Annotated in this window: 233 protein-coding genes, 2 pseudogenes and 1 riboswitch (2 of these 236 cut by a window edge); of the genes and pseudogenes, 72 read left to right on the forward strand and 163 right to left on the reverse strand. The window is 68.6% G+C overall.

The annotated features are described in order from the left end of the window. On the reverse strand, positions 1 to 212 hold the 5' portion of the coding sequence (locus G7043_RS01050) for an FtsK/SpoIIIE family DNA translocase (RefSeq protein ID WP_166042898.1). The gene continues 2,167 nt to the left of window position 1, outside the view; 212 of the gene's 2,379 nt are visible here — the first part of the coding sequence; it begins with the start codon at positions 210 to 212; its stop codon lies off the left edge, out of view. Between the two features lie 118 nt (positions 213 to 330). Here G7043_RS01050 and G7043_RS01055 point away from each other — a divergent pair, with 118 nt between their 5' ends. After that, positions 331 to 1,104 (forward strand): lysophospholipid acyltransferase family protein, encoded by a 774-nt coding sequence (locus G7043_RS01055; protein ID WP_313887650.1) that lies wholly within the window; start codon positions 331 to 333, stop codon positions 1,102 to 1,104. Here the strand turns inward: G7043_RS01055 and G7043_RS01060 are convergent. Genes G7043_RS01060 through G7043_RS01070 form a run of 3 tightly spaced genes read right to left on the reverse strand, consistent with a single transcriptional unit; the run spans position 1,001 to position 5,293 of the window. After that, a complete protein-coding gene (locus G7043_RS01060) occupies positions 1,001 to 1,681 on the reverse strand; it encodes a hypothetical protein (protein ID WP_207310508.1) in 681 nt (226 codons plus the stop codon). The genes G7043_RS01055 and G7043_RS01060 overlap by 104 nt on opposite strands. A 48-nt stretch (positions 1,682 to 1,729) precedes the next feature. Beyond that, complete coding sequence (locus G7043_RS01065; RefSeq protein ID WP_166042902.1) at positions 1,730 to 2,500, reverse strand: alpha/beta fold hydrolase; 771 nt, start codon at positions 2,498 to 2,500, stop codon at positions 1,730 to 1,732. Positions 2,501 to 2,509: 9 nt separating this feature from the next. Continuing rightward, the gene (locus tag G7043_RS01070; RefSeq protein ID WP_166042904.1) at positions 2,510 to 5,293 is read right to left on the reverse strand and encodes an AfsR/SARP family transcriptional regulator; all 2,784 of its coding nucleotides are present in this window, start codon (positions 5,291 to 5,293) and stop codon (positions 2,510 to 2,512) included. Positions 5,294 to 5,419: 126 nt separating this feature from the next. Between G7043_RS01070 and G7043_RS01075 the strand changes: the two genes are divergently transcribed. After that, positions 5,420 to 6,034: a class I SAM-dependent methyltransferase gene (locus tag G7043_RS01075; protein ID WP_166042906.1), complete on the forward strand. Its 615-nt coding sequence runs from the start codon at positions 5,420 to 5,422 to the stop codon at positions 6,032 to 6,034. An 11-nt stretch (positions 6,035 to 6,045) separates the two neighbouring features. On the opposite strand, the gene atpB is transcribed toward G7043_RS01075, so the two are convergent. From atpB to G7043_RS01110, 7 genes are all read right to left on the reverse strand, one after another. After that, positions 6,046 to 6,849: a F0F1 ATP synthase subunit A gene (gene atpB / locus G7043_RS01080; protein WP_166042907.1), complete on the reverse strand. Its 804-nt coding sequence runs from the start codon at positions 6,847 to 6,849 to the stop codon at positions 6,046 to 6,048. A 70-nt stretch (positions 6,850 to 6,919) separates the two neighbouring features. After that, a complete protein-coding gene (locus tag G7043_RS01085; RefSeq protein WP_166042909.1) occupies positions 6,920 to 8,599 on the reverse strand; it encodes a ribonuclease J in 1,680 nt (559 codons plus the stop codon). Continuing rightward, positions 8,596 to 9,492 (reverse strand): 4-hydroxy-tetrahydrodipicolinate synthase, encoded by an 897-nt coding sequence (gene dapA, locus G7043_RS01090; protein WP_166042911.1) that lies wholly within the window; start codon positions 9,490 to 9,492, stop codon positions 8,596 to 8,598. Before dapA ends, G7043_RS01085 begins: the two co-directional genes overlap by 4 nt. A gap of 19 nt (positions 9,493 to 9,511) precedes the next feature. Then, on the reverse strand, positions 9,512 to 10,123 hold the full coding sequence (locus G7043_RS01095) for a TIGR03085 family metal-binding protein (protein ID WP_166042913.1): 612 nt from the start codon (positions 10,121 to 10,123) through the stop codon (positions 9,512 to 9,514). Between the two features lie 23 nt (positions 10,124 to 10,146). Beyond that, on the reverse strand, positions 10,147 to 10,560 hold the full coding sequence (locus tag G7043_RS01100) for a hypothetical protein (RefSeq protein ID WP_166042915.1): 414 nt from the start codon (positions 10,558 to 10,560) through the stop codon (positions 10,147 to 10,149). A gap of 10 nt (positions 10,561 to 10,570) precedes the next feature. After that, the gene (locus G7043_RS01105; protein ID WP_242641817.1) at positions 10,571 to 12,010 is read right to left on the reverse strand and encodes a serine/threonine-protein kinase; all 1,440 of its coding nucleotides are present in this window, start codon (positions 12,008 to 12,010) and stop codon (positions 10,571 to 10,573) included. Between the two features lie 72 nt (positions 12,011 to 12,082). After that, a complete protein-coding gene (locus G7043_RS01110; RefSeq protein WP_166042917.1) occupies positions 12,083 to 12,484 on the reverse strand; it encodes an ACT domain-containing protein in 402 nt (133 codons plus the stop codon). A 149-nt stretch (positions 12,485 to 12,633) separates the two neighbouring features. Between G7043_RS01110 and G7043_RS01115 the strand changes: the two genes are divergently transcribed. After that, the gene (locus tag G7043_RS01115) at positions 12,634 to 13,803 is read left to right on the forward strand and encodes an RNA-guided endonuclease InsQ/TnpB family protein (RefSeq protein WP_313887651.1); all 1,170 of its coding nucleotides are present in this window, start codon (positions 12,634 to 12,636) and stop codon (positions 13,801 to 13,803) included. Here the strand turns inward: G7043_RS01115 and thyX are convergent. Next, entirely contained in the window at positions 13,742 to 14,446 is a 705-nt protein-coding gene (gene thyX, locus G7043_RS01120) for an FAD-dependent thymidylate synthase (RefSeq protein ID WP_242641818.1), read from the reverse strand. The genes G7043_RS01115 and thyX overlap by 62 nt on opposite strands. Before the next feature lie 57 nt (positions 14,447 to 14,503). Between thyX and G7043_RS01125 the strand changes: the two genes are divergently transcribed. Together G7043_RS01125 and G7043_RS01130 are read left to right on the forward strand one after the other, a co-directional pair. Beyond that, entirely contained in the window at positions 14,504 to 15,016 is a 513-nt protein-coding gene (locus G7043_RS01125; protein WP_166042921.1) for a toxin-antitoxin system HicB family antitoxin, read from the forward strand. Between the two features lie 5 nt (positions 15,017 to 15,021). Then, positions 15,022 to 15,924 (forward strand): DUF4097 family beta strand repeat-containing protein, encoded by a 903-nt coding sequence (locus tag G7043_RS01130; RefSeq protein WP_166042923.1) that lies wholly within the window; start codon positions 15,022 to 15,024, stop codon positions 15,922 to 15,924. An 88-nt stretch (positions 15,925 to 16,012) separates the two neighbouring features. Here the strand turns inward: G7043_RS01130 and G7043_RS01135 are convergent, their stop codons facing one another. The 3 genes from G7043_RS01135 to G7043_RS01145 are packed head-to-tail and all read right to left on the reverse strand — an operon-like array spanning position 16,013 to position 18,123. Then, positions 16,013 to 16,507: a hypothetical protein gene (locus tag G7043_RS01135; protein ID WP_166042925.1), complete on the reverse strand. Its 495-nt coding sequence runs from the start codon at positions 16,505 to 16,507 to the stop codon at positions 16,013 to 16,015. An 18-nt stretch (positions 16,508 to 16,525) separates the two neighbouring features. Further along, a complete protein-coding gene (locus tag G7043_RS01140; RefSeq protein ID WP_313887652.1) occupies positions 16,526 to 17,134 on the reverse strand; it encodes a TetR family transcriptional regulator in 609 nt (202 codons plus the stop codon). Between the two features lie 5 nt (positions 17,135 to 17,139). Next, positions 17,140 to 18,123 (reverse strand): aldo/keto reductase, encoded by a 984-nt coding sequence (locus G7043_RS01145; RefSeq protein ID WP_166042931.1) that lies wholly within the window; start codon positions 18,121 to 18,123, stop codon positions 17,140 to 17,142. Positions 18,124 to 18,250: 127 nt separating this feature from the next. On the opposite strand from G7043_RS01145, the gene G7043_RS01150 reads away from it, so the two are divergent. Together G7043_RS01150 and G7043_RS01155 are read left to right on the forward strand one after the other, a co-directional pair. After that, a complete protein-coding gene (locus tag G7043_RS01150) occupies positions 18,251 to 18,793 on the forward strand; it encodes a winged helix-turn-helix domain-containing protein (protein ID WP_166042933.1) in 543 nt (180 codons plus the stop codon). Next, complete coding sequence (locus G7043_RS01155) at positions 18,790 to 19,656, forward strand: SRPBCC family protein (RefSeq protein WP_166042936.1); 867 nt, start codon at positions 18,790 to 18,792, stop codon at positions 19,654 to 19,656. The genes G7043_RS01150 and G7043_RS01155 overlap by 4 nt, the downstream gene beginning before the upstream one ends. Here the strand turns inward: G7043_RS01155 and G7043_RS01160 are convergent, their stop codons facing one another. Together G7043_RS01160 and G7043_RS01165 are read right to left on the reverse strand one after the other, a co-directional pair. After that, positions 19,657 to 20,166, reverse strand: coding sequence for a hypothetical protein (locus G7043_RS01160; protein WP_166042939.1), 510 nt, complete (start codon positions 20,164 to 20,166; stop codon positions 19,657 to 19,659). 21 nt (positions 20,167 to 20,187) lie between these two features. Next, positions 20,188 to 20,730: a GNAT family N-acetyltransferase gene (locus G7043_RS01165; protein ID WP_166042941.1), complete on the reverse strand. Its 543-nt coding sequence runs from the start codon at positions 20,728 to 20,730 to the stop codon at positions 20,188 to 20,190. A 70-nt stretch (positions 20,731 to 20,800) separates the two neighbouring features. Here G7043_RS01165 and G7043_RS01170 point away from each other — a divergent pair, with 70 nt between their 5' ends. Further along, positions 20,801 to 22,006, forward strand: a complete 1,206-nt coding sequence (locus G7043_RS01170; protein WP_166044866.1) for a winged helix-turn-helix domain-containing protein — start codon at positions 20,801 to 20,803, stop codon at positions 22,004 to 22,006. Here G7043_RS01170 and G7043_RS01175 read toward each other — a convergent pair. From G7043_RS01175 to rimP, 19 genes are all read right to left on the reverse strand, one after another. Next, on the reverse strand, positions 21,996 to 22,445 hold the full coding sequence (locus G7043_RS01175; RefSeq protein WP_166042943.1) for a tetratricopeptide repeat protein: 450 nt from the start codon (positions 22,443 to 22,445) through the stop codon (positions 21,996 to 21,998). The two genes, G7043_RS01170 and G7043_RS01175, sit on opposite strands and share 11 nt — an antisense overlap. After that, positions 22,442 to 23,179: a 4-hydroxy-tetrahydrodipicolinate reductase gene (gene dapB, locus G7043_RS01180; protein WP_166042945.1), complete on the reverse strand. Its 738-nt coding sequence runs from the start codon at positions 23,177 to 23,179 to the stop codon at positions 22,442 to 22,444. The genes G7043_RS01175 and dapB overlap by 4 nt, the downstream gene beginning before the upstream one ends. After that, entirely contained in the window at positions 23,176 to 24,468 is a 1,293-nt protein-coding gene (locus G7043_RS01185; protein WP_166044867.1) for a M16 family metallopeptidase, read from the reverse strand. Before G7043_RS01185 ends, dapB begins: the two co-directional genes overlap by 4 nt. Positions 24,469 to 24,575: 107 nt before the next feature. Next, positions 24,576 to 26,822 carry a polyribonucleotide nucleotidyltransferase gene (locus G7043_RS01190; protein ID WP_166042947.1) on the reverse strand — a complete coding sequence of 749 codons (2,247 nt, stop codon included), beginning with the start codon at positions 26,820 to 26,822 and terminating at the stop codon, positions 24,576 to 24,578. 233 nt (positions 26,823 to 27,055) lie between these two features. Next, positions 27,056 to 27,325 (reverse strand): 30S ribosomal protein S15, encoded by a 270-nt coding sequence (rpsO, locus tag G7043_RS01195; RefSeq protein WP_030471762.1) that lies wholly within the window; start codon positions 27,323 to 27,325, stop codon positions 27,056 to 27,058. A 127-nt stretch (positions 27,326 to 27,452) separates the two neighbouring features. Beyond that, positions 27,453 to 27,899: a 2'-5' RNA ligase family protein gene (locus G7043_RS01200; protein ID WP_166042950.1), complete on the reverse strand. Its 447-nt coding sequence runs from the start codon at positions 27,897 to 27,899 to the stop codon at positions 27,453 to 27,455. Positions 27,900 to 28,011: 112 nt separating this feature from the next. Then, on the reverse strand, positions 28,012 to 28,491 hold the full coding sequence (locus tag G7043_RS01205; RefSeq protein ID WP_166042952.1) for a helix-turn-helix domain-containing protein: 480 nt from the start codon (positions 28,489 to 28,491) through the stop codon (positions 28,012 to 28,014). An 83-nt stretch (positions 28,492 to 28,574) separates the two neighbouring features. Then, complete coding sequence (locus G7043_RS01210; protein ID WP_166042954.1) at positions 28,575 to 29,507, reverse strand: bifunctional riboflavin kinase/FAD synthetase; 933 nt, start codon at positions 29,505 to 29,507, stop codon at positions 28,575 to 28,577. Between the two features lie 33 nt (positions 29,508 to 29,540). Beyond that, positions 29,541 to 30,428, reverse strand: coding sequence for a tRNA pseudouridine(55) synthase TruB (gene truB, locus G7043_RS01215; RefSeq protein ID WP_313887653.1), 888 nt, complete (start codon positions 30,426 to 30,428; stop codon positions 29,541 to 29,543). Positions 30,429 to 30,439: 11 nt separating this feature from the next. Then, positions 30,440 to 31,765: an MFS transporter gene (locus G7043_RS01220; RefSeq protein ID WP_166042956.1), complete on the reverse strand. Its 1,326-nt coding sequence runs from the start codon at positions 31,763 to 31,765 to the stop codon at positions 30,440 to 30,442. Positions 31,766 to 31,876: 111 nt separating this feature from the next. Then, positions 31,877 to 33,178, reverse strand: a complete 1,302-nt coding sequence (locus G7043_RS01225) for an MATE family efflux transporter (protein WP_166042957.1) — start codon at positions 33,176 to 33,178, stop codon at positions 31,877 to 31,879. Positions 33,179 to 33,287: 109 nt separating this feature from the next. Continuing rightward, positions 33,288 to 34,421, reverse strand: coding sequence for an ROK family transcriptional regulator (locus G7043_RS01230; protein ID WP_166042959.1), 1,134 nt, complete (start codon positions 34,419 to 34,421; stop codon positions 33,288 to 33,290). Then, on the reverse strand, positions 34,418 to 35,404 hold the full coding sequence (locus G7043_RS01235; RefSeq protein WP_166042961.1) for a DHH family phosphoesterase: 987 nt from the start codon (positions 35,402 to 35,404) through the stop codon (positions 34,418 to 34,420). The genes G7043_RS01230 and G7043_RS01235 overlap by 4 nt, the downstream gene beginning before the upstream one ends. 114 nt (positions 35,405 to 35,518) lie before the next feature. Next, on the reverse strand, positions 35,519 to 35,968 hold the full coding sequence (gene rbfA, locus G7043_RS01240) for a 30S ribosome-binding factor RbfA (protein ID WP_166042963.1): 450 nt from the start codon (positions 35,966 to 35,968) through the stop codon (positions 35,519 to 35,521). Positions 35,969 to 36,060: 92 nt separating this feature from the next. Next, complete coding sequence (locus G7043_RS01245) at positions 36,061 to 36,357, reverse strand: DUF503 domain-containing protein (RefSeq protein ID WP_086665729.1); 297 nt, start codon at positions 36,355 to 36,357, stop codon at positions 36,061 to 36,063. Between the two features lie 72 nt (positions 36,358 to 36,429). Next, entirely contained in the window at positions 36,430 to 39,618 is a 3,189-nt protein-coding gene (gene infB, locus G7043_RS01250; protein WP_166042965.1) for a translation initiation factor IF-2, read from the reverse strand. 87 nt (positions 39,619 to 39,705) lie between these two features. Next, complete coding sequence (locus tag G7043_RS01255; protein ID WP_166044869.1) at positions 39,706 to 40,056, reverse strand: YlxR family protein; 351 nt, start codon at positions 40,054 to 40,056, stop codon at positions 39,706 to 39,708. A gap of 15 nt (positions 40,057 to 40,071) precedes the next feature. Continuing rightward, a complete protein-coding gene (gene nusA / locus G7043_RS01260; protein ID WP_166042967.1) occupies positions 40,072 to 41,085 on the reverse strand; it encodes a transcription termination factor NusA in 1,014 nt (337 codons plus the stop codon). Continuing rightward, positions 41,082 to 41,606 carry a ribosome maturation factor RimP gene (gene rimP / locus G7043_RS01265; RefSeq protein WP_166042969.1) on the reverse strand — a complete coding sequence of 175 codons (525 nt, stop codon included), beginning with the start codon at positions 41,604 to 41,606 and terminating at the stop codon, positions 41,082 to 41,084. The genes nusA and rimP overlap by 4 nt, the downstream gene beginning before the upstream one ends. Before the next feature lie 129 nt (positions 41,607 to 41,735). On the opposite strand from rimP, the gene G7043_RS01270 reads away from it, so the two are divergent. Both G7043_RS01270 and G7043_RS01275 read left to right on the forward strand, forming a co-directional pair. Beyond that, positions 41,736 to 42,179 (forward strand): hypothetical protein, encoded by a 444-nt coding sequence (locus G7043_RS01270; protein ID WP_313887654.1) that lies wholly within the window; start codon positions 41,736 to 41,738, stop codon positions 42,177 to 42,179. Next, positions 42,176 to 42,604: a ferritin-like domain-containing protein gene (locus G7043_RS01275; protein WP_313887655.1), complete on the forward strand. Its 429-nt coding sequence runs from the start codon at positions 42,176 to 42,178 to the stop codon at positions 42,602 to 42,604. The genes G7043_RS01270 and G7043_RS01275 overlap by 4 nt, the downstream gene beginning before the upstream one ends. A gap of 105 nt (positions 42,605 to 42,709) precedes the next feature. On the opposite strand, the gene G7043_RS01280 is transcribed toward G7043_RS01275, so the two are convergent. From G7043_RS01280 to G7043_RS01305, 6 genes are all read right to left on the reverse strand, one after another. Then, positions 42,710 to 43,423 carry a hypothetical protein gene (locus G7043_RS01280; RefSeq protein WP_166042971.1) on the reverse strand — a complete coding sequence of 238 codons (714 nt, stop codon included), beginning with the start codon at positions 43,421 to 43,423 and terminating at the stop codon, positions 42,710 to 42,712. Positions 43,424 to 43,490: 67 nt separating this feature from the next. Continuing rightward, on the reverse strand, positions 43,491 to 44,444 hold the full coding sequence (locus G7043_RS01285; RefSeq protein ID WP_166042973.1) for an aminotransferase class V-fold PLP-dependent enzyme: 954 nt from the start codon (positions 44,442 to 44,444) through the stop codon (positions 43,491 to 43,493). Then, entirely contained in the window at positions 44,437 to 44,901 is a 465-nt protein-coding gene (locus tag G7043_RS01290; protein ID WP_166042975.1) for a DUF4442 domain-containing protein, read from the reverse strand. The genes G7043_RS01285 and G7043_RS01290 overlap by 8 nt, the downstream gene beginning before the upstream one ends. 11 nt (positions 44,902 to 44,912) lie before the next feature. Further along, complete coding sequence (locus G7043_RS01295) at positions 44,913 to 45,818, reverse strand: glycosyltransferase (protein WP_166042977.1); 906 nt, start codon at positions 45,816 to 45,818, stop codon at positions 44,913 to 44,915. 9 nt (positions 45,819 to 45,827) lie between these two features. After that, a complete protein-coding gene (locus G7043_RS01300) occupies positions 45,828 to 46,397 on the reverse strand; it encodes a DinB family protein (RefSeq protein WP_166042979.1) in 570 nt (189 codons plus the stop codon). Between the two features lies 1 nt (position 46,398). Beyond that, positions 46,399 to 47,238 (reverse strand): NAD(P)-dependent oxidoreductase, encoded by an 840-nt coding sequence (locus G7043_RS01305; RefSeq protein ID WP_166042981.1) that lies wholly within the window; start codon positions 47,236 to 47,238, stop codon positions 46,399 to 46,401. Between the two features lie 116 nt (positions 47,239 to 47,354). Between G7043_RS01305 and G7043_RS01310 the strand changes: the two genes are divergently transcribed. Genes G7043_RS01310 through G7043_RS01320 form a run of 3 tightly spaced genes read left to right on the forward strand, consistent with a single transcriptional unit; the run spans position 47,355 to position 49,295 of the window. Further along, a complete protein-coding gene (locus G7043_RS01310; RefSeq protein ID WP_166042983.1) occupies positions 47,355 to 48,317 on the forward strand; it encodes a helix-turn-helix domain-containing protein in 963 nt (320 codons plus the stop codon). An 8-nt stretch (positions 48,318 to 48,325) separates the two neighbouring features. After that, positions 48,326 to 48,883, forward strand: a complete 558-nt coding sequence (locus G7043_RS01315; protein WP_166042984.1) for a sugar O-acetyltransferase — start codon at positions 48,326 to 48,328, stop codon at positions 48,881 to 48,883. A 4-nt stretch (positions 48,884 to 48,887) separates the two neighbouring features. After that, complete coding sequence (locus tag G7043_RS01320) at positions 48,888 to 49,295, forward strand: YjbQ family protein (RefSeq protein WP_166042986.1); 408 nt, start codon at positions 48,888 to 48,890, stop codon at positions 49,293 to 49,295. Here the strand turns inward: G7043_RS01320 and G7043_RS01325 are convergent. Next, entirely contained in the window at positions 49,191 to 50,150 is a 960-nt protein-coding gene (locus tag G7043_RS01325; protein WP_166042988.1) for an ABC transporter permease, read from the reverse strand. The two genes, G7043_RS01320 and G7043_RS01325, sit on opposite strands and share 105 nt — an antisense overlap. A 120-nt stretch (positions 50,151 to 50,270) precedes the next feature. Between G7043_RS01325 and G7043_RS49210 the strand changes: the two genes are divergently transcribed. Next, positions 50,271 to 51,242 carry a hypothetical protein gene (locus G7043_RS49210; RefSeq protein ID WP_166042991.1) on the forward strand — a complete coding sequence of 324 codons (972 nt, stop codon included), beginning with the start codon at positions 50,271 to 50,273 and terminating at the stop codon, positions 51,240 to 51,242. 9 nt (positions 51,243 to 51,251) lie between these two features. On the opposite strand, the gene G7043_RS01335 is transcribed toward G7043_RS49210, so the two are convergent. Next, complete coding sequence (locus tag G7043_RS01335) at positions 51,252 to 54,239, reverse strand: AfsR/SARP family transcriptional regulator (protein WP_166043001.1); 2,988 nt, start codon at positions 54,237 to 54,239, stop codon at positions 51,252 to 51,254. A 428-nt stretch (positions 54,240 to 54,667) separates the two neighbouring features. On the opposite strand from G7043_RS01335, the gene G7043_RS01340 reads away from it, so the two are divergent. Next, positions 54,668 to 57,133 (forward strand): BTAD domain-containing putative transcriptional regulator, encoded by a 2,466-nt coding sequence (locus G7043_RS01340; protein ID WP_166043010.1) that lies wholly within the window; start codon positions 54,668 to 54,670, stop codon positions 57,131 to 57,133. 249 nt (positions 57,134 to 57,382) lie between these two features. Here the strand turns inward: G7043_RS01340 and G7043_RS01345 are convergent, their stop codons facing one another. After that, positions 57,383 to 59,125: a proline--tRNA ligase gene (locus tag G7043_RS01345; RefSeq protein ID WP_166043012.1), complete on the reverse strand. Its 1,743-nt coding sequence runs from the start codon at positions 59,123 to 59,125 to the stop codon at positions 57,383 to 57,385. Between the two features lie 134 nt (positions 59,126 to 59,259). Here G7043_RS01345 and G7043_RS01350 point away from each other — a divergent pair, with 134 nt between their 5' ends. Continuing rightward, positions 59,260 to 59,619 (forward strand): VOC family protein, encoded by a 360-nt coding sequence (locus G7043_RS01350; protein WP_166043014.1) that lies wholly within the window; start codon positions 59,260 to 59,262, stop codon positions 59,617 to 59,619. Between the two features lie 224 nt (positions 59,620 to 59,843). Here the strand turns inward: G7043_RS01350 and G7043_RS01355 are convergent, their stop codons facing one another. Continuing rightward, on the reverse strand, positions 59,844 to 60,815 hold the full coding sequence (locus G7043_RS01355; protein ID WP_166043016.1) for a GNAT family N-acetyltransferase: 972 nt from the start codon (positions 60,813 to 60,815) through the stop codon (positions 59,844 to 59,846). Between the two features lie 86 nt (positions 60,816 to 60,901). Here G7043_RS01355 and G7043_RS01360 point away from each other — a divergent pair, with 86 nt between their 5' ends. The 4 genes from G7043_RS01360 to G7043_RS01375 all read left to right on the forward strand — a co-directional run bounded on the left by G7043_RS01360 (position 60,902) and on the right by G7043_RS01375 (position 65,444). Beyond that, positions 60,902 to 61,657: an SAM-dependent methyltransferase gene (locus tag G7043_RS01360; RefSeq protein WP_166043018.1), complete on the forward strand. Its 756-nt coding sequence runs from the start codon at positions 60,902 to 60,904 to the stop codon at positions 61,655 to 61,657. 62 nt (positions 61,658 to 61,719) lie between these two features. Continuing rightward, complete coding sequence (gene yaaA, locus G7043_RS01365; protein WP_166043020.1) at positions 61,720 to 62,448, forward strand: peroxide stress protein YaaA; 729 nt, start codon at positions 61,720 to 61,722, stop codon at positions 62,446 to 62,448. Between the two features lie 209 nt (positions 62,449 to 62,657). Beyond that, the gene (locus G7043_RS01370; RefSeq protein ID WP_390826909.1) at positions 62,658 to 63,626 is read left to right on the forward strand and encodes a serine protein kinase RIO; all 969 of its coding nucleotides are present in this window, start codon (positions 62,658 to 62,660) and stop codon (positions 63,624 to 63,626) included. Positions 63,627 to 63,860: 234 nt separating this feature from the next. Continuing rightward, the gene (locus G7043_RS01375) at positions 63,861 to 65,444 is read left to right on the forward strand and encodes a DEAD/DEAH box helicase (RefSeq protein WP_166043022.1); all 1,584 of its coding nucleotides are present in this window, start codon (positions 63,861 to 63,863) and stop codon (positions 65,442 to 65,444) included. A gap of 48 nt (positions 65,445 to 65,492) precedes the next feature. On the opposite strand, the gene G7043_RS01380 is transcribed toward G7043_RS01375, so the two are convergent. From G7043_RS01380 to G7043_RS01450, 15 genes and pseudogenes are all read right to left on the reverse strand, one after another. Further along, entirely contained in the window at positions 65,493 to 65,825 is a 333-nt protein-coding gene (locus G7043_RS01380) for a DUF3024 domain-containing protein (RefSeq protein ID WP_166043024.1), read from the reverse strand. A 26-nt stretch (positions 65,826 to 65,851) separates the two neighbouring features. After that, positions 65,852 to 66,142 (reverse strand): annotated as a pseudogene (locus tag G7043_RS01385) (DUF3024 domain-containing protein); the annotation flags it as partial. Positions 66,143 to 66,368: 226 nt separating this feature from the next. Further along, complete coding sequence (locus tag G7043_RS01390; RefSeq protein ID WP_166043028.1) at positions 66,369 to 67,274, reverse strand: RICIN domain-containing protein; 906 nt, start codon at positions 67,272 to 67,274, stop codon at positions 66,369 to 66,371. An 82-nt stretch (positions 67,275 to 67,356) separates the two neighbouring features. Then, complete coding sequence (cobA, locus tag G7043_RS01395) at positions 67,357 to 68,565, reverse strand: uroporphyrinogen-III C-methyltransferase (RefSeq protein WP_166043030.1); 1,209 nt, start codon at positions 68,563 to 68,565, stop codon at positions 67,357 to 67,359. 51 nt (positions 68,566 to 68,616) lie between these two features. Then, positions 68,617 to 69,330: a PIG-L deacetylase family protein gene (locus G7043_RS01400; RefSeq protein WP_166043032.1), complete on the reverse strand. Its 714-nt coding sequence runs from the start codon at positions 69,328 to 69,330 to the stop codon at positions 68,617 to 68,619. Between the two features lie 49 nt (positions 69,331 to 69,379). Continuing rightward, positions 69,380 to 70,153 (reverse strand): S1 family peptidase, encoded by a 774-nt coding sequence (locus tag G7043_RS01405; RefSeq protein ID WP_166043034.1) that lies wholly within the window; start codon positions 70,151 to 70,153, stop codon positions 69,380 to 69,382. Between the two features lie 124 nt (positions 70,154 to 70,277). Further along, a complete protein-coding gene (locus tag G7043_RS01410; protein WP_166043036.1) occupies positions 70,278 to 71,648 on the reverse strand; it encodes a M4 family metallopeptidase in 1,371 nt (456 codons plus the stop codon). 103 nt (positions 71,649 to 71,751) lie between these two features. Then, positions 71,752 to 73,008: a cobalamin biosynthesis protein gene (locus tag G7043_RS01415; protein WP_166043038.1), complete on the reverse strand. Its 1,257-nt coding sequence runs from the start codon at positions 73,006 to 73,008 to the stop codon at positions 71,752 to 71,754. Beyond that, positions 73,005 to 73,820, reverse strand: a complete 816-nt coding sequence (locus G7043_RS01420; RefSeq protein WP_166043040.1) for a hypothetical protein — start codon at positions 73,818 to 73,820, stop codon at positions 73,005 to 73,007. The genes G7043_RS01415 and G7043_RS01420 overlap by 4 nt, the downstream gene beginning before the upstream one ends. 5 nt (positions 73,821 to 73,825) lie before the next feature. Then, a complete protein-coding gene (locus tag G7043_RS01425) occupies positions 73,826 to 74,872 on the reverse strand; it encodes a cobalt-precorrin-4/precorrin-4 C(11)-methyltransferase (RefSeq protein WP_166043042.1) in 1,047 nt (348 codons plus the stop codon). A 31-nt stretch (positions 74,873 to 74,903) separates the two neighbouring features. Then, entirely contained in the window at positions 74,904 to 76,280 is a 1,377-nt protein-coding gene (locus G7043_RS01430; protein ID WP_166043044.1) for a cobyrinate a,c-diamide synthase, read from the reverse strand. Continuing rightward, positions 76,277 to 76,891: a cob(I)yrinic acid a,c-diamide adenosyltransferase gene (cobO, locus tag G7043_RS01435; protein ID WP_166043046.1), complete on the reverse strand. Its 615-nt coding sequence runs from the start codon at positions 76,889 to 76,891 to the stop codon at positions 76,277 to 76,279. Before cobO ends, G7043_RS01430 begins: the two co-directional genes overlap by 4 nt. Positions 76,892 to 77,029: 138 nt before the next feature. Continuing rightward, complete coding sequence (locus G7043_RS01440; RefSeq protein ID WP_166043049.1) at positions 77,030 to 78,934, reverse strand: putative cobaltochelatase; 1,905 nt, start codon at positions 78,932 to 78,934, stop codon at positions 77,030 to 77,032. Positions 78,935 to 78,973: 39 nt separating this feature from the next. Beyond that, positions 78,974 to 79,105: riboswitch (cobalamin riboswitch) on the reverse strand. Between the two features lie 117 nt (positions 79,106 to 79,222). Then, complete coding sequence (locus G7043_RS01445) at positions 79,223 to 80,185, reverse strand: threonine aldolase family protein (protein WP_207310512.1); 963 nt, start codon at positions 80,183 to 80,185, stop codon at positions 79,223 to 79,225. 7 nt (positions 80,186 to 80,192) lie between these two features. After that, a complete protein-coding gene (locus tag G7043_RS01450) occupies positions 80,193 to 80,699 on the reverse strand; it encodes a helix-turn-helix domain-containing protein (RefSeq protein ID WP_207310513.1) in 507 nt (168 codons plus the stop codon). 82 nt (positions 80,700 to 80,781) lie between these two features. Between G7043_RS01450 and G7043_RS01455 the strand changes: the two genes are divergently transcribed. Beyond that, positions 80,782 to 81,615, forward strand: coding sequence for a quinone oxidoreductase family protein (locus G7043_RS01455; RefSeq protein ID WP_242641895.1), 834 nt, complete (start codon positions 80,782 to 80,784; stop codon positions 81,613 to 81,615). Here the strand turns inward: G7043_RS01455 and G7043_RS01460 are convergent. Continuing rightward, entirely contained in the window at positions 81,599 to 82,660 is a 1,062-nt protein-coding gene (locus G7043_RS01460) for a cytochrome P450 (protein WP_207310514.1), read from the reverse strand. The two genes, G7043_RS01455 and G7043_RS01460, sit on opposite strands and share 17 nt — an antisense overlap. A 43-nt stretch (positions 82,661 to 82,703) precedes the next feature. Between G7043_RS01460 and G7043_RS01465 the strand changes: the two genes are divergently transcribed. Then, positions 82,704 to 83,897, forward strand: a complete 1,194-nt coding sequence (locus G7043_RS01465) for an 8-amino-7-oxononanoate synthase (protein WP_313887656.1) — start codon at positions 82,704 to 82,706, stop codon at positions 83,895 to 83,897. Here G7043_RS01465 and G7043_RS01470 read toward each other — a convergent pair. Together G7043_RS01470 and G7043_RS01475 are read right to left on the reverse strand one after the other, a co-directional pair. After that, the gene (locus tag G7043_RS01470; RefSeq protein WP_166043053.1) at positions 83,851 to 84,309 is read right to left on the reverse strand and encodes a GNAT family N-acetyltransferase; all 459 of its coding nucleotides are present in this window, start codon (positions 84,307 to 84,309) and stop codon (positions 83,851 to 83,853) included. The genes G7043_RS01465 and G7043_RS01470 overlap by 47 nt on opposite strands. A gap of 13 nt (positions 84,310 to 84,322) precedes the next feature. Continuing rightward, positions 84,323 to 85,057, reverse strand: a complete 735-nt coding sequence (locus G7043_RS01475; RefSeq protein WP_166043056.1) for a serine protease — start codon at positions 85,055 to 85,057, stop codon at positions 84,323 to 84,325. Positions 85,058 to 85,205: 148 nt separating this feature from the next. Between G7043_RS01475 and G7043_RS01480 the strand changes: the two genes are divergently transcribed. Next, positions 85,206 to 85,814 (forward strand): LysE family translocator, encoded by a 609-nt coding sequence (locus tag G7043_RS01480; protein ID WP_166043058.1) that lies wholly within the window; start codon positions 85,206 to 85,208, stop codon positions 85,812 to 85,814. Here the strand turns inward: G7043_RS01480 and G7043_RS01485 are convergent. Continuing rightward, positions 85,811 to 87,115, reverse strand: coding sequence for a serine hydrolase domain-containing protein (locus G7043_RS01485; protein WP_166043060.1), 1,305 nt, complete (start codon positions 87,113 to 87,115; stop codon positions 85,811 to 85,813). The genes G7043_RS01480 and G7043_RS01485 overlap by 4 nt on opposite strands. A gap of 53 nt (positions 87,116 to 87,168) precedes the next feature. Here G7043_RS01485 and G7043_RS01490 point away from each other — a divergent pair, with 53 nt between their 5' ends. Together G7043_RS01490 and G7043_RS49740 are read left to right on the forward strand one after the other, a co-directional pair. Beyond that, complete coding sequence (locus tag G7043_RS01490; RefSeq protein WP_166043063.1) at positions 87,169 to 87,780, forward strand: TetR/AcrR family transcriptional regulator; 612 nt, start codon at positions 87,169 to 87,171, stop codon at positions 87,778 to 87,780. Continuing rightward, on the forward strand, positions 87,773 to 89,965 hold the full coding sequence (locus G7043_RS49740; protein ID WP_166043073.1) for a tetratricopeptide repeat protein: 2,193 nt from the start codon (positions 87,773 to 87,775) through the stop codon (positions 89,963 to 89,965). Before G7043_RS01490 ends, G7043_RS49740 begins: the two co-directional genes overlap by 8 nt. On the opposite strand, the gene G7043_RS01500 is transcribed toward G7043_RS49740, so the two are convergent. The 3 genes from G7043_RS01500 to G7043_RS01510 are packed head-to-tail and all read right to left on the reverse strand — an operon-like array spanning position 89,946 to position 92,504. Next, the gene (locus G7043_RS01500) at positions 89,946 to 90,668 is read right to left on the reverse strand and encodes a S1 family serine peptidase (protein WP_242641819.1); all 723 of its coding nucleotides are present in this window, start codon (positions 90,666 to 90,668) and stop codon (positions 89,946 to 89,948) included. The two genes, G7043_RS49740 and G7043_RS01500, sit on opposite strands and share 20 nt — an antisense overlap. 21 nt (positions 90,669 to 90,689) lie before the next feature. Then, entirely contained in the window at positions 90,690 to 91,466 is a 777-nt protein-coding gene (locus tag G7043_RS01505; protein WP_166043075.1) for a S1 family peptidase, read from the reverse strand. 15 nt (positions 91,467 to 91,481) lie between these two features. Then, the gene (locus G7043_RS01510) at positions 91,482 to 92,504 is read right to left on the reverse strand and encodes a M48 family metallopeptidase (RefSeq protein WP_166043077.1); all 1,023 of its coding nucleotides are present in this window, start codon (positions 92,502 to 92,504) and stop codon (positions 91,482 to 91,484) included. Positions 92,505 to 92,574: 70 nt separating this feature from the next. Between G7043_RS01510 and G7043_RS01515 the strand changes: the two genes are divergently transcribed. From G7043_RS01515 to G7043_RS01530, 4 genes are all read left to right on the forward strand, one after another. Beyond that, positions 92,575 to 93,471, forward strand: a complete 897-nt coding sequence (locus tag G7043_RS01515; protein WP_313887657.1) for an alpha/beta hydrolase — start codon at positions 92,575 to 92,577, stop codon at positions 93,469 to 93,471. A gap of 76 nt (positions 93,472 to 93,547) precedes the next feature. Next, a complete protein-coding gene (locus G7043_RS01520; protein WP_390827101.1) occupies positions 93,548 to 95,380 on the forward strand; it encodes an ABC transporter ATP-binding protein in 1,833 nt (610 codons plus the stop codon). Next, a complete protein-coding gene (locus tag G7043_RS47475) occupies positions 95,377 to 96,012 on the forward strand; it encodes a CatB-related O-acetyltransferase (protein WP_166043079.1) in 636 nt (211 codons plus the stop codon). Before G7043_RS01520 ends, G7043_RS47475 begins: the two co-directional genes overlap by 4 nt. Then, entirely contained in the window at positions 96,009 to 96,524 is a 516-nt protein-coding gene (locus G7043_RS01530; RefSeq protein WP_166043081.1) for an AAA family ATPase, read from the forward strand. Before G7043_RS47475 ends, G7043_RS01530 begins: the two co-directional genes overlap by 4 nt. Here G7043_RS01530 and G7043_RS01535 read toward each other — a convergent pair. Genes G7043_RS01535 through G7043_RS01545 form a run of 3 tightly spaced genes read right to left on the reverse strand, consistent with a single transcriptional unit; the run spans position 96,521 to position 98,611 of the window. Next, positions 96,521 to 97,354, reverse strand: a complete 834-nt coding sequence (locus tag G7043_RS01535; RefSeq protein WP_166043083.1) for a helix-turn-helix domain-containing protein — start codon at positions 97,352 to 97,354, stop codon at positions 96,521 to 96,523. The genes G7043_RS01530 and G7043_RS01535 overlap by 4 nt on opposite strands. Before the next feature lie 15 nt (positions 97,355 to 97,369). Then, a complete protein-coding gene (locus G7043_RS01540; RefSeq protein ID WP_166043085.1) occupies positions 97,370 to 98,236 on the reverse strand; it encodes a helix-turn-helix domain-containing protein in 867 nt (288 codons plus the stop codon). 27 nt (positions 98,237 to 98,263) lie between these two features. Then, entirely contained in the window at positions 98,264 to 98,611 is a 348-nt protein-coding gene (locus G7043_RS01545; protein WP_166043087.1) for a hypothetical protein, read from the reverse strand. A gap of 222 nt (positions 98,612 to 98,833) precedes the next feature. On the opposite strand from G7043_RS01545, the gene G7043_RS01550 reads away from it, so the two are divergent. From G7043_RS01550 to srmL, 6 genes are all read left to right on the forward strand, one after another. Then, a complete protein-coding gene (locus tag G7043_RS01550) occupies positions 98,834 to 100,063 on the forward strand; it encodes a helix-turn-helix domain-containing protein (protein WP_166043089.1) in 1,230 nt (409 codons plus the stop codon). A gap of 5 nt (positions 100,064 to 100,068) precedes the next feature. Beyond that, positions 100,069 to 100,971: a phosphotransferase enzyme family protein gene (locus G7043_RS01555; RefSeq protein WP_166043090.1), complete on the forward strand. Its 903-nt coding sequence runs from the start codon at positions 100,069 to 100,071 to the stop codon at positions 100,969 to 100,971. 53 nt (positions 100,972 to 101,024) lie between these two features. Next, positions 101,025 to 101,558 carry a GntR family transcriptional regulator gene (locus G7043_RS01560; RefSeq protein WP_166043092.1) on the forward strand — a complete coding sequence of 178 codons (534 nt, stop codon included), beginning with the start codon at positions 101,025 to 101,027 and terminating at the stop codon, positions 101,556 to 101,558. Positions 101,559 to 101,591: 33 nt separating this feature from the next. Then, positions 101,592 to 102,314, forward strand: a complete 723-nt coding sequence (locus tag G7043_RS01565; RefSeq protein WP_166043094.1) for a GntR family transcriptional regulator — start codon at positions 101,592 to 101,594, stop codon at positions 102,312 to 102,314. A gap of 87 nt (positions 102,315 to 102,401) precedes the next feature. After that, on the forward strand, positions 102,402 to 104,282 hold the full coding sequence (locus G7043_RS01570; RefSeq protein WP_166043096.1) for a patatin-like phospholipase family protein: 1,881 nt from the start codon (positions 102,402 to 102,404) through the stop codon (positions 104,280 to 104,282). Between the two features lie 126 nt (positions 104,283 to 104,408). Beyond that, positions 104,409 to 105,437 (forward strand): PheS-related mystery ligase SrmL, encoded by a 1,029-nt coding sequence (gene srmL, locus G7043_RS01575; RefSeq protein ID WP_166043098.1) that lies wholly within the window; start codon positions 104,409 to 104,411, stop codon positions 105,435 to 105,437. Here srmL and G7043_RS01580 read toward each other — a convergent pair. Continuing rightward, on the reverse strand, positions 105,410 to 106,204 hold the full coding sequence (locus G7043_RS01580) for an SAM-dependent methyltransferase (RefSeq protein ID WP_166044880.1): 795 nt from the start codon (positions 106,202 to 106,204) through the stop codon (positions 105,410 to 105,412). The two genes, srmL and G7043_RS01580, sit on opposite strands and share 28 nt — an antisense overlap. Before the next feature lie 165 nt (positions 106,205 to 106,369). On the opposite strand from G7043_RS01580, the gene lon reads away from it, so the two are divergent. Continuing rightward, the gene (lon, locus tag G7043_RS01585; RefSeq protein WP_166043100.1) at positions 106,370 to 108,718 is read left to right on the forward strand and encodes an endopeptidase La; all 2,349 of its coding nucleotides are present in this window, start codon (positions 106,370 to 106,372) and stop codon (positions 108,716 to 108,718) included. A gap of 55 nt (positions 108,719 to 108,773) precedes the next feature. Here the strand turns inward: lon and G7043_RS01590 are convergent, their stop codons facing one another. The 3 genes from G7043_RS01590 to G7043_RS01600 form a co-directional block, all read right to left on the reverse strand. After that, a complete protein-coding gene (locus G7043_RS01590; protein ID WP_166043102.1) occupies positions 108,774 to 109,244 on the reverse strand; it encodes an AMIN-like domain-containing (lipo)protein in 471 nt (156 codons plus the stop codon). 63 nt (positions 109,245 to 109,307) lie between these two features. Further along, positions 109,308 to 109,799, reverse strand: coding sequence for an AMIN-like domain-containing (lipo)protein (locus G7043_RS01595; RefSeq protein ID WP_166043103.1), 492 nt, complete (start codon positions 109,797 to 109,799; stop codon positions 109,308 to 109,310). A gap of 25 nt (positions 109,800 to 109,824) precedes the next feature. Further along, positions 109,825 to 110,502 (reverse strand): polysaccharide deacetylase family protein, encoded by a 678-nt coding sequence (locus G7043_RS01600; protein ID WP_313887658.1) that lies wholly within the window; start codon positions 110,500 to 110,502, stop codon positions 109,825 to 109,827. Between the two features lie 178 nt (positions 110,503 to 110,680). On the opposite strand from G7043_RS01600, the gene G7043_RS01605 reads away from it, so the two are divergent. From G7043_RS01605 to G7043_RS01615, 3 genes are all read left to right on the forward strand, one after another. After that, on the forward strand, positions 110,681 to 111,208 hold the full coding sequence (locus tag G7043_RS01605) for a YbhB/YbcL family Raf kinase inhibitor-like protein (protein ID WP_166043107.1): 528 nt from the start codon (positions 110,681 to 110,683) through the stop codon (positions 111,206 to 111,208). Between the two features lie 156 nt (positions 111,209 to 111,364). Further along, the gene (locus G7043_RS01610; protein ID WP_166043109.1) at positions 111,365 to 112,738 is read left to right on the forward strand and encodes a mycothione reductase; all 1,374 of its coding nucleotides are present in this window, start codon (positions 111,365 to 111,367) and stop codon (positions 112,736 to 112,738) included. Between the two features lie 64 nt (positions 112,739 to 112,802). Continuing rightward, positions 112,803 to 113,216, forward strand: coding sequence for a flavodoxin domain-containing protein (locus G7043_RS01615; protein WP_166043111.1), 414 nt, complete (start codon positions 112,803 to 112,805; stop codon positions 113,214 to 113,216). On the opposite strand, the gene G7043_RS01620 is transcribed toward G7043_RS01615, so the two are convergent. Continuing rightward, positions 113,213 to 113,617 (reverse strand): VOC family protein, encoded by a 405-nt coding sequence (locus tag G7043_RS01620; protein ID WP_166043113.1) that lies wholly within the window; start codon positions 113,615 to 113,617, stop codon positions 113,213 to 113,215. The genes G7043_RS01615 and G7043_RS01620 overlap by 4 nt on opposite strands. Before the next feature lie 48 nt (positions 113,618 to 113,665). Further along, positions 113,666 to 114,853: an MFS transporter gene (locus G7043_RS01625; RefSeq protein WP_313887659.1), complete on the reverse strand. Its 1,188-nt coding sequence runs from the start codon at positions 114,851 to 114,853 to the stop codon at positions 113,666 to 113,668. A gap of 105 nt (positions 114,854 to 114,958) precedes the next feature. On the opposite strand from G7043_RS01625, the gene G7043_RS01630 reads away from it, so the two are divergent. The 4 genes from G7043_RS01630 (at position 114,959) to G7043_RS01645 (ending at position 121,785) form a co-directional block, all read left to right on the forward strand. Beyond that, on the forward strand, positions 114,959 to 115,630 hold the full coding sequence (locus G7043_RS01630; protein WP_166043115.1) for a FadR/GntR family transcriptional regulator: 672 nt from the start codon (positions 114,959 to 114,961) through the stop codon (positions 115,628 to 115,630). Positions 115,631 to 115,693: 63 nt separating this feature from the next. After that, positions 115,694 to 116,797 carry an epoxide hydrolase family protein gene (locus G7043_RS01635; protein WP_207310520.1) on the forward strand — a complete coding sequence of 368 codons (1,104 nt, stop codon included), beginning with the start codon at positions 115,694 to 115,696 and terminating at the stop codon, positions 116,795 to 116,797. Beyond that, positions 116,794 to 117,879, forward strand: a complete 1,086-nt coding sequence (locus tag G7043_RS01640; protein WP_166043117.1) for a winged helix DNA-binding domain-containing protein — start codon at positions 116,794 to 116,796, stop codon at positions 117,877 to 117,879. Before G7043_RS01635 ends, G7043_RS01640 begins: the two co-directional genes overlap by 4 nt. Positions 117,880 to 117,951: 72 nt before the next feature. Beyond that, positions 117,952 to 121,785: a hypothetical protein gene (locus tag G7043_RS01645; protein ID WP_166043119.1), complete on the forward strand. Its 3,834-nt coding sequence runs from the start codon at positions 117,952 to 117,954 to the stop codon at positions 121,783 to 121,785. On the opposite strand, the gene G7043_RS01650 is transcribed toward G7043_RS01645, so the two are convergent. Next, a complete protein-coding gene (locus G7043_RS01650) occupies positions 121,782 to 122,675 on the reverse strand; it encodes a LysR family transcriptional regulator (RefSeq protein WP_166043121.1) in 894 nt (297 codons plus the stop codon). The two genes, G7043_RS01645 and G7043_RS01650, sit on opposite strands and share 4 nt — an antisense overlap. A 73-nt stretch (positions 122,676 to 122,748) precedes the next feature. Between G7043_RS01650 and G7043_RS01655 the strand changes: the two genes are divergently transcribed. Continuing rightward, a complete protein-coding gene (locus tag G7043_RS01655) occupies positions 122,749 to 123,642 on the forward strand; it encodes an EamA family transporter (RefSeq protein WP_166043123.1) in 894 nt (297 codons plus the stop codon). Here the strand turns inward: G7043_RS01655 and G7043_RS01660 are convergent. Next, the gene (locus tag G7043_RS01660; protein WP_166044883.1) at positions 123,566 to 125,065 is read right to left on the reverse strand and encodes a cobyric acid synthase; all 1,500 of its coding nucleotides are present in this window, start codon (positions 125,063 to 125,065) and stop codon (positions 123,566 to 123,568) included. The genes G7043_RS01655 and G7043_RS01660 overlap by 77 nt on opposite strands. A gap of 28 nt (positions 125,066 to 125,093) precedes the next feature. Here G7043_RS01660 and G7043_RS01665 point away from each other — a divergent pair, with 28 nt between their 5' ends. Then, positions 125,094 to 125,774 carry an alpha/beta fold hydrolase gene (locus tag G7043_RS01665; protein ID WP_166043125.1) on the forward strand — a complete coding sequence of 227 codons (681 nt, stop codon included), beginning with the start codon at positions 125,094 to 125,096 and terminating at the stop codon, positions 125,772 to 125,774. Here the strand turns inward: G7043_RS01665 and map are convergent. The 6 genes from map to dxr form a co-directional block, all read right to left on the reverse strand. Further along, on the reverse strand, positions 125,761 to 126,618 hold the full coding sequence (map, locus tag G7043_RS01670) for a type I methionyl aminopeptidase (protein WP_086665666.1): 858 nt from the start codon (positions 126,616 to 126,618) through the stop codon (positions 125,761 to 125,763). The genes G7043_RS01665 and map overlap by 14 nt on opposite strands. 348 nt (positions 126,619 to 126,966) lie before the next feature. Then, on the reverse strand, positions 126,967 to 128,757 hold the full coding sequence (locus G7043_RS01675; protein ID WP_166043127.1) for a penicillin-binding transpeptidase domain-containing protein: 1,791 nt from the start codon (positions 128,755 to 128,757) through the stop codon (positions 126,967 to 126,969). A gap of 18 nt (positions 128,758 to 128,775) precedes the next feature. Next, a complete protein-coding gene (locus G7043_RS01680; RefSeq protein ID WP_166043129.1) occupies positions 128,776 to 129,627 on the reverse strand; it encodes a GNAT family N-acetyltransferase in 852 nt (283 codons plus the stop codon). A gap of 145 nt (positions 129,628 to 129,772) precedes the next feature. After that, positions 129,773 to 130,903 (reverse strand): flavodoxin-dependent (E)-4-hydroxy-3-methylbut-2-enyl-diphosphate synthase, encoded by a 1,131-nt coding sequence (gene ispG, locus G7043_RS01685; RefSeq protein ID WP_166044884.1) that lies wholly within the window; start codon positions 130,901 to 130,903, stop codon positions 129,773 to 129,775. A gap of 49 nt (positions 130,904 to 130,952) precedes the next feature. Beyond that, positions 130,953 to 132,164 (reverse strand): M50 family metallopeptidase, encoded by a 1,212-nt coding sequence (locus tag G7043_RS01690; RefSeq protein WP_166043132.1) that lies wholly within the window; start codon positions 132,162 to 132,164, stop codon positions 130,953 to 130,955. A gap of 7 nt (positions 132,165 to 132,171) precedes the next feature. Further along, entirely contained in the window at positions 132,172 to 133,302 is a 1,131-nt protein-coding gene (gene dxr / locus G7043_RS01695; RefSeq protein WP_166043134.1) for a 1-deoxy-D-xylulose-5-phosphate reductoisomerase, read from the reverse strand. 135 nt (positions 133,303 to 133,437) lie between these two features. Here dxr and G7043_RS01700 point away from each other — a divergent pair, with 135 nt between their 5' ends. After that, complete coding sequence (locus G7043_RS01700; protein WP_166043136.1) at positions 133,438 to 133,704, forward strand: GlsB/YeaQ/YmgE family stress response membrane protein; 267 nt, start codon at positions 133,438 to 133,440, stop codon at positions 133,702 to 133,704. Positions 133,705 to 133,808: 104 nt separating this feature from the next. Here the strand turns inward: G7043_RS01700 and G7043_RS01705 are convergent, their stop codons facing one another. The 4 genes from G7043_RS01705 to G7043_RS01720 form a co-directional block, all read right to left on the reverse strand. Continuing rightward, a complete protein-coding gene (locus G7043_RS01705) occupies positions 133,809 to 134,459 on the reverse strand; it encodes a response regulator (protein WP_166043140.1) in 651 nt (216 codons plus the stop codon). Beyond that, positions 134,456 to 136,060 carry a sensor histidine kinase gene (locus G7043_RS47970; RefSeq protein ID WP_166043142.1) on the reverse strand — a complete coding sequence of 535 codons (1,605 nt, stop codon included), beginning with the start codon at positions 136,058 to 136,060 and terminating at the stop codon, positions 134,456 to 134,458. The genes G7043_RS01705 and G7043_RS47970 overlap by 4 nt, the downstream gene beginning before the upstream one ends. 74 nt (positions 136,061 to 136,134) lie before the next feature. Continuing rightward, positions 136,135 to 136,941 (reverse strand): ABC transporter permease, encoded by an 807-nt coding sequence (locus tag G7043_RS01715; protein ID WP_166043145.1) that lies wholly within the window; start codon positions 136,939 to 136,941, stop codon positions 136,135 to 136,137. Beyond that, the gene (locus G7043_RS01720) at positions 136,938 to 137,777 is read right to left on the reverse strand and encodes an ABC transporter permease (protein ID WP_166043147.1); all 840 of its coding nucleotides are present in this window, start codon (positions 137,775 to 137,777) and stop codon (positions 136,938 to 136,940) included. Before G7043_RS01720 ends, G7043_RS01715 begins: the two co-directional genes overlap by 4 nt. A 44-nt stretch (positions 137,778 to 137,821) precedes the next feature. On the opposite strand from G7043_RS01720, the gene G7043_RS01725 reads away from it, so the two are divergent. Beyond that, positions 137,822 to 138,361 carry a TetR/AcrR family transcriptional regulator gene (locus tag G7043_RS01725; protein ID WP_166043149.1) on the forward strand — a complete coding sequence of 180 codons (540 nt, stop codon included), beginning with the start codon at positions 137,822 to 137,824 and terminating at the stop codon, positions 138,359 to 138,361. Further along, positions 138,336 to 139,448, forward strand: coding sequence for a cytochrome P450 (locus tag G7043_RS01730; protein WP_166043152.1), 1,113 nt, complete (start codon positions 138,336 to 138,338; stop codon positions 139,446 to 139,448). The genes G7043_RS01725 and G7043_RS01730 overlap by 26 nt, the downstream gene beginning before the upstream one ends. Here G7043_RS01730 and G7043_RS01735 read toward each other — a convergent pair. Together G7043_RS01735 and G7043_RS01740 are read right to left on the reverse strand one after the other, a co-directional pair. Further along, positions 139,435 to 140,571 carry a polyamine ABC transporter substrate-binding protein gene (locus G7043_RS01735; RefSeq protein ID WP_166043154.1) on the reverse strand — a complete coding sequence of 379 codons (1,137 nt, stop codon included), beginning with the start codon at positions 140,569 to 140,571 and terminating at the stop codon, positions 139,435 to 139,437. The two genes, G7043_RS01730 and G7043_RS01735, sit on opposite strands and share 14 nt — an antisense overlap. Continuing rightward, a complete protein-coding gene (locus G7043_RS01740; protein WP_166043156.1) occupies positions 140,564 to 141,703 on the reverse strand; it encodes an ABC transporter ATP-binding protein in 1,140 nt (379 codons plus the stop codon). Before G7043_RS01740 ends, G7043_RS01735 begins: the two co-directional genes overlap by 8 nt. Before the next feature lie 154 nt (positions 141,704 to 141,857). On the opposite strand from G7043_RS01740, the gene G7043_RS01745 reads away from it, so the two are divergent. Continuing rightward, positions 141,858 to 142,115, forward strand: a complete 258-nt coding sequence (locus tag G7043_RS01745) for a DUF2631 domain-containing protein (protein WP_166043158.1) — start codon at positions 141,858 to 141,860, stop codon at positions 142,113 to 142,115. Here G7043_RS01745 and G7043_RS01750 read toward each other — a convergent pair. Beyond that, complete coding sequence (locus G7043_RS01750) at positions 142,112 to 143,011, reverse strand: NADP-dependent oxidoreductase (RefSeq protein ID WP_166043160.1); 900 nt, start codon at positions 143,009 to 143,011, stop codon at positions 142,112 to 142,114. The genes G7043_RS01745 and G7043_RS01750 overlap by 4 nt on opposite strands. 103 nt (positions 143,012 to 143,114) lie before the next feature. On the opposite strand from G7043_RS01750, the gene G7043_RS01755 reads away from it, so the two are divergent. Further along, positions 143,115 to 143,480 (forward strand): winged helix-turn-helix transcriptional regulator, encoded by a 366-nt coding sequence (locus G7043_RS01755; protein ID WP_166044885.1) that lies wholly within the window; start codon positions 143,115 to 143,117, stop codon positions 143,478 to 143,480. On the opposite strand, the gene G7043_RS01760 is transcribed toward G7043_RS01755, so the two are convergent. From G7043_RS01760 to rlmN, 6 genes are all read right to left on the reverse strand, one after another. Beyond that, positions 143,470 to 145,047 (reverse strand): serine/threonine-protein kinase, encoded by a 1,578-nt coding sequence (locus tag G7043_RS01760; protein ID WP_313887660.1) that lies wholly within the window; start codon positions 145,045 to 145,047, stop codon positions 143,470 to 143,472. The genes G7043_RS01755 and G7043_RS01760 overlap by 11 nt on opposite strands. A 48-nt stretch (positions 145,048 to 145,095) precedes the next feature. Next, the gene (locus tag G7043_RS01765; protein WP_166043164.1) at positions 145,096 to 145,530 is read right to left on the reverse strand and encodes a hypothetical protein; all 435 of its coding nucleotides are present in this window, start codon (positions 145,528 to 145,530) and stop codon (positions 145,096 to 145,098) included. Positions 145,531 to 145,534: 4 nt separating this feature from the next. Continuing rightward, the gene (locus G7043_RS01770) at positions 145,535 to 146,167 is read right to left on the reverse strand and encodes a hypothetical protein (protein ID WP_166043166.1); all 633 of its coding nucleotides are present in this window, start codon (positions 146,165 to 146,167) and stop codon (positions 145,535 to 145,537) included. Positions 146,168 to 146,290: 123 nt separating this feature from the next. Further along, positions 146,291 to 146,722 (reverse strand): type II toxin-antitoxin system VapC family toxin, encoded by a 432-nt coding sequence (locus tag G7043_RS01775; protein ID WP_166043169.1) that lies wholly within the window; start codon positions 146,720 to 146,722, stop codon positions 146,291 to 146,293. Next, positions 146,719 to 146,964, reverse strand: coding sequence for a FitA-like ribbon-helix-helix domain-containing protein (locus G7043_RS01780; protein ID WP_166043171.1), 246 nt, complete (start codon positions 146,962 to 146,964; stop codon positions 146,719 to 146,721). The genes G7043_RS01775 and G7043_RS01780 overlap by 4 nt, the downstream gene beginning before the upstream one ends. 81 nt (positions 146,965 to 147,045) lie before the next feature. After that, positions 147,046 to 148,152: a 23S rRNA (adenine(2503)-C(2))-methyltransferase RlmN gene (gene rlmN, locus G7043_RS01785; RefSeq protein ID WP_166043173.1), complete on the reverse strand. Its 1,107-nt coding sequence runs from the start codon at positions 148,150 to 148,152 to the stop codon at positions 147,046 to 147,048. 206 nt (positions 148,153 to 148,358) lie between these two features. On the opposite strand from rlmN, the gene G7043_RS01790 reads away from it, so the two are divergent. Continuing rightward, positions 148,359 to 148,745, forward strand: coding sequence for a PadR family transcriptional regulator (locus G7043_RS01790; protein ID WP_242641820.1), 387 nt, complete (start codon positions 148,359 to 148,361; stop codon positions 148,743 to 148,745). Between the two features lies 1 nt (position 148,746). On the opposite strand, the gene G7043_RS01795 is transcribed toward G7043_RS01790, so the two are convergent. Genes G7043_RS01795 through G7043_RS01800 form a run of 3 tightly spaced genes read right to left on the reverse strand, consistent with a single transcriptional unit; the run spans position 148,747 to position 150,644 of the window. Beyond that, the gene (locus G7043_RS01795; protein ID WP_166043175.1) at positions 148,747 to 149,721 is read right to left on the reverse strand and encodes an aldo/keto reductase; all 975 of its coding nucleotides are present in this window, start codon (positions 149,719 to 149,721) and stop codon (positions 148,747 to 148,749) included. Positions 149,722 to 149,739: 18 nt separating this feature from the next. After that, a complete protein-coding gene (locus G7043_RS49215; protein ID WP_278185666.1) occupies positions 149,740 to 149,862 on the reverse strand; it encodes a hypothetical protein in 123 nt (40 codons plus the stop codon). Positions 149,863 to 149,897: 35 nt separating this feature from the next. Further along, entirely contained in the window at positions 149,898 to 150,644 is a 747-nt protein-coding gene (locus tag G7043_RS01800; protein WP_166043177.1) for a class I SAM-dependent methyltransferase, read from the reverse strand. Positions 150,645 to 150,740: 96 nt separating this feature from the next. Between G7043_RS01800 and G7043_RS01805 the strand changes: the two genes are divergently transcribed. Then, entirely contained in the window at positions 150,741 to 151,559 is an 819-nt protein-coding gene (locus G7043_RS01805; RefSeq protein WP_166043179.1) for a VOC family protein, read from the forward strand. Here G7043_RS01805 and G7043_RS01810 read toward each other — a convergent pair. The 7 genes from G7043_RS01810 to rpsB all read right to left on the reverse strand — a co-directional run bounded on the left by G7043_RS01810 (position 151,556) and on the right by rpsB (position 156,820). After that, entirely contained in the window at positions 151,556 to 152,089 is a 534-nt protein-coding gene (locus tag G7043_RS01810) for a hypothetical protein (RefSeq protein ID WP_166043181.1), read from the reverse strand. The two genes, G7043_RS01805 and G7043_RS01810, sit on opposite strands and share 4 nt — an antisense overlap. Then, positions 152,086 to 152,619 carry an RNA polymerase sigma factor gene (locus G7043_RS01815; RefSeq protein WP_166043182.1) on the reverse strand — a complete coding sequence of 178 codons (534 nt, stop codon included), beginning with the start codon at positions 152,617 to 152,619 and terminating at the stop codon, positions 152,086 to 152,088. The genes G7043_RS01810 and G7043_RS01815 overlap by 4 nt, the downstream gene beginning before the upstream one ends. Positions 152,620 to 152,650: 31 nt before the next feature. Further along, positions 152,651 to 153,514, reverse strand: a complete 864-nt coding sequence (locus G7043_RS01820; RefSeq protein WP_166043184.1) for a phosphatidate cytidylyltransferase — start codon at positions 153,512 to 153,514, stop codon at positions 152,651 to 152,653. Positions 153,515 to 153,580: 66 nt separating this feature from the next. Next, complete coding sequence (gene frr / locus G7043_RS01825) at positions 153,581 to 154,138, reverse strand: ribosome recycling factor (protein ID WP_166043187.1); 558 nt, start codon at positions 154,136 to 154,138, stop codon at positions 153,581 to 153,583. Between the two features lie 61 nt (positions 154,139 to 154,199). Further along, positions 154,200 to 154,910, reverse strand: coding sequence for a UMP kinase (pyrH, locus tag G7043_RS01830; protein ID WP_207310670.1), 711 nt, complete (start codon positions 154,908 to 154,910; stop codon positions 154,200 to 154,202). Between the two features lie 200 nt (positions 154,911 to 155,110). Continuing rightward, positions 155,111 to 155,926 carry a translation elongation factor Ts gene (tsf, locus tag G7043_RS01835; RefSeq protein ID WP_166043189.1) on the reverse strand — a complete coding sequence of 272 codons (816 nt, stop codon included), beginning with the start codon at positions 155,924 to 155,926 and terminating at the stop codon, positions 155,111 to 155,113. Positions 155,927 to 155,998: 72 nt separating this feature from the next. Next, positions 155,999 to 156,820: a 30S ribosomal protein S2 gene (gene rpsB, locus G7043_RS01840; protein ID WP_166043191.1), complete on the reverse strand. Its 822-nt coding sequence runs from the start codon at positions 156,818 to 156,820 to the stop codon at positions 155,999 to 156,001. 369 nt (positions 156,821 to 157,189) lie between these two features. Here rpsB and G7043_RS01845 point away from each other — a divergent pair, with 369 nt between their 5' ends. Continuing rightward, positions 157,190 to 157,669 carry a M23 family metallopeptidase gene (locus G7043_RS01845; RefSeq protein ID WP_166043193.1) on the forward strand — a complete coding sequence of 160 codons (480 nt, stop codon included), beginning with the start codon at positions 157,190 to 157,192 and terminating at the stop codon, positions 157,667 to 157,669. A 1,011-nt stretch (positions 157,670 to 158,680) separates the two neighbouring features. Here G7043_RS01845 and G7043_RS01850 read toward each other — a convergent pair. Together G7043_RS01850 and G7043_RS01855 are read right to left on the reverse strand one after the other, a co-directional pair. Then, complete coding sequence (locus G7043_RS01850) at positions 158,681 to 159,676, reverse strand: FliA/WhiG family RNA polymerase sigma factor (RefSeq protein ID WP_166043195.1); 996 nt, start codon at positions 159,674 to 159,676, stop codon at positions 158,681 to 158,683. After that, positions 159,651 to 160,628, reverse strand: a complete 978-nt coding sequence (locus G7043_RS01855) for a tyrosine recombinase XerC (RefSeq protein ID WP_166043197.1) — start codon at positions 160,626 to 160,628, stop codon at positions 159,651 to 159,653. The genes G7043_RS01850 and G7043_RS01855 overlap by 26 nt, the downstream gene beginning before the upstream one ends. A 157-nt stretch (positions 160,629 to 160,785) precedes the next feature. On the opposite strand from G7043_RS01855, the gene G7043_RS01860 reads away from it, so the two are divergent. The 3 genes and pseudogenes from G7043_RS01860 (at position 160,786) to G7043_RS50315 (ending at position 162,744) form a co-directional block, all read left to right on the forward strand. Continuing rightward, positions 160,786 to 161,292: a hypothetical protein gene (locus tag G7043_RS01860; RefSeq protein WP_166043199.1), complete on the forward strand. Its 507-nt coding sequence runs from the start codon at positions 160,786 to 160,788 to the stop codon at positions 161,290 to 161,292. 264 nt (positions 161,293 to 161,556) lie between these two features. After that, positions 161,557 to 161,907: pseudogene (locus G7043_RS50310) on the forward strand (hypothetical protein); the annotation flags it as partial. Positions 161,908 to 162,345: 438 nt separating this feature from the next. Continuing rightward, positions 162,346 to 162,744, forward strand: coding sequence for a SecDF P1 head subdomain-containing protein (locus G7043_RS50315; RefSeq protein ID WP_390827102.1), 399 nt, complete (start codon positions 162,346 to 162,348; stop codon positions 162,742 to 162,744). Here the strand turns inward: G7043_RS50315 and dprA are convergent, their stop codons facing one another. From dprA to G7043_RS01940, 15 genes are all read right to left on the reverse strand, one after another. Further along, entirely contained in the window at positions 162,745 to 163,869 is a 1,125-nt protein-coding gene (gene dprA, locus G7043_RS01870) for a DNA-processing protein DprA (protein WP_166043203.1), read from the reverse strand. A gap of 1,039 nt (positions 163,870 to 164,908) precedes the next feature. Beyond that, complete coding sequence (locus G7043_RS01875) at positions 164,909 to 166,432, reverse strand: YifB family Mg chelatase-like AAA ATPase (RefSeq protein WP_166043205.1); 1,524 nt, start codon at positions 166,430 to 166,432, stop codon at positions 164,909 to 164,911. A 1-nt stretch (position 166,433) separates the two neighbouring features. Beyond that, on the reverse strand, positions 166,434 to 166,817 hold the full coding sequence (locus tag G7043_RS01880) for a YraN family protein (protein WP_166043207.1): 384 nt from the start codon (positions 166,815 to 166,817) through the stop codon (positions 166,434 to 166,436). 164 nt (positions 166,818 to 166,981) lie between these two features. Further along, entirely contained in the window at positions 166,982 to 167,305 is a 324-nt protein-coding gene (locus G7043_RS01885) for a DUF2469 domain-containing protein (RefSeq protein ID WP_030468024.1), read from the reverse strand. Further along, positions 167,305 to 168,096, reverse strand: coding sequence for a ribonuclease HII (locus G7043_RS01890; RefSeq protein ID WP_166043209.1), 792 nt, complete (start codon positions 168,094 to 168,096; stop codon positions 167,305 to 167,307). Before G7043_RS01890 ends, G7043_RS01885 begins: the two co-directional genes overlap by 1 nt. After that, entirely contained in the window at positions 168,093 to 168,959 is an 867-nt protein-coding gene (gene lepB / locus G7043_RS01895) for a signal peptidase I (RefSeq protein ID WP_166043211.1), read from the reverse strand. Before lepB (G7043_RS01895) ends, G7043_RS01890 begins: the two co-directional genes overlap by 4 nt. A gap of 4 nt (positions 168,960 to 168,963) precedes the next feature. After that, entirely contained in the window at positions 168,964 to 169,704 is a 741-nt protein-coding gene (gene lepB / locus G7043_RS01900; RefSeq protein ID WP_166043212.1) for a signal peptidase I, read from the reverse strand. A gap of 3 nt (positions 169,705 to 169,707) precedes the next feature. Beyond that, complete coding sequence (rplS, locus tag G7043_RS01905) at positions 169,708 to 170,067, reverse strand: 50S ribosomal protein L19 (RefSeq protein WP_030468020.1); 360 nt, start codon at positions 170,065 to 170,067, stop codon at positions 169,708 to 169,710. A gap of 154 nt (positions 170,068 to 170,221) precedes the next feature. Next, on the reverse strand, positions 170,222 to 170,968 hold the full coding sequence (gene trmD / locus G7043_RS01910) for a tRNA (guanosine(37)-N1)-methyltransferase TrmD (RefSeq protein ID WP_166043214.1): 747 nt from the start codon (positions 170,966 to 170,968) through the stop codon (positions 170,222 to 170,224). Continuing rightward, the gene (gene rimM / locus G7043_RS01915; protein ID WP_166043216.1) at positions 170,958 to 171,473 is read right to left on the reverse strand and encodes a ribosome maturation factor RimM; all 516 of its coding nucleotides are present in this window, start codon (positions 171,471 to 171,473) and stop codon (positions 170,958 to 170,960) included. Before rimM ends, trmD begins: the two co-directional genes overlap by 11 nt. A gap of 18 nt (positions 171,474 to 171,491) precedes the next feature. Next, positions 171,492 to 171,731 (reverse strand): RNA-binding protein, encoded by a 240-nt coding sequence (locus tag G7043_RS01920; protein ID WP_030468017.1) that lies wholly within the window; start codon positions 171,729 to 171,731, stop codon positions 171,492 to 171,494. Beyond that, the gene (rpsP, locus tag G7043_RS01925; protein WP_086663382.1) at positions 171,728 to 172,171 is read right to left on the reverse strand and encodes a 30S ribosomal protein S16; all 444 of its coding nucleotides are present in this window, start codon (positions 172,169 to 172,171) and stop codon (positions 171,728 to 171,730) included. The genes G7043_RS01920 and rpsP overlap by 4 nt, the downstream gene beginning before the upstream one ends. Positions 172,172 to 172,295: 124 nt before the next feature. Beyond that, positions 172,296 to 173,027, reverse strand: coding sequence for a LamB/YcsF family protein (locus tag G7043_RS01930; RefSeq protein ID WP_166043218.1), 732 nt, complete (start codon positions 173,025 to 173,027; stop codon positions 172,296 to 172,298). Next, a complete protein-coding gene (locus G7043_RS01935) occupies positions 173,027 to 173,803 on the reverse strand; it encodes a CPBP family intramembrane glutamic endopeptidase (RefSeq protein WP_166043220.1) in 777 nt (258 codons plus the stop codon). The genes G7043_RS01930 and G7043_RS01935 overlap by 1 nt, the downstream gene beginning before the upstream one ends. Positions 173,804 to 174,107: 304 nt before the next feature. Beyond that, positions 174,108 to 174,983 (reverse strand): RNA polymerase sigma-70 factor, encoded by an 876-nt coding sequence (locus G7043_RS01940; protein ID WP_166043222.1) that lies wholly within the window; start codon positions 174,981 to 174,983, stop codon positions 174,108 to 174,110. 150 nt (positions 174,984 to 175,133) lie between these two features. Between G7043_RS01940 and G7043_RS01945 the strand changes: the two genes are divergently transcribed. Further along, entirely contained in the window at positions 175,134 to 175,613 is a 480-nt protein-coding gene (locus G7043_RS01945; RefSeq protein ID WP_166043224.1) for a carboxymuconolactone decarboxylase family protein, read from the forward strand. Here G7043_RS01945 and G7043_RS01950 read toward each other — a convergent pair. From G7043_RS01950 to G7043_RS01985, 8 genes are all read right to left on the reverse strand, one after another. Then, positions 175,610 to 176,665 (reverse strand): amidohydrolase family protein, encoded by a 1,056-nt coding sequence (locus G7043_RS01950; RefSeq protein ID WP_166043226.1) that lies wholly within the window; start codon positions 176,663 to 176,665, stop codon positions 175,610 to 175,612. The genes G7043_RS01945 and G7043_RS01950 overlap by 4 nt on opposite strands. A gap of 2 nt (positions 176,666 to 176,667) precedes the next feature. Further along, positions 176,668 to 178,236 carry a signal recognition particle protein gene (gene ffh, locus G7043_RS01955; RefSeq protein WP_166043228.1) on the reverse strand — a complete coding sequence of 523 codons (1,569 nt, stop codon included), beginning with the start codon at positions 178,234 to 178,236 and terminating at the stop codon, positions 176,668 to 176,670. A gap of 26 nt (positions 178,237 to 178,262) precedes the next feature. Further along, positions 178,263 to 178,877: an HAD family hydrolase gene (locus G7043_RS49745; RefSeq protein ID WP_166043230.1), complete on the reverse strand. Its 615-nt coding sequence runs from the start codon at positions 178,875 to 178,877 to the stop codon at positions 178,263 to 178,265. After that, the gene (locus G7043_RS01965; RefSeq protein WP_166043232.1) at positions 178,874 to 179,434 is read right to left on the reverse strand and encodes an AAA family ATPase; all 561 of its coding nucleotides are present in this window, start codon (positions 179,432 to 179,434) and stop codon (positions 178,874 to 178,876) included. The genes G7043_RS49745 and G7043_RS01965 overlap by 4 nt, the downstream gene beginning before the upstream one ends. Positions 179,435 to 179,503: 69 nt before the next feature. Continuing rightward, positions 179,504 to 180,514 carry a hypothetical protein gene (locus G7043_RS01970; protein ID WP_166043234.1) on the reverse strand — a complete coding sequence of 337 codons (1,011 nt, stop codon included), beginning with the start codon at positions 180,512 to 180,514 and terminating at the stop codon, positions 179,504 to 179,506. Between the two features lie 277 nt (positions 180,515 to 180,791). Continuing rightward, positions 180,792 to 183,116 (reverse strand): [protein-PII] uridylyltransferase, encoded by a 2,325-nt coding sequence (locus tag G7043_RS01975; protein WP_166043236.1) that lies wholly within the window; start codon positions 183,114 to 183,116, stop codon positions 180,792 to 180,794. A gap of 183 nt (positions 183,117 to 183,299) precedes the next feature. Next, positions 183,300 to 183,638, reverse strand: a complete 339-nt coding sequence (locus G7043_RS01980; protein ID WP_030479675.1) for a P-II family nitrogen regulator — start codon at positions 183,636 to 183,638, stop codon at positions 183,300 to 183,302. Beyond that, entirely contained in the window at positions 183,635 to 184,984 is a 1,350-nt protein-coding gene (locus G7043_RS01985; RefSeq protein ID WP_166043238.1) for an ammonium transporter, read from the reverse strand. Before G7043_RS01985 ends, G7043_RS01980 begins: the two co-directional genes overlap by 4 nt. A 239-nt stretch (positions 184,985 to 185,223) precedes the next feature. On the opposite strand from G7043_RS01985, the gene G7043_RS01990 reads away from it, so the two are divergent. After that, positions 185,224 to 185,937, forward strand: coding sequence for a hypothetical protein (locus G7043_RS01990; protein ID WP_166043240.1), 714 nt, complete (start codon positions 185,224 to 185,226; stop codon positions 185,935 to 185,937). A 50-nt stretch (positions 185,938 to 185,987) separates the two neighbouring features. Here the strand turns inward: G7043_RS01990 and G7043_RS01995 are convergent, their stop codons facing one another. The 7 genes from G7043_RS01995 to G7043_RS02025 form a co-directional block, all read right to left on the reverse strand. Then, the gene (locus G7043_RS01995; protein WP_242641821.1) at positions 185,988 to 187,493 is read right to left on the reverse strand and encodes an alpha/beta fold hydrolase; all 1,506 of its coding nucleotides are present in this window, start codon (positions 187,491 to 187,493) and stop codon (positions 185,988 to 185,990) included. A 204-nt stretch (positions 187,494 to 187,697) separates the two neighbouring features. After that, positions 187,698 to 188,690, reverse strand: coding sequence for an allantoicase (gene alc / locus G7043_RS02000; RefSeq protein WP_166043242.1), 993 nt, complete (start codon positions 188,688 to 188,690; stop codon positions 187,698 to 187,700). Further along, positions 188,687 to 189,991, reverse strand: coding sequence for an allantoinase AllB (gene allB / locus G7043_RS02005; RefSeq protein WP_166043245.1), 1,305 nt, complete (start codon positions 189,989 to 189,991; stop codon positions 188,687 to 188,689). Before allB ends, alc begins: the two co-directional genes overlap by 4 nt. A gap of 5 nt (positions 189,992 to 189,996) precedes the next feature. Continuing rightward, positions 189,997 to 191,010, reverse strand: a complete 1,014-nt coding sequence (locus G7043_RS02010; RefSeq protein WP_313887662.1) for a glycerate kinase family protein — start codon at positions 191,008 to 191,010, stop codon at positions 189,997 to 189,999. Positions 191,011 to 191,069: 59 nt separating this feature from the next. Next, positions 191,070 to 192,770 (reverse strand): glyoxylate carboligase, encoded by a 1,701-nt coding sequence (gcl, locus tag G7043_RS02015; protein ID WP_166043248.1) that lies wholly within the window; start codon positions 192,768 to 192,770, stop codon positions 191,070 to 191,072. 3 nt (positions 192,771 to 192,773) lie between these two features. Next, positions 192,774 to 193,631 carry an NAD(P)-dependent oxidoreductase gene (locus tag G7043_RS02020; protein WP_166043250.1) on the reverse strand — a complete coding sequence of 286 codons (858 nt, stop codon included), beginning with the start codon at positions 193,629 to 193,631 and terminating at the stop codon, positions 192,774 to 192,776. Further along, a complete protein-coding gene (locus G7043_RS02025; protein WP_166043254.1) occupies positions 193,628 to 194,374 on the reverse strand; it encodes a hydroxypyruvate isomerase family protein in 747 nt (248 codons plus the stop codon). The genes G7043_RS02020 and G7043_RS02025 overlap by 4 nt, the downstream gene beginning before the upstream one ends. Before the next feature lie 102 nt (positions 194,375 to 194,476). Between G7043_RS02025 and uraD the strand changes: the two genes are divergently transcribed. Further along, complete coding sequence (gene uraD, locus G7043_RS02030; protein ID WP_313887750.1) at positions 194,477 to 194,998, forward strand: 2-oxo-4-hydroxy-4-carboxy-5-ureidoimidazoline decarboxylase; 522 nt, start codon at positions 194,477 to 194,479, stop codon at positions 194,996 to 194,998. Between the two features lie 3 nt (positions 194,999 to 195,001). Further along, positions 195,002 to 195,880 carry a factor-independent urate hydroxylase gene (gene pucL, locus G7043_RS02035; RefSeq protein ID WP_166043259.1) on the forward strand — a complete coding sequence of 293 codons (879 nt, stop codon included), beginning with the start codon at positions 195,002 to 195,004 and terminating at the stop codon, positions 195,878 to 195,880. Here pucL and G7043_RS02040 read toward each other — a convergent pair. The 4 genes from G7043_RS02040 to aceB form a co-directional block, all read right to left on the reverse strand. After that, on the reverse strand, positions 195,807 to 197,105 hold the full coding sequence (locus tag G7043_RS02040; RefSeq protein WP_166043262.1) for an FAD-dependent oxidoreductase: 1,299 nt from the start codon (positions 197,103 to 197,105) through the stop codon (positions 195,807 to 195,809). The two genes, pucL and G7043_RS02040, sit on opposite strands and share 74 nt — an antisense overlap. A 30-nt stretch (positions 197,106 to 197,135) precedes the next feature. Continuing rightward, on the reverse strand, positions 197,136 to 197,603 hold the full coding sequence (locus tag G7043_RS02045; RefSeq protein WP_166043264.1) for an Imm1 family immunity protein: 468 nt from the start codon (positions 197,601 to 197,603) through the stop codon (positions 197,136 to 197,138). A gap of 76 nt (positions 197,604 to 197,679) precedes the next feature. Beyond that, entirely contained in the window at positions 197,680 to 198,849 is a 1,170-nt protein-coding gene (locus G7043_RS02050) for a DUF6986 family protein (RefSeq protein ID WP_166043266.1), read from the reverse strand. Further along, positions 198,849 to 200,333 (reverse strand): malate synthase A, encoded by a 1,485-nt coding sequence (aceB, locus tag G7043_RS02055; protein WP_313887663.1) that lies wholly within the window; start codon positions 200,331 to 200,333, stop codon positions 198,849 to 198,851. The genes G7043_RS02050 and aceB overlap by 1 nt, the downstream gene beginning before the upstream one ends. A gap of 76 nt (positions 200,334 to 200,409) precedes the next feature. On the opposite strand from aceB, the gene G7043_RS02060 reads away from it, so the two are divergent. Then, entirely contained in the window at positions 200,410 to 201,150 is a 741-nt protein-coding gene (locus G7043_RS02060) for an IclR family transcriptional regulator (RefSeq protein WP_166043269.1), read from the forward strand. Positions 201,151 to 201,212: 62 nt separating this feature from the next. Here G7043_RS02060 and ftsY read toward each other — a convergent pair whose 3' ends face one another. Beyond that, the gene (gene ftsY / locus G7043_RS02065; RefSeq protein WP_166043271.1) at positions 201,213 to 202,502 is read right to left on the reverse strand and encodes a signal recognition particle-docking protein FtsY; all 1,290 of its coding nucleotides are present in this window, start codon (positions 202,500 to 202,502) and stop codon (positions 201,213 to 201,215) included. Positions 202,503 to 202,616: 114 nt separating this feature from the next. On the opposite strand from ftsY, the gene G7043_RS02070 reads away from it, so the two are divergent. Together G7043_RS02070 and G7043_RS02075 are read left to right on the forward strand one after the other, a co-directional pair. Further along, the gene (locus tag G7043_RS02070) at positions 202,617 to 203,744 is read left to right on the forward strand and encodes an anhydro-N-acetylmuramic acid kinase (protein ID WP_166043273.1); all 1,128 of its coding nucleotides are present in this window, start codon (positions 202,617 to 202,619) and stop codon (positions 203,742 to 203,744) included. Then, positions 203,732 to 205,291, forward strand: coding sequence for a sodium:solute symporter (locus G7043_RS02075; protein ID WP_166043275.1), 1,560 nt, complete (start codon positions 203,732 to 203,734; stop codon positions 205,289 to 205,291). Before G7043_RS02070 ends, G7043_RS02075 begins: the two co-directional genes overlap by 13 nt. Here the strand turns inward: G7043_RS02075 and G7043_RS02080 are convergent. Next, positions 205,241 to 206,164, reverse strand: coding sequence for a GNAT family N-acetyltransferase (locus G7043_RS02080; protein WP_166043277.1), 924 nt, complete (start codon positions 206,162 to 206,164; stop codon positions 205,241 to 205,243). The two genes, G7043_RS02075 and G7043_RS02080, sit on opposite strands and share 51 nt — an antisense overlap. Before the next feature lie 99 nt (positions 206,165 to 206,263). Here G7043_RS02080 and G7043_RS02085 point away from each other — a divergent pair, with 99 nt between their 5' ends. The 3 genes from G7043_RS02085 to G7043_RS02095 all read left to right on the forward strand — a co-directional run bounded on the left by G7043_RS02085 (position 206,264) and on the right by G7043_RS02095 (position 207,857). Further along, on the forward strand, positions 206,264 to 206,713 hold the full coding sequence (locus G7043_RS02085; protein ID WP_166043279.1) for a tetratricopeptide repeat protein: 450 nt from the start codon (positions 206,264 to 206,266) through the stop codon (positions 206,711 to 206,713). A 67-nt stretch (positions 206,714 to 206,780) separates the two neighbouring features. After that, positions 206,781 to 207,119, forward strand: coding sequence for a hypothetical protein (locus tag G7043_RS02090; protein ID WP_086663414.1), 339 nt, complete (start codon positions 206,781 to 206,783; stop codon positions 207,117 to 207,119). Positions 207,120 to 207,143: 24 nt separating this feature from the next. After that, on the forward strand, positions 207,144 to 207,857 hold the full coding sequence (locus G7043_RS02095; protein WP_166043281.1) for a lysophospholipid acyltransferase family protein: 714 nt from the start codon (positions 207,144 to 207,146) through the stop codon (positions 207,855 to 207,857). 242 nt (positions 207,858 to 208,099) lie between these two features. On the opposite strand, the gene smc is transcribed toward G7043_RS02095, so the two are convergent. From smc to G7043_RS02115, 4 genes are read right to left on the reverse strand one after another with little or no spacing between them, the layout of a single operon-like run. Next, positions 208,100 to 211,747, reverse strand: a complete 3,648-nt coding sequence (gene smc, locus G7043_RS02100) for a chromosome segregation protein SMC (RefSeq protein WP_166043283.1) — start codon at positions 211,745 to 211,747, stop codon at positions 208,100 to 208,102. Between the two features lie 60 nt (positions 211,748 to 211,807). After that, positions 211,808 to 212,407: an anti-sigma factor family protein gene (locus G7043_RS02105; RefSeq protein WP_166043285.1), complete on the reverse strand. Its 600-nt coding sequence runs from the start codon at positions 212,405 to 212,407 to the stop codon at positions 211,808 to 211,810. Continuing rightward, a complete protein-coding gene (locus G7043_RS02110) occupies positions 212,404 to 212,910 on the reverse strand; it encodes a sigma-70 family RNA polymerase sigma factor (protein ID WP_086660758.1) in 507 nt (168 codons plus the stop codon). Before G7043_RS02110 ends, G7043_RS02105 begins: the two co-directional genes overlap by 4 nt. A 47-nt stretch (positions 212,911 to 212,957) precedes the next feature. Next, a complete protein-coding gene (locus tag G7043_RS02115) occupies positions 212,958 to 213,230 on the reverse strand; it encodes an acylphosphatase (RefSeq protein ID WP_166043287.1) in 273 nt (90 codons plus the stop codon). 81 nt (positions 213,231 to 213,311) lie between these two features. Here G7043_RS02115 and G7043_RS47480 point away from each other — a divergent pair, with 81 nt between their 5' ends. Further along, the gene (locus G7043_RS47480) at positions 213,312 to 214,034 is read left to right on the forward strand and encodes a CAP domain-containing protein (protein ID WP_313887664.1); all 723 of its coding nucleotides are present in this window, start codon (positions 213,312 to 213,314) and stop codon (positions 214,032 to 214,034) included. 74 nt (positions 214,035 to 214,108) lie between these two features. Here the strand turns inward: G7043_RS47480 and G7043_RS47485 are convergent, their stop codons facing one another. Then, a complete protein-coding gene (locus tag G7043_RS47485) occupies positions 214,109 to 214,504 on the reverse strand; it encodes a hypothetical protein (RefSeq protein WP_207310524.1) in 396 nt (131 codons plus the stop codon). Positions 214,505 to 214,642: 138 nt separating this feature from the next. On the opposite strand from G7043_RS47485, the gene G7043_RS02130 reads away from it, so the two are divergent. Continuing rightward, entirely contained in the window at positions 214,643 to 215,146 is a 504-nt protein-coding gene (locus G7043_RS02130) for a hypothetical protein (RefSeq protein ID WP_166043289.1), read from the forward strand. A 26-nt stretch (positions 215,147 to 215,172) separates the two neighbouring features. Here the strand turns inward: G7043_RS02130 and G7043_RS02135 are convergent, their stop codons facing one another. The 4 genes from G7043_RS02135 to G7043_RS02145 are packed head-to-tail and all read right to left on the reverse strand — an operon-like array spanning position 215,173 to position 219,697. Continuing rightward, positions 215,173 to 215,589, reverse strand: a complete 417-nt coding sequence (locus tag G7043_RS02135) for a YybH family protein (protein WP_166043291.1) — start codon at positions 215,587 to 215,589, stop codon at positions 215,173 to 215,175. Positions 215,590 to 215,625: 36 nt separating this feature from the next. Next, entirely contained in the window at positions 215,626 to 216,534 is a 909-nt protein-coding gene (locus G7043_RS47980; RefSeq protein ID WP_313887665.1) for a sigma-70 family RNA polymerase sigma factor, read from the reverse strand. Continuing rightward, the gene (locus tag G7043_RS47985) at positions 216,531 to 217,211 is read right to left on the reverse strand and encodes a response regulator (RefSeq protein WP_313887666.1); all 681 of its coding nucleotides are present in this window, start codon (positions 217,209 to 217,211) and stop codon (positions 216,531 to 216,533) included. The genes G7043_RS47980 and G7043_RS47985 overlap by 4 nt, the downstream gene beginning before the upstream one ends. After that, positions 217,208 to 219,697 (reverse strand): DUF4118 domain-containing protein, encoded by a 2,490-nt coding sequence (locus G7043_RS02145; RefSeq protein WP_390826968.1) that lies wholly within the window; start codon positions 219,695 to 219,697, stop codon positions 217,208 to 217,210. Before G7043_RS02145 ends, G7043_RS47985 begins: the two co-directional genes overlap by 4 nt. 330 nt (positions 219,698 to 220,027) lie before the next feature. On the opposite strand from G7043_RS02145, the gene G7043_RS02150 reads away from it, so the two are divergent. After that, complete coding sequence (locus tag G7043_RS02150; RefSeq protein ID WP_086660752.1) at positions 220,028 to 220,468, forward strand: MarR family winged helix-turn-helix transcriptional regulator; 441 nt, start codon at positions 220,028 to 220,030, stop codon at positions 220,466 to 220,468. A gap of 35 nt (positions 220,469 to 220,503) precedes the next feature. Here the strand turns inward: G7043_RS02150 and G7043_RS02155 are convergent, their stop codons facing one another. Both G7043_RS02155 and G7043_RS02160 read right to left on the reverse strand, forming a co-directional pair. Then, positions 220,504 to 221,601, reverse strand: a complete 1,098-nt coding sequence (locus G7043_RS02155; protein ID WP_166043297.1) for a DUF1700 domain-containing protein — start codon at positions 221,599 to 221,601, stop codon at positions 220,504 to 220,506. Then, positions 221,598 to 221,924, reverse strand: coding sequence for a PadR family transcriptional regulator (locus G7043_RS02160; RefSeq protein WP_086660750.1), 327 nt, complete (start codon positions 221,922 to 221,924; stop codon positions 221,598 to 221,600). The genes G7043_RS02155 and G7043_RS02160 overlap by 4 nt, the downstream gene beginning before the upstream one ends. 116 nt (positions 221,925 to 222,040) lie before the next feature. On the opposite strand from G7043_RS02160, the gene G7043_RS02165 reads away from it, so the two are divergent. Both G7043_RS02165 and G7043_RS02170 read left to right on the forward strand, forming a co-directional pair. Beyond that, positions 222,041 to 222,460 carry an AAA family ATPase gene (locus tag G7043_RS02165; RefSeq protein ID WP_166043299.1) on the forward strand — a complete coding sequence of 140 codons (420 nt, stop codon included), beginning with the start codon at positions 222,041 to 222,043 and terminating at the stop codon, positions 222,458 to 222,460. Between the two features lie 40 nt (positions 222,461 to 222,500). After that, positions 222,501 to 222,923 (forward strand): hypothetical protein, encoded by a 423-nt coding sequence (locus G7043_RS02170; protein ID WP_166043301.1) that lies wholly within the window; start codon positions 222,501 to 222,503, stop codon positions 222,921 to 222,923. Here the strand turns inward: G7043_RS02170 and mutM are convergent. From mutM to G7043_RS02200, 6 genes are all read right to left on the reverse strand, one after another. Then, a complete protein-coding gene (gene mutM, locus G7043_RS02175; protein WP_166043303.1) occupies positions 222,868 to 223,725 on the reverse strand; it encodes a bifunctional DNA-formamidopyrimidine glycosylase/DNA-(apurinic or apyrimidinic site) lyase in 858 nt (285 codons plus the stop codon). The two genes, G7043_RS02170 and mutM, sit on opposite strands and share 56 nt — an antisense overlap. A gap of 1 nt (position 223,726) precedes the next feature. Beyond that, complete coding sequence (locus tag G7043_RS02180) at positions 223,727 to 223,927, reverse strand: hypothetical protein (RefSeq protein ID WP_045310608.1); 201 nt, start codon at positions 223,925 to 223,927, stop codon at positions 223,727 to 223,729. A gap of 8 nt (positions 223,928 to 223,935) precedes the next feature. Continuing rightward, a complete protein-coding gene (gene rnc / locus G7043_RS02185; protein WP_166043305.1) occupies positions 223,936 to 224,739 on the reverse strand; it encodes a ribonuclease III in 804 nt (267 codons plus the stop codon). A gap of 16 nt (positions 224,740 to 224,755) precedes the next feature. Then, on the reverse strand, positions 224,756 to 224,938 hold the full coding sequence (gene rpmF / locus G7043_RS02190) for a 50S ribosomal protein L32 (RefSeq protein ID WP_030467958.1): 183 nt from the start codon (positions 224,936 to 224,938) through the stop codon (positions 224,756 to 224,758). A 2-nt stretch (positions 224,939 to 224,940) separates the two neighbouring features. Then, positions 224,941 to 225,522 (reverse strand): YceD family protein, encoded by a 582-nt coding sequence (locus G7043_RS02195; RefSeq protein ID WP_166044891.1) that lies wholly within the window; start codon positions 225,520 to 225,522, stop codon positions 224,941 to 224,943. A gap of 149 nt (positions 225,523 to 225,671) precedes the next feature. Next, a complete protein-coding gene (locus tag G7043_RS02200) occupies positions 225,672 to 226,388 on the reverse strand; it encodes a DivIVA domain-containing protein (protein WP_166043307.1) in 717 nt (238 codons plus the stop codon). Between the two features lie 101 nt (positions 226,389 to 226,489). On the opposite strand from G7043_RS02200, the gene G7043_RS02205 reads away from it, so the two are divergent. Then, positions 226,490 to 226,561, forward strand: the beginning of a protein-coding gene (locus G7043_RS02205; protein ID WP_390827103.1) for a GNAT family N-acetyltransferase. Its footprint extends 369 nt past the window's final position; 72 of the gene's 441 nt are visible here — the first part of the coding sequence; it begins with the start codon at positions 226,490 to 226,492; the stop codon falls past the right edge of the window.

The following is a 226,561-nucleotide window of genomic DNA, read 5'->3' on the forward strand; positions in this document are numbered from 1 at the left end:
TCACGACGATGTTCGGGGTCGAGGTCCTTGGTACGGCTGACCGTGCGCACGAGGCTGCCGACACCACGCCCCAAAGCGCCCCACACCGCGCTGATCGCGCCACTGCTCTTGTGGGGAGCGGGCTTTCTGGACGCGGTGGATCGCGCCCGCGGCTTGGCTGGTGCTTTGCCGCGTGACGTGGTCTTTCGTGAAGTCCCTGTGCGCCCGGCCATGTGTATAAGGTAGTCCCTCGCGTCTCACCAGCCCCGTTTGCAACTGGGACGCGTGCGAAATCCCATGGTTCCCCGAATCCTGCACGGTGTCGTTCCGACACGCCGTACGCTGCCCCGCGTGTCCACACCGCTCTTCTGGCGCGTGCTCATGGCGATCGACCGTGGCTTCGTCGCGCTGACCGGCAAGCTCGAGGTGTCCGGTGACGTTCCACCGGAGTTGCTCGGCAAGCCGTTGTTGCTGGCTTCCAACCACATCGGCAACCTCGACCCGTTCGTGCTCATCGCCGCGTGTCGCCAAGCGGGCATCAACCCGCGTTTCATGCTCGCCGGCGGCCTGCTCGACGCGCCGATCATGGGCCCGGCCCTGAAGGCGTGCGGCCACCTGCGGGTCGATCGGCGGTCGGCGAACGTCGGCGAGGCGATGCACCGCGCCGTCGAGGCGTTGCAGAAGGGCGGCGACCCGATCGCCGTCTACCCCGAGGGCAAGATCACCCTGGACCCCGGCATGTGGCCGGAGCGCGGCAAGACCGGCGTCGCCAGGATGGCGCTGGGCGGCGGCATCCCGGTGATCCCGATCAGCCAGTGGGGTGCGCACGAGGCCGTGTATTGGGGCAACCTGCACGTGTCCGGCTGGAGGGACTTCCTGCCGTACCTGACGTCGTGGCTGTCCGCGGTCCGCAGGCGGCCGACGTTCAAGGTCCACTTCGGCAAGCCGGTCGAGCTGTCCGACCTGAAGGCCGACACCATGGGCGACGCCCGGCGGGCCCACGAGCGGATCATGACCGCGATCACCGAGGGCTTGGTGCCGCTGCGTCTCGACGAGCCGGACGTGCCGCGCTTCCACGACCCGACGCGTCCGACGACCGGTTCCTCCCCCTGGCGGCCCGCCTGATCGAGTAGGCGATCACCGTGATCAGCATCAGGAACGGTGCCGGGCTGCTGGTGGAGAGCCCGATCACGAGATCACCCAGCGGGACGACGAGGGCCAGCACGAACGCCTTGCTGCTCGCCGTGGGCAGCTTGACCTTCGGGTCCGCCCACGGCGTGCGCCCCCACGGTTTGGCGACGCTGAGCCAGGTCTGGAACGAGAACGCGCTGATCATGCACGCGGTGCCGATGGGCATCCACACGTCGACGTGGCCGTTCGCCGCGGCTTCGAGCCGGTCGCTCAGGATGAAGATGCCGACGTAGAGCTGGACCACGGTGATCGCGAACTTCCCGAGCACCCACCAGTGCTTGAAGTAGCCCCACGGCGTCGTCGCGCTGAGCATCATGCCGGTGAACGCGCTGGCGGCTCCCATGAACGCGAGCACGTGGTGGTCGAGCACGCGCGCCATCCTGAACGCGTTGACGTCACCGGTGTTGAGGCCGTAGAGCAGCAACGCGAACAACGCCACGGCTTGACTGAGCCAGCCGACGGACGTCACGACGTGCAGCCACACCACCAGGGTTCGCAAACGCTTCTGCATGACCTGTAGCTTGCCTACACATCGCGACGACCACATCAGGGATGACCCCTACTCGGAAACGCGCTCCAGCCACTCGCCCATGAGCGCGTCGAACAGCACTGGTTGTTCGATCTGCAGGTTGTGCCCAGCGGTGTCCAAGACGGCGAACGACGCGTACGGGTAGTGCGGCAGCAACGCGTACACGTCCTCGTACCCGGTGATGTTGTCCTGGCGACCGGTGAGGAACAGCGCCGGCCGCTCGTACGTCCCCAGCTCCGGCCCGTCCGACAGCTCCCACCTGGCCTGGATCCGCGCCATCGCCTCGCGGTCCGCGATCTCCAGACCGGGCAGGACCTCCTCCGCGAAACGCCGCGCGGTCTCGGCCGTCCGCACCACGGCCATGCCGTCGAACTGCGCGGCCAGGCCGGGATCGAGCTCAACGCCGTCCGACCGGCGCACCTCGAACCGCGGCACCGTCCGGTCTGCCGCGTGCACCTTCGTGCCGGTCGGGCAGATGAGGGCCAGTCCGCGCACCTGCTCCGGCCGCCGGTGCGCCAACGCCCGTCCCAGGTAGCCGCCGTAGGACTCGCCGATCACCAGGAACGGCTCGGCGCCGATCTCCGCGGCCACGAAATCTTCCAGTGCCGCGACCACGTCGTCGCTGGACATCACCGCGCCGGCCGGCGACTTCCCCATCGCCGGCAGGTCGGGGTACAGGCGCCGGTAGCCGGGCCTGGTCGCGAAGACCGGTTCCAGGCAGCCGAGCATCAGGCGGTGGTCAGGGGTCCAGCCGTGAATGGCGAGCACCGGGATGCCCGCGCCGAGTTCTGCGAAATGCACACCGCAGTTCTATGCCAGTTCGTGCAGCCGTGCGCGCACTTCCGGCGTAAGAGGATGGTCGTAGTCCTCATAGATCGTCAACGCTTCCAGCAGGTGTGTCCGCGCCACGTCCGGCTGCCCGACACTCGTCTCCCCCAGGCCGTGCAACGCCTCCGCGAGGCTCTTGCGGTCGCCGAGCACGCGCAGGAACTCCAGTGCGTGCCGGAACGAGTCGCGCGACTCGACGCGCTGACCGAGTTTGCACTGCGCCCAGCCGATGCTGACCAGCGCCATCGCCTTGCCGTGCACCGCGTCGTGCGAGTCCATCAGCTCGAACGCCCTGCGCGCCGACGCCAGCGACGCCTCGTGCTGACCGGCCGAACGCAGGATGTCGCTCAGGAACAGCCTGGTGCCGCCCTCGCCGAACCACGAGCCGACCTCGGCGTGCCGGGTCAGGGCCTCGCTGAACCGGTCGACGGCCAGGTCGAACTGGCGCAGGCCGCCGTACGCCATGCCCAGCCCGGTGAGGCTCCACGCGGCACCGACGCGGTCGTCGATCTCGCTGCGGATCTGCAACGCGCGATCGAACAGTTCGAGCGCGTCGGCGAACCGCTGACCTCGGTAAGCCGCAAGACCCTGGCCGTGCACCGCCCACGCGCGGGCAGCCTGGTTGCCGTCACGGGCGGCCGTGCGTTCGGCGACGCGATACGTGCGGGTCCACTCGTCCAGTGCGCTGGAGACGATGAAGTAGTTCCACAGCGCCAACGGGATCTGCCACGCGACGGGGGAATGCTCGTCCTCGGCGAGACGCGTCACGGCCAGCAGGTTCGAGGACTCGGTGCGGCACCAGGTGAACGCGTCGTCGTGCGAGGTGAAGTCCTGAGTGGACAGTGGCGGTAGCAGGAACGCCGGGTGGTCCGGGGGTGCGATGACGGTGCCGGCCGCGTTCGCGGTGTCGAAGTACCACGCCAGTAATCGTTTCAGCGCCTCGTCGCGGCCGTCCGCCGACTCCTCGGTGGCGCTGAGTTCCGTGGCGTACAGGCGAAGCAGGTCGTGCAGGCGGAACCGGCCGCGCGCGACCTCCTCGATCATGTGCCCGCCGGCCAGCACGTCGACCAACGTCCGTGCGCGTGACACCGGCACTCCGGCCACCGCGGCGACGGCGTTCAGGCTGATCTCCGCGCCCGGATGCAGGCCGATGAGCCGGAACATCCGTGCGGCGTCGGGTTTCAGCGCCAGGTACGACCACGAGAACGCCGCGCGCACGGCCGTGTCCTCGTCGTCGCCGGTCGCCAGCACGTTCAACCGGTCGCGCTCGTCGGCGAGGTCGCCGGCCAGGTCGGCCAGCGTCAGATGTGGCCGCGTGACAACGCGTTCGGCCGCGATCCGCACCGCCAGCGGCAGATGCCCGCACAGTTCCACGAGCTTGGCCGCGGCGACCGGTTCGGCGGCGACGCGGTCGGGGCCCACCGCGGACGTCAGCAGCGCCAGCCCCTCGTCCCGCGTCAGCGTCGACAACGTCAGCGAGTGCGCGCCATCTCGCGCCACCAGCCCGCCGAGGTGGTTGCGCGAGGTCACCAGGACCATCGACGTCGACCGGCCCGGCAGCAGCGGACGCACCTGCTCCGCCAGCCGGGCGTTGTCGAGCAGCACCAGCACCCGTTTGCCCGCCAGCACACTCCGGTACAGCGCGGACTTCGCGGGCAGGTCGTCCGGGATGCGTTCGGCCGGCACGCCGAGGCTCTGCAGCAACTGGTGCAACGCGGCGGCGGGCTGCACCGGCGGTGACGACGCGTCGAACCCGCGCAGGTCGACGTGCAACTGCCCGTCGGGGAACCGCGAGGCCACCTGGTGCGCGAACCGGACGGCGAGCGCGGTCTTGCCGACGCCACCGGTGCCGGTGATCGCGACCAGCACCGGGGAATGGTCGTGCGGAACGACTTCGGCGAGCTTCGCGAGTTCCTTCTCACGGCCGGTGAAGTCGCGGATCTCGTGCGGCAGCTGGACCGGGACCAGCACGGGCGCCGCGGGTTCCGGCTGCGGTTCGTGCCTGCCCACCAGCACCTGCTCGTGAAGCTGGCGCAGTTCCGGGCCGGGCTCGATGCCGAGCTCCTCGATCAGCAACCGGCGCAGGTCCGTGTACACGGCGAGCGCCTCGGCCTGCCTGCCGCCGCGGTACAGCGCGGACATCAGCAGACCGTGCAGCCGCTCCCGCAACGGATGCGCGCTGACCAACGTCGTGAGTTCGCCCGCCACCTCTGTTTCACGCCCGACGGACAGCATCAACGCCGCACGCTGCTCCACGGCCGTGAGTCGCAGTTCAGCGAGGCGCGCGCGTTCGACCGCGGCGAACGGCCCGGGCACGCCGTCCAGAGCGATGCCCCGCCACAACCCCAGTGCGGCGTCGAAAGCGCTGATGGCCTCGGCGGGCTGACCGCGCAACCGGCCTGCCTCGTCCAGGTGCGCGCGGAACCTGGCCGCGTCCGAACCGGCGGACGGGAGCCTCAGCAGATATCCAGCGTCCGTGGAGAGCAGCACCGAACTCGGCGCGCGCGAGGCCCTGCCCGGTTCGAACAACCGCCGCAACCCGGCGACGTAGGTGTGGATGCCGTTGTCCGCGCTGGCGGGCGGATCGTCGCCCCACACGGCGTCGATCAGCTCACTGCGCGACACGACGTGGTTGGCCCTGAGGGCGAGCACCGCGAGCACAGCTCTCTGCCGCGGCGGACCCAGGGTGAGCTCCTGACCGTCCACCGTTGCCGCGAGCGCGCCCAGCAGACTGACGCGCAACTCGTTCTGCACCCTGATTCTCACTTCGTCGCTGTCCGCAGTCACCTAGCAACCTACCGTCAGTTTTCGTCCAGAGACCATCCAGAGTCCGTGCAGAGGGGTTCTCCACACTTCACATCAGGTGGATTGGGCCGAAATGAGGGGGCGGCGATGAACGCGGCCGATGTCTTCGACACACTGGGGCTGGAATACCAACGCGCTTGGTCGCACCAGCCCGCACTGCACGGCACCCTGGCCTGGTTCGCCGCGACCCAGCCGTCGGGCTCGCGGGTGCTCGACATCGGTTGCGGCACCGGCGTTCCGGTGGCCCGCACCCTCGCCAAGGCCGGCATGAAGGTCACCGGCCTCGACGTCTCCCCGGTGATGGTCGACATCGCGACCGAACAGGTCCCGGAGGCGACGTTCCACAAGATCGACATCCGCGACTTCGAGTCACCCCCCGGTTCGTGGGACGTCATCTGCGCCGTCTTCTCGTTGCTGCAGATGTCCCAGGCGGAGATCATCCAGACCCTCGACAACGTCTCCACCTGGTTGCGCCCCGGCGGACACTTCTTCCTCGCCACCGTCGCGATCGACGTCGAGCAGGTCACGCTGCCCTGGATGGGCCAGGAGATCGTGGTGTCCTCGTTCTCCGAGGAGAACTTCGAGGAGCACCTCGGCAACGTGGGCCTGCGGGTCGTGCGCCGGAGCAGGCCGGTCTTCACCGCGTCCTACCCCGGCGCCATGCCCGAGGAGTCGCTGCACCTGGTGTGCCAGCGCCCCTGACCGCATTCGACTCAGTGCTGCTCGGCCAGCGCGCGGCCGATGAAGTGCGCTGACAGCAGGGCGAAGATGTACGCCTGCAGCACCTGCACCAGCGCCTCCAGGAAGAACAGCCCGATCGCGAGCGCGAACCCCAGCAACGACACCGGCTTGAGGTAGATCGGCGCCTCCAGCAGCAAGAACTCGCTGCCGAGCGTGAACACCAGGATCAGCAGGTGGCCCGCGAACATCGCCGCGAACACCCGGATCGCGAGGTTCAGCGGGTCGAAGAAGAACTTCAGGATGACCTCGGTCGGGATCAGCAGACCCCACAGCACCGGCTTCGGCACTCCCGCGATGATGAACTGGTTGCGCAGGTAGCCCTTGAGGCCGAACTTCCGGATGCCCACGAAGTGGTACAGCGGGAAGATGATGATCAGGGCCACCGCGAACGGGAACCCGAAGTGCGTGAACGTCGGGAACTGCACGAGCGGGATCAACCCGAAGACGTTGTTGACCAGCACGAAGCAGAAGATGCTGACGATCAGCGGCACGTACGGCGCGAACTCCTTCGCGCCGATCTGCTCCCGCGCGATGGTGTTGCGGCCGAAGTCGTAGACCGACTCGGCGGCGAACTGCCACCTGGACGGGATCAGCTTGAGGTTCCTGGTGGTGACCAGGAAGAACGTCAGGATGATGACCACCGACAGGACCAGCAGGACGTGCGGCTTGGTCACGGCGATGTCGATCGGCAGTCCGAACGGATCATGCCATTCGAAGATCGGTGGAAGCAGAATGTCTTCTTTGCCCGGTGGGTTGAAGACGACATCATCGGCCATGAGGCGACCCCCTCGTCCATGGTCTGGAACCAAACCTTAGCGGACGAGGGGGGCGCAGATCACAGCAGGGTCACACCGGGATGACCGTGGGGACGATCATCGGGCGGCGCCGGTAGGTCTCGGCGACCCAGCGACCCACGACCCGGCGCACGGCCTGTGCGATGCGGTGCGTGTCCGCGATGCCCTCGGCCTCGGTCCGCGCCAGCTCCATCTCCACCAGCGGCACCACGGCTTCCAACGCCTTGGGGTCGTCGGAGAAGCCACGCCCGGAGATCGTCGGCGACGTCACCGCGCGCCCGGTGGTCCGGTCGATGGCGACCGAGATCGAGATGAACCCGCCCTCGCCCAGCACCAGCCGGTCGGACAGCGTCGACTCGCCGACGTCGCCCACGGACAACCCGTCGACGTAGACGTGGCCGACCACAACACGTCCGGACACCGCCGCCTTGCCGTCGACGAGGTCCACGACGACACCGTCCTCGGCGATCACGACGTGATCCTCGGCAACGCCCGTGGCGACCGCGAGAGCCGCGTTGGCCCGCAAGTGCCTCCACTCGCCGTGCACCGGCATCACGTTCGACGGCCGGACGGCGTTGTAGAGGAACAGCAGCTCGCCGGCCGGTGAGTGACCGGAGACGTGCACCTTGGCGTTGCCCTGGTGCACCACGGTCGCGCCGAGCTTGGCGAGGCCGTTGACCACGTTGAAGACCGCGTTCTCGTTGCCGGGGATCAGCGACGACGCCAGGATCACCGTGTCGCCCTCGCGGATCGAGATCTGGCGGTGCTCGCCGCGAGCCATGCGGGACAGCGCCGACAGCGGTTCGCCCTGCGATCCGGTGGAGACGAAGATGACCTCGTCCTCCTCCATCCGCATGGCGACGTCGAGGTCGACGAACAGCCCGTCCGGCACGTTCAGGAAGCCGAGCTCGGACGCGATGCCCATGTTGCGCACCATCGAGCGGCCGACGAACGCGATCTTGCGCTTGTACTGCACGGCGACGTCGAGGACCTGCTGCACGCGGTGCACGTGCGAGGCGAAGCACGCGACGATGACGCGCTGGTCGGCCTTGCGGATGACGTTCTCCAGCACCGGGCCGATCTCGCGCTCGGGCACCACGAAACCGGGCACCTCGGCGTTGGTCGAGTCGACCAGGAACAGGTCCACGCCCTCGTCGCCGAGGCGCGAGAAGCCCGCCAGGTCGGTCAGGCGGCCGTCCAGGGGCAGCTGGTCCAGCTTGATGTCACCGGTGTGCAGCACCAGACCGGCCGACGTCCTGATCGCGACGGCCAGAGCGTCCGGGATCGAGTGGTTGACGGCGAAGAACTCGAGCTCGAACGGCCCGAACGAGCGCCGCTCCCCCTCCTTCACCTCGACCAGCCGCGGGTTCTGGCGGTGTTCCTTGCACTTGGCCGCGAGCAGCGCCAGCGTGAAGCGGGAGCCCACGACCGGCAGGTCGGGGCGCAGCTTCAGCAGGAACGGCACCGCGCCGATGTGGTCCTCGTGCCCGTGGGTGAGCACGATGGCTTCGATGTCGTCGAGCCTGTCCTCGATGGCGCGGAAGTCGGGCAGGATCAGGTCCACGCCCGGTTGATCGTCTTCGGGGAACAGAACGCCGCAGTCCACCACGAGCAGCCGGCCGGCGTGCTCGAAGACGGTCATGTTGCGGCCGACCTCGCCAATTCCGCCGAGTGCGACGACGCGGAGGCCGCCTTCCGGCAGTGGGGGCGGCAGTTCGGTCGATTGGGTCACGCGTTGACTCCCAGTTCGGCCGCGATGGCCTCGATGTCCTCGGCCGCGGCGGGCACCAGCGGCAGACGTGGGTCGCCCACGTCCAGTCCGCGCAGGCGCAGTGCGGCCTTCGTGTACGTCACGCCGGGAACCCGGCGGAATGGTCGCAGCAGCGGCAGCAGCGACTCGTGGATTTCCTTTGCCCGGACCACGTCTCCGGATTCATACGATTCAACGAGATCCCGCAGGCGGTCGGCCGCGAGGTGGCCGATGACGCTCACGAACCCGACGGCGCCCACGGACAGCCACGGCAGGTTCAGCGGGTCGTCGCCCGAGTAGTAGGCGAGGTCGGTGCTCGCGATCACCCGGCTGCCGGCGTGCAGGTCGCCCTTGGCGTCCTTCACGGCCAGGATCCGCGGGTGTTCCGACAGCCGCAGCAGGGTGTCGACCTCGATCGGCACGACCGCGCGCGGCGGGATGTCGTAGAGCATCACCGGCAGTTCCGAAGCGTCGGCGACGGCGGTGAAGTGCGCGAGCAGGCCCTCCTGCGGCGGCCGCGAGTAGTACGGCGTCACGACCAACGCGCCGTGCGCGCCGGCCTTCTCGGCCTGTTGCACCAGGTGGATGCTGTGCGCGGTGTCGTAGGTACCCGCGCCCGCGACCACGGTGGCGCGGTCGCCGACGGCTTCGACCACGGCGGTGATCAGCGCCGCCTTCTCGCGGTCGGTCGTCGTCGGGCTCTCCCCGGTCGTGCCGTTCACGACCAGGCCGTCGTTGCCCAGGTCCACCAGGTGTTTCGCCAGTTCCTGCGCCTTGGCGAGGTCGACCTCGCCACGCGCGTCGAACGGCGTGACCATGGCGGTGAGAACGCGGCCGAACGGGCGGTTCGGCCCTGCGTAGGGGCTTCCGGGCATGCGCAGAAACTACCCGAGTTCACACACTTCGGTTCAACGACCGCACGCGTTCGACCGCGTCGGCGTCCCCGCTGTATTCCACGCGGACCTGCTCGCGCCCGAACGCGAGCATCACCAGCTCGGCCACCTCACCCGTGATCACCACGCCGTTCGCCCCCGGCTTGGCGACGATGTGCTCGCCATCAGGCCGCACCAGGGTCACGCCGACCGGCGACGACTTGTAGGTGAACTTCGCGGTGAACGGCAGGAACTTCCACAGCACGTGCTCGCGCTTGCCGTCGTGCGGCCGCGGTTCCCAGCCGGCCTGGGCCCGCCGCACGTCCTCGTGGTGCACGAAGTACTCGGTGGTGTTGATGTACGAGTCGACGGGCTGGATCCAGAACGGCGGCGTGCGCACCAGGTCCAGGAGCTCGCTCCAGGCCTTGTGCGCGTAGTCGGCCTGGACCTTCTCCGCCCACCTCGCGAACGGCTTCAGCAGGATGCCCGGCGCGGTGTCCGGGCGCCGTTCGCGGATCGCGAGGTGCGCGGCCAGGTCCCTGTTCGTCCAGGTGCCGCACAACGTGGGCGCGTCCGGGCCGAGCTCGGTCATCAGGTCGACGAGCGCCTTGCGTTCGTCTCGGGCAACACTCACCCGGCCATTCCACCACAGGCCGGTCAGGACTCGTTCGGCTTGTAGCAGTCCTTGAAGCCGTCCGGCTTGGCCGAGTTGTCGGCGAGCAGCTTGACCACCTGGTCGCGGTTCAGGTTCTCCGGGTATCCCGGCCAGTCCGGTTCCTGCCCCTTGACGTGCAGTTCGTCCAGCCAGTAGCCCGACTGGCCGGAGCTCTTGGCGAACTCCAGGTCGCAGCCCTTCACACGCACGACCACCTCGATGGTGCTCGACGAGGACTTGATCGTGCGCTTGCCCACCTTCTTGGACTTCTTCGACTTCTCCGTGCTCGGCTCGCCGGGGTTGCTGAAGCCGGCGGCCTTGAGCTCGGAGACGAACTTGTCCTCGTTGCTGGCGCAGGCGGACAGGGCCGCCGCACAACCGAGGGCCAGCAGGACGGAAACGATCCTTCTCTTCACGCCTGGCAGATTAGTTGTCCTTCTTCGCGCTGATGGTGCTGTTCATCTGACTGCCGTCTTTTTTGTTCGCCACGCAGTAGATGCGGCGCTGCGCGTTGTCGTTCTTGTCCTTCTGCCACGCCGTGTTCGTGGGGATCAACGTGGTGAGCTTGAGCTTGCCGCCGTCCTTGACCCACTGCGACTTCAGCGTCAGCTCGCACCGGGCCACACCGAGGCTCGTCAGCGCCTCGACGCCGGGGTAGGCCGAGTCGGGCAGGCTCGAGCTGATCGGCAGCGTCTCGACGACGTCGAACACCTCGAAGTCGTGCGGCTTGTCGCACTCCTCGCGGGTGTCCGAGTCAAGTTGCTTGGTCGGCGCGACCTGGCCGTTGCCGCACACGTTCTCGGAGAGGCCGAAGACCGGGATCTCGCCACCCTCGCCGTAGGTCAGCGTGTTGCTGCCACTGCCACCGGGCGCCGTGAACCAGCTGTGCGCGTAGATGCCGCCGGTGAACGCGGCCGCGGCGATGGCCACGGCACCGACGAGCGCGAGGATGCGGTTGCGCTTCTTCTTCGCGGGGTTGACGGCCTGCGTCTGCTGGTACTGCTGCGTGGCCTGGGGCGGGATCCCGGTGGGCGGCGTCGGCTGGTTGCCGATGCTGCCCAGCATCGCGCGGGCCTGCGGGCCGGACAGCCGGGCGTTCGGGTCGGCGATCAGCAGACCGGTGATCACCGCGCTGAGCACGCCGGTCGCGCGGGTGAGCCGCGGGGTCTCGCTCATGATCGCGTGCAGCGTCGAGGCCGTGGAGGAGCGCTCGAACGGGCTCCAGCCCTCGACGGCGTAGCAGAGGGTCGCGCCCAGCGCCCACAGGTCGGACGCGGGGCCCGCCTCGTGGCCGTGGATGCGTTCCGGCGCCATGTACGCAGGCGAGCCGATGAGGCTGCCGCTGGTGGTCAGGCGCGGGTCGTCGACGGCCTGGGCGATGCCGAAGTCGGTGAGCTTGAGCTTGCCGTCCGGGCGGATCATCAGGTTGCCGGGCTTGACGTCGCGGTGCACGATCCCGGACTGGTGCGCGGTCTCCAGCGCGGTCAACGCCTGCAGCGCGATCGACACGACCTGGTTCGGTGGCATCGGGCCGTGCGCGCTGATCAACGTCGAGAGCGTGGCCGCCTCGACCAGCTCCATGATGATGTACGTCGTGCCGTTCTCGTTGATCGCGTCGTACACGGTCACGATGGCGGGGTCGTTGAGCTTGCCGGCGGTGCGCGCCTCACGCAGAGCGCGCTCTTCGAGCACACGGCGTTCCTCGTGCGCGATGCCGTCCGGCAGGTGCAGTTCCTTGACGGCGACGAACCGTCCGATGTGACGGTCCTGAGCGCGCCACACGATGCCCATGCCACCGCGGCCCAGCTCGGCCACCAGGGCGTACCTGCCGGCGATGACGCGCGGTTCGACTGCCTGTCCGTGCAACGTGCGCTCCTACAACTGGTGAGCCGGGGGGCGTTGACGGTACTTGAGACCGTCCAGTTGGAGGATCGGTTCCTACGCTTCCGGCGCTACAACCAGTTCGTGACCTGCGGCACGCAACGCGAGCACGGCGCGACCGAGGTCCGTGTGCTTCACGAGCAGGTGGTCCGTGTCGTAAGTGGACAGCGCGAACAGCGAGACGCCCGCCGCGGCGAGTTCACCCGCGAGCGCGGCCATGATGCCGGTGAGGGTGAACTCCAGCGGCCCGCGCACGGTGAGCAGCCGCCAGCCCTTCTCGGCCGTGTCACCGGCGAGGGCGAACGACGACGGCGCGATGACCGACACCTCGTCCGGGGTCCTGGTCACGGAGACCAGCACGTCGGTCAGGTCGAGCAGCCCGGCGGGGAGCGGGGCGTCCGCTGCCAGGCGTGTGACCGTGTATTCGCCGGGCCGGACGTCCACGATGAGCCGCTTCATTTGAAATCCTCTGAGCAGGCCCCGTCCTTCAGGGCGGGGAGGAATCGGGCCTTGCGCTGCAGGCAGGGACGTCCGTTTCGCGGTCATGGCGAAACGACATCGACCACCCGACGCAAGGTGTTATACAACGGTTCGCCAATCTGTGAACGGTGAACACGCTGGTGAAGCGGTCCTTCAAGTACCGCTTCTATCCGACCGAAGCGCAGGCAGCGGAACTGTCGCGGACGTTCGGGTGTGTCCGCAAGGTCTACAACATGGCGCTGCAAGCTCGAACCGAGGCTTGGACGCTGCGCGGGGAACGGCTCGACTACAACGCAACGTCGGCGATGCTGACCACTTGGAAACGTACTGAGGAACTGTCGTTTCTCAACGAAGTGTCGTCGGTGCCACTGCAGCAGTCGCTGCGGCACCTGCAGAAGGCGTGCTTCCGCTTCTGGGCCAAGCGCGCGAAGTATCCGCGATTCAAGTCGTGCAAGAGGTCCCGCGCATCGGCGGAGTACACGCGATCGGCATTCCGCTTCCGCGATGGCGCGCTGACGCTGGCGAAGATGCGCGAGCCGTTGGACATCCGCTGGTCGCGGCCGCTGCCCGAAGGAGCGATGCCCTCGACCGTGACCGTGTCGCGCGACCCGGCCGAACGCTGGTTCGTTTCCCTGCGATACGAAGACTCCAGCGCAAGGCAACTGCCCCTCACCGATACAGCGGTCGGCATCGACGTCGGTCTCAACCACCTGCTCACGCTCTCGACAGGGGAGAAGATCGCCAACCCTCGACATCAGCGCCGAGACCACCTGCACAAGATCACCACTCGGCTCGTGCGTGAGAACCAAACGCTCGTGATCGAGGATCTGACCGTCCGCAACATGGTCAAGAACCGGACACTGGCCCACGCCATCTCTGATGCGAGCTGGGCGGAGATCCGGAGCATGCTGAAGTACAAGGCAGCGTGGTACGGCCGGAGTGTGATCGCGGTTGATCGCTGGCTCCCGTCGTCCAAACTGTGCTCGGTCTGCGGCGCGCTCGCTGCGGCGATGCCGTTGCGTGTCCGTACGTGGACCTGCAGTTGCGATGCGACCCATGACCGGGACGTGAACGCGGCACGCAACATTCTGGCCGCCGGGCTGGCGGCGACGGTCTGTGGAGCCGATGTAAGACCTCAACGGAACACTCCGGGCGGGCAGTCGGCAGCGAAGCAGAAAGCCTCACAGCGTGAGCCGTGGGACTCGCCTTGTTCTCAAGGGAGAGGAAGCCAAGGCGTCAGCCTTCAACCACCAGTGGGCTGGAAGCAACTTCTGTGCCGTCCGGGAGTGTCGAGATGACGAAGTCCGCGAACGCGTTCGGGGCCGCCTTGATCAGTTCGCGCAGGCAGGCCACCGCGAGCTCGCGCAGTTCGACGTTGATGTGCTCGGTCGCGCGCATCGCGATGAAGTGCCGCCACGAGCGGTAGTTGCCCGTCACGACGATCTCGGTGCCGGTGGCGTTGGGCAGCACGGACCGTGCGATCTGCCGCGCGCGTCGCCCGTTGACGGACTTTTCGAGGCTCTGCACCAGGTCCTCGTACGCCTTGAGACTCGCTTCGGTCGCCGCGACGAACCGGGCGTGCAGTTCCGGGTCCTTCGCGATCAGCTCCGGCTCCACGACGTCGGTCGGGTCGGTGCGCTGGGACAGCTGCGAGTACGAGAAGTGCCGGTGCCGGATCAGCTCGTGGGTGAGCGAGCGGGGCAGCTCGGTCAGGTAGAGCGACGCGCTGCCGTGTTCGAACGCGGCGAGGTGCCCGACGTCGAGCAGGTGGTGCAGGAACGTCGCGTTGGTGTTCGTCATGGGGTTCGAGCGGTCCCACGACTGGTAGCAGGCCCGGCCGGCGAACTCGACGAGCGCCGCGCCGCCGTCCGCGTCGGTCGTCCACGGCACGTCGTCCGGCGGGATGAACTCGGTCTTGGCCACCAAACGCACTCTCGGCATACGTGGAGACATTATCTGACAGTTGCGCGACGCCAGTCGTGACGTCATAGTGGTGTCATGGATCTGTCGCCGTACATCGCGTCACTGCGCGAGGACCTGGCGACGGCCGCATCAGCGGGGGACGAGAACACCCGTCGAACGGCCGCCGCGTTGTCCGCAGCGCTCGAGCCAGCCGCGCGACTGGCAATCATGAACGCACTGTCGGACCTGGCCGCGGAGGTCACCGCCTCCCTGGAAGGCCAGGTCGTGGAGGTTCGCCTGGCGGGCCGGGACGTCCAGGTGGTCGTCACGGGCTCCGCCGAACCGGAGCCGGAGCCCTCCCCGCGTCACGAGATGCCCAATTTTGGCGCCGGTGACGCCACGGGTGACATCAGCCGCATCACCCTGCGCATGATCAACGAGCTCAAGTCGAAGGCCGAGGCCGCCGCGGCGGCCCAGGGCGTGTCGCTGAACTCGTTCATCCAGCAGGCCGTGGGTGGCGCGGTGCACGGCAAGCACAAACATCAGCACAAGGGGTGGAGCGGAAACGCCGGCTCGGGCTCGCGCGTCCGCGGATGGGTGCAGGGGTGAGCGGGATGACCGAACCGACTTCCGAACCGACCGGTGTGGTGCGCCAGCAGAGCTTCGAGTTCGCGGGCATCGCCGAGATCGACATCTCGCTGGTCAGCGGCCGGGTGCAGGTGCACCTCGTCGACGCGCCGGGCGTGCACGTCGAGGTGCGGCACGACCCGACCGCGGGCAACTCGTGGACCGAAGGTCTGTCCAGCGTGCTGAGCTGGGTCAGCGGCCAGTTCGGCCCGGACAAGACCGCGGCTGCGGCAGGCCCGGAGGAGGCCGTCCGCGAGGCACGCGTCGAACTGCTGGGCAACCGCTTGCGCATCGAGTCGTCCAAAGCACTGCCGTTGCGCGCCGTGCCGCTCTCGGTGGTGGTGACGGCACCCGTGGGTTCGCACGTCTCGTCACGGACCGGTGCTGCTGACGTCATGGTGACGGGCGGTGCGGGCCGGTTGGACCTGAACACCGGCACGGGCACGGTGTCCGCGGACCGGGCGACCGGCGAGGCCAAGGTGAACTCGGGCGCCGGAACCGTGCGCCTGGGCACGATGCTCGGCGCGCTGAAGGCCAAGACCGGCAGCGGTGACGTCGAGGTGTCGTCGGTGGGCGGCACCACCACGCTGATCACCGGCACCGGTGACGTGTGGCTGGGGGCCGTGCAGGGCAACGTCCAGGTCCGCACCGGCAGCGGTGACCTCACCGTGGCCGACGCGGCGTCCGGCGAGATCCAGCTCGGCACCGGCTCCGGCCACATCCGCGTCGGCATCCGCCAGGGCACCCTCGCCCGCATCGACCTGGTCTCCACCTCCGGCACGGCCCGCAGCGACTTCGAGGTCTCCTCACAACCGCTGGGCGACGCCCCCCTGACCATCACCGGCCGCACCGGCAGCGGCAACGCCTTGGTCACCGCCGCCACAAACTGACCGGGGGGTCGGGTTAGAAAGTCACGCGGGGCCCTTTCGTACTAACACACAGTACGAAAGGGCCCCGCGTGCCGAAAAGCAACGGGGGTCAGGGCTCCTGGAAGGGTTTGGAGCCGCCGGGGACGTCGTCCGGGAAGAGCGGGCACTGGGTCTCACCGGTCAGGAACCGCCTGATGAAGGTCGAGAAGTTGCCGTCGTACGACCAGCTCTGCCGCAGGTCCGTGATCACCACGGTCCACTCGTCCGGCTCGCCTCGCGTGTACCAGAGGCAGTGATCGCCGCCCAGTGTTGTGCCCCAGGGCAACAGGCCCGGCCGTTCCGGGTGCACGCGGAGTCCGGGTTGCCGGCGCAGCGCCCGCAGCAGCTTGGGCGCCTGCGCCATCCAGTTCATGAACCCGGCGCGTGCCGTGGGGTGCAGGATCCGGACGTAACCGCCCACTACCAGGGGTGGATAGGCCTCGGCGAGATGCACGAAGTCGCTGGGAAGCGCCGTACCGGCCCGTGCTTTGACCGCGTCCCAGTCAACCGGGTCCGGACGCCGTTCGGGCGCTCCCAGCAGATCGATCCACTCGTCAGGCGGCACCGTTCACCTCCGTGACCCTCAAGCATCGCCTGCGGCACTCGGGATTCGGTTGTACCGCAGTCCATCGACGACCAGTGAGACAACGGCGTCGAACGCGTCCTGAATGTGAGGATTTCCCCACTCCTGGGCGTGGGCCGGGTGGTGGAACTTCTCGGTCGCGTCCCACACCGCCTGCGCCGCTGTCGGCACGTCGTCGGTCACGAACTCCTGGGTTTCCACTCCCGCCGAAATGATGCGCGCGACCTGCCCCACGAGGTATCCGACGTGGTACTCGGGGATGTTCTTGCTCTCGCTGACCAGCACCCGGAACGTCGCGAACAGCTCGGGTTCGTCGACGTGCGAGCGCCGCTTGCGGTCGAAGAGCTTCTGCAACCAGGCCCGCAACGTCTCCGCGGCGGTGAGGTCCAGGTCGAACACCGACTCCATGTCCTCGTGGATCGCGTCGAGCCAGCGCCGCGTCACGGCCTCCCGCAACGCGGCCTTGGTCGGGAAGTGGCGGTAGACGCTGCCGTGGCTGACCCCGAGCGCCTTGGCGACGTCGACCACCGTCGCCTTGGCCGGGCCGTACCGGCGCAGCACCTCTTCGGTCGCCGCGAGGATGGCCTCCCCGGTCAACGCCTCCGCCACGTCACTCACCTCTCGCTGTCCAGCGCGGCCATCTGCGCGGCCGCGTACCGCGTGCCCGCAACGGCCCCGACAGGGACAACAGCCTCGATCTCCTGCAGTTCCCGCTCGGTGAACGTCACGTCGACGGCACCGATCGCCTCGTTCAGCCTCGCACGCTTGGTCGTGCCGACGAGAGGCACCACGTCCTCCCCGCGCGCCGCGACCCACGCGATCGCGAGTTGCGCGACTGTGACGCCCTTGTTCTCCGCGATCTCGTTGAGCTTCTGGATCAGGGCGAGGTTCTGGGTGAGGTTGTCCCCCTGGAACCGCGGCGTGTGGCCGCGCCAGTCGTCGGAACCGATGACGGGCGGCGTCGCGGAGATCAGGCCGCGGCCCAGCACGCTGTAGGCCGTGATGCTGATGCCGAGCTCACGCGTGGTCTGCAGGATCTCCCTCTCGACACCGCGCTCCAGCACCGAGTACTCGATCTGCAGGTCCACGATCGGGTGGACGGCGTGCGCCCGGCGGATGGTCTCCGCGCCGACCTCCGACAGGCCGATGTGCCGGACGCGCCCCTTTTCGATCTGCTCGGCGATACCGCCGATGGTGTCCTCGATCGGCACGGACGGGTCGAGCCGCGCCGGCCGGTAGATGTCCACGTGGTCGGTGCCGAGCCGCTCCAGCGAGTACGCCAGGAAGTTGGCCGCGGCGTTCGGGCGCGTGTCGAACCCGACGAACGCGCCGTCGGCGTCCCGCATGCCACCGAACTTGACGCTGAGCTGCACCTCGTCCCGACGGCCCTCGATCGCCTCGCGGATCAGCAGCTCGTTGTGGCCCATGCCGTAGAAGTCACCGGTGTCGAGCAGCGTGACACCCGCGTCCATCGCCGCGCGGATGGTCGCGATGCTCTCGGCGCGGTCGGCCGGACCGTAGCTGTGGGACATGCCCATGCAGCCCAGCCCGATGGCGGACACGACCGGGCCGGTGGCTCCGAGCTGACGCTTCTGCATTTCTAACCCCTTCGTCTCTGCGGTGGCTCCACCATGCCCAATGGACTGACAGATTTCAATATCTGTCAGTCCATCTTTGTCCGCTCGATTGACAAAATAGTTTTGAACGTTCAAAGTGTTTTTTGCGATGAGAGACGTGATCTATCTGGACCGGATGGAGCAGGCCGAGACCCTGCTCAAGCCGCAGCGCGTGGAGGTGCTGCGGCAGCTCGCCGCGCCGCGCTCGTGCACCGAGGTCGCCGAGGTGCTCGACCAGACGCCGCAACGCGTGCACTACCACGTGAAACAGCTGGTCAAGGCCGGTCTCGCCACCCAGGTCGCCGAGCGCAAGGTGCGCGGCGTCCAGGAGGGCCTCTACCAGGCCGTCGCGCGGTCGTACTGGCTGTCGCCACGGCTGGTCGGCCGGATCGGGTCGCGCGACGAGCTGGCACTGGGGCACCTCGTCGACCTCGCCGAGCAGATCCAGGTCGACGTCGCGGCACTGGACCGCTCGAGCGAACTGCCGTCCGTGGGCGTGTCCGGCGAGATCCGGGTGCGGCCGGAAGACCGCCAGCAGTTCCTGGCCGAGCTCCAGACGACGTTGCAGGACCTCTTCACCCGATACGGCGGCGCGGAGGGGGATGCGTTCCGCATCGCGCTCGCCTGCTATCCCAAAGGAGACGATCGATGAGCACCGGAATTGTCCGCGTACGCACGTCCGCGCCTGTCGCGCGCATCTACGAGGCCCTGACCACCGCCGCGGGCCTGCGGACGTGGCTTGCCGAGCACGCCGCCGTGGACCTCGAACAGGGGACGTTCGAGTTCTGGGGGCGCTACACGCCGGACGGCGAGCGGGGACGGCAGAAGCTGCTGAGCGTGGACGACACGTCCGTGAGCTTCACCTGGTTCCTGTTCGACGAGGAGTACACGGTCTCGCTCGCCATCGAGCAGCGCGACGGCGAGACGGTGATCGCCATGACGCAGTCCCCGTACCCGTCCTGGGGCCTCGGGGACGACCACGCGGAGATCGTCCAGACGTTCTGGGCACTCGTGCTGGCGAACCTGGTCGAGCACGTCGAGGGCCGGCCGGTGTTCGGGTTCTGCGACTTCTCGACGCCGGAGCAACGGTTCGAGACCGACATCGCGGCGACGCCGAAGGCCATCATCGACGCGCTGACCGACCCCGACGTGTTCGCCCGGTGGTTCGGGGCGCGCATGGAGATCGAGCCGCACGTCGGCGGCCGGTGGACGATGGGAAGCCTCGAGTCCGACGAGACCCCGGCGAAGATCATCGCGCTGGACGAGGCGCACTTCGCGCTGGAGTTCCAGGAGGGCATGGTGGCGTCCTGGGAGCTGAAGGGCTCGGAAGGCAAGACGCACCTGACGTTCGTGCAGAGCGGCTTCGACACCTCACGGCCGCCGTACGGGCCTTGGCTGGGCTGGCTCAGCGGGTTCGCGGACCTCAAGCGCATGCTGGAGGTGCCGAACTGGCGGCCGATGTGGCACTCGATGGAGATGCCCGGCCTGCCCGACGGCGTGCTCACTCTCGAATGATCACCCGAACCAGGCCATGACCACGGCAGGTGAGGCCGCGAGGAAGCTGAACCGCGCGAAGCGGCCCACCATGCCGGTCACGATGAACATCGTGGTGGACATGCCCGCGAGCCCGGCGAGCACGCTCGTCGCCATGAACGGCGGCACCCCGACCAGCGCGCTCACCCCGTGGGTGCCGGCCATCCAGTTCGGATGCGCCTTGCACTTCACGTGGATCCAGTCACCCCACCGGTGCATCCGCGTGCCGGGACCGATCCACCGCCGGAACCTGCTCGGCTTGTCGCTGGGCTTGCGGCGCAGGAACTTCGGCAGGTGGATGTCGCCACGCGCCGCGTAGAAGTACACGAGCTTGCCCAGCACCTGGCCGACCGCCACCGCGAGGCCGACGATCCAGAACGACATGTCCGGCCAGCGCGCGCACATTCCCAGCACGAACATCTCGATGCTGATGAGGGGAACAACCGCTGAGCCGAACGCGACCCCGAAGATGAGGCCAACGAGGGCTAGCACCCGGCCGAGGTTACACAGGTCTCAGTCGTCGAGTCGGACAGCGAGCGGGCCGGACACCCGGATTTCGCGCAGCGGACGCCCGCCTGCGTCCAAAGTGCGCACCGTGCCGTCACCCGTCCAGCCCAGTCGTTCGTAGAAGTTCTTCGACGCCTTGTCGGCCTCCGGCACCCACGCGATCCCCCGCGTCGCACCGGTTTCCACGAGCCTTCTGGCAGCCTCCGCGACGAGCCGCGTGCCGTGCCCCCGCCGGCCCCAGCGCGGTTCCACCAGGACGCTGACCAGCGCCGTGGTCTCGGCGTCCGCCGGTAGCGTTCCGTCCGCCTTCGCCACCTCGTCGTCCGGAGCCTTGCTCGCCACGACGAACCCGACGGTCCACTCCCCCTCGGTCGCCTTGAGCACCGCACCCTGTTGGACAGCCAGCGCCCACGCCTCGTCGGTGTCCAGGGTGTCCAGCACTTCTTGCGGGAGGAGCTGGGCGTAGGCGAGCCGCCAGGTCTCCCGGTGGATGCGGACGATCTCCGAAAGATCAGCAGCGGTGGCGGTGTGCACGCCGGCGTCGGCCATAACCGCACCTTATCGACGCCGCGTCGCCGAATTGTCAGGGGTGCGTGGCAACATCGGCCACGTGCAGAGGATGAGTGCGGACGTGGCCCGTCGAATCGCGCTGGGCGCACAGGGCTTCACCGACCTGAGGCCATCAGCAGCCACGCGCAGACACCTGCAACGAGTGCTGTCCCGCGTGCAGCTGCTGCAGATCGACTCGGTGAACGTGGCCGTGCGTGCGCACTACATGCCGCTGTTCTCCCGCCTGGGCGCTTACGAGCCGTCCCTGCTGGACGAGGCCGCCTGGACGCACTCCGCGCGCAAGCCGCGCATGCTGGTGGAGACCTGGGCGCACGAGGCGTCGCTCGTGCCGGTGCTCGACTGGCCGCTGTTCCACTCGGGCGCCAAGAAACGCGGCTGGTGGCAGAACTACCAGACCATTCTCGAACGCTCCCCGCAGCTCGTCGACGAGGTGCTGGCCGCCGTCAAGGAGCTCGGCCCGATCGGCGCCGGCGCCCTGGAGAAGGCCCTGATCGGTGACTCGGGGCGTTCGAAGGGCCCGTGGTGGGACTGGTCCGAGGTCAAGCGCGTGTGCGAGGTCCTGTTCGGCGTCGGCGTCCTGACCACCGGCACCCGTCGCTCGTTCGAGCGGTTGTACGACCTGACCGAGCGCGTGATCCCGGCCGACGTGCTGGCTCAGAAGTGGACGCCCGAAGAGGGTGCGCGCGAGCTCGTGTTGCGTTCCGCGGTCGCGCTGGGCGTGGCGACCGAGCCTGATCTGCGCGACTACTACCGCCTCGACCCGCGCCGCTCGCAGGCCGCGGTGGTGTCACTGGTGGAAGACGGTGTGCTGGAACCGGTGTCCGTCGACGGCTGGCGTGGCGTGGCCTATCGGCACGTCGACGCCAAGGCACCGCGCCGGGTGGTCGGGCGGGCCCTGTTGTGCCCCTTCGACCCGCTGATCTGGGAGCGGGCGCGGACCGAGCGGATCTTCGGCTTCAGGTACCGCATCGAGATCTACGTGCCCGAGCCTCGCCGTGTGCACGGGTACTACGTGTTCCCGTTCCTGCTGGACGGCGAACTGGTGGCCAGGGTGGACATCAAGGCCGACCGGGCGGCCGGGGTGCTGCGGGTGCAGTCGGCGTGGGCCGAGGAAGGCGTGGAGCGGCCTCGGGTGGCGGCGGAACTGGCCGGCGAGCTGAAGCACATGGCCGACTGGCTGGGGCTGGAGGACGTGCTGGTGGTGCCGAAGGGAGACTTGGCGGCCGAGTTGACGGCCGCCGTCGTCAACTCGTAGCCGTGGTGTGCAGTTCGATGGCTTTGCGCATCGTCTCGCGGGCACGACCGCGGTCGCCCGCGATGTCGTAGGCGTACGCGAGCCGGAACCACACGCGCCAGTCGTCAGGCGACGCCTCGACCTCGGCCCGCCGCTGTTCGAACCACGAGTCCGCGGCGTCCCGATCCACCCGGCCGGAGGGCCGGCGCGGCAGGTGCGAGACGTCCGGCAGCAGCCCGTCCGCGTCGAGCTCGCGGGCCATCTTCTCGGTCTCCCAACCGAAGCGCAGGTTGGACCACACGAGCCACACGCCGAGCAGCGGCAGGATCAGCACGCCGACGCCGAGCAGGATCCCGACCAGCTCACCGGTCTGCAACAGAGCCAGAGCGCGACCGGTGAGCAGGACGAAGTAGACCGCGAGAGCCGCGATCAGCACCCCGACGGTGAGGCGGACCTTCACAGGTCGAGGTACTTGTCGAGGCCGACAGCGAGTCCGGGACGGGACACGATCTCCCGCACGCCCAGCACGACGCCGGGCATGAAGGACGTGCGGTGCAACGAGTCCTGACGGATCGTCAGGGTCTCGCTCTCGCCACCGAACACGACCTCCTGGTGCGCGATCATCCCGGAGATCCGCAGCGAGTGAACGCGCACGCCGTCGACGACGGCACCGCGCGCGCCCGGCTCCTCCTGCGTGGTCGCGTCGGGCATCGGGTCCATGCCCTCCCGCGCCGCCGCGATCAAACGAGCCGTGTGCGCCGCCGTGCCCGAAGGAGCGTCGGCCTTGCGCGGGTGGTGCAGCTCGATGATCTCGGCCGACTCGTAGTAGCGGGCCGCGATCTCCGAGAAGCGCATCAGCAGCACGGCGCCGATGCCGAAGTTCGGCGCCACCAGCACACCGACCTCGGGCTTGTCCGCGAGCAGTGCCTCGACGGCGGCCAGCTTCGCGTTGTCGAACCCGGAAGTGCCGACCACGCAGTGGATCCCGGCCGCGATGCAGAACTCCAGGTTCCCCATCACCACGTCGGGGTGCGTGAAGTCGACGACGACCTGCGCGCCGGAATCCACGAGAGCCTGCAACGGGTCGTCGGCGTCGATCGCCGCCACGACCTCCATGTCCTTCGCGGCCTCGACCGCGCGGACCACCTCGGAACCCATGCGGCCCCGCGCGCCGAGAACTCCGACGCGAATCATGCAATCACCTCGTGTACCTGGTCCGGCAGATCGTCGGCGTGATCGTAAGGGCCGACCACCGCCGCGGCGACGGGACGGCGCAGCAGATCACGTGCGAGCAGCGCCACTTCGTCCGCGGAGACCGCGTCGATGCGAGCGAGGGTGTCCTCCACGCTCAGGTGGTCGCCGTAGTTCAGTTCGGACTTGCCGATGCGCGACATCCGGGAACTGGTGTCCTCCAGCCCCAGCACGAGCGCACCGCGCAGCTGTCCCTTGCCGCGCGCCACTTCCGCGTCGGACAGACCACCGCGGGCGACGTCCACGAGCACCTCGCGGATCACGCCGGCGGTCTCGCCCAGCCGGTCCGGCTGGCAGCCCGCGTAGACGGCGAACGTGCCGGTGTCCGCGTACAGACCGACCGACGAGTACACCTGGTACGCCAGGCCACGCCGCTCGCGGACCTCCTGGAACAGCCGGGAGCTCATGCCACCGCCGACGGCCGCGTTCAGCACGTTCAACGCGAACCGGCGCTCGTCGTGGCGGTCCAGGCCCTTCATGCCGAGCATCAGGTGCGCCTGCTCGGTGTCGTCGGTGTGCAGCACCAGCTTGCGGGCGTCGGCGATGCGCGCGCGACCCGCCCGCGGCGCGACCGCGGTGCCTTCCCTCGACAGCCGGTCGCCGATCGCCTTGCGCACCAAGCGCATCACGTGCGCGTGCTCGATGTTGCCCGCGACGGAGAACACCATGCGCGGCAACGTGTAGCGCTTCTTGTAGAACGAGTAGAGGTTGTCCCTCGCCATGTCCTGAATGGACTTCTCGGTGCCCAGCACCGGGCGTCCCAACGCGTGCGCGCCGAACAACGCCTCGATGAACGCGTCGTGCAGCAGGTCCTCGGGGTCGTCGTCGCGCATCGCGATCTCTTCGAGCACGACACCGCGTTCGGTCTCGAAGTCACGCGGACCGCAGATCGCCTCGAACACCACGTCGGACACCAGATCGACCGCGAGCGGCAGGTCCTCGTCCAGCACGTGCGCGTAGTAGCAGGTGTGTTCCTTGGCGGTGAACGCGTTCAGCTCGCCGCCGACCGCGTCGATCTCCTCGGCGATGGCCGCCGCGGACCGGCGCGAAGTTCCCTTGAACAGCAGGTGTTCCAGGTAGTGCGCGGCACCCGCGACCTCGGGCCGTTCGTCCCGGGACCCGACCTGCACCCACAGTCCGACCGAGGCGGACCGCACGCTCGGGATGCGCTCGGTGATGACCCGCAGGCCGGAGGGCAGCATGCTGCGCCGCACCTCGGACCCCGCGGACATCTCGAGCACCCGCGTGCTGCCCGGCTGCTGGAGGTGCCCCAACCGTCCGGTACGCGGACGGCCGCGGGTGGATGCACCCGCGGCCGTCACGTTGTTGTCTGTCGCACTCACTGCGCGGGAGCCGCCTCAGCAGCCTCGGTGGCCTCGACGGCCTCCGGGGCGTCAGCCGGCTTGGCAGCGTCGTCGTCGGACACGACGACGAGGCTGATCTTGCCGCGCTGGTCGATGTCGGCGATCTCGACGCGGAGCTTGTCGCCGACCTTGACGACGTCCTCCACCTTCGCGATGCGCTTGCCGTTGCCCAGCTTCGAGATGTGGACGAGGCCGTCCTTGCCGGGCAGCAGCGAGACGAACGCGCCGAACGCGGCCGTCTTCACCACGGTGCCCAGGAAGCGCTCGCCGACCTTCGGCAGCTGCGGGTTCGCGATCGCGTTGATCATGCCGATCGCGGCCTCGGCCGAGGGGCCGTCCGCCGCACCGACGTAGATCGTGCCGTCGTCCTCGATGGAGATGTCGGCACCGGTCTGCTCGGTGATCGAGTTGATCATCTTGCCCTTCGGGCCGATGACCTCGCCGATCTTGTCGGTCGGGATCTTGACCGACGTGACGCGCGGAGCGAAGGCGCTCATCTCGTCCGGGTCGGAGATGGCCTCGGCCATGACCTCCAGGATGGTGTAGCGCGCGTCGCGGGCCTGGCCCAGCGCCTGCGCCAGCACCTCGGACGGGATGCCGTCGAGCTTCGTGTCGAGCTGCAGCGCCGTCACGAACTCCTTGGTGCCCGCGACCTTGAAGTCCATGTCGCCGAACGCGTCCTCGGCACCGAGGATGTCGGTCAGCGCCACGTAGCGGGTCTCACCGTCGACCTCGTCGGAGACGAGACCCATCGCGATGCCGGAGACCGGCGCCTTCAGCGGGACACCCGCGTTGAGCAGTGACAGGGTCGACGCGCAGACCGAGCCCATCGACGTCGAGCCGTTGGAGCTCAGCGCCTCGGACACCTGGCGGATCGCGTACGGGAACTCCTCGCGCTTGGGCAGCACGGGCATGATCGCCCGCTCCGCCAGCGCGCCGTGGCCGATCTCGCGGCGCTTCGGCGAACCCACGCGGCCGGTCTCACCGGTCGAGTAGGGCGGGAAGTTGTAGTGGTGCAGGTACCGCTTGTGCGTCTCCGGAGCCAGCGAGTCGATCTGCTGCTCCATGCGCAGCATGTTCAGCGTCGTGACACCCAGGATCTGGGTCTCGCCGCGCTCGAACAGCGCCGAACCGTGCGTCCTCGGGATCACGGCCACCTCGGCACCGAGGTCACGGATGTCCGTGAGGCCACGGCCGTCGATGCGGACCTTGTCGCGCAGGATGCGCTGGCGCACGAGCTTCTTGGTCAGCGAGCGGAACGCCGCGCCGACCTCCTTCTCGCGACCCTCGAACTGCTCGGCCAGCTTCTCCAGCGTGGCGGCCTTGACCTCGTCGAGCTTGGACTCGCGCTCGGCCTTGCCCGCGATGGTCAGCGCCTGGGCGAGCTCGCCCGTGGCGGACGCCTCGACGGCCTCGAACGCGTCGGCCTGGTAGGCCGGGTACGTCGGGTACTCGCCGGTGGCCTTGGCGGCGACCTGGGCGAGCTGCGCCTGGGCCTCGCAGAGGACCTTGATGAACGGCTTGGCGGCCTCGAGACCGGCGGCCACGACCTCTTCGGTCGGGGCGGTCGCACCCTCGGCGATCATGTCGATCACGTTGTCGGTGGCCTCGGCCTCGACCATCATGATCGCGACGTCACCGGAGTCGACCACACGACCCGCGACGACCATGTCGAACACGGCCTTCTCGAGCTGCTCGTAGGTCGGGAACGCCACCCACTGGCCCTCGATCAGAGCGACGCGGACGCCACCGATCGGGCCGGAGAACGGCAGGCCGGCGAGCTGCGTCGACGCGGACGCGGCGTTGATCGCCACGACGTCGTACAGGTCGGCCGGGTTGAGGCTCATGACCGTGATGACGACCTGGATCTCGTTGCGCAGGCCGTCCACGAAGGACGGGCGCAGCGGACGGTCGATCAGGCGGCAGGTCAGGATGGCGTCCGTGCTCGGACGGCCCTCACGCCGGAAGAACGAGCCGGGGATGCGGCCCGCGGCGTACATGCGCTCCTCGACGTCCACCGTGAGGGGGAAGAAGTCGAAGTGCTCCTTGGGGTGCTTCGACGCCGTCGTGGCGCTCAGCAGCATCGTCTCGTCGTCCAGGTACGCCACCACGCTGCCCGCGGCCTGACGCGCGAGGCGCCCGGTCTCGAAGCGGATGGAGCGCGAGCCGAACTTGCCGTTGTCGATAACGGCAGTCGCCTCGTGGACCTCGATGTCCGTCATTTACTTGTTACTCCTCGTCTTTTGGACACCGCAACACGCTTGTCTGACGAGGCCGGTCTTCGATCGAAGCCTCCTGGGGCTCTTCCACCAGGGGACCACTACCGAGGACCGGCGATAACTGCTTCGCGCGATGCGGGTCCTGTTTTCTTTTCCTCTTTGCAGCCGGGGATCTGTATACACCCGGCTGTGCGCCGAGGGGGAGCGACCGGCCGGTCACTCCCCCTCGGCAAGTGTCACCTGCGCAGACCGAGGCGCTGGATCAGCGCGCGGTAGCGGTTGATGTCCACCTTGGTCAGGTAGTTCAGCAGACGGCGGCGACGGCCGACCATCAGCAGAAGACCACGGCGGGAGTGGTGATCGTGCTTGTGCTGCTTGAGGTGCTCCGTGAGGTCCGCGATGCGCTTGCTCAGCAGGGCGACCTGCGCCTCGGTCGAGCCGGTGTCGCTGTCGTGCAGACCGTACTCACCGAGGATGGACTTCTTCTGCTCCGTGGACAGTGCCACTAGGTACTTCTCCTACTTGTTCAGGTCCGTGCGGCCCCGCGCCCGCCGAATTGCTGGCCGGGGTAGCCGGTACTGGCCGCCACGGACCGCAGCCAGACCCAACTGCGAAGGCTATCAGGCACGATGCTCAGCGGCGCGCTGACGTGCGCAACCCCACCCGCGACACGGGTGTGTAGACGCCTGCCTCGCTGCTCACGAGCACTGCTTCGGACGGCTGCCACGGGCTGCTCAGGAACGCCGGCATCGGCTGACCCCGGTACCCGTACGCCACCGTCAGGTGCGCCTGCCAATTGTCGTTCGCGCCCGCCGCCCGTGCCAACTGATTTAAATCGCCGTGAATTCCCGCCCACAGGACCTTGCCGCGGAAGTCGCCGAAGTCCTTGAGCCGGATTTCGGGCACCTCATGGCCTTCGAGGGCTTTGAAGCGTTCCTCATCAGCGGATTCGCCGTGGAAGCACAACGTGATGTGCCACTTCTCCGGCGTCGTCCAGTCCATCTCGATGCCGCGATCCAGCACGGCGTCCAGTTCTTCGATCACGTGCCGAGGCGGGTAGAGCGCGGTGAAGTATTTCATCGCGCTCGCGCGACCTCGGGGGTCTGGGGGTCGCTCCCCAGAAGACACTGCGAGCGACCTGGTCCGCGCTGTCCGCGGACACACCTCTGCTGAGCGAGCGCGGTGAAGAGCTTCACCTGTTGGCAGCTCGGATGACTCGGCGGAACAGGTCGGCGATGGCCGGGAAGTCGTCGGAGAGCAGATCAGCGGCCTGCTGGAGCTCGGCGCGGTCGGCGACGCGGCGCAGCACCGGGTACGCGACGCTCTCGTCGCCGTTGACCGGCAGCGAGTCCCGCGACACGGTCGGCTTGGACTCGCGCACGTCGTCGAGCGCGCGCTGCAACGCCTCCGGTGCCCCGGTCGCCACGTCCGGTGTGAGCACCTTGCGCTCCAGCATGATCATCCGTGCGAGCACGGACGGGTTGCCGATCTTGGCGCGGCGGCCGCTCATCACCTGGCTCAGCATCGGCGCGCTGATCCCCAGCACGTCCGCGAGCTGGGCCTGGGACACGTTGAAGGCCACGACCAGCCGGCGCACGCGGTCACCCAGCGGCTCCCCGTACCACTCCCGTTGCAGGGCGAGGTTGCGCTGAACGATCTTGTGGTCCTCCACTTTGGCCTCTCCCTAGCCCGCACTCCGACCAGCATCCTGCCAGCCTGCGGACGCCCCCACGGCCGCTTTGCCCAATCTGACGGTCACGACTCGGTCAGCAGTTCCCTCGTTCGGTCTACATCTCGATGCATTTGTTCGAGGAGGGCCTCAACCGAGTCGAACTTCTCCATTTCACGCAGCCGATCGACGAAGTCCACGGCGACCCGCTGGCCGTAGTAGTCCTCGTCCACGTCCAGCACGAACGCCTCGACCCGGCGCTCCCGCCCGGAGAACGTCGGGTTGGTCCCCACGCTCACCGCCGCCTTGAGCGTCTTGCCCTTGGCGTCGGTGAACCAGCACGCGTAGATGCCGTCGGCCGGCACGGCCGCGAACTTCGGCGTCGACAGGTTGGCGGTCGGGAACCCCAGGTCCTTGCCCCGCCCGTCGCCCTTGACGACGATCCCCTCGAGCCGGTGCGGACGGCCCAGCGCCTCCGCGGCCGCCTTCACGTCCCCGGCGTCGATGCACGCGCGGATGTAGGTCGACGAGTAGGTCACGTCGTCAGCCGACACCAGATCAGCCCCCTCGGTCACGAATCCGAACCGCTGCCCCAGCTGGCGCAGCATCGCGACGTTACCCGCCGCCTTGTGGCCGAAAGTGAAGTTCTCACCTACTACGACAGCCGCCGCGTGCAACTTCTCGACCAACACCTCGTGCACGAACTCGTCCGCGGGCATCCTGCTGGTCTCGAGGCTGAACGGCACCACCACGAAGTGGTCGATGCCGAGTTCCTCGACCAGCTCGGCCCGCCGCCGCAGCGTGGTGAGCTGCGCGGGGTGGCTGCCGGGCCGCACCACCTCGGAAGGGTGCGGGTCGAAGGTCATCAGCACGCTCGGCAGCCCGCGCTGCTCCGCGAGCGCCACCGCGCGCCCGACGAGGGCCTGATGGCCTTTGTGGACTCCGTCGAACACGCCGATGGTCACGACGCAGCGGCCCCAGCCGCCGGGAAGGTGGTCTAGTCCGCGCCAGCGTTGCACGGTGATCAGCCTACGACGTGCCGCCCGCACGGGTCATCCAGCGGGGCTCAGCACGACCACGGGCTTGCACGCGGAGCCCTCGTCCCTGGCCAGCGCGATGACGTGCCCGTCCGGCCCGAACACGCCGTAGACGCCGTCGAACCCGCCCGCGCTCAGCCGCTGCCCGTGCGAGAGCGCCGAAGCCTCCCGGGGATCGATCTCGCGGCGCGGGAACGCCGTGCCGACCGCCGCGTCCAGGTCCAGCGACAGCGCGGGCGTCTCCTCGAGCTGTTCGAGCGTCTTGGCCACGCGGAGGTCGAACGGGCCGACCCTGGTGCGCCGCAACGCACCCAGATGCCCGCCGACACCCAGCGTCGCACCGAGGTCACGGGCCAGCGCGCGCACGTAGGTGCCGGAGGAGCACTCAACCATCACGTCGATCAGGACGGTCTTGTCCTCACGGCGCGTGAACAGCACATCGAACCGATGCACCGTCACGGGCCGTGCGGGGATGTCGACCTGTTCGCCCGCACGCACCCGTGCGTAAGCGCGCTTGCCGTCGATCTTCACCGCGGACACGGCGGACGGCACCTGCTGGATCGGGCCGGTGAGCTTCGCCACCTCGGCGGCGATCGCCTCGTCGGTCACCCCGGAAGCGTCCACAGTGGACAGCACCTCGCCCTCGGCGTCGTCCGTGGTGGTGGACGCGCCGAGGACGATCGTGGCGAGGTAGGCCTTGCTGTCGAGCGCGAGGTGGCCGAGCAGCTTCGTGGCTCGTTCGATGCCGAGCACGAGCACGCCGGTCGCCATCGGGTCGAGCGTGCCGGCGTGCCCGACCTTGCGGGTGCCGAGAATCCTGCGCACACGCGCCACCACGTCGTGCGAGGTCATGCCGTCCGGCTTGTCGACGACGACCAGGCCCGGTGCAACAGAGGGTTTCACGGCGCAAAAGCTTAAGCGACGCGGAGAGCGTCCCAACGACGACGCCGCAACTGCACCGGCACCGTCTCACCACGCTCCTCCGCGGCGAACACCGCCGCACGCGCGCGCCGCCACCACACGAGCATCCGCCAGCCGCCGAACACCAGCACGACGACGCAGAAGCTCAGCGCGATCCGGAACGCCGTCTGCGGGGGCATGAGGTGCTCGAGCAGGTCCAGCAGCACGCCGACGCCGAGCGCGGTCACCGTCACGGCGAGGAAGCCGCCGACGTTGACCAGCCCGCTCGCGGTGGACTGCCGGTGCGACGGGTTGTAGTCGCGGGCGAGAGCGAACGCGACACCGGAGATCGGCCCGCCCACGGTCAGCACGAGGAACACGACGGCGATGACCGGCGCCGGCACGTGCCCGCCCGGCCACAGCAGCAGGACGGTCCACCCGACGAACGCGAACGCCAGGAACCCGACCGAGATCGGCATGCGCCACTCGGGGTTGCGCGAGAACAGCGCGCCGATGATCGGACTCGCCACGATCGCGCCGATGACCAGCAGGCCGAGCGTGGACGACGCCGCCTTGGCCGACATGCCCTGCGCCTGCACGAGGTACGGGTACCCCCACAGCAGACCGAGCACGGCCGGCGTCGACATCGTGCTGAAGTGCGCCCAGAACCCGAGCCGGGTGCCGGGCACACTCCACGCCTGCCGCACCTTCGGCCAGATCTTCCTGATCGGCACGGCCTCCGGCTTCGGCGCGACGAACCCGACGGGCACGTCGCGCACCCGCCAGAACGCCACGGCGGAGTAGACGGCGGTGAGGCCGCCCGCGACGAGGAACGCCCACGTCCACCCGATCGAGCCGAGCATGAGCGTCAGCGGCACGGTGGCGATGAGGTTGCCGACACCGCCCAGCGCGGCCGTGACCGCGACGACGAGCGAGTACTGGCGCGGCGGGAAGTGCATGGCCACGATCCGGATCACGCTGATGAACGTCATGGCGTCACCCATGCCCAGCACGGCCCGCGCGACGAGCCCCAGCCCGTACGAGTCGGCGACGGCGAACAGCAGCTGACCGGTGCCCATGAGCAACGCGGCGACGGTGAGGATCTTGCGCGGACCGAAGCGGTCCACGAGCAGACCGGTCGGGATCTGCATGAGGGCGTAGACACCGATCTGCAGCACGGTGAACACACCGAGCTGCGCGGGGCCGAGCCCGAACCGCTCACTCGCCTCCAGCCCGGCGACGCCGAGCGTGGTGCGGTGGAAGACGGCGGCGAAGTAGACGAAGACGGCGGTGGTCCAGATCAGCCACGAGGTTCGGGTGGCGCGATCGACCGACGGCAAGACGGCACTCTCCCAGGTCGGAGGCGGGTGAACATTAGTTACATCGCCTAAACAACCTTCTTGGTAACGATTTCATGCCGTGAGGTCGAACACAGCGTCCGTTCGGGGCGTCTACCTGACCGCGCCTTCGACCGCCCACTCCCCCGAGCGTGTGCGCCACACCACCGCGACGAGCCGCAACACCATGAACGCCGACAGCCCGGTCCAGATCCCGGCGAGCCCCCACCCGAACGCGTACGAAGCCCACACCAACGGCAGGAACCCGATCACCGCGGACCCGAGCGTCGCCGTCCGCATGAACTTCACGTCCCCGGCGCCCAGCAACACCCCGTCCAACGCGAACACCACGCCCGCGATCGGTTGCAGCGCCACGAAGAACCACCAGGCGTTGGGAATCTCTTCGAGCACTCCCACGTCCGAGGTGAACGCCTGCGGCAGAACCGTTGCCAGCGCGGCGAAAACCGCCCCGAGCCCAATGCCGAACACCAGCCCGTACCGCGTGACCTGCCAAGCCAGCTTCTCCGCCTGCCGCCGCTTCGAGGCCCCCAACGCCGCGCCGACGAGCGACTGGGCCGCGATGGCAAGCGAATCAAGCACAAGCGCGAGAAACGTCCACAACTGCAACACGACCTGATGCGCCCCCACGGCCGCAACGGACGTCCGCGCCGCAACCGAAGCCGCACTGATAAAACACGCCTGGAACGCCAAGCTGCGCAACACCAAGTCGCGCCCCATGCCTAACTGCGCGCGCATGGCGCCCCAGTGCGGCTTCAGCGGCACCCGCTCCGCGAACAACGCCCGGAAGAACAACCCGGCTGACAACACCTGCGCCACCACGTTGGCGATCGCCGAGCCCTCGAGCCCCCACCCGGCCCCGTACACGAGCGCGGGACACAACACCGCGCTGATCCCGTTGCCGACCAGGATGTACTTCAAGGGCCGCCTGGTGTCCTGCACACCGCGCATCCACCCGTTGCCGGCCATCGTGACGAGGATGAACGGCGCCCCGAACAACGCGATGCGCACCCACTCCACCGCCGCGTCCGCCACGGCCCCGCCACCCGCGAGCAACTCCGCCAGCGGCCGCGCGAACACCTGCCCGAGCACCACCACCAACACCCCGGCCGCAAGCGCGAGCCAAGTGGCCTGAACGCCCTCCTCAACCGCCTCCCGCCGCCGCCCGGCACCGTGCAACCGCGCCGTGCGCGCCGTCGTGCCGTAGGAGAGAAACGTCAACTGCGTCGACACCTGCGTGAGCAACACACCGCCGAGCGCCAGCCCAGCCAACGGCAGCGCACCCAAGTGCCCGACAACGGCCGTGTCGACGAGCACGTACAACGGCTCAGCCGCCAGCACGCCGAGCGCGGGCACGGCCAGTCCGATCACCCGCCGCGCGGGAACCCGATCCTCCACGCATCGAACCTAGGTGCTCGGAGCCGGTGGCGACCGGTGACGACGCCCACTCCTGAGCGTGCCGGGCCAGCCGGACCAACCCAGGCCGCCGAACCCGAGCCGGCCACGCCTACGCCCGTTGAGGCAGCCCGAACACCTGCTCCCGAGCCACCGCGAGCGCCGAGTGCAGCGCACCGGACCGCACCGGATTCGCGGTGATCTGCGCGAGCTGGACCGGGGTGCGCGGCACCACCAGCTTCAGCAGTTCCACCGACACCAGCTCGCACAAGGTCTCGCCGCCCGCCTGCGCCACGCCGCCCGACAGGAGCACGAGCTCCGGGTCGAGCACGCAGACGACGTTCGCCAACCCCAAAGCGATCCTACGAGCGAGGTCTGACAAGAACGCGCGGCCTTCCACACCCGTGGTCAGGGCGTGCGCGACGGCTTCCAGGCCCGAGTCGGCCGCGATGCCGTGTGAGGCGGCGAGTGCCACGATCGCGTCGCTGTCCACCTGGTCGCCGTAGCGGCCGCCGGGGACCTGCATCGAGTCGATCTCGCCCGCACCGCCGGTGACGCCGCGCAACAGCACGCCGTTGATGACCACCGCCGAGCCGATCTCGTCCGCTGGCCAGAACAGCACGAAGTTCCGCACGCCCACGGCCTTGCCGGAGCTCATCTCCTCCAGCGCGGCGAGGTTGATGTCGTTCTCGATCGACACCGAGGTGCCCAGCAGTTCGCGCAGCGTCGAGGGCAGGTCGACGTCCACCAGGCCCGGCAGGTGCGGCGCGAATCCCAGGTGTCCGGTGGCCGGGTCTACGGCGCCGGGCGTGCCGACCACCACGTGCGACAGGGCGTCCAGCCTCAGACCGGCCAGCGCCGCCGCCTTCTGCACGGTCTCGCGGAACGCCTGCAGCGTGTTTTCCTTGGGCATCGGCGCGCTGTGTTCCGCCAACAGCGAACCGGTGATGTCCGCGATGGCCACGTCGATCAGCTCGGGCGTCAGCGCCACCGCCGCCACGTGCCCCACGCCGCCGTTGACGGCCCACATCTGGGCGCGCGGGCCGCGTCCGCCGCCGCGCAGGCCGGTGCGCACCACCATGCCGTCTTCTTCCAGCCGCGCCAGCAGCTGTGCCGTCGCGGGCTTGGAGAGGCCGATCACCTCTTCCAGCTCGGCTCGCGTCATCGCGCCGCTGCGCAGCAACGTCTCGATGGCCGCGCGGTCGTTGATCTCCCGCAGCAGCCGCGGGCTTCCTGTCCGTGTCATGACTCCACCCGCTCCAACGCGCCCTTGAGCGCGGCAACGACCTGCTCAGCGGTTCCGGCGAAGGTGAACCCGGCCGCCAGCCGGTGCCCACCCCCGCCGAGCACCTGCGCCACTTCACGCACGTCGACCCGGCTCACGGCGCGCAACGACACCGACCAGAACTCGGGCCGCAGTTCCTTCAACACGGCCGCGACCTCGGCCTCGGAAGCAGAGCGCACGACGTCGATCACGCTCTCCACCTCCTCGCTGCGAACGTCACGCGCGTCGTCCATGCCCACCACCGCGTGCACCAGTCCCAGGCCGTGCGCGGCCTTCTGGTCGAGTTCGGCGCGGGCCAGAACACGCGACAACATCCCCAAGTACGCAAACGGATGTGCGTCCATCAACGGCCGTGTGACGCTGTACGCGTCCACACCGGTCTCCAGCAAACGCGCGGCGGTCGCGTGCGCCGCGGGTCCTGCCTTGCGAAAGCCCCCGGTGTCGGTGACCAGTCCGGCGTAAATGCACCGGGCAACGGGTTCGTCGAGTTCGACGTCCATCTCGTCGAGCAACTTCAAAGCGATGAGAGCCGTCGCTTCCGCGTGCTCGTCAATGCAGTGCAACGTCCCGTAGCGCGTGTTCGACACGTGGTGGTCGATGACGATGACGGGCCCACGACACCCGGCCACCCGGTCTCCCAGCGGACCGAGCCGTTGCAGGCTGCCGGTGTCCATGACCACGAGCAGTTCGGGCTGGGCGGGCACGGAATCCCGGTGCACCAGCAGGCCGGCCACGTCCAACGCCTTGAGCGACTCGGGCACCGTCTCCGGCTCACCGAACGCCACGCGCACCTTCACCCCACGCCGGTGCAACGCGAGCCCGACCGCCAAGGCACTCCCGAGCGTGTCCGCGTCGGGATTGATGTGACCAAGCAGGGTCACATCACGAGCGCCGGCCAGTAACCGCGCGGCCTCGGCAATGGTTGTGCTCAGGTCGTCTGCCACAGGGAGACGTTAGCTGCTCGCCGTCGCGATGTGCTGCAGGGCACCCTCGGACAAGACAGTTTCCAGCCGATTAAGACACCGGGCGGACGCGATGAACACGTCCGCCCGGTGTGGTCAGTCCTCTTCAGACTCTTCGCGAGGCGCCTTGTAGGGATCCGCCTCGCCGGCCGGAGAGGCCCCGGCCGCCAACCGAGCGACCTCGGCGTCGGCGGCCTGAGCCTGAGCCAGCAGCTCGTCCATCTTCCGCGCCGCATCCGGCACGGTGTCCGTCATGAACGTCAGGGTGGGCGTGAAACGAACGCCGGTCTGCTGACCGACCATCGTCCGCAGCACACCCTTGGCCTTCTCCAGAGCCGCGGCGGCCCCGGCGAGGTCGGGCTCGACGTCCAGCCGCTCACCCAGAACGGTGTAGTAAACAGTCGCGTCGTGCAGGTCCCCGGTCACCTTGGTGTCGGTGATCGTGACCCTGGCCAGACGCGGATCCTTGACCTCGTGCTCCAGCGCGGAGGCCACGATCTGCGAGATCCGCTTGGCGAGCTTGCGGGCACGTGCCGTGTCGGCCACGAGCCTCCCCTTCCTAGTCGTCCTCCGGCCCCACGAGACGTGTACGGGCCCGAAAGGCAATAAGCACAGTGCAGTTCCAGTCCTGCCCGCGCTCAGTCATCCTCGGGCCCGACCAGCCTCGTCCGAGCTGAAAGCAGTTCCAGTTCGGGTCGTCCTGCGACCAGCCTTTCACAGCCGGCCAGGACTTCCCTGACGTGCGCGGCGTCGGCAGCGACGGCAGCGACACCGATCAATGCGCGCCGATGCAGGTCCTGATGACCCGCCTCGGACGCGGCGACCTCGAAACGACGACGCAGTTCGGCCACGACGGGCCGGACGAGCGAGCGCTTCTCCTTCAACGAGTGGACGTCGCCGAGCAGCACGTCCAGTTCCAGAGACCCCACGAACATGGGCAAGATCCTCCAGAAGAAAAGGGTGCGGAGCCACCGGTTAAAACGGCTCCGCACCCCTCATCTACACCATCAGGCGCGCGGCTTCTCGCGCATCTCGAAGGTCTCGATGACGTCCTCGAGCTTCAGATCGCTGTAGTTGCCGAGCGTCAGACCACACTCGAAGCCCTCGCGGACCTCGGTGGCGTCGTCCTTGAACCGCTTGAGCGAGCTGATCGGGAGGTTCTCCGCGATCACCTTGCCGTCACGGATCAGGCGAGCACGCGCGTTGCGGCGGATTTCGCCCGACAGGACCATGCAACCCGCGATCGTGCCGACCTTGGAGGACTTGAAGACGTCGCGGATCTCGGCGCGGCCGAGCTGGACCTCCTCGAACTCCGGCTTGAGCAGACCCTTGAGGGCGGCCTCGATCTCGTCGATGGCCTGGTAGATGACCGTGTAGTACCGGACGTCCACACCCTCGCGGTTCGCGAGCTCGGTCGCCTTGCCCTCGGCCCGGACGTTGAAGCCCAGGACGATGGCGGAGCCGGCCACGGCGAGGTTGATGTCGCCTTCGGTGATGCCACCGACACCGCGGTGGATCACGCGCAGCTCGACGTCGTCGCCGACCTCGATCTTCATGAGCGCGTCCTCGAGGGCCTCGACGGTACCCGAGTTGTCACCCTTGATGATCAAGGTGAGAGCGCTGGTTTCCTTCAACGCCGCATCCAGGTCTTCCAGGCTGACGCGCTTGCGCTTCGCCGCGTTGGCGGCGTTGCGGGTGCGGGCCTGACGACGCTCGGCGATCTGCCGGGCGACGCGGTCCTCGTCGACGACGAGGAACGAGTCACCAGCGCGCGGCACCGACGTGAGGCCGATGACCTGCACCGGACGCGACGGGGTCGCGTCGTGGACGTCGTCGCCGTGCTCGTCCACCATGCGGCGGACGCGGCCGTAGGCATCGCCCGCGACGATCGAGTCGCCGACGCGGAGCGTGCCTCGCTGGACCAGCACCGTGGCGACCGGACCGCGACCGCGGTCGAGGTGCGCCTCGATCGCGACACCCTGGGCCTCCATGTCCGGGTTGGCCCGGAGGTCCAGCGACGCGTCGGCGGTCAACAGGATGGCCTCGAGGAGGCTGTCGATGTTGATGCCCTGCTTCGCGGAGATGTCGACGAACATCGTGTCGCCGCCGTACTCCTCGGCGACGAGGCCGTACTCGGTCAGCTGCTGGCGGATCTTGGAGGGGTTCGCACCCTCCTTGTCGATCTTGTTCACCGCGACCACGATCGGCGCCTGAGCAGCCTGCGCGTGGTTGATCGCCTCGACCGTCTGCGGCATCACGCCGTCGTCAGCGGCGACGACGATGACCGCGATGTCGGTCGCGTTCGCACCACGGGCACGCATGGCGGTGAACGCCTCGTGACCGGGGGTGTCGATGAAGGTGATGAGCCGCGGGTTGCCCTCGAGCTCGGTCTCCACCTGGTAGGCGCCGATGTGCTGGGTGATGCCACCGGCTTCACCCTCGTGCACCTTCGCCTTGCGGATGGTGTCGAGCAGTCGGGTCTTACCGTGGTCGACGTGACCCATGACGGTGACGACCGGCGGGCGAACCTGCAGGTCCTCCTCGTCGCCGGCGTCCTCGCCGTAGGTGATGTCGAACGTCTCGAGCAGCTCGCGGTCCTCCTCCTCGGGGGACACGACCTGCACGACGTAGTTCATCTCGGAGCCGAGCAGCTCCAGGATCTCGTCGGACACCGACTGGGTCGCCGTGACCATCTCGCCCAGGTGGAACAGCACCTGCACGAGCGACGCCGGGTTGGCGTTGATCTTGTCGGCGAAGTCGGTCAGCGAGGCACCGCGCGGCAGGCGGATCGTCTCGCCCTGCCCCTTGGGCAGGCGGACGCCACCGACCGAAGGCGCCTGCATGTTGTCCATGTACTCCTGGCGCTTCTGCCGCTTGGACTTGCGTCCACGGCGCGCCGGACCACCCGGACGACCGAAGGCACCAGCGGTACCGCCGCGACCTGCGCCGCCGCCACCACCGGGACGACCGCGGAAACCGCCGCCGCCACCGCCGGCCGGAGCGCCGCCACCGGCACCGCCGCCACCGCCGGGACGGAAGCCACCGCCACCGCCACCGCCGCCGCCGGGACGGAAGCCGCCACCGCCGCCTCCGCCGCCACCGCCGCGGAAGCCACCGCCTCCGCCGCCGCCGCCACCGCCGCCGCGGAAGCCGCCACCGCCGCCGCCCCCACCGGGACGACCGCCGCCGCCACCGCCACCACCGGGACGGCCACCGCCGCCACCAGGGCCAGGACGGTTACCGGCCGGACGGCCCGGCATCATGCCGGGGTTCGGGCGCGGGGGCATGTTGCCCGGGTTGGGGCGAGGACCGCCCTGACCGGGAGCCGGACGAGGACCGCCCTGGCCGGGGGCCGGACGAGGTCCGCCCTGACCGGACGGACCGGGACGGCCGCCACCCTGGGCAGCCGCCGGACGGGGACCGGCCGGACGCGGGTCGCCGGGCTTCGGACCGGTGGGACGGTCGCCGCCGCCCTGCTCCGGGCGCGGGCCGGGACGAGGTCCAGGACGCGGGCCGGGAGCGTTGCCGCCACCGACGCCGAAGGGGTTGTTGCCCGGACGCGGGGACCGCGGGCCGGCAGGCTTGGCGGCCTGCGTGCGCGGCGGAACCACGGACGGGGACTGCTGCGCACCGGTCGACGCGGCCGGAGCCTGCGGCTGCTGCTGCGGGGCCGGACGCGGGCCGGGACGCGGACCGCCACCCGGCTTGGTGCCGGGAGCCGGAGCGGCCTTGGGGGCGGCCGGAGCCGACGCGGCCGGAGCCGGTGCGGCGGCCGGAGCCTGGGGCTGCTGCGCGGGAGCGGGTGCGGGTGCCGCGGGTGCGGGCGCCGGAGCCTGCGCGGCAGGAGCTGCCGGAGCGGGCTTGGGTGCCGGCGGACGCGGGGCGGCCGGCCTGGGGCCGGGCATGCCCTTCGGTGCGGCGGGCTTGTCGGACGCGGCCGGCTTCGACTCCGCCGGGGCGGCGGGCGCGGCAGCCGCGGGGGCGGGCGCCTTGGGCTTCGGAGCGGACGGCTTGGGGGCCGACGGCTTCGAGGACTTGGCTTCGTAGGCGTCACGGAGCCGCCGGGCCACGGGGGCCTCGACGGTCGACGACGCGGACTTCACGTACTCGCCCTGTTCGGCGAGCTTGTTCAGAACTTCCTTGCTCGTAACACCGAGCTCTTTCGCGAGCTCATGCACGCGGGCCTTGCCTGCCACTGCTCTCCTTGGTCGTGAGGCCGGCGGGCAAGTCCCATCGACCTCGTCTTAACGTCGCGCGTTCATGTCTTCAGCTTCACGGCTGACTCATGACGGGTCGACCTGCTTCCTTGTTGCTTGCTGGCCACGGGGCTGTCCCGAGGCCAAGGTCCCTTGCTGCTCCAGGTGCTCGCGCAACAAAGCGACGTCGAGTGATCCCTGGACCCGGAGGGCCCGTGAGAACGCCCGTCGCCGCTCGGCGTTGCGCAGACATTCGAGATCGAAATGCAACCAAGCACCCCGACCAGGAAGTCGCTTGCCGACGTCCGGAACCACCGAACCGTCGATCGCGACCACACGCAGCAGCTCAGACGGCAACGTCCTGGTGCGGCATCCAATGCACGTGCGAACAGGGCCGATGTGCTGGGAAACCGAACCTGACGTTGAACCGTTGATAATTCTATCCCCTGGAGCTCATTCGGCCGAACTGGATGTGACCGCACCGGCGGCCGGGGACTCCGCGTCGCTGCGGATGTCGATGCGCCAGCCGGTCAGGCGGGCGGCCAGACGGGCGTTCTGGCCCTCCTTGCCGATCGCCAGCGACAGCTGGAAGTCCGGCACCACGACACGCGCCGTCTTGGCGCGCTCGTCGAGCACCCGTACGGACACAACCTTCGCTGGTGACAATGCATTCCCGACGAAAGTTGCGGGGTCGTCCGAGTAGTCGATGATGTCGATCTTCTCGCCGCCGAGCTCGTGCATCACGTTGCGCACGCGGGCACCCATCGGGCCGATGCAGGCGCCCTTGGCGTTCACTCCGGCAACCGTTGATTTCACCGCGATCTTCGAACGGTGACCTGCCTCACGTGCCACCGCGGGGATCTCCACGGTGCCGTCCGCGATCTCCGGGACCTCGAGGGCGAACAGCCGCCGCACGAGGTTCGGGTGTGTGCGCGAGAGAGCGATCTGCGGCCCGCGCGCACCGCGGGACACGCTCACGACGTAGCACTTGATGCGCTCGCCGTGGTTGTACTGCTCGCCCGGCACCTGCTCGGCCGGCGGCAGCACGCCTTCGGTGTCGCCGACCTGCACGACGACCATGCCGCGGGCGTTCGCGCGGGCGTCGCGCTGCACGACGCCGGCGATGATCTCGCCCTCCTTGGCGGCGAACTCGCCGAACGTCCGCTCGTGCTCGGCGTCGCGCAGGCGCTGCAGGATGACCTGACGCGCGGTGGTGGCGGCGATGCGGCCGAAGCCTTCCGGAGTGTCGTCCCACTCCTCCTGCACCGCGCCGTCCGGCCCCAGCTCCTGCGCGAGCACGCGCACGACGCCGGTCTTGCGGTCGATCTCCACGCGCGAGTGCGAGTGGTGCCCTTCGGTGTGCTTGTAGGCGGTCAGCAGTGCTGACTCGATCGCCTCCATGACCGTCTCGAAGGGGATGTCCTTTTCACGTTCGATCGCCCTCAGGGCGGCGATGTCGACGTTCACCTCGGCTCCTCCTTCGGTGCTTTCCGAGTGAGCCGAGCCAGTTCCTCGACCGGCGGCTGCTTGAACTCGATCTCCATGACCGCGCGTTCGATGTGGCGGTACTCCACGCGCCGCAGCTCGCCCTGGTGCAGCAGCTCGACCCCGGTCTCGTCGCACTCGCCGACCCGGCCGAACCACTCGGCCTGATCGGGCTGCTTGATCTTCACGAGACGCAGGTGCGCGCGCTTCCAGTGGCGCGGGCGGGTGAGCGGGCGCTCGACACCCGGCGAGGTGACCTCGAGGGTGTACGGCCCGTTGATCAGGTGGTCGTGCGCGTCGAGCGCGGCGGAGACCACCCGGCTCGCCTCGGCGACCTCGTCGAGGCCGACCCCGTCCTCACCGTCCACGACGACCTTGACCAGACGGCGGCGCCCAGCCTGATTCACGTCGAGCGCGTCGAGGTCGAAGCCGGCGGCTTCGAGAGCTTCCCGCACAACGGGTGCTAGCTGCGCGGAAAGCTCTCCGCGCGGCGGGCTGGACACGTGGTGTCTCCATTCAGTTCGAACGCATGAAAACCCCGGCCGACGGTATTTCGGCGGCCGTGGACGCTCAGACTATCTCGTTCGCCCGCCTCCCACCGCGCCGCACGGCTGCTGGCAGTATGGGTTCGCGTGATCTCCGAATCGGTCAGCCGCCGTCGCGTGCTGTTCGCGGTGGCCGCGGCACCGCTCGCCGTTGCGTGCACCACAGAGCCTCCCCCGCCACCTCCGCCGGACCCGTTGTCAGCGCTCGCGGCCCAGGCGCGGGCGGACGCCGCGCTGGCCAAGACGCTGACGGCGGTGCCGGCGGCCGCGGAGATCGCCAGGGCCCGCGAGACGCACGCGACGCTGCTGCAGGCCGAGGTCGACCGGGAACGGCCGCCGCTGTCCTCCACGGCACCGCCCGCGCCCACCACGCCGCCCACTCCGCCGGACCCGCTGGCCGCGCTGCGGACGTCGCTCGACGAGTCCGTGCGCGACGCCTCGGCCGCCGTCACCTCGCTGCCCGCCTACCGCGCCGGTCTCGTGGGCTCGGTGGCCGCCGGCTGCGCATCGCTGCGGGAGGTGCTCGCGTGAACGTGGACGCCGTTCAGACCGCGCTCGGCACCGAGCACGCGGCGTTGTGGACCTACGGCATGGTGTCGGCGTTCCTGGGCGACCAGGCCGCGGCCGTCGCGGAGGGTGCGAACGCGCACCGGGCACGCCGGGACACGACCGAACGCTGGCTGCGGGACCACGCCGCGACGCCGACCCCTCCCGCCGCCGCCTACCTGCCGCCGGCTCCGGTCTCGGACGGCCCTTCCGCGCTGGCGGCCCTGATCGCGGTCGAGCAGGACACCTGTGCCGCATGGCGCGGTGTCCTGGAACGGACGGACGACCCCGCGCTGCGAACCTCGGCGCTCGAGTCGCTGACGACCGCCGCGGTGCGAGCCACCCGGTGGCGCAAGATCGCCGGCTCGAACCCGGCCTCCATCACGATGCCGGGCGTCGCCTCCGGCTGACCGCACTTTCCGCATTCCGAAAGTCACGCGGGGAGCTTTCGTACTGTCAGACGGTACGCGGGGGCCCCGCGTGTGCCAGGAGCGAACGAAAGCTCCCCGCGTGCACTAGGCGAAGGACGACGCCAGCCTGATCGCGTCGGCGGAGACCTTCTTCATCTCCTTGTTGTGCGCGGCCGGGTCGGTGCCCTTGACCGGCGAGTCGGACTCGACGATCACGACCTCCAGGTCGCGCTGCTCCGAGGCGTACCCGCCGTTGGCCAGCGTGGTCAGCGGCGGCACGCTGACGGCCTTGTCGAGGACCAGATCCTTGACGTTGCCGGTGCCGTCCTTCTGGGTCAGCTCACGCAGTGCCTTCGCCTCGGCCGCGGTCTTCATCTTCACCACGGACACCGACGAGTACACAACGCGACCGTCCGGCAGTTTCGCCGTGTAGAACGCACGCGTCAGCTGAACGCACGGCGTGGTCTTGAAGAACGCCTGCGTCTGGCTCGTCGCGTGGGTCGCGCAGTCGCTGTCCTTCACCGGTTCGGGCAGCTGCGGCACGGTGGTGAACTCGAACTCCCCCGCGGCCTTCTGCGGCTGCGGGACCGGCTGGCCGACCGGGTCCGACGGCTGCAACACCCACCACACGAGCCCCGACACCACCGCGACGCCGACGAGAGCCAGCGCCTTTCCCACCCACGTGATCCTGCGCGGGGGAGGTGGGGGCTGGACAGGCAGCTGCCCCTGGCGGCTTTCCATGATCGACTGAAGCTTCATCAGCTCGTCGGCCGGGTAGAGCGGCGCGGTGTCGGTCGGCCTCGGTGGGAAACGAGGCATGCTGTGGGTCACCTCTTCAGGTGACTGGCGTGGTTCCGACACAAGGACCCACGGTAACGGACGGAGGTCAGCCAAGCGCTTTGAGCACCCGATCAACGTCCTCGACCGTGTTGTACATGTGACACGCAAACCGCGTGCGACCTGCACGAACCGATGAGACGACACCTGAAACGTGGGGTACGTCTACTGAGACGATCGCCGAACCGTTCGGCGGGAGCCCGAGGCCGGTCAGGAGTCGATCCGTCAGATTCACGTTGTGCGCGCGCACGGCCGCAAGATCCAACGAGGCGACCCACGGAAGCGCGACCGCCGCACCGACGTGTGCGAACCACGTCGGCGAGATGTCGAACCGCCGTGCGTCCGAACGGAGCACCAGTGTGGTCCCGTAGTTCTCCTCGGTGCTGAACCAGTTCGCCGCCACCGGCTCGAGGAAGTCCATCCGGTCCGGCCGGACCGCGAGCCACGCCGCGCCCTTCGGTGCCATCAGCCACTTGTAGCCGACCCCGACGACGAAATCGGCCCACGCCAGCGACAACGGCATCCACCCGGCGGCCTGCGACACGTCGAGCAGCACCGGTTTGCCGGACGTCCGCAACGCTTCGAGGTCCGCGATCCTGCCGTCCGCCGACTGGACCACGCTCACCGCGACGAGATCCGCAGCGTCCACAGTGGACACGATCTCGTGGCCGGCCGCGACGAACGGCAGCGTGACGCTGGTGAACTCGCCCGGTTCGACGAAGACCTTCGTCCCGGCGGGCAACGCCCTGGCGACCAGCGACACGAACTGCGACACCGTGGCGCCGCACGCGACCGACGTCGCCGGGACGCCGACGATCCGGCCCCAAGCTTCGCGGGACGTCTCGACCGCGTCGTTGAAGGTCGAGGAGGTGTCCTGACCGCGCCGCCACCGTTCGTGAGCGGCTGCGACCGCGTCGGCGACGTGCCGCGGAGGCACGCCGATGGACGCGGTGTTCAGATAACCCGGCTCGACGTCGAAAACCGCTCCGAAGGACTCACGCATGCGCGAGCTGCTTGTCGCGCTTGCGTCGCGCGTAGACCTGCTTCTTCACCCGTGCGATCACGGACCCATCCTGCCCGACGACGTCCGTCTCGAACCAGATCAAGGCCTTCTCACCGGACGCGGTCCGCTCCAGCACCTGCTCGACGTGCTCGTCGGTCAGCCGGAACTCCGCGCGCACCGTGCCGCGGCCAGGCGCGACGAAGTCGATCTCGCCGGCCTGGTCCCACACCACGTGCTCGCCGCGGAGCTGGTTGAACAGCAGCAGCACCCAGAACGGGTCGGTCATCGCGAACAGCGAACCGCCGAAGTGGGTGCCGAAGAAGTTGCGGTTCCACGGACGTAGGCGCATGCGCACCCGCGCGTACCGGTAGTCCGGCGAGATCTCCTCGACGCGGATGCCGGCGAACAGGAACGGCGGCCACAGGTTCATCCCGAGGCGCAGGCGGCTTGCCTTCATAAAAAACAGTGTTACACAACCTCCGCCAGACTGTCCGCAACTTCCTTCGGCGAGGGCATGTGACGTATCTCTTCCGCCATCTGACGTGCGGCTTCCCGGTAACGGCCGTCCACGAGCAACAGTCGTGCGCTCTCCGCGATCGCTTCGGCGCTCACCGCGTCCGGACGCACCGCCGCCCCGGCCTCGACGAGCGCCTGGGCGTTGCCGAACTGGTCCGCGCCCTGCGGCAGCACCACCTGCGGGACACCCGAGGCCAGCGCGGCGAGCATCGTGCCGCTGCCGCCGTGGTGCACGACGACGTCCGCCTGCCGGATCACCTCGGCCTGCGGCAGCCACCTGCCCGGTGCGGCGACCACCACCTGGGCGTCGAGCCGGCCGAGCCCGGCGACCGCCGTCGCGAGCAGGTCCTGGCTGCCGAACACGGTGCCGAACGTGACGAGGATCAGCTTCTCGTGCGTGCGCGCCGGAACCTCGCCGGGCGTCGCGTGCGGCACCGGCCGCAGCAGGATGCGATCGTCGGCGAAGCCCTTGTCCTGCAACGAGGGCGGGCAGATGTCGAGGTGCCGGCCCACCGGGCGGGCCAGCCCGATGCCGTCCGGGAACATTCGGCCGAACCCGTGCCACAGCACCGGGAACGCCCTGCGCCTGGCTTCCCGGTGCACCTCCGGCACGGCCCACCCGCTGATCACCAGGTCGGGCAGGACGCGTTCCAGTTCCGGCGCGATGTCCTCGGCGTAGATCTCGCCGAACACCAGACCGGGGCGGAACGGCCGCAGCCCCAGCCGTTCCAGCTCCGGATGCATCTCGTCGCCGACCGCGAAGTGGACCTCGTGCCCGCCGTCGCGCAATGCGAGGGCCAACGGGATCAACGGGAAGGTGTGACCAACGGTGGCCATGCTGGCGAAAAGCACGCGCATGATGTGAATCTACGCGGCGACGGCTCCGTGCCACTGCCACTGCTCCCGACGTGGCACGCCCGGCAGTTCGTCGCGTCCGGTGCACCACAGCAGCAGTGCGAACGGGTCGGAATGCGCTGGGGCGTCAGGGAACAGCCGCTCGACCACAGGTGCGCAGTTCTCCGACCGCCACCGCACTCCGAACGCCTGCGCGATGTCGTGGGTGTGCATCGTCAGTTCGGTGATGCCCATCGCGGCGAACCCGGCCGCGTCCGAGGTGCCCCACGGGTGCCAGGCCCGCGCGTCCGGGGAGGCGGCGACGGTGCGGGACAACAACGTCGCGGTGGTCGTGACGCCTTCGAGGCAGTGCTCGAGCGGCAGGCCGGGCCGGAGCGTGCCGAGCAGGCTGGTCCAGCGCCGGTCGGCACGGGTGGCCAGCAGGGCGGTGTAGCCGAGCAGCCCCTCGACCACGTGGTCGAGCGTAGTGCGGCAGGACCACTCCAGTCCGGTGGCGCGGCGGGAGAAGCCGTCGTCGGGCAGTTCGCGCAAGACCTCCACGCACTCGCGGGCCGTGGCGTCGAGCAGTGCGGGCCACTCCATCTCAGGCCGCCTTCGCGCGCAGCAGTTCGATGATCCGCGCCCAGCCGTCGGTGCCGTGGCCTGCTTCGACCGCCTTCTGCGCGTAGTCGTGGAACAGCCGTGGCAGCGCCGCGTCGATCTTCCTGACCTCGCTGGCGTGCACCAGGTGGTCCAAAGTGGCGAGGTGGACGTCCAAGGTGGCGTCGGAACCGGGGTAGTCGCCGGCGTCGACCTGCTCGGCATAGGTGCTGATGAACCCGGCGACCGGGCCGAGCCAGCGAGTGGCCAGCGGCGTGAAGTGCTGTGCGGTGGCACCGTCGGCGGTCACCAGTGCGCTGGCGTGCAACCAACCGGTGAGCGTCGCCCACATGATGCCCAGCAGTGCCGTGTCGTACAGGGCGGCGAGACCGGGGTCCGCGCCGAGGTTCACCGGTTCGGCGAGCACCGACAACAGGTCCTTCGCCGTCTCGAACGCGTCCTGGTCACCGCTGTAGAGGATCATCGAGCCCTGGTCGCCGATGCCGGGCGGCGTGGTCATGATGCCGCCGTCGACGTAACGCGGGCCGGCCATCGCGCGAGCCTGTTCCGGTGAGCCGGACGTGAGGTTGACGAGGATGCCGGGCAGGGCCGGGTCGAGGATCTCGGCCAGCGCCGGGTAGTCGAGCACGCAGGCCACCACCACAGGTGCGGAGTGCTGAGCCTCCTGGGCGGACGTCGCGGCGTGGGCGCCTTGAGCCACCAAGGGCGCGACCTTGGCTTCCGTGCGGTTCCAGACCGTGACGCGGTGTCCGGCGCGCAGAAAGGCAGCGGCGAGCGCGGAACCCATCTGACCGAGGCCGAGCACGGCAACATCGGAGTGCATTGCGTTGTCCCCCAAGGGTTGTCGGTTGATCTCCACCACCCTCGCAAGATCCGCGCGGCGCCGATAGTGGCACAAATGCCGACAGTCGAACGATTGTTGCCAGCTACCGTGTGGGCATGAACGTGGTGGCGATCTTGGTGACCGATGACGACGCACCGGCCCTCTGGGACGTCTACGAGGCCGGGCTGGCGTGTGTGGTGTTCGGCGTCGACCACTTCGACCCCTGGTACACGCTGCGGTTGTGCGGCCTGAACCCCGCGGCGCCACGGGCCCGGCACGGCTGGACGCTCAGCCCCGAGCACGGCTTGGAAGGCCTCCAAGGTGCGGACACGATCATCATCCCGTCCGTTCCGCAGGCGGTTCTCGACGGCACCGAGGCGCTGGATCCGTTGCTGGTCAAGGAACTCCAGGACGCCGCGGACAACGGCGTGCGCATCGCCGCGCTGTGCAACGGCGCGTTCGTGCTCGCCGAGGCCGGGCTGCTGAACGGGCGCCGCGCCACCGCGCACTGGTCCTACACCGACCAGCTGGCCCGCCGGTACCCGGAGGTCGAGGTCGACGACTCGGTGCTCTACATCGACGACGGCGACGTCCTCACCAGCGCGGGTGCGGCCGCAGGCCTCGACCTGTGCCTGCACCTGGTGCGACAGGACTTCGGCGCGCACATCGCCAACCAGTTGGCGCGCAAACTGTGCGTGCCCGCGCATCGCACCGGAGGCCAGGCGCAGTTCGTCACACGGCACGTGCCCGAGACCGACGACGACAGCATCGCGCCGGTGCTGGAGTGGGCGACGAAGCACCTGGACCGGCCGCTCACCGTCGCCGCGCTCGCCCGCCGTGCCGGGATGAGCAAGCGCACGTTCTTCCGCCGCCTGCACGACGCCACGGGCAGCACGCCGTTGCGGTGGCTGCTCGCCCAACGGGTCGCGCACGCCCAGTCGTTGCTGGAGACGACCTCGTTGTCCGTGGAACAGGTCGCGCAACGCTGTGGCCTGGGCACCGGCGCGAACCTGCGCCGGCACTTCACCACCCACGTCGGCGTCCCGCCCACCGACTACCGCCGCGCCTACGCGGGTTGAATGTCCCCATGGGAACCAACCGCGACAAGATGACCAACGGCGAGCCCTACCTGTCGATGGACTCCGAACTGGAGGAGGACCGGCAGCGGGCGCAGCGCGCGATGGTTCGCTACAACGCGCTGGAACCCGGTGACTACGGGGGCATGCACGCGATCCTGAAGGACTTCGTCGCGGAGATCGGCGAGAACACGGTTCTCCTGCCGCGCCTGCAGATCGAGTACAGCTACAACACCCGCATCGGCGCGAACAGCTTCATGAACTACGACGGCATCATCCTCGACTGCGGCCCGGTCACCATCGGCGACAACGTCATGATGGGCCCGCGCGTGCAGCTGTTGACCGCGTTGCACCCGATCGAGGACCACGACGCGCGGATCGAGGGCTGGGAGACCACCGCGCCGATCGTCATCGGGGACAAGGTGTGGTTCGGCGGCGGCGTGATCGTGTGTCCGGGTGTGACGATCGGGAACAACACGGTCGTTGGCGCGGGCAGTGTCGTGACGCGCGATTTGCCTGATCACGTGCTTGCAGTCGGCAACCCCGCACGGGTGGTTCGTAAGATCTGAGGTCATGCGCAGCGAGGAGATCCAGATCCGCACCGGTGCCGAAGAGGTCGTGCACGACCTCACGCGTGAGTGCGAGCGGTTCCTCTCCGATGAGAACGGCGACGGCCTGCTGCACGTGTGGGTGCCACACGCGACCGCGGGGGTCGCCATCATCGAGACGGGCGCGGGCAGCGACGACGACCTGCTGACCGCGTTGGAACGCATCCTGCCCCACGACGTGAAGTGGCGGCACCGGCACGGCACCCCTGGTCACGGCCGTGACCACGTGATGCCCGCGCTGGTGCCGCCGTACGCGACGATCCCGGTGCTAGGCGGTGTGCTGGCGCTCGGCACGTGGCAGTCGATCTGCCTCGTCGACACCAACGTCGACAACCCCGTCCGGACGGTCCGGCTGAGTTTTCTGGCCGGCTAGCAGCAGGACGAGCCCGACGAGCGCGATCCCGCCGAAGACCCACCACTCGGTGCTGACGGACCCGTCGTACATCAGGGTGCGCAGGCCTTCCGTGGAGAACCGGAACGGCGTCCACGACCACAGGACTGCTTTGTAGACCGGGTTGAGCAGTTCCGGCACCTGACCCGCCACAGCGGGTGCCATCAGGTAGAGCAGGCCGAGGATCCCCATCGCGCGGATGCCGAGGTGTTTGAACAACCCGGCCTGCAGCAGTGCGAACGACACGGCGACAACGAGCAGGAAGCCCAGTGCCTCGGCGTTGAACGTGACGCCCCACCATGCCAGCAGCCCGGTCACGGAGGCAACGACCAGCACGGCCGTGGTCAGCGACGACAGCAACCTCAGCTTGCGGCCTTTCAGCACCACGAACAGCAGACCGGCGACCATCCCGCCGACCCACAGCAGTGCGCTCGCGGCGAGGGGCGCCGTGCGTTCGGCGGCGGACACGGCCCGGGCCTCGACCTTGAGCGGCAGCCCCGCACCTTGCGCGACGCCGGTCAGCACCTGTTGCGCGACCTGCGTGCCGGACGGGTTGATCGCGGGGTTCAGCCGGATCGTCGCCTGACCGGGCACGATCTCCAGCACGCCGTAGACCTCCTTGTCCGCCAACAGGGTCCGGGCTTCCTCGGCCCCGACGACCCTGAGGTCGACCTCGGCGGAGCCGGCGGCCGCGACGCGTTCCGCGATCGGCGGAGGCGCCACCACGGCGAGCGGGACGTCGTGCGGGTGCGCGGTCGCCTGCACGCCGAAAGTCAGCAATCCCAGAAGAAACGCCACCACCGCGCCTGCGACGGCGGTGACCAGCGCGGTGCGCATCACGAGCCTCCTAAGTTCATCACGTGTTGAATTCTGTGGCGAACGGTACGCCCGACACGCCACCGAAGTCAACGCTTGATGAATTAAGGACTGTCAGACCCACCAGGTACCGTTCGGCCCGTGACTTACCCAGGCGGCGGACAGGGCGGCTGGAACGACCAGCAGGGCTGGGGCCAGCAGCAGGGTGACTACCCGAGCGGCGGCTATCCCAGCGGTGGCTACCAGACCGGCGGCTACCCGCAGACCGGTGGTTTCCCGCAGCAGGGCGGCTATCCCCAGACCGGCGGTTTCCCCCAGCAGGGTCAGGGCGGGTACGGCGGCCTCGGCGTGTACGGCGGGTTCGGCGACGAACCTCCGAAGAAGAGTAAGAAGACGCTCTGGCTGGTGCTCGGCGCGGTCGTGCTGGTGCTGCTGGTCGGCGGCGGCCTGACGTGGCTGCTGCTCTCGCGCTCGGACAACACCAACTCCCAGACCGGCCCGTCCACGCCGACCAGTGCCTCCTCGCAGCCGACCGACGGTCCGTGCAAGGACGACGGCATGCAGTGCGTCCAGACGGGTCTCGGCTTCAACTACGAGGTCCCCAAGAGCTGGGACGTGCTCGCCGACGCCAAGGTCGGGGTCGAGAAGTTCCCCGGCATCTCGCTGTCGGGCATCACCTCGTACGGCGACTACCAGTGCGAGGGCAAGGACTTCACGAAGGGCACCACCGGCGGCACGTTGCTGCCCAAGGGCGACATCAACAAGACGGCGACGGACTTCACCAAGGCCGTGGCGGTGCAGTTCTACTCGTCGGGCGGTGAGCCCAAGGTGGAGGTGTCCCAGCCCAAGGTCGTGAAGATCCAGCACACCCAGAAGACCGGCGAGAAGGTCGTCGTCGAGGGCGTGCAGGTCGACGCCACGGTCACCCAGTCGGCGAGCAAGTGCCTGGCGAGCAAAGGCATGCTCAAGGTCGTCGTGCTCAACGGCAGCAGCAAGCTGCACGTGCTGATGGTGAACGGCGACCTGGAGGGCGGCGGAGGCGGCAACAACCCGCCGCTGCCGAAGGAGGCCGAGCTGCAGAAGATGATCGACTCGCTGGTGCCGACGACCTGATCGCAGCCGTCAGCGCGCGCCGCCGTTCGAGGAAACGGCGGCGGGCAGCGGGTTCTCGACGGTGATCTTCTCCAGCACCGCCAGCGCCCTGCTCTCCCACAAGGAGAGCCGCAGCTCCTGGAACGTCCTCATCGCCTGCTCCACGATGGCGATCGCGTGGAACGTCTCGCCGCGCTGCGACACGAGCTGAGCCAGGTCGAGCCGGATCCGCGCCGCCCCGACCCGGTCGAGGTTCTCCTCGCACAACAGGATCGCGCGCCGCAGCAACCGGCCGGCTTCGGCGAACATCCGCATCCGCCCGTTGACCAAGCCGAGCGAGTGCAGCGCGTAGCTCTCGCCGACGGTGTCGCCGGAGCGTCGCACCATGCCGAGCACCGACGTGATGAGCCGCTGCGCCTGCTCGTGGCGGCCCTGCACCAACATGGCGCCGCCGAGCCGGTACAGCACCTGGGCCTCGACGCGCGGGCTGGAGATCTCCCGGCACATGCCGAGCGCGCCGCGCAACTGCCCGACCGCCAGTTCGTGCTCGCCGCGGTCCAGTGACAGCTGCGCGAGCTGGGACACCACGTAGGCCTGGCCGACGACGTCGTCGGCGCGTTCGAAGCCCGCCAGCGACTGCGCGAAGATCCGGGCCGCGAGCTCCGGGCGTCCCTCGCTGTACTCCAGCAGGCCCAGGTTCCGGCGCACCAGCGCCAGGCCGTGGGTGTCGTCGAGCTCGGTGAAGAGCTCCAGAGCGGGTTCCAGCGCCGCCCGTGACGCCTTCATGCGCTGTTGGCTGTGGTGCAACGAGCCCAGCGAACACAGGAGGGCGGCGGTGCCGCGTTTGTTGCCCGCCTTGCGCACGGCCTCCAACGCGTGTTCGTGGGTCTGCTGCCAGTCGTCGAGATAGCTGCGGGTCTCGAACAACGTCACGAGCGTCATCGCGAGGTCCCAGCACAGCTCGTCCAGCCCCGCGTCGGCGGCCTGCAGGACGGCGGCGCAGATGTTCGGGCGCTCGCTCTCCAGCCAACCCAACGGGTCCTGCAGCACGTGGTCGAGGTACGCCGCGTGCGGCTGCCAGCGTCGGCCGGTGCCGTGCAGGACGGTGAAGTCGCCGCCGTAGAGCCGTTGGTGTGCCTGCTCGGCCATCGCGAGCCAGCCGCCAGCGACGCGTTCCACTGCGGCCAGCTGCGTGGCCGAAGACTCGTGCACGGCGAGCTGTTCCTTGGCGAACAAGCGAATCAGGCCGTGGAAGCGGTAGCGCGGCAACCCCGCCACGTCGCTGCCGACCACGTCGAGCAGCTGGGCGTCCACGAGACGTTCCACCAGGTCGAAGCCGCGGTGGCGGTCGTCGTCGGTGAGCGCGGAGGCCGTCCACACCGGCAGGCTTTCCGCCTCCAGCAACGACATCAGCCGCATGACACGGCACGTGTCGGGTTCCAGGCCGTCGTAGGTCAACGACAGACTGGCGCGCACGACCATGTCGCCGTGCACGAGCTCGTCGAGGCGGTGCCGTTCGTCGGCGAGGCGACCGACCATCGAGGCCAGCGTCCAGTGCGGGCGGGCGGCGAGGCGGGCGCCGATGATCCGCAGCGCGAGCGGGAGCCCTCCCACGACGTCCACCAGCGCGGACGCCGCGACGGGCTCGCCGCGCAGGCGTTGCGTGCCGATAATGCGGCCCAGCAGCTCCAGCGCGTCGCCGGAGTCCATGAAGCCGACGTCGACCAGCTGAGATCCGGCGAGGCCCGTCAACCGCTTCCGGCTCGTGACGACGACACCGCACGTGGGCGAGCCCGGCAGCAACTGGTGCACTTGGGACTCGCTGCCCGCGTCGTCGAGAACCACCAGCACACGGCGGTTCGCGAGCATGCTGCGGTACATGTCCGCGCGTTCGTCCACACCGTCGGGCAAGGTCGACCCCACGGCACCCAAGGCGGACAGAAACCGGCCGAGCACCTCGGCGGGAGTGGCCGGTTGGGCCTGCGTGCCCCGGAGGTCGCAGTAGAGCTGGCCGTCCGGGTAGGTCTCGGCGGCGACGCGGTGCGCGACGTGCACCGCGAGAGCGCTCTTGCCGATGCCCGCCTTGCCCGAGATGGTCACCACCGGCATGGTCAGGTGGTCACCGGACAGCACCGTCTCGGCGCGCGCCACGACGTCCTGGCGTCCGATGAAGTCCGCGATGGTGGCCGGCAGCTGACGCGGTGACACGACGTTCTGCACGGTGACCGGGACCGGTTTCTCCTGGTCGAGACGCAACACCTCGTCGTCGGTCAGGATCGCCGTCTCGAGCTTGCGCAACTGGTCGCTCGGTTCGAGGCCGAGGTGCTCGACGAAGAGGTCGCGGCCGGTCCGGTAGACGTCGAGCGCCTCGGACTGCCGGCCGGACCGGTAGAGCGCGAGCATGAGCTGACCGCGCGGGCGTTCGCGCAAGGGGTGTTCGGTCACCATGCTCTGCAATTCGCCGATGAGCGCGTGATGTCTGCCGAGCGACAACTCGATGTCGACGCAGTTCTCCAGCACGGACAGGCGTTTCTCGTCCAGCCGCAGTGCTTTGTTGTGCAAAGTGGCGGCCGCGCCGCCGAGTGCGGATCCGCGCCACAACGCGAGTGCCGACCGCAGGACCGTCGACGCCTCTTCCAACCGGCCCTGGCGAACGGCGGCGTCGGAGTCGGCCACGCGGCGCTCGAAAAGAAAGGTGTCGATCTTGTCGCCCGCCACGCGCAGCAGGTAGCCGGGTTGACGGGTCTCGATCTGGGCGTCGACGCCGACTCGCGTGAACTCCCGCCGGAGCGCGGACACGCAGATCTGGATCTGCGCCCGTGCGGTCGACGGCGGAGTGTGCTCCCAGACGATGTCGATCAGTTGATCCATGCTGACCACGCGGTTCGCTTCGAGCAGGAGAGCACCCAGGATCGTCTGCTGACGTCCTGGCGGCACCTGGACCTGCTCCTCGGCGCCGATGACCTCGATGGGGCCGAGCAGCTTGAAAATCAACTTCTCATCAGGGGCTGAGCCCATTGCTGAATTGTATTTAGGCAAACCTGGACGATCTACCATGATGCGCCGATCTCAACAGGCATCTCAATTGGCCGCCTCGGCACCGAGCCTTTTCCATCCTGTTTCAGCTGGTCATGCCGTCGGAACGGGAGTGTAGGGCTGGTCGCGCTCTCATGGTGTCGGTGAGGGAAGTTGGTAATAACTGACGTGATCAGCAAACGCTTGCGTCGGCAGTTCATCACGTGCGGAATCCGGCTCGTGGGCCGCGGTGACGCCAGAGGTACCGCGCGGCCGATCTGCTGGTGAGGGAACATCGCGGACCAGGACGAACAAGTTGGAAAGGCTCACCACCACCACGGCCGATTGATACGCGGTGGGTGCGCGATAGCGCGGCGATGGGCGGCACTTCTAACTTCCTTCTCGGACGTCGGCAAGAGGAGGCCAGAACCATGCGGTTCCACCTGCTGGGCTCACTGGAAGTCCTCGACGACGACATGCCCGTGCCTCTGGGTGGCATCAAGCAGCGCGCGGCTCTGGGATTCCTCCTGCTGCACGCCAACCGCGTGGTGGCGACCAGCAAACTGCTCCAGGCGCTCTGGCCGAGGGACGCCCCGCCCACCGCGCGCAAGATGCTCCAGAACGCGGTCTCCGGACTGCGTGGCGTGCTCACTCCCCGCGGCGACGGCGCTGAGGGGTCCGCGCTGCTGCTGACCCACGCTCCGGGTTACCTGCTGCGCGTGGACCAGAACTCCCTCGACCTGTCGCACTTCCAGCGCCTGGCCGAACAGGGACGAGGTGAACTGTCCGTCGGCGACTGGCCCGCTGCCGCGAAGGTGCTCCGCAAGGCGCTGAGCCTGTGGCACGGGCCGGTGCTCGCCGATCTCGCGGAGACCGGGATCAACTGGCCGGAGCTGACCGCCGTCAAGGACTGGCGGCTGGCGACTCAGGAGGACTGCTTCGAGGCGGAACTCGCCTGCGGCAGGCACTACGAGATCCTCGGCGAATTGGAGTCGTTGCTCGAGGTGGAGCCGTATCGCGAACGGCTCAACGGGCAGCTCATGCTCGCGCTCTACCGGTGTGGACGGCAGGTGGACGCGTTGAGCGTCTATCGCCGCACTCGGACAGCGCTGGTGGAGGAACTCGGTCTCGAGCCGGGCCGGGAGCTCCAGGAACTGGAGCGCGCGATCCTCGACCACGCGCCCGTGCTGGACCTTCCGCCGTCGGTGCAACGCAGGCACCTGCTCGCCGTCGGCCAGTCGGCTCCCGCTCCTGCCGTGTCTCCTGTTGTGGAGTCGGCGGCTCCCGTGGACGTGACGACTGTGGAGCGCAAACCCGTCAGCGTCGTGATGGTGTCCGCCCAACTCGGTCTCGCGGCCGGCGACGGCGACCCCGAGGACGTCGACGCGGTGCACCAGGAAGTGGCTGCTGTCATCGCTGCCGAGGTTTCACGGTTGGGCGGTGTCGTCGCTGGCAACGTCGGATCCGTGTTCCTCGCACTGTTCGGTGTGCCGAGGACTTCTGAGGACGACGCTGACCGCGCCGTGCGCGCATCGTTGGCCATCCGCGACCGTCTCGCTTCTGTGGCCGACGTGCAGATCGGCGTTGCGACCGGCGACTCTCTCGTGCGACTGCCTTCTTCTGGTGCGCCCACTGTCACTGGCGTGTTACTCGACCAGTGCCGTCAGCTGATGGCGTTGTCTCCGTTGGGTGCTGTGCGTGCGTGCAGTGCGACCCGTGAGGTCGCCGGTTCTGTGACTTGGTCCGTTGATCCTGCGGCGACCGGTGGCTGGCAGGCGGTCTCGTGCGTGTCTCCTCGTGGCGCCACGCGCCGTTCGCAGGCCGCGGTGCCGTTCGTCGAGCGCGAACGCGAGTTGTTCGTGTTGCAGGGCCTTCTCGATGAGGTTCGCACCCGTCGTCGGCCGCACTTCGTGACCGTGCTCGGTGAAACGGGCGTGGGCAAGACACGGCTCGTCAACGAGCTGACTGCGTCGTGTTCCACGGCTTTGTGCGGCACCGCCACCGCTTTCGGCGACGACGACGGCTACGGGCCGCTGTCGGACGTCGTCGGCGTGGGTGAGTTCGCGGGCAACCTGGCTGCGCGCCTGGCCGAGCTGGTGTCGCCTTCCGTACCGGCCGATTTCACCGCGTGGCGCCGGTTCCTCGAGGAGATCGCCGAGTCCGAGCCGCTGGTGGTCTTCCTGGAGGACCTGCACTGGGCGAACGACGTGGTGCTCGACTTCGTGGAGGAGCTCAGCGAACACGCGGGCTCCGTACCGTTGCTGGTGATCGCCACGGCTCGGCCGGAGCTGCTGCAGCGCCGTCCGTCGTGGTTCGGCGGCAAGCGCAATGCCACGACGATCAGCTTGGAACCGTTGTCCCACAACGGAACCCGCAGCCTGTTGAACTCGCTACTGGAGACACGCGAGCTGTCATCCGAACTGTGGCAGGCGCTCGTGTCGTGTGTCGGCGGCAACCCGTTGTTCGCCACTGAGTACGCACGGATGGTCGCGGACCCACGCATGCCGTGTCTGCAGAACGGTTCGTCGCTGCCGGTTCCGCCGTCTGTGCGTGGTGTGCTCACGGCACAGCTCGACTCGTTGCCGTTCGAGGTGAAGGCAGTGCTGCAGGACGCGGCCGTGGTGGGTGATCTGGTGTCTCCCGGGGCGGTGGCCGCCACTGGGGGCCGCGACCCTCTGGAGGTCGCCGAGGCGTTGGAGTTGTTGGAACAGCGCGACTTCCTGTGCCGGCAGGGACGCAACAGCGAGACGGGCGAGATCGAGTACGGCTTCCGACATCTGCTCGTGCGTGATGTTGCGGCGGAACAGCTTCCTCGTGCCGTGCGAGCTTTGAAGCAGGAGCGGGCGTTCGCGTGGTTCGAGCCCGCGCTGGATCTCACCGACCGCCGGGCGGGCTGATCCGCTCTCGCCGGCGAGATCGAACGTCCTGGTCGGCGTTCACCAGACCGAGGGCGTGCAGCTCATCGACGCCACGCACCCGATGAAGACCTTGCGGGGCAACGGTTACGGCTCGACGAGGGCGCAGCTGGTGGCGGCCTGCCGGAACCTCGTTCGCGCTCCGACAACCAGAAGAACGCCCTCTGCCGACGGGCAGAACGACAGAACGCCCGGCCGGGAATTCCCGGCCGGGCGTTTTCGGTGTCCTTGTCAGCCGCGGACGACCTGCACCAGGTGGTCGACGACCTCCGCGACCGGCACGTCGGCGCGCTCGCCGGACTTGCGGTCCTTGACCTCGACCACGCCGTCCTTCAGGCCGCGGCCGACGACCAGGATGGTCGGGATGCCGACCAGTTCGGCGTCCGCGAACTTCACGCCGGGGCTCGCCTTGCGGTCGTCCAGGATGACCTTGAGGCCCTTGTCGCTCAGCTGCTTCGCGAAGTCCTCGCCGGCCGTCATGAGCGCCTCGTCCTTGCCCGCGACGACGACGTGGACGTCGGCGGGAGCCACGTTGCGGGGCCAGATCAGGCCGCGGTCGTCGTGCGACTGCTCGGCGATGACCGCGACGAGCCGCGAGACGCCGACGCCGTACGAACCCATGGTGATGCGCACGGGCTTGGAGTCGGGGCCGAGGGCGTCGAGCGAGAACGCGTCCGCGTACTTGCGGCCGAGCTGGAAGATGTGGCCGATCTCGATGCCGCGCGCGGCGACCAGCACGCCCTTGCCGTCGGGCGACGGGTCGCCCTCGCGGACCTCGGCGACGTCGATGACGCCGTCGGGCGTGAAGTCGCGGCCCACCACCAGGTCGAGGACGTGGTGGTCGGCCTTGTCCGCGCCGGTGACCCACGCGGTGCCCTTGACGATGCGGGGGTCGGCGAGGAAGCGAACACCGTTCGCCTGGAGCGCACCCGGTCCGATGTAACCCTTGACCAGGAACGAGTTCTTGGCGAAGTCGGCCTCTTCGAGCATCGCGACCTCGGCGGGCTCGACGGCCGCTTCGAGGCGCTTGAAGTCGATCTCGCGGTCGCCGGGGACGGCCACGGCGAGCAGCTCCCAGTCCTTGCCGGGGTGCTTCACCTTGACCAGGACGTTCTTCAGCGTGTCCGCCGCGGTGAACTTGCGGTCGGTGTTCGCGTTGAGGAAGTCCACCAGGCTTTCGATGGTGGGCGTGTTCGGCGTGTGGTGCACCTGCGCGGCGGGCTTGTCGTCGATCGACTGCTCGGCGGGCGCGGGCGTCGCGACGGCCTCGACGTTCGCCGCGTAACCGGACTCGGTGCTGCGGACGAACGTGTCCTCACCCGTCTCGGCGACGGCGAGGAACTCCTCGGACGCCGAGCCGCCCATCGCGCCGGACGTGGCGGAGACGATCACGTACTCCAGGCCGAGCCGGTCGAAGATGCGGATGTAGGCGTCGCGGTGGTCCTGGTACGACTGGCTCAGGCCCTCGTCGGTCAGGTCGAACGAGTACGAGTCCTTCATCAGGAACTCGCGGCCGCGCAGGATGCCCGCGCGGGGACGCGCCTCGTCGCGGTACTTGGTCTGGATCTGGTACAGCGTGACGGGGTAGTCCTTGTACGAGCTGTACTCGCCCTTCACCGCGAGGGTGAACATCTCCTCGTGCGTGGGACCGAGGAGATAGTCGGCGCCCTTGCGGTCCTTCAGGCGGAACAGGTTGGGGCCGTACTCCTCCCACCGGTTCGTCGCCTCGTAGGGCTCCTTGGGCAGCAGCGCGGGGAACTGGATCTCCTGCGCGCCGAAGGCGTCCATCTCCTCGCGGACGACGGCCTCGATGTTGCGGAGCACCTTGAGCCCGAGCGGCAGCCAGGTGTACCCGCCCGGCGCGACGCGGCGGACGTAGCCGGCGCGCACCAGCAGCTTGTGGCTGGGCACTTCGGCGTCCGCCGGGTCCTCGCGAAGAGTGCGCAGGAACAGCGACGACATCCTGGTGATCACGGTGGGTACTCCTCGTTCACGGGCTGTTGGAGCAGCCTACTGGTTACGCCGCCCGCTCTTTCGCGGCGGCGGCTTTCACACCCTCTGACCTGCGTCGACCGAAATTGTCAGACCCCCTGGGTAGCGTCCCGGACATGTCCCTGACGATTGCCATGATCACCATCGACACCGGCGACGCGCGCAAGCTCGCGGAGTTCTGGTCGGCAGCTCTGAACACCACGATCCAGAACGACTGGGGCGAGTTCATCATCCTCACGCCGAACACCGAGAACGGTCCGACTTTAGGCTTCCAGCAGGTGCCGGACGCCACGCCGGGCAAGAACCGCATCCACTTCGACTCGCACGTGCCGGACCGCAAGGCGGAGGTCGCCCGCCTGGTCGAGCTCGGCGCCACCGAGGTCGCGGTGCACACCATCCCCGGCCTCGTCTGGTCGGTGCTGGCCGACCCGGACGGCAACCAGTTCTGCGTCGGCCAGGCAGACGAAGAGCTCTAGCCCTTCGCTCGGCCGCAGGTCAGCTGGGCAGGCGACGGCACTTGGGCTGTGACGCGAGACCCCGGCGAGGTGTCGCGTCACAGCACTCGCTCACGCTCGGCTCGACCGACGATCCGCAGCCGACGCAGCACCACGCCCGACGAGATCACCGCGCACTCCAGCCAGATCCCATCCGGCCAGTGCGGCCGACCGCACCCAGCTCCACATCGGGCGAGGCGAAAGCCCTACCCCTCGGCTTCGTCGAGCTCGACCGGCAGCCCGTAGTCGATCCAGGTCCGCGCCACCTCGAACCCGGCGCGCTCGTACACCCCGAGCGCACTGGTCGAGTTGGCCGTGTCCACGGACAGCCCGGCGCGGTGGTAACCCTGCGCCTTGCCCTGAGCCAACGTCCAGCTCAGCAAGGCCGCGGCGACACCACGCCCGCGGTGCTCCGCGAGGGTGCCGACGTCCCCGATCCACAGTTCGCGGACGCCGGTCATCTCCTCGACGACCGGGTAGTGCCGCGCCAGCACGAAACCGACGACGGCCCCGTCCGCGAGCGCCAGGAAGGAGGTCTGCGGGACGAACCGCTTGCTGTTGGTGAAGGACGCGGCCCACTCCTGCGGGCTGCGCTCGGTCGAACCCCAGTGCTCGGCAAATGTCGCGTTGCACACCAGGCGGACTTCTTCGGCGCGGGCCGCGGAGAACGGCACGATCTCGTAGCCGGCCGGGATCGGGACCTGGGCGAGTGACTCGCCCAGTGCCACCTCCATCTCGTGGAAGTAGCGGTCCGCGGTGAAGCCGAGTTCGGCGCACAACGCGGCGTGCCCGGCGGAACGGCTCTCGACCATGGTGCACGCGACCATCGGCATGTCCGGATGGCGTGCGGTGTGCAACGAGCGCGCCAGGGTGACGAGTCGCGGCAGCAGTTCGCGGCCGATGCCGTTGCGGCGGAACTCCGGGTGGACCATCCCGTCCAGGCGGACGCGGTTCACGCCCACGGGGTCGTCGCGCAACACGACCAAGCCGTAGGCCGCGAGGACGCCGTCCACGAGCACGGCGAGTGAGCCGCCGGGCAGGTCCGCCTCGGCGAACGACTCGGCGAAGTCCTCTTCGGACAACAGCTCGCCGGTGTCGTCGACCGCCGCGGCCGCGTTGTAAAGCGCGGCCACCACAGGGATGTCCGCTGTCGCGAGCGGGCGCCACACGAGTTCCACGACGACTGAAGCTACGGGGAGGTGATGGAGCCAACAACTGAATAACGCGTTGCCGTCCGTGCGCCACCAACGCCATCCTGCGTGCGATGACGACACCTGAGATCGCGCCGCTGCACGAGGACCTCACGTTCCACGGACCGCTGTCCCCGGAGCGAGCCGCTCGCCTGATCCAGTCCCTGCAACCGCTCGCCGGCGCGCACGTGCTCGACGTCGGCTGCGGCTGGGCGGAGTTCCTGCTGCGGGTGCTGGAGGCCGAGCCGACGGCGACCGGCACGGGCGTCGACCTGGACGCCACCGCCATCGCGCACGGCCAAGCCAACGCCGAGGCACGAGGCCTGACGCCGCGCGTCAGTCTCCAGGTGGCCGACGTGGCGCAGTGGCAACCGGACAGGCCCGCCGACGTGGTCGTCGTCAACGGCGCCACCCAGGTGTGGGGCGGAGACCCGTTGCACCACACCGCAAACGCGCTCACCGCGGTGAAAGGGCTGCTCCGCGCGGGCGGACGGCTGTTGCTGGGCGAAGGCTTCTGGGAACGCGAGCCGACCGACGAGCAGCTCGCCGCGATGCCGGTCCCGCGCAACCAGTACGGCTCGCTCGCCGACCTGGTGGACCTCGCCCACACGCACGGCTACCGCATGCTCGCCGTGGAACAGGCCGGCCTCGACGAGTGGGACGTGTTCGAGAACGGGCACGCCCTCGCCTGGGAACGCTGGCTGCGCGCCAACCCGGACTCCCCGCACGTCGAAGACGTCCGCGCCAAGGCCGACCGGGCACGCACCTACCGCTTGCGGGGGTGGCGCGCCACGATGGGCCTCGCCTACGTGACGCTGCAGGCGCCGTAGCGAACGCGACCAGGCCCGCACCAGGTCCAGCGGATTTCCGGCCTTGGCCTACCCTTCCCACCGTGCTGGTGCTGCTTCCCCCGTCGGAGACCAAGGCGATCGGCGGCGACGGTGCGCCGCTCGACCTCGACGCGCTGTCGTTCCCCGAGCTCAACCCGGTGCGCGACAAGCTCGTGTCCGCGCTGGCCGATCTCGCGGCGGACGTCCCCGCCAGTCTCAAGGCGCTCGACATCTCCGAACGCCAGGTCGACGAGGTGCACCGCAACGCGGCGCTGCGCACGTCGGAGACCACGCCCGCGCTCCTGCGCTACACCGGCGTGCTCTACGACAACCTGGACTTCCCGTCGCTGAAGAAGGCCGAGAAAGAACGCGCCTACGAGCGGCTGGCGGTCGCGTCGGCGCTGTTCGGGGTGATCCGCGGCGGTGACCCGGTGCCCGCGTACCGGTTGTCCGGCGGCAGCACGCTCCCGTCCCACGGCAGCCTGCGCACGCTGTGGAAGCCGGCGCTGGAGCCGGTGCTCAGGGACGCCGACGAGTTCGTCGTCGACCTGCGTTCCGGGGCGTACTCGAGCCTCGCGAAGATCCCGCACGCCGTCGTCGTCCGGGTGATCACGAGCGAGGGCAAGGTCGTCAGCCACTTCAACAAGGCCCACAAGGGTCTGCTCGCGCGGGCCATCGCGAGCAGCAAGTCGGACCCGAGCGACCTGAAAGGCCTGGTCAAGCTCGCGCAGAAGGCCGGGCTCAAGCTCGTGCCGACCGGTGTGAAAACCGCCGACCTGATCACCGATTAATTCGGTTGCGCGCCCGGAAGCCGACCGGGCAAGCTTCACCGCGAGCCGAAGTGCGGCGTGAGGAACGAGGAGGTGCGTGATGTCAGAGCCTGTCTTTGGACGTGGCACCGCATGCGCGACCCCGTCCTCCGCCCTTCGCGCCTGATCAGCATCGTTTGATCGCAGAGCGCCAGTGGGGCGGTCACCTTCATCTTTTGGGAGACCCCACCGTGCGCGAGCACGATCTTTACGAACGCTACGAGTCTGCTTTCGACGGCACCGACGAAACCATGCGGCGCAAGGGAAAGCGCACCAGCAAGAACGCCGACGACGCGGAACCCACGCGTCGCGGCCGCATGACGGAAGAAGAGAAGCTGCGGATCTCGCGCCTGCGCGAGGACCAGCTCAGCTCGGCGGACACCCCCGAGGACGGCGATCGCTGGTCCACCTGGGGCGACGCCGACCAGGGTCCCAAGCCGCACCCGGACTGGCTCGTCACCGAGCTGGCCGCGGTGGACCGCGAGCTGGGCATCGTGAAGACCGGCAAGGAGGCGGACGTCTTCCTGCTGGAACGCGCGATGGGCGAGAAGGCGTGCCTGCTCGCCGCCAAGCGCTACCGCAGCAACGACCACCGGATGTTCCACCGCGACGCGGGATATCTGGAGGGTCGCCGGATGAAGAAGTCCCGCGAGCTGCGGGCCGTCCAGAACCGCACCGCGTTCGGGCGCAACCTGATCGCGGAGCAGTGGGCGGTCGCGGAGTTCGGCGCGCTCGCCAGGCTGTGGCAGATCGGCGCACCCGTGCCGTATCCGGTGCAGCGCAGCGGCACCGAGCTGCTGCTGGAGTTCATCGGTGACGACGATGGCACCGCGGCACCCCGGCTCGCGCAGACCCGTCCGGACGAGGACGAGCTGCTCGACCTGTGGCGTCAGCTGGTCAGCACGTTGATGACGCTCGCGGAGGCGGGCCTCACCCACGGCGACCTGTCCGCGTACAACCTGATGGTCCACGAGGGCAGGCTGATCATGATCGACCTGCCGCAGGTGGTCGACCTCGTCGCGAACCCCCGCGGGCGGGAGTTCCTCGACCGCGACGTCCGCAACATCAGCGGCTGGTTCGCCTCGCGCGGCCTGCCGCCGGAGATCTCCGACCCGTCCGCGCTGGTGGCCACGCTGCTGGACGTGGCGGGTATGGGGTGAGTCACCTTGCGCGTCCGGCCGTGTCCAACGACACTGCCGGGCGCGCAGGCCATTACCAATGATCAGCTAGACTGTGCTGTACACCGATGAAGGCTTGACGGCCGTTGACCGGTGTTTCCACCCACTCATCAGCGGCGTGACCATCACGCCGGGCCCGTCCTTGTGATCGGCACCGCGGTAGCGCGCGGGGCAGCCTCGAGACGTGCCATGTCCCGGAGGTTTGTTTTGCCATCAATGTCCGAAGGTCGTTCCGAGCGCTCCAACAGCCGCAGGGCACCGCGGCGTCGCTCGGGTCGCCAGGGCAACTCCTCGCGTCCGCAGCAGCGGGTCGAGGAACCGACTGTCGCCGAGCACTTCGAGAGCACGTTGCCGGAAGGCCCGCTGCCCTCGTTCGCCGAACTCGGCCTTGCTGACGCGCTCATCAAGTCGCTCGTCGCCAACGAGATCACCGAGCCGTTCCCGATCCAGGCGGCCACCCTTCCCGACTCCATGTCCGGCCGCGACATCCTCGGCCGCGGCCAGACCGGTTCCGGCAAGACGCTGGCGTTCGGTCTCGCCATGCTGACCCGGCTCGCGAGCGGGCGTTCCGTGCCGCACAAGCCGCGCGGCCTGATCCTCGTCCCGACCCGCGAGCTCGCGATGCAGGTGGAGACGGCGCTCATGCCGCACGCCCGCGCGCTGGGCCTGTGGTGCCGCGTCGTCGTCGGCGGCACGTCGTTCCCGCGCCAGATCGATCACCTGCGCCGCGGCGTCGACCTGCTGATCGCCACGCCGGGCCGGCTGTCCGACCACGTCCGTCAGGGCACCTGCGACCTCGGCTCGGTCGAGATCACGGCGCTGGACGAGGCCGACCAGATGGCGGACATGGGCTTCATGCCCCAGGTCCGCGCGATCCTCGACCTGACCCCGCAGGACGGGCAGCGCCTGCTGTTCTCCGCGACGCTCGACGGCGACGTGGACAAGCTGGTCCGCCAGTACCTGCACAACCCGGTGACGCACTCGGTGGCCCCGCCGACCGCGAGCGTCACGACCATGGAGCACCACCTGCTGTTCGTGTCCGCTGAGGACAAGCAGAACGTGGTGAACGAGGTGGCCGCGCGCGAGGGCCGCACGATCATGTTCGTGCGCACCAAGCACCACGTGGACCGCCTGGCCAAGAAGCTGCGTTCGATGGGCGTCAACGCCGGCGCGCTGCACGGCGGCAAGGCGCAGAGCGCGCGCACTCGCGTGCTCGGCGAGTTCCGCGAGGGCACCATGCCGGTCCTGATCGCCACCGACGTGGCCGCCCGCGGCATCCACGTCGACGACGTCTCGCTGGTCGTCCACGTCGACCCGCCGGCCGACCCGAAGGACTACCTGCACCGCGCAGGCCGCACGGCCCGCGCCGGTCAGTCCGGCACGGTCGTCACGCTGGTCACGCACGACCAGCGCCGCGCGGTCCAGGGCATGGCCGCCCGCGCGGGCATCCGTCCGGAAAGCACGAAGGTGCGCCCCGGCGACGACGACCTGGTCCGCATCACCGGCGCCCGCACCCCGAGCGGCGAGCCGATCGTGGAACGCGAGAAGCCTGCCCGTCGCGGCGGCAGCGGTGGCCGCCGTTTCGGCGCCCCTGCTGCCGGTGGTGCCGCCCGCGGTGAGTACCGCGGCGGTTCCGGTCGCCGCACCGAGGGCGGCGAGTTCCGCGGTGGTCCCCGTCGCTCCGCCGAGGGTGGCGAGTTCCGGGGCGGCCCGCGCCGCTCGGAGCGCACCGAGGGCGGCCGTGGTTTCGGCCGGCCCGAGCGTGGTGCCGGCCGTCCGCGCCGGGCGCCGCAGCACTGATCTGATCGACGCCGAAGGCCGCTTCCCGCACTGGGAAGCGGCCTTTCGCTATCCCCAGAACGGACTGCGGGGATCGTCGATCACGTCCAGCAGCGGACCTGGTGACACGGCAGGGGCGCGAGCGTCCTCGAACAGGTGCCATCGGGTGTTGCGATCCGGCCAGTACAGCCACCAGGAGGTCCCGTCGAAGCGCAACTGGGCGATCGCCTGCCGGGTCCACTCCGGGCCGAACTCCTCGTTCCACGGCGCCCTGCGCTCCAGGATCGTCACGTTCGATCCGCGCACGGCATGCTCGACGCGAACCTGGTGACGAACGCGTTCCGGAACCTTGCCCTCACACCAGCGGACGATCTGGCGGAGATGCGTATCTGGGACAGGCATGTAGCGATCGTCCCAGATGGACATCTTCAGTCCTTGTACCCGAAGAACGAGGCGCGGGGGTCGGCGATCATGTCGAGCAGCGGGCCTGGCGAGGGCGCGGTGCCGCGCGGGTCGTAGTCCACCGCGACCCACCGGCCGTGGTGCTGGGAGAAGAGGCGGTGCGGCCAGTACAGCTGCCACAAGGACCCGTCGTACCGCAGTTGGGCCATCGGTGCGCGAAACCACTTCGTTTCCGGGGTCGCACCGATCGGCACGCTGCACTCGTGGAGCGTCACGTTCGATCCGCGCACCTTGAACTCGACCCGGAATCGGCTGCGGAGCTTTTCGGGATCTTCTGCTCACACCACCGGGCGATCTGACGCAGATGCGTTTCGGGCAACGGCATGTCCTGATAGTGGCAGGTCACCTCCCTGTGTGCCCGTAGGACGACGCATGGGGACTGGTACCTGTTTGTTGGGACGGGCAGCGCGATCTCGGCGCTAGGTGACGCGCGTAGGCCGCTCCCCTTGCGAGGAGCGGCCTACGGTCGTTCTGGTCAGCGAATCACTTCCCGGCTGCCGCCTTGAACGTCCACTTGGCAACGTCACCGGAGCAGGACGCCGCGGTCACCTTCCCGGAGGCGTCCCGGTAGCACTTGGTGTTGTACTGCATGTCCGAGATGGTCTTGTTCGGGTTGATCGACCACTGCTGGTTCGGGCCGCCGTCGCACTTCTTCAGCAGCACCTTGCCCGAGGACAGCGTGGTGCACTGCTGCGGCGAGCCCTGTTCCATGAACGCGCCGTGGAACTTGAACTGCTGTGCGGCGGAACCGTTGCACACGGCCGTGGTCAGCTGGGAGCCGGACGCGCCGCCCTGGAGGCACTTGCCGGTCGAGACGTTCTTGTACTCGCCGTTGGTGGTCTTGGGCTTGGCGCCGCCGTAGCACTCGCCGGTCTGGGCGTTGAAGATCGGCGTGGGGTCGACGGTCAGGTTCGACGGCGGGTTGAGGATGGTCTCTTCCATCACGGGCTTGCCGTCGTCGTGGTAGTTGGTGAGCGCGTCTTCGCAGTCGATGGCGTTCATGGCGTTGCCGCCCTTGCCGCCGACCCACGCGTCGAAGTGCCACAAACGAGGGCCGCCGTTGGGGCCGTTGCCGTTCCAGTCCTGCTCACAGGAGGAGCAGGAGTCCTCCATGATGAAGTACTTCTTCACCCGCGGGAAATAGATCTTCGTGCCCGGCTTGGCTTCCTTGCTGGACGTCGCGAAGGTGATCGGGTCCGACCAGGTTCCCTTGCCGCCCGCCTTGTCGTGGATCTGCGGGTAGGCGATGTCGCCACCCGGCGGGGTGTTGTCGTACCAGCCGTAGAAGGTCCAGAAGACCTGTTGGGGGGCGGCACTCGCGGGTGATGAAGCGAACAAACCGGACATCATGAGCAAAATGCCTGCCGCCACAGACAGGGCGCGTTTCATGCGTGCCTCCGCGGGAACCGGTGGACTGAGGCGGCGTGCATGCAGAGTCCACCGGTCGAGCGGCTTTTGTAAAGAAACTTATCTAACTATTTGCGGACGCAATACCCGCTACCGGGCCCACGACGATGATCGCCGGCGGGCGGACTTCCCAGCGCTTCACGTCATCGGCCAGGGAGTCCAAAGTGGACCGGAACACGCGCTGCGCGGCGGTGCTGCCTTCCTGGATCACGGCGACCGGAGTCGTGCCGGGACGGCCTTCCATCAACGCGGTGGCGAACGCACCGGCGCGTTCGACGGCCATCATCAGCACAACGGTGCCTTGCAGGCGTGCGATTGCGGGCCAGTCCACGAGAGAGCGCGGGTCGTCTGGTGCGACGTGGCCAGAGACGACGACCACCTCGTGTGCCACTCCTCGGTGCGTTACTGGCACACCGGCCAGTGCGGGCACACCGAACGCGGACGTCACGCCCGGCACGACGGTGACCGGGATACCGGCCTCCGCGCACGCCAGCAGCTCCTCGAAGCCGCGGCCGAAGACGTAGGGATCGCCGCCCTTCAGCCGGACGACGAACTTCCCCTCCTTGGCGCGGTCGATCAGCGTCTGGTTGATGAACTCCTGCGTGGCCGCGCGGCCGTACGGGATCTTCGCCGCGTCCACGACCTCGACGTGCGCGGGCAGTTCCTCCAGCAGCTCGCGCGGCGCCAGGCGGTCGGCGACGACCACGTCCGCGTGGGCGAGCAAACGCTTGCCCTGCACGGTGATCAACTCAGGGTCACCGGGTCCGCCACCCACCAGGGCGACACCGGCGGGCTTCGCGGCCTGGTCCGCGATCCGGCCGTCGCGCAACGCCGCGACCAGCCCGTCCCGCACCGAAGCGGAACGACGGTGTTCGCCACCCGCGAGCACACCGATCAGCATCCCGTCGTGCGTGCCGGTCGCCGGTGTCACGGCCGTGCCTTCGACGGCGATGTCCGCGCGCACACAGAACACACGGGCAGCAAGCGCCTCATCGCCGATCTGCGTGTTCACCTCGACGTTCGACGTGCACGCCACCACGTACCACGCGCCCTCGACGTCACCGGCCTCATAACGCCGCTGATGCCACGTCAGCTCCCCCGCGTCGACCATGCCCTGGACGGCGGGCGTGACGGACGGCGACACGAGCTCGACGGCGGCGCCGGACGCGATCAGGCGAGGCAGGCGGCGCTGGGCGACCGTGCCTCCGCCGACCACGAGGACGCGCCGGCCCCGGAGGTCGAGGCCGGCCAGGTAGTGCTGTTCAAAGGGCATGCGTAGAAGCATCCACACCGGACCCGCCGTGTCCAGTTGAAGGGAACATGGTCACAGCCGCAACAGCTCGAACGACGTCGCCAGGCCGCCGCCGAACCGCTGCCCCACGGCCTCGGCCATCGACTTCAGGAACGGCTCGGGGTTGGCCATGTCGCCGCTCAGCGCCTCCAGATAGGCCTTGTGGGCGCGTAGAGATTCCACCGAAGCCTCGAACGAGTCAGTGATGTCCACGGCGTGCGTCGACAACGGCGAGGACGCTGCCAGCACGTACTTGACCCCGTTCCACGGCTCCAGGCCGAGGTCGCGGAAGATCCACCGGTTGCCCGCGTCGCGGACCGCGTCCACGGTCGCGCGGCCGACGGCGATGTGGTCTGCCATGTTCAGGCCGCCGCCGGGCCAGGTGTCGCGGAAGTTGCCGGTGATGACGACCTCGGGCCTGTGCCGGCGGATCGCCGCCGCGAAGTCGCGTCGCAACGGCACGCCGTACTCGATGACGCCGTCCGGGTGGTCCAGGAACTCGACCTCGGTCACGCCGACGGCCGCGCAGGACGCGATCTGCTCCTCCACCCGCAACGGTCCGCAGACCTCGGGTTCCATCGTGTCGATGCCGGCCTCGCCACGGCACGCGAGCACGTACGCGATTTTCTTGCCTTGAGCGGTCCAACGGGCGATGGCACCCGCACCGCCGTACTCCATGTCATCAGGGTGAGCGACGACGACCAGTGCGCTCGACCAGTCCTCCGGCACAGCTTCGAGATCAGACATGCGTGCAGGGTGCGCGCCGAGGCACGCACCCTGCAACACAAAAGATCACTTACAGCTGTGCGTTGATAACCGAGTAGTACGGCGCGATACGGCCGTACACGCCGGGGTAACCCGCGCCGGCACAGCCGCGGCCCCAGGACGTGTCACCGATGAGCTTGCCGCCGAACACCAGCGGGCCACCGGAGTCGCCCTGGCAGGTGTCGACGCCGCCCTGCGGGAAGCCCGCGCACACCATCGAGGTGTTGCTGTACTGCGAGTACGCGGACTTGCAGGTCGCGTCCGAGGTCAGCGGCACGTTGGCCTTGAGCAGGTACCGCGAGGCGGAACCGCCCGAGGACGTGGTGCCCCAGCCGAGGATCAGCGCGGAGTTGCCGGCCGTGTAGAGCGCGGTGTCGGACGGCGTGGCCAGCGGCAGGGTGGCCGAGCTGATGTTGCGGTCGAGCGTCAGCACGGCGACGTCGTAGCCGGCGGTCGCGGTGGTGTAGCTCGGGTGCACCCAGATCTTGGTCACGTTCGCGACCGTGCCCGCGGTGCTCTGCTTGTCGTCACGGCCGTGCACGACGCGCGTGCTGGCGGCCGAGCGGCCCTTCACGCAGTGCGCGGCGGTGACGACCTTGTTGGCCTTGGTGAGCGTGCCTCCGCAGAACTGCGATCCGGAGGTGGACGCCAGGTAGACGACCCACGGGTACGTCGACGTGCTCGCCCTCGTGCCACCGACGATCATCGGCGAGACGTCGGCGTTGGCGGCCGGGGCGATGAAGAAGATGCTCGCGAGAGCGGACACCACGACGGACACGATCAGGCGATGCAGGGTTTTCGCCATGTAGCCAGTCCTTCCCGATGACGCTGTGTGTGCAGGGTGTCGAGCGGCGGCACACACAGCGTCACGGGCGGAGATTCAGCAGCACAACCGCCACTTGTCTGGTGCGGGCGGTTTGACTTTTGACTCAGGCGATTCCACGTGCCGTGAACGCGGCCTGGACGGTGGCGGCGTCCGCGTCACCGTAGAGCTTCTTGGCGGTGGCGACGGTGACCGCGGCCGCCGCGCCGAAGGAGGTCGAGGGTGCGTAGGAGAACTGCGCCTCCAGCACGATCTTCGCGGCCTTGTCGCGGCCGAACTTCTGGTAGATGTCGAACAGCGCCCGCGACCAGATCTGGCCGTCGAAGTGCACCTCGTTCTGGCGCTGGCTCACCGTCAGGTCGGTGTCGGTGCGGCGGATGCAGTGCGGCGTCGTGGTCGTGTACGACGTCGAGTCCCAGTCCATGATGCACGCCAACGGAGTCGTGGTCGTGTCCTGCGAATCACGCGAGGACATGATCAACGCCCACCAGTCGCCGAAGCCCTCACCGATCGAGCCGGCGTCGAGGGTCGTGCCGAAGCCCGGCACCTGGGCGTCCTGGATCGCGTGGCCGAGCTCGTGCCACACCACCTCGACGTCCTCGGCGTCGTCGACACCACCGGTGCCGAACGTGATCTGGTCCTTGTTCGGGTCGTAGTACGAGTTGTCGGCGGTCTCACCGAGCGTGGTGATCTTCTGCGACTGGTTGTTGATGTTCGTGAAACCGAGGCTCTGAATGTACTTCTGCGCCTCGGTCACACCCCAGTAGGCGTTGACCTGCTCGAAGAAGTCGTTGGTCCGCGTGTAGTTGAACTGGTTGTTCTTGTTGTACGCGAGCTTGCTCTTGGCACCGGTCAGCTGGGCGTAGCTGCCCTTGAGGTAGCCGGAACCGTCCAGGTTGGACAGCGTCACGGACTTGTACGCCGCGGCGGGCACGGCCGAGTCGGCGTCGTTGCCGTCCTTGAGGTTCTGGTTCTGCTGCGACACCACGGGGTTCGGGCTGAACACCTTGCCGGTGCCCTCCGCGTGCTTGACCAGGCTCTCCGACCTCACGACCGCGCCGGACTCCGCGTGCACCAGCGTGCGCTCGGAACCCTTGCCCTTGTCGGAGATCACCTCGTAGACGAGGCCGGTGCCGGGCAGCACCTTGAGGTTCGCGCCTTCGGGCACACCGGCCGACTTGGTCTTGGCGTCCTCGGCGGTGACGGCGGGCGTCATGTCGACCGTGCCGACGGCGATGCGGCCGTCGTCCACCGTCTTCACACCGGTCGCCTTGTCGACGTGCTCGACGTAGTACGCGCCCAGCACGGGCTTTCCGTCGTAGGTCTGCTCGTACCAGGTGTGCGTGGCGGTCAGCGAGTCGCGGACGGTCAGCAGGCGCAGGCCTTCCTTCGGCGCCGCAGCCTGGGCGTTGATCGCGAGCAGGGACAGTGCGACGCCGGCGGTGCAGGCGACAGCGACGAGACGACGGGATCTCATGCCGGTCTCCAGTGCTTCGGGCCCGAGGCAGGGGGTGGGCCGTGTGCGTGGCGACGGTAATCAAGAAAACTTCGGCAGAGACCCTACGAAAGAAGGAAAAACCTCAGCGATCCCAGACCCCGGGAACAACAATTACGTCGGCTTCGACCGGATTGTCCAACGTTGGTCCGATTCCGAAAGCGACGAAGGCGACCGCCGCACCACGAGCAGCCAAATCGCCCGCGCCCTCGTGCCGCACCTCCGTGCCGGAACGCAGAAGTGGACCGACGGCCTCGATCGCCTCTGGCGTGCCGACCACGAACGCCGCGCGCCGGATCTCCGCTTCCGCACGGGGTGTGCGTTCCTCGGCGGAGCCGGGGCCGAGCCCGACCAGAGCGAGCCGGCCGCGTGGCAACATCCGCGCCGCGGCCACGGTCACGTTGTCCCGCTTGAACTTCTCGGCCGCGAGCTCGATCGGGGCGCCGTGCCCGAGCAGCTGCGCGCCGCGCAACGCCGCGGCCTCCGCGACGCTCGCGGTGCCCATCGAGTTGCGCACCACCGAGCTCGGGTTGGGCACGCCGATCTCGGCGAGCTCCGCGGTCGGGAACGTGAGCAGCTCGGCGGTGTCGCCGTGCCAGAATCCCCAGTCCTCGACGGCGTCCACGATGCCGGGCTCGTCCGCCTTGGCGTCCGCGGTCGCGAACGCCTTGATGGCGCGCAGATCCAGGCCGCCCTGTGCGTCCAGTTCGGCCAGTGCCGCGCCCACGCTCGTGGCCGACGAACCCCGCGTCGAGCCCACACCGACGACGAGCGTGCGCGGCACGATCCGCAGCACGTTCTCCTTGGTCGCGGCGGCCCGGTCGTCGACGACGATCATCCACGTCGCGTCCTCACCCGCCGCGATGACGTTCGGCGGCAGGGCGGGCAGCGGGAAGTTCAACGGGTTGCGCAGCACGACCTTCTCGCCCGCCTCGATGGCGGCGGCGCACGCCTCGACGTCACCCTCGGCGGTGGCGTCCAGCTGCTCGACGAGCTCGTCCAGCACCGAGTCGATCGACGGGCCGCTGGTCACGACGGCGGTGCGGTTCAACAGATCCGCGACCTGGCTGGCCAGCATGTCCGCGTCCCCGGCCAGCGCGACCGCGAAGTGCTGGTCCACGCACACCACGGCGGGACCGGATCGCTTGTCCCGCAACAGAGGCGCGAACAGCCTGATCGCGGAACCCGCGTCCAGGAACAGCACCGCGGCGCTCAGGCGTGGCCACAGCTGGCGCACGGCGGCCTTGATCGGACCGTCCGGCACGACGGCGTCGGCGCCGAGGAGACCGGCGAGGTCGGCGGCATCGCCGCGTTGGGCGGGGCCGGCGAAAACACCGATCACTTCTTGCTTCCCCACAGCACGGTCACCGGTACTGCCGGAGCGAATCCCGAATCCAACAGGCGAGAGGCGGTCCAGTGCACGCCCTCCACCTCGTATCCGGCCGCCTGCAACGCATCGCGGGCGGGCACGATCTCGTCCACGCTCTCCGTCGCGACGACCACGCGGCGAGCGGACACCGCGGCCGAAGCCTTGACCGCGGTGATCTCACCTCGGCCGACGAACACCGCGTCCGGGCGCGGCAACGAGGGCGCGTCCAGTTCGGCTTCCTCGACCCGCACGTCGACGCCGTGCGCGGACGCGTTCGCGATGATCCGCACGCACTGCACGGGATCGGGCTCGACCGCGATCACCGCGGCGCCCAGCCGGGCGCACTCGACGCCCACCGCACCGGAACCGGCCAGCACGTCCCACACCAGCACACCGGGGCGCGGGGCGAGGCGAGCCAGCACGAACGCGCGGACCTCGGCGCCGAGGACGTGGGTGCGGCTCGCGAACGAGTCGTCCGGCAGCGCCCAGCCATCGTTCGACTGCAGGAACTCGTTGTCCGCCAGGCACAACACCGCGTCCGGCGAGGTCCAGCGACGGGTCACCGCGTCACGCGGGTCCACAGTGATCAGTTCGCCTGCGTCCGACACCGTCAGCGTGCGACGCCAGCCCGCGAGGCCCGCGCCGATCTCGGCGGGACCGATGCCCTCGGCCAGCTTCACGATCACGGCGGAGCGGGCGCGGCACACGTTCAGCGCGGGACGCAGGCCGTCCGCGGCGTCGACGATCTCGACGGGACGGCCCGCTGTGTCCTGCAATGCCTGCACTGTCATCAGTTTCCGGCGGTGCGCTTGGGCTTACGGGCGGCGGCCGGCTTCTTCTTCGGCGTGGCCGTCGAGGCGCGGACCGTCGGCGGCTTCGGCTTCTCCGCCGCCACCACGGTCAGCTTCGGCTTGGGCGCGGGCTCCTCGGCCGGCTTGCGCACCGACTGCTGTATTTCCTCGACCGCCGTCCACGCCGGGTTCGACTCGGCGGCGGCAGCGGGGGCGGGCAGCGGAGCGGGGGCCGGGGCCGGGATGGGCTCGTCGACGCGCGTCGCGATGCGCGAGGCGGCACGGCGTGACCAGCGGGTCGGGCGGGCGGCGCGGAGCGGCTCGTCCACCGAGGCCGTCGCCGAGACGCGGCGCGTGGGCACCTTCACGGCGGCGCCGACCAGGAACAGCGTCGGGCGGTACAGCTTGTGCTGCTTCACCACCGACTCCAGTTCGCCGACGGTGGTGTGCACGACCAGTTCGTCCGCCTGGCTCACCTTGTACGCGACCACGACCGGGGTCTCGGCGGTGTACCCGCCCTGCAGCAGCTTCTCGACGAACTGACCGGTGCGCGCGCCCGAGACCGTCGCGGCCATCGTGGTCTGCAGCGCGGCGAACTCGCGGACCAGCTCGCTGCTCTCCGGCGAGATCAGCACAGTGGACGACGCCTCGGTCAGGGTGAGCTCGCGGCCGATCTTCGCGGCAGCGGCGGCCACCACCGACACACCCGGCACGACCTCGACCTCAAGACCGAGGCGCACGCACAGGTCGTGCTGCTCCTGCACACCACCACCGGTCGCGGCGTCGCCCGCGTGCAGGCGCACCACGACCTGGCGCGACGCGGCGGCACGGCGGTACAGGTCCGTGATCTCCTCGGGCGTCACGCGCGAGAAGTCGACCAGGTCGGCGTCGGCGCGGGCGTGCTCGCGGACGCACTCGGCGTCGACGGCACTGGGGGCCCAGATGACGACGTCGGCTTCCGCGATGCGGCGCGCGCCTCGGAGAGTGATGAGGTCGGCGGCACCGGGACCGGCGCCGACGAAGGAGACCCGACCGGTCGTCGTCACGACAGCTCCACAGGGGGTTTCGGGGAGAGGCTTAAGCGAAGACCGTACCGCCTGCCGCTCCGGCCACGAACGGGTGGCAGGCCCGCACGAAGCGGGCTACCGCCTCCGGATCACCGGCCGGGTGCGTGTGCAGGTACGACGCATGTACGCCACCCACGACGAAACCCTCGGCGACGGGCCGGGAATCGACGCCGCGCCAGTGCCACGCGGGCGGGGTCGAGTGCGGTGTGGACAGCTGGGTGCGGTGGAACTCGTGGCCGGTCACGCGGCTGCCCGGCGGGTGCAGCGGGGAACTGGCGGACGCCACGGCGTCCCGATAGCCCAAGGTCAGCTTCGGGGTCATGAACCCCTCGGCGTCGAGCACGCCGCACATCGGATGCCCGTCGAGCGACCGCGCCAGGTACAGCAACCCACCGCACTCGGCGTGGACCGGCGCACCCGATCGAGCGAACCGCGCCACCGAGTCGCGCAACTTCGCGTTGGCCGACAAAGCTTCCGCGTGCTGCTCGGGGAAACCGCCCGGCAGGACCAGCCCCGCGGTTCCTTCCGGAAGGACCTCGTCCTTCAACGGATCGACGACGGCGACGGCCGCGCCCGCCGCCTTCAGCACCTCGACGTGCTCGGCGTAGCCGAACGTGAAAGCCGCTCCCCCCGCCACCGCGACCAACGGTTCGCCGTCGACGCGCTCGACCTGGGGTTCCCAGGCGGACACCGCCATCGAAGGCACCGACTGCGCCAGCCTGCGCACCGCGTCGAGATCGACGTGCTTGGCCACCGCGGCGGCGATCGCGTCGACGGCGGCGACCGCCTCCGACCCGTGCTCCGCCGCCGTCACGAGCCCCAAATGCCTGGAGGGCAACGAGAACTGCGGATCACGCGGCAACACGCCGAGCACGTCGAGGCCGACCTCGTCGCAGGCCGACCGCAGCACCTGCTCGTGCCGCTCCGACCCGACCTGGTTGAGGATCACGCCGCCGAGCCGGACCGTCGGGTCGTAGCCGCGGAACCCGTGCAGCAGAGCGGCGAGCGACCGGCTTTGCCCGCGCGCGTCCACGACGAACAGCACCGGTGCGTTGATCAGCTTCGCGACGTGCGCGGTCGAGCCGACCCCCGCGGTGTCGACCCGGCCGTCGAACAGGCCCATCACGCCCTCGACCACGGCGATGTCACAGCCCTTGGACCCGTGCGCGAACAGGCCGGGGATCCGGTGCTCGCCGACCATGACCGGGTCGAGGTTGCGGCCGGGACGGGCCGTGGCCAGCGCGTGGTAGCCGGGGTCGATGTAGTCGGGCCCCACCTTGAACGGCGCGACCCGCGACCCGGCCCGGCGCAACGCGGCCATCAGGCCCGTCGCCACCGTGGTCTTGCCGCTGCCCGAGGCGGGAGCCGCGACGACCAGCCGGTTCACCACTCGATCCCCCGCTGGCCCTTCTGTCCGGCGTCCATCGGGTGCTTGACCTTGGTCATCTCCACCACGAGGTCGGCGGCGGCGATCAGCTTCTCCGGCGCGTACCGGCCGGTGATCACGACGTGCTGGTGGCCGGGCCGGTTGACCAGCGTGTCCACCACCTCGTCGACGTCGATCCAGCCCCAGTGCAGCGGGTAGGTGAACTCGTCGAGCACGTAGAAGCCGTGGCGTTCGGTCTGCAACCTGCGGGAGATCTCCTGCCAGCCTTCGAGAGCGGCCGCGGCGTGGTCGTCCTCGGTGCCCTGCTTGCGCGACCAGGACCAGCCCTCGCCCATCTTGTGCCACTCGACCGCGCCGCCCTCGCCGGTCTCCTCGTGCAGCCGGCCGAGCGCCTTGAACGCGGACTCCTCGCCCACCTTCCACTTGGCGGACTTCACGAACTGGAACACGCCGATGTCCCAGCCCTGGTTCCAGCCGCGCAGCGCCATGCCGAACGCCGCCGTCGACTTCCCCTTCATCTCACCGGTGTGCAGCATCAGCAACGGCCGGTTGCGGCGCTGGCGCGTCGTCAGGCCGTCCTTCGGCACCTCGGTGGGTTGTCCTTGAGGCACTGGTTTCTCCTTGCTCGTTGGTCGCTGCTCCGCAGACTCCGGTGAGTTCGCCGGGAAGCTGGCCATCCGGCCGCCGCTTCGCCGTGATTGGGCTTCGCCGAATCCCGACGAAGGGGCGGCCGGACGACCAGCGCGAACTCACGCGGCCCGGACGACGCCGGCGAGGTGGTCGGCGCTGAGCTGGTCGAGGCGGACGCAGGTGCCCTGCAGGGCCTCGGCGATCTTCTGCGCGAGGCCGAGCCTGATGTGGCCCTGTTCGCAGTCCACGACCACGACAGCGGTCTGTTCGAGCAGGCCGGCCGCCTTCAGCGCGTCCTTGGTCGGGTCGCCGCCGAGACCGGACGACGTCGCGCGGCCGTCGGTCAGCAACACCACGAGTGGGCGCTTCTGCGGGTCGCGCAACCGTTCGATCTCCAGCACGCGATGGGCCTTGAGCAGTCCGTCCGCGAGCGGGGTCCGGCCGCCGGTGCGCATCTTCTTGAGGCGGGTCGCCGCCGCGTCCACGGAAGTCGTTGGAGGCAACGCCACTTCGGCCTGGTTGCCGCGGAACGTCACCACGCCGACCTTGTCCCGGCGCTGGTAGGCATCGCGCAGCAGGGAGATCACCGCGCCGCTGACCGCCGACATCCGCTGCCGTGCCGCCATCGAGCCCGACGCGTCGACGACGAACAGGACGAGGTTCGACTCCTTGCCCTCCCTCACCGCCTTGCGCAGATCTCCGGCGGTGAGCAGAAGTCCGGGACCGCTGCGGCCGCGTGCCTGCTGGTGCGGTGCCGCGTTCGTGAGCGTGTCGACGAGGTGCAGGCCGTTTCCATCCACTTTGGACGAACGGACGATCCGGCCGGTGCGGGCACGGGCCCGGGAACGCTTGCCCGGCGCGCCTTCCCCGACTCCCGGCACCTCCAGCAGCCGTGCCTTGAACGCGGGCGCGGGTTCCGGTGCCGGTCGGTCGTTGGGCGCGTTTCCGTTGCCCGCCGGGCCTTCCTGCGGTTCGGGCAGCTCGCCACCGCCGGGACCGTCGTCGTCCGGGCCCTCTTCGGGTTCCTCCGCGTGCTCGGCCGCCTGGCGCATGGCGTCCTCGAGCTGCTGCTCCTCGATGCCGGGCTCGTCGAACGGGTCGCGGCGGCGCCGGTGCGGCAGGGCGAGCCGGACCGCGGTCTCGACGTCGAGCTCCTCGACCTCGGTGGCGCCCCGCCACGCCGCGTGGGCGGTGGCGGCACGAGCCACGACGAGGTCCGCGCGCATGCCGTCGACCTCGAAAGCCGCGCAGACGGCGGCGATTCGGCGCAGCTCGCTGTCCGGCAGGGAAACCAGGGGAAGGTTCGCGCGGGCGTCGGTGATCTGCTGCTTGAGCTTGGTGTCCTCGGCTGCCCACCGCGCCGCGAACGTCACGGGGTCGGCCTCGTAGGCGAGCCGGCGCCTGATCACCTCGGTGCGCACGCCGACGTCCCGCGCCGCCTTCACCGCCACGGTCAGCCCGAACCGGTCGAGCAGCTGCGGCCGCAGCTCGCCCTCCTCCGGGTTCATGGTGCCGACCAGCAGGAACTGGGACGGGTGCGAGATCGAGACGCCTTCGCGTTCGACGTGGGCGCGCCCCATCGCGGCGGCGTCGAGCAGCAGGTCCACGAGGTGGTCGTGCAGGAGGTTGACCTCGTCGACGTAGAGCACGCCCCGGTGCGCCGCGGCGAGCAGTCCGGGCTGGAACGCCCGCACGCCCTCGGTCAGCGCCTTCTCCAGGTCGAGCGACCCGACCAGGCGGTCCTCGGTGGCGCCCACGGGCAGTTCGACGAGCTTGGCCGGCCTGCGCTCGACGCTGTCGTGCGGCGCGTCCGGGCAGTCGGTGCTGCCGGGCACGCAGCCGAACCGGCAGTTCTGCGAGACGTCGAGTTCGGGCAGCAGCGCGGCCAGGGCACGCACGATCGTCGACTTCGCGGTCCCCTTCTCGCCGCGCACGAGAACACCGCCGATGCCGGGATGTACGGCGTTCAGCAGCAGGGCCAGCCGGAGGTCGTCATGTCCGACGACAGCCGAAAAGGGGAACATGCTCAGCGAAGTCCTTCCTCGGGTGTCCACGCCCGCGGTCGGTGGGTGAAGAGGGGGACGAGTTCCTGACTCCCAGAGCACGTCTGGTCACAGTCGCGGGACGGCGCCGGATTCGCACCGGCTTCCTCGCTCTCCCCTCACAGCCCCGGCATCGTCGCATTTCGCACCTGCGGGACCAACAGCCAGGTGAGCGACATCGCGCTGGGAAGTGCGGTATCGCTGGCCATGAACGGCGCTTTTGTGGACCTGGGGTCCACAAAAGCGCCGTTCATGGCCAGCTCGCGTGCGTCAGAGCAGGCTCTGGAAGTGGGACCAGGCCTCGCGGACCTCGTCGGCCGTCCACTCCAGTGCGGGGCCGGCGATGGTGACCTCCGTCTTGGCCAGCGTGCCGTCCTGCCAGAACGAGCCCAGGAACTTCCCGCTCAGCTCGGTCAGCCGCTTCGGGTCACCGGGCAGGTGGAACGCGAACTGGTGGGTGTGCGGCTCGGGCAAACCCATCGCCTCGGCGACCACCTTGGCGTGCGCGACCTGCGCGCCCAGGCGAGGCAGCACGGTGTCCAGGCCGTGCATCGCGGAGAGCGCCGCGGGCCACTGCTGGAACAGCATGCCGCCGTACCGGTGCCGCCAGACCCGTGCCTGGTCGACGAAGTCCTGGGTGCCCGCCAAAGCCGCGCCGGACATGCCCTCCAGCGACTTGTAGAACGACACGTACACCGAGTCGAACAGGCCGGCGATCTCCTCCAGCGGTTTGCCGAGGCCGTGCGTGCTCTCCCACAGCCGCGCGCCGTCGAGGTGGACCACCGCGTCCCGTTCGCGGGCCGCGTCCACGAGCGAGACCAGCTCGTCCCAGGTCGGCAGAACGAACCCGGCCTCGCGGTCCGGCACCTCGACCAGCAGCGTCCCGAACGGCTCGGGGCACGACGCCACCTCCGAGTTCCGCACCTTGATCGGGCGCAGGCCCGACAGGACGGTCAGTGCGTCGTCCTCGTGGTGCAGCGGGTGCGCGGCAGGGTGCATCGCCACGATCGGGCTGTGCGTGCGGTCTGCCCAGCACTTCAGCGCGATCTGCTGCGCCATCGTCCCCGTCGGCACGAACAACGCCGCCTCGGTGCCCAGCAGCCGCGCGACGCGCTGTTCCAGCGCGCTCACGGGGCCGCCCTCGCCGTAGACGTCCGGCTCGACGTCCGGGACGGGGCCGAGTTCCTCGAGCAGTGTCCGTTTGCTGACTCCGGAGAGCTGACGGTTCAACACCCCGGCATCAAACCTCAGCCGCGAGCGTGTCCGCGAGCGAGATAACTCCCGCGCGGATGTCGCCCGCGGTCATGCCCTGACCGAGCAGGAACTCGATGTGCTCGCCTCGCAGCACCGCCAGCACGGTGTGCGCCTTGAAGGTCGAGCCGACCAGGCCCGCCAGGCGCTCCACGGTGATGCGGAAGTTGCCCTCGCAGCTGCGGGTCGTGGTCCTTTCCGCCGCGATGACCAGCGGCAACGAGGCCAGCACGTGGTCGAACAGCGTGCCGGCGAACTCACCGGCGGTGCGGCACCGCAGCGACGCCGTCCGGATCCACGACGCGGCCGTCTCGTCCACGACGGCCTGGATCAGGCCGGCCTTGTCGCCGAACCGCCGGAACACGGTGCCCTTGCCGACTCCCGCCGCCGCGGCGACGTCGTCGACCGACACGGCCTCGATGCCGCGCTCGCGGATCAGCTCGGTGGCCGCCGCCAGGATCGCGGCTCGGTTGCGGGCGGCGTCGGCACGTTCCAACGAACTCTCCCTTGACACAAGCGGACTGATGGTCCGTATATTAGCAACCGGACCGACGGTCCGCTTACTGGGAGGCGTGAAGATGAAGGCAGTGCGGTTTCACGAGTTCGGCGGGCCCGAGGTGCTCCGGGTCGAGGAGGTGCCGGACCCGAGCGGTGACACGCTCGTCGACGTCACGGCGATCGGCCTGAACTACGGGGAAACCGTCATCCGCCGCGGCAAGGGCCGTGAGCTCTTCCCGTGGTACCCCGGGCCGTCGCTGCCGGCCGTCCTGGGCTCGGAAGTCGTCGGCACCACAGCGGACGGCCGCCGGGTCATGGGTGTCCCGCGCGACGGCGCGTACGCCACGAAGGCCGTGGTCGAGGACCCCGTCGAGGTCCCGGAGGACGTGAGCGACCACGAAGCGCTCGCCCTGCTCCTGCAGGGCACCACCGCGGTCGCCGCGACCAGGGCGGCCCGCATCCGGCCAGGTGATCGGGTGCTGGTCGAGGCGGCGTCCGGCGGTGTCGGCAGTTTGCTCGTGCAGCTCGCGCGACGAGCGGGAGCGGTCGTGCTGGAGGCGTCCAGCAAGGGTGGCATCGGCTACGACTGGACCGGCCTGGAACCGGTGGACGTCGTGTTCGAGTCGATCGGCGGCGAGGTCGGGAAACGGGCGTTCGAGCTGCTCAAGGACGGCGTGGGGCGGATGGTCGTGTTCGGGTACGCGAGCGGTGAGCCGTTGGACGTGACGGCGAGCGACATCTTCCGCAAGGGCGTCGCGGTCATGGGGCTTCCCCGCGACGTGACCCCGGAAGAGGTGTTCGCCCACCACCTCGAGCCGGTGCTCGGCGACGTCTACGCGCTCGACGAGATCGCCGAAGCACACCGAGCGCTCGAAGCACGCACCACGACCGGCAAGCTCATCGCACGACCGTGACGGACCGAGGCGCGCGGAACGACAGCAGGTTCAGCCACTCCGGTTCGTCGCCCACCAGCCTCAACGACGGCTCGTGCTCGGCCACGGTCCGCAACGTCACCGCGGCTTCCAACCGCGCCAGCCCGGCGCCGAGGCAGAAGTGGCGGCCGTAGCCGAACGCGAGGTGGCGCGGATCGTTCTCCTTGCCGCTCAACAACAACACGAGCTCGGCACCGGCTGGAACGCGCACACCGGACAGCACGACCTCACGCGCGGTCAGCCGCCTCCAGGTCACCACGGGCGTGTCGGTCCGCAGCACGTCCTCGACGAACGACTCGGCGACCCCTGCCGACGGCAAACGCGCCCACAACGCGCGATCAGACAAAGCGCGACGCAACGCCGTGGACAACAACTGAGTCGTCGTCTCCTGGCCCGCGATCAGCAGGAAGTAGCAGAGCCCGGCGGAGTCCTCGGCGGACACACCGGCGTCGGCCAACGCGCAGAACAGCTCACCGTCCCGCGCGTGGTAGCGCTTGACCAGCCACTGGTGGAAGTCCCCGACGTCGTCGACCAGCTCCAGCTGCCGTTCCCGGGAGATGTTGCCCCAGAAGAACTCCAGCGAGCCGGAGCTCCACCGCTTCAAAGTCGGGATGTCGACGTTCTCCAGACCGAGCAGCTCCATCAGCACGATCGCCGGCAGATCCCACGCGAGATCCCGCACGAGATCTGAGCCACCCAACCGTTCCAAAACCAGCGAACGGATGCGAGGCTCAGCCGCCGCCACGCGCGACGGTGTGAAGAACGACGCGACCAGGCGCCGCAGGCCCGCGTGCGACGCTGACCCGTTGTTCGCCAAGGTCGGCGGCAGCGAGAAGCGGGCCCTGACCAGGGAGCGCAACGCGGCGGGCGCGACCGGTGTGACGGCGGTCAGGGCGTTGTCCGGCAGGAACGTCACGGGATCGGCGAGGACCGCGCGCACGTCGTCGTAGTCCGACACCACCCAGCGGCCGTCGGCGAACTGCACCGGCGAGGTGAGTTCGGCGCGCGTGAAGGTGAACAGGTCCACGAGCGGCACGCTAGTCGGCGGATGGGAGACTCAGGCGGTGACCGTGAGCACAACTGAGGCGATTTCCACTGGTGGTGAGTCGACGTTCGACTGGATCGACGTCCGCTCTGAAGCGCGGGGCAAGGCGGGTCTGACCCGGCGGGTGCGGCCGCGCACGGCCGACTCGACGGACCTCGACCTCGCCAGCAACGACTACCTCGGGCTCGCCAAGGACAAGCGCGTCGCGGGTGCCGCGGCCGCCGCCACCCTCAAGTGGGGTGCGGGCTCCACGGGATCACGCCTGGTCACGGGCTCGACTGAGCTGCACAACGAGCTGGAGTACGAGCTCGCGAACTTCTGCGGCGCGCAGTCCGCACTGGTGTTCAGCAGCGGCTACATGGCGAACCTCGGCGCGGTCACGGCGCTCACCGGTCCCGGCACCGCGATCGTCGCCGACCAGCACATCCACGCCTCGCTCATCGACGGCACGCGGCTGTCCAAGGCGGACGTCGTGGTCGCCGGTCACTGCGACGTAGGCCAGGTCCGGCACGCCTTGGAGACCCGCGGCAAGCGCCGCGCGATCGTCGTCACGGACTCGGTCTTCTCCGTCGACGGCGACATCGCACCCCTCGCCGAACTGCACGAGGCCTGCCGCGCGACCGGTGCGGCGCTGGTCGTCGACGACGCGCACGGACTCGGGGTGGTCGGCCCCGGCGGCCGTGGCGCCGTGGCCGCGGCCGGGCTCATCAAGGCGCCGGACGTGGTCACCACGCTGACGCTGAGCAAGTCGCTCGGCGCGCAGGGCGGCGCAGTGCTCGGCCCGAGCCGGGTGATCAAGCACCTGATCGACACCGCGCGCACGTTCATCTTCGACACCGGTCTCGCGCCGAGCAGCGCGGCAGCGTCGCTGGCGGCGATCAAGATCCTGCGCGAGGAGCCGGACCGCCCCGAGCGCGCCCTGACCGTGGCGCACGACCTGAGCAACCGCCTGAAGGAGGCCGGTTTCCAGGTCAGCACGCCGACGGCGGCTGTCGTGAGCGTGCGGGCGCCGTCGCCGGAGCAGGCGTTCCAGTGGGCCGAGAACTGCCGCGCCAACGGCGTGATCGTCGGTTGCTTCCGGCCGCCGTCGGTGCCGGACCAGATCAGCAGGCTGCGGCTCACCGCGCGCGCCGATCTGACCGAGGCCGACATCGAGCGCGCAGTGCGCGTGATCAGGGAGTGCGCCGCATCCGCAGGTGTGGAATCCCGTCCTCGATGAACTCCGCACCTTCGGTCACGAAGCCGAACGACGCGTAGAAGTCCGCGACGTACGTCTGCGCGTCGAGCACGCACGGCGTGGCACCGACGTCTGCCAGAGCCGCCTGCACGAGCCTGCGACTGAATCCACGCCCGCGCGCCATCCGTGCCGTGACGACGCGTCCGATGCGGAACGTGCCGTCGGGTTCCTCGAGCAGTCGCAGGTACGCGAGCGGGTCGTGCGATCCGTCAGCTTCCAGCCAGAAGTGCCGTGTGCCTTGTTCGAGGTCACGGCCGTCAACGTCGCAGTAGACGCTGTTCTGCTCGACGACGAACACGTCCTGACGCAGTCGCAGGATCGCGTAGAGCTGGGAGGGACTCAGGTCAAGTCCCCACTGCCGGCGCAGGGTCGCCGGAAAAGGTGTGGTTCGCACCTGTTCGTGGATATCAGAAGCCCATCACAGATCGGTAGTGAGCCAGCCGGGTGTAGACACCAGGTTCATCCGCGCGCGCACAACCGCGGCCGAACGACACGACTCCCGCAAGCCTGCCCTTCACGACCAGCGGCCCGCCCGAGTCGCCCGTGCACGCGTCGCGGCCCCCGCGCCCGGCGCACAACATCGCGCCCGGCCGGTAGTCCGGCTCCTTCAGCGCGCACTCGGCGTCGGACAGGATCGGCACCGTCACCTTGCGCAGCGTCATGGCCGGCGGCGTGCCCTCGGCGGTGCGGCCCCAGCCGAGCACGACCCCGTCGTCACCGACCTCGCCGAGCGCGATCGTCCGGTACGGCAGCGACTGGGCCAGCGTCAGCACGGCCACGTCGTCGCCCTTGGTGACCTCCTGGTAGTCGGGGTGCCGCCACACGCTCGCGACGGCGGCCTCGACGCCGTCGCTCTTGGTGCGCAGGTCCGTGCGCCCGGCGACCACCCGCAACTGCTCGGCGGGGCGCTGGTTCTTGCCGAGCACGCCCTTGAGCGTGGCGCAGTGCGCGGCCGTCATGACCTTGTTCGCAGCGACGAGCGCGCCACCGCAGATCAACTGGCCGTCCGTGGTGGTGATCGCCACAACCCAGGGGGTGTCGACCACCCGCGCGGGTGTCCCCCCGACGATCGCATCGGCCGTCGATCCGCCGCTGACCAGCGCGATCACCGCGCCCAGCACGGCAAGCCGCTTACCCCTCACGGACCACTCCTCGTTGCACCAGGTGGACGATTGGTCACCAACCGTAGCGATCGCGCCAGGACGGCGTCAAAACCGAAGATTCTCGTGTTAGTGTCGCGTCAGGCCGAAGATTTTGCGGTCAGTGGTGTAGCTCACGGGGGTATGTACGGTGTTGTTCGACTTCGGCCAGGTTCCGGCCTTTCTCATCGCGTGCGCGGTCGTCATCGTGACCCCCGGTGTCGACGCGTTCCTGTTGCTGCGCACGTCGTTGCGCTCCGGCACCCGCGCCGGCCTGCTCGCACTGGCAGGCATCCACACGGCCGCCGCGGTCCAGGTGGCACTGGTGATCTCCGGCCTCGGCGTGGTGCTCGCGCAGTACCCGATGGTGCTCGCGGCACTGCGCTGGATCGGCGCCGGCTACCTGCTCTACCTGGCGATTTCCATCGCACGAGGGCTGCTCAAGCGCTCGGGTGACGAGCCGGAGGAAGTCATGAGCGACCGGCCGTTCCGGCAGGGCTTCCTGACCAACATCACGAACCCGAAGATGATCCTGTTCTCGCTCGCGTTCTTGCCGCAGTTCATCGGATCGGGTGAACCTGCGCCGCAGCTCGCGATGCTCGCCGTGGTGTTCCTCGGACTGGCCGCGGTCTGGGAGCTGATGATCGTGCTCGCGGCCTCGCGGGTGGCCGGCCGGTTGAAGCGGCCCGGCGTCACCACGGCGCTGGACGCGGTGTGCGCGGCCGTGTTCCTCACGATGTCCGTCGGGCTCGTGGTCTAACCGACCTTGGGCGCGGCGCGCATCCCGATGTAGCAGTAGCCGTTGTCGAAGACGACCGGCATGAAGTCGTCCTGGAACGACGAACCGGCACCGGTGGCCGCGAAGACGTTGTGCGACACCGGAATCAGCTCCATGTCCATGGACGGGTAGATCGCCATGTCGTCCACGAACTCGTACCGCGCCGAGCGGCCGTCGATCGTGATGACGACACCCTCGCGCCGGTAGACCCCGTTGTACGGCGCCATGTCGACCTCGAACGGCTCGGCGGGCGGCGCGAACGGCGGCGGCATCTCGATGCCGAACTGCCCGAGCAGCGCACGCAGGATCGCCGACGACAACGGACGCGCACCGCCGCCGTTGGTGAGCAACGCGATGACGATGCCCTGCTCCGGAAGCACGCGGAGGTAGGAGTACTGGCCGGTGGCGGCACCGTCGTGGCCGATGCCGGGCGTGCCGACGAAGTCGTAGAGCGTCCAGCCCAGACCCCAGCCGTCCGCGTTCACGGTCCACTTGTCCGGCACGTCGACCTGACGTTCCTGCATCAGGGCAACGGTTTCCGGCTTCAGCACGGTGTTGTCGAGGTGCGCCTTCGCCAGCCGCACGACGTCACCGGCACTGGCGCAGACCGCGGCGGCCGGTCCGGCGGCGCGCGGCATGAGGTCCCACACCGGCGCCGGCGCGCCGTCGAAGTGGCCGATCGCGGCGCGGAACCGGAGCACCTCCTCCGGCAGGGTCACGGTGTGCGTCAGCCCGAGGGGCATGAGCACGCGGTCGGCGAGCGCCTGGTTCCACGTCGTGCCGGTGAGCACCTCGACGATCCGGCCGAGCACGACGTAGCCGGCGCCGCTGTAGGAGACGGTCGAGCCCGGCGGCACGTCCTGGCCGAGCTTCACGCACGCTTCGAGGTACCGCTCGATGCAGTCGTCACCGCGGCCCGTGTCCGGCTGGAAGTCGCCGCTGAGCCCGCTGGTGTGGCTGAGCAGCTGCCGCACGGTGATCGCGCTGGTCGCCTCGGGGTCGGCGACCCGGAAGTCCGGCAGCACGTCCACCACGCGGGCGTCGAGGTCGAGCAGACCCTCCTCGACCAGCGACATCACCAGCGTCGCCGTGTAGATCTTCGCGACCGAACCGAGCTGGAAGACCGAGTCGGTGGTCGCCTCGACGCCAGTTCCGGTGTGCAGCACACCGCTGGCGAACTCGTGAATCTCACCGTCGACCAGCACGGCGAGCGTGGCGCCGGGAACGCCGTGCTCCGCGCGGAGGGTGTCGAGCAGGTCCTGTGCGTACATCGTTCGCGTCATGCGAACACTGTACGCAGATCGCGAACGCGTACGCAAGTGCGTACAGTGGACGCATGGTCTCCTCGGTGTGGACGCGGGAACGCCCGCGCGCGGGTCTCAGCCAGGACCGGATCGTGGCCGCGGCCGTCGAACTGCTGGACGCGGACGGGCTGGAGGCGTTGTCGATGCGCACCCTCGCCGCGCGCCTGGACACCAAGGCCACCTCGCTCTACCGGCACGTCGCGAACAAGGACGAGCTGATCGAGCTCGTCGTCGACGAGGTGTACGGCGAGATGGAGGTGGTGGCGTCCGGGCCGTGGCGTTCCTCGGTGGCCGACGCGGCACGAAGCCTGCGCGCCATGGTGTTGCGGCACCCGTGGGTGGCGTCGGTGCTCGGCCAGGTCGGTCTGGCCGAGCTGGGTCCGAACCTGTCGGACCGTTCGGCCCGCCTGCTCGCGTTGTTCACCGACGGCGGTTTTCCCGGCGAGGAAGCCGATCTGGCGATGAAGACGGTGCTCGGGTACGTGGTCGGGATGACCGTGAGCGAGGCGGCGTACGTCCAGCTGCTGGCCCGCACCGGCCAGGACGAGGAAGAGCTCACCGCGCACGGTGTGACGTCGAAGGCGTTGCGGGACAAGACCTTCGAGTACGGACTGGAGCGAGTGCTCAAGGGTCTCGGTGACTGATCGGCTGCGGGCACTGCGTGCCGCGCTGGCCGCGCGGCCGGGCGAGCCCGTGCCGTTCGACGTGCTGGCCGCCGAGATCTGGCCGGACGAACCGCCGTTGCACCCGCGCGCCGCGTTGCGCACGTTGGTCAGCCGGTTGCGCGCGACCGAGCAGGTGATCACCGAGTCGACCGGGTACCGGCTGGTGCCGCGGCCGCCCGCGCCGTGTCAGCTGCCCGCCGACCTGCCGGACTTCGTCGGCCGGAAGGAGGAGATCGCACTGCTGGAGCTGATCGACGCGCCGGTGCGGGCGATCACCGGGTTGCCCGGCGTCGGCAAGACGGTGCTGGCGGTGCGGGAGGCGCACCGGTTGCGCGAGCAGTTCCCGGACGGGCAGCTGTACGTGAACCTGCGCGGATACTCCACCGGGCCGCCGATGACGGTCCAGCAGGCGTTGGCGCGGTTCGTGAAGGCGCTGGGTGGCGGCCCGAACGACGACTACCACGAACTGCTGCGCAACCGGCGGGTGCTGGTGGTGCTCGACAACGCGACGGCCGACGTGATCGCGCCGCTGCTGCCCGCCACGCCCGGTTGTGCCGCGTTGATCACGAGCCGGTCGGATCTGCCGCAGTTCACCCAGGTCAGGCTGGGTGTGCTGGCCGAGCAGGAGGCGCACGAGCTGCTCAAGGGCATGCGGGTCGACGGGGACACCAGCGAGCTGATCGGGCTGTGCGCGCGGCTGCCGCTGGCGTTGCGGATCGCCGGGGCGAACCTCGCCGGGCGGCATCTGCCGGACTACGTCGAGGAGCTGCGGGAGCACCGGCTCGAAGCGTTGGAGATCGAGGACGACGACACGGCCGTGCAGGCGACGTTCGACCTGTCCTACCGGAAGCTGTCGGGGCAGGCGCGGCGGACGTTCGACTTCCTCGGCGCGGTGCCCGGTCCGGACATTCCGCGCGGCCTCGCCGGAGCACCGATCGACGAGCTGGTCGCGGCGAACTTGGTGCAGCAGAACGGAGTCCGCTTCCAGCTGCACGACCTGCTGCGCCTGTACGCCCACCAACGGGCCACCGCGCAGGACCGGCGAACCGTCTTCGACTGGTACCTCAAGCGGGCGGACGGCGCCGACGCAGTGCTCAACGTGGGCTTCACCCGGCTGCTGCCGCCCACGGCCGACCCCGTCCCGTTCGCGGACCGCGAGGAGGCGATGACCTGGTTCGAGACGGAACGGCTCAACCTCGTCGCGCTCGCCCAGGACCAACCCGACGCCGGACTGGTCGCGGCCATGCGCGCGTACCTGCTGCAGTCGGGTTACTACGCCGACCTGCGCACGGTCGCCGAGGCGGCGCTCAGGGTCGAGGCCGGGCAACGGGCGGCGGCGATGCGGGTCTGTCTGTCCTACCTGGACTGGCGGTTCGGCGCGCACCGGGCGGCGATCTCGCACTGCGAGCGGGCGATCGCCGAGTTCGGCGCCGCCGGTCGCGAAGCCGAGCAGGCCACCGCGCTCAACATCCTCGCCGGGATCTACCACGACATCGGCGAACTCGACCTCGCCAGCGAACACCTCAACACGGCGTTGCGGCTCTACGGGCCGAACGGCATGCACGCGCAGCTCATCGGCGGTCTCGGCAACCTCGGCCTGGTCGAGCTGGAACTGGGCCGGCTCGACTCGGCCGAGGCAGCACTGCGGCGATCGGTGGCACTCGCCCGGGAGAGCGACGACCTGCAGCACACGTCCAACGGTCTCAACAACCTCGGCGTCGTGCTGGCGGCACAACACAAGTACGCGGAAGCCGAGGAAGCGTTCACGGAAGCGCTGGACCTGTCGCAACGGAACGGACTTCGGCCCATCGAGATGTCCACGCGGGTCGAGTACGCGGAACTGCTCATCGCGACCGATCGGCGCGAGGAAGCCCGCGCACAAGCGGAACGCGCACTCGAACTGGCCGGTGCGGACGACCTGTTCATCGAGGTCGACGCTGGTCTCGTGCTCGCCGAGGTGAACCGTTCGGTCACCGAGTACGACGAGGTGCTGCGCCGCGCCGCCGAAGCCGGGTTCCGCATCATCGAGGTGCGCGCGCTCGCCGGCAAAGCGGCGCTGACCCAGGACAAGGCCTGGTACGCCAAGGCGATCGAACGGGCGGAGTCGGCCGGCCTCCGCTACCGCGCCGACCTGTTCCGGAAGCTCAGCTCAGGTACGTCGTGACCCGCGTGTAGACGCCGGGGGTGTTCGGACGAGCGCACCCGATGCCCCACGACACGATCCCGGCGAGCCGGCCGTCGACCACGAACGGGCCGCCGGAGTCGTCGATGCACGAGTCGATCCCGCCCTCCGGATAGCCGGCGCAGAACATGGCCACGGCGTCGTAACGCGCGTAGACCCCGGCGCACTCCTCGTCCGCCACGATCGGGATGGATGCCTTGTGCAGCAACGGACTCTTGTTCGTGTCGCTCTCCGCCTGCCTCCCCCAGCCGTACACGACGCCGACGTTGCGCGCCGCGTACACGTCGGTCGTGGCGGCAACGGGCAGCACCCGGTACGGCATCCGCACGGCGAGCGTCAGCAACGCGATGTCCTTGCCGCGCGATGGAGTCGAGTACCCGTCCGCGAGCTGGTACTTCGCGACGACGGACGTGCTGCCGCCGTCGGTGCGAAGATCCAGTCGGCCGCCGACGACGGTGATCGAGGCAGGCGTGCGGCCGTAGACGCAGTGTGCGGCCGTGACGACGAGATTCGGCGTGATGAGCGCGCCACCGCAGAACTGGTAGCCGGACGACGTGGTCAGCGCGACCGTCCAGGGCGCCTCGTCGGCGTCGTCCACCACGACACCGCCGACGATTCTGGGCTGCGCGTGCACCGGGACCACGGTGATCACGAGCAGAGCCAGAACCGCTGCCAGCAGACGCATGGCCCCACTGAACCCAGGGGTCTAGGGGTCGACAACTCCAGGCGGCAAAGCATCCACGACCGGGTGAAGATCCTTCGCGTACCGGGAGAGCCGGACGTACACGCCCGGTTTGCCCCGGCGCGCGCAGCCCTCGCCCCACGACGTGACGCCGACGAGCTTGCCCTGCGCGACGATCGGGCCGCCGGAGTCGCCCTGACAGGTGTCGATCTTGCCGCCCTCGTAGCCCGCGCAGAACATGTCGGTCTTCACGAACTGCGGGTACGTCTCGACGCAGAAGTCGTCCGGCAGCACCGGCACGGTGGCCTGCAGGAGGTAGCGGGACGTCTTGCCGTTCTCGCTGGTGCGGCCCCAGCCGAGCGCCCGCAGCTGCGTGCCGGGCTGGTAGAGCGCCCGGTCGGTCGGTTCCGCGATGGGCAGCGGGGTGTACGGCAGCGCGGTCTTGAGCGTCAGGACGGCGATGTCCTCGCCCTCGTCGGCGGCGACGTACTGCTTGTGGATCCAGACGTCCACCGGCATCACGGACACCCCGGAGTCGCGATCCTGCTTGTCCTCGCGGCCCGCGACAACGCGCAGGTCAGAGGGTGAACGGCCGAGGGCGCAGTGCGCCGCGGTGAGCACCTTCGTCGGTGCGACGACGGTGCCACCGCAGAACTGGGCGCCGCGGTCGTCGGTGAGGTAGACGGCCCACGGGTTGGCCTCGATGGACGCCCGCTCGCCGCCAACGACCTGCTCGTTGGCGGCGGCGGTGCCTGTTGCGGCAAGCAATGCGGAGAGAACCAGCACCAGGAGTCGTCTCATGACTCCAGATGGTAGCTACTCGGCTGAGCCGTTCGGACTAACTTTGCTCCAGACCCTGCCCGCAGCACCCATGACCGTCTCGCCGATGTCGTTGATCGTCTTGATCAGCGGGTCGGCGGAGTTGCTCATGGACTCCTTGTACGAACGAGCGGCGGACTTCACGTCGTCGGTGAGGTTGCTCGTCGGCCGGTCGTCCTCGCGGCGCGGGTACGTGCCGGTCAGGATCTCGCGGTACTCCTCGCTCGCCGACCAGCGCTGCAGCTCGGCGGCCCGCACCACGACCAGCGGGTGCGAACGGGTCTCGGTGTGCAGGAGCTTGAGGATGCTGTCGCGGATGTCCTCGACCTCCTCGTACTCCTGGGCCTGGGCGAGGAACGACGCGATGTCGACCTGGCCACCGAGGTCGCCCGCGAGCGCGAGGTGCGTCCGCAGCGCGGCCTGCGGGTCCTGGCAGGCCAGCAGGCCCGCCCGGTCGCAGGACAGCTCGGTCTTGCGCTGCCACTCGCGCAGCGCCGCGATGACGGCCCGCATGGCGATCGCGCCCGCGGGCACCCACGCGAACGACGTCGTCAGGTCGATGAGCCGGCGCAGCAGCGTGTTGTAGAGCGCGTGGCCCGACATCACGTGGCCCGTCTCGTGACCGATGAGGAAGCGCAGCGACTCGTTGTCGAGCAGGTCGACCGAGCCGGTGCTGATCACGATGAACGGCTTGTCGATGCCGTAGGTGTAGGCGTAGGCCTGCGAGTTGCGCTCGACGAAGAGCTCGGGCACCTCGTCGAGGTCGAACGTCGCCGCCACCTCGTTGCGGATCCGGTCGAGCTGCGGGTACTGCTTCGGGCCCACCCGCACGGAGGAAGCCACCTGCAGCAGGCGCTCACCCCGCTCGGTGAAGGCTCCGGCGACCGCCTTGAGGATCGGTGCCACGGCGGGCACCGCCCTCAGCACCGCGAGGGCACCTCGGTCGGCAGGATGCTCATAGGCGCGCGGGCTGATGCCCATGAAGCGCACCCTCGATGACTGCTCAATATCCCCCGTCACACCACCCAGGTTAGACACGATCCGGACAAGGCTGCACGGAATCGACGCCGGATGGTTGCAAACTTGCGCGGTGAGCAGCGACGAAGACACCACCGTTCTGCCGTTGCGCGGCGGGGCCGCAGCGACCCTGGTCCGCCGGCGCGCGGCGGCCAACGACCGGGGCGCGATCCTCTACGTGCACGGTTTCGCGGACTACTTCTTCCAGGAGCACGTGGCCGAGCACTACACGGCCCAGGGCTACGACTTCTACGCGGTCGACCTGCGCGGCTACGGCCGGTCACTGCGCGACGGCGAAGTGCCGAACTACACGACCGACATCGCGGTGTACTTCGAGGAGATCGACGCCGCGATCGCCGTCATTCGTGAAGAGCATTCGCGTGTGGTGCTCATGGGGCACTCGACCGGCGGGCTCACCACGTCGTTGTGGGCGCACGAACGCCGCTCCAGCGAGTTGATCAGCGCGTTGGTGCTCAACAGCCCGTGGCTGGACGTCGTCGAGCCGCCGCTCGTGCGGCAGATAGTTCGCCTGATCGGGCAGTTCGCCCCGAAGGTGAAGATCCGCGCGAACCTCGGCGACGCCTACGGGTCGGCGATCCACAGCTCGCGCAACGGCGAGTGGGACTTCGACCTGAAGTGGAAGCCGCTCGCGGGGTTCCCGGTGCTGGCCGGATGGATCCGGGCGATCCTGATCGCGCAGGAGAAGGTCCACAACGGTCTCGACGTGCAGGTGCCGGTGCTGGTGCTGCACTCCGACAAGAGCATGTTGAACGCCAGCGAGTGGAGCGAGGACGTCTCCAAGGCCGACGCGGTGCTGGACGTCGAGGGCATGAGGAAGTGGGGCCCGAAGCTCGGGACCTCGGTCAAGGTCGTGGAGATCAAGGCGGGCATGCACGACCTGTTCCTGTCGCCTGAGCCAGTGCGTGCGGCGGCCCTCGCCGAGGTCGACGAGTTCTTGAAAACAGCTTGACCTCGTTGTAGGTCGAGGTTCGAGACTGGTCGTCATGAACATCGACTTCAACGCCTGGTACGCGCTCGAAAGCGCGATGCAGGACGAGAAAAGCCGCCGGGTGAGCCGGGCGACGTTGAAGCGTGTCGCCCGGTTCGCCCGCCCGCAGCGGCGAGCCGTCTACGCGTTGCTGGCCACTTCTGCCGTCGCCGCGGTGCTCGCGGTGGCCTCTCCCGTGCTGGCCGGCCGGGTCGTCGACACGATCATCGGCGGCCGTGACTTCGGACTGGTCGTGTGGCTCGCACTGGCGATCGCCGGCGTGGCGGTGCTGGAGGCCGGGTTCTCGCTGGCCGAGCGGTGGCAGTCCTCGCGCGTCGGCGAGGACCTGATCCTGCGGCTGCGCCAGGCCGTCTTCGACCACGTGCAACGGATGCCGATCGCGTTCTTCACGCGTACTCGCACCGGTGCGCTGGTGTCGCGGCTGAACAACGACGTGATCGCGGCCCAGCGAGCGTTCTCCGAGACGATCTCCGGTGTCGTCACGAACGTGATCGCGCTGGTTCTCACCCTGGTCGTGATGCTGACGCTGTCGTGGCAGGTCACGGTGCTCGCAATGGTGTTGCTGCCGATCTTCCTGATCCCGGCGCGGCGGATGGGCAAGCGTTTGGCGTCCATGCACCGCGAGGCCGCGAACCTCGACTCGGCGATGACGACCCAGATGACCGAGCGGTTCTCCGCGCCGGGTGCGACGTTGATCAAGCTGTTCGGCCGGCCAGCACTGGAGAGCCTGGAGTTCGGGGCGCGGGCACGACGGGTGCGCGACATCGGCGTGCGGACGGCGGTGGCGCAGTGGCTGTTCCTGGTCGCTTTGACCTTGGTGTCCTCACTGGCGTTGGCGCTAGTCTACGGGCTGGGCGGGTACTTCGCGTTCGCCGGGCAGATGGCGCCGGGCACGATCGTGACGCTGGCACTGCTGCTGACTCGCTTGTACGCGCCGTTGACGGCGTTGGCCGGCGCACGCGTGGACGTGATGACCGCGCTCGTGTCGTTCGAGCGGGTCTTCGAGGTGCTGGACCTGCCGCCGTTGATCAAGGAGAAGCCTGAGCCGGTCGCTGTTCCCGAAGGGCCGGTCGCCGTCGAGTTCTCCGACGTGCGCTTCGCCTACCCGTCTGCCGACAAGGTGTCGCTGGCGTCGCTGGAGGAGGTCGCTTCTCTCGACACCCGCGGTGGCGAGGAGATTCTCGGTGGGATTTCCTTCACCGCAGAGCCTGGTTCGCTGATCGCTCTGGTCGGCGCTTCGGGCGCGGGCAAGTCGACGATCGCCTCGCTGGTGCCTCGGTTGTACGACACGGATTCCGGCGCGGTCCGACTGTCCGGTGTGGACGTTCGCGACCTGTCGTTCGACTCGATCCGCGAGACCGTGGGCATGGTGACGCAGGACGGGCACCTGTTCCACGAGTCGATCGGGGCCAATCTGCGGCTGGCGGCGCCGTCCGCGACCGACGAGGAGATCTGGGACGCGCTGACACGGGCACGGCTGGCGGACCTGGTGGCGTCATTGCCGGATCAGTTGGACACCGTGGTGGGTGAACGCGGCTACCGTCTGTCCGGTGGCGAACGGCAACGGCTGACGATCGCCCGGTTGCTGCTGGCCAAGCCGCGCGTGGTGATCCTGGACGAGGCGACCGCACACCTGGACTCGCGTTCGGAAGCGGCCGTGCAGGAGGCGTTGGTCGAGGCTCTCGCGGGCCGGACCTCGCTGGTGATCGCGCACCGGCTGTCGACGATCCGCGCGGCGGACCAGATCCTCGTCGTGGACCGCGGCCAGATCGTCGAGCGTGGTACGCATGAGTCGTTGCTGGCGCTGGAAGGCCACTACGCCAAGTTGTACCGCACGCAGTTCAGCGAAGAGCCGATCGGAGCACCGTGACCATTCCCTCGCCCGACAACCTCTACCCGTTGCCGGACATCGCGCGCACGGTGCTGCTCAAGCCGTTGGTGAAGAACCCGCAGATCGAGGTCGGCGAGTACACCTACTACGACGACCCGTTCCACGCCGAGGAGTTCGAGCGCCGCAACGTGCTCTACAACTTCGGCGCCGAAAAGCTGGTCATCGGCCGTTATTGCGCGTTGGCAGAGGGCGTGCGGTTCATCATGTCCGGCGCCAACCACCGCACCGACGGCGTGTCGACGTTCCCGTTCACGATCTTCGGCGGGGTGTGGGGCGAGAAGACGCTGGACATCGCGCTCGGGGCGGAGAGCCGCGGGGACACGGTGGTGGGCAACGACGTGTGGATCGGCTATCAGGCGTTGATCATGCCGGGCGTGCACATCGGCAACGGCGCGATCATCGCCTCCGGCTCGGTGGTGGTGTCGGACGTACCGGCGTACGGCGTGGTCGGCGGGAATCCCGCCAAGCTGCTGAAGAAGCGGTACAGCGACGAGGAAATCGAGCTGCTGGAACGGATCGCGTGGTGGGACTGGCCGGTGGAGAAGGTGACCGAACACGTCCGCGTGATCATGCAGGGCACGCCCGCGGAACTGGCGGCGGCCGCGGAATGAGGGCGCTGCTCATCACCGGCCCGGTCGGGGTGGGCAAGACGACGGTGGCCGAGGCCGTGGGCGACGCGCTCGCCGCGGCTTCGGTCCCGCACGCGGTGATCGACCTCGACCGGTTGCGGCAGCGCTGGCCGAGCCCCGCGGACGATCCGTTCGACCTCGAACTGGAGCTGCGCAACCTGAGCGCCGTGGCCCGCAACTACGCCGAGGCCGGCGCGCATCGGCTGGTGCTGGCGGGCGTGCTGGAACGCCGCGCGGATCGTTCGCGGTACGCCGCGGCGGCCGGGGCGAAGCTCACCGTGTGCAGATTGAAGGCAGACCTGTCGGTGATCCGGAAACGGCTCGTCGCGCGGCACCACGACTCGGCCCTGCAGTGGCATCTGAACCGCGCGGAGGAACTCGAAAAGATCTTCGCGGAGGCCTGGGTCGAGGACTTCGTGGGCGACGCCGACCAGCCCGTGGCCGAGGTGGCGCAGGACGTCGTCACGGGTTGGCTGGCGGCGGAACGCGTCTAGCTGACGTCAGCAGCTGCCTCTGCGATGAGCTCCATCGACTCGCCGTCGCTGAGCGCGAGGTCCCTCAGGGCCATGAACCGCTGCGACACCTGCTCGATCTTGGCGGGTTCCTCCACGTACTCGCTCCGCAGGAACGTCTCGTGGTAGACGACGTCGTTGTGCTGGCGGTGAGGAAAGCTCAGCCAGGTGAAGGGAGGGCCCATCGCAGGAAGAGTCCACGGCACGACTCGAAGGCTCACGTTCGGCTGCTCGGTCACCTCCATGAGACGAAGCAGCTGTGCCTTCATCAGCCGCGGCCCACCCACGACCTGCCGCAGCACCGCCTCGGTGAAGACCGCCTCGACCGTCAGCGGATCATTGCCGTCTGACCGCGACGCCCATGTCTCCCGCAGGCGAGCCATCATTGCGGCCTTCACCGGGTCGCCTCCACAGGCCGCATCCGTGTAGCCGACGAGCTGGAACACGCTGGGCACCATGTCCGTGGTGAACGTCCGGAGCAGCGTCGCGTCAGCTACAAGATGGGGAAGGTCCGCCGCCGGATCGAAGATCTCCGGTTCCGGTCGCGTGATCGCCCTGAGTCCCGCGGCGTGCTGGGACTGGGAAATTGCGAACTGCCACTCGGTTGTGGGCACCTTGTAGACGTATCCCAGCGCCATGATGTCGACCGGCGCGGAGGGCTGCATCGCGTTCTCCATCATGGACAGCTTGGCGCCACTGAACCCCACCCGCCCAGCGGCCTCGGTGAGACTGAGCCCAAGCTCATTGCGCCAACCGGCCAACGTCCGCCCGACGGCTCGTTCAAGCGCTGTCGCCCTGAAGTCCTTAGGCATGAAGAGCTTGCTGTCTCACGACTCGTCCACCGCACCCTCGCCCTCTTGGAGGCGCACGCATCGGCGGATGATCAGATCCCTCGATTCGTCCTCGCTCAGGCTGACCTCGTCGAGCGCCCGGATGACATCCGCGTAGCCGTCGACGGCCTCCTTCGTCTCGACGAAGAGACTGGAATTCTCGGTCGCCGTCCACACCAGCGGCTCGTACTTCGGGAACGTCAGCCGGGTGAAGGGCCCCGCCATGCCCGCATGCGCACCAGCCGCCGCAGGCACGATCAAGACCCTGACCTTCTTCCAGTTCGCCTTGAACATGAGGTGCTGCAGCTGGCCGATGTGCACGTCTGGTCCGCCGATTTGCACATCGAGCGCCACTTCATGGAGGTAGAAGGTGCAGTCCAGACCGTTGCCAAGCAGCTCCTGCATCTCCCGCAGGACACACAATCGCTCGTCCACCTCATCGGCCGGCACCGTGGCGGACGCGGTCAACACCTCACGCATGTAGTCGACTGTCCGGAGGAGGACCGGCACCGCGTGCGTGTGCCAGCTGATCAGGGTTTCGGCCACGGCGAGATGAGTGAGGGCAGTGCGTGGTCGTACCGGGGCGCACTTTCCGTGCAGCTGCCACCATCCCGACGAGTCCCTGTCCGGGAAGAGTTCGAGCAGATGGTCGCGCTCGTCGGCTTTGGTGCGGCAGGCGCCCAGCAGCAGTGCGACTTCGAGCCGGGTGACACCGCCCCTGCCGGTCACCACGTCCGAGACCTTGGCCTCCTGCCAGCTCAGCACATCGGCAGCCTCTCGGGCGGTCAGTCCCGCGTTCGTGATGGCCGCTCGCATGCCCTCACCGAATTCGCGGCCGCGCGCGGTGGAGATTCTCTTCGGCATGTCCGAATTCCTTGTGTTGTTCGGAAGTCAGTCCACTGAGGACTCTTGCAGCCTGTGCCGACTCGGGCTCCAGCGCGTGCGGTCCCGTGTTGTCGCTTTGGCTGCTCCGACAGCGAGGTGAACCTGGATCAGCATCCGGCACGGTGCGGGAATCCTGCGCCAGAACGGTCCGCTGCGACACTTTCTGCAACTGCCGTTGTCGTCCGGGAGATGCTCGTCGACGAGCGCATGCACCGCCGCGACCAAGCCTGGGACTTCCCGCCGTATCATCGACAAGGCGGATTCCGCGTCGCCTTCGGCGGCGACTCGCGACACGAGATCAAGGTGATCGTCGAGACGCTGTCGCAACTCGGTGAACAAGACCAGATTGCTCACGCTCGCTCCTTCCCTCGGTCAGTTGGCCCAGCGGGCACATCGACGAGTGTTCGTTCACCGCCATGTGTTCTTTTCAGGAAAGTGGGATCAGGCGTCCTTCGAACAGAGCATCAAGTGCGCGAAACCGTCGCAGAGCGTGTGCGTTCTGTGGGCGTATCACCCTTGACCTGCGAGAACGCGCATCGACTACCGTAAGGTGGAGATGACCGGGGAGGTACGTCGATGAGCCCCAGACGCGACATGTTCGTCGAAGCGTGCAAGCGCACTGGCTACACGATCGATTCGCTGGCGGCAGCGCTTGGTGTCGACCGTTCGACTGTCTCACGCTGGCGCAGAGGACAAACGCCTCAGGCAGCGCAGCGACTGAAGCTCGCAGAAGTGCTCGGACTATCCCTCCCAGAACTCGATGAGTTGCTCGAACAGACAGCGGCGCCCACGTCCGCTGCCCTCGCGATCATCTGGCCGACAGGGCCCGCGGCTCAGGAAGATCTCTTCGGACGACTGGACCGAACCCGCCTGCTCGTTGACCAGACGCTTTCGAAAGGACTCGGCTCGGTGGAACGACTGAAGCTGATCGAGGAACGAGTCGGCGACCGGATCGACAGCTACACCCACACCCCACCTGCTCAAGTACTCACTGAGCTGATGCCGGATCTCCTCGAAGTGCAGCAGCTTGCGGAGGAAAGGCAGCCCTCAAGAGTGCAGGAACGACTGTCGACAGCGACAGCAGTACTCGGACTGCTGAGTGCGGACGCTCTGATGAAACTCGGTGAGATCGACCGGGCACGCTACTGGTACGGCACTGCTCGTCTCGCAGCTGACGACACCACCAACGGCCGTCTGCGGGCACAGGTCCGAGCACAGGAGGCCATGCTCCCGTACTACTACGGGCGACTACAGCGCACCGTTTCCCTTGCCCAGGAGGCACAAGCGTTGGCCGCCGACGAAGTGTGCGGAGCCAACGCGCTTGCGGCAGCAGCGGAAGGCCGCGCCCTCGCACGGCTCGGTGACGCAGAAGGTGCCGAGCGGGCCATGGCCACGGCACAGCGCCTCGTCGACCGGTTGGATGAACCGTCGACCGACGCCGCGTTCGAGTTCAACGACAAGAGGCTGCTGCTGTACCTGTCTGGCACGCTCACCTACCTCGGTGAGTTCGACCGTGCTCGTCATGTCCAGCAAGAGGCACTCGAGCGCTATCGCAGCGATCCAACGCTTGCCATCGACCCCGCGCTCATCAGGCTCGATCAGGCCATCGGCGAGGCCGTCGACGGCGACGTCGACGACGCCTGCAGCCTCGCCGTCGACACTCTGCTCAACCTGCCTGCGGACCACCGCACTCGCATCGTCCTCAAGCGAGCGACTGATGTCGTGCAGGCAATCCCCACGCAGCGGTGGGAACGTCCCGCAGTCAGTGAACTCCGGGAGCTTGTAGCACCGAAGAGCGGAACCTGATGGCGGTGGCAGGCCGAGAGCTGCCGCAGCTCACCGAGTCCACGTTCAGCCCAGATCGCACTCGACTTGCCGCGATCGAGGCATGCCACCGAGCTGGCCTCGACCCCGCGGACATGGTGTTGCTCAGACACCAGACGAACGCGGTGTACCAGCTCAGCACAGCGCCGGTGGTCGTCAAGGTCGTGCGACCCGGCATCAGGCACACCGAAGACGTCGTCAAGCTGGTGTGGTGGCTGGCCGAGCAACATGTGCCTACCGTTCCCCTGCTCGACATCGAGCAGCCGATGCACCTGGCCGGCTGCGCGGTCACCCTGTGGCGTTATCTCCCACAGAGCCAAGCAGTCTCTGCGGAAGACATCGCGCGACCACTCTTGTCCCTGCACCGCCTCGGACCGGTGCCGCTTGAGCTGCCGCAACTGGATGCGCTCGGAATGATCCGACACTCGATCGAAGCCAGCACCATCGTCTCTGACGTCGAACGGACCGTGCTGGAGGAGTTCCTCAACGACGTCGCTGCTCGTCTGCGGCTCGTGGAAACGAGCGAACCCCGCCTCATCCATGGCGACCCGCAGCACCGCAACACGTTGTGGGACAACGACGTTCAGGGCGCGGTCCTGTGTGACTGGGAGAGTGCCGCATTCGGCCCGGTGGAATGGGACCTCGTGACCGTCGAAGTTCACTGCCGGAGGTTCGGGTTCCCGCCGGAGGAGTACGACCAGTTCTGCGAGCGCTACGGACGAGATGTCCGCGAGTGGTCGAGCTACGAGGTCTTCAAGAACCTGCGTGAGCTGAGGATGATCACCACGAACGCGCGGAAGTCGGCACGAGGAACTCCGCAGGCCGCCGAGGTACATCGGCGAATCGCTCAGCTGGGCGAGAACTCGAACTCAAGGTGGTTCATCCTCTGAGCCCCTGGTGCGAGTGCCGAGATAGTCAATCCGCAGACCGAGGAGGGCGAGCGATGACGAACATCGGCCCGTGGACGAGCGTGTCGATGCCGTACGTGAGCGGTCAGCGCGGCGACGCCTGGGGTGCCGAAGCGGCCGAGCACGGCGGCACAGGAACCCAGAAGCTGCTCAGCGTGGACGAGATGGCGGCCTCAACGGCCGTCGCCCACATGCTCGGCCTGGCCCCGGACGAACCGGTGATCGTGAGGCGCCGCCTCATGCTTTTCGACGATCACCCCGTCGAGCTCACTGACTCGTACTACCCAGCGGCCATCGCGCGCGGTACCCGGCTGGCCGAGACGCGCAAGATCCCCGGCGGGGCAGTCGCTCTCCTGGCCGACCTCGGTCACCCTCCGCGCCGCATCAGCGAGGACGTCAGCGCGCGTTTGGCCACACCGGATGAACGAGCCACACTGCAACTCGACGAACCGTCCTGCGTGCTGGTGCTCGCACGAACGCTTTTCACCAACAACGACCTGCCGGTCGAAGCCAGCATCATGACGATGACGGCCGACGGGCGACGGTTGCGCTACGAGCTGACGCCATGACCGCTATGACTACGCCCCAACGAGGAGCCGGCTTTGTCCCGCGCACGTGACCTCCGACCGAGGCACCAGCAGATCGCAGCGGACCTGCGCGATCTCATCATGCGTGGTGACCTGAGTCCGGGCACGCAGTTGCCGTCCACCGCGCAACTCGTCGCCCAGTACGGCGTGGCGAATGCGACCATCCAGCACGCACTCAAGGCGCTCAAGGACGAAGGCTTCCTCGACAGTCGCGTCGGCAAGGGTGTCTACGTCCGCGACCGGCGGCCGTTCGTGATCGACGCCGCCGCGTACATCGCACCTGCGCCAGACCGTTTTCGCTATCAGTTGCTGACCGTCGACACTGTTGTCCCGCCTGCGGACATCATCGACGGACTGCGGCTGGAGGCGGGCACAACAGCCATCGTCCGCACCAGAATCCTCTTCCACGACGACCAGCCTGTCGAGTTGTCCGCGTCGTACTACCCCACGGACATCGCAGCCAAGAGCAGCCTCGCCGAACCGGTGAAGATTCGCGGCGGCGCTCCCGACGCACTCGCGGATCTCGGATTTCCCCAGCGAGCTTTCGTCGACCGGATCTCGGCGCGTCCGCCTACCGTGGAAGAAGCCGAGATGCTCGACCTTCCTGACGGCACACCGGTGATCCGCCAGCTTCGGGTCGTCTACAGCGACAACGAACGTCCGATCGAAGCGTCCGTCCTCATCAAGGGTGCACACCTGTACGAACTCCTCTACCACCAGGCCGTGGAGCCCGGTTGATCGGCCAGGCCAACGAGTGGAGATCGATTCGATGGCGTCCGAGTGAACTTTCGCGACGAATGCAGCTGATCGCGCGACCATGAGCACATGGAGTACGACCGCTACTGCGACCTGACCATGCGCGGCGGCACGACCAGCGGTGTCGTGTACCCGCTCGCTGTCGCGTCGCTGGCGCGCCACTACGAGTTCAAGCAGATCGGTGGCGCGTCCGCGGGAGCCATCGCCGCGGCGTTCACGGCGGCTGCCGAACGCGGTCGTGCTTCCGGTGGGTTCGAGAAGCTGACGAAGCTGATCGACTGGTTCACCTCCGGCGAGGGCGCGGACCGGTGGCGGCTCGCGCAGTTGTTCCAGCCCACCGACAAAACCCGTGCGCTGTACCGGATCGCGGTCGCGACCATGCAGAAGCGCGAGACGACGGGGCGCAGCGCGATCTCGTGCCTGTTCTTCGCGCTGCTCGGCGCGGTGGGGCTGCGGGCGAAGGCGGTGCTGACGCTGATGGCGTTGCTGTGGCTGGGCGGGCCGGTGCTGTTCTCGGCGTGGCTGGCGCCGGCGGACTATCCCGGCTGGCTCGCGACGCTGGTCGTGGTGCTGGCAATCGCCTGCGTGGCGCTGGCACTGTGGCCGTTGCGGTCAAGTTTGCCGTGGCCCGCTTGGGTGTTCGCCCTGGTGCCGCTTGTACTCGGGCTGGCGTTCTCACGGCACTATGCGACGGCCGCGATCGTTTTGCTGGTGTGGCTGGTGCTGTCGCTCGCGGCAGTCAGCGCGTTGACCATCACCTACGGGTACGCCATGCAGAAGTTCCTCAAGCACAACGCCCGGTCCATCCACTTCGGACTCGTGCCGGGCACCGGCGACTTCACGCCGTCGTGGCTCGACCGGCTGGCGGGCATGCCGAAGTCCACGGGCGTGCCGCCGCTGGCCGACTGGATCGCGGACCGGCTGGACGAGCTGGCGGGTACCGAGCACGCGCTGACGTTCGGCGACCTCGGCGAGATCAACCTCGTCCTGATGACCACCGATCTGTCCCAGGGGCGACCGTACCGGTTGCCGTTCCAGGAGAACTGGCAGTACTGCGACGAATGCCTCGGGTACGTGCTGCCACGCCGGGTGGTCGAGGGGATGAACGGGCCGGAGACCGACACGAAGTGCCCGCTGCACGAGTACATGCCGTTGCGCGACCTGCCCGAACGGGACAGGCTGCCGGTCGTGCTCGCGGTGCGGATGTCGCTGTCGTTCCCCGGCCTGATCGCCGCCGTGCCGCTGTGCCGGGACGGGCGCGTGCACTGGTTCTCCGACGGTGGCATCACCAGCAACTTCCCCATTCACTTCTTCGACGCGCTGCTGCCGCGCTGGCCCACGTTCGGTCTGAGCCTGCAGCCGTACCCGCCGGGTGACACGACCGACGTGTGGCTGCCGGAGCAGGACGCGTCGAAGTCCGGTGAGCGCTACGCGTCGATCGGTTCCGCGCCGCGGTTCCTGGTGTCCATTTTGGACACATTCCTGGACTGGCGCGACACCATGCAGTCCGCACTGCCCGGCTACCGCGGCCGCATCGCGCACGTGCGGCAGGCCGACGACGAGGGCGGCACGAACCTGTTCATGCCGCCGGCCACGATCAAAAAGCTGGCGTTGCGCGGCCAGAAGGCCGGCGACCTGCTGCGGGAACGCTTCGAGCAGCAGCGCAACACCGACCGCTACCGCTGGATCCGGCTGCGCATGGCGGTGCGCGAGTACCAGGAGCTCGGCGTGCAGGCGGCGGACCGCGACGCGATGTACGAGGAGCTGCTCGCGCGGTTCGAGATCCCCGAGGAGCTGCACGAGTGGTTCCGCACTCCCCCGGCCGACGGTGATCCGGACCGGGCCGGGATCGAGATCGCGCTGGACCACGTCGGGCGGCTGAAGGACGACGGACCGTTCGACGGAGCGCCGCCGGTGGACCCGGATTTGCGGCTGACGCCACCCGAGTAGGCGCGCTAACCTGGGTTCATGACGCGATTTAGCCACCCCCGACCCGCGGCGGTGGCGCGCGCCTGAAACCTTCCCGTCGGTCGGGGGACTCCGCAACCAGACCCCAGACCGAGAACGGGAAACCCCATGTACCGCACCGATGAACTCGTCCGCGCCCTGAACGTCCGCGATCTCTCCGATCCCGCGCAGGGCCCGCACGCGATGCAGTTGCTGATCGCCGATCTCAAGGCGGTCCTGCACAATCCGCGCGAAGTCCGGCACCATCCGCTCGTGCCGGTGGAGCACAACTACGAGCACCTCGGTTATCCGTCCGACGCGATCACCCGGGAAGCCCGCTACACCCGGTACGTCAGCGAGACGTGCATGCTGCGCAGCCACACCACGGCGATGATCCCGCCGGCGCTCAAAGACGCCGTCCCGGACGTGACGCTGCTCTGCCCCGGTCTCGTCTACCGCCGTGACACGGTCGATCGCCTGCACACCGGAACACCGCACCAGCTCGACGTCTGGCGGATCTCCACCGACCAGGAGGAACTCGACGACCTCATCGACACGGTCGTCACCACCTTGTTGCCCGGCAAGCGATATCGCACGATCGACGCGCAACACCCGTACACCACGCACGGCAAGCAGATCGACGTCGAGCACGACGGTCAGTGGGTCGAGATCGGCGAGTGCGGACGAGCCGCGCGGCACGTCGTCAAAGATCACCCGCACGGCCTCGCGATGGGCCTCGGCCTGGACCGGCTCGTGATGCTGCGCAAGGGAATCCCGGACATCCGCCTGCTGCGCAACACCGACCCGCGCATCGCGACCCAGATGCTGGACCTCGGCGAGTACCGCCCGATCTCCCGGCACCCCGCCGCGATCAGGGACATCTCGATCATGGCTCACGCCTGCGAGGACATCGAGACGCTGGGAGACCAGATCCGCGCGCTGGTGCCGGAGGACGTGATCGAGGAGATCACGATCCTGAGCGAGACGCGGACCGAGGACCTGCCGATCCACGTCCAGGAACGGCTCAACGCCGAACCTGGCCAGAAGAACGTGCTCCTCCGCGTGACGATGAGGGCGCCGGAACGCACCCTCACCGACCGCGAGACGAACGCGATCCGGGACCGCCTGCTTCAGGGCTTGCGGGCGACGGCGCCGTAGATGCCGGTCTGGTCCTCGAAGGAGTCCGGGCGCCAGTCGTTCACCGTGACGACGCCCGGCTCCAGCAGCTCCATGCCCTCGAAGAACCTGGTCACCTCGGCGTGCGTGCGCATGGTGAGCTGGTTGTCGGAGTTGTTGTAGATCTTCTTGATCTCGACGGCCTCGGCCCGCAGCTCGTCGGTGAGGGTGTCCCAGGTGGCGTGCGTGATCGCCAGGTAGGAGCCGGAGGGCAGGTCCGCCAGGTACTCGGCGACCGCCTGGTACGGGTCGTCGGAGTCCGGGACGAAGTGCAGCGCCGCGACGATCAGCACGCCGACCGGCCGGGAGAAGTCGAGGAGCTCCCGCGCGGCCGCCATCACCGACGAGGTCGCCCGCAGGTCGGCGAGCACCGCCGTGGCGTTGGGGTTGTCGGCCAGCAGGGCGTTGCTGTGGGACACGGCGACCGGCTCGAAGTCGACGTAGACCACGCGGGCGTCCGGGTTGTCCTGCTGGGCGATCTCGTGGACGTTGCCCACGGTCGGGATGCCCGAGCCCAGGTCGAGGAACTGGTCGATGCCCTCGGCGACGAGGTGGCGGACGACCCGGCGCAGGAACGAGCGGTTCGCCTGAGCGCTCTGCGCGACGCCGGGGAAGAGTTGCTCCACCTGCTTGGCGGCGGCACGGTCGGCTTCGAAGTTGTGCGAGCCGCCCAAGTAGTAGTCGTACATCCGCGCCACGCTCGGACGGGTGACGTCGACCGTGGACGGGACCCACTTCAGCTCTTCCATCACGGGCGCATCCTTGCTCGTGCGCACACGAGTGTCCACCGCCAGCCGTGCGATCCCCGGATCGTGTCGGGGCCGGGGCCGCTCGCTGACAGCGAACACCGGAGGGGAACACCACCACGCTCCAGTTGGTTGAGCGGTAAAGACTCAACTTTGGAGGGTGACGTGATGGGCGAGACTCTGGCCCTGCCGGTACTGCCGCTGGACGACGTCGTGGTGCTGCCCGGCATGGTGGTGCCGATCCGCATCTCCGGTGCGGACGCGAGCGCTGAGGCCCGTGCGGCGGTAGACGCGGCGACGACCGCGGCAAATCATCAAGTGCTGCTCGTCCCACGTCTGGACGGGAAGTACGCGGCGGTGGGAACACTGGCCGAGATCGAACAGGTGGGCCGTCTGCCCGGCGGCGAGCGCGCCGCCGTCGTGCGCGGCACCAAGCGCGTGCGCATCGGCACGGGCACCACGGGGCCGGGCGCGGCGCTGTGGGTGAACGCGACCATCGCGGACGAGTCCGAGATCACCGACCGGACGCGGGAGCTCGCGAAGCAGTACCGCGCTCTCGTGACGAACATCCTGCAGACGCGCGGCGCGTGGCAGATGGTCGACTCCGTCCAGCAGATCGACGACCCCTCCGCGCTGGCCGACCTCGCGGGCTACGCGTCGTACATCGACGAGAAGCAGAAGGTCTGGCTGCTGGAGACGGCCGACGTCACCACGCGGCTGGAGAAGCTGCTGGAGTGGGGTCAGGCGCACCTGACCGAGCTGGACGTCAACGAGACGATCGCCAAGGACGTCAAGGAAGGCGTCGAGAAGCAGCAGCGGGAGTTCCTGCTGCGCCAGCAGATGGCCGCGATCCGCAAGGAGCTGGCCGAGCTCGACGGCAAGCCCGCCACCGAGCAGGAGGACTACCGGGCCCGCGTCGAGGCCGCCGAGCTGCCGGAGAAGGTGCTCAAGGCCGCGCTGGCCGAGGTCGACAAGCTGGAGCGCACCTCCGAGCAGTCGCCAGAGGTGGGCTGGATCCGGACGTGGCTCGACACCGTCCTCGAGATTCCGTGGAACTCCCGGACCGAGGACTCCTACGACATCAAGGCCGCGCGCGAGATCCTCGACGCCGACCACGCGGGCCTCGACGACGTGAAGCAGCGCATCACCGAGTACCTGGCCGTGCGCAAGCGTCGTGCCGACCGCGGCATGGGCGTCGTCGGTGGACGTCGTTCCGGCGCCGTGCTCGCCCTGACGGGCCCTCCCGGCGTGGGCAAGACCTCGCTCGGTGAGTCCGTGGCGCGGGCGATGGGCCGCAAGTTCGTGCGCGTCGCCCTGGGCGGTGTGCGCGACGAGGCCGAGATCCGCGGTCACCGCCGCACGTACGTCGGCGCGCTGCCGGGCCGGATCGTCCGCGCGATCAGCGAGGCAGGCTCGATGAACCCGGTCGTGCTGCTCGACGAGATCGACAAGGTCGGCTCCGACTACCGCGGCGACCCCACGGCGGCGTTGCTCGAGGTGCTGGACCCGGCGCAGAACCACACGTTCCGCGACCACTACCTGGAGGTCGAGCTCGACCTCTCGGACGTCGTGTTCCTCGCGACCGCGAACGTCCTGGAGTCGATCCCGGCTCCGTTGCTCGACCGGATGGAACTCGTGCAGCTCGACGGCTACACCGAGGACGAGAAGGTCACGATCGCCAGCGGGCACCTGCTGCCGCGCCAGCTCGACCGCGCCGGCCTCACTCCTGAGGACGTCACGTTCGACAAGCCCGCACTGCACCAGCTGGCGAGCGAGTACACCCGCGAAGCCGGTGTGCGGCAACTGGAGCGTGCGTTGGCGAGGGTGTTGCGCAAGGTGACCGCGAAGGTGGCCTTGGGCGACACGGAACTGCCGGTCGTCGTCGACCAGCTGTCGCTGAAGTCGTACCTGGGCAGCCCGAAGAACACCCCCGAGTCGGCCGAACGCACCTCGGTGCCCGGCGTGGCAACGGGTCTGGCCGTCACGGGCGTCGGCGGCGACGTGCTGTTCATCGAGGCCTCGCTGGCACCGAAGGACACCGGCGCGTCCGGCGTCACGCTGACGGGCCAGCTGGGCGACGTGATGAAGGAGTCCGCGCAGATCGCGTTGTCGTACCTGCGTTCGCACGACGACAAGGCGGCGTCGCTGGACGGCCGTGGCGTGCACATCCACGTCCCGGCGGGCGCGGTGCCGAAGGACGGCCCGTCCGCGGGCGTCACGATGACGACGGCGCTGGCCTCGCTGCTGTCCGGCCGCCCGGTGCGCTCGGACGTGGCGATGACGGGCGAGATCTCGTTGACCGGCCGCGTACTGCCGATCGGCGGCGTGAAGCAGAAGCTGCTCGCCGCGCACCGCGCGGGCATCACGACCGTGCTGCTGCCTCAGCGCAACGAGCCCGACCTGGACGACGTGCCGGAGTCGGTGCGTGAGCAGCTGACCGTGCACTTCGTCTCGGACGTGGCCGAGGTGCTGGAGCACGCGCTCTCGAAGGAGACCGTCGCGACCGTTGCGGCGTAGTTGATGAGGGGAGCTTTCATAAACCTCAGGTTTATGAAAGCTCCCCTCATCAAGTTCACAGGCCGACGTCGATGACGAGCCGGTTCGGACTGGTCAGCGTGAAGACCCGGTGCCACGAGTTGGCGTTGCCGTAACCAACAGCAACTCCCAGCGTGGCCTCGAAGTCGCACGTGAGCGCGACCCGCTTGACGTGGGTGAGGCCGGGCGTCAAGAAGTTCCGCGACCCGGTATAGGTGGGGTTGCCGTTCTCGTCGTGCGCGGCCGCACCGATCAGCGTGACCTCGAGGATCTCGGCACTTTCCGGCATCGCGATCGGGTTGCCGGAGCCGCAGTTCGCGACCCCGCTGACCTCCCGGACCCGGTGTTCGGTCGGCAGGCCGGACAGGTCCAGCACGACCCGGCTGAAGCCGTCGTGCTGACCGGTCCTGATGTTCGACAGCGTGGGCGTGCTCTGCGCCGACGCCATCGGGACGAACGTGAAGACCGCGAGCACCGCCACCAGCACCGCGGCAAGGCGTCTGTTCATCTTTCGGCCCCCTCTCCAGGGCTCCTGATGCTCAATAGACGTGTGAGCCAGACCACAGTTGCGTCAGTTGTTGTGGTCGTGGAAGTTCTCGGTCCCCGCCGCCGCAGAGCCCGCGTGATGGACATCGACCACGTACCGCAGCGGGTTGGCCAGGTAGTACGCGTTGTAGGTCGCGTTGCTGTGGCCCACACCGATCGCGATCGACAAGTCCGCCTCGAAGTCGCAGGTGAACACGACGCTCTGCGCCGTCGGCAGCCCTGTCGTGATGTTGCGCGACCCGGTGTACGAGTGCCCGTCGGCCGGCTGCAGCCGCACCTCCAGGAACTCCACGCCCTTGGCCGAGATCGGCTTGCCGGAGCCGCAGTTCGTCGGCTCCGTGATGGCGCTGATGGTGACCGGCACCTGCCCACCGGTGAGGTCGAACACCACGCGGTCGAACGTCGGGTGGTGCCCGGTCCGGACGTTGGTCAGCTGCGCGTAGGCGGCGGCCGAAGCACTCGGCACGACCATCACCGCCATGACCACGGCGACGAGCGCGGCAACGAACTTCTTCATGAAGATCCCCCTCTTCACGGTCTTGCTACCCCAGAAAGTCCTCCAGTGGCACTGGAGTGAGTCCATCTTGCTTGGCCCGGTTCAAGAACGCGGTGAAATCCTCGACGAACGTCGTCCGGAAGTGCATCAACACGATGTCCCCGGCCTTGAGCTTGTCCCCCTGCTGGAACTGCACCCGCCCGTCGTTGACCGCGGCCGTCCAGTTGACCAGCGCCTTGAACCCACAACTGGCCGCCGCCTGGCGCGTCGTCGCGTCGTAGTTGCCGAACGGCGGCCGGAACAGCGTCGGCCGCTTGCCGTAGTCGGTAGCCAGGAAATCCGCGTTCCCGCAGATCTCGTTCTTCTGGAACTCCAACGGCTTGCCCTGCAGGTTCGGGTGGTTGCTCGTGTGGCTGTGGACCGTGGTGGGCAGGCTCTTGAAGTAGTCCTTGTGCCCCTCGGCGTACTTCGTGTTGAGGAACACCGACGGCCACACACCAGCCTCGATCATCAACTCGCGCGCCTTCGGATGCTGCACCGCCCCGTCGTCGATCGTGATGAACACATACGGCTTGTCCATCGGAATGTGCGCGACAACCGGCACCATTCCGTCCACGATCGCGGGCGCCTTGGCCTGCACCGTCCCGTACACGTACGGCGGCTCGAACATCCGCTTGGGCCGCTCCGGCGCGGTGGTGGTCACCGGCGACGCCGTCGTGAGCACGGGAGCACCCGACTCCGCATCAGGCCGCTCCCCACACGAAACCAGCCCGACAACCAGCAAAAAGGCAGCACAAAGCCGCAACCTGGACATCAATTCCCCCTCCACGCGGAAGACGCCGCGCAGGCCCTCATGGTTGCACGCAGATAGGCTCGAACTGATCACGAAAAGGAGGAGTTCCATGAGCCTCGAGCGCCCAGTAGCGCCCGACCCCTACCAGTTGCTCCCACAGGTGGGCACCTTCACCGTCACCTCCACGGACGTGCGCGACGGCGAGCAACTCCCCGACGCCCAGGTCTTCGAAGGCGGCAACACCTCACCCCAGCTCTCCTGGTCCGGCTTCCCAGAGGAAACCCGCAGCTTCGTGGTCACCTGCTACGACCCCGACGCCCCCACCCCCTCCGGTTTCTGGCACTGGGTAGCGGTCAACATCCCCGCAACCACCACCCAATTGGACACCGGCGCAGGCACCTCGGACGCCACACTTCCGGGTGACGCCTTCCACGTCCGCTCCGACTACAGCACCCGAGCATTCGGCGGCGCCGCCCCACCGAAGGGCGACCACCCGCACCGCTACTACTTCGTGGTGCACGCCGTGGACGTGGACAAACTGGACGTGGACGCCGACGCCTCCCCCGCAGTGGTGAGCTTCAACCTGGCCTTCCACACCTTGGCGCGCGCAATCATCACGCCGACCTACCAGCACTAGGGGCGCTCAACCCCTCCGCTCCCGAGGTTGATGAGGGGAGCTTTCATGAACCTGAGGTTCATGAAAGCTCCCCTCATCAACGTCCCGGGGCCCCTGTAAGCCCCACGTAACCCGACAAAGGGAACACCACCCACCCACAAATGGTTGGATCGACACGTGAGGCACTTCGACCTGGTCATCATCGGCACCGGCTCCGGCAACTCCATCCCCGACGAAGCGATGGCGGGCTGGCAGATCGCCATCCTCGAAAAGGGAACCTTCGGAGGCACCTGCCTGAACGTGGGCTGCATCCCCACCAAGATGTTCGTCCACACCGCGGACCAGGCCGCAGCCCCGGCCAACGCCAAAAAACTAGGCGTGGACGCCACGCTTGACGCCGTCCACTGGCCAGAAATCCGCGACCGCATCTTCAACCGAATCGACCCGATCTCGGCAGGCGGCCGGAACTGGCGCGCCAACGAGAACGCCAACGTCACCGTCTACGAAGGCACAGCAACCTTCGAAGACGCGCACACGATCAACACCGGCACCGGAGAACGAATCACCGCCGACCGGATCGTGATCGCAGCCGGCAGCCGCCCGAGCATCCCGGACGTCGCCGACCTGGACACCACCGGCTTCCACACCAGCGACACCATCATGCGCCTGGACGAGCTGCCCGAGAGCCTGATCATCCTGGGCAGCGGCTTCATCGCCTCCGAGTTCGCGCACGTGTTCAGCAGCTTCGGCGTCAAGGTCACCGTGATCGCCCGCTCGAACCTCCTGCTCCGCCACGAGGACCTGGAGGTCGCCGAGCGCTTCACCGAGATCGCGAAGCAGAAGTGGGACGTCCGCCTGCAGCGCAAGACCATCCGCGCCGAAAAGACGGCGAACGGCGTGAAGCTCCACATGGAGGGCCCCGACGGCGCGGAAACCGTTGAGGCGGAACTACTCCTCGTCGCGACAGGCCGCCGGCCGAACACGGATCTGCTCGAAGTCGACAACGCGGGCATCGAGACCCATCCGGACGGCCGGATCAAGGTCGACGAGTACCAGCGCACCAGTCAGCAGCACATCCTCGCGCTGGGCGACATCAGCTCCGACTACCAGCTCAAGCACGTCGCCAACCACGAGGCCCGCGTCGTCAAGCACAACCTGCTCAACCCCGACGACCAGATCAAGAGCGACCACCGGTTCGTCCCGGCCGCGGTGTTCTCCAGCCCGCAGATCGCTAGCGTCGGCCTCACCGAGGAGCAGGCGAAGGCCGCGGGGATCCGGTACGTCACGGCGAGCCAGGCCTACGCGAGCATCGCCTACGGCTGGGCGATGGAGGACACGACCGGATTCGCGAAGCTGCTCGCCGATCCGGCCACCGGGCAGCTCATCGGCGCGCACATCATCGGCCCGCAGGCGTCGACGGTGATCCAGCCGCTCATCCAGGCGATGAGCTTCGGGCTGGACGCGAAGTCCATGGCACAGGGGCAGTACTGGATCCATCCGGCGATGCCCGAAGTGGTCGAGAACGCGCTCCTCAACCTGCCGCTGGACTGAAGGCCTCGAACGACAGGGACTTCCGCAACTGCCGGAAACCGCACTCGCCCACCACGATGCAGCGATGACTGACAGAGTCCTCGTCGCGTACACCTCGAAAATCGCCGCCACCGACGAGATCGCCGAGATCATCGGCACCGAGCTCGCGGGCTGTGGGCTGAGAGTCACCGTGCTCTCGGTCGCCGCCGCGCACACGCTGCACGGGTTCGGTGCCGTGATCATGGGCGACGCCGCGGCGCGTGACGCGCATCGGTTTGTCCGGCGGCACAAAGCTTCGCTGAAACACACGCCCATGTGGTTGTTCCACCGCGGCGCTCCACCCGTGCCGAACGACGTCACGCGCATGGTGCGCAGGCTCGGCGCCATCGGGCCCGTGAGCTTCGGCGGTGCGGCACCGGACTGGGACCGGGCGCAGGCCTGGGCCCGGTACCTCGCCGATCAGCTCACGGTGCTGCACCGCGGGTTTGCTTCCAACTAGGCCTGGATGATGCGGACGTTGTTGCCGGCCGGGTCGCGGAAAACGCAGTCACGCGCACCCCACGGCTGATCGGTCGGCTCCTGCACGACGTCGCCGCCGCCCGCCTGCAGCTTGTCGAACACGCCCTCGAGGTCAGGCGTGGACAGCTGGATGTAGCCGTACGAACCGCCCTCGATCATCTCGGCGATGGCGGTCTTCTGCGTGTCCGTGAGGCCCTCGGCCATGGCCGGCGGCTCCAGCACGACAGCGGAACCCGATCCGGCCGGGGCGACCGTGATCCAGCGCATCGCGCCCTGGCCGACGTCGCCGCGCACTTCCCAGCCGAGCAGGTCGCGGTAGAACGCGAGCGAGGCGTCGGGGTCGGTGTGCGGGAGGAACGTCGCGTGAATGTTGATGTCCATGCCGACAACGCTAGAAGCAGCGGAAACACACCGCTTCTCGATTCCTGACTAGATGTACCGCGGGCGCCCGGCGATCATGCCCAGCACGGTCAGCGCGGCGAGCAACGCCAACTGCAGCACCAGCGACACCGTCCACGTGCCGGTCGCTTCACGCAGCACGCCGAACGCGAACGGGCCGGAGGCCGCGATCAGGTAGCCGAGGCTCTGCGCCATCGCGGACAGCCGCGCGGTGTCCGAAGTGGACTTCGTGCGCAGCGACATGACGAGCAGCGCCAGCGGGAACATGCCCATGCCGAACCCGATCAGCACCACCCACAGGCCAGGGACAAGAGCCGGCGCCACCAGCATGCCCAGGATGCCCGCGAACGACAGCGCGCCGAGCGCCAGCACCATCGGGCCCTGGTTGGAGAACCGCGCGGCGATCGGCGGCACGAACAGGCTCACCGGGACGCCGAGCAGCATCGACACCGCGAGCAGCATGCCGGCGGTGTTCCGGTCGACCCCGGCGTCCACGAGCATGGCGGGCAGCCAGCCCATCACCGTGTAGGCGAACAGCGACTGCAGACCGAAGAACACGGTGATCACCCACGCCAGCGGGCTGCGCAGCAACGAGCGCTTCTCGGCCGGCGCGGCCGACCGGACCACGGTCGACGAGGCCCCGTGCCGCGCACCGGCGAACCACACGATCACCGCACCGGCCGACAGCAGCGCCCACGCGCCGACGGCGAGCCGCCACGAGCCGAGGTAGTCCTCCAGCCGTGGTGTGAGAGCAGCGGCCAGCGCGGCACCGGCGGCGAGCGTTCCCGTGTAGACACCCGTGAGCAGGCCGACCTTGTTCGGGAAGGACGCCTTCACCACGACCGGGATCAGCACGTTGGACACCGCGATGCCCGCACAGGCGATGAAAGTGCCGCCCAGCACGACCCACGGACCGTCGATCACGCGCAGCACCAGGCCGAGCGTGAGCACCCCCAGGGAAAGTCCGATCGCGCGGGCCATGCCGAGGCGGCGGCCGAGCCACTGCGCCGCGAACGCCGCGAAGCCGAAACAAAGCGCCGGAACGGCCGTCAACGCACTGGTCCAAGCGGCCGAAACCCCCAGGGCGGCGCGGACATCGCCGAGCACCGAGGCCAGACTGGTCACCGCAGGGCGGAGATTCGCCGCCGCGAGGGCGACCCCGATCGCGAGCAGCGTGGACCCGACCAGCGGAACGTGACGATTCTTGACGACCGTCACCCTGCGACCTGGATCGGTGGCAGTCTGTGCGGAACTAGTCGTCTGTTGAATCGTCACGCGCACCACTATCGCAGACGTAGGATGTTCGGATGAAAGGATGACGCTGTGCCGTTGGCCACTACCCGACGAGCGGGGCTCGTCGACCAGGTGATCGAGCAGATGCGCAGCGCGATCACCACTGGCGAATGGCCCGTCGGGCAGCGCATCCCGCCCGAGCCCGAGCTGGTCACCGCGCTCGGGGTGGGTCGGAACACGGTCCGGGAGGCCGTGCGCGCGCTCTCCCACGCCGGGCTGCTGGAGGTGCGGCAGGGCGACGGCACGTTCGTCCGCGCGACCAGCGAGATCTCCGGCGCGGTCCGCCGCATGTGCGGGACCGAGCTGAAGGAAGTCCTCCAGGTCCGCCGCACGCTGGAGATGGAAGGCGCGCGGCTCGCCGCCAAGCACCGCACCGACGCCGAACTGGCGCGCCTCACCGAGTTGCTGCAGAAGCGCGACGCGGCGATGGAGGCGGAGCAGTGGGCCGAGGTGATCGAGCACGACACCGCGTTCCACGTGCTGCTCGTGCAGTGCTCGCACAACACGCTGCTGGCGGAGCTCTACCAGGGCTTGACCGAGGCCGTCAAAGCTTCGGTGGCGGCATCTGTCGACACCAGCCAGCCTGGGACCGACCAGGTGTCGCACACCGGCCTGCTGCACGCGGTCCGCGACGGCGACCAGGAGAAGGCGGCCATCGAGGCGGGCGGGTTCTTCGAGGAGTTGATCGAGAAGTTCTGCTGATCGCGAGCTGAATCCGGCCAACGCGGACCGAACCTGTCCGCATGAGCTCATAGCGTGGGGGCCATGGAGATCACGCCGTTTCGCATCGAGGTCCCGCAGGCCGAGGTCGACGACCTCCGCGCCCGCCTGGTCAACACGCGGTGGCCGGAGGAGGACATGCCGGGCGTCGGCTGGTCCTACGGCATCCCGCGCAGCTATCTGCGCCCGCTCGCCGAGTACTGGGCAACCGGGTTCGACTGGCGCGCGCAGGAGGAGCGGATCAACTCCTACCCGCAGTTCACGACCGAGATCAGCGGGCAGCGCGTCCACTTCCTGCACATCCGCTCGGAGAACCCGGACGCGGTGCCGTTGCTGCTGATCCACGGCTGGCCGGGCTCGTTCGTCGAGTTCCTGAACGTGATCGAGCCGCTGTCCGCGGACTTCCACCTGGTGATCCCGTCGATCCCCGGTTTCGGTTTCTCCGGACCGGTCCGCAGACCCGGCTGGAACGTCCTGCGCGTCGCGTGGGCGTTCGCGAAGCTGATGGAGGGCCTGGGCTACGACCGCTACGGCACCCAGGGCGGCGACTGGGGTTCGGGCATCGCGCAGGAGATCGGCCGGGTCTTCCCCGAGCACGTCATCGGCGTGCACGTGAACATGCTGCTTACGTTCCGCCCGCAGGGCGTCAACGACCTGACGCCGGAAGAGCTCCGCGCGCTGGAAACGCTGGACCACTACCAAAAGGAACTCTCGGGCTACATGCACATCCAGCGCACCCGGCCGCGGACGCTCGGGTACGGGCTGACCGACTCACCGGCCGGGCAGCTGGCGTGGATCGTGGAGAAGTTCCACGACTGGACCGACAACGACGGCGTGCCCGAGGACGCGGTGGACCGCGACCAGATGCTGACCAACGTGTCCATCTACTGGTTCACCGGCACGGCGGGCTCGTCCGCGCAGCTCTACAAGGAGCAGTCGGCGTCGTGGGGCCAGCAGCAGCCGACCACGGTGCCGACCGGTGTCGCGGTCTTCCCGCACGACATCGGGGCGCCGGTGCGATCGCTGGCGGACAAGCTGATCCCGACGATCGTGCACTGGACGGAGTTCGACCGCGGCGGTCACTTCGCCGCGATGGAGGAACCGGACCTGCTGGTCCAGGACATCAGGAAGTTCTTCGGATCGCTGTGACCACAACACTTTCCAACCGCACTCTCAACCGCACGCTGCTCGCGCGGCAACTGCTGCTGGAGCGGACGTCCATGCCGATCGTGCAGGCCGTCGAGCACCTCGGCGGACTGCAGGCGCAGGCACCGATCCCGCCGTACCTGGCGCTGTGGACGCGACTCGAGGCGTTCCAGGTCGACGCGCTGAGCAGGCTGATCATCGACCGCTCGCTGGTGCGGATGACGCTGTGGCGCGGCACGTTGCACCTGATCTCCGCGGACGACGTGTTCCTGATGCGCACGGCGTTGCAGCCGGAGCTGAACAAGTGGGCGCGCACCGTGATGCCGCCGGCCACCAGGGTCGACATCGATCTGGACGCGCTGGCCCGGATCACCCGCGAGTACGTCGACACCGAACCGCGCACCGTCGCGGAGGTCAGCGCGCACCTGGAACAGCACTTTCCCGGGGCGACAGGGCTGTCGACGCAGGCGCAGATGCTGGTGCCGATGGTCCAGGTGCCACCGCGCGGGATCTGGGGCGTCGGCGGGGTGCCGCAGAACGTCGCGATGGCCACGTGGCTCGGGCGGGAGCTGCCGGCCGAGGCGGCGGTGCCGGAGCTGATCACGCGGTACCTGCGGGCGTTCGGGCCGTCGACGCTGGCGGACGTGCAGGCCTGGTCGCGGCTGACCGGGTTGAAGACGCACGCGGCCGGTCTGGATCTGGTGCGGTACCGCAACGAGGACGGCAAGGAGCTTCTCGACGTGCCGGACGGGGTGATCGTGTCCGAGGACGTGCCCGCGCCCGCCCGGCTGTTGCCGGCGTTCGACAACGTGTTGCTGGGGCACGCGGACCGGACGCGGATCATGAGCGAGGACGCGCGGTCGCGGTGGGGTTCGGTGCGCAACGGCGTGTTCCCGCCGACGTTCCTCGTGGACGGGTTCCTGCACGGCACGTGGAACGTCGTGGAGACCAAGGACGTCGCGACGCTGACGATCGAGCCTTACTTCAAGACCACGAAGAAGGAACTGGCGGGTGTGGTCCGCGAGGCCCAGGCGGTGCTGAAGGTGATCGCACCGAAGAAGGAGCACGTGATCGCTGCCCCATAGGGCAGCTTTTCGTGCCCTTGAGGGTGTCTGGCGGTCGTGTTCCACGCGACAGGGCTCGGCCACGCTCGTCGCATGGTCTCCGCACGCCGGTCAGCCGACGCCGAGGTCACGGGCGCTCTCACCGACGCCAAACGGAAGGCGGGCCCCGCTGTCGGCCCGCACGCCCTGCTCGCGCTGCAACGCGACGCGGGCAACGCGGCCGTGGGCGCGCTCATGGCGGCCAAGCAGAAGCAGCCGGACGCGACGGCGCTCGGCCACATCGACGCGGCGCTCAAGGAGGTCCGCGGCAGCGAGCCGGAGATCGACACGGTCGAGAAGGGCCTCAAGGCGGCCCAGTCGGCCGGTGTGCCGGTGACGCTGGAAGGCCCGAAGCCGCCCGCGTCCGCGCTGGCCGTGACGACGACGGGGTTCGGCCCGAACGCGGTGCAGCCCAAGAAGCCGACGCCACCCGCGAAACCGGTGCCCGCGAAGTCCAAGCTCGGCACGGCGGGCGCTCGTCCGGCCGCGAAGTCCGGTGGTGCGTCGGCGAAACCCGCCGCGGCGCCGGCCGTTCCCGCGGTGGCCGCGGCAGATCCGGCGTTCCTCCAGGTCACCGAGAAGGTCAAGGGCTTCGCGGCGGCCAAGAAGGCGCACCCGCCCGCCGCGGCGAAGGCCAAGGAGGCGCAGGACGCCGCGCAGGCTCCGGCGGACGACCTGGCCGGGCAGGCGAAGGCCTCGAAGGTCGACGCGATGGACGCGCAGCAGGCGGGTTCGTTCGACAAGCAGGCGTTCATCGCGGCGGTGAAGACGGCGATCGAGGCGAAGTCGCCCAAGACGTTGCAGGAGGGCACCTCACCGCAGGGCAAGGCCGACGGGGTCGCCGCCGAGGTGAAAGGCATGGTCTCCCAAGGCAAACAGAGCCAGGCCAAGGACATCACCGCCGCCACCGACGCGCCGCCCGACCAGTCGAAGGCGGTGCCGAAGCCGGTCACGCCGATGGCGCAGGAGAACCCCGGCGCGGCTCCGGCGATCCCGGCCGCAGGTGCCGCACCGAAGCCCGCGCCACCGTCCGCGACCGATCTGAGCGCCGGCAAGCAGCAGGTCGCGCAGGAACAGGGCGACGTCACCGACGAGCAGATGCGGCAGTCGAACGAACCGCAGTTCCAACAGGCGTTGGACGCAAAGCAAACCGCCGCCGCCCACGCCGACACCGCGCCAGGCCAGTTCCGCGCTCAGGAACAGCAGGTGCTCGGCCAGGCCAAGGCCGACGCCGGCGCCGCCACCGCCGCGGGCGTGGCCGGGATGCAGGGCGCCAAGGGTGCGGCGCTGGCGAAACTGGTGGCGGACAAGGGGAAGACGAAGACCAAGGACGAGACCAAGCGCGCCAAGGTGACGACGAAGATCCAGGGCATCTTCGCGGCGACCGAGGCCGAGGTGAAGAAGATCCTCGAAGGCATCGACCCGAAGGTCGAGCAGGAGTTCGCGAAGGGCGAGGCCGAGGCGCGCAAGGCGTTCGAGTCCTTCGTGGCCGCCAAGGTCGGCGCCTACAAGCAGGACCGCTACAGCGGCTGGCTCGGCGGGTTCCGCTGGGTCAAGGACAAGGTCCTCAGCATGCCGGACAAGGTCAACGAGTTCTACACCGCCGGCCGCGAGCTGTACCTGAAGCAGATGGACGGCGTGATCTCCCGCGTCGCCGACATCGTGGGCAACGACCTTTCCCTGGCCAAGCAGAAGATCGCCGCCGGCAAGGCCGAGATCGCCGCGTTCGTCAAAACGCTCTCGCCTGAGCTCGCGAAGGTCGGCGCCGACGCGTCGGCCGAGATCAACGAGAAGTTCGAGCAGCTGGAAAGCGACGTCACCGACAAGCAGAACGCCGTCGTGGACACGTTGGCCACCAAGTACGTCGAGGCACGCCAGGCCGTCGACGAACGCATCGAGGCGCTGCAGGCGGAGAACAAGGGCTTCGTCGACGCCGCGGTCGACGCGGTCAAGGGCGTCGTCAACACGATCCGCGAGCTCGCCGCGATGCTGCGCGACGTGCTGTCCCGCGCCGCCGGTGTGGTCGGCGACATCATCAAGAAACCCGTCGAGTTCCTCGGCAACCTGATCGCCGGCGTGAAGGGCGGCATCCTCAAGTTCAAGGACAACATCCTCGACCACCTGCGCAAGGGCTTGATGGGCTGGCTGTTCGGCGCCCTGGCCGAGGCGGGCATCGAGCTGCCGGAGAAGTTCGACCTGCGCGGCATCATCAAGCTGCTGGCGTCGATCTTCGGCCTCACCTGGTCGAACATCCGCAACCGCCTGGTCAAGCAGATCGGCGAGAAGGCCATGGCCGCGGCCGAGAAGGGCGTCGAGATCTTCCAGGTCCTGACCTCGCAGGGCGTAGCGGGCCTGTGGCAGATGCTGATGGACAAGCTCGGCGACATCAAGGAGACGATCCTCGCGCAGGTGAAGGACTTCGTGATCACGAAGATCATCACCGCCGGCATCACGTGGCTCATCGGTCTGCTGAACCCCGCCGCCGCGTTCATCAAGGCCTGCAAGCTGATCTACGACGTCGTGATGTTCTTCGTGAACAACGGCAGCCGCATCATGAAGTTCGTCAACACCGTCATCGACTCCGTGGCGGACATCGTGCGCGGCAACGTGAGCGGCGTCGTCAACAAGATCAACGACGTGCTCGGCCAGATGGTCCCGATCATCATCGGCTTCCTGGCGAGCGCCATCGGGCTGGGCGGCATCGGCGCGAAGATCCGGTCGATCATCGAGACACTGCAGAAGCCGGTGAACAAGGCGCTGGACTGGGTGATCAAGAAGGGGTTGACGCTGGCCGGGCCGATCATCAAGGCCGCCAAGGGGATCAGCGGCAAGGTCAAGGCGAAGGTGGCCGCGGGCAAGGCCTGGGTGAAGGGCAAGGTCGAGGCGGGCAAGAAGAAGCTGCAGGACTGGGCGGCGGTGATCCCCGGCCTGCTCGGCTTCCGCGGCGGTGGCGAGTCGCACAAGATCTGGATCGAGAAGACCGGTACCCGCCGGGTGATGGTGGCGAGCACACCGACGGAGGCGGGCGCGTTGCTCGACCACTACTCGGCCCAGGTCAACGGTTTCCCGGACGCGACGCCGAAACAGCGAACGGAGAAGACGCAGCTGCAGGGCCACGTCACGCTGGCACGCACCCGGCTGCAGAACCTGAACGCCGACGTCAAGATGCCGTACGACGAACGCGACAAGTGGGACCTCAAGAACAAGATCTCGGCGAAGCAGATGAAACTCAGGGACAGCCTGATGCTCGTCTTCGACGCCGTCCACAGGCAACGAATGCAGCTGGCGGGGAAGGTACCCGCCTACACCACCGGCGCTGGGAAGAAGGCAGCCGGAAGCGTCCGCTGCGTGGCGACCTTCCTCGTCGACTGCGTCGCCGGAGAAGGGCCCTACCCGATCAGTGGCGGTGGCAGGCCCGCGGGTACCGAGGCCGACACCAAGAAGGTCCGGGACGGGTCGAACCGCTCCGCACACCCCATGGACCGTTCCGACAGCACGACGACCGGGCAGACCGGCGGGTTCGTGATCGGTGCGACCCCAGCCTCCCGGCACACCGAGAAACCGCTCGAGCTCGTCACGCGCGCTACGGGTGACGCGACACCGGACACCCACGCCGAGGCGCGAGTGCTGTCCCAGATCACGACGTTCATCGCGAAGGATCCCGACTGGGCGAAGCGGGTGCGCACGATCCAGATCAACATCTCGCACAGCCCCTGCCCGAGCTGCACCGGCCAGCTCCTGACGTTGCACCAGCGACTGCAGAACCCCGACCTGCGCATCGCCGTCGTGCAGTGGAGCGCGCCCTACGACTGGGGTCCCACCCCGACCACCGCACAGTCGATCAGCTCGCTGCGCGGCAGCTACCGCACGCTCGGCCCGGTCACCTAGACCGCCACCTGCTTGATCACTTCCAGCGCGGCGGTGATGGCCGGACGGCGCGATGCCTGCTTGCGCCAGACCGCGTACAGCCGCCGCGTGGGAGTGGGCCGCAACGGAACCACTCGAACACCGTCCGGCACCGCCTCCCTGCCGAGTCGCGGGATCAACGCGACCCCGATCCCCTTGGCCAGCAACGCGTAGTGCGTCTGGTACTCGCTGACCCGGTAGACCAGCTCCGGCTCGATCCCCGCGCCGTGGAACGTCCGCACCAGCCAGTCGTGACAGATCGACCCTTCGGGCTGGCACATCCACCGTGCGCCGACGAGATCGGAGGGTTCGAGGAAGTCCCTGTGCACCAACGGGTGCGTCGCCGGGAGGAACACGTCCGCGATGTCCTCGCAGATCTTCATCCGCGACAGCGACTCGGGCACCGGAAGCGGAGCGTTCTGCCAGTCGTGGACGATCGCCAGGTCGAGCTCACCGCGCGCCACCGCCTCGGTGGCTTCCGGCGGGTCGACCTCCGTCAGCCGGACGTCCAACGCCGGGTGCTGCTCCATCAGGCCGGCCAGGACGTCCGGCAGCAGGCCGCGCGCCGCCGTGGCGAACGAGCCGACGCACAGGCGGCCGATCGCGGTGCCGCGTTGTTCCTCCAGGGCCACCTCGGCCTCTTCGACCAGCTTGAGGACCTGACCCGCGGTGTCGGCGAGCAGCAGCGCGGCATCGGTGAGGCGGACCCCGCGGCCCTGGCGTTCGAGCAGCGTGGTGCGGGTCTCGCGTTCCAGCTTGGCGATCTGCTGCGAGACCGCGGACGGGGTGTAGCCGAGCACTTCCGCCGCGGCACCGACCGTGCCGTAGGCAGCCACGGCGTGCAACGCCTTCAGCCTTCCCAGATCAAGCATGTAGCAATGCTAAACCCATCAGCTAAGGAAGCGGAACTGGTGCTTAATAGTTAGCTCGCGCAAGCTTGACCACATGAGTCCCCGCCACGTCCTGCTCGCCCTGCTCGTCGCCGTCATCTGGGGCTTCAACTTCGTCGTGCTGAAGATCGGTCTGGGCGAGTTCCCGCCGCTGCTGTTCTCCGCCCTGCGCTTCCTCGCGGCCGCGGTGCCCGCGATCTTCTTCGTGGGCCGGCCGACGGTGCCCTGGCGCTGGATCATCGCGGTCGGCCTGGTGCTGGGCGTCGCGAAGTTCAGCTTCATGTTCATCGCCCTCAGCGCCGGCATGCCCGCCGGGCTGTCGTCACTGGTGCTGCAGAGCCAGGTGATCTTCACGGTCCTGTTCGCCGCCGTAGTGCTGCGGGAACGGCCGCGTCCGGTGCAGATCACCGGGACGGCACTGGCGGTGGCCGGGATCGGCGTGATCGCGTGGGACTACGGGAAGTCCTCGCCGCTGCTCGGGTTCCTCCTGGTGATCGCGGCGGCGGTGTGCTTCGGCGTGGCGAACGTGCTGATGCGGTACGCCCGGCCGCCGGACGCGCTGCAGTTCATGGTGTGGGTGAGCGCGGTGGCGGTGCTGCCGCTGTTCGCACTGTCCTTCCTGACCGAGGACGTGTCGGCGCTCGGGCGGCTGAACTGGACCGGGGTGGGCGCGCTCGCCTACGTCTCGTGGATCTCGACGCTGCTCGCGTTCGGTCTCTGGGGCTTCCTGCTGCGCCGGTACGAGGGATCGGTGGTGGCGCCGTACGGCTTGCTGGTGCCGGTGTTCGGGATGTTCTCGGCGTGGGCGTTCCTCGGCGAGGACCTGACCGTGCTGCGGGCGGCAGCCGGCGGGCTCGTGTTGCTGGGGCTCGCTATCCCGCAGCTGACGGCGCGCCGGGCGGCACGAACGGAAGTCCGGCCGGAGCTCCTCGTTCCAGCAGGTCGATGACGGCCTTGGTGTCGAGGTTCTCCGCCACCAGGTCGCCCAACAGGTCCAGCTGGGCCTCGCGGGCGGCCTGGAAGCTCACCTCGCCCGGCTCGAAGTCCCTGCCCGCGCACGAGGCGGCCCACCGCAGGAACTTGCGGCGGAACGCGTCGTTCTCCAGCAGGCCGTGCCAGTGGGTGCCGAGGACGCGGTCGGTCGCCGCACCTTCGTCACCGACGAACGGGTTCTCGGTGCTGCGGACGACCTGACCGTGGTGGATCTCGTAGCCGGTGACGGGTTCGTCCCACGCGACGCTCGACGGGTTGGCCAGGGTCTTCGCGGGCTGGAAGCGGATGTCGACGTCCAGCAGACCCAGCCCGGTCACGACTCCGTCACCGGACTCGACGTCGTCCTCGATGCGCTTGGACAGCATCTGGAACCCGCCGCAGATGCCGAGCACCGGGCCGTCGAACCGCGCAATCGCGGTCGCCAGGCCGGTTTCGCGCAGCCACGCGAGATCCGAGACGGTGGCCTTGGAGCCGGGCAGCACGACCAGGTCCGCGTCCGCCAGCCGGGACGGCTCGGTCACGAACCGCACGGACACGCCGGGTTCGCACGCCAGCGCCTCGACGTCGGTGGCGTTGGAGATGCGCGGCAACCGGATCACGGCGACGCGCAACCAGTCCCTGACCGGCGGCTGGGGCCTCCCGATCACACCATCGGCGTTGTAGGACAACGAATCCTCGGCGTCGAGCCACAGCTCCTCACGCCACGGCAGCACGCCGAGCACGGGTCGCCCGGTCAGCGCCCGGAGCTGGTGCAGGCCCGGTTCGAGCAGGCGCTGATCGCCGCGGAACTTGTTGATGACGAACCCCGAGACCAACGCCTGGTCGGCCGCGTCCAGCACCGCCACCGTGCCGAAGAGGTGCGCGAACACCCCGCCGCGGTCGATGTCGCCGATGACGAGCACCGGCAGGCCGGCCCGCGTCGCCAGGCCCATGTTCGCGATGTCGTCGGCGCGCAGGTTGATCTCGGCCGGCGAGCCCGCCCCCTCGCAGACGACGACCTCGTGGTCGCGCCGCAGCGAGTCCAAAGTGGACAACACGGTGCCGAGCAGCTGCTGCTTGCGTTCGCGGTAACTCAGCGCCGAGACCTCGCCGACGGCCTTGCCCAGCACGACGACCTGCGACGTGCGATCACTGCCCGGCTTCAGCAGCACCGGGTTGAACCGCACGCTGGGCTCCTTGAACGCCGCCCGCGCCTGCAACGCCTGGGCGCGCCCGATCTCACCGCCGTCGAGCGTGACGAACGAGTTGTTCGACATGTTCTGCGCCTTGAACGGCACGACGTCGACACCCTGGCGAGCCAGAAACCGGCACAGACCGGCGACCAGGACGCTCTTGCCCGCGTCCGAGGTCGTCCCACAGATCAACATCGCGCCCCGCATGGACGCCAATGCTGCCATCATCACGGGCATGCCCACCGTCGTGCTCATGCACAGCCCGTTCCTCGGCCCGTCGAGCATGCGACCGCTCGCCGACGAACTGGCCTCCGACGGGGTGGAAGTGCTGCTGGTCGACCTGCAGATGACCGTCAACGAGGCACCGGTGCACCAGCGGCTGATCGGCGCTTTCGCGGACGCCCTGGAGGACGCCGGGGTCGACGGGCAGCTCGTGCTCGTGGGCCACAGCGGCGCGGGACCGTTGCTGCCGGGCTTCGCCGACGCGCTGGAGCTGGACGTAGCCGGCCTGGTGTTCCTCGACTCCGACCTGCCGACGCCGGGCAAGGCGTGGCGCGAGACCGTCGACCCGGCCCTGGTGCGCCAGATCAAGGCCTCGGTGCGGGACGGCAGGCTGCCGCGCTGGGACCGGTGGTTCGACTCGGACCCGCTGAAGCTGGTGCCCGCCGAACTGCGCGAGGAGATGCGCGACGAGGCGCCCGAGGTGCCGTGGGAGTTCCTGAAGGAGCAACGCCCGGTCGTCGAGTGGTCCGGGCCGTGCGGGTACGTGCTGCTGTCGTCGTTCTACGAGGACGCCGCGAACAAGGCCGAGGAGCTGGGCTGGCCCGTCGAACGCGTCGAGTCGCACCACCTGGCGGCCGCGACGTCGCCCTCGACGGTCGCGGCCGCGCTGAAGGCCGTGGTCAGCAGACTGTGAGGATCTCCGAGCCGGTGTCGGTGATGACGATGGTGTGCTCGAACTGAGCGGTCCAGCTCTTGTCCTGGGTGGTGACGGTCCAGCCGTCGTCCCACATGTCGTGCTCGTAACCGCCGAGCGTGATCATCGGCTCGATCGTGAACGTCATGCCGGGTTCGAGCACCGTCTTCATCGACGGCTCGTCGTAGTGCAGGACCACGAGGCCGCTGTGGAAGTCGCGGCCGATGCCGTGGCCGGTGAAGTCGCGGACGACGCCGTAGCCGAAGCGGTTCGCGTAGGCCTCGATGACGCGGCCGATGACGTTGATCTCACGGCCGGGCTTCGCGGCCTTGATCGCCCGCATGGTCGCCTCGTGCGTGCGCTCGACCAGCAGCCTGTTCTCCTCGGAGACGTTGCCCGCGAGGAACGTGGCGTTCGTGTCGCCGTGCACGCCGCCGATGAACGCGGTGACGTCGATGTTCACGATGTCGCCGTCCTCGACGACCGTGGAGTCCGGGATGCCGTGGCAGATGACCTCGTTCAGCGAGGTGCAGCACGACTTCGGGAAGCCCCGGTAGCCGAGCGTCGACGGGTACGCGCCGTTGTCGCACAGGAACTCGTGCGCCACCGCGTCGATCTCGTCCGTCGTAACGCCGGGAACGACGACCTTGCCGGCCTCCTGCAACGCCTGGGCGGCAAGGCGGCCCGCGATCCGCATGGCCTCGATGATCTCCGGCGTCTGCACCCACGGGTCGTTGCCGCGCGTCGGTGCGGGCTTGTCCACGTACTCGGGACGCACGATGCGCGACGGCACCTGACGACGCGGTGACTGCACACCGGGTTGCAAGACAGAACGAACGGCCATGCTCCCCAGATTAGCCGTCCGCGCCGGGGGCCACGGTCAGGAGTCCTACCTCGTCAGCGGCGGCGAGCAGACGCTTGTCGTAGGCGACGAAGGCGTGCAGGTCCGCACGCCGGTTTCCTCAGGGCGAGCGGATCGTGGCCGATCAGAACCTGTCCTCTCGCTGCCACTGCAGCTGTGTCGAGATGTCACCGTCCGACTTGATCGGCGGCGCGGCCAGAATGCCTCGATCGCCTTCAGCAGGGACGAGATCCCCGCTGCGGATCAGTTACTCCCGCAGCATCTCGTCCTGAGAGGTCACGACTGGTTCTCGCGGCGCCTCGCCGCGGGCCTCAGGCGGCGGCACCGTCATCACGGCACCGCCTTGAGGAACCTCGCCGCCACGTCCACGGCCGGAGTCGAGGTCTCCCCGCTGAGCACCAGCGTCGCGAACGCGAGATCACCCCGGTAGCCCATGAACCACCCGTGTGAATGCACGCCGTCGCCGAACTGCGCGGTACCGGTCTTGCCGCGCACGTCGCCGTAAGGCTTGAGCTGCGGCGCGGTGCCGTAGTCGACGACCTCGCGCATCATCTGCCGCACCGGGTCGAGCACGGCGGCCGTCGGCGGAGTCGGCTGTTTGTCCGCCTTGGTCTCCTTGCCGCGGACCAGCTGCGGCACCGGCATCGAGCCCTTCGCGATGGACGCGCTCACCAGCGCCATGCCGAACGGCGAGGCCAGCACCTTGCCCTGACCGAACGCGTCCTCGGCCCGTTCCACGACGTCGGTCGCGGGCGGCACGGACCCGGTGATCGTGGTCAGGCCCGCGACGTCGAAGTCGACGCCGAGACCGAGCGACAGCGCGCTGTTCGTCAGCAGGTCCGCCGGCATGTCGACGGCGAGCTGCGCGAACGTCGTGTTGCAGGAGAACGCGAAGGCGCTGCGGAGAGGAATCGTGCCCTTGTCGAACTCGCTGGAGTTCGGCACGATCCGCCGTCCGTCGATGGTGGTCTTGCCGGGACACGGCAGCGGGGTCTCGGCGGTGACCTTGCCGGACCCGATGGCGGCCAGCGCGGTCACGGCCTTCATCGTCGAGCCCGGCGGGAACCGGCCGGTCAGCGAGATGGCGCCCTGGGCGTCGGCCAGGTCGTTCTGCGCGACGGCGAGGATGTCGCCGGTCGACGGCTGGATGGCCACCAGCACCGTGGGCTGCGTCATCGGTTCGACGGCGTCCTCGGCGGCGGCCTGGATCGCCCGCGACAGCGCGATGTTCACGGCCTTGGCCGGCTCGGGGGCCTTCGAGGTCAGCTCGTCGACCTCGGTGCCCTGCGCGTCGACGGTCGCGATCCGGAAGCCCGCCTGGCCCGCGATGTCGTTTTCGACCAGCTTGCGCACGGCGGGCAGCACCTGGGAGCCGAAGGTGCGGGTGGGCGCGAGCAGTGACGTCTGCGAGCTGAATCGCACACCGGGCAGTTCGTAGATCTTCGGCTTGACCACCTGGTAGTCCGGGTCCCGCAGCGCCGCGACCTGGTAGGCCTGGCCGTCGGGGGTCTTGCCGACGCCCTCGGTGATCGTCTGCTGGGTGATCGCCTTGTCCAGCGGGTTCAGCGCGTCCGCCAGCGCCTTCGCGACGGCCGGGACGTCACCGGCCTCCTTCGCGACGAGCAGCACCGAGACGACGCGTTCGGGGGCCAGCAACGGCGTGCCGTCGCGGTCGAGCACCGGCGCAGGGTCGGGCTTGAGCTCGGTGACCGCGATGGACTGCTGCGGCGCGAGCTTGGGATGCGCCACCGACGACGCCCAGTGCACCTTCCACGTGTCACCTTCCTGGCGCACGTCGAACTTGGTCGGGTAGGTCCAGTGGCGGTTCTTGCCGAGGTCCCAGTCGAGGCTCACGCTCGCCTCGGAGGCCGTGTCACCGTTCTTGCGGATCTGGTCGACCTTGCTGGAGAGCCCCTCGGGCTTCAACGCGCCCCGGAACTTCTCCAGGGTCTCCTTGGCGTCGTTCGGGTTGTCGGTCAGCCCGGCGGCACCCTGCACGTCACCGGACGCGAGCTTCGCCAGGAATTCGTTGGTGATCTCCGGCGCTCCTGGTTCCGACTTGAACAGGCCGCAGCCGCTCACCGTCACCAGCACCACCGTGATCGTCGCGAGAAGGCGCACCCGCGCGAGTATGCCCGTTCAGAAGAGGACCGTGGCGTATTGCCCGACCTGTTCGAACCCGATTCGGCGGTAGGAGGCCTGCGCGACGTGGTTGTAGCCGTTGACGTAAAGGCTGGCTGTGCGGTTGAGCACGCGGATGAGCCGGTCCGCCACGGCGGCCGTGCCCGCGGTGCCGATGCCTTCGCCGCGGCGGTCCGGGCGCACCCAGACGCCCTGGATCTGGCCGACCCGCGACGACATCGCGCCGATCTCGGCCTTGAAGACGACCTCGCCGTGTTCGAACCTGGCGAACGCCCGGCCGGCGGCGATCAGCTCGGAGACCCTGGCCCGGTAGCCCGCGCCGCCGTCCTCCGCGCACGGGTCGATGCCGACCTCTTCGATGAACATCGAGATGGCGGCCGGCAGGTACCGGCTGAGCTCGCTCGGCCGGACCTGGCGGACAAGCGGGTCCGGGGTGACCTTCGGGCTGCTGGAGATCGCCATCAACGGCTGGTCGCCGCGCACCTCACGGGCCGGACCCCAGTCGGGCTGCAGCTCGTCCCACAGCGTCAGTACCTGCTCGGCGGGGCCGACCAGGCTGGAGCACATCCGGCCGCGGCGCCTGGCCCGATCGGCGAACATGCGCATCGCCGAGGCACTGCCCTTGAGCGGGATCAGGTTCGGGCCGGAGAAGCAGAGGCCGTCGACGCGGCCGCGCAACGGCCGGGAATCCGAGCCCCACATCTCGCCGCCGAGCCGCCACGGGTCGAGGCCGGCGACTTCCACCCTGGCCGCGACCATGCACGCGGCCACGGGGTCGTTGTCGAAGACCCCGCGCACGTCGATCAGGTCGCGCTCGTCGAGTACGCGCGCTCCGGCAAGCCTCAGCACGTCACCTAGCGTGCCAGATAAGACGTACGTGTGGCATCAGCCAACAGTGCCTACCGCCCGTGACCATCCGCACCCGCGTGGACGTTGATGAGGGGAGCTTTCATAAACGTCAGGTTTATGAAAGCTCCCCTCATCAACATCTCAGCTAGCCGACGGTGACGGCTGGGGTGCCGCCTTCGACGGGTTCCATCTCCTCGGCGAGGCGCATGGCCTCCTCGATGAGGGTTTCCACGATCGCGTGTTCGGGCACGGTCTTGATGACCTTGCCCTTCACGAAGATCTGGCCCTTGCCGTTGCCGGACGCGACACCCAGGTCGGCCTCGCGGGCCTCGCCGGGGCCGTTCACGACGCAGCCCATGACGGCGACGCGCAGCGGCACCTCCATGCCCTCCAGACCGGCCGTGACCTGCTCGGCGAGCGTGTACACGTCGACCTGGGCGCGGCCGCAGGACGGACAGGACACGATCTCCAGCTTGCGCGGACGCAGGTTCAGGGACTGGAGGATCTGGTGGCCGACCTTGATCTCCTCGACCGGCGGGGCGGACAGCGACACCCGGATGGTGTCGCCGATGCCCTGGCGCAGCAGGGCGCCGAAGGCCACCGCGGACTTGATGGTGCCCTGGAAGGCCGGGCCGGCCTCCGTGACACCCAGGTGCAGCGGGTAGTCGCACTGCTCGGCCAGCAGTTCGTACGCGCGCACCATGACCACGGGGTCGTTGTGCTTCACCGAGATCTTGATGTCGTGGAAGTCGTGCTCCGCGAAGAGCGAGGCTTCCCACATCGCCGACTCGGCGAGGGCCTCCGGGGTGGCCTTGCCGTACTTCTGCAGCAGCCGCGGGTCCAGCGAACCCGCGTTGACGCCGATGCGGATCGGCGTGCCGTGATCGCGGGCGGCGGCCGCGATCTCCTTGACCTGGTCGTCGAACTTGCGGATGTTGCCGGGGTTCACGCGCACCGCGGCACAACCAGCCTCAATGGCGGCGAAGACGTACTTCGGCTGGAAGTGGATGTCGGCGATCACCGGGATCTGGGACTTCCTGGCGATCGCGGGCAGCGCGTCCGCGTCGTCCTGCGAGGGGCAGGCGACCCGGACGATGTCGCAGCCGGCCGCAGTGAGTTCCGCGATCTGCTGCAGCGTCGCGTTGACGTCCGACGTCAGGGTCGTCGTCATCGACTGGACGGAGACGGGGAACTCGCTGCCGACACCGACGTTGCCCACCATCAGCTGCCTGGTCTTGCGACGTTCCGACAGCACCGGCGGCGGCAGTGCCGGCATTCCGAGCATCACGCCGTCACTCATGGGTTGTGCACCTTTCCGTAAATCACTACTGCAACCTGATCGGGTTGACGATGTCGGCGGTCACGGTCAGCAGCGTGATGGCGCCGCCGATGAAGATGACCACGTAGGTGAGCGGCAACAGGCGCATGTAGTTGACCGGGGCGCCGGCGGGCTTGCCGCGCAGCTTCCGAATCCAGTCTCGCACCCGTTCGTAGAGGTTGACGGCGATGTGACCACCGTCAAGCGGCAACAGCGGCAGGAGGTTGAACACACCGACGAAGAAGTTCAGGCCCGCCAGCATGAGGATGAAGAACGCCCACAGCCCGCGCTCCGCGGCGTCACCGCCCAGGCGCGACGCACCCACGACGGAGATCGGGGTGTCGAGGTCGCGTTCGCCGCCGCCGATGGCCTTGACCACGGCCGGGATGCGCTCCGGGAAGCGCATGAGGCCCTTCCAGGTGTTCACGAACATGTCGCCGGTGAACGCCAGCGAGGCCGGGATCGCCTCGATCGGGTTGTAGGTGAAGTTCTGCTGCCAGGTGACGCCGATGGCGCCGACCTTCTTGACCTCACGGCCGCCCTTGCCGTCGGTGACCTCGCGGGTGACCTGCGGCACGTTCACCGTGAGGGCGACCTCCTTGCCGTCGCGCAGCACCTTGAACTCGGTGGGCCCGTTCAGGTCGCGGGTGATCCGGAGCATGTCCGACCACGTCGCGATGGGCTTGCCCGCGATGGACGTGACCTCGTCGCCCGCCTGCAGGCCGGCGTCCTTGGCCGGGGCGGGGGCACCGGGCGCGCACGGCGCGTCGAGGCCGACGGTGTGGTCCTGCACGCACGGCGTGATCTGGGCGAGGACCGGCAGGTCCTTGTTGTTCGGCAGGCCCAGCGACATCGCGAGGATCAGCAGGATGATGAACCCGAGGATGAAGTGCGTGATCGAGCCCGCCGAGAGCACGACGACGCGCTTCCAGACCTTCTGGTTGTAGAAGGCGCGCGGCTTGTCGTCCGGGTGCACGTCCTCGAGCGCCGTCATGCCGGTGATCTCGCAGAAGCCACCGGCCGGGATCGCCTTCAGGCCGTACTCGGTCTCGCCCTTGCGGAACGAGAAGAGCTTCGGGCCGAAGCCGATGAAGTAGCGGGTGACCTTCATGCCGAAGGCCTTGGCGGTCGCCAGGTGCCCCAACTCGTGCAGCGCGATCGACGCCGCGATGCCGAACGCGAACAGCAGCACCCCGAGGATGTTGACGAATGTGTTCACGAGAAGTTCAGTTCCTTCCAACCAGCTCGCGGGCACGTGCGCGTGCCCAGTCCTCGGCGGCCAGCACCTCCGCCACGTCAGCGGGGTCCTTCTGCCATTCGTTCGCCTCGCCGAGAACCTGGCCGATGGTGTCCACGATCGACAGGAACGACGTGTTGCCCGCGACGAAACAGGCGAGTGCCTCTTCGTTCGCGGCGTTGTAGATCGCGGGCAGGCAGCCACCTGCCACACCCGCCTGCCGTGCCAGCTCGACCGCCGGGAACGTGACGCTGTCCAGGGGTTCGAACGTCCACGAGGTGGCGGTGTCAAAGGTACAGGCGGCCGCGGCACCGGCGACGCGCTCGGGCCATCCGAGGCCCAGCGAGATGGGCAGCCGCATGTCCGGCGGCGACGCCTGGGCCAGCGTCGAGCCGTCGGTGAAGGTCACCATCGAGTGAATGATGGACTGGGGGTGCACCACGACGTCGACGCGGTCGTACGGCACCCCGAACAGCAGGTGCGCCTCGATCAGCTCCAGGCCCTTGTTCACCAGGTTCGCCGAGTTGATGGTGACGACCTGGCCCATCGACCACGTCGGGTGCGCCATCGCCTGCTGCACCGTGACGTCCTTCAGGTCGTCCCGCGTCCTGCCGCGGAACGGCCCGCCGGACGCCGTGAGCACCAGCTTGTGCACCTCGTGCGGCGTGCCACCCCGCAGACACTGCGCGAGCGCCGAGTGCTCCGAGTCGACCGGCACGATCTGGTCGGGCTTGGCCGCCTTCAGCACGAGCGGCCCGCCCGCGATGAGCGACTCCTTGTTGGCGAGCGCGAGCGTGGCACCGCTCTCCAGCGCCTTGAGCGACGGCTCGAGACCGCGCGAGCCGTCCATGCCGTTGAGCACGACGTCCGCGGGTGCCGCCTCGATCAGGTCGACCATGCTGGTCAACGTCTTGACGCCGGGAACCTCAGCGCCGTTCGCGACGGCCACCACGGGCACGTCGAACTCGGCTGCCTGCTGTTTGAGCAGGTCCAGCTGACGCCCACCCGCGCCGAGCCCGACGACCTGGAAGCGGTCGCGGTTGCGCCGGATGACGTCGAGCGCCTGGGTGCCGACGGAGCCGGTCGATCCCAGGATCAGGACAGTGCGTGGAGTACTCATCGCCCCTCATTGTTCCGGAGAGTGCCTGAGAGCCCGGCACAGCCCGCTACTTTGATAACGGAGCGGTTTTGGAGGCGTGAAGTCGCCTCTTAGTGGGCATTCCATCCTCGACAAGTGGATGGAAGGAGACTCTCCGTGGGCATCCTCGGATGGATCGTGCTCGGCTTGCTGGCCGGCGCCATCGCCAAGGCCATCATGCCTGGTAACGACCCCGGCGGCTTCATCATCACGATGCTGCTCGGCATCGTCGGCGCGATTCTCGGTGGTTTCATCGGATCCGCGCTCTTCGCAACCGATCTGGGTTCGTTCTTCGACCTGCGGACGTGGCTGCTCGCCATCGTCGGCTCGCTGATCTTGCTGGGCATCTACCGCCTGGTAACGGGCAGGCGAAGCCACGCTTAGCCGCATGAGACGTTTGAGGCCGTTCGGGTGTCACCCGAACGGCCTCTCTCGTGCCATGGGGGGCACATTCATGGACCTGAGGTCCATGAATGTGCCCCCCATGGTCAGCTCGCGAGGCCTGCGTCTCGGGCCAGCAGGGCGGCTTGGACGCGGTTGGTGAGGCCTAGTTTGGCCAGTAGACGAGACACGTAGGTCTTCACGGTCGCTTCGGACATGTGCAGCTTGGCGCCGACGTCCGCGTTCGACATGCCTTGGCCGAGCAGCGCCAGCACCTCGACCTCGCGCTCGGTCAGCCCCGCGACGGCCTTCTGCGCCTCCTGCCGCTTCGGCTGCCCGGAGGTCGCCACCATGCCGACCACCCGCGAGGTGACCATCGGCGACAGGTAGGCCTCGCCGTTGTTGACCGCGCGCACCGCCCGCAGCAGTTCCTCGGGCGCGGAGTCCTTCAGCAGGAACCCGGCGGCGCCGTCGGACAGGGCGCGCACGATGTTCTCGTCCTCGCCGAACGTCGTCAGCATCACGACCCGGACCGTGGGCGCGACGGTGCGCAGTTCGCGCGCGCACGCCAGGCCGTCCATGCGTGGCATGCGGATGTCCAGCACCGCCACGTCGACGCGGCGTTCGCGGACGATCTGCACCGCCTCGCGGCCGTCGCCCGCCTCGGCCACCAGCTCGATGTCGTCAGCGGTGCCGAGAATGGCCTTGATGCCCGCGCGCATCAGCGGCTCGTCGTCGGCGATGAGCACCCGGATCATGGATTGTTCCTCTGCACGTGGATCTTCTTCTCGACCAGCTTGCCGTCCCGGAAGCAGAAACGCACCACTCTGGTGCCCTTGGCGAGGAACGACTGCTCGTCGGTGACGTGGTAGACGCATCGGGCGCCCGGTGGTTCGGGAGCGGCCTGCGACTTGCGTTCACCGGCCGCCACCAGGGGTTCGTCGCCGGCCGGCAGCAGTTTCAGCACGTCGGCCTCCGACTGCCCTACCTGGATCTTGTCGAGGTTCTCCTGCGAGACGACCTCGGTCACCGGCTGCGCGCCGAGGTAGGTGAAGCCGCCGATGATGACGGCCAGCACGATCGACGCACCCGCGATCGAGCCGATGCCCGCCCACTTGCGGATCCGCCGCGGCGACTCGGTCTCGTCCTGCTCGTCCTCCGGCTCGTCCGGCAGCGAGGTCTCCTCGTAGGGCAGCACCGCCGCGATCCGGAAGCCGCCCGACGGCAGCGCGCCGACGTGCAGGATGCCGCCCGCCACGCGCACGCGCTCGGTCAGCCCGATCAGGCCGACGCCCGGTTCGCGGGCCGCCGAACCGTTGCGCGACGGGTTGTTGCGCACCTCCACGACCAGCGCGTCCGGTTCGTACTTCACGGTGACCTGCACCGCGGCCCCCGGCGCGTGCTTGGACGCGTTGGTCAGGCCCTCCTGCGCCACCCGGTACGCCGCGTGCGACACCCTCGACGGCAACGGGTGCGACTGCCCACCACGCACCAACGACACCAACACACCGGCCTTGCGCGCGTCGCCCACCAACGAGTCGATGGACTCCACGGTCCGTGTCGCGGGGTCGTCGTCGGGACCGTCCTCGGCCCGCAGCACGCCGATGATCGCGCGCAGTTCCTCCATGCCGGTCAACGCCGCCGAGCGCAGCACCCCGATCGCCTCGCGCTGCTTGTCTCCCAGCGACGGGTCGAGTGCCAGCGCGCCCGCGTGCACCGAGATCAGCGACAGCCGGTGCCCGAGGCTGTCGTGCATGTCCTGGGCGATGCGGCTGCGTTCCCGCAGGCGGACCTGCCGGGAGATCATCCGGTTCTCGCCGTGCATCCGGGCCTCGCGGTCCTGCATCGCCTGCACCAGCGCCTCGCGTTGCGCGAGGTACCGGCCCACGAGGAACGGCAGCGCCACGCCGACGCCGAAGATCGTGATCAGGATGAGCATCCCGTAGACCGGTTCGATGTCGAGCGGCCGCGTGCCCCAGTCCCACAGCAGCACCACGACGACGAACGTGATCGTGGTCGACACCACCGCCTTGACCCACGACTCGATCCGGCGCCCGGCCGTGTAGCTCAGCACGACCACCAACGCGGGTCCCGTGCCCGGAATCGCCGCTCCCACGATCATGGCCGTCGCCGGCAGCACGTGCCGCAACGGCATCAGCACCAGGTAGACGGCGACGTACGCGACCAGCGCCCAGCCCGACGGCTTCGCCTCGGCCCACGGACCCGGCCAGAGGTCCAGCAGGATCGCGGCGAGCACGATGATGGCGTCGCCGACGACGCGCACGGGGGTCAGCGCGTGGAGCCGGGCCCGGGTGTCGGCGAGCAGCGCCTCAGCCCTGGTCCGCACAGCAGTAATCACGCTCTCAAGCTACGAGAGGTCCCATGTCCGCGCGGCACGCTGGAGTATCGAATTCGCGCGACGAAAGTTGACGATCAGACCAACTCAGCGGTGGATCCGGCTCTCCTGGCCCGCCACGAGGCGACGACCACACCGATGATCAACAACAGCGCGGTCGCCGTCACCATCAACGTCGACAGCGCCACGATCTCCGGCGAGATGCCGCGCTTCGAAGCCTGCGCGTAGACGAACACCGGCAACGTCGTCGACCCGACACCGGTCAGGTACGACGAGATCACCACGTCGTCGAACGACAGCAGGAACGCGAACGCCGCACCGGCCACCACGGCGGGCGCCACCAGCGGCAGCGTCACGGTCCGGAAGGCCGTCCACGGAGAAGCACCGAGGTCGGCGGCGGCCTCCTCCATCCGGACGTCCATTCCGGACACCCGCGACCGCACCACCACGACCACGAAGCTCAGCGAGAACGCCACGTGCGCGAACAGCAGTGCCCCGAACCCGAGCGGAACGCCGGCGAGCTTCACGAAGAACCCCAGCATCGCCACGCCCATGACGACCTCGGGGACCACCAGCGGCAGCGACAACAACACGGTCCACAGCCCGCGACCGGGGAACGCCCGCCGCAGTCCGAACGCCGCCAGCGTCCCGATCACCGTCGAGATCACCGCGGACGCCAGCGCCAGTTGCAGCGTCAGTTGCAACGACGCCAACACGCGCGTGTCGTCGAACAGCTCGGCGTACCACTGCGTCGAAAACCCGCTGATACGGCTGAGCGACCGCGACGAGTTGAACGACGCGAGGGCCAGCCACGCGATCGGTGCGTAGAGGAACAGGAAGACCAGCGCGACGACGAGCCCGAGCACCCACGGACGACGGTTCACAGCACGTCCTCCCCACGCCGTCCGCGCAGGAGCAGCACGAGCACCACCAGCACGAGCAGCAGCACGGCCATCGCCGAGCCCAGCGGCCAGTTGTTGCCGCCGCGGAACTGGTCGTCGATCACAGACCCGAACGTCGACTGGTCCACACCGCCGAGCAGCTTCGGCGTCACGAAGTCACCCGCCGCGGGCACCAGGACCAGCAACGACCCGGCCAGCACGCCCGTGAACACACCCGGCAGCACGATCCGGAAGAACGTCGACACCCGCCCGTGGCCGAGGTCGAACGACGCCTCCACGAGCCGGAAGTCGAAACGCTCGCACGCCACGTACAGCGGCAACACCATGAACGGCAAGAAGCCATACGTCAGGCCGAGGATCACCGCTCCGTGCGTGAGCAGGAAACCGCCGTCGCGGTCCAACCCGACCCACCCGAGCACGGTGTTGACCAAGCCCTCACCGTCCAGCAGTGCCTTCCACGCGTAGATCCGCGCGAGATAGCTCGACCAGAACGGGATGAGGACGGCCGCGAGCAGCACGGTCCGAAATCGGCCGCCGTGACGCGCGATGAACCACGCGAGCGGGAACCCCAGCAGCAGACAGGCGATCGTCGTCGCCACCGCGTAAACGAGGGTCCGGCCGAAGATCGGCAGGAACGCCGGATCGAGCGCCGTCAGGTAGGCCTGCGCCGTCCACGGCAGCACCGCGCGGGCGACACCGGTGTCCCGCGTGGCGAAGCTGAACTGGACGACGACCCACAACGGCGCGAGCAGGAAAATCCCCAGCCACAACCCGGTGGGCGTGAGCAGGGCGTTGGCCTTCAGCCAGCGTCGCGACACAAACGCAGATCATGCCAGCTGAACATTCATGTACCGTTGTGAACATGAGTGTTCACCTGCTCCACACCGCGACATCGGTGCTGCTCAAGGACCCGACCGCGTCCCTGGGTGATGTCGCACGAGCAGCCGGTGTCGGCAGGACCACACTCCACAAGCGCTTTCCCACGCGGACGGCGCTGGTCCGCGCCGTCGCGAACGACGCGCTCGACCTGATCGACTCCGTGTCGTCCCACGTGGACTTCAGCCGCGACGACGCGATCGAGGACCTCATCACGCGGCTGGTCGCGCTCGGCCCGCGGGTGGAGTTCCTGCTCCGCTTCCCCGGTCTGGAGCGCGACGACGAGATCAGGCGCCGCATCGAGGAGATGGACCGGCCCGTGCTCGACCTGATCACCCGGCTGCAGGGCTCACGCCTGCGCGCCGACCTGCCCGCGTGGTGGATCCTGCACACCCTCTACGCCGGGCTCTTCAACGCCTGGGAAGCGATCAACTGCGGCCGCCTCGCGCCGTTGGACGCTCCCCGGTTCGTGCTGACCACGGTGTTCGAGGGGGTAGCGAATGTTGGAACAGCTGACCGGTCATGAAGACCCGTATCCGATCTACGAACGGCTGCGCGCGCACGGACCGTTGACCCGCGACGGCGGTATGTGGGTGACGACGAGTCACTCGCTGGCCAACAAGGTCCTGCGTGACCGGCGGTTCGGCGTCCGCTTCGCCGACGGCAGTTATCCGGCCAACAGCGGGCTGCTGCCGGAGTCGTTCCTGGAACTGGATCCGCCGGACCACACCCGGCTGCGCCGGCTCGCCATGCCGGCGTTCAGCCCGAAGAAGATCGACGAGTACCGCGCCCGCGTCGAGAAAGTCGCCGACGCGTTGCTCACCGAGGACGAGTTCGACCTGATCGCGGACTTCGCGGCACCGTTGCCGATCTCGGTGATCAGCGACCTGCTCGGCATTCCGGACGCCGACACCGCCGAGTTCGCCGACTACGGCGCGCTCGTCGCCCAGTCGTTCGACACCGGCGTCACCGCGGCGATGGCCGACGCCAACGACCAGGTGCTCGCGCTGTTCGACCGGCTGATCTCCGAGCGCCGCAAGACTCCCGGTGACGACGTGATCAGCTCGCTGGTCGCCGCCGAGGCCGAGCAGAAGCTGACCGCGGCCGAAATGCTCGGCACGCTGGTGTTGTTGCTGGTCGCGGGCTTCGAGACCACGGTGAACCTGATCGGCAACGGCACCCGTGCGCTGCTCGACCACCCGTCGCAGTGGAAGCTCTTCAAGGCCAACCCGGAACTCGCGTCGGCGGTCGTCGAGGAGACGCTGCGGTGGGCGCCGCCGGTGCACCTGACCAGCCGGATCGCGCACGAGCAGGTCGACCGGATCGGCAAGGACGAGATGATCACGCTCCTCCTCGGCGCCGCGAACCGCGACCCGGACGTCTACCCGGAGGCGCACAAGTTCGACGTCATGCGCGTGCACAAGCCGGAGCACCTCGCGTTCTCCAGCGGCATCCACTACTGCCTGGGCGCGACGCTCGCGCGCATGGAGGGTGAGGTGGCGTTCCGCGCGCTGGCCCGCCGGATGCCGGACCTGCGCCAGACGGGCCCGGTGACGTTCCGCGACTCGGTGGTGATCCGCGGCATGAGGTCTTTCCCGGTCAGCCGGTCTTGACCTTGGTCCACGCGTCGGCGTAGAGCGCCTCGACGTCGCCGCCGAGGTCCTTGGTGAACGGGAGCTTCTTGAGCTGCTCATCCGACGGGTAGACCAGCGGGTCGTTCAGCAGGTCCTTGTCGATCAACGGCTTGGCGGCGGCGTTGGGGCTGCCGTAGCGCACCGCGTTGGACAGCGCCGCACCCACTTCCGCGCCCAGGACGTAGTCGATGAACCTGTGCGCGTTCCCGGCGTGCGGCGCGTCCTTCGGGATGACGAGAAGGTCCACGTAGGACAGTCCGCCCTCGACCGGGATGGCGTAACCGACGTCCTCGCTGGTCTCGCGGGCCTGGAACGCGTCACCGGAGTACGCCTGCGCCAGCCGGACCTGGCCGGACGTCAGCGGTTCGATCACGTCGGAGGTGATCTGCCCGAGCTTCTTCTTCAACGACAGCAGGAAGTTCGCGGCGTCGTCGATCTGCTTCGCGTCGGTGGTGTTCGGGTCGTGGCCGAGCTTGAGCAGGCCGATCGCCATGCCGTCACGTGCCTCGTCGAGGATCGAGCTGCGGCCCTGCGCGTTCGGCAGGTCGTAGGCGTCGAACCCGGTGACCTCGCCGCCGATCTGCGACTTCGAGTACGCGAGACCCGTGGTGCCCCAGGCCCACGGCACGGAGTACCTGTTGCCGGCGTCGTACTCGGCCTCGACGAACCGCTGCTCCAGGTTCGCGAGGTTCGGGATCGCGTCGTGGTCGAGCGGCTGGAGCAGGCCCGACCGCAGGAACCGGCGCAGGAAGTTGTCGCTCGGCACGACCAGGTCGTAGCCCGCCTGGCCGGACGCGATCTTGGCTTCCATCTCGTCGTTGGTGGAGAAGTTGTCGTAGGTGACCTCGATGCCGGAGAGCTGCTGGAAGCCCGGCAACGTCTCCGGCGCGATGTAGTCGGTCCAGTTGTAGAAGTTGAGCTTGGGCTCGTCGCGCAGGTTCGTGGCCTTGGCCGTACCGCTCGCACCGCCGCTGCTGGTCGGCGCCGGACCGACCGCGCAGGCCGCGAGCGCGAAGAACGCCATCGAGCCGAGCATCGTGCGGCGGGTCACCCGCGGGCTGTCGACGTCCCACAGCCGGGCGATCCGGACCTGCTCAGCCATCCGAGGACTCCAGCAGCACGGTGAACGCGGGATCCCACGCCATCCGGACCGGCTGGCCGGGCGCGCCCGCGTCGTCGATGCGCTGGGCGTTCTGCACGAACGCCACGAGCTCGCCGCCGGGGGTGTCGACCACGAACTGCGTGGAAACGCCCGTGTAGACGACGTCGTGGACCACGCCCTGCAGCACGCACCAGCCGGTCGGCGGCTCGGCGGTCTCGTTGAACAGGTGCACCTTCTCCGGGCGGACGGTCGCGGCGACCTTCTTGCCGTGACTGACGCTTCCGGAGAACTTGGCGCGCAGGTTGGTGGCACCTGGCGCTGTCAGGGCGACCATGTCACCGTCCACACCGGACACCTCGGCGTCCAGGATGTTCGACGTGCCGATGAACCCGGCGACGAACCGGGTCGCGGGACGTTCGTAGACGTCCTCGGGGTAGCCGACCTGTTCGATCTTACCCGCGTTCATCACGGCGATGCGGTGTGAGAGGACCAGTGCCTCTTCCTGGTCGTGCGTGACGTACAGGAACGTCGTGCCGACCTCGCGTTGGATGCGCATCAGCTCGATCTGCAGTTCCTTGCGCAACTTGGCGTCGAGCGCACCTAGCGGTTCGTCCAGCAGAAGCAGCTGTGGGCCGGCCGCGAGCGCACGGGCGATGGCGACGCGCTGCTGCTGACCGCCGCTCAGTTGCGTGGGCCTGCGCTTGGCGAACTGCGACAACCGCACGAGTTCGAGGTGCTCCCCTACGCGCTTCTTCAGTTCGTCGCCGCGGACCTTCTTGCGCTTGAGGCCGTACGCGACGTTGTCCCACACGGACATGTGCGGGAACAGCGCGTACGACTGGAAGACGGTGTTGACGTCCCGCCGGTACGGAGGGACGCCCACCATGTCGTTGCCGTCGAGCTCGATGCGGCCCTCGTCCGGGTCGACGAACCCGGCGATCATGCGCAGGACCGTGGTCTTGCCGCAGCCGGACGGGCCGAGCACCGAGAAGAACTCGCCCTCGTGGACGTTCAGCGAGATGCCGTCGACCGCCACCTGGTCGGAGAAGCTCTTGCGCACCCCGTGCAGACCGATCTCGACGGGGGCGAACGTGTCCGGGGTGGAGGCCTCAGCGGGAGAGAAGCCGGTCAAGTCGAGGCGCCTTCGAAGATCGGACGGGTGGGCCGCGCCGAGCGTATCGGCGCCCGACCTCGCCCGTAAGACGAGCGCGCGCGACCTCACACATCCGTGCGCGGCCACATGTGCGACGATGACCTCGTAATCCGGATGAGCAGTGGAGGAAACCGTGGCTTCGTCCTCGGAACTGGACAAGCGTCCTGCCGTCGACCCTCACGAGGAGCCGTCGCACGAGTGGGGCTGGCACGGGTCGTTCCCCAAGGGCACGCGCATCGCCGGCTGGCTCTCCGCGGGCTTCTGCTTCCTGATGCTGATCGGCAACCACCACGGTCTCACCGAGGACATCTACCTCGTCGCGACCGGCGTGGTCATCATCTCGCTGCTGGTGTGGGACGCCGCCCGTCGCAAGACGTCCTGGCGCCGCTAGAGCGTTTCGAGCACGATCTTGCCCTGGGTGCGGCCAGTCTCGCCCAGGGCATGTGCTTTTCCGGCGTCCGCCAGCGGGAACGTCGCGTCGACGTGCACCCGGAGCGCGCCGGACTCGACCAGCGCGGTGATCGCCTCCAGCCCCGCGCGGTCCGGCTCGACCAGGATAGGGCTGGTCCTGATGTCGTCGCGGATGGCGCTGTCCACTCCGGACGGCACCCCGACGAACAACCCGCCGGGCTTCACCGACCGCGGTGACGTGCCACCGACCAGGTCGACGACCACGTCGACGTCGGTGCCCTCGTAGTCGCCCCGCGTGTAGTCGATCACCTCATCGGCGCCGAGGTCCTTCAGGAACGCGTGCTTGGGCTCGCGTGCGGTGCCGATCACGTACGCGCCGTGCGCCTTCGCGATCTGCACGGCGAGATGGCCGACACCTCCCGCAGCCGCCGTGATCAGCACTTTCTGCCCCGGCTGCAGGTCGGCGGTGTCGATCAGGATCTGCCACGCGGTGAGCGCGGCCAGCGGCAGCCCGGCCGCCTCGACGTGGGTGAGGCCCTTCGGCTTCCGCGCGAAGTGGCGGGACGGGGCGGTGACGTATTCGGCGTAGGCGCTTGCGGCGTGCGGGAAGCGCGGCATGCCGTAGACCTCGTCGCCGGGCTTGAGCGTCGTGACGCCGAAGCCGACCTCCTCGACGACGCCGGACACGTCCCAGCCGTTGATGAACGGGAAGGTCTGCAGCCCGGCCATGCCGCTGCCCGCGCGGGTCTTCCAGTCGACCGGGTTCACCCCCGCCGCGTGCACCCTGACCAGCACCTCCGTCGGGAGGGGCGCCGGCTTGGGCACGTCGGTGAGGGTGATCGGACCGCTGAGCCCGTTCTGGATGATCGCTCGCATGCGTACTAGCTTCGGAGACGAGGTCTCTTCTGACAACCAGGCACTATCTTGTGCACTAGGTACCTGATAGAAACTAGCTGTGATCAGGGACGTTTACCTCAAGATGTGCCCGTGCCGCGACCTGCTGGACATGGTCGCGTCCAAGTGGACGGCGCTGGTGATCGGCGACCTCGAGGACGGGCCCAAGCGGTTCGGTGAGCTCAAACGCCGGTTGGAGGGCGTCAGCCAGAAGATGCTCACCCAGACGTTGCGCACGTTGGAGCGCGACGGGCTCGTCACGCGCACGGTCTACCCGTCGGTGCCGTTGCGCGTCGAGTACGAGCTGACCGAGCTGGGGCGCAGCGTCACCGAGCCGCTGGCCGCGCTGCGGTTGTGGGCGCAGAAGAACTACGAGTCGGTCGCCGAGGCGCGCGAGACGTTCGACAACGCGGACCCCGTCGGCCTGGAGCCCGCGGGCGTCACGCGATGACCCAGCCGTGCATGAACTCGTTCTTGTACTGGTCGCCCTCGCAGTTGGTCACCACCGAGTCGAAGTGGTGGCCGCCCGCGTTGCAGCGGTAGAGCGGCAGCACGTTCACGTCCGTCGGCTTCACGGTGAAGACGTAGCCGAGCGGACGAGCGTCGTAGACGCGCTGGCCCTCGCAGTTGCTCGACGACGAGGTCATCCGGTCTTCGGAGTTGTTGATCTGGCAGCTGTACAACGGCTTCGTGTTCGCCTCGGCGTTCGCGAGGAGCTTGCCGAGACCACCGGTGTTCTCCACGGTGAAACCCGCCGGGACCGGGATGTTCGAGGTGCCGCTGTAGTGCCAGCCGTTTCCGCTGAGGTAACGGGAGAACGCAAGCGTTTGCCGCTGCGGCTTCGGTTGTGTGGTGGTCGGCGCGGGCTGGTTCGGCTGCGTGACCTGGGTTGGCTTCGGAGCACTCGACTGGCTGCTCGGCGCCGCGCTGCTGCTGGACGCCGGAGCACTGCTGCTCGGTGTACTGGAGGCGGTGCTGCTCTGCGACGTCGGCTGTTCGCTGGAGCTGGGCCCCTGCTGCGCCGACGCCTTGCCCGGTGTTTCCGGCTTGAACACGAAGATCGCCGCGAGAGCGATCACGACCACCGCCGCCGCGGCACCGGCGAACACGCCGATCTTCTTGCGCGACTTGGGTTTCTCGTCGTTCCACTCGTCGTCGCGCGTGGGTTGCGGCGCCACGAACGTCGTGACGGGCTCGATCACCACGGTCTGTTCGGACTGAGTGGGCGGCGTGACGACCTTGGTGCGATCGCTCAGTCGTTCGCGCAACTGGGCTGCGGTGGGGCGCTGAGCGTCGTTCTGGGTGAGCAACGCCATGATCGTGGCGGCGAGCGGGCCCTTGGTGCGCTGCAGCACCGGCTCCTCGTACATGATCGCGTGCATGGTGGCCGCGGTCGTGTCGCGGTGGAACGGCGCGCGGCCCTCCGAGGCGTGGAACATGGTGGCGCCCAGGGCCCACAGGTCGCTGGACGGCGAGGGAGGCTTGCCGGCGAACAGCTCCGGCGCCATGTAACCGGGCGAGCCCATGATGCCGCCGGTGGCCGTGAGACCGGGGTCGTCCATCGCGCGGGCGATGCCGAAGTCGGCGAGCTTCACACGTCCGTCGGGCAACACCATGATGTTGCTGGGCTTGACGTCCCGATGCACGATGCCCGCCGCGTGCGCCGCCTCCAGCGCGTTGAGCGTCTGCAGCCCGATGTCCGCGACCTCGTCCTCGGTGAGGTGCCTCGTGGCCATGACCTCGGACAGCGTAGGGGCCTCGACGAGCTCCATGACCAGGTAGGTGACGCCGTCCTCGACGATGACGTCGTAGATGCCGACGACGTTGGGGCTGTTCAGCCGTCCCGCGGTGCGGGCCTCGCGGAGCACGCGCTCGGTCTCGGTGGTCCGCAGCTCCTTGAGCGCGACCTGCCGTCCGATGACCCGGTCCTCGGCCAGCCAGACGACCCCCATGCCGCCCCGGCCGAGCTCTCTGATCGTCGCGTATCTGCCCGCGACCAGCCTTGTCGCTTCCCCCACGCGCGGCATGGTAGCGGCCCGGTCGCGACAGCCGGTTTCCTGCCAGCTCTAAACGCACACCCAGCAGTACAGGCGTTCGCCCTTGCTGACCGCCCTCTTCGCAAGCGCCTGAAGTTCGCCCAGAACCCCGGCCAGCTGCTGAGGATCCGACCCGCTCAGCTCCTCGGCCTGCGCCCAGGCCGCCGCGATCTCACTCAGCCCGCTCGCTCTGTCGAGCCCGTCTCTCAGGCCGTCGGTGACGGCGAGGACCAGCACCTCACCGTCACCCTCCATCGCCAACAGCAGCGCAGACCGCTCGTCGTCGACCACGTCGTCATAAGCCCGCCCGGTGAGCAACGCCTCCAGTTTCCCCATCACCACCACGGGGTCGAGCCCCTTGGTCGCGACCGGCTCGAGGTGCGCCGGCCCACCATCGAGGACAGCCGACGCCACCTCGTCCGACGGCGCGGCGAAGTAGTCGTACATCACTCCCACAACCAACATCTCCTCAGACGTGCACGCGATGTTCGGCGCAGTAGATCACGTGCAGCCAGTCCCCCACCTCACCCGCCGAGATCTCGGCGCAGCAATGTGTTCCGGGGTTCTCGTGCATGTGCCGCGGACACTCCTCGACCAACGTCCGCAAAGCGTTCCCCTCCAGCGCCAACGCCTTGCGACTGCCCGAGATGAACACCGTGTCCGCCGCACCGTGGTGCCGCAACGCCTCCGCCTCGTACTCCGCGCACTCCACCTCCGGCAACCCCAGGATGTCGACGGTGTGCGGCCTCCCCTGCCCCAACCGCGCCCGCACGTCCTTCCACCGCGACGCCGGAAACGCCAACGTGTCGTGCATCAGCACAAGATCCTGCAGCGCCTCGGTGCCGTCCCCGTATCCACAGCACGCGTACTGGGTGTGCCGCAACGGCAAGTACACCAACGTCCGCGCCGACCTGATCGCGAACGCCCACGCCATCGCCAACTCACGCGCCGACGCCTTGTCCACGATCATCTGAGCCCCGTGCCCGCTCAGGTACAACGGCGCATGCGCCAACGGCCGGGCCGGCCGCACCACCCGGTACTCGTCGCGACCCAGCCGCACTGTGCTGACGAGCGTGCGCCAGCGTTCCCCCTCGAGTTTCATCGCGGGGAACGGTAGAGCTCACAACCGTCTTCAGCGACCGATTTCGAACGTTGGCGCAGCTTGATCCAAACGCTCGCCGGTGTCCCGCACAGTGCTCGTGAGCGGTTCGCCCCTCGCGGCCGGTCACAACTCGCCGGCGGCGTCCCAGGGGTTCAGCAGGGCGATGCCTGTGTCCAAGAAGTCCTTGGTGTTGCGGGTCGCCAAACAGGCCACGAACCGGCGACAGGTCGCGGCGATCTGCGCATCGGCCATGCTGATCGGGGAACCCTGTTCCTCACGGGCCGCTGCGATCTCGCCGTAGTACACGGCTGCCATGGCATCGAAAGGCAAGACCTGCCCGTGGAATTCCTCCGTCAGGAGTTCTGAGATCTTGGCCGCGAGCGCGGTCTTGCGTTGACCGTCCGGCATTCGCTCGACGCCATGCGCGAGCTCGGCAGCCGTAACTGCGGAGATGAAGACTTCGTCGGCCGGGTATCGATCGACCCAGCGAACCACCTCGTCGTTCGGAACTCGCCTCATGAGTTCGGAAACGACATTGGTGTCAAGAACGATCACTCTGGAAACTCCGCCGCTCGCGCTGGCTCGGTGCGTCGGGGTAGTTCGAACGAATCTTCGTCGAGGTCGGCGAAGCGCTGCCGAATCCTCGTTCCCATACCAGGTCCCGAGTCGGATTTGCTCAGTGCCGCGGCGAGGATCGCACGCACCTCGGCTTCCATCGATCGGCCGTGTTCAGCCGCACGAATCCTGAGCTTTGCCTTGAGCCCCTCATCGAAGTCGCGAATCGTCAGAACCGCCATCGCCCACCTCCGACGCCGTCATTGCAGTCAATGCTAGCACCCATGGGTGCCACTGGCGGGCATGCCGGCCAAGCGTCCGACTCAGCCCTCAGCGGCCAGCTGACCACAAGCGGCCGCGATCTCCTGCCCCCGCGTGTCCCGAACGGTGCACTCCACACCCTGCTCCCGGACCCGCCGCACGAACTCCCGTTCCACCGGCTTCGGCGACGCGTCCCACTTGGACCCAGGAGTCGGGTTCAGCGGGATCAGGTTCACGTGCACCAACTGTCCGAGGTGCTTGCGCAGCTTCTTGCCGAGCAGATCCGCCCGCCACCCCTGGTCGTTGATGTCCCGGATCAACGCGTACTCGATGGACACCCGCCGCCCGGTCTGGTCGGCGTACCCGCGAGCTGCCTCCAGCACCTCGGCGACGTCCCACCGCGTGTTCACCGGCACCAACGTGTTGCGCAGTTCGTCGTCCGGCGTGTGCAGCGACACGGCCAGACGCACCTGCAGCTTCTCCTCGGTCAGCTTCCGAATCGCCGGCACCAGGCCGACCGTCGACACGGTGACCGTGCGCTGCGAGATGCCGAGACCGTCCGGCGCCGGAGCGGTGATGCGGTGCACGGCCTCGATCACGCGCTTGTAGTTCGCGAGCGGTTCGCCCATGCCCATGAAGACGATGTTCGACAGGCGGCCGGGACCGCCGGGCAGGTCGCCGTCGCGCATGGCCGCCGCGCCCAGACGCACCTGGTCCACGATCTCCGCGGTCGACAGGTTGCGCTGCAGGCCGCCCTGGCCGGTCGCGCAGAACGGGCACGCCATGCCGCAGCCGGCCTGCGAGGAGATGCACAGCGTCGCGCGGTCCGGGTAGCGCATGAGCACGGACTCGATGAGCGTGCCGTCGTGCGCCCGCAGCAACGTCTTGGCGGTGGTGCCCTCGTCGGTTGTGACCTTGCGCACGACCGTGAACAGCGGCGGCATCAGGTCGGCGACGAGCTTGTCGCGCGTGGCCGCCGGGATGTCGGTCATCTCGGCCGGGTCGACGGTCAGGCGGCTGAAGTAGTGGTTCGACAGCTGCTTGGCGCGGAAGGGCTTTTCGCCAAGGGCGGCAACGGCTTCAGCGCGCTGAGCCGGAGACAGGTCGACGAGGTGGCGCGGCGGCAGGCCGCGCTTGGGCGCGTCGAAGACAAGGGGAAGCGAGGTCATAGCACATCTAGTGTCCCACGAACTTCGGCACCACAAGACCGTTGCATCGCGATAGATTCCGATATATCGTTAGCGACATGATGATGAAACCACACCACAGAGAGCACCACCACAGGCATCGCCACGGCCCCTTCGGGGGCGGCGGGAGAGGTGCCGGCAGGGGCGGCCGTCAGAGGCGCGGCAACGTCCGGGCGGCGGTTCTGTCCTTGCTGGCAGAACGGCCGATGCACGGCTACGAGATCATTCAGGAGATCGCCAGGCGCACCGACGGCGTGTGGAGCCCGAGCCCCGGCTCGGTCTACCCGACGCTGCAGATGCTCGCCGACGAAGGCCTCGTCTCCGCCGCGGAAGAAGGAGGCAAGAAGCTGTTCAACCTCACCGAGCACGGCAGGACGGAGCACCCGGCCCCGCCCTGGCGCGACATCGACATCCAGCTCGACCCGGTCGACGGTGAGCTGCGGACCGCGGTCCGGTTGCTCGGCAGCGCGATGGAGCAGATCTCCCACGCGGGCACGCCCGAGCAGAAGGCACGTGCTGCCGAGCTCTACAACGAGTTGCGGCGCAAGCTCTACGCCATCCTCGCCGAGGAGTGACCTACCACCGGTCGTGCACGTGCGGCCGGATCAGCTCGTCGTACACCGCCGCGACGGCCGCCGAGTCGACCGGCTCCAGAGCCGCGGCCTGTGAGTTCGCGGCAGCCTGCGCCACGTTGCGCGCACCGGGGATCACCACCGTGACACCGGGCTGATCGATGATCCAACGCAACGCGAACTGCGCCATCGTGGCACCTTCCGGCACCAGCGGCCGCAACCGCTCGACGGCCTCCAGGCCGACCTCGTAGGGGACCCCGGAGAAGGTCTCGCCGACGTCGAACGCCTCGCCGTTGCGGTTGTAGTTGCGGTGATCGTCCGCGCCGAAAGTCGTTGCCGCCGTGTACTTCCCGGACAGCAGACCGGACGCGAGCGGCACCCGCGCGATGATCGCGACACCCGCCTCGGACGCCGCCGGCAGCACCTGTTCGAGCGGCTTGAGCCGGAACGTGTTCAGGATGATCTGCACGCTGGCCACGTGCGGACGCCTGATCGCCGCCAGCGCCTCCTCGACCTTCTCCACCGACACGCCGTAGGCAGCAATCCGTTGCTGCTCAACCATTTCGTCCAAGGTGTCGAACACCTCGTCACGGCTGTACGTCGGCGTGGGCGGGCAGTGCAACTGCACGAGGTCCAGCGTGTCGACACCCAGGTTGCGGCGGCTCCGGTCGTTCCACGCGAGGAAGTTCTCCCGGTTGTACCCCTCCGTGGTCTGCGCCGGCAGCCGCCGCCCCATCTTCGTCGCCACGAACACGCCGTCGCCGCGTTCCTTCAGGAACCGCCCGACGAGCGTCTCGCTGCGACCGTCGCCGTACACGTCCGCGGTGTCGAAGAAGTCGACACCCGTGTCGGCGGCGGTGTGCAGCAGCGCGAGCGCCTCGCTCTCGTCCACCTCGCCCCAGTCGGCGCCGAGTTGCCAGCAACCCAGCCCCACGACGCCGACCTCGCGGTTCAACCTGCCTGCGATTCGCTTCTCCACGAACCGAAGCCTAATGCGCTAGTAGCAGTCCCGCGTGCCGCCGTAGGGCCCGTAGTACCCACCCCAGTACAGGCTCGCGTCCGTTTCGAACTTGTTCGCCTCCCAGGCGTTGAGGTCGGACTGTACATACGAGACGAGCACGGGCAGCAGCGTCCGAACGGTCTATCGCTCGTCGATCAAGGCGCGATCAGGCCCTTCGGCTTGCGGCGCACGTGCAGCCGGTACCCGACCGGGAAGCTCAGCCCGGTGATCGACGCGATCGCCCGCTCGGCGACCTCGGCCGAGAACTCGATGCGCAGCACGGATTCCAGGTCCTCCCGACTTTCGAACCGCCACTCGGCGGTGACGCGGGTGAGCGAGAAACCGTTGTCCGCGAAGAACTTCTCGACGGCGGCGGGGTTGTAGCGCGGTTCGTCGGCGCGCAGCCACGGCCCGTACGGATCGGCCGCGCCGTCCAGGTCGACGATCGCGAGCGCGCCGCCGGGCCGCAGCACCCGGTCCGCCTCGCGCAGCCCCGGTTCGCAGCCCGGTCCGAAGAAGTAGGCGGTGCGGGCGTGCACCAGGTCGGCGGAGGCGTCGTCGAGCGGCAGGCTTTGTGCGGGACCGGAAACGACTCGGGCGTTCGGCAGCTGGGCCACCCGGTTCCTGGCGCGCACGACGAGCGGCGGGTGCGGTTCGACGCCCGTGACGGACTTCGCGGTCCGGGCGAAGATCGGCAGGTGGAAGCCGTCACCGCAACCGACGTCCACGACGTCCAGGTTGCTGAACGGACATTCGTTACTTATCGCCGTCCAAATCGCACTGTGGACGTCCTGCGCACGATTCTCGACCTCGTAGACGTCCGGCCAATGCCAGATGTTCGGGCTCGGCACGACCTCTGCCGGGCGCACCGCGTTCAGCGCCGCCCGCACGAATCCCCTCACCAAGACACTGTAGAGCCTCGATTTGCCGGTGACCGTACGAATTCGTCCAACTACGGCGTAGCGTTGATCGCATCTCTTTCCCTGCAGGAGGCGGCAGTGTCGATCGCGCCCAACACGCCCCAGCTAGCGCCGTTGCTGTCCGGAAGTCCGTGCTGGGCCGAGCGAACCGTCGACGACCTCAAGGCCGCGATCGAGTTCTACACCGGCCTGTTCGGCTGGCACTACGCCGACGATGCGGGCTACACCGTGGCGATGGTCGACGGCATCCCCGTCGCCGGACTGCCGCAGGGCGAGCCGGAACCGTGGCGGTTGTACCTGGTCACGCCGCACGCGCGCGCCACCGCCGAGAAGGCGTTCCACCTCGGCGGCTCCGTGCTGCGCAACCCCGAGGACGCCACCGACCACACCCAGAGCACCGTGATCGCCGACCCGACCGGCGCCGTCGTCGGGTTCCGCCACGTGCCGCCGGACTGGCGGTTCGGGACGGGCGGGCACGGCGCCTACGCGTGGGCCGAGCTGAACACCCGCGACGGCGCGGCAGCCGACGAGTTCTTCGGCGAGCTGTGCCACTACGACATCACGCAGATCGGCGACGGTCACCGGCTGGACTACGCGTCGTGGTCCGTCGAGGGCACCGAGGTGATCGGCCGGCAGAAGATGGGCCGCGAGTTCCCGTACGGGGAGCGTTCGCACTGGATGGTGTACTTCAACGCCGCGCCCGAGATCGGCACCGACTCGGTGGCGTACCGGGTGCTGGAGCTCGGCGGCCGGGTGACCGTCGAGCCCTACGACACCCCGTACGGACGCATCACCGTCGTCGAGGACCACGCGGGCGCGGCGTTCTCGGTGATCGACCAGTCGCGCGTGATCGAGGCCGGGCCGCGCACCGAGGTGGACGACCCGTACGACGACTAGCGCCCGCGATCGAGCAGGCAGGCGGGCAGCTGGTCGCTCGGGTACACGCCGCCGGCGATGATCCAGCTCTCACCGCGCGACTCGTCCGTCGCGAGGACCACCGTGGCGTTCGCGGGAATGTTCCCGGGCGAGATCTTGATGTTGAACGCTCCCGGTTTGAGATCGAACTCCACCGCGTCCAGCGGTTCCTGGAGCGTGCTTTCCCGCTGCGCGCAGTCCCGTCGCAACGGCACCGCGATCGCCGTGATGCCCCGTTCGCGCAACTTCCCGGTGGCCTCCTGGAACCGCTGCACCTCCCGGACGGTCAGCGTCACCGAGCCGTCCGGGTTGTCGACCACGGCGTATGCGGGTGGTGTGCCGCCGAAGTAGACGGGTGCGATCACCGCCGTGGCACCCACGACGACCACGCTTGCTGCTGCGCCCACCCATCGCCGCGTGCGCAGACGTCGTTGCGTGGCAACGGACTGCAGCAGTGCCGGCGCGTGGTCGCGTTCCAGCTGGGTCCAGAGGTTGTTCTCGAACTTGCTCATCGTGCCTCCACCTCGTCGTCGACAACCGCGCGGAGGCGTGCCGTGGCGCGGTACAGACGGGTCCGCATCGCTCCCTTGGGCACGCCGAGCGCCTCGGCCGCTTCTTTGGGTGCGAGACCACAGAGGTGCACCAGTTCGACGGCTTCCCGTTCCAGCTCAGGGAGTTCCGCGAGCCGTTCGAGCAGGGCGCGACCGGGGCGTTCGGCGTCGATGCGGGCTTCGAGCTCGGCCAGTTCGTCGCGGTCGAGCTCCCGCCGGCCCGCGACCTGGTCCGCCACCGCACGGCTGCGCGCCGAACGTTCGAGGTGGACGGCGAAGGTGTGCCGGGCGATGCCGAAGAGCCAGCTCGTCGCCGATCCCCTGCGCGCGTCGAAGGTGCCGAACGACGTCATCGCGCGGACGAACGTGTCCGCGGTCAGGTCGGCGACGAGCTGGGGTTCGGTGCAGCGCCTGGCGAAGAACCGGGTGATCGCGCCGACGTCGGCGCGGTAGATCCGCTCGAACGCCGCCAGTGCCTCGTGGTCTCTCACAACCACTACTTGCGGCGTTGCGCCCGAACCGTCACAGCACCACTGGCACGAAGAGGTGCAGCAGCAGCCAGGAGGCGACGGCGGACGGGAGGAGCGAGTCCATCCGGTCCATGAGCCCGCCGTGGCCGGGCAGCAGCGTGCCCATGTCCTTGATGCCGAGGTCGCGCTTGATCAGCGACTCGACCAGGTCGCCCGCGGTGGCCGTGACGACGATGGCGGCGCCGAACAGCACGCCGTGCCACCACTGGCCGTCGAGCAGCGTGGTGACCGTGATCGCGCCGCCGACCATGCCCGCGACCAGCGATCCGGCGAAGCCCTCCCAGGACTTCTTCGGGCTGATCGTCGGGGCCATCGGGTGCTTGCCGAGGAACACACCGGCCGCGTAGCCGCCGACGTCCGACAGCACGACACCGAGGAGGAACGCGATCGCGCGGCCCGCACCGTCCTCGGGAACGACGAGCATGGCCGCGAACGACGCGAACAACGGCACGTACGCGACCGTGAACACGGACGCGCTGAGGTCGCGCAGGTAGCCGTCGGAACCGCCGCGGAACCGCCAGATCATGCACACGAGAACGGTGACCACGAAGGCGGTCATCATGCCCGAGCGCTCCAGCGGCCAGGACAGCCAGATCATCGCCTGGCCGCCGATGAGCGCGGGCCACAGGGCGACGTTGATGCCGCCCTTCTTGAAGGCGTTCGCCAGCTCCCACGTCGACACCGCCGCGGCAGCCGCGACGATGCCGATGAAGGTCTGCCGGACGGTCAGCAGCGACACGATGATCACGGCGCCGAGTCCCACGCCGACCAGAATCGCCGAACGCAGGTCACGTCCCGCGCGCGACGGCTTGGACGCGGGCACGTCCGCGGGACTGCCTGTCACCGGTGCTCCCATCACGACCTCCGCCCGGCCAGGGCTGCTACGCCTGCCGCGACTCGGCCGGGCGAACCATCAGGGACTTCAGACTTCGAGGAGCTCGGCTTCCTTGTGCTTCACGAGTTCGTCGACCTGCGCGGTGTACTTGTGGGTCAGAGCGTCGAGCTCCTTCTCACCCCGTGCGCCGTCGTCCTCGCCGACCTCGCCGTCCTTGACGAGCTTGTCGATCTCTTCCTTGGCCTTGCGGCGGACACCGCGGACGGAGACGCGCGCGTCCTCGCCCTTCTGCTTCGCCACCTTCACCATGTCCCGGCGGCGCTCCTCGGAGAGCTGCGGGATGACGATGCGGATGATGGTGCCGTCGTTGCTCGGGTTGACGCCCAGGTCGGAGTCCCGGATCGCCTTCTCGATCGCGCCCAGCTGGCTCGCGTCGTACGGCTTCACGACTGCCATGCGCGCCTCGGGGACCGTGATGCTGGCCATCTGGTTCAGCGGCGTCATCGAGCCGTAGTAGTCGATGTGAATGCGGTTGAACATCGAGGGAGTCGCACGACCGGTTCGGACGGAGGAGAGGTTCTCCTTCGCGACCGAAACCGCCTTTTCCATCTTCTCCTCGGCGTCGAGGAGGGTCTCGTCGATCACGACTGCTCCTTGCTCTGCGTGTACGTGCCCGAATCCCGGTCTGGTCTTGATCCCACCAGGTCTAGAAGGCCGGACGGCCACCGGGGGTGCTCACCAGGGTGCCGATCTTCTCACCACGCACCGCGCGCGCGATGTTCCCCTCGGTGAGGAGGTTGAAGACGAGGATCGGCATGTTGTTGTCCATGCAGAGGCTGAACGCTGTGGCATCGGCGACGTTGAGGCCGCGCTCCAGCACCTCGCGGTGGGTGATGTTGTCGAACATCAGCGCGTCCGGGTCGATCTTGGGGTCGGCCGTGTAGACGCCGTCGACGGCCTTGGCCATCAGGACGATCTCGCAGCCGATCTCCAGAGCGCGCTGGGCGGCGGTGGTGTCCGTGGAGAAGTACGGCAGGCCGGCGCCGCCACCGAAGATCACGACGCGCCCCTTGTCGAGGTGGCGCATCGCGCGGCGGGGGATGTAGGACTCGGCGACCTGCGTCATCTGGATGGACGTCTGCACGCGGGTGTCGATGCCGTGCTCGCGTTCCAGGAAGTCCTGCAGGGCGAGGCAGTTCATGACCGTGCCGAGCATGCCCATGTAGTCGGCACGCGACCGGTCCATGCCGCGTTGCTGGAGCTCGGCCCCGCGGAAGAAGTTGCCGCCACCGATCACGACGGCCACCTGCACGCCGGAGCGGACGACGGCCGCGATCTGCTTGGCGACCGTCTGGACGACGTCGGGATCAACGCCGACGCCACCGCCGCCGAACATCTCGCCACCGAGCTTGAGCATCACCCGGTTGTAGCCGTGGCTACCTTCTTCGCTCACAGGTCCTCTCCTCGCGCCTTTGGGAGCCTGGGTGTGGGGTGTCCCCACAGGATGCACTGAACGACAAGGTTCGCGCTTTCCGCGAACACACCCCGCCAGAGTTCAGTGTTTCGGACATGCTGAGGGCGGGGTCGCATGTCGCCGCAACCCCGCCCTCACCGCAATCAGCTCTGGCCGACCTCGAACCGAGCGAAACGGGTCACCGTCACGCCGGCCTCGTCCAGGAGAGCCTTGACCGTCTTCTTGCTGTCCGTCACGGAAGCCTGCTCGAGGAGCACGACGTCCTTGAAGAAGCCGTTGACGCGACCCTCGACGATCTTGGGGAGCGCGCCCTCGGGCTTGCCCTCCTCGCGAGCGGTCTCCTCGGCGATGCGACGCTCGTTGGCGACGAGCTCCTCGGGGACCTCGTCACGCGTGACGAACTTCGGGCGCATCGCGGCGATCTGCATCGCGGCACCCTTGGCGACCTCAGCGTTGTCGCCGGTGTACTCGACCAGCACGCCGACGGCGGGCGGCAGGTCGGCAGCGCGCTTGTGCAGGTAGACCGAGACGGTGCCGTCGAAGTCGACGGCCTTCGCCAGCTCGAGCTTCTCGCCGATCTTGGCGGAGAACTCCTGGACCAGCGCGTCGACCGTCTTGCCGTCGACCTCGACGGCCTTGAGGGCCTCGACGTCGGCGACCTTGTTGGCCTTGGCGATCGCGACGATCTCCTCGGAGAGCGCGATGAAGTCGGCGTTCTTGGCCACGAAGTCGGTCTCGCAGCGCAGCTCGACCATCGCGCCGTCCTTGACGGCGACCAGGCCGTTGGAAGTGGTGCGCTCGGCGCGCTTGCCGACGTCCTTGGCGCCCTTGATGCGCAGGATCTCGACGGCCTTGTCGAAGTCGCCGTCAGCCTCGTCCAGCGCCTTCTTGCAGTCCATCATGCCGGCGGCGGTCAGCTCGCGGAGCTTCTTGACGTCCGCGGTGGTGTAGTTCGCCATCGTTTTCCTTCTGCGATGTACGCGCTTGAGTCACGCGGCGCCCGCCGGTGAGCGGGCGCCGCGTGGGGGAGATCAGGACTGGACGGGCTGCTCGGCCGGGGCCTCGGCCGTGGTGTTGGTCAGGAGCTCCTGCTCCCACTCCGCCAGCGGCTCGTCGCTCGCGACCTCGGGCTTGTCCTGGCCCTCGGCGGCGTCGCGGCGGGCACCGGAGCGCTGCATGAGACCGGCGGCGGCGGCCTCGGCCACGACCTTGGTCAGCAGGGCCGCGGAACGGATCGCGTCGTCGTTGCCCGGAATCGGGTAGTCGACCTCGTCCGGGTCGCAGTTGGTGTCGAGGATCGCGACGATCGGGATGTTCAGCTTGCGAGCCTCACCGACCGCGATGTGCTCCTTCTTGGTGTCCACGATCCACACGGCGCTGGGCACCTTGGACATGTCGCGGATACCGCCGAGCGTGCGCTCCAGCTTGTCCTTCTCGCGGTTCATCATCAGGATTTCCTTCTTGGTGAAACCCTGGAAACCGCCGGTCTGCTCCATCGACTCCAGCTCCTTGAGCCGCTGAAGCCTCTTGTGCACCGTCGTGAAGTTGGTGAGCATGCCGCCCAGCCAGCGCTGGTTGACGTAGGGCATGCCGACGCGGAGCGCCTCGTTGGCGATGGCCTCCTGCGCCTGCTTCTTGGTGCCGATGAACAGGATCGACCCGCCGTGCGCGACCGTCTCCTTGACGAACTCGAAAGCCCGGTCGATGTAGGTCAGCGTCTGCTGCAGGTCGATGATGTAGATGCCGTTGCGCTCGGTGAAGATGTAGCGCTTCATCTTCGGGTTCCAGCGCCGGGTCTGGTGCCCGAAGTGCACGCCGCTGTCAAGCAGCTGCTTCATGGTTACGACGGCCATGGCCGGTTCGCACCTCATCTGTCGGACGCGCCAGGTCTCGCCTTGGCGCGTCGGTTCGGTTGACGCCTCCGGCCGGTCGGCCTTCAGCCCTGGTGCCGTGGCCGCCGTCCGCACCCGCGGAGCATCTCTGCACCGTCAGGACCGTCGGACGTCGTGACTCGACCCTGCTGGGATCAGCCGGTCGGATCTGCGTTGGCACGCGAAGTCGTCCCGCGCACAGACGGGACGCGCCCGAAAGTCTACTCCCCACCCCCGACAAACTTCGAATCGCCCCGAACCCGCAGGTGACAGTTGTCCACAACCGACGAGTAATCCACAGATCCCCGATTCCCCCGGTCCCCAAGGCGCCATTTGGCCCACCGTTGACCCATGCCCCTCCTCCCCACCGCCCTGCTCCTCACCACCCTCCTGACCCCGTCCCCCACCCGCTTCACCTGGCCGCTGCCACCACCACACCCGGTGGTGCGCGCGTTCGAGGCCCCCGCCACCCCGTTCGGCCCCGGCCATCGCGGCGTCGACCTGTCCGCCGCCGCGGGCACACCGGTCCTCGCCCCGGCCGACGGCGTGGTGGTCTACGCCGGAGCCGTGGCCGCCCGAACGCTGGTGTCCCTGCAACACCGAGGCGGCCTGCGCACCACGTACGAGCCGGTGACCCCCGCCGTCACAGCCGGCCGCCCGATCAGGCGCGGCGAGGTCCTGGGCCACCTGCAGGAGGGCCACTGCCCGTCGCCGTGCCTGCACTGGGGCGCCAGGCGAGGCCACGAGTACCTGGATCCGCTGCGCCTGGTCTCAGCGGGCCGCGTACGCCTGCTCCCGCTAACCGCCTCCACACCACCCAGAGGCGGCTAACCGTCCTCCGCTGCGCGGCCGCCCCGTTCCCGCCCGCAGCGGCCCGATCGGGCGCACTCCCGCCATGTCCCGGCGGTAGACGGCCGGCGCGTCCCCGTTGCGCGCCGCAACGCCCGACAGGCGCCGGGAGGCGCCGGCGCTGCCCACCCCGCCCGCCTCCCGGCCCACCTGCCACTTCCCGCTGTTCCGGACGCCTGATCCCGCCGCCGAACGGGCCTTGCCCGAGCAGGCACTCGGTGTGGTTGGAGCAGCTCCAATGGCCACCCGTTCGAGTGAATTCACGCTGCAAGCGACGGAAAGAGGTTTGAAGCCACGTTCCGGAGGCTCACCGACCCCCTCTCCCCACCCCGGCAGCACCGCCACACGGCCTCGCAACAGCCCTCGCAACCGCCCGGTGCCCGGCCGTCAGCCTCATCCGCCCGGCCTCGCGACAGCCCTCACGACAGTCCGACACCGGGCCGTCAGCCTCATCCGCCCGGCGTCCTCGACGCCCTCACAGACCCCGTTCACCACCGTCAACACAGCCGCGTTTCGAGCTGGCGCCCACGCGCGGACCCGGCCAGATCCGCGCCCGGAGGCTCACCAGCCGCCTCGACGCATCACAGCGGCGTCGTGGCTGGCTTCGCGACAACCAGCACTCATCCGCCGACCCATCCGGCCAGCGTTCGGCGCACCTCGGTGCGCTCACCGGCGACCGGTCCATCAGGAGGGATGCCGTCAGTCAGACCTCGACCACCGCGACCAGGCATGGCCACCCGGCGGGCTCTGCGGGTCGTGATCAGCGTGCGAAGCCACGTTCCGAAGGCTTACCGGCCGCCTCAACGCGCTGCGGCGTCGTGGCACGGGGTCCGGCGCTCACCCATCGGCCCCATCCGGTCGGTGTTATCGACCCAGGACACCGCCGTCGTGCGCGCGGCGTGCCGAACCTTGCTCGTCGAACACGCGCAGGTCGCGTCTGGCCGGTTCGGATGCGACGCGCGCGCCGCCGTTGGAGATGGGAGGGAGGCTTGCTCAGGCCTCGGACTGCTCGTTGAGCTTGGTGCGCAGGCGCAGGACCGCGCGGGTGTGCAGCTGGCAGACCCTGGACTCGGTGACGCCGAGGACCTTGCCGATCTCGGCGAGGGTCAGGTTCTCGAAGTAGTAGAGGGTCACGACCACGCGGTCGCGCTCAGCCAGCTGGGCGATCGCGTCGGCCAGCTGACGGCGGCTGTCCTGGTCGACGAGGCTCGCCACTGGGTCTTCGGCGCCGTCGTCCGGCAGCGACTCGGCCAGGGAGGCGCCGCCCTTGTTCGGGGCGATCAGTTCGTCGAGGGCGACGACGCTGGTGAGCTGGAGCTGGCCGTAGAGCTCGCGCAGTTCGGCCAGGCCGATCTTGAGCTCTGCGGCGAGCTCGCGGTCGGTGGGTGTGCGCTGCAGTTTGGCGCCGAGGCGTTCGAGGGCGCGTTCGACGTCGCGGGCGCGGCTGCGGACCGAGCGCGGCACCCAGTCCTGGGAGCGCAGGTCGTCGAGGATCGCGCCGCGGATGCGCTGCATGGCGTAGGTCTCGAACTTGAGGCCGCGTTCCGGCTCGAACTTCTCGATCGCGTCGACCAGGCCGAAGATGCCGGACTGGATCAGGTCGGCCACGTCCACGTGGGCGGGCAGGCCTGTGCCGACGCGGCCGGCGACGTACTTGACCAGCGGCGCGTAGTGCAGCACCAGGCGGTCGCGCTGGCCCTGCTCGCGGGACTCGCCGTAGCTGCGCCACAACGCGACGATGCCGGCCTCGACGTCGTCACCAGACCTGGCGTCCGCGCGCGTCACCGCAGTCGGAACGGCAGCGGGCGTGCCGTTGACATGCGTGTCGGCACCGGGCTCGGGAGTCGCCTCGGTGCACGGCGCGCCGTTCTGACGGTGCCCGTTGCTCGCCTGTTTCGAAACTGGTGCGGGCAGCACGGGTTCAGGGGGCACGGTCGCCGTACGCGATCCTCCCCCTGCGGCGTCAGGAACGGGGGTGGGTTCGGTCATGGATCGCCTTCAGCCGTTCGACAGTGACGTGTGTGTAAAGCTGAGTCGTTGCGAGCGTAGCGTGACCAAGCAGTTCTTGGACGGTGCGCAGGTCCGCTCCTCCTTCCAGCAAATGGGTCGCAGCGGAGTGGCGCAACCCGTGCGGCCCGATGTCCGGCGCATCCGGTACCACGGCGACCACCTCGTGCACCAGAGTGCGAACGGCGCGCTGGTTCAGCCGGCCGCCGCGCGCGCCGAGGAACAGCGCCGGTGGTGAATCCGGCGCTACCAGGGCGTTTCGCCCCTCGTCCAGCCACCGCCGCAGCGCTCGCTCCGCCGGCACGCCGAAAGGCGTGCTGCGCTCGCGTCCACCTTTGCCCAGAACCCGAATCACCCTTAGGGAGTAGTCCACGTCGTCGAGATCAAGACCACAGAGTTCGGCCACGCGGATACCTGTGGCGTACAGCAACTCCACCACGGCCTGATCACGCAGCGCAACCGGATCGCCTTCGGAAGCGCCAGAGGATACGGCAGCCAACGCGTCCTTCGCCTGGTCCGCACGCAACACGGACGGCAACGTCCGGTGCGGCCGCGGAGCGGCGAGCCGAGGCCCCGGATCCGCCGCCAGGTGTCCGGCGCGGTGCGCCCACGCGGTGAACGTGCGCGCTGCGGCAGCCCTGCGCGCGAGCGTGGTGCGGCTGGCGCCCGCTGTGCGTTGCGCGGCAAGCCATGACCGCAGGTTCGTGAGGTCAATGAGGCCGACATCGGCGTTTTCCAGGTTATTCCCCGCGACATGGCCAAGCAGCGCCACGGCATCACCGATGTACGCGCGCACGGTGTGCGGCGAGAGATCGCGCTCCAAGGTGAGATGCCGTTCGTACTGCCGCAACACGTCCGCAACGGACGCCGGCAGTTTTTCGCGCAGGCGAACGAGATCGACACGACGTGTCCGACCATGCGGCGGCGGGGACATAGGCCAAGACGCTGCGCCAGTCGGGGCGTTTGGTCAAGTATCGCCACACCCCCGCGCCATTTGAGAGCGCTCTCATGATCGGTAACACGATAACGTTTCAACTCCCTGTGACGACCAGGGGTTTGGTGGCTCGCACAGATCACCTTTCGGAGTAGCGATGACAGCCAGCACGACGGTCCGAACAGCCGATGAACTAGCCCGCCGAGTGGTGCGGAAGATCGCTCCAGAGGAGCTCCCCTCGTTCGACATCGTTGCCGCCCCCTATCTGGAGAGCCCCAAGCAGGCAGAACGCCGGCTGCGCCAGGCTCACGACGACCCGCTGGGCTTCGGTCTCGGCGACATCGTCGCGATGGCGACACCCGTGATCGCCCTCGTCTCCGGCAGCGTGATCACCGCGGTCTCCGACAGCGTCGGCAAAGCCGTGCGCGACGGCACCGCCAACGCCGCGCGCAAGGCGTGGCGCAAGTTCCGCGGCAAGCCGGTCGAGCCGCTCGAACTGCCGTCGACACCGCTCACCACGGCCCAGCTCACCGAGGTGCGCCAGATCGCGCTGGCGCGCGCTCTTTCGCTCGGCATGAAGCAGCAGAAGGCCGAAGCGCTCGCCGACGCCGTCGTCGCCGCCCTCGTGCTGCGCGACGGCGAGGCCGGTGACGCCGCCAGATGACGGAAGCGAAGCCGCAGGTCAATCCCAGGGCATTGCCGTCCGAGATGTTCCTCCTGCTTCTCCTCCTCGCCGCGACGGTGCTGCTCAACGTCTTCTTCGTCGCGAACTGGCTGTCCAGCCTCGAACAAGGCGGCGCCGGCTCCCTGCTGCAGAAACTGCAGATCCTCCTGATGCCGGGCCTGGCCGTCTACGCCCTCTACACGGCGATCCGCATCCGCCGCTCCACACCACTGGCGGAGATCGCCGGCGCGCCACGAACTCGCACACGTGCACGCCGGAGACCTGTGGTGGTACCAACTGGCCACGGTGCTGCGGTTCGCGAACCTCTCCACGGGTTTCGCCTCGCTGTTCGCGCTGTGGCTGAACGCCCTGTTCAACCGCGGCGACGTCACCTCCTTCCTGGTGAGCGCGTGCCGCCTGGCCGCGCTGACCCTTCTCCCCGAACTGATCGCCCGCGCCATCCTGCGCGCCCGCGAACACGCCGCCGACCTGCACGCCGCGGAGTTCGGCGTGGAAGGCCTCCTGACCGCCGTCCAATCACACGAAACCGACCAGACGCGGTCGGTCGTCCGCACCTGGCTGCGCCGCCACCCAGGTGCGGACGAACGCACTCAAGCCCTCACGAACCCGATGCGCCTGCTGGCCTCACCGATCGGCCAGGTCTTCCTCGGCGCCGCCGTGGCAGGCGCCGGCTTCGTCACGTTGCAGGACCTCCTCCTCAGCGGCAGCACCGCAGACAAGACGACACAGATCGTCACGGGCGTGCCGCTCGGCATCCCGCTGACCCTGTTCGCAGCCCTCAACCTGTGGCACAGCGCCTGGCAGGAGAACCGCAACCGCTTGCGTCCACTGTTGACCGCCGCCGCACTGCTCGTCGGCCTGGTGATCGGCAGCCACCTGCCGCTCTACACCCAGATCTTCGACCAGGCCCCGATCGACATCCCGATCGCGCCGTCCGTGCTACTGGCCCTCGCCATGGGCACCGCCGGTCTGTGCTGGTGGCTCGACGCCCTCGGCACGTCGTGGCGGCGAACCGACCCCGGCGCGTCGCGAATGCCGGTGTTCCTCAGGTACGCGGTGCCGTCCACCTGCGTGGTGGGCGGTTGGCCGTTCGCGGTCCTGGACAGCAACGTGAAGTGCACCGCCGACGGGCGCGAGAGGTTGACGCTGGGCCCAACCGTGCTGTCCACAGTGGACATCGCGGACGCCGCAGCCGAACAAACCACGACCGGTTACGCCATCCGCCTCGAGTTCACCGCGGAGGGCCAACGCCGCTGGGAAGACGTGACAAGGGAGAAGGTGGGGCAGTTCATCGCGTTTCTGGTGGACGACGAGCTGCTCGCCGCTCCCCAGATCACCCAACCCCTGACCGGCGACTCGGCCCAGCTGCCGGGCCCGTTCACGAGCCTCGACCAGGCCAGGAAGGTCGCGGACGCCATCCGCGGCAACTGATCACCGCACCTCCAGTCGCTGCCAGCCCTCGTCGAGCCGCAACGCCAGCCCGGCGAGCTCCAGTTCGGGCAACAGCGCCCGAACCCGTTCCAACGGCACCCCGGACTCGACCGACACACCTTCGTCGCTGACCCCGCACCGCTTCCCCAGGGCCTCGTACACCCGCATGGCCTCCCCCTGCGGCGCCCCGAGCTCGCTCTCCTTCTCGGCGGGCTCGGTGGCGAGGTCGTCCCCGAACCGCCCGACCGACTCCACGATCTCGGCCACCGAACAAACCGAAACCGCCTGGCCGTCCCGCAACAACTCGTGACACCCCACCGAACTGGCCGACGTCACGGGCCCAGGCACCACCATCAGCGGCCGCCCCAGAGCCAGCGTGATCGCAGCCGTGTTCTTGGCCCCGCTGCGCCGCCCCGCCTCCACGACCACCGTGCCGCCGCCCAATGCCGCGATGAGCCGGTTGCGCGTGAGAAACCGGTGCCGCGCAGGCGTCACGCCGGGCGGGTACTCGCTGACGATCAACCCTTCCCGCGCGATCTTGCCGAGCAACCCCTGATGCCCGGCGGGATAGGCGAAGTCCACCCCGCAAGCCAGCACCGCGATCGTCACGCCGCCGGCCCCCAGCGCCCCGCGATGAGCCGCGCCGTCAATCCCGTACGCCGCACCGGAAACCACCGTCACGCCGGCGTCCGCCAACCCGTACGCGAACTCGGCGGCAACGTGCTCGCCATACCCACTCGCCGCCCGCGACCCCACCACCGCCACGGCCTTCTCGACCACCTCAGCAAGGTCAAGCGGCCCACGCACCCACAACGCCAACGGCTCACCCCGCCGCGCGTTCCCCAGGGCGACGAACGGCCACCGCGGCCACTCGTCGTCCTCCGGAATCACCAGCCGCCCACCCCGCTCGGCAACGCGCGCGAGGTCTTCCCGCGCCCGCTCCTCAGCCCGGCGAGCCGAAGTCTGGCTGGCCACCGACGGCGAAACTTCGCCGGCGCGGACCAACTCCGCGGCCTCCACCGGCCCCACCTGTGCGACGAGCCCCGCGAGCGCTGCCGGGAAGGGCTCGGCCACGCGGGAGAGGTAGGCCCTGGCGAGGCGTGTGGCGTCGGGTTTCGCGGTCACCGGAACCACCACCAGGGCAGCCAGCGGTGCCAGGGTTCGGGACGCCACGGGTTGGGCGGGCTGATGCCTGACGGGTGCCTTCGGACGGTGCAGGGCAGTTGCACGGCGCCAGACGTGGCTGCTGCCGCAGCGGCTGGGATGAGGAGTGAGGTCATGGTCGGACTCCTTCGGGTGAGGCGGATGGGGTGAGCGGGGACGCCCGCTGGGGATGGGCGGGCGTCCCCGCTCGGGAACCGGACGCGAGCTGGTGCTCGAAGCTCTGCGCCCGGCAACTTGGACGCCGGGATGGGCGTCCGGGCGCGGAGTAGTGGGCTCCCCGCACCCGGCGGCTTGGGGCGATCAGGTCAGTTGGGGTTCGTGACGGGACAGGTTCACCGTCGGGTCGAGCCAAGGCGTGGGGGTGAGCGGGGGCGCCCGCTGGGGATGGGCGGGCGGGCCCCGCTCGGAACCGGACGCGAGCTGGTGCTCGAAGCTCTGCGGCCGGCGACTCGAATGCCGGGGTAGGTGCCGGGCGCGGAGAGGGAGTGGGGCTCCGCGCCCGGCGGCTTGGGCGAGTGGACGGATGGGTTCGGGGCGATCGCGGGACGGCTGGGTGTGGCCGGGCGTGGGGAGGGGGCTCCACGCCCAGGTACTTGGGGTGGGTTCGGTTGCATGCGGTCGTGGTGTGGAGCTGGGAGTGGGTGATGGCCGCAGCTCGGTCGAGGCGGTCGCCGCTGGGGTGAGCGGGCGCTTGCCAGGGGTGGGGCGAGCGCCCGCTCGGCTAGGGCCGGGCGCGGAGTCGGGGCTTGGGTGCTCCGCGACCGGCGGCTCTGGGGTGGGTGGGTGTGCGGGGTGCGGCCATGTCCGCTGGGGTGGAGGTGCGGCTGAGTCCGGTGGATGGGGAGGCGGCCGTGTCCGGTGGGTAGGGGTGCGGCCGTGCCCGGTGGGGCGAAGGTGCGGCCGTGCTCGGTGGGTGGGGGCGCGGGCCGTGTTCGGTGAGGGTGACGGCGCCGTTGCTGGTGGGCTGGGGGCGGGCGGCGGTTAGTGGAGTTGTGGTGGGTTAGGAGGGGGCTCGGCGTTCTCGGAACTGGAGGGCTGCTGCGACGTGGTCGGCGGTGGGGCGGTCGGACTCGGCCAGGTCCGAGAGGGTCCAGGCGACTCGTAGGCAGCGGTCGGCGCCTCGGCCGGTCAGGGCGCCGGTGGCCAGGGCTCGGTCCAGGAGGGCGGTGGTGTGGCGCGGGAGGGCGAATTCGCGGCGTAGGGCTGGGCCGGGGACCACGGCGTTGGTGAGCCAGGTGTGGCCGTGGGCGGACCAGCGGGTGGCGGCTCTTGATCTGGCTTTGAGTACTCGGGTGCGGACTACCTCGGTGGGTTCTGGTGGGGTGGCGTCGGCGTTGGACATGGCTGTGGTGGCTCGCATGCGGACTCGGAGGTCCACGCGGTCCAGCAGTGGGCCGGACAGGCGGGCCTGGTAGCGGCGGCGGACTGTGGTGGTGCAGATGCAGTCGATCTCTTTGGGCGGGGCACACGGGCAGGGGTTGGTGGCGAGGATCAGCTGGAAGCGGGCCGGGTAGCGGGCTATGCCGTCGCGGCGGGGGATGCGGACCTCGCCGTCTTCCAGGGCGGTGCGGAGGGTGTCGATCGTCTTCTGGCCGAACTCGCAGGCTTCGTCCAGGAACAGGACGCCTTTGTGGGCGCGGGACGCGGCGCCCGGCTTGGCCATGCCGCTGCCGCCGCCGATCAAGGCCGCGATCGAGGTCGTGTGGTGGACGTTCACGAACGGCGGGCTGGCCACCAGCGGATAGTCCGAGGAGAGGACTCCGGCTACCGAGTGCACGGCCGTGACCGCTAGGGCGTCTTGGCGGGTCAGCGGGGGGAGGAGGCCCGGCAGGCGTTCGGCGAGCATCGTTTTGCCGGTGCCCGGTGGGCCGGTCAGGAGCAGGTGGTGGGCGCCGGCCGCGGCCACCTCCAGGGCCCAGCGGGCTTCTGGTTGGCCCACCACGTCGGCCAGGTCCGGGACTTCGGGGGTGGGCGGGTCGTCCTGGGCTGGGGCGGGTTGCAGCGTCACGCCCTCGGCGCGGAGCCAGCCGAGGACCTCGGCGAGGGTCAGCGCGCCGTGGACTTCCACGCCGTCCACCAACGAGGCTTCCGGCAGGGTTTCCACCGGGACGATGGCCGTCTTGAGGCCTGCTCGGCGGGCGGCCAGCAGGGCCGGGAGGATGCCGCGCACGGGGCGGACGCGGCCGTCCAGGGCCAGTTCGCCCAGCAGGACGGTGGTGGCCAGGCGTTCGAGCGGCACCGAGCCGGCGGCGGCCAGGGTGGCGCAGGCGATGGCCAGGTCGTAGCCGCTGCCGCCTTTGGGCAGGTTCGCCGGGGACAAGCCCAGGACGATGCGCTGCTTCGGCCACTCCTCCTCGCTGTTGCGGACAGCGGCCTTCACGCGCTCCTTCGACTCGTGCAAGGAAGCGTCGGGCAGGCCCAGGAGGTGGGTGCGCGGCTGGCCCACGCCCACGTCGGCCTCGATCTCGACGGCCAGGCCGTCGACGCCGTGCAGGGCGACGGACCACGCTTGCGCCAGGCCCATCTCAGGCACCCCGCAGGTGTTGCAGGTGCGCCTTGCCGTCAGCGGGCCAGGTGACCGAGATCAGGTCGACGCGGACCGGGCACCAGCCGACACCGTGCGCGCCCAGCCAGCGCAGGGCCGTCCGGCGGAGGCGGGACAGCTTGCGTTGATCGACCGCCTCGTCCGGGCGGCCCCACACCGGGCCGGATCTGGTCTTGACCTCGCAGACGACCAGGCGGCCGTCCTCGACGGCCACGACGTCGAGTTCGCCGTCGCGGCACGTCCAGTTGCGGGACAGGACGACCAGGCCCTGCCCCTCCAGGTACCTGCACGCCAGGTCCTCGCCCTGCCGGCCCAGCTCCTGCTGCCTGGTTTCGACCGGTTCCTGTGCTGCAACCGCTGCCACCACTGCCTTCGCCTCCCTGTGGGTCGTTGGGTACGACCTTGCAGGGCGGGACGGGGTGGGTGGCCGGGCTGAGGGGAATCTGTGGACAACTCAGCGGCTGTGGACAAGTCGGCCGTTATCGATCTTGAAACGGCGGAATTGTCGGTGGGGTGTGCTAGGGCCTGTTACGTCGGGAACGGCCCGCTTTCCGGCAGGCGAAGGTCCGGCTTGTCCAGCTCCTCCACGTTGACGTCCTTGAACGTGATGACACGAACGTTCTTGACGAACCTCGCGGGGCGGTACATGTCCCACACCCACGCGTCCGACATGCGCACCTCGAAGTACACCTCGCCGTCGGCGTTGCGCACCTGCACGTCCACCGAGTTGGCCAGGTAAAAACGCCGTTCGGTCTCCACGACGAACGAGAACTGGCTGACGATGTCGCGGTACTCCTTGTACAGCGACAACTCCATCTCGGTCTCGTACTTCTCGAGATCCTCTGCACTCATTACGCCTCCGCGCGGGTCATCTGCTCCGCGCCCTCCCTCGTCGCGAGCTCCCCGGCGTCAACCGGGGCTGCCTCATTCTGGACCACGGCCGTCGCGGTCGTGCCGCGCGCCACCCTGTGCGGCGCGGCGAGACCGTGCTTCGAGGCCGCGGCTGCCACATTTACATACGACCAGCGATGCTCCGCACACGGCCCGTGTTCCATCAACGCCGCTGTGTGCTCTGGCGTGCAGTAGCCCTTGTGCACGTTGAACCCGTACTGGGGATACCGCGAGTGCAGTTCCTCCATGATCCGGTCCCGCGTCACCTTGGCCAGCACGGACGCCGCCGCCACGCACGCCGCCGCCTGATCGCCCTTGATCACCGCGACGCTCGGCGCGGGCATCCCCGGCACCTTGAACCCGTCCGTCAGCACGTACCCCGGATGCGTCGCCATCTGCGCCACCGCGCGCCGCATGCCCTCGAGGTTCATGACGTGGATGCCCAGCCAGTCGATCTCGGCGGGCGACACGACGACCACGGAGTGATCCACGGCACGCTTGAGCACCAGGTCGTACATCCGGTCTCGTGCCAGAGCCGTCATCAGCTTCGAGTCGTTCAGGCCCTCCAGTCGCGCCGCGTCACCCGGCCGCAGCACGCACGCCGCGATCACCAACGGCCCGGCGCACGGCCCGCGCCCGGCCTCGTCGACACCGGCGACCGGCCCCAGCCCGCGGCGCTCCAGCGAGCCCTGCAACGCCCAGTTCCCGGCCGAGCCCCGCACCACGGCACGGGGCGGCATCAGCATGGTCATCGGCGGAATCGGTCCCGCACTCGACGTCCGAGCAGGAGAAGCGGCCACGCGGCGACGATACCCAGCCCCAGCGGGACGTTCTGCTGCCAGCCCGGCGCGCCCATCGAAACCACCTGCGGATTGTGGTCCGTCACCCCGCCCCACCTGGACGGAGGCAGCACGATCACGCGCGCCTTGCCGATCACGTTGTCCACCGGCACGAGCCCGTTGATCCCGCCCTGCCCCTGGCACCGCGAGTCGCACGAGTGGTTGCGGTTGTCACCGAGCACGAACAACATGCCGTCCGGGATCTTGAGCTCCTCGAACGACTCCTGCTCGGCCGGCGTGCCCTCGTCGAAGTGCTTGTACGGCTCGTCGAGCGGCTTGCCGTCCACCGTCACGCGGTTCTGCTCGTCGCAGCACTTCACGGTCTGCCCGCCGACGGCGATCACCCGTTTGACGAAGTCCTCCTCGTTCGCCGACGGCAGCCCGATCAGCGACCCGAGCCACGACAGCCCCTGCGAGATCGGGTTGGCCGGCTCGTCGGAGATGAAGTCGTTCTGCCACGACGGCGGCCCGCGGAACACGATCACGTCGCCGGGCGACGGCTCGGTGAAGCGGTAGGTGACCTTGTCCACGAGCACCCGGTCGCCGTAGCAGTCGGTGCACCCGTGCAGCGTCGCTTCCATCGACTCCGACGGGATCATGTAGACGCGGCCGAGGAAGACCTGGATGCCGATCGCGAGACCGAACGCGACCAGGATGAGGACCGGCAGTTCCTTCCAGAAGTTGCCCTTCTTTTTCTTCTTCTTCGAAGGTTCCTCCGAAGCGTCCGAAGCGGGTTCGTCGCTGGACGGGTTCTGCGCTGGATCGACGTCAACCACGAGATCAGCCTAGGGGCTGAGGGTTGTGGTCGGACACAACACTCCACCGTTCTTTCGGGAAAACGACGTACCTGGCCTTCCCGATGACGTTTTCGAGGGGCACTGTGCCCGCTACGCCCCCACCGCCCTGTTTGCGCGAGTCGGTGGAGTTCATCCGGTTGTCCCCCATCAGGAACAACCGGCCTTCCGGCACGCGCACCGGAGCGAACGGCTCGTGGTCCGCTGACGAAGTGCCGGGCTGCCAGTACACGTATGGCTCATCAAGCGGTTTGCCGTCCACGACAAGACGGTGCTGCTCATCGCAGCACATCACCGTCTGACCGGGGAGCGCGATGACGCGCTTGACGAAGTCACGTTCGTTTGCGGGCGCGATGCCCAGCAACGAACCGATGTTCTGCACAACTCGGGCAACGGGATTCGCCGACGGCGCGGCGCGGAAGTCGTTCGTGGTCCACGCTTCCGGCCCGCGGAACACCACGACCTCGCCGGGCTCGATGTCGCTGAAGCGATAGGTGAGCTTGTCGACCAGCACACGGTCGTTCACGCAGCCGGTGCAGCCGTGCAACGTGCGCTCCATCGACGCCGAGGGGATCACGTAGACCCGCGCCACGAACGCCTGGATCAGCACCGTCAGCACGACGGCCGTCACGACGACGTAGAAAATTTCTCTCCAGACAGGGGTACGCCCCCGCTCCGGTTCATCCGGTGCGGAGGCGTCCTCGGAGTCTTCTGGGCTCGAAGCCACCGGTCAGGAGACCGGACGGGCCTCGCGCTTCTCCTTGATCTTGGCAGCCTTGCCGCGCAGGTCGCGCAGGTAGTACAGCTTGGCGCGACGCACGTCACCGCGGGTCACGACCTCGATCTCGGAGATGTTCGGGGAGTGCACCGGGAAGGTGCGCTCGACGCCGACACCGAACGAGACCTTGCGGACGGTGAAGGTCTCACGGATGCCGCCACCCTGGCGACGGATCACGACGCCCTGGAACACCTGGACGCGCTCGCGCGAGCCCTCGATGACGCGGACGTGAACCTTCAGCGTGTCACCCGCGCGGAAGGCCGGGATGTCAGAGCGCAGCGACTGGGCGTCGAGTGCGTCCAGGATGTTCATCGGTCGTCCTCACATGTGTCTGTGAACTCCCCAGAGCATGTTCCATGACAGTGCACGACATGATGGGGGTCGGTTAGGAGCGCACGCCGGTATGACAACCGGCTGCGGCAACTGGTCCAGTGTGCCAGACCAGGCACTCCGGAATGAAATCGGGCTACTCCCCGCCCTCGCGCAGGCGCGCGAGCAGGGCCTTGTCGTGCTTGTCGAACGCGTCCGCGGGCAACGATTCCAGCAGGTCAGGACGCCGTTCGAAGGTCCTGACGAGCGATTGGTCACGCCGCCAGCGGTTGATCAGCTTGTGGTTGCCGGACCGCAGCACGTCCGGCACGGCGAGCTCGCGCCACACCTCCGGCCGCGTGTAGCTCGGGCCTTCGAGCAGACCGTCCTGGAACGAGTCCTCGGCGTGCGACTTCGGGTTGCCGAGCACGCCCGGCAGCAGCCGCGCGACCGCTTCCACGATCGCGAGCACGGCCACTTCGCCGCCGACCAGCACGTAGTCACCGATCGACACCTCGTCGACGCGTACGCGCCGTGCGGCGTCATCGACCACACGCTGGTCAATGCCCTCGTAGCGACCACACGCGAACACAAGATGCGACTCGTTCGCGTACTCGTGCGCGAGTGCCTGCGTGAACGGACGTCCAGCCGGCGTCGGCACGATGAGGCGGGTGGAGTCCGTGCACACGTCGTCGAGCGCCTGGCCCCAGATGTCCGGCTTCATGACCATGCCGGGACCGCCGCCGTACGGGCTGTCGTCGACGGCCTTGTGCACGTCCTGCGTCCAGTCCCGCAGGTCGTGGACGCCGACGCTGATCAAGCCCTTGTCGATCGCCTTGCCCAGCAACGCCGCCCGCAGCGGCGCCAGGTACTCCGGGAAGATCGTGACGACGTCAATCTGCATCGAGCAGACCCTCTGGCGGATCGATCACGACCCGGCCGCCGCGAACGTCCACGGTGGGCACGATCTCGCGCACGAACGGGATCAGCGCCTCGCCGCCGTCGCGGATGACCACGAGCAGCTCGCCACCGGGACCGTGCAGGATCTCCTTGACCGTGCCGATCTTCGTGCCGTCGACGAGTTCGGCCGCGAGCCCTTCGAGCTCGTGGTCGTAGAACTCGTCGGGGTCGTCGGTCGGCGGCAGGTCGTCGGTGCTGCCCAGCAACAACGTGCCGCGCAACGCCTCCGCCACATCGCGCGTCACGACTTCCTCGAAACGCACGAGCAGCCGCCCGGCATGAGGCCGGGCGGCTGTCACGGTGAGGCTTCGGGACGTGCCGTCACGCAGCTTGGCTTGCATCGTCGACCCGATCGCGAAACGCAACTCGGGAGAGTCAGTGCGCACGTCAACGGCGAGTTCGCCGGTGATCCCGTGCGCCTTGGCCACACGGCCGACAACTACGTCCATTTGCCCTGAAGCTCGTTCTCAGCGGTCGGTGTCGACGACGTCGACCCGCACGCCACGACCGCCGATGCCGGCCATCACGGTGCGCAGAGCCGTCGCGGTGCGACCGCCACGACCGATCACCTTGCCGAGGTCGTCCGGGTGGACGTGGACCTCGAGGGTGCGGCCGCGGCGGGTCGTGACGAGGTTCACCCGGACGTCGTCCGGGTGGTCGACGATGCCGCGAACGAGGTGTTCGAGGGCGTCAGCCAACAAACTCACGCCTCGTCCTTGGGCGCCTCGGCGTCAGCCTTGGGGGCGTCATCGGCCTTCTTGGCCTTCTTCGCCTTCGGCGTGGTGGCCTCGGTCATCGGCTCCTCGTTCGCGGCGGCGAGCGCGGCGGCGAACAGGTCGGCCTTCGACGGCTTCGGCTCCTTGACCTTCAGGGTGCCCTCGGCGCCCGGCAGGCCCTTGAACTTCTGCCAGTCACCGGTGATCTCGAGGAGACGCTGCACCGACTCGGTCGGCTGCGCGCCGACACCCAGCCAGTACTGCGCGCGCTCGGAGTCGACCGCGATGAACGACGGCTCTTCCTTCGGGTGGTACTTGCCGATCGTCTCGATGGCCTTGCCGTCGCGACGGGTGCGCGCGTCGGCGACCACGATGCGGTAGTACGGCTGGCGGATCTTGCCGAGACGCTGAAGCTTGATCTTGACGGCCACTGGCCTGGTACTCCTTGACTCTGTGTTGGTGGTTCGCACAGCCGCGGCCCGGGCAGAGAGGGCCGGCCGCGGCGGACAACCGGCAATTCTGCCAGATGGGGACCGGTGGATCCGAATCGGGGCTCTAGGCGAACGGTGCCACGGTTCCCAGCGCCTCTTTCACGGCTCGCGCGTGCTCGACCGCGCCAGGCGTGTCGCCGTGCACGCACAGCGACTCGGCCCGCGTCTTGATGACGGTGCCGTCGACCGCGACGATCTCGCCGTGCTGGAGCCTCCGAGCACGCTCGATGATCTGCGCGGAGTCCGTGAGCAGAGCGTTCGGTTCGCTGCGCGGCACCAGCGTGCCCTGCGGGGTGTAGCCGCGGTCGGCGAACGCCTCCTGGACCGGCCTCAGTCCCGCTGCCTCGGCCTTCTCGAGCAGCCGCGAACCGGGAAGGCCGAGGATCGGCAGGTCGCGGAACGCCTTGGCGCCGTTGACCACCGCTTCCGCCTGCTTCTCGTGGTGCACGGTCGCGTTGTTAAGGGCGCCGTGCGGCTTCACGTACACGACCTCGGTGCCTGCTGCTCGTGCGCACGCATCGAGCGCACCGATCTGGTACAGGACTTCGTCGGCCAGTTCGACGGGGTCGACGTCGATGAACCTGCGCCCGAACCCCGCGAGGTCGCGATAGGAGACCTGGGCGCCGATCCTGACGCCGTTCTTCGCCGCTTCCTCGCACACCTGGCGCATGGTCCGCGGATCACCGGCGTGGAAGCCGCACGCGACGTTCGCGCTGGTGATGATGCCCAGCAGCGCGTTGTCGTCGCCGAGCTTCCAGATGCCGAAGCCCTCGCCGAGATCGCTGTTCAGGTCCATCACATGACCCCGGCGGAGACGAGCAGGAGGGTGAGGCCGGGCAGGAAGTTGTTCATCATGTGCGCCACGATGCTCGCCCCGAGCCGGCGGGTGAGCAGGCGGGCGATGCCGATCGGGATGGCGATCACGAGCAGCAACGACGTGCGCAACGGCTCGAAGTGCCCGATCGCGAAGATCACCGTGGTGAGCCCGAACGCGGCCCAGCGGCTCCAGCCCAGGCGTTCGACGGCGCCCCACAGCAGGCCGCGGTAGATGATCTCCTCGCAGACCGGCCCGATGAGGCTCACGTAGAGGAACATCATGATCGCGGCGGCGATCGGCAGGTTCGAACCGGACAGCAGGTCGCCGACGGCGCTCGTGGCGTTCTCCTGGCCGACGACCATCGCCCACAGCTTGGCGGCGCCGAGGGTGAGGACGAGGCCGAGGATGCCGAGCTTGAGGCCCGTGGCCAGGTCTTCCTTGGTCATGGTGAAGCGCAGGTCGATCTTCGGCCCGTTGCCCCTGACGTACGTGATCACGACGGCAGTGGCGGCCGCCAGGACCGTCGGCACGATGGAGCCGATCAGCACGAACGACACGGAGTCGGCGAGGCTGACGCCGAACTGCCGCGCGATGGCCGTGATGAACACGGCACTGAGGATGAAGACGGCTTCCACCAGGAGAAAGGCGCCGAACCCCCAGCGCTGGCCGACCCGCGCGGGCTCCGGGTTGCGGCTGATGTCCCGCAGGCTTTCGAGGAAGCCTCGCTTCGGCTTCAGGGACTCCGGCTCACTCACGCTCTGCAATCTAGTCACGCCCCGGCTGCCCGCGGTCGCACAGCGGTCGGTGCCACACTCATGATCAGCTACCTCGCGATCGACGGCTTCTGAAGCACCGATGCACTGTCGGTGCCTCGCGATACGCTTGGAGTGGGGACCGCGATCCCCCTTGGGGGAGAACTGCCGCCCCCGAATCCGAGGCTACTGTGCGGCACCGACGGAAACCGGGCCAAGCATCTGGCCAAAAGATGGTCAGATCGGGTCCCCGCCGGATGTCCTTCTCCTGGTGGTTGGATCGGCGTACGAACGCTGGTACTAAACCTCACCGGCGCAGCGCCGTCTCCTCCTTCATGTGCGAGAGCTTCTCGGGGTTGCGCACCGCGTAGAGGCCGCTGATCCGTCCATCGTCGATGCGTACCGCGATCACCGTGTCGAGTTCGCCGTCGAACCTGATGATCAACGCCGGGTGACCGTTCGCGTGGGCCGGCTCCATCGTCCAGCCCGTGACCTTGAGCAGGCCGCCGAGCAGCATGCGAGCCACCTTGTCCGCGCCGACGACCGGGCGCGGAACCGCCTGCTTCACGCCACCGCCGTCGCCGAGGAAGACGACGTCGGGAGCCAGGAGGTCCAGCAACGCCTGCAGATCACCCGTTTCGGTGGCGCGCTGGAAGGCGGCGAGAGCATCGCGTGACGCCGCCTGGGTGACCACCTCGCGCGGGCGGCGCGAGGCCACGTGCGAACGGGCCCGGTGGGCGATCTGGCGGACTGCCGCCGAGTTCTTGCCGACGGCCGACGCGATCTCGTCGTAGTCCAGGTCGAAGACTTCGCGCAGGACGAAGACGGCGCGTTCGGTCGGGGTCAGGGTTTCGAGAACGAGCATCATCGCCATCGAGACGCTGTCGGCGAGTTCGACGTCCTCGGCGACGTCCGGCGCGGTCAGCAGCGGTTCGGGGAGCCACGGGCCGACGTAGGACTCCTTGCGGCGGCCCAGGGTCCGCAGCCTCGACAATGCCTGGCGCGTGACGATGCGGACCAGGTAGGCGCGGTGGTTCTCGACCACGTCGAGATCGACGCCGGACCACTTGAGCCACGTCTCCTGCAGCACGTCCTCGGCGTCGGCGGCCGAGCCGAGCATTTCGTAGGCGATCGTGAAGAGCAGGTTGCGGTGGCTGACGAACGTGTCGGTGGCGTCGGACATTGATCTCCCCTCGGAAACGGACCTCCTCACGAGACACCGGCGAACCGCGGTTTGTGACAGTGATGTGCGTCACAAAGAGCCCGTGTCACAAGCGGCGAGGGCGCGGCATCTCATGGTCGTCAAGCAAGGCCCACGAGGGAGAAAATCATCATGGAACAGCGCTTCAACCTCTTCGGCACCGAGACCGGCACCAAGATCGCGAAGCGGTTCGCGGGGCTGGGCCAGGCGCTCCACCAGACGTCGCTGCCGGCGATCACCGCCGAACTGGTCAGCCTGCGGGCCAGCCAACTCAACGGCTGCGGCTTCTGCCTCGACATGCACGTCAAGGAGGCCATCGCGGCGGGCGAGGACCCGCTGCGGCTGCACCTGGTGGCCGGCTGGCGCGAGACCACCGTGTTCACCGAGGCCGAACAGGCCGCGCTGGCGTTCACCGAAGAAGGCACGCTGCTCACGCGCGAAGGCGTCTCGGAAGACACCTGGGCGAACGTGCGCAAGCACTACGACGACGAGCAGACCGCCGCGCTCGTCTGCCTGGTCGGAATGATCAACGCCGCCAACCGGATGGCCGTGATCACGCGCCAGAAGGGCGGCTCGTACCAGGCCGGCGCGCTGGCGGACTTCAAGAGCTAGTGGATCCGGCCCCTGAGCATGATCATGCGCGGCGAACGCAGGACCTCGAGGTTCTCGCGAGGGTCCTCGTCGTAGACCACGACGTCCGCGGCCGCGCCCTCGGTCAGCGACGGGAAACCGAGCCAGGAGCGGGCGTTCCACGACGCGGCACCGATGGCGTCCACGGCGCTCATGCCCACGCGGTGCAGCGCGATGATCTCGTCGACGATGCGGCCGTGCTGGATGCCGCCGCCCGCGTCGGTGCCCGCGTAGACCGGCACGCCCGCCTCGATCGCCGACGCGACGGTCGTCGACATGCGGGCGTGCAGGTCGCGCATGTGGTTCGCGTACGTCGGATACTTGCCGGCCCTGTCCGCGATGCCGGGGAAGGTCTCGATGTTGATCAGCGTGGGCACCAGGACGGTCCCCCGTGACGCCATCAGCGAGATCGTGTCGTCGGTGAGGCCGGTGCCGTGCTCGATGCAGTCGATGCCGGCGTTGATCAGGCCGGGCAGCGCGTCCTCGCCGAACACGTGGGCGGTGACCTTGGCGCCGGCGTCGTGGGCGACCTTGATCGCCTGGGCCAGTTCGTCGTCCGTCCACAGTGGAGCGAGGTCACCCACCCCGCGGTCGATCCAGTCACCGACGAGCTTCACCCAGCCGTCGCCGTACGCGGCCTGTTCGGCGACCGCCGTGGCCAGGTCCGACTCGACCTCCACGCCGATGTGCGGGAGATAGCGCTTCGGGCGGGCGATGTGGCGGCCCGCCCGGATGATCCGCGGCAGGTCCAGGCGCTCCTGCAACGGCGTGGTGTCGATCGGCGAACCGCAGTCGCGGATCAGCAACGTGCCCGCGGCGCGGTCCGTCAGCGCCTGCTCGACGGCCTCGGACAGCTCGACGCCGCCGTGCGAGCCCAGGCCGACGTGGCAGTGCGCGTCGACCAGGCCCGGAACCAGGAACCCGCCGTCGACCACGGTCTGCGCGCCCGGCACCGGCCGGGTGCGCACACGACCGTTGACGACCCACAGGTCTCGCGGTTCGCCGTCCGGGAGGACGACACCGCGCAGGTGCATGGTCACTTCTTCTTGTCGTCCCCGTCGAACTTGAACTTCGAGGGGTCGAAGCCGGGCGGGAGCTCGTTCATGCCGCCGCCGAGGTTCGGCAGGCCACCACCGGGAGGCATGCCGGGGATCCCGCCGGGAGGCATTCCGGGCATGCCGCCGGGGAACATCCCGGGGAAGCCGCCCTTGATCTTCGGAGGCGTCGGGCCGCGCCCGCCCTTGCCCTTCTTCCCCTTCTTGCCCTTGCGGTTCTTGCTGCCGCCGCCACCGCCGCCGAAGCCCATCCGGCCGGCCATCGACGCCATCATCTTGCGGGCCTCGAAGAAGCGGTTGACCAGGTCGTTGACGTCACTGACCTTGACGCCCGAACCGTTCGCGATGCGCAGCCGGCGGGAGCCGTTGATGATCTTCGGGTCGTCCCGCTCGGCCGGGGTCATGCCGCGGATGATCGCCTGGATGCGGTCGAGGTGCTTCTCGTCCAGCATGCCCAGCTGGTCCTTCATCTGACCGGCACCGGGGAGCATGCCGAGCAGGTTCGCGATCGGCCCCATCTTGCGGATCGCGAGCATCTGCTCCAGGAAGTCCTCGAGCGTCAACTGGCCGGAGTGCAGCTTCTGGGCGGCCTTCTCGGCCTGCTCCTGGTCGAAGTGCTGCTCAGCCTGCTCGATCAGGGTGAGGACGTCGCCCATGCCCAGGATGCGGCTCGCCATCCGGTCCGGGTGGAAGACGTCGAAGTCCTCGAGCTTCTCGCCGTTGGACGCGAAGAGGATCGGCTGGCCGGTGACCTCGCGGACCGACAGCGCGGCACCACCGCGGGCGTCGCCGTCGAGCTTGGTCAGCACCACGCCGGTGAAGCCGACACCGTCGCGGAACGCCGTGGCGGTGTTGATCGCGTCCTGACCGACCATCGCGTCGACCACGAACAGGACCTCGTCCGGGTTGACCGCGGCCCGGATGTCGATGGCCTGCTTCATCATCTCCTCGTCGACACCGAGCCGGCCGGCCGTGTCGACGAGAACGATGTCGTGCTGCTTGGCCTTGGCTTCCTCGATGCCGAGGCGCGAGACCTCGACCGGGTTGCCGACGCCGTTGCCGGGCTCGGGAGCGAAGACGGGCACGCCCGCGCGCTCACCGACGACCTGAAGCTGCGTCACCGCGTTCGGACGCTGCAGGTCGGCGGCGACGAGCAGCGGCGTGTGGCCCTGCCCCTTCAGCCACTTGGCGAGCTTGCCGGCGAGCGTCGTCTTACCCGCACCCTGCAGACCCGCCAGCATGATCACCGACGGCGGGTTCTTCGCGAGGTTCAGCCTGCGGGTCTCGCCGCCGAGGACGTTGATCAGTTCCTCGTTGACGATCTTCACGACCTGCTGCGCCGGGTTCAGCGCCTGGTGCACCTCGGAGCCCTTGGCGCGCTCCTTCACCTTGGCGATGAAGCCGCGCACAACGGGCAGCGCGACGTCGGCCTCGAGCAGGGCGACCCTGATCTCGCGGGCGGTCGCGTCGATGTCGGCGTCGCTGAGCCGGCCCTTGCCGCGAAGGCCCTGGAGAACCGTGGTCAGCCGGTCGGAAAGCGTGGAGAACACGCCTTCCAGACTAGCTAACCTCCCGTTCACCCGATCCCGTGGCTCGCCAGGGCCTCCAGGAGCACCGGCTCACGGCGTCCGACCGGAGCAGTGGAGATCTGCGCGAACCGCAGCCCCGCCGCCACCGCCGCACCGTCGGCCACCGGATCGTCACCGATGTACAGGCACTCCGACGGGTCGACGTCGAGCCGCACGCACGCCGCGTCGAACGCCCGCGCGGACGGCTTCGAGACGCCGAGCTCATAGGACAGCAGGAACGCGTCCACGGACAGCGACTCCCGCGAGAACACCGAGCGGATGTCCCAGGAGATGTTGCTGAGCACGCCGACCTTCAACGGTCTGGCGGCGTCCAGGGCCGCGGCGGTGTCGGAGTAGGGCAGCCAGAACGCCGGGTTGTGCAGGCGCTGGAACAGGTCGTCGGTCATGGTCAGGCCCGCCAGCCGGAACAGGGTCCAGTAGGCCGAACGGTTCGCGAGCGCGGTGAGGTCGCGCGCGTCCCACACCGCGCGCTCGGCGGCGTTCATCCGCGCCACGTACGGCGCCGGCGAGCGCAGCACCGAGAGGTGTGGCGGGGAGAGCCAGCGGTAGGTCGGACGCCCGAAGAGGGTGCCTGCGAAGTCGAAGAGGACGGCCTTGATCACGACACCATGATGCGCAGACCACCCGAGGTGCCCGCACGGGTGAGGAGCGTCACGCTTGCGAAGCCGAAGGGCACCCAGCCCGCCTCGAACTGGGCTCGCATCGACGAACCGCGGCGGACGTGTCGCTCGAAAGCGTGAGTGCGCACGACGCGGCGGCGGGCGATCTGGCCGTCCAGGGCCTGGGCCGCCGAGGCGTCCAGCCACAGGAAGTGGCGTGGACGCCCCGACAGGACGCCGGCCAGCACCAGCATGAAACGGGTGCCGGGGCGGGTGGACGGTTCGTGGACGACCAGCAGGCCGGTGCAGAACACCGCGGCCCAGAAGACGCGCAAGCGGTGGGTGAGGTGCACGAAGACGCGCCAGTACTTGTACGGCAGGGGCATCCGCGGCTCCAGCCACATGCGCACCTGGTCGGAGTCGAGCACGGTGACCGGCTCATCCGCGTCGAGGCGAGTGAGCAGCGTCGTCTTGCCCGCGCCGGGGATGCCGGCGAGGACTACGAGCGAGCGCGGCTGCACTCGGACGACTGCGGTCTGCGTGTTCAACACGGCGGTCATGTCCTAGGAGACGTCTTGACCATCCTTCTCGTTCAGTTTGGTCCGATTTCAGACGAAATGCACAGGCTTTCAACGCCAGACGACGGCCCGGTAGGTGCCGTCGGCGAAGGTTGCCACGCCGATGACCAGCCCGACCTCGCTCAGCCCGGTCACGGTGTGACGTGCGGCACCAGAGAGCGCCGGCAGCGAGGTCTGAGTGCCGCTCATGTTCCAGGTCGCGGCCGTGGTGCCGACGGTGCCCGCGACGACGCCGGAGTTGTTCACGTCCGAGGCACGCGAGGGCGCGGGTGCCAGTTGCTCGATGGCACCGGTGAAGACATCCCACCGGGTCGCCTGCGACGACAGCTCCCCGACGGCGAACCCGTTGTCGTTCATGTCCAACGGCCGTGCGCCGGCACCCAGCTGGGTCTTGCTGTTTCGCAGCCACAGCACGCCATTGCCACCAACGGTTCCGGTCGCCTCGCCGAGTTGGTTGGCGCCGGTGAACTCGCCCGCGTCGAGCACGGTCCGCACGCCCGAGGGACTCCACCGGACCACGTCGTTGCCGCTCTTTCCGATGACCGTGTCGCCATTGGCGATGTGGCGGGCGCTGCCTGCGCCCAAGACCGTCGCCTCACCCCAAGACGTCCACCGGACCACCTGGCTGACGCCGTTGATCGTCACGGTGCCCACGACGGTGCCGGAGTCGTTGACGTCATACGCGACAGAACTCGTCGCACCCTCCACCGTCAGCTGCACCAACGCACCGGAGGACAGCCACTTCACGGCCTGGGTCTGGCCCGCGGAGTTCACGGCGTACCCGACGACAACGTTGTCACGATTGATCGCCGCCGCCCACGTGTCGAACCCGAGGTCCGCGAGCTTCTTGATGCCGTCCCACCGGTCCCACCGCACGGCGTGCTGCGCGGTGCCCGCGCCGTGGGAGACGCCGGCGATCGTGCCCGAGTCGTTGATGTCGACCGCGGAACTCCGGAGATCACCCGGCAACGTGCCGAGGTCCTCCACGGCGAGCGGAGCGGCTTGTGCGGTAACGGGAACGAACAGGGCCGCGACGACGGCGGCCACCATTGCGATTCTCAACGTTCTTCCTCCCCAGTCAGAACAACGAGAACTCGACCATGCCCAGGCCGGACGGAGGTTGTCCAGAAACCTGTCTCGTTGTCAGGCAAGGGAATCGGCGGTGGTGCGGGTGCCCGGTACCTCCCCCGGCGCCGTCACCGCGCACCACCGCCTCTGCCAGTCCGGGAAGCCATCCACCCCTCGAGGACGCTTACCGGACACCACGAAGACTGCCGTGTTCCGGAAGCGTGCAGGAGCGTGAGCACCCGGAGAGGTTGTGCGTAGAGCTACTCAACCTCTACCTGGCCGCGTCGAGCACCGCCCGTTCGATCCGCCGCCGGTCCAGGTCGGCACCGGCGATGCTGAACGAGTCGACCACCGTCGCACCCAACGTGGACACACGCGCCCACTGCACGTCGGCGCCGCACTGCTCCAACGCGCCGGCCACCCGGTGCAGCAGCCCGATCCGGTCGGCGGCACGCAGTTCCAGCACCACCGCGCCGGTCGCCTCGTCGTCGAACCACAGCACCTTCGCGGGCGGCGGGTCGAGCGGCGGGCCGCCGTAGTCGCGTTCCTTCGCGGCGAGCTTGTCCGCCAACGGCAACGAGCCCTCGATCGCCCTGGACAGCTGTTCGCGCAGCAGCGACGCGTCCGGCAGCGAGCCGAACCGCGGCGACACCGTGAACGCGTCCACCGTCGAACCGCCGTGCGAGCGCAACGTCGCCGCGTGCACCTCCAGCGAGTTCAACGCGAGCACACCGGCGGCCTTGGACAGCATGCCCGGCCGGTCCGGCGCCAGCACGGTCACGATCGCCGCGTGCTCCTGCTTCTCCAGCAGCACGTCCGGCTTTCCCGACGCCGCAACACGTTCCGCCATGGCCACGAAGGACGGGTCCAGCGGTTCCGGTTTGGGCAGCGCCTCCCCGGCCATCGCCTTGCGGCACCGCGCGACCAGGTCGGCCATCAGCGCGGCTTTCCAGTCCGTCCACACCCCAGGCCCGGTCGCGAGAGAGTCGGACTCCGCCAGGGCGTGCAGCAACTCCAACAACACGGCGTCGCCACCGAGCGTTTCCACCACCCGGTGCACGGTCGCCTCGTCCTCGACGTCACGCCGTGTCGCCGTGTGCGGCAACAGGAGGTGGTGCCGCACCATCGCGGACAGCGTCTCGACGTCCTGCGGCCACAACCCGATCCGCTCACCGATCTGGGTCGCCAGCGCGGCCCCGACCTCGGAGTGGTCCTGCTGCCGTCCCTTGCCGATGTCATGGATCAACGCGCCCAGCAACAACAAGTCGGGTCGCGCCACCGTGGTCGCGAGACGAGCGGCATGCGCGACCGTCTGCACCAAGTGCCGGTCGACCGTCCACATGTGCGCGGCGTCGCGCGGTGGCAGGTCCCGCACCGCACCCCACTCGGGGAACAGCCGGCCCCACAAGTCCGTGCGGTCCAACGCTTCCACGACGTCCACGAGCCCGCTGCCGCTGCCCAGCAACGCCAGCAGTTCCTCGCGAGCCTCGCGCGGCCACGGCTGGCGCAGCTCCGGCGCCGAGTCCGCGAGACGAGCCAACGTGCCGGTCGCGATCGGATGCTTGCTGCGTGCCGCCGCCGTCGCGACGCGCAACAACAACGCGGGGTCACGGCTGGGAATCGCGTCACGGGCGAGAGAGACCTCAGCCCCGTGCAGCACAACACCTTCGTCCAGCGGTCTGCGCGGCGGCTGTCCTCTCAGGAACGCCCCGAGCCCACGCTTCGGCGCGGCGGCACGAGCCGTGCGCACGGCAACGTCGAACGCGTAGACGACAGTGCGTGCGGCAGAAGAAAGCGAACGGGCCAGAGCGAACCGGTCGGCCAAACCGAGTGCGGACGCCACCTCGTCACCGTCCTGCGCTCGCAGCACGTCACGAGGTTTCCGCGCCACCCGGCGAAGTTCGGTGCGCACGTCCAGGAGCAGCTTGCGGGCCTCGTCGACGTCGGCGGATGGCCGGTCCACCATCTGCGCGACCGACAGCGCGTCCAGGATCGTGATGTCCCGCAGCCCACCACGGCCGTGCTTCAGATCAGGCTCGACGCGGTGCGCGATCTCGCCACTGCGGGACCAGCGCTTCTGCGACGACTCGGAAATCTCGTCCAGCCGGTTGCGGACGTTGCCACGCCACGCCTGGCGCGCCCCCTCGGCGAGTTTCTGCGACACCTCGGTGTCACCCGCGATGTGCCGGATGTCCAACAGTCCCAACGCTGTGCGCAGGTCGCCCGCCGCGACCCGCAACGCCTCGCCGACGGTGCGGACCGAGTGGTCGAGCCCGATGCCGGAGTTCCACAGCGGATACCAGAGCTTCTCGGCGATCTCGTCGACGTGCTTGACGCCGTTGTGCACCAGGACCAGGTCCAGATCGGAGTAGGGCACGAGCTCACGCCGCCCCAGCCCGCCGACCGCCACGAGCGCGATACCCGATCCGGATATCCCCGCTCCCCCCGCGTGTTTGGTCAACCAGAACTCGTGCAGGTCCACGAGTGCTTCGCGCAGTGGTTCGGCGGCCAAGCGACGACGACCTGGTGTGAGCAGGCGTTCGCGTGCTCGCACCAGGTCGTCAGCCGTGACGACGGCCGTTTCGTTGTTCTCCACGGGCCGTCTCCTTGAGTTTCAGTGCTGTGACTGTCAGCCTTTGCCTCGTATTTCGACGTTCAGACGGGTACATCGCGGTGCCGCCCCCGCGCCCCCGTACTGGTTGTACGGGGGCGCGGGGGCGGTGCCGCGAGGTGCCCCGCTGAGCGCCGGAAGACGCGGCGATGGTTGGCGGTCACAGCACTAGAGTGCGTCCGATCCACGCTCGCCCGTGCGCACACGGACCACGGTTTCGACCGGAGTCACCCACACCTTGCCGTCGCCGATCTTGCCGGTGCGGGCGGCCTCGACCACCGCTTCCAGCACCTTCTCGACGGCGGTGTCGTCGATGACGACCTCGATCTTGATCTTGGGCACGAAGTCCACCGAGTACTCGGCGCCCCGGTAGACCTCGGTGTGGCCCTTCTGGCGGCCGTAGCCCTGCACCTCGCTGACGGTCATGCCGAGCACGCCGAGCTGTTCGAGGGCACCCTTCACGTCGTCGAGCGTGAACGGCTTGATGATCGCGGTGACCAGCTTCATGACTTCTTGCTCCCCTCGAGAACCGCGGTCGCACCCGCGGCCACGCTCGGCTTGCCGGTACCACGCGCACTGGTGAGACTGCCGTACTCGTAGGCGCGCTCGGCGTGCTCAGCTTCGTCGATGCTGGCGACCTCCGCTTCCTCCGACGCGCGGAACCCGACGGTGAACTTCACCAGGTAACCGAGCGCGAGGCTGAGCACGAACGAGTAGGCGAGCACCGCGAACGCACCGACGGCCTGACGCCACAGCTGGTCGACGCCGCCGCCGTAGAAGAGGCCGTTGACCTTGGCCGGGGCCGCGTCGCTGGCGAAGAGACCGATGAGGATCGTGCCGGAGAGACCACCGACGAGGTGCACACCGACGACGTCGAGCGAGTCGTCGAAGCCGAAGCGGTACTTCAGCGACACGGCGAGCGCACACAGGACACCGGTGATCGCGCCGATCGCGATGGCGCCGATCGGGGTGACCGAGGAACAGGCCGGGGTGATCGCGACCAGACCGGCGATGATGCCCGACGCGGCGCCGAGCGTGGTGGCCTTGCCGTCGCGGATGCGCTCCGTGAGCAGCCAGCCGAGCGTCGCGGCACAGGTCGCGACGAGCGTGTTGATGAACGTGACACCCGCGGTGGCGTTGGCACCCAGCGCCGAACCCGCGTTGAACCCGAACCAGCCGAACCACAGCAGACCGGCACCGAGCACGACCAGCGGCAGGCTGTGCGGCTTCATCGGCTCCTTCGGCCAGCCGACGCGCTTGCCGAGCACGATCGCGAGCGCGAGACCCGCCGCACCGGCGTTGATGTGCACCGCCGTACCACCGGCGAAGTCGATCGCGAGGAGCTTGTTGGCGATCCAGCCACCGGGGTCGACGACGTTGCCGGCCTCGTCCTTGCCGTCGAAGTCGAAGACCCAGTGCGCGACCGGGAAGTACACGATCGTCGCCCACAGGCCCGCGAACAGCAGCCACGGACCGAACCGGGCGCGGTCCGCGATCGCACCGGAGATCAGCGCGACCGTGATGATCGCGAACATCGCCTGGAACGCCACGAACACGGTGCTCGGGATCTTGGCCGGCAGCGCGAGGGACTCGGGGCTCAGCAGCCCGCTCAGCCCGAAGAACTCGAACGGCTTGCCGAGCAGACCCGCGCCGACGTCAGCGCCGAATGCCGTCGAGTACCCGAACAGCACCCACAGGACACCGACCACGGCCATCGCGCCCAAGCTCATCATCATCATGTTGAGCACGCTCTTCGAACGGACCATGCCTCCGTAGAAGAAGGCAAGGCCCGGCGTCATCAACAGCACCAAGGCGGCGCTGGTGAGCACCCAGGCGGTGTCCCCTGTATCCACTTCGACCTCCACTGCACGTCGGTTGCAGGGAGCATCGAGATGTCCTGTTTCACGCACTTACGCCGAACGTTTCCGGCAGGTGAACTGTCGAGCTGGACGTGTTACGTCCACGTTTCGCGCCGTTCACGGTCTCGATTCGGCCACCTCACGGCGGCGAAGCGGTGACGAGGAGTAGCTCTCGCCTCCCTCTTCCGAGGCAATCGACCCGCACCGGCCGTGCCGCTGCCTACGGTGGGCCGATGCGCGCCTTCGCCATCCTGCTGGTCGTCGTCACGTGTGCGGCGTTCGTGGCGTTCGCCATCTTCATGTCGACCGTGAGCTTCTTCCCCGTCGGTTCGTCAGGCGATCCAGTCGGAACGACCACTCCGCCGGGGCCCACGCCCCAGGAGCTGAAGGTGACGGTCGCGAGCGCGCACGGGTGGGACGTCATCACGCAGGGAGAGCAGGTGGTGGGCGAGGTCCGGTCGGACACGGGGACCTGCGCCGATCCGTTCAACGCGATGAAGGTGCTCCCGCACTCCGGCCGCACCAGGGTGACCCTGGAAGTCCGGCCGCAGCCGCAGCAGCAGCTCGTCGTCAACGCGGTCCGGCTGCGGGTGGACGCCGTCACACCCCAGTACCGGAAGGCGAAGTACCTGTACCACTGCGCGGGTCCCGCCGAGCCGGCCGCCACCCGAGTGCAGGTCGATGCGAGCAAGGAAACCGTGTACCCGGTCGTGGGTTCGTTTCCGCACCAGGTGCCGGCGGAGGGCTACCGGCAGGACATCGAAGTCGAGGTGCACGGCGAGATGGCCGCCGACTGGCAGGTCGAGGTGGACTACACGCTCGACGGGGTCGCCAGGACCCAGCTGGCGCCGGCGCTTCAGGGACTGGTCACCGAGCCCCGGCCCAGCGACGCCGACGGGCACTTCGCGTGGTGCGACCGGCGGTGGCGGCCAGGCGAACGCTGCTGATAGCCGCGCCCCCGGCGTACACCGGGGGCGCGGTCAACTCTCCAGCGGATTTAGAACGGTCCGGCGATCTTCGGCTTCGTGGACAGAACCGCCGGCTGGTCCGCGGGCTCCACGGCGGCACAGGTGGTGCCGTTGCGCGGGAGCTTCAGACCCACCAGGTACTCGTTGTTGATCTTCAGCGTGCACTCGCTGCGGTCGTACACGCCGTGGCCCCAGCCTTCATAGGTGACGAAGACCGTGGTGTCGCGGGTCTGCTTGTGCGCGTTGACCGCCCACTCGTAGACCGTCGCCGTGTCGTACCTGGCGTTGGTCAGCAGGATCTTCGGCGCGTTCTTGATCTTCAGCGGCCGCTGCGCGTTCGTGGCCTTCGGGAAGCCGACGCAGCCCATCATCGCGCCGTGGCCGATCGACGAACCGAGGGTGTCGGGGGCGACGCGCTTCTCCATCGCGTTGAGCGCCTGGTACTCGCCCCACGAGCTGACGCGCAGGTTGTAGTCGTTGCAGAAGATGCCCGCGAACGGGTTCTCGAACGTCTCACCCTCCGCGAACGCCACCGGCGCCTGAGTGCCCTCGCTCAGGTCCTTGACCCGCTGCGCGAACATCTTGAAGGCGGGCCCGTAGCCCATGCCCACCACCATCGAGCCGAGGTTCTCCGGCGTCATCTTGGTGCCGTCCGGGTAGGTCAGCTCACCGCGGGCCGCCTTGGCGAGCAGGTCCTTCCAGATCTTGCGCACGTCCTTGCCGTACAGCGGGGAGCTCGGCGTGCGGTCGTTCCACTTGACCCACTCGTTGAACATGTCCTGCGCACCGCGCGCCTCGGTCTCGAGGAACTTCCAGGTGCCGAGGCTGTGGTCCATGTTGGAGTCGATGATCATGGCGCGGATGTTCTTGCCGTACTGCGCCGCGTAGTGCTGACCCATGATCGTGCCGTACGAGACGCCGTAGTAGTTGATCTTCTTCTCGCCCAGCGCCCGGCGGATCGAGTCGATGTCGTTCGCGACGTCGAACGTCGAGGCGTGGTCGAAGATCGCGCCGGAGACCTTGCGGCAGTCCGCCCGCAGCTCCTTGTTGAACGCGACCAGCTTGTCGAACTCGTCCTTGGTCTTCGGGTACTCGGACGGCTGCCGCTGCAGCACGTCCGCCGAACACTTGATCGGCTGGCTGCGCGCGACGCCACGCGGGTCGAACCCGATGACGTCGAACTTGTCGACGATTTCCTTGCTGAAGTAGCGGTCGGCGCCGAACGAGAAGTCGACGCCAGAGCCGCCGGGCCCGCCGGGGTTGATGACCATCGCGCCGATGCGGTTGGCCTGGTCGTTCGCCTTTCTGCGCGACACGGCCAGCTGGAACTTCTCCCCGTTCGGCTTGCGGTAGTCGATCGGCAGCGTCAAGAAGCCGCAGTCCACGGTCGGCATCTCGGCGCACGGCTTCCAGTCGATCGCGCCCACCGGGAACTCCGGCTGCCCCTCCGGAGCCGCGGACGCGAGCGGTGACATACCCAGTACCAATGCAGAACTCGCGAGCGCGGCTCCGAAGACGCGCATCATCGGTTGCATGGATTTCCTCCCTAGATCCCCGATCTTGCGAGAGGAAACGCTTCCACCGATGGTGTGACGCAGACAACCAACCGACGTATGAACCAGAATCAGACCGTAGTCGGACAACCACGCTCAGGTGCGACTGTTGGCCCACAACGATCGTAGGGCCGTCTGCGTCTCAATTGCAGGACATTGATCGTGTGGCGCAGGCAACCGACGTTTTCAGCTGGTGCTTTCAGCCCATGCCGACCGCAGGTGCGCTACGCCGTCGCTCGTAGGAGTTCCGATCAGACGGAGTCTTGCCATCCCGCCGTCCGGGTAGATGTCCAGCCGCGCGTGTGTCACCTCTGGACTGTCCACGAGGAACCGATGCCGCGTGTCGGGCTGCAGCCGGGTGCGGGGCAGCACGTCGAACCAGGCGTCCGGGTCCTTGCGCTCGTCGCAGCCGCTCACCGACGCCCAGCCCGGCGCGTTGCCCTTGAAGTGACTGGTGTCGAGCTCGACCAGCTGCACGACACCGGGCGCGGCGAGCCGGACGGACACCCAGTCGTTGCCGTCGTCACGCCGGCGCGCGGTTTCCCAGCCTTCGCCCATGAGCGTGGCCTGACCAGGGGCGATGAGGTTGTTGGGCGAGCTGTAGAACATGTTGCTGCAGCCCGTGACGACCGCGCCGTTCTCCAGCGCGGCGAGGTCGATGCCCGCCACGAGCAGACGCGGGTCGGCGACCGGTTGACCGTGCACGCGCAGTCGGGCGACACCGCCGTCGGGGTCGATGGTCAGGCGTACGTGCGTGACGCGGCGTCCTTCAGCCACGTCGAAGTAGTGCTTGTCGTCGCCCTTGAGTGCGGAACGTTCGACCAACGGGAACCACTCGGTGATCTCGTCGCCGGACGGGTAACCGTCGACCTGGGCGCCCTCGACCCAGCAGAACGGCGGGTAGTTGCCCTTGAAGAACGCCGTGTCGACGACGATCCCGCGCACCACGCCCGGCATGCCCAGCCGGATCACTGCCTGGTCGACGCCGGCCTCACGCCGGCGACGGGTCTCCCAGCCGTCGTAGACCTGGCCTTTGTGACCGAAGGTGTAGGTCTGGTAGACCGGCTCGGCGGGTTTGATCAGGTTCTCCCGCTCGGCGAACAGCTCGTCGTTCGCCCACACCACACCACCACCGACCGCGCGCGAGGCGAGATCGGGCAGCCGGGTCCACTCCGTCATGCTTCTCCTCTGCGTAGCAACTTGCCTTGCGTCTGGCTGGTTTCCTTGCCTCGCAACCACGTCTGTCGAACTACGCCGTGCAACGAACGCCCGTGGTACGGCGTGACCGGATTGCGGTGGTGAAGCTTGTTCTTGTCCACCACGAAGGTCTCGTCCGGCGCGAACACCACGAGGTCCGCGTCCTTGCCGACCTCGATGGCGCCCTTGGTCTCCAGGCCGACCTGGCGCGCGGGGTGCGTGGCCATCCAGCGGACGACGTCGGTGAGGTGGAAACCCCGTTCCCGCGCCCCCGTCCACACCGCGGGCAGGCCGAGCTGGAGCGACGCGATGCCGCCCCAGGCCGTGGCGAAGTCGCCCGCCTTCAACTCGACCGTGCTCGGCGAGTGGTCGCTGACGACCAGTTCGATCACGCCGTCGCGCAGCCCCTGCCACAACGCCTCACGGTTCTCCGCCTCACGGATCGGCGGGCAGCACTTGAACTCCGTCTGCCCGTCGTGGATCTCCTCGGCGGTGAACGTGAGGTAGTGCGGGCAGGTCTCGGCGGTCACGGGGAGCCTGTCGCGGTGCGCTCCCTCGATGATGTGCAGCGCGTCCGACGACGACAGGTGCAGGATGTGCGTGCGAGCGCCCGTCTTGCGGGTCAGCTCGACGACGTCGCTGATCGCCCGGTTCTCGGCTTCGCGCGGCCGTGAGGCGAGGAACCCCGCGTAGTCCGGTTCCGAGTCACGGACCGTGTGTGCGTCCTCGGCGTGCACGATCGTCAACGCGTCGAGCGTGGCGAGCTCCCTCAGTGCCGCTTCGAGCTCAGCCGTCGTCACCGCCGGGAACTCGTCGACGCCCGAGTGCAGCAGGAAGCACTTGAAGCCGAAGACACCGGCCTCGTGCAACGGCTTCAGGTCGGCGAGGTTGCCGGGAACGATCCCGCCCCAGAACCCGACGTCCACCGACACGTTCGCGGCGGCCTTGCGCTTGATCTCCAGCGCGGCGAGCTCGACCGTGGGCGGGATGCTGTTCAGCGGCATGTCGATGATCGTGGTGACGCCACCGGCCGCGGCCGCGCGGGTCGCCGTCTCGAAGCCCTCCCACTCGCTGCGGCCTGGGTCGTTGACGTGCACGTGGGTGTCGACCAGACCGGGGAGCAGCACCTCGTCGTCCGCGAGGTGCACGACGTTCGGCGAGTCGATTCGCCGTCCTGCGGGGAACGGCTCGACGGCGACGATCCGGCCGTCGACGACACCGACGTCGCAGGCGATCTCGCCCTGGGGGGTGATGACCCTGCGGGCGCGGAAGACCAGGTCCATGTCCCTCACTCTGACATCCAGTCGCGCGCGATGCGACCTCCGAGAACGCCCAGCAGCGAATCGGCCTGTGCCATGCATCTCGTCACGTCCGGTTCGACGTCCAGCAGCGCGTAAGCGGCCTTCAACCCCAGGTCGCCGGGTGCGACCGAGCACTGACCCGCCACGGCCACCACCGGCACGTCGCCTGAGGCCTTGACCACGCCGAACGGCGCCTTGCCGTGCCGGGTCTGCGCGTCCAGTGAACCTTCGCCTGTGATCACCAAACGCGCATCCCGGACCGCGTCGGCGAACCCGACCAGCTCCAGCACCACCTCGATGCCCGGCCGGAACCGCGCACCGAGCACAGCCAGCGCGGCGAACCCGATTCCGCCCGCCGCACCTGCTCCGGGCCGTGACGCGTACTCGGGCCCTACCCGCTGAGCGAAAGCTTCAAGCCGTGCTTCGAGGATCTCCACCTGCTCGGGTGAAGCACCCTTCTGCGGCCCGTAGACCGCCGCGGCGCCGGACGGCCCGAGCAGCGGGTTGTCCACGTCCGAGGCCAGCACCAGGTCGACGCCGGCGAACGACGCCGTACCCAGCGCCTCCAGCATCCCGGCGCCGCCGTCCGTGCACGCGCTGCCGCCCAGGCCGAGCACGATCGTGGTGCAGCCGACGTCCAGCGCGGCCTTCAGCAGCTCGCCGACGCCGTGGCTGGTGGCGTCCAACGGAGCGGGCTTCTCCAGCAACGTCAGCCCGGCCGCCGAGGCCACCTCGACCACGGCGGTCGTTCCCCGCACCGCGAACGACGCCGGTACCGGCTTGCCGGCCGGGCCGGTGACCCAGCGCCCCACCTTCACGAACCCGGCGGCGACGGCGGCGTCGACGGTGCCGTCGCCGCCGTCGGCCACCGGCACACAACGCACGTCCAAGTCCTGAACCGCCTCCCGCAACCCACGGGCCACCGCCGCCGCGACCTGCGGGGCCGTCAACGACCCCTTGAACTTGTCCGGCGCAACAACCACCGCGCTGCTTTTCCTCACGCGGGGCGCCTTCGTACTGTCACGTAGTACGAAGGCGCCCCGCGTGCCGTCACGGTGAGTCACGGGAGGGGTTCGAATTCGCGCATGGCGGCGATGGAAGTGCCGTTGGCGGTGTTGCCCTCGCGTTCGATCATGATCTCGACGAGGACGGGACGGGAGGTGCGATCGGCTTCCTTGCGGGCCCATTCCAGGGAGGTGCGGATCTCAGAAGGATCGGCGACCCGGACGCCGGAACAGCCGTAGGCCTCCATGATCTTGACGTTGTCCGAGCCGGTGGTGTCGTAGTGGATGTCGACCTCGTATTTCATGTCGTAGCCACCGTGGTCCTCGGCCATCCGGATCAGACCCAGGTACTCGTTGTTCAGCATGATCAGCACGAACGGCACGTCGTACTGGGCGCCGACCGCGAGCTCCTCCACGAGGAACTGGAACGAGTAGTCACCGACGATGCCGACGACCTCCGCGTCAGGCTTCGCTTTCTTCACGCCGATCGCGGCCGGGATCTCCCAACCGAGCGGGCCCGCCTGGCCGCAGACCTGGTAGTGGCGCGGCTTGTGCGCCTTCTGGTGCTGGCCGGACCAGATCTGGTAGAGCCCGATGGCCGTGACGAAGTAGGTGTCCGGGCCGTAGAACTCGTTGATCTCCTTGAACACCCGCGGCGCCTTGACCGGCACGGTGTCGAAGTCCTCGCGCCGCAACAACGTCCGCTTGAGCTCCTGGCACCGCTCGACCCACACGCCCTTGTCCCGAGGTCCGTGCTGCTTCGCCTTGTCCAGCAGGGCCTTCAGGAACAGCTTGGTGTCCGCGACGATGCCGAGGTCCGGCCCGAACACCTTGCCGATCTGGGTCGGTTCGACGTCGACGTGGATGAACTTGCGGTCGCCGCGGTAGGTCGCGAGGTCACCGGTGTGCCGGTCGCCGAAGCGTGCTCCCAGCGCCAGCACCAGGTCGGACTCCAGGAACGACGCGTTGCCGTAGCGCTGCGAGGTCTGGATGCCGGTCATGCCCGCGTAGAGCGGGTGGTCCTCGTCGATCGCACCCTTGCCCATCAGCGTGGCCTGGATCGGGATCTGCAGGAACTCGGCCAGGTCCAGCAGCTCGGCGGACGCCTCGCCGAGGATGACACCGCCACCGGCGAGCAGCAGCGGGCGTTCGGCGGCCAGCAACATCTCCAGCGCTCGTTCCACGCGTGCGTCGGACGGCGCGCTTCTCAGAACCGGCAACGGCTCGTCGATCGACGAGTCCCATTCGATCTCCTGCTTCTGCACGTCGATCGGCAAGTCGATCAGCACCGGGCCAGGCCTGCCTGACCGGGCGATCCGGAACGCCTCGCGGAAGATCCACGGCATCTGCGCGGCTTCCTTGACCTGCACCGCCCACTTCGTGACGGGCGCGGCGATCGAGACGATGTCGACGGCCTGGAACGCCTCCTGGTGCAGCTTCGACACCGCGGCCTGGCCGGTGATGCACAGGATCGGCACGGAGTCGGCCTGTGCGGTGTAGAGGCCGGTGATCATGTTCGTGCCGGCCGGGCCGGACGTGCCGATCGCGACACCGACGTTGCCGGTCGTGCGCGACCAGCCGTCGGCCATGTGCGTGGCGCCCTCCTCGTGCCGCACGATGAGGTGCTCGATGGAGCCGTCCTGTTCCATCGCCTTGTACAGCGGCAGGATCGCGGCGCCGGGGCAGCCGAACACGGTGTCGATGCCCTCGGACTTCAGGACCTCGACGATCGCCTGCATGACGGGGATCTTCGGCATGTGTCAGGCCCTTCCCGCGAAGTTCTCGATGACCTTGAGCAGCGCGGAGTGGTCGAGCGACCCGTAACCCTGCGCGCGTCCCGCCGCGACCAGTGCGGCGACGAGGTTGGTGACCGGCAGCGCGACGTCGGCGGCCCGGGCCGCGTCCAGTGCGATGCCCATGTCCTTGTGGTGCAGGTCGATCCGGAAGCCCGGCTGGAACTCGCGCGCGATCATGCTCTCGCGCTTCAGGTCGAGGATCCGGTTCGCCGCGAGCCCACCCGCGAGCACGTCCAGGCCCGCCTTCGGGTCGACGCCGGACGCCTCCAGCAGCACGATCGACTCGGCGACCAGGGCGTAGATGCCGCCGACCATCAGCTGGTTCGCGGCCTTCACGACCTGACCGGCGCCGTGCGGTCCGACGTGGACGATCGTCTTGCCGACGATCTCCAGGTACGGCCTGGCGGCGACGAAGTCGGCCTCGTTGCCGCCGACCATAATGCTCAGGGACGCCTGCACCGCACCGGTCTGGCCGCCGCTGACCGGCGCGTCGAGCACGCGGACGTTCGACAGCTTCCGCGCGATCTCGATCGACGTGGACGGGCGGATCGTGCTCATGTCGATCAACAACGTGCCGTCGTCGAAGGTGACCTCGTTGATCACCGCCTCGACCTGCGGGTGGTTCGGCAGCATCGTGATGACGACCTCGGCGCCGCTCACGGCTTCCTGCGCGCTCGCAGCGGCCTTGCCGCCGTCCGCAACGAGCTTTTCCAGTGACGCCGAGCTGAGGTCGAAGCCCGTCACGTCGTGCCCGGCGGCTACGAGGTGAGCCGCCATCGGGCTGCCCATGATGCCGAGTCCGATGAAACCGATCCTGGTCATGCGTTGTCCCTCCAAGCGAAGGAGTGGGTGACGGGCTTGTACTCGGCGCCCACGAAGCCCGTGTAGCCGTTGGCGCGGAGCTTGGCGAGATGCCCGAAGAGGTCGAGCTCACCGGTGCCGGGCTCACCACGTCCGGGAGCGTCGGCGATCTGCACGTGACCGATGAGGTCGACGTGGTCGGCGAGGGTGTCGAGGTCGTCGCCGTTCGTGGCGAGGTGGTAGAGGTCGGCGAGCAGCTTCACGTTGCCGCGGTCGATCTCGTCGATCAGGTCCAGCACCTGTTGGGCGGTCTTGATCGGGTACAGGGGCGCGCCGCTGAGCGGTTCGATCACGATCTGCGCGCCGGCCTCGGCCGCGACGTCGGCGGCGAAGCGGTAGTTCGAGACGGTCTGCGCGGTGGTCTCGAAGTTGCCGTGCAGCGCGTTGAGCGTGCGGCAACCGAGGCGGGCCGCGATGGCGACGGTGATCTCGACGTTCGTCCGGAACTCGGTCTCACGGCCGGGCCAGCTCGCCAGGCCGCGGTCGCCCGCCGGCATGTCGCCCGCGTAGAAGTTGAGGCCGACCAGCCGCACGCCCGCGTCCTGGACGGCGCTCTCGAACGCCTCGATCTCGCGTGTCTCGGGTACGGCGTCCGCGAACGGCCACCAGATCTCGACCGCGTCGAACCCGGCGGCGCGTGCCGCGGCCGGACGCTCCAGCAACGGCAGCTCGGTGAAGAGCATGGACAGGTTTGCGTCGAACATCTCTGGCGGTTCCTTCCTACCCAGAGAGGAAATTCCACTCTGCGGAAGTTCAATTTCGCTTCATGGAGACACTAGACATCTCACTTGGGCGCGGTCAAGAATGTGGAAGTTAGTTTCCGCGATACAGAAACTTGGAGAGCCGTGGACAGCTTCAACAGCGCCCCGGAGGACGAACTGCGCCCTCTGCTCACCGAGTGCCTCGCGGTGCCCCGCTGGGTCGACGCGATCGTGGCAGGCAGGCCCTACGCGTCGATGGATGCTCTCCTCGCGGCTTCTTCGGTTGCCGCACAAGGACTTTCCGACGAGGAGGTGCTCGGCGCCATCGCCGGGCACCCGCGCATCGGCGAACGACAGAAGACAGGTGGGGTGTCGGCGAAGTGGTCGCGGTCCGAACAGTCCGGTGTGGACAGCTCCCAGGCTGATCGCCTGGCGGCTGCGAACGCCGCGTACGAGGATCGGTTCGGGCACATCTACCTGGTGTGCGCGACCGGTCTGAGCGGTGCGGAAATGCTCGGCAACCTGTCCAGTCGCATGGACAACCCGCCGGAGGTCGAGCTCCGCGTCGTCAACGACGAACTCGCGAAGATCGCCGCCTTGCGGCTGCAGAAGCTGATCGGGAGCTGAAACATGGCCATCGTCCTGGGCCCCAACCAGTACGGGAAGGCGGAGAACCGCCTCGTCACGGTGTCGCGCAACGGTTCCGTGCACACGATCAAAGACCTGACCGTCAGCACCTCGCTGCGCGGAGACCTCGCGGACACGCACCTGACCGGCGACAACGCCAAGGTGCTGGCCACGGACACGCAGAAGAACACCGTCTACGCGTTCGCCAAACAGGCGCCGGTCGGTGAGATCGAGGACTTCGCGCTGCGCCTCGGCCGGCACTTCGTCGGCACGCAGGAGGCGATCTCAGGCGCGCGTGTGCTGATCGACGAGCACTCCTGGGACCGCATCGACGGCCACGACCACGCGTTCGTGCAGGGCTCGAACGAGAAGCGCACCACCGCCGTGACGGTCGAAGGCGCGCAAGCCTGGGTGGTGTCCGGCGTGCGCGACCTCGTGGTGCTGAAGTCGACCGGATCGGAGTTCCACGGCTACCCGAAGGACCCGTACACGACGCTCAAGGAGACCAACGACCGGATCCTGGCGACGTCGGTGACGGCCCGGTGGCGCTACATCGGCACCGACGTGGACTGGGCGAAGTCGTTCGCCGAGATCCGGTCGATCATGCTGAAGACGTTCGCGGACAAGCACTCTCTGTCGTTGCAGCAGACCCTCTACGCGATGGGCGAGGCCGTGCTCCAGGCTCGCCCGGAGGTCGCCGAGGTACGCCTGTCCATGCCGAACAAGCACCACTTCCTGGTGGACCTCAGCGCGTTCGGGCTGGAGAACGACAACGAGGTCTTCTACGCCGCCGACCGCCCGTACGGCCTCATCGAGGGTTCGATCCTGCGCGACGACGCCCCCGACGCGGGTCTTGCCTGGAGTACTTTGCCAGCCTTCTGAACACCACCGGGTTCATGAGGGCGGCAGGCGAGTCGACCAGGTGCACGACGCGCACGAAGCGCGCGAACATGTCCTGGTCGTGCGTCAACGCCACCTGCCACTTCTTCATGTACCAGCCGAAAGCGCGCTTGAGCGGTCCGGGCGCGTGGTGCTCGCTCGCCCAGCTCTGATCGGCATTGCTGGACAGCGCCCACGCGCCCTGCGCGATCTTCGCGACCTTCCGCTGGAAGTCCCGGCAACCCTTGGCGCTGAAGTCCTGGTGCCGCCGGAACAACAAGGCGCCCATCGCGGCGACCGTCATGCCCTGCCCGTACACGGGGTTGAACACGCACACCGCGTCCCCGACCGCGACGAGCCCGCCCGGCCACCCCGGCGTCTGCTCGAACGCGAGGCGGCGGCTGGCCGTCCGCGCGAACAGGTACACGGGCGTGAGGGGCTCTGCGTCCGTGAGCATCTCGGCGATGGGCCCGCGCAGCGAGTCCAGGAACTCCTGGAACCCCTCGGGCTCCCGCGACGGATGATCACCACCGGCCCCCTGGGCCGTGACCATCAGCCGGTCCCCCTCGATGCGCATCACGATGCCTCCGCGCGGGGTGTCCGGCGCGGACAGCGACTCGGCGATCACGACCGGGAAGTCCGGCGGCGCGGTGTAGAGCCGGGTCGCGTAACCCGTCCGCGAGTCGACCACGTCGGGCTCGGGCACCGTGATCCCCGCTTCCGCCAGCCAGGAGGGCAGCTTCGACGAACGGCCGGACGCGTCCACCACGAGATCGGCGTCGACCCGGCCGTTCCTCGTCAGCACACCGTCCACAGTGGAACCACGGAAGGACAGTCCGGTGACGTGCACGTCGTCCACGATCTTGGCGGTGAGGCGCCGGCGGAGGTGCGTCTCCAGCAACGGCCTGCTCACCACCAGCAGAGGCAGACCGGTCCGCGTCGAGGCGACCCACCCCAGCGGGTTGAGGATGCGCATCTCCCCCGCGTCCATCAGGTGCGCGCCGGCCTGCACGAGCTCGTCGTACAGCCCGGGGAACAGCCCCTCCATGATCTCGCCGCCGCGCACGAGCAACCCGTGCACGTGTCTGCCCTGCGGCACTCCCGCCCGAGGCTCGGGCACGTCAGACAGCTTGTCGCGTTCCAGGACCACCACGTCGTCGCACGTCTCGGTCAGCACCCGAGCCGCCAACAAGCCGGCGATTCCCCCACCGATCACCAGGGCCTTCATGGCCCCATTGAACCAGGGCCCGGCTGAGAGTCAGCGGTTCTCCGTGCCGCGCAACGACATCTGCTGGTCACGCCACGAGTGGAAGAGATCGGCCTCGCAGTACCAGTCCACCCCCGTCGGGCGTTCGCCGGTCGTCATGAACTCGATCAACAGCTGCCGGTACAGGTCGAGTGGAACACCGACACCGGGCGGGAAGTCGGTGTACTTCTCGTTGACGTACGGCGCTTCCTCCGACCCCTTGGGCCAGCCCATGAAGGTGTTGTCGACGAAGTACATGTAGCCCCACCCGCCGCGCACGGCGAGCACGACGTTGTGGTCGGGATCGCCCTCGGCGGTCAGCGCCCTCCCGAAGTGGTCGAGCGAACCGTCGTTGCACTCGGGCCGGCTCAGGAGCCCGATCAACGTGTCCACATCCGCTTCGCACGCGACGACCTGGTACTTGTGCTCCGCCGCGTCGAGGTCGGGTAGCCCCGTCCAGAGGCCAGCACGCATGCTCATGCGAGCCACCCTGCACCCATTGCCTCCGAACATTCGACACCCATTGACAGAACCACACGAACGGATGATGACCCGGTCAGCCCGATCGTGCGACAAGCCCTCTCAGTGCTGACTCGTCCAGACCCGTCGCGACCTGCACTTCCACCGGATCGAGTGCACCGCAGTCCACCGCACGGAGGAAGAACGACGACAACGCCTCCGCGGTCGCCGGTTCGTCCAGAACGCCACCTGAGACGCGCTGCACATAGGACTTCAGCCGACTGGCGTCCGCGTCCAATCCCTCGCGGTAGAAGGCGTAAACGGCCGCATAACGTGTCACCAATTGTGCCGGGTGCAAATCCCAACCCTGGTAGAAACCGTGCTCCAGTGATCGCCGCACGAGCCGGTAGTGCGTGTCCCAGCCGTGCTGCTTCTGATCACCTACGGGCAGCACGTTCGTGGAGCCGTCGGACAGCCGCACACCCGTTCCAGCAGCGGAAACCTGCATGACGTGCCGCGCGAAGTCGCACGCGCCGTGCGCCAAGTGCTGCTGCGCCGCGGACAACCCGCAACCCGCCGTGTAGTCGTAGGTGCCGAAGTGCAGACCTGTCACCCGGCCGCGCCCCGCTTCGATGAACCGCGGGATCGCCAGCCGACCCTCACCGTCCACGATGGACTGCGTGGTCTCGACCTGGATCTCGAACTTCAGATCCTTGTCGAAGAGGTCGAGCACCTCCCCGAACACCTCGACCTGCTCGACTGATGTCACCTTCGGGAAAGTGATCACGAAACCTGGCGGAACCTCTCCCAATGCTGTCAGGAAGATGTCCAGCGTCCGCAGTCCGCGTTCACGCAACGCCAAGGTGTCGAACGACTTGATGCGCACCCCGAACGACGGCGGCGCGACGCCCTGCTCCAGCCAGCGGGACACGAGGTGCGCCGTGCTCTCCGCATCCATGTCCTCGACGTCGTCCTCGGGCGCGCCGTAGCCGTCCTCGAAGTCGATCCGCAGGTCCTCGATCGGTTCCCGCCGCAGCTTGGCCTCGACGCGGTCGAGCACGCCCTCCGGCAGTTCCGGCAGCAGGTCCGGTTCGATCGACTCCAGCGCCTCCCGGCCCCAGTCGCCGATCGTGGACCCGATTATGCGACCGGCGGGCACGTAGCACGTGTGCACGGGCTGACGGCCCACCGGCCAGCTGCGTTCCACAGTGGACAACCGCGCGGTCACCCGCGCGACGTCGTCGGGGGACAGCGAAGTCTCGTACATCAGATGCGCTCGTACGCCGGCAACGTCAGGAAGTCGACGAAGTCCTCGGACAACGCGACCTGTTCGAACAGTTCGACGGCCGCCGCGACGTGCGGGCCTTCGAGCTCCCCGCCCACCCGCGCGAGCACGTCCCGCACCGCGTCCGCGGTGACCTGCGTGCCGTCGTCGAGCACGACCTTGTTGTTGATCCACTGCCAGATCTGCGACCGGCTGATCTCCGCGGTGGCCGCGTCCTCCATGAGGTTGTGGATCGCCGCCGCGCCGTTGCCGCCCAACCACGACGCGATGTACCGCACGCCGACGTCGACGGCCGACTCCAGCCCCGCCCGCGTGGCCGCGCCACCCGCGGACTTGAAGTCCAGCAACTGCTCGGCCGTCACCTCGACCTCGGGCCGCTGCTTGTCGACCTGGTTCGGCTGGTCGCCGAGCACGCCGTCGAAGATCTCGCGGCAGATCGGCACCAGGTCCGGGTGCGCGACCCACGACCCGTCGAAGCCATCGGTCGCCTCACGCGTCTTGTCCTCACGCACCTTGCGCAACGCGTTCTCGGTGACTTCCGGGTCACGCCTGTTGGGAATGAACGCCGCCATGCCCCCCATGGCGAACGCCCCGCGCTTGTGACACGTCTTCACCAGAAGCTCGGTGTACGCGCGCATGAACGGCGCCGTCATCGTCACGCTGTTGCGGTCCGGCAGCACGTAGTCCGCGCCGGCGTCCCGGAAGTACTTGATGACGCTGAACAGGTAGTCCCACCGACCGGCGTTGAGCCCCGACGCGTGGTCGCGCAGTTCGTAGAGGATCTCCTCCATCTCGAACGCGGCCGGAATCGTCTCGATGAGGACCGTCGCGCGGATCGTGCCGTGCGGGATGTCGAGCAGCTGCTGCGCCGTCGTGAAGACGTCGTTCCACAGCCGTGCCTCAAGATGCGACTCCATCTTCGGCAGGTAGTAGTAGGGCTTGCCCAACTCGGCGTTGTGGAAGAAGTGCAACCCGAAGTCCACGAGCGCGCCCACGGCGTTCTTGCCGCCGAACTGCAGGTTCCGCTCGTCGAGGTGCCATCCGCGCGGCCGCACGACGATCGTCGGGTACGGCCCGCCCTTGAGCTTGTACTCCTTGCCCTCCGGCGAGGTGAACTCGATCGTCTCGCGCGCCGCCTCGTACAGGTTCACCTGTCCCTGCACGACGTTGTCCCAGTGCGGCGTGTTCGCGTCCTCGAGGTCCGCCAGCCACACCTTCGCACCGGAGTTCAGCGCGTTGATCGTCATCTTCCGCTCGGTGGGCCCGGTGATCTCCACCCGCCGGTCCCTCAACGCCTCGGGCGCCGGGGCGACCTGCCACTCGCCGTCCCGGACGTGCTGAGTCACGGGCAAGAACCCGAGAGGCCGCCGCTCCTTGCGCAGGGCGAGCAGCTCGTCCCGGCGGGCGGCGTGCGCCTCGTGCAGCTTCGCAACGAACTCAAGAGCCCCGTCAGTGAGGACCTGCACCTGGATCCACCTCTCTCGGTTTTGCTGTGTGGACTATAGTTTTTGCATTGCGGAACTGCAACGAGAGGAGCAGCACGTGTCCACAGGTGGCGTGCAGTCGTTGCAAAGAGCGTTCGACCTGCTGGAACGCTTGGCCGACGCCGGTGGCGAGGCCTCTCTTTCCGAACTGGCCACGACCTCAGGCCTACCCCTGCCCACGATCCACCGCCTGATTCGCACCCTCGTCACGCTGGGGTACGTCCGCCAAAACAGCAACCGCCGCTACACCCTCGGCTCCCGCCTGATCCGTCTGGGCGAGACCGCCTCCCGCCAGTACGGCACCTGGGCGCGGCCGTTCCTCTCACAACTAGTTGACTCAGTGGAGGAAACCGCAAACCTCGCCGTCCTCGACGGTGACGAGGTCGTCTACGTGGCGCAGGTGCCCTCGAAGCACTCGATGCGCATGTTCACGGAGGTGGGGCGGAGGTTGTTGCCGCACGGCACCGGCGTGGGCAAGGCGATGCTCTCGCAGCTGCCGCGCACGGACGTGAAGGCGCTGCTGGACCGCACGGGCCTGCCCGCGTACACGTCGAACACGATCACGGACCCGACCGTGCTGCTCGACTCGCTCGACGAGATCGCGGACCGCGGCTACGCGCTGGACGAGTCCGAGCAGGAGCTCGGGGTGCGGTGCATCGCGGTGCCGGTGGTGGGCGGGCCGACGCTGGCCGCGGTGTCGGTGTCGGGTCCGGAGGGCAGGCTCACGAAGGAAGCCGTGTCACGAATCCTGCCGGAGGTGCTGGCCGTGGCGAAGAGACTCGCCGACCGAGCAAGCTGACGCAGGGGTACCCCCGAGCTGGGAACCCCTGCATCACAACGTACTCAGCGGGTCCGACAAGATCAGCCGAGCAGGGCGTCCACGAAGGCGCCCGGTTCGAACGGCGCCAGATGGTCGGCGCCCTCGCCGAGGCCGACGAGCTTCACCGGCACGCCGAGCTCGCGCTGCACCTGGAACACGATGCCGCCCTTGGCCGTGCCGTCGAGCTTGGTCAGCACGATGCCCGTGATGGCGACCTGCTCCGCGAACACGCGCGCCTGCGTCAGGCCGTTCTGCCCGGTGGTGGCGTCCAGCACGAGCAGCACTTCGTCCACCACGGCCTGCTTCTCGACGACCCGCTTGACCTTGCCGAGCTCGTCCATCAGGCCTTTCTTGGTGTGCAACCGCCCAGCGGTGTCGACCAGCACGGTGGAGACGCCGGTCTCCATACCCCGCTTGACCGCCTCGAACGCCACCGAGGCCGGGTCGCCACCCTCAGGGCCCCGCACGGTCTCGGCACCGACCCGCTTGCCCCAGGTCTCCAACTGGTCCGCGGCGGCGGCGCGGAACGTGTCCGCGGCCCCCAGCAGCACCGTGCGTCCGTCGGCCACCAGAACGCGCGCGAGCTTGCCGGTGGTGGTCGTCTTGCCGACGCCATTCACGCCCACCACGAGCAGCACGGCGGGCTTGCCGGCGTGCGGCAGGGCCTTCAGCGACCGGTCCATCTTCGGCTCGAGAGCGTCCACCAGAACCGAGCGCAGCAACGCGGCGGCCTCGGCCTCGGTCCGCACGCCGGAAGACGCGATCTTCGAGCGCAGCGTGTCCACGATCTCGGTGGTGAGAGCCGCCCCGAGATCGGCGATCAGCAGCGTGTCCTCGACGTCCTGCCACGAGTCCTCGTCCAGGTCGCCGGCACCGAGCAGGCCCAGCAACGACGTGCCGAACGCGTTGCGCGACTTCGAGAGCTTGCCGCGCAACCGCTCCAGGCGGCCCGCGGTCGGCTCGATCTCCTCGACCTCGGAGGCCTCGACCGGCAGGTCGACCTCGACGAACCCGCGCTTCACCGAGTCGCGCGGCACGGAGGCGTCGTCCCCGACCCCCGGCTGCCCGTCGACCTCGGTCCGGTCGGCGACCGGGTGCTCGACCGGCTCGACGACCTCAGCCGCCGCCACCGCCTCGGCGTCGGACGCCTCAGGCGCCGCGGGCGTCAGCGTGAACCCGGACGAGGCCTGGTAGCCACCCGAGCGAGGGCTCTCCTCCTTCTGGGGCAGGCTGATGCGACGGCGACGCGTCAGCACCACACCGGTCACCAGCGCGGCGATCAGCACGACCGCCACGACGACGAGGATCAGGACAAGGGAAGACGTCGACACGGACTCATGGTTTCACAGGCCCGCATGTGACCTGTCAACAAAGTATTGCTCAATTAGGCGAAAATTTCACCAAAGCTCTTGCGCCCGGCCACGGTGTGGAATAGACCACACGTCGTGAGGGTGATCGGACTGATTTCCGGCACGTCGATGGACGGCATCGACGTGGCCGTGGCCGACCTGTCGGTCAGCGGTGACGTGGTCGAGCTCGTGCCGGTGCAGCACGCCGAGCACCCGTTCCCGAAGGATCTGCTCGAGAAACCCCGGGACCTCGCTGAAGTGTGCGCCTTCGACACCTCCCTCGGGCAGGCTTTCGGAGAAGTCGCCGCCGGGTACCTGCCGGCCGAGCTGATCAGCTCGCTCGGGCAGACCGTCCACCACGAGGTGCAGGACGGCGACTGCCTCGGCACGTTGCAGCTCGGGCAGCCCGCGTGGATCGCCGAACGGACCGGTGTCCCGGTCGTCGCGGACCTCAGGGTCCGGGACGTCGCCGCGGGAGGCCAGGGAGCACCGCTGGCGAGCACCCTCGACGCGCTCTGGCTGGCCGGTGACGCCCCCGCGGTCGCGCTGAACATCGGCGGCATCGCGAACATCACCGTCGTCAGACCGGGCAGCCCGCCGATCGCGTACGACACAGGCCCCGGCAACGCGCTGATGGACGCCGTCATGGAGGTCATCTCCAACGGCGAAAGACGCCAGGACACCAACGGCGAATTCGCCAGAAGAGGCCAGACGAGAGAAGACATCCTCAAGAAGCTCCTCGCAGACCCGTACTACGCGAAGCCGTGGCCCAAGTCGACGGGCAAAGAGCTCTTCAACGCCGAGTACCTGCAAGGGTTTCCGACGGTCCCGGCCGAGGACATGCTGCGCACGCTGGCGGAGCTCACGGCCCGCACCATCGCGGACGCCTGCCGCGCGCACGACGCCCGCGTGGTGGTCGCGTCCGGCGGCGGGATGCGCAATCCGGTGCTCGTCGAGTCGCTCACCCGAGCACTCGACCCGATCCCGTTGAAGATCAGCGACTCGCTGGGCCTGCCGCGCGACGGCAAGGAGGCCTATCTCGCCGCACTGCTCGGTTTCCTGACGTGGCACGGTATTCCGGGCAACACGCCGTCCGCGACCGGCGCGTCCGGACCGCGGTTGCTCGGCAGCATCACGCCCGGCGACGGACCGCTGCGGCTGCCGGAGCCCGTCACCACCGCGGTGACCAGGCTGAAAGTGGGGGAACCGAAGTGCGCGGACTAGATCTGGCGATCATCGCCCTGTTCCTCGTCGGCATGCCGTTGCTCGGCACGTGGATCGGCGGCAGGCAGAAGTCGTCCACCGACTACTTCGTCAGCGAGAAGCGCATCTCGTGGTGGGTCGTCTGCCTGTCGGTCGTGTCCGCGGAGACGTCGACGCTCACCGTCCTGAGCGTGCCGGTGATCGCCTACATGGCGACGCCCGCGCAGGGCGGCATGACGTACCTGACGCTCGCGCTCGGCTACATCGTCGGCCGGATCATCGTCAGCTTCGTGCTGCTGCCGCGCTACATCGCCGGTGACCTCGTCACGGCGTACGCGTTCCTGGGCAAGCGGTACGGCAACGGCATGCGCGCCACGGCGTCCGTGACGTTCCTCTTCACCCGCCTGCTCGCGGACGGCATCCGGCTGTTCGCGACGGCGATCCCGATCAAGGTCGTGCTCGCCGAGTACGGGATCACCGCGTCGTACTGGGCGATCGTGGTGGCGCTCGGCATCGCGATGGTGTTCTACAGCTTCTTCGGCGGCGCGCGTGCGGTCGTGTGGGTCGACGCCATCCAGATGCTCTGGTACGTCCTCGGCGGCGTCGTGGTGGTCTGGGTGCTGGCCGGCCAACTGCCGGACGGCTGGTTCGGCAAGGCCGCCGACGCCGACAAGTTCCAGCTCTTCGACTTCACCTCGTCACCGCTGACGGGCGCGTACCCGTTCATCGCTGCGTTCTTCGGCGGCGCACTGCTGTCGATGGCCTCGCACGGCGCGGATCAGCTGATCGTGCAACGGCTCATGGCCACGCGGGACGTGAAGTCCGCGCAGAAGGCGTTGATCGCCTCCGGTTTCGTGGTGTTCCTGCAGTTCGCGTTCTTCCTGTTCATCGGCGTGCTGATGTGGGCGTTCTACCAGGGCGTCGATCCGGTGAAGGACCTGAAGCTCAACAACAAGGACGAGCTCTTCGCCCACTTCATCGTCAACGACCTGCCGAGCGGCCTGTCCGGCTTCGTGATCGCCGGCATCCTCGCGGCCGCGCTGTCGTCGTCGTTGGGCGCCTTGGCTTCCAGCACCGTCACGGACATCTACGAACGCATCCGCAAGACCCCGATGACCGACGACGAACGCCTGCGCCACGGCCGCGTCTGGACCCTCGTCTGGGCGGCCCTGCTGATCGTCTGCGCGGGCCTGTTCGCCTCCTCGAACAAGACCACGGCGGACCCGATCGTGGTGCAGGCGCTCGGCATCGCCGGCTACACCTACGGCGCGCTGCTCGGGGCCTTCCTCCTCGGCCTCGTCTTCCAGCGCGTCACGCAGGTGGACGCGATCATCGCGTTCGTGACGACGGTGCTGGTCGTCGGTTTCGTGATTCTCGGGGTCAAGTTCGCCGGCAGCACGCCGACGATCTACTTCGGCAAGGCGACAGCGGACCTGAAGTCCTTGACCGGCTGGTGGAACACGCCGCTGGGGGTGGCGGTCACGCTGCTCGTGGGTGGATTGCTGTCACTGCGGCATTCACGCGGGGTGGCGATAAGCGACGAGCTCGATGTGAAGTCGGAAGCCTAGGCGTTCGAACATTCGCTGCGACGACTCGTTGCCCGCGTAGATCGACGCGGCGGCCTGCGGTCGAGCACCGTGGTCCGCCGCGAGCTTCCACAGCAGTTCGGTGACGAGAGCAGCGCCCACGCCCTGACCGCGAACATCGGGTTCGACGGCCACGAAGTCGACGTAGTACTCCTCGGGTTGCGCTTTGCCCGCGGCGTACCCGAGCACGCGTTGGCCGTCCATGGCGACGACGACCGTGCGGGTCTCCGGTTTGGATTCGACGAGTTGCTTGCCGGACAGGTACGTCCGCGGAAAACATCGTTCGTGCAGGACCGCAACGGCTTCGTGCACGAACCGATCGGTCGGGAGGACGCGCATCTCACGGTCGCTGGGGCACTTCGCGTCCCTCAGCAGCAACGTGCGCAGATCCCCGTTGTCGAGTACGTGGATGGCACTCGCCTTGCCGGCCGAGAAGCCGTGGCGTTCGGCGAACGCCGCCAGCCGCCGGTGGGCAGTGTGTCCGTAAAGCTCCAGATCGGTGACGCCGGTGAGGAGCTCGGTGGCGCGCCGGAACATCGCGTCGGCGGTCTGGTCCCAGATGCGGCTGCCCGCCGGGTGGTTGACCGGTACATCGACGAACGGCCCGTGCAGCCACGCGCGGCCCAGCTCCGCGTCGATCTCCACGCTGAGCATGCCGGTGATGTTGTCGTCGGCGTCGACGGCGACCACCGTGCAGTCGGCCCAGCTGGGCTCGAACTCGGCGAGCTCCGCGCGGAGCTCTTCGACTGTCTCACCGAGGTAGCCGATGTGGTGCGCGTTGTCGGCCTGGAGCCGGACCAGCAGCGCCATCGTGGCGCCGAGGTCGCCAGGTTCGGCGAAACGGATGTCGTACATAGAAGGAATGGTTGCTCGCACGGCCGTTCGAAGCGAGGGAGTTTTCGGGCGTACTGAGATACGGGCGTGCAGGCACCCGACTGGCGTAAAATCGCGTGGATGTCCGGAGCAGACCACGCCGACGCGCTCGCCGTCCGAACCGAGCTGGCGGAGTCCAGAGCGCACGCGGGCGACTTCCGGGGAGCGATCGCCGAGTTCAGGACGCTCGTCAGGGACCGCACGGCGGTCTCGGGCGCGGACGACCCGCAGACCCTCGACGTGCGCCTCGACCTGGCGAGGGTGCTCGGCACCGCGAAGCAGTTCACCAAGGCCATCGGCGTCTGCGAGCCCCTCCTGCGCGACCAGCTCCGCGTGCTCGGCCCCGAGCACGCCGACGTCCTGGAGACCAGACAGCTGCTGGCCAACCTCCGCTACCAGGCCGGTGACGTCGAAGGAGCGATCGGGGACCTGGAGGAACTGCTGGCAGCTCTGTCACACGTGTTTATGCCCACTCACGACCGGATCACCAGGGTGAAACGCGACATCGCGTTCCTGAAGCGCGCCACGTGACGTGGGGGACACGCCCGCACCCAGATTCGGGCTTGCAGGGCTGGTGAGGGTGGGGGACTCTTTTACAGTGAGTGAGGAAACGATCCAACTCGATCTCAACGAATCCGGGGTGGCCGTCGACCTGCCCTTGCCGCCGAACAACCGGGACGGTGTCCAGGGTGTTCCGTATCGGCCGGTCGAATTCCGAGACGATGATCTGCCCACTGCCCTCGAGCGTGCCGCCGCCTGGCTGCGGCAGACGCAGGACTGGCTGGGCGAACCCGTGGACGTCATCGCAGTTCATCTCGACTACGACGACACCAAGGGCAACCCGTACTACGACCTCAAGCTGCTGTGCAACGACGAGGACCTCGCGGGTGTGCCGAGGGTCATCCGAGACAACGAAAGGGCCGCTACCGGTCAGTAGTCTTTCCGACTACCGTTCGGAAGCATGTCGGATCGCGTATATCCCCCGGTGATCGCCGCAGCGAAGCTCATGTTCAAGGTGCTGGACCTGCGGATCACCGTAGAAGGGGCGCACCACGTCCCGCGCACCGGTGGAGCGGTGCTGGCGTCGAACCACGTCAGCTACCTCGACTTCATCTTCGCGGGCTACGGCGCGCGACCGTCGGGGCGCCTCACGCGGTTCATGGCGAAGCACGAGATCTTCGCCAACAAGATCGCAGGCCCGCTCATGCGCGGCATGCATCACATCCCCGTCGACCGGAGCGCGGGCCAGGCCTCCTACCAGCAGGCCCTGTCCGCGCTCCGCACCGGCGAGGTGGTCGGGATCTTCCCCGAGGCCACCATCAGCCGTTCGTTCACGGTCAAGGACATCAAGTCCGGCGCGAACCGCATGGCGCACGAGGCCGGCGTTCCGCTCGTCCCCGTCGCGCTGTGGGGCACCCAGCGCCTGTGGACCAAGGGCCGTCCCAAGGACCTGACCCAGCGGCACATCCCGATCACCATCCTCATCGGCGAGCCGTTCGAGCCGTCCCCCGGCGACTCCGGTGACGGTCTGCTGCGCAAGCGGATGCAGGACCTGCTGGACACCGCGCAGGCCTCCTACCCGACCGAGCCGGGCGCGTGGTGGGCTCCCGCGCACCTCGGTGGCACCGCCCCCACACCGGAAGAGGCAGCCCGCCTGGACTCGATCCGCGACTGACCCAGGGCCAGGCGTACAAGGTTTTCACAAGACCGTTCCGGCAGAGTGGTCCGTGCGCACCTGAAGAGGTGAGGTTGGAACTGGGGGACTTCACCCCTTCGGGCGCCGGGCTGCGTCTGCACGGTGATATGGGGGACCTCCCTCCCCTGAGAGGAAGGTCACCGCGCCAGGCGCAGCTTGTTGCAAGAGGCCGCGGTCGGGGTTGGTCTTAGCCCCCCAGGCACCGCTCCGACCGCCCTCTCTCAGGCCTCTGCTTCCGCCGGTTCAGGCGACTCGGCAGCATCAACCGGCGCAACCGGCTCAGCCGGCTTGGCCGCGGGCTCGTCACCCGTGGTGCGCAGCCGCTGCGAGATCACCTGCGAGATGCCGTCACCGCGCATCGAGACGCCGTACAGCGCGTCCGCGATCTCCATGGTCGGCTTCTGGTGCGTGATGATCAGCAGCTGTGACCGGTCCCGCAACTGCTGGAACAGGCCGATCAGCCGGTGCAGGTTCGTGTCGTCCAGCGCCGCCTCGACCTCGTCCATGACGTAGAACGGTGAGGGGCGGGCGCGGAAGATCGCGACCAGCATCGCGACGGCGGCCAGTGACTTCTCGCCGCCGGAGAGCAGCGACAGGCGCTTGACCTTCTTGCCGGGCGGGCGGGCCTCCAGCTCGATGCCGGTGGTCAGCATGTCGTCCGGCTCGGTCAGCACCAGCCGGCCCTCGCCGCCGGGGAACAGGACCTTGAAGACGATCTCGAACTCGCGCGCCACGTCCTCGTAGGCCAGCGTGAAGACCTCGAGGATCTTCTCGTCGACCTCCTTCACGACGGTGAGCAGGTCGCGGCGGGTGTCCTTGATGTCCTCGAGCTGGGTCGAGAGGAACTTGTAGCGCTCCTCCAGCGCGGCGAACTCCTCCAGCGCGAGCGGGTTCACCTTGCCGAGCAACGAGAGGTCGCGCTCGGCCCGCTTGGCGCGGCGCGACTGGGTGTCGCGGTCGTACGGCATCGGCTGCGGCTCGGAGACCTGCTCACCGCGTTCCTTGGCGGCCTGGTACTCGGCCATCTCCGCGGCTGAGGCGGGCACGGGCTGATCGGGGCCGTACTCGTTGACGAGGTCTTCGAGCCCGATGCCGAAGTCCTCGGAGATCTTGGTTTCCAGCTGTTCGATGCGCAGGCGCTGTTCGGCCCGGAGCACCTCGTCGCGGTGCACGGCGTCGACCAGCTTCTCCAGTTCGCCGGACATCTCGCGCACCAGGTTGCGCACCTGGGTCAGCAGGAGTTCGTGCTGCTGACGGCGTTCCTGGGCCTGGTCACGCTCACGGGCGGCACGGGCGAGTGAAATCTCGATGCGTTCCAACGCCCGTTCGCCGCCCTGAACGACGGCCTTGGCGACCACCGCGCCGCGCGCACGGTGAGCGGTGGCACGAGCGTGGCGTTCGCGGGCTTCACGCTCGGCGCGCGCGGCTCGGCGCAGTCCCTCTGCCTTGCCCTGCACGGCGCGTGCGCGTTCCTCGGCGGTGCGCTGCACAAGGCGTGCGTCCATTTCGGCCTGACGCGCGGACGCGAGCTCGGCGGACAACGCGTCGCGCTGTTCGGTGTCCGGCTCGTCCTCCATCGTCTGCTCTTCTTCGGCCATCAGCAGCCGCTCTTCGAGCTCGCCCAGCTTCAGCAGGGCTTCCTCGCGCGACCGCTCGACCTTGGCGCGCTGGTCGGCGATGCGGTTGACCTCGGCCTCCGCGGACCGCACCGCCGCGACCATCCGGTTCAGCCGCTCGCCGGAGCGGGCCTGGCGAACCTTGGCCTCCTGCACGGCTTCCTTGACCGCGTCGAGCACCTTGCGGCGGGCCTGCTGTTCGGCGCGGGCACCTTCCAAGGCAGCCGTTGCGTGCTCCAGCGCGCGTTCCGCCGTGCCCAGCGCTTCCTGGGCCTCGTCGACGGCCGCCTGGACCTCGATCACGCTCTGCCCCTGGGCGCCCGAGCCACCGATCGCCCAGTCCGTGCCGAAGACGTCGCCTTCGCGCGTCACCGCGCGGACGTTCAGCCGAGCCGCGGTGTCCAGATCGTCGACCACCGCGAGGCGGTCGAGCGCGCGGGCCAGTGCCGGACGCAACGCCTCGGGGGCGTGCACGACGTCGATCGCCCAGCGCGCGCCGTGCGGGAGGTGGCCCCACTGACTGGTGTCCACAGTGGACCCGTGTGAGCCGATCAGCACGCCCGCGCGACCGGCGTCCTTCTCCTTCAACAGCTTCAGTGCCGCGAGCGCGCCGTCGCCCGACGACACCGCGACGGCGTCGGCGATCGGGCCGAGCGCGGCGGCCAGCGCGACCTCGAAACCGGGTTCGACGGTGAGCAGTGCGGCCACGGAACCCAGCAGACCCGGCACGTCGGACGCGAGCAGCGCGCCCGCACCGTCCTTGCGGGTCAAGCCCAACGAGAGCGCGTCCACGCGAGCACGCCACGACGCGATGTCGCGTTCCGCGGTGCGTTCGGCCTTCACCAGCTCCTCGACGCGCTGCCGTGCCGCGTCGTTGGACTGCACGGCCTGGCGGTGGCGTTCGTCGAGACCGTGGTCGTCCTCGTCCTCGGTACCGCTGATCTCGCGGGCCTCGGCCAGTTCCATCGAGGCGAACTCGACGCGTTCGCCTGCCTCGGCGAGCGTGCCGGAGAGTCGTTCGATCTCCTCGGCGGTCGCGTTCGTCTTGCTGCGCAACGCTTCCACCTGACCGGACAGGCGTGCGAGGCCCTCCCGGCGGTCGGCGATCGCGCGGACGGCGGCGACGTGCGCCTTCTCCGCCTGCGAGACCATGCGCTCCAGCTCGGCGCGCGTCTCCACGGCCTCGGCCAGCGCGATGCGCGCCTCGGTCACGCCTTCCTGGAGCTCCAGCTCCATCTCGGCGGTCTCCTCGGCCTCGCGGTCGAGGTCGTCCGGGTCACGGCCACGACTGGGCGCGTCCACGACGTCGGACAGGTGCCGGGCGCGTTCGGCGGCGAGCCGGACCGTGCCGCGGAGTCGTTCCTCCAAAGCGGACAGCCGGTACCAGGTGTCCTGCGCGGCCTGCAGCTTCGGCGAGTCGGCCGCGACCCGCTCCTCCAGCTCGTTCTGCTGGTACTGCGCGGCCTGCAACGACTTCTCGACCTCGGCGCGGCGCTCGCGGGCCTTCGCCTCGTCGTGCTCCTCCTGGGCGATGGCCTCGCGCTGCGTGACGAGGTCGTCGGCGAGCAGGCGGAGTTTGCTGTCGCGCAGCTCGGACTGGACGACCTGCGCGCGGCGGGCGATCTCGGCCTGCTTGCCGAGCGGCTTGAGCTGGCGGCGGAGTTCGGCGGTGAGGTCGGTGAGGCGCGTCAGGTTCGCCTGCATCGCCTCGAGCTTGCGCAGCGCCTTTTCCTTGCGCTTGCGGTGTTTCAGGACGCCGGCGGCCTCTTCCACGAACGCGCGGCGTTCCTCCGGTTTGGACTCCAGGATCGCGGCGAGCTGGCCCTGACCGACGATCACGTGCATCTCGCGGCCGATGCCGGAGTCCGACAGCAGCTCCTGGATGTCCATCAGGCGGCACGAGTTGCCGTTGATCTCGTACTCGGTGGCGCCCTCGCGGAACATCCGGCGGGTGATCGACACCTCGGTGTACTCGATCGGCAGCACGCCGTCGGAGTTGTCGATCGTCAGCGTCACCTCGGCGCGACCGAGCGGCGCGCGGCCGGACGTGCCGGCGAAGATGACGTCCTCCATCTTGCCGCCGCGCAGGTCCTTGGCACCCTGCGTGCCCATCACCCAGCGCAGCGCGTCGAGCACGTTGGACTTGCCGGACCCGTTGGGGCCGACCACACAGGTGATGCCGGGCTCGAAGCGCAGCGTGGTAGCCGAGGCGAAGGACTTGAAGCCCTTCAGCGTCAGGCTCTTGAGATGCACGCGGGGCAGAGTACCCAAACGCTTGCGAGTGATGCGTTAGGCAGGCCGTGACCTGCGTTTCTATGGACGGAGAGTAACCAATAATCCGCTTTCGTCCGACACTTCCAGGCGATCTATCTGATCTATCCGGAACGACGTGGAGCCCGGAATCCGCTCGTCAGGCCCGTGATCGGAACCCCACCAGCCACCGATCTCCCGCTGTCCTTTCCGGTCGAACACGATGACCTTGCAGCGCGCGCCCGGTTTGACGTCGCCGAGCTTGAACCACATCTCGGTGCCCCAGGACTTCGAGACCATCGAGACCTCGCCGTCCACGCCGGTGCCCGAGTCCGTCGCTGCCCAGATCGGCGCAGGTGAGGACGGTCGCAGGAAGAACAGGCCGCCCGCCAGCGCGAGCAGCGTCAGCACGGCCGCGCACGCGATGAGCACGCGCCGCTGGCGGTTCGGCTTCGGCTTCGGCGGACAGGTGGGGATCTCGTCGAGGTTCTCGACGTCCTCCAGGCTCAGGCGGCCGAGCAGGCCCGGCAGCGGGGCGAGTCGCAGCATCTCGGCCTGGCACGTGTCGCAGCCGGGCAGATGACGTTCGAACGCGGACCGCTCCTTGAGGTCGAGCGATCCGAAGAGGTAGGCGCCGACGTCGACGGTGTGCTGGCAGCTCACGCCTCGGTCACCCCTCTCTCCTCTAGTGCGTCGCGCAGCGCCCTCAGTGCGTAGAAGCAGCGCGACTTGACCGTGCCCGGCGGGATGCCGAGCGCTTTGGCGGCCTCCGCGACGGTGCGGCGGCGGTAGTACAGCTCGATGACGACCGTCCGGTGCTCGGGCGTGAGCGCCCGCAGCGCCGACGCGATCTGCCACGTCTGCAGCACGTGCTCGACCTTGTCGCTGACCGGCGGCAGGTCCACCGGTTCGAGCGGCACCTCGGTCGCGCGTGCGTTGCGGCGGCGGTAACCGGAGATCACCAGGTTGCGGGAGACCGTGTAGAGCCACGGTGCCGCGTCGTCCGGGTTCAGCTCGTCGTAGTGCCGCCACGCGCGGAGCAACGTCTCCTGCACGACGTCCTCCGCCTGCTGGTAGTCGCCGTCGACCAGCCGCAACACGTAGTGCAGCAGCGGGCCTCTCCAGCGGTCGTAAAGCTGGATGAGGACGTCTTCAGCGGAGTCCACGCTCCCTTACTACGCCACCTCTTTCGGAAAGGTTCAGCGCCCCTGCGTCAGCGCTCGGAGAACCCGGTCAGGTCACCCCGCGCCTCGGACCACTGCTCACCCACGGATTCGACGTGTCCGGGGGTTTCACCCGAACGGAGCGCCCTCAGCAGTTGTTCACACTTCTCCCGCGGCCCCTCGGCAACGACCTCGACCCGTCCGTCCGGCCTGTTCGAAGCGCTGCCCACCAGGCCGAGTTCCAGCGCTCTGGCTCGCGTCCACCAGCGAAAACCGACTCCTTGAACCCGTCCACGCACCCAGGCGTTCAGTCGCACGTCCACCCCCGAATGGTTGCGTAGTCACCCAAGGTGACCGAAGACGCACTCTGGGGTTGTCACCCATTAGTGGTACGGTGCCGACCCGTGAGTGCCCGCAGCCTCTTACTCGGCCTGCTGATCGGTGCGACCGGAATCGGCGGTCTCGCCTTCACCGGGACTTCTCCTCTCGGCATCAGCTTCACCAATGCCGCCCAGCAGGAGACCACCGACGCAGGCAACCAGTTCGGCACAGGCAACGCCGCAGCACCCAACAACAGACCGGCCCCCACGGACAACCCGGAAGCCGGCGCCCCAGCCGGTTCGTCGTCTTCTTCCGCTCCCGCCACGTCCACGACGACGACCACCCCTTCCTCTTCCTCGTCAGCGGCCCCCACCACCACGACGACGCCTCCCGAAGCGCCGAAGCCGCCCGCTCAACCGCCGCAGCAGCCCTCAGGGCAGACGCCGGAGCAGGCCGTGCTCGCGCTCGTGAACGACGAACGCGCCGCGAAGGGCTGCAAGGCGCTGGTGATCGACGACCGCATCACGACCGCCGCCCAGGGCCACAGCACCGACATGGCCACCCAGAACTACTTCTCGCACACGTCGAAGGACGGCAGGACGTTCGACAAGCGCATGCGGGAAGCGGGCTATCCGAAGCCCGGTGGCGAGAACATCGCGATGGGTTACGCCACGCCCAAGGCCGTGATGGAGGGCTGGATGAACTCCCAGGGCCACCGCGAAAACATCCTGAACTGCGAGTTCACCACCATGGGCCTGGGTCTCGACACCCGCGGCAACTACTGGACCCAGAACTTCGGTTTCTAACGGTTGAGCAGGGGAAACTTCGTGTACGAGAGCCCGGAACCTGACTCGCGCTCGCGCTTTTTCCGCGGTGCGCCTCAGGTCGTCCTCGCCGCGTCCGGCGTCGTTCTGGCGACCGTCTTCGCCGCCGTGGCATCGCTCGCGGCCGGCTCGGACAACGCCTCCGAGACCCCGTCGACCCAGCTGCCGCGCAAGGAGGCCGTGCGCGACGCCCTGAGCATCGTGCCGACGTCCGCGCCGACCTCTTCCGTCGAGGTGACGTCGGCGTCTTCCGAGACCCCGACGTCGACCACGACCACTACGACGAAGAAGCCGACGCGTGTCACGACCATCACGCGTGCCGACGGCACGACGACCACGGTCACGACCGACGACCCGCCGCCGGTGATCACGTCGACGACCACGACGACCACCACTACGACGACGACCACAACCACAACGACCACCACGACGGACCCGACCACAACGACCACGACGCCGTAGGGTTACGCCAGTCACCGCCCAGTGACGCAGAGCTACACGAAGGTGTGGCGTAACTGAGGCTTTGGTGCGTTTCCGCCGATAACTCGAACGCAAGTCCATCCGACCGGGTTTCCCACGAGGAGATGGGTGTGTTCGAGGAAGATCATCCGCAGTCACCGACCGAACCGGTGGTCCCGAAGAAGCGCGTGGGCACGGCGGTGATGCTGGCTGCGGGCGGCGTGGTCGTCGCGACCCTGTTCGCCACGGTGGCGTCCATGCTCGCCGCGTCCGGCATGGAGGCGACGCCGGAGCGCACGTCCGCCGACGTCGTCCAGACCATCACCAGCGTCGCGCCGGACGGCAGCACCAGCACGGTCGTCGTCACCGTGTCCTCCGGCGCGCCCTCGTCGGCGAAGCCGGACCGCAAGCAGGCGGCGCGTCCCCAGGAACAGCCGAAGCCCGGCACGCCGGACCAACCCCAGGTGACGACGAACCCGGCCCAGCCGACGCAGCCGACCCAGCCGCAGAGCAACCCGCCCGCGTCGCTCACGGAACCGCCGGCGTCGTCTTCTTCGTCGTCGACCTCGCCGACCACCGCGCCGCCGTCGTCGTCCTCCAGCTCGGCCTCTCCCGCGCCGGACCCGAAGCCCTGACACGCACCTCGATCGTCAGCCGGACATCAGCGGTCGGCCGCGACGGCATCGGTGAGCGCGAACGAGTGGTGTTCGTGGGCCACGACCCAGCGGCCCTGTTCGCGGCGCAGGCCCAGGGTGAGGCGGAGACGGTTCTCGGGGTTCCGCGCGAGGTCCTCGGGCATGCCACAGCGCAGCAGAGCGTGGGCGAACGCGACGCCGCCGCCCACCTCGACGTCGAGTGACTCGATCTCGAACACGGCGCCCTGGGCCTGCCACTCGAAGAACGGCGGCCAGGTCTCGCGGTAGGCGTCGATGCCGCGTGCGCCCCGGTGGGGTGGCGGGACGTCGAACATGACGATGTCGTCGGCGTGGTCAGCCAGGACGGTGTCCATGTCACCGGCGTGCGCGGCGTCCGCCCAGCGTTCGACGAGGGTCCGGATCTGCTGTTCGTCTGTGGTCATGTCTCTACAACCCGCGCGAACCGCCGAACTCATCGGTCAGCCGGAAATCTCTCCAGGCAACCCGAACAGAGCGAAGTCGGCGTCGAGGAACGACACCACCTCGGCGATGCGGTCGCCGCGCAGTTCGACCACGTCGAGTCCGCCGGGCACGAAGAGCGACTTCGCGTCGTCCCACAGGTAAGTGCCGAACGCGAGCTGGCCGTTCGCCCTGGCCGGCCGGAAGCGCCACGACGTGGTCAACGGCTGGTCGAGCAGGAACGCCCTGATCGCGGCCCGGCCGCGGTACCACTGCGGCAGCGGCGGCATCGAGTACCTGGCGTCCTCGGTCAGCAGCTCCACGATCGCATCGACGTCACCGCGCTCCCACGCGGCCGCGTACCGCTCGGCCATCTCCCGCACAGCAGCCGGTGTCGCCCGTACAGGCTTTTCCGAACCTACGGCGGCACGCGCGCGCTGCAACGCGCTGTTGACCGACGCGACCGTCGTGTCGAGCAGGTCTGCCGTTTCCTGGGCGCTGAACCCGAGGACCTCACGCAGCAGGAGCACGGCCCGTTGCCGGGCGCCGAGGTGCTGGAGGGCCGCGATGAACGCCAGCTCCACGTGCTCACGCGCCAGATAGCCGGCCTCCGGACTCACCGACGCGTCCGGCCAGGGCTGCACCCACGCGACCTCCGTCAACGGCGCGTCCGGGCCGAGATCCACCGGAAGCGCCCGGCGCCCGCGTGCTTCGACCAGGGTGAGACACCGGTTCGTGGCGATCTTGTACAGCCACGGCCGGATCGAGCCGCGGTCCTCGAACCCCGCCAGTCCTCGCCACGCGCGCACCAGCACGTCCTGCACGGCGTCCTCGGCGTCGTGGACCGAGCCGAGCATCCGGTAGCAGTGCGCCCGCAGCTCGGCCACGAAGGGCCTGACCACGTCGTCGAACGCCTCCTGCGCCGTCACACCTCGAACCTGTATCCCATCCCCGGTTCGGTGACCAGGTGCCTCGGCCGCGCGGGCTCCGGTTCCAGCTTCCGCCGCAGCTGCGCCAGGTACACCCGCAGGTAGTGCGTCTCCTTCTCGTACGCGGGGCCCCACACGTCGCGTAGCAGCTGTTTCTGCGCGACGAGCTTTCCGGCGTTGCGCGCGAGAACCTCCAGCAGTCCCCACTCGGTCGGCGTGAGGTGGACCTCGGCGTCGTCCTTGAGCACCCGCTTGGCCGCGAGGTCCACCGTGAACGAGGCGGTCCGCACGATCGGCTCGTCCTCGGGACCCGCGACGGCCGAGCGGCGGACCGCGGCGCGCAGCCTGGCCAGCAGCTCGTCCATGCCGAACGGTTTCGTCACGTAGTCGTCCGCGCCGGCGTCCAGCGCGTCGACCTTGTCGGTCGAGTCGGTGCGGGCGGACAGCACGATGATCGGCAGGGTGGTCCAGCCGCGCAGGCCGGCGATGACGTCGGTGCCGTCCATGTCCGGCAGGCCCAGGTCGAGAACCACGACGTCGGGCTTGCCGTCGGCGGCCAAGCGCAGGGCCGAAGCGCCGTCGTGGGCGGTCAGCACCTCGTAGCCGCGGGCGGAGAGGTTGATCCGCAGCGCGCGCACGATCTGCGGTTCGTCGTCGACCACCAGTACCTTCGTCACGAAGCCCTCTCATCGACCGGAAGTGAGATCACCACGGTGAGACCGCCACCGGGCGTGTCCTCCATGGTGATCGTGCCCTCCATCGCCTCGGTGAAGCCCTTCGCCACGCTCAGACCGAGACCGACGCCACCCGGCGTGCGGTCGCCGAGACGCTGGAACGGGGCGAACACCTGGTCGGCCGTGTCACGGGGCAGGCCGCGGCCGTGGTCGACCACGCGCAACTCCACCTCGTCGCCGTGCGCCGACGCCCGCAGCGCCACCGCACCCGCGTACCGCAGCGCATTGCCGACGACGTTCGCGATCACTCGTTCGAGCAGCCCGACGTCAGCGCGCACCGGCGGCAACGACTCGGGGACGTCGACCTCGACGTCCCCGCCGAGACCGCTCAGCGCCCGCGCCACGGCCTCGTAGTAGCCGACGGCGCGGAACTGCGGCTCGACGGCGCCCGTCGCGAGGCGGGAGGAGTCGAGCAGGTTGTCGATCAGGCCGGTGAGGCGGTCGGTGGACTCCTCGACGGCCTCCAGCAGTTCGGCGGTGTCCTCGACGGACAGCTTCAGCTCCGGGTCGCGCAACGAGCCCACGGACGCCTTGATCGAGGTCAGCGGCGTGCGGAGGTCGTGGCCGACAGCGCTCAACAGCGCCGTCCGCAACTCCGAGCGGGAGGCCTGCCGCTGGACTTCGAGCGCCTGCTCGGCCACGCGTTGCTGTCGCAGGGCGAGCAACGCCTGCCCCGCGGCCGCCTCCAGCACCCGGCGGTCGGACGCGGGCAGCGACCGGCCGCGCAACGCCAGGTGCACTTCAGGGGTCACGGCGATGTCGACGTCCGCATCGTCGGGTTCGCCGCACGGGCTAGCGCCGACGCACGCCACGCGTTCCCACTCGCCGTCAACGCGTTCCAACAGCGCGACGGACGTAAGACCGAAGTTCTCCTTCACCTTCTCCAACAGCCGTGCGAGCGGATACGGGTTCGTCAGCACAGTGCGCGCGTACGACGCGAGGAGCGTGGCCTCGGTGCGTGCGCGCGCTGCCTGCGTGGCACGGCGCGCGGCGTAGTCCACGACCAACGCCGTGGAGACACCCACGACGATCGTCGCGAAGAAGGTGAGCACGTTCTGCTGCGCGTCGATGGTGAACGTGTAGAAGGGCTCGGTGAAGAAGAAGTTCAGCAACAACGCGCTGAAGAGCGCGGCGGTGACTGCCGGGCCCAGTCCGCCGACGATCGCGACGACCAGCGTGACCAGCAGATACGCGATGACGTTGGTCGAGAAGTTCAGACCGCCTCGCATGGACGCGCCGGCCGCCGTCACCAGCGCGGGCCCGGCGATCGCGAGGAGCCAGCCCCACGCGAGCCTGCTCGGCCTGAGCGGGCTGCCCGCGAACCGGGCGCGCCAGCCGCTGGTCGTCGCCGGGTGCGTGACCATGTGGACGTCGATCGCGCCGGACTCCTGCACGACCGTGGAGCCGATACCCGCGGAGAACACGCGCGCGAACCGTGAACGGCGCGATGTGCCGACCACGAGCTGAGTGGCGTTCACGCCGCGAGAGAACTCCAGCAACGCCGTCGGTACGTCGTCGCCCACGACCGTGTGGAATGTCGCGCCGACGTCATCCGCGAGTTTGCGGTACTTCGTCAGTGCGTGCGGGTCAGCTCCTGCGAGTCCGTCGCCCCTCAGCACGTGCACGACGAGAAGGTCGCCGCCCGCGCGCGTGGCGATGCGGCGCGCGCGACGGATGAGCGTCTCGCTCTCCGCGCCACCGGTGATGGCGACGACGACGCGTTCGCGCGTCTCCCACGTATCAGTGATCTGCTGCTCGGCCCGATAACGCAGCAACGCGACGTCGACCTGGTCCGCGACCCACAGCAGCGCGAGCTCGCGCAACGCGTTGAGGTTGCCGACGCGGAAGTAGTTGCCGAGGGCCGCGTCGATCTTGTTCGCGGCGTAGACGTCGCCGTGGGCGAGCCTGCGGCGCAGGGCTTCCGGTGTGAGGTCGACGAGCTGCGTCTGGTTCGCTTTGCGCACGACTTCGTCCGGCACCGTTTCCCGCTGCGGAACACCCGTTATGCGCTGAACCACGTCGTTGAGCGATTCCAGGTGCTGCACGTTGACGGTCGACAGGACGTCGATGCCGGCTTCGAGGAGTTCCTCGACGTCCTGCCATCTTTTTGCATTACGGGAGCCGGGCGCGTTCGTGTGCGCGAGTTCGTCGACGACCGCGACCTTGGGAGCACGGGTCAGCACGGCGTCGACGTCCATCTCGGTGAGTTCGACCCCGCGGTGCGAGGAGTGCCGGCGCCGCACGATTTCCAGGCCCTCGACCAGTTCGGCGGTCTTCGCGCGGCCGTGGGTCTCCACAAATCCGATGACCACGTCCGTGCCGCGTTCCCGCCGCCGGTGGGCCTCGCCGAGCATCGCGAACGTCTTGCCGACGCCTGGAGCTGCGCCGAGGTAGATCCGGAGCTCGCCACGCCTGGGTTTCGGACTCACCGGACCAGTCTGCTCCTGGTCCCGCCTGGGCTGTTCGGGGGTACGCACTGCGCCGCCCGGCGACACTAGTGCTCCTTCCCACATCTTTCGACAGAGATCTGTCTCGTTGAATCATGCTTCAGCACGGCGACCGTTCGAGTGAGCCCCACTGCGCTTTTTACGCTGTTTACCAGCACATTTAAGTGTGTCGGACGCGCGCGGTGACACCCCGCGTCACCACAACGGCCGAATGGGTTATCGGCACTTGGCGGATAGCGCGCGGAGCGTGAATGAGGGAAAGTTCCAGGGTTCGTGTCCGAATTCGGACAATCACATGCGCGCGGAGAAACGATGCCCACCACCGTCACCAACCACGAGGCACTTCAACTCGTGGTGGCCGTGCACCGGCTGGTGCGAAGTCTTCGACAGGCCGCTCCGGCTCGTCGTTTGCAACCCACCCAGTTATTGGTGCTGTCAGAACTGAGCGCCCACGGCCCGATGCGGATCGGCGAGATCGCGGTGCGCGCGCTGTGTTCGCAGCCGACCGCCACAACCGTCGTGACCAGCCTGGAGTCCACCGGCCTGGTACGCCGCGAGCCCGACGCCGCAGACGGTCGAGCAACGATAGTCGTGCTCACCGAAGTCGGTCGCGAGACGATCCTGTCGCTCGCTCACGGCGAAGCCGAACTATTGAGTGAAAGAATGTCCGAACTTTCGCCGGAAGACAGAGAACACCTGCGCTCGGCCATGCCGATATTGCGCCACCTGGCCGAACCACAGGAGAACAAGTAGGAGCGGGACCCCCCGACGGGTCCCGCTCCAGGCATTTACTTGCTGGGTGACACGGAAGTAGGCGACACCGGGCTGGAAGGCGCGGCGTCAGAACTCGACGGCGGTGTGTCCTCCGTTGATGACGGAGCGGACACGTCTGGTGCCACCGTGTAACAGGTGCCGTTTTCGTAGTCGATCTTCGGCCGCGGATACCGGTTAGCAGGAATCATCGGCTGCGGGTCATCACCACTGCAGCCGTAGTACTGACGCGGGGCGTTGATGGGATTGCCATCCTCGTCGTACAACAGCACGTTGGTGAGCAACTTGCCGTTCTCGTCGTACGCGTAGATGTTCTCGTACTGCGGCATGCTCGGCACCTGCTGGTACACCGACCTGTTGTTGTAGGCGAGGTTGTCCGCCGTCGTGTCGATCACCTGGAACAGCAACCCGACTGCCAGCGCCGAGGCCGGCAGGCTGAACCACAGCCACCGCCGGTCGGTCTTGGCGCGCGGCCCGGCGTACACCGACACCACGGCGATCGCGGCGACGAACAGGAACCCGAGGATGTCGCGGCTGGCCAGCAACACGGCGCCGAGCCCGAGCAGGCCCGCCCGCGCCAGCCACCACGCGGGCTGCAGCGACCGCAGGTAGGCCAACGCCCGTTCCGCCGGCGTGCCCGCCTCCGGCGTCAGCCACTCCTTGATCTTGATCGTCTCGGGCAGCGCCATGATCTCGGCCTGCGTAGCCCCGCGGTCGTGCACCAGCGCCAGGCTCAGCACCAGGATCACGCCGGGAAGCAGCAGGATCGCCGGCTCACGCAGAGCCGCGGTCCCCGCGAGCAACGTGACCCCCGTGGCGATCGCCAGCCCCCACGCCGCCGCCCGAGGCCTGCTCAGCAACTTCTTCTTGGTGGTGACCGGCAGCCGTTCGGTCCGCGGCGGATACCCGGCGGCCGACCTCAGCTCCTGCGCGTACTGCTCCGGCGACCCGAGCCGCTGCTCGATGGTCTCGTTCTCCCCGAGCTCGGTGGAGAGCTCCGCGACGTGCGCCTCAACGTCCTCCATGATCTCGGCGACCTCGTTGGGCGGCAGGTCGTCGAGGGCCGCACGCATCCCGGCCAGGTAGTACTCGACGCCGAGCGCTTGCGTGTTCATGCTGCGACCTCCTCGAGCAGGCCGTCCAGCGTGCTGGCGAACGACCTCCACGTCTCCCTCGACTCAGCCAGGCGCACCCGCCCGGTCTCGTTGATGCTGTAGTACTTGCGGTGCGGCCCCTCTTCACTCGGCACCACGTACGAGGTCAGCATCCCCGCGTTGTAGAGCCGCCGCAGCGTCCCGTACACCGACGCGTCGCCCACGTCGTTCAATCCCCCGGCGCGCAGTCTGCGCACCACGTCGTACCCGTACCCGTCGTCCTTGCGCAGAACCGCAAGGACGGCCAGGTCCAGCACCCCTTTGAGCAGCTGACTCGTGTCCATGGCCCCTCCGACCCGCTCGTGCGCCGTGAACAGTACTACGCAGTGCGCAGTACTGTCTAACGCGGGGGTCTGAAATCGGTCATTCGCGGCCGAACCTCTGCGCTTGAACTTCGCGGGTGCGGCTGATCAAGGTGGAGTTCAAGGGCTACAAGCGACTCGCGGACACGGCGGTCAACGTCGACGGCAGGTTGATCGCGTTCGTCGGCCCGAACGAAGCCGGCAAGTCGTCGATCCTCGACGCTCTCCTCTGGCTGCGCAGTACAGACGAACTGCCAACGAGCGCACTCACCAGGGGAAGACGCGCCAACAGCGAACCGGTTGTCCGCGCGACTTTCATGCTCGACGAAGGCGACCACGAGGCTCTCGTGGACCTGCAGCTCCCGACCTTGCCGACCAAAATCGTCCTGATGAAGACGGCTGCTGGGAGTGTGCACCTCACCCTGGACCCACCAGTCGGCTGGGGCACCGACGCGTTCAGGTTGCTGTCCCACACACTCGACATGCTGCTGACCGATCACACGGACGTCCGCGCATGACCCGGAGCTGCAGGAGGTCGCCGCGAAGACGGTGTACCTGGTGGACGGAGACACCCGAGGGGCGGCGCTGAAGAACCAGCTCGTCAAGGCCGGGGTGCGGGAGAGCCACGTGTTCTCGCTTCCCGCGGACCAGGCGATCGAGGACCTGCTGACCGTCGACTCCTACCTCGGGGCCGTGAACGCGCACCTGACCGAGTGCAGCCGCAGCGACCGCATCTCCGAGGCCGACCTCACCGTGGGCAAGACCCGCGGCAAGGCGGTCGGCGAGTGGTGCGCCAAGCGGGCAATCACGCCGCCCGGCAAGACGGTGATCGCGAACAGGCTGGTCAACAACCCGGACCAGATCAGCCTCGAGCCCTCGGCGATGTCGTTCCTGAAGGACCTCCACCTGAAACTGGCGGACGTCCTCAACCTCTGGGGCGAGGCTGGCAACGCGGGCAGGAGTACGAGGAGCGGTTCATGAACGGCTCGCGGATGATCGCCGCACCGCATCGCTTGCACGGCCGGTTCTCCTGGCCGTAGGCGTTCAGCGACCGGTCGAAGTAGCCGGACTGCCCGTTGATGTTGACGTAGAGGGCGTCGAACGAGGTCCCGCCCTGGCCGAGCGCCTCACGCATCACGTCGGTGGCGTGGTCGAGCAGCTCGGCGGCCTTGGCCTTGGTCAACTTGTCCGTCATGCGGGTGCCGTGGAGCCGGGCACGCCAGAGGGCCTCGTCGGCGTAGATGTTGCCGATGCCGGACACGAGGGTCTGGTCGAGCAGGGCTCGTTTGATCTCCGTGTGACGCAGGCGCAACGCGCGCACGGCAGCATCACGGGAGAAGAGAGGATCCATGGGGTCGCGTGCGATGTGCGCGACGGAATCCGGCACGAGGGTGCCGTCGACCTCGACCAGCTCGGCCAGCGCGAGGCCGCCGAAGGTTCGCTGGTCAACGAAACGGAGCTCTGGTCCGCCGTCTTCGAACCGGAAGCGGACGCGCAGATGCTTCTCGTCGGGAGCCGACGAGGGTTGAACGAGCATTTGGCCGCTCATGCCCAGGTGCGCGAGCATGGCGACCTTGTCGGCCAGTTCCACCCAGAGGTACTTGCCACGGCGCTTGGCCGCAACCATCGGTTGCTCGGCCAAGCGCGCGCAGAAGTCCAAGGAGCCCAGGTCGTGCCGGCGGATGGCGCGTGGGTGCAACACCTCTACCGAGGAGATCACCCGGCCGGCGACGTGGGCTTCGAGGCCGAGGCGTACTACCTCGACCTCTGGGAGTTCGGGCACGTCAGGCTTCGGACTTGCCCTCGTCGACGGGCTGCGCTTCGATCACGGCAGCCTGCGGCTTGGTGGGCTTGAGCACCCACACACCCGCGCGGCTCGTGTCCCTGACCAGCACAAGTCCCTGGATGCCCCCGTTGCGGGAGGTGTTCACGGGGCCGCGAGCGGAGCGCGTGCGGCGGTTGGTGCGGTACCTGGTCGCATACATTGCGTTTCTCAGTCTTCCTCGGATGGGAGGGTCCCTGGCGTCACCGAGGCGCCGTTCTGTCCATTTGCGGATCGGACCGACTCCTGCTCGGCCTTGACCCGCTCCGACAGAACATGATAAGCCGCTTCGGCGGCTTTCTGCTCGGCTTCCTTCTTGGTGCGCCCATCACCCTTGCCGTAGGGCTGGCCACCGACGAGCACCGTGGCGGTGAACTCCTTGCGGTGGTCCGGCCCCTGGTCGTCCACGCGGTACTCCGGGACGCCGAGACTGGCTTGGGCGGTGAGCTCCTGCAGGCTTGTCTTCCAGTCCAGTCCAGCACCCAGAAGCGGAGCTTTGGCCAAGAGTGGATCGAACAGCCGGTGAACGAACGTTCGTGCGGTATCGATACCGAACTGCAGGTACACCGCACCGATGACGGCCTCGAGACCGTCGGCGAGGATGCTCGCCTTGTCCCTGCCACCGGTCAGCTCTTCGCCGCGACCGAGCAGCAGATGCGCACCGAGCCCGCCTTCTCCCAGGTCACGCGCGACACCCGCGAGCGCGTGCATGTTGACCACGCTGGCGCGAAGCTTCGCGAGCTGTCCCTCGGGAAGATCGGGATGGGTGCGGTAGAGGTGGTCGGTGACGACCAGCCCCAGCACGGCGTCTCCCAGGAACTCGAGACGCTCGTTCGGCGGCAGGCCGCCGTTCTCGTACGCGTACGACCTGTGGGTCAGCGAAAGCCCGAGCAGCTCGGCGTCCAGTTCGACGCCGAGCGCTTCGGACAAAGTCGCGCGGTCAGCTTGCGGAGCGCGCGGCGGCTTTCCCCCCACTGCGTTGCCGAGGAGATCAGGCCGGCTGAGCGACCTGGCGGCCAGCGTACTGACCACAGGCCGGGCAGGCGACGTGCTGCGGCTTCGGCTGGCGGCAAGCCTTGTTGGAGCACGCCACCAGGTGCACGGCAGACGTCTTCCACTGGGAACGGCGCGCACGGGTGTTCGAACGCGACATTTTCCGCTTCGGGACGGCCACGACTACTTCTCCTCCGAGTTGTCATCGCTGAACCGCTCTTGCAACGCGGCCCAACGAGGGTCAATCGTCTCATGCCCGTGGTCGGGCCCGAGCTCCGCCCACCTGCCACCACACTCGGAGCAAAGCCCCTTGCAGTCCGGCTCGCAGAGCGGTGCCTGCGGCAGCGCGAGAACGATGGCGTCCCGCACCACAGGCTCGAGGTCGATCAGATCGTTGACGATCCGGCTGACCTCGTCTTCATCAGTGGTCTCGTCCGTGGTGCTGTCCGGCCACGCGTAGAGCTCCGTGATCCGGACTTCAACCTCATCGGTGAGCGGCTCGAGACACCTCGAGCACTCTCCTTCGACCTTCGCGGACGCCGTCCCCGACACGAGCAGGCCCTCCACAACCGATTCGATCAGGAGGTCAAGCTCAACTTCCCCGTTCTCGGGCACCGCGATCACGCCGAGCAGTCCCACGCCTTCGCCGGGGACCGACCTCACGAGGGGTCGGCTCAGGCCGGCGCGACGGCCGATGTCCCTGGTGTCGATGACCCAGGGACTGGATGCTGTGGGACGCGTGGACGCGTGACGATGCTCAGTCATGATTTCGGGTTGTTGCCGGCGGGGACCTACCACGTCCAGCCGGTCCAGGGTACGGGACGACGGGCTCACGCGTGAAATCCGCAGGTGATCGCACCTGCAAGACGTAGCGCGAATCACACGTTCAGGCGCCCCGCGACCAAGCTGGTTCGTCAGGAACCGTAGTCGAACGGCGCCGCGGCCCCCGCGACGGCCGGCCCGCGCAGGTGCGAACGGCCCTTGCCGACCGACCTGAGCGTGTGCGCGAGGAGGTCCTCGAAGTCCGCGAGCTTGCCGTCCACGTACGCGTCGCACTCCGAGCGCAGCCGGATCGACTCGCTCTGCGCGGCGTCCAGCAGGCGTGCCGCCTCGGCGTGCGCCGCCCGGACGACCTCCTGCTCGTTGACGAGCCTGGCCTGCTCGGCCCGGCCGTCCTCGGTCGCGCGCTCGTAGTTGGCGCGACCCGCCTGGATCATCCGCTCGGCCTCGGCGTGCGACCGGCCCACCAGGTCGTCGTACTCCTGCCGACCGGCGGCCACAGTCCGTTCCGCCTGGTCCTCCGCCTCGGCGATCATCCGCTCCGCACGGGCCCGCGCGTCGGACAGCATCGCCTCCGCCTCGGCCTGCGCCTCGGCGAGCATGCGGTCGGCGTCCGCCCGCGCCTTCGACACACCGGCTTCCGCGTCGTGCTTGGCTTTGCCGACCAGCTCGTCCTTGTGGTCGAGCACGTCCTGCGCGTCGTCCAGCTCCGCGGGAATGGCATCGCGCACGTCGTCGAGCAGTTCGAGCACATCACCGCGCGGCACGACACAGCCCGAGGTCATCGGTACTCCGCGCGCTTCCTCGACGATCGTGACGAGCTCGTCGAGTGCCTCGAACACCCGGTACACGTCTCACTCCCTAACCCCTGTGGATCCCCACCCACAAGTGTGCCCTGCCGATCTCCCCGAAAGAGGGAGATCGGCAGGGCGTGTCAGGATTTGCCGTGACCATCAGCATCAGGCGGGCCACCGCGGCCGACGTCCACCCGATCGTGGCGATGCTCGCCGACGACCCGCTGGGC

The organism is Lentzea alba (assembly GCF_011067745.1).
GTDB classification, from domain to species: domain Bacteria; phylum Actinomycetota; class Actinomycetes; order Mycobacteriales; family Pseudonocardiaceae; genus Lentzea; species Lentzea alba.

Excerpts from the sequence above, each read along its gene's own strand:
- G7043_RS02050 (WP_166043266.1), bottom strand. The coding sequence starts at position 198,849 with ATGTACGAGACTTCGCTGTCCCCCGACGACGTCGCGCGGGTGACCGCG.
- G7043_RS01770 (WP_166043166.1), bottom strand. The coding sequence starts at position 146,167 with ATGAAACTCGAGGGGGAACGCTGGCGCACGCTCGTCAGCACAGTGCGG.
- G7043_RS01570 (WP_166043096.1), top strand. The coding sequence starts at position 102,402 with ATGGAGTACGACCGCTACTGCGACCTGACCATGCGCGGCGGCACGACC.
- G7043_RS01855 (WP_166043197.1), bottom strand. The coding sequence starts at position 160,628 with ATGTCCCCGCCGCCGCATGGTCGGACACGTCGTGTCGATCTCGTTCGC.
- G7043_RS01645 (WP_166043119.1), top strand. The coding sequence starts at position 117,952 with ATGGTCTCCGCACGCCGGTCAGCCGACGCCGAGGTCACGGGCGCTCTC.
- G7043_RS01380 (WP_166043024.1), bottom strand. The coding sequence starts at position 65,825 with ATGCCTGTCCCAGATACGCATCTCCGCCAGATCGTCCGCTGGTGTGAG.
- G7043_RS02195 (WP_166044891.1), bottom strand. The coding sequence starts at position 225,522 with ATGACTGAGCATCGTCACGCGTCCACGCGTCCCACAGCATCCAGTCCC.
- G7043_RS01820 (WP_166043184.1), bottom strand. The coding sequence starts at position 153,514 with ATGGGAGCACCGGTGACAGGCAGTCCCGCGGACGTGCCCGCGTCCAAG.
- G7043_RS01230 (WP_166042959.1), bottom strand. The coding sequence starts at position 34,421 with ATGACACGGACAGGAAGCCCGCGGCTGCTGCGGGAGATCAACGACCGC.
- G7043_RS02025 (WP_166043254.1), bottom strand. The coding sequence starts at position 194,374 with ATGTTCGACGCAAACCTGTCCATGCTCTTCACCGAGCTGCCGTTGCTG.
- cobA (WP_166043030.1), bottom strand. The coding sequence starts at position 68,565 with ATGCCCTTTGAACAGCACTACCTGGCCGGCCTCGACCTCCGGGGCCGG.
- G7043_RS02135 (WP_166043291.1), bottom strand. The coding sequence starts at position 215,589 with ATGACCACAGACGAACAGCAGATCCGGACCCTCGTCGAACGCTGGGCG.
- G7043_RS01505 (WP_166043075.1), bottom strand. The coding sequence starts at position 91,466 with ATGAGACGACTCCTGGTGCTGGTTCTCTCCGCATTGCTTGCCGCAACA.
- G7043_RS01320 (WP_166042986.1), top strand. The coding sequence starts at position 48,888 with ATGCGCAGCGAGGAGATCCAGATCCGCACCGGTGCCGAAGAGGTCGTG.
- G7043_RS01860 (WP_166043199.1), top strand. The coding sequence starts at position 160,786 with ATGACAGCCAGCACGACGGTCCGAACAGCCGATGAACTAGCCCGCCGA.
- G7043_RS01660 (WP_166044883.1), bottom strand. The coding sequence starts at position 125,065 with ATGCGGGGCGCGATGTTGATCTGTGGGACGACCTCGGACGCGGGCAAG.
- dapB (WP_166042945.1), bottom strand. The coding sequence starts at position 23,179 with ATGATTCGCGTCGGAGTTCTCGGCGCGCGGGGCCGCATGGGTTCCGAG.
- rpsB (WP_166043191.1), bottom strand. The coding sequence starts at position 156,820 with ATGGCCGTCGTAACCATGAAGCAGCTGCTTGACAGCGGCGTGCACTTC.
- G7043_RS01940 (WP_166043222.1), bottom strand. The coding sequence starts at position 174,983 with ATGTCCGACGCCACCGACACGTTCGTCAGCCACCGCAACCTGCTCTTC.
- G7043_RS01735 (WP_166043154.1), bottom strand. The coding sequence starts at position 140,571 with ATGGCTGAGCAGGTCCGGATCGCCCGGCTGTGGGACGTCGACAGCCCG.
- G7043_RS01590 (WP_166043102.1), bottom strand. The coding sequence starts at position 109,244 with ATGAACAGACGCCTTGCCGCGGTGCTGGTGGCGGTGCTCGCGGTCTTC.
- G7043_RS01875 (WP_166043205.1), bottom strand. The coding sequence starts at position 166,432 with ATGGGCCTGGCGCAAGCGTGGTCCGTCGCCCTGCACGGCGTCGACGGC.
- G7043_RS01325 (WP_166042988.1), bottom strand. The coding sequence starts at position 50,150 with ATGCGCACCGCGCTGGTCACCGCCGTCGCAGGCGCGGTGGTGGCGTTT.
- trmD (WP_166043214.1), bottom strand. The coding sequence starts at position 170,968 with ATGCAGATTGACGTCGTCACGATCTTCCCGGAGTACCTGGCGCCGCTG.
- pucL (WP_166043259.1), top strand. The coding sequence starts at position 195,002 with ATGGCCATCGTCCTGGGCCCCAACCAGTACGGGAAGGCGGAGAACCGC.
- G7043_RS01620 (WP_166043113.1), bottom strand. The coding sequence starts at position 113,617 with ATGGACATCAACATTCACGCGACGTTCCTCCCGCACACCGACCCCGAC.
- G7043_RS01440 (WP_166043049.1), bottom strand. The coding sequence starts at position 78,934 with ATGTTCCCCTTTTCGGCTGTCGTCGGACATGACGACCTCCGGCTGGCC.
- G7043_RS01305 (WP_166042981.1), bottom strand. The coding sequence starts at position 47,238 with ATGCACTCCGATGTTGCCGTGCTCGGCCTCGGTCAGATGGGTTCCGCG.
- G7043_RS50315 (WP_390827102.1), top strand. The coding sequence starts at position 162,346 with ATGCCGGTGTTCCTCAGGTACGCGGTGCCGTCCACCTGCGTGGTGGGC.
- G7043_RS01125 (WP_166042921.1), top strand. The coding sequence starts at position 14,504 with ATGGATCTGTCGCCGTACATCGCGTCACTGCGCGAGGACCTGGCGACG.
- map (WP_086665666.1), bottom strand. The coding sequence starts at position 126,618 with ATGGCCGTTCGTTCTGTCTTGCAACCCGGTGTGCAGTCACCGCGTCGT.
- G7043_RS01650 (WP_166043121.1), bottom strand. The coding sequence starts at position 122,675 with ATGCTTGATCTGGGAAGGCTGAAGGCGTTGCACGCCGTGGCTGCCTAC.
- G7043_RS01605 (WP_166043107.1), top strand. The coding sequence starts at position 110,681 with ATGAGCCTCGAGCGCCCAGTAGCGCCCGACCCCTACCAGTTGCTCCCA.
- G7043_RS01360 (WP_166043018.1), top strand. The coding sequence starts at position 60,902 with ATGACGACACCTGAGATCGCGCCGCTGCACGAGGACCTCACGTTCCAC.
- G7043_RS01300 (WP_166042979.1), bottom strand. The coding sequence starts at position 46,397 with ATGGAGTGGCCCGCACTGCTCGACGCCACGGCCCGCGAGTGCGTGGAG.
- G7043_RS01485 (WP_166043060.1), bottom strand. The coding sequence starts at position 87,115 with ATGACGCGAACGATGTACGCACAGGACCTGCTCGACACCCTCCGCGCG.
- G7043_RS01340 (WP_166043010.1), top strand. The coding sequence starts at position 54,668 with ATGCGGTTCCACCTGCTGGGCTCACTGGAAGTCCTCGACGACGACATG.
- G7043_RS01335 (WP_166043001.1), bottom strand. The coding sequence starts at position 54,239 with ATGGGCTCAGCCCCTGATGAGAAGTTGATTTTCAAGCTGCTCGGCCCC.
- G7043_RS01405 (WP_166043034.1), bottom strand. The coding sequence starts at position 70,153 with ATGGCGAAAACCCTGCATCGCCTGATCGTGTCCGTCGTGGTGTCCGCT.
- G7043_RS01285 (WP_166042973.1), bottom strand. The coding sequence starts at position 44,444 with ATGCGTGAGTCCTTCGGAGCGGTTTTCGACGTCGAGCCGGGTTATCTG.
- G7043_RS01185 (WP_166044867.1), bottom strand. The coding sequence starts at position 24,468 with ATGTCCGCGGGGTCCGAGGTGCGGCGCAGCATGCTGCCCTCCGGCCTG.
- rlmN (WP_166043173.1), bottom strand. The coding sequence starts at position 148,152 with ATGACCTCGCTTCCCCTTGTCTTCGACGCGCCCAAGCGCGGCCTGCCG.
- G7043_RS01165 (WP_166042941.1), bottom strand. The coding sequence starts at position 20,730 with ATGGCCGACGCCGGCGTGCACACCGCCACCGCTGCTGATCTTTCGGAG.
- G7043_RS01755 (WP_166044885.1), top strand. The coding sequence starts at position 143,115 with ATGTGCCCGTGCCGCGACCTGCTGGACATGGTCGCGTCCAAGTGGACG.
- G7043_RS02080 (WP_166043277.1), bottom strand. The coding sequence starts at position 206,164 with ATGTACGACATCCGTTTCGCCGAACCTGGCGACCTCGGCGCCACGATG.
- G7043_RS01200 (WP_166042950.1), bottom strand. The coding sequence starts at position 27,899 with ATGAAATACTTCACCGCGCTCTACCCGCCTCGGCACGTGATCGAAGAA.
- G7043_RS01375 (WP_166043022.1), top strand. The coding sequence starts at position 63,861 with ATGTCCGAAGGTCGTTCCGAGCGCTCCAACAGCCGCAGGGCACCGCGG.
- G7043_RS01075 (WP_166042906.1), top strand. The coding sequence starts at position 5,420 with ATGAACGCGGCCGATGTCTTCGACACACTGGGGCTGGAATACCAACGC.
- G7043_RS01995 (WP_242641821.1), bottom strand. The coding sequence starts at position 187,493 with ATGCAACCGATGATGCGCGTCTTCGGAGCCGCGCTCGCGAGTTCTGCA.
- G7043_RS01295 (WP_166042977.1), bottom strand. The coding sequence starts at position 45,818 with ATGCGCGTGCTTTTCGCCAGCATGGCCACCGTTGGTCACACCTTCCCG.
- G7043_RS01520 (WP_390827101.1), top strand. The coding sequence starts at position 93,548 with ATGCAGGACGAGAAAAGCCGCCGGGTGAGCCGGGCGACGTTGAAGCGT.
- G7043_RS01595 (WP_166043103.1), bottom strand. The coding sequence starts at position 109,799 with ATGAAGAAGTTCGTTGCCGCGCTCGTCGCCGTGGTCATGGCGGTGATG.
- G7043_RS02150 (WP_086660752.1), top strand. The coding sequence starts at position 220,028 with ATGCCCACCACCGTCACCAACCACGAGGCACTTCAACTCGTGGTGGCC.
- pyrH (WP_207310670.1), bottom strand. The coding sequence starts at position 154,910 with ATGCTCAAGCTCGGTGGCGAGATGTTCGGCGGCGGTGGCGTCGGCGTT.
- G7043_RS01580 (WP_166044880.1), bottom strand. The coding sequence starts at position 106,204 with ATGGAAGAGCTGAAGTGGGTCCCGTCCACGGTCGACGTCACCCGTCCG.
- ispG (WP_166044884.1), bottom strand. The coding sequence starts at position 130,903 with ATGCCGGCACTGCCGCCGCCGGTGCTGTCGGAACGTCGCAAGACCAGG.
- alc (WP_166043242.1), bottom strand. The coding sequence starts at position 188,690 with ATGACGGAGTGGACCCGGCTGCCCGATCTCGCCTCGCGCGCGGTCGGT.
- G7043_RS01310 (WP_166042983.1), top strand. The coding sequence starts at position 47,355 with ATGAACGTGGTGGCGATCTTGGTGACCGATGACGACGCACCGGCCCTC.
- G7043_RS01635 (WP_207310520.1), top strand. The coding sequence starts at position 115,694 with ATGGAGATCACGCCGTTTCGCATCGAGGTCCCGCAGGCCGAGGTCGAC.
- G7043_RS01350 (WP_166043014.1), top strand. The coding sequence starts at position 59,260 with ATGTCCCTGACGATTGCCATGATCACCATCGACACCGGCGACGCGCGC.
- G7043_RS01750 (WP_166043160.1), bottom strand. The coding sequence starts at position 143,011 with ATGCGAGCGATCATCCAGAACGGGCTCAGCGGTCCGATCACCCTCACC.
- G7043_RS01245 (WP_086665729.1), bottom strand. The coding sequence starts at position 36,357 with ATGTTCGTGGGGTCTCTGGAACTGGACGTGCTGCTCGGCGACGTCCAC.
- G7043_RS01965 (WP_166043232.1), bottom strand. The coding sequence starts at position 179,434 with ATGACCGCCGTGTTGAACACGCAGACCGCAGTCGTCCGAGTGCAGCCG.
- G7043_RS02045 (WP_166043264.1), bottom strand. The coding sequence starts at position 197,603 with ATGAGCATGCGTGCTGGCCTCTGGACGGGGCTACCCGACCTCGACGCG.
- G7043_RS01390 (WP_166043028.1), bottom strand. The coding sequence starts at position 67,274 with ATGAAACGCGCCCTGTCTGTGGCGGCAGGCATTTTGCTCATGATGTCC.
- G7043_RS01665 (WP_166043125.1), top strand. The coding sequence starts at position 125,094 with ATGCCCACCGTCGTGCTCATGCACAGCCCGTTCCTCGGCCCGTCGAGC.
- G7043_RS01290 (WP_166042975.1), bottom strand. The coding sequence starts at position 44,901 with ATGAAGGCAAGCCGCCTGCGCCTCGGGATGAACCTGTGGCCGCCGTTC.
- G7043_RS01705 (WP_166043140.1), bottom strand. The coding sequence starts at position 134,459 with ATGATCCGGGTGCTCATCGCCGACGACGAGCCGCTGATGCGCGCGGGC.
- rplS (WP_030468020.1), bottom strand. The coding sequence starts at position 170,067 with ATGAACATCCTGGACGCACTCGACGCCCAGTCGCTGCGCTCTGACATC.
- G7043_RS01540 (WP_166043085.1), bottom strand. The coding sequence starts at position 98,236 with ATGCCGAAGAGAATCTCCACCGCGCGCGGCCGCGAATTCGGTGAGGGC.
- G7043_RS01550 (WP_166043089.1), top strand. The coding sequence starts at position 98,834 with ATGAGCCCCAGACGCGACATGTTCGTCGAAGCGTGCAAGCGCACTGGC.
- tsf (WP_166043189.1), bottom strand. The coding sequence starts at position 155,926 with ATGGCGAACTACACCACCGCGGACGTCAAGAAGCTCCGCGAGCTGACC.
- G7043_RS01655 (WP_166043123.1), top strand. The coding sequence starts at position 122,749 with ATGAGTCCCCGCCACGTCCTGCTCGCCCTGCTCGTCGCCGTCATCTGG.
- G7043_RS01980 (WP_030479675.1), bottom strand. The coding sequence starts at position 183,638 with ATGAAGCTGGTCACCGCGATCATCAAGCCGTTCACGCTCGACGACGTG.
- G7043_RS01885 (WP_030468024.1), bottom strand. The coding sequence starts at position 167,305 with ATGAGTGCAGAGGATCTCGAGAAGTACGAGACCGAGATGGAGTTGTCG.
- G7043_RS01060 (WP_207310508.1), bottom strand. The coding sequence starts at position 1,681 with ATGCAGAAGCGTTTGCGAACCCTGGTGGTGTGGCTGCACGTCGTGACG.
- G7043_RS01950 (WP_166043226.1), bottom strand. The coding sequence starts at position 176,665 with ATGCACCTGCGCGGTGTCGTCCTCCCGGACGGCGAACCGCGAGACCTG.
- G7043_RS01190 (WP_166042947.1), bottom strand. The coding sequence starts at position 26,822 with ATGACGGACATCGAGGTCCACGAGGCGACTGCCGTTATCGACAACGGC.
- G7043_RS01400 (WP_166043032.1), bottom strand. The coding sequence starts at position 69,330 with ATGTCTGATCTCGAAGCTGTGCCGGAGGACTGGTCGAGCGCACTGGTC.
- G7043_RS01945 (WP_166043224.1), top strand. The coding sequence starts at position 175,134 with ATGGAACAGCGCTTCAACCTCTTCGGCACCGAGACCGGCACCAAGATC.
- G7043_RS01410 (WP_166043036.1), bottom strand. The coding sequence starts at position 71,648 with ATGAGATCCCGTCGTCTCGTCGCTGTCGCCTGCACCGCCGGCGTCGCA.
- G7043_RS01765 (WP_166043164.1), bottom strand. The coding sequence starts at position 145,530 with ATGTTGGTTGTGGGAGTGATGTACGACTACTTCGCCGCGCCGTCGGAC.
- G7043_RS01930 (WP_166043218.1), bottom strand. The coding sequence starts at position 173,027 with ATGGACCTGAACAGCGATCTCGGCGAGGGCTTCGGCATCTGGAAGCTC.
- G7043_RS01780 (WP_166043171.1), bottom strand. The coding sequence starts at position 146,964 with ATGGCGGTTCTGACGATTCGCGACTTCGATGAGGGGCTCAAGGCAAAG.
- srmL (WP_166043098.1), top strand. The coding sequence starts at position 104,409 with ATGTACCGCACCGATGAACTCGTCCGCGCCCTGAACGTCCGCGATCTC.
- atpB (WP_166042907.1), bottom strand. The coding sequence starts at position 6,849 with ATGGCCGATGATGTCGTCTTCAACCCACCGGGCAAAGAAGACATTCTG.
- lon (WP_166043100.1), top strand. The coding sequence starts at position 106,370 with ATGGGCGAGACTCTGGCCCTGCCGGTACTGCCGCTGGACGACGTCGTG.
- allB (WP_166043245.1), bottom strand. The coding sequence starts at position 189,991 with ATGGACCTGGTCTTCCGCGCCCGCAGGGTCATCACCCCCCAGGGCGAG.
- G7043_RS01280 (WP_166042971.1), bottom strand. The coding sequence starts at position 43,423 with ATGCCTCGTTTCCCACCGAGGCCGACCGACACCGCGCCGCTCTACCCG.
- G7043_RS02180 (WP_045310608.1), bottom strand. The coding sequence starts at position 223,927 with ATGTATGCGACCAGGTACCGCACCAACCGCCGCACGCGCTCCGCTCGC.
- G7043_RS02095 (WP_166043281.1), top strand. The coding sequence starts at position 207,144 with ATGTCGGATCGCGTATATCCCCCGGTGATCGCCGCAGCGAAGCTCATG.
- G7043_RS02160 (WP_086660750.1), bottom strand. The coding sequence starts at position 221,924 with ATGGACACGAGTCAGCTGCTCAAAGGGGTGCTGGACCTGGCCGTCCTT.
- G7043_RS01155 (WP_166042936.1), top strand. The coding sequence starts at position 18,790 with ATGAGCACCGGAATTGTCCGCGTACGCACGTCCGCGCCTGTCGCGCGC.
- G7043_RS01810 (WP_166043181.1), bottom strand. The coding sequence starts at position 152,089 with ATGAGCAAGTTCGAGAACAACCTCTGGACCCAGCTGGAACGCGACCAC.
- G7043_RS01730 (WP_166043152.1), top strand. The coding sequence starts at position 138,336 with ATGTTGGAACAGCTGACCGGTCATGAAGACCCGTATCCGATCTACGAA.
- G7043_RS01170 (WP_166044866.1), top strand. The coding sequence starts at position 20,801 with ATGAGTGCGGACGTGGCCCGTCGAATCGCGCTGGGCGCACAGGGCTTC.
- G7043_RS01535 (WP_166043083.1), bottom strand. The coding sequence starts at position 97,354 with ATGCCTAAGGACTTCAGGGCGACAGCGCTTGAACGAGCCGTCGGGCGG.
- G7043_RS01110 (WP_166042917.1), bottom strand. The coding sequence starts at position 12,484 with ATGAAGCGGCTCATCGTGGACGTCCGGCCCGGCGAATACACGGTCACA.
- rimM (WP_166043216.1), bottom strand. The coding sequence starts at position 171,473 with ATGGACGTAGTTGTCGGCCGTGTGGCCAAGGCGCACGGGATCACCGGC.
- G7043_RS01615 (WP_166043111.1), top strand. The coding sequence starts at position 112,803 with ATGACTGACAGAGTCCTCGTCGCGTACACCTCGAAAATCGCCGCCACC.
- G7043_RS01850 (WP_166043195.1), bottom strand. The coding sequence starts at position 159,676 with ATGACCGAACCCACCCCCGTTCCTGACGCCGCAGGGGGAGGATCGCGT.
- G7043_RS01990 (WP_166043240.1), top strand. The coding sequence starts at position 185,224 with ATGCGCGCCTTCGCCATCCTGCTGGTCGTCGTCACGTGTGCGGCGTTC.
- G7043_RS02085 (WP_166043279.1), top strand. The coding sequence starts at position 206,264 with ATGTCCGGAGCAGACCACGCCGACGCGCTCGCCGTCCGAACCGAGCTG.
- dxr (WP_166043134.1), bottom strand. The coding sequence starts at position 133,302 with ATGAGTACTCCACGCACTGTCCTGATCCTGGGATCGACCGGCTCCGTC.
- dapA (WP_166042911.1), bottom strand. The coding sequence starts at position 9,492 with ATGCCCGGAAGCCCCTACGCAGGGCCGAACCGCCCGTTCGGCCGCGTT.
- G7043_RS01145 (WP_166042931.1), bottom strand. The coding sequence starts at position 18,123 with ATGCAGAAGCGTCAGCTCGGAGCCACCGGCCCGGTCGTGTCCGCCATC.
- G7043_RS01150 (WP_166042933.1), top strand. The coding sequence starts at position 18,251 with ATGAGAGACGTGATCTATCTGGACCGGATGGAGCAGGCCGAGACCCTG.
- G7043_RS01560 (WP_166043092.1), top strand. The coding sequence starts at position 101,025 with ATGACGAACATCGGCCCGTGGACGAGCGTGTCGATGCCGTACGTGAGC.
- G7043_RS01315 (WP_166042984.1), top strand. The coding sequence starts at position 48,326 with ATGGGAACCAACCGCGACAAGATGACCAACGGCGAGCCCTACCTGTCG.
- G7043_RS02040 (WP_166043262.1), bottom strand. The coding sequence starts at position 197,105 with ATGAAGGCCCTGGTGATCGGTGGGGGAATCGCCGGCTTGTTGGCGGCT.
- G7043_RS01455 (WP_242641895.1), top strand. The coding sequence starts at position 80,782 with ATGAAGGCAGTGCGGTTTCACGAGTTCGGCGGGCCCGAGGTGCTCCGG.
- G7043_RS01130 (WP_166042923.1), top strand. The coding sequence starts at position 15,022 with ATGACCGAACCGACTTCCGAACCGACCGGTGTGGTGCGCCAGCAGAGC.
- G7043_RS01725 (WP_166043149.1), top strand. The coding sequence starts at position 137,822 with ATGAGTGTTCACCTGCTCCACACCGCGACATCGGTGCTGCTCAAGGAC.
- gcl (WP_166043248.1), bottom strand. The coding sequence starts at position 192,770 with ATGCCGAAGATCCCCGTCATGCAGGCGATCGTCGAGGTCCTGAAGTCC.
- G7043_RS02155 (WP_166043297.1), bottom strand. The coding sequence starts at position 221,601 with ATGAACACGCAAGCGCTCGGCGTCGAGTACTACCTGGCCGGGATGCGT.
- G7043_RS01500 (WP_242641819.1), bottom strand. The coding sequence starts at position 90,668 with ATGCGTCTGCTGGCAGCGGTTCTGGCTCTGCTCGTGATCACCGTGGTC.
- G7043_RS01845 (WP_166043193.1), top strand. The coding sequence starts at position 157,190 with ATGCCCCTCCTCCCCACCGCCCTGCTCCTCACCACCCTCCTGACCCCG.
- G7043_RS01890 (WP_166043209.1), bottom strand. The coding sequence starts at position 168,096 with ATGACCATGCTGATGCCGCCCCGTGCCGTGGTGCGGGGCTCGGCCGGG.
- thyX (WP_242641818.1), bottom strand. The coding sequence starts at position 14,446 with ATGCCGAGAGTGCGTTTGGTGGCCAAGACCGAGTTCATCCCGCCGGAC.
- G7043_RS01530 (WP_166043081.1), top strand. The coding sequence starts at position 96,009 with ATGAGGGCGCTGCTCATCACCGGCCCGGTCGGGGTGGGCAAGACGACG.
- G7043_RS02020 (WP_166043250.1), bottom strand. The coding sequence starts at position 193,631 with ATGACCAGGATCGGTTTCATCGGACTCGGCATCATGGGCAGCCCGATG.
- G7043_RS01490 (WP_166043063.1), top strand. The coding sequence starts at position 87,169 with ATGGTCTCCTCGGTGTGGACGCGGGAACGCCCGCGCGCGGGTCTCAGC.